Raw genomic sequence first — 221,113 nt, 5'->3', positions numbered from 1 at the left:
CTTGTGGTGCTTGTTCGCCATTCTCGATCCTCCTCTGCTTCATCATAGAGGTGGACCAAATCGTCTGGGGAGGCTCAAGCGACGCCGGCATCGTCTTGACGCACGCACCCGAAAGGAAGCAGAGAGAGCGGCCCTCGACGTTATCCGGCGCGAGACGCCCCAAGCTGGAGTCCTGACAGTCCAGGACATCTGGAACGCCTACAGGGCCGATCGGGATGGACGTCGGGTTGCCGAGGCCATGAAGCACGAGAGCACTGCCGTGCTCGGGCATTTCGGGCATCTCCGGCCTGACCAGATCACCGACCAGCTCTGTAGGGACTACACCAGGATGCGTCGCCAGGCCGGCAAGAAGGACGGCACGATCTGGACCGAGCTCGGGCATCTGCGCACCGCCCTGGTCTGGGCCTCCAGACCGCCTCGCCGGATGATCGACGAGGCACCCTACATCGAACGGCCGCAGAAGCCTGCCCCCAAGGAGCGCTGGCTCACGACCCAGGAGATCGGCCAGCTCCTTGATGCCCCCATGGCCCATCACATCCGTCTCGCCATCCTCCTCATGCTGGGGACGGCCGGAAGGGTCACCGCCATTCTCGAGCTCACCTGGGACCGGGTCGATTTCGAGCATGGGGTAATCGATCTCCGAACCAGCGAGACAGGACCAAGGAAAGGCAGGGCCCGGGTACCGATGAACGACGGCCTGCGCGCTGCCCTCGCGGGCGCGCGACAGGCCGCCCTCACCGACCATGTGATCGAGTGGGGAGGGGAACCAGTGAAGTCGATCAAGACAGGGTTCAATGCAGCCGTGAAGGCTGCCGGTCTCAAGAACGTGACACCGCATGTCCTGCGCCACACGGCGGCTGTCCATCTCGTCGCCAACGGAGCCAGGATGGAACGGGTCAGCCAGTTCCTCGGCCACTCGTCGATCGCCGTGACGGAGCGGGTCTATGCCCGGTTTGCTCCTGACCATCTTCGTGAGGAGGCGGCGATCCTGGACTTCGCGAACCTGCGGAACCGGAAGGCTTAGGTTCAATGAACCCGAGAGCACTCTGTATATTCAGCATAAGTTGTTGAAATAATGGTAGGCCCGGCAGGATTCGAACCTGCAACCAAACCGTTATGAGCGGTCCGCTCTGACCGTTGAGCTACGGGCCCCCGCACCTCAGGGGATACTGCGGCGCGATGCGCCGGGTCAACGGGCGCGGTTTGCAAGGCCGCAGGCTTGCGCTAAAGGGTGCGGGCCCAACCCCCTGCGCCCATACCTTGCGGAGTGCGCCCATGACCGACCGACCGAGCCGTCTCACCTATGCCGATGCCGGCGTCGACATCGACGCGGGCAACGCGCTGGTCGAGCGCATCAAGCCCGCCGCGAAGTCCACCGACCGGCCGGGTGTGATGGCGGGCCTGGGCGGCTTCGGCGGGCTGTTCGACCTCAAGGCCGCGGGCTACACCGACCCCGTGCTGGTCGCCGCCACCGATGGCGTGGGCACGAAGCTGCGGATCGCCATCGACACCGGGCTTGTCGACACGGTGGGTATCGACCTCGTGGCGATGTGCGTGAACGATCTCGTCTGCCAGGGGGCCGAGCCGCTCCTATTCCTCGACTATTTCGCGACCGGCAAGCTGGGCGTCGGCGAGGCGGCGCGGGTGATCGAGGGAATTGCGGCGGGCTGCCGCGAGGCGGGCGCGGCGCTGATCGGCGGCGAGACCGCCGAGATGCCGGGCATGTATGCCGCGGGCGACTTCGACCTCGCGGGCTTCGCGGTGGGCGCGGCCGAGCGCGGGCAGCTTCTGCCCGCCGCGACCGCGCCGGGGGACGTGCTGCTGGGACTTTCCTCGTCGGGCGTGCATTCGAACGGCTACTCGCTGGTGCGCAAGACCGTCGAGCGTGCGGGGCTGGCCTGGGACGCGCCCTGCCCGTTCGGGGAAGGAACGCTCGGGGCGGCGCTGCTCGCGCCCACGCGGATCTATGTCCGGCCGCTCATGGCGGCGATCCGGGCCGGCGGCGTGAAGGCGCTTGCGCATATCACCGGGGGCGGCCTTACCGAGAACCTGCCGCGCGTGCTGTCGGACGGCGTGGCGGCGCGGATCGACCTGCGCGGCTGGCGGCTGCCGCCCGTGTTCCGCTGGCTCGCCACCACCGCCGGGCTGGACCAGGCCGAGCTTCTGCGCACCTTCAACGCCGGGATCGGAATGATCGTGGTGGTCGAGCCCGCGCGGGCCGAGGCGATCGCGGCCCTGCTGACCGAGGCGGGCGAGACCGTCCATCGGATCGGCCACCTGGTCGCCGGCGAGCAGCCGGAGGTGCATTACGAGGGAGTGCTGGCGTGACCCTTCCGCGCGCCCTGCCCCGGGTCGGGATCCTGATCTCGGGCTCGGGCTCGAACATGGTCGCGCTGATCGAGGGGATGCAGGACGGGCGCATCGCGGGGGCCCCGGCGATCGTGGTCTCGAACAACCCGGACGCCGCGGGGCTCGCCAAGGCGCAGGCGCGGGGCGTGGCGACGGCGGCGGTCGATCACCGCCCGTTCAGGGGCGACCGCGCGGCTTTCGACACGCAGGTCGACCGCGCGCTGCGCGACGCCGGGGTCGAGATCGTGGCCTGCGCGGGCTTCATGCGGATCATGACCGACGCGATGATCGAGGGCTGGGCCGGGCGGATGGTCAACATCCACCCCTCGATCCTGCCGCTCTTCAAGGGGCTCCACACCCATCAGCGGGCGCTCGACGCGGGGATGGCCGTGCATGGCTGCACCGTGCACGAGGTGACGCCCGAGCTCGACACCGGGACGATCCTGGGCCAGGCCGTCGTCCCCGTGCGGCCCGGCGACACGGCCGAGACGCTGGCCGCCCGCGTGCTGCGCCAGGAGCATCTGCTCTATCCGCGCTGCCTCGACGCCTTCCTGCGCGATCCGGACGCGGCGCGGGTGAACAGGCTCTCGATCCTGGCGGACGACGCCTGAGATGTCCGAGCCGGTCAGCGCCATCCGCAACATCGGGCCGAAATCGGTGCCGGGTTTCGCGCGGGCGGGGCTGCACACGGCCGAGGAGGTGAGGGCGCTGGGCGCGGTCGAGGCCTATCGCCGCCTCGTCCTCGCGGGAACGCGGCCGCATTTCATCGGCTTCTACGCGCTGGCGATGGGGCTTCAGGGTCGGCTGTGGTCCGACATCACGCCGCAGGAGAAGGCCGAGCTGCGGCGCGTCTTCGACGCGCTGGTCGCGGGCGCGGGCGCGGATGCGAGGGGCCGCTCGGATCTGGAAGCAGCCCTCAACCTGCTAGTCGTGCGCGACACGGAGTGATCCCGCCTTGCCGCCTTCACGCATGAAGAAGTGGTCAAGATATTGTTTTTAAACAATTTATAAATCACGCATCCGCAGGGGACGCGCCGCCCGGCATGGCTGGGCGGCGCGTCTTGCAGCGTGGTGGGATCAGCCGACGATCTCGATGCCCGCGAAGAAGAACGCGATCTCGATGGCGGCGTTCTCGTCCGAGTCCGAACCATGCACCGAGTTCTCGCCGATCGACAGCGCGAACTCCTTGCGGACGGTGCCCTCGGCGGCCTCGGCGGGGTTGGTCGCACCCATCACCTCGCGGTTCTTGGCCACGGCGTCCGCGCCCTCGAGCACCTGAACCACCACGGGCGCCGAGGCCATGAAGTCGCACAGCTCGTCATAGAATGGCCGCGCCTTGTGAACCTCGTAGAACTTGCCGGCCTGAGCCTTGGTCAAGTGAATCCGCTTCTGCGCCACGATCCGCAGGCCCGCCGCCTCGAACTTCGCGTTGATCGCGCCGGTGAGGTTGCGCTTGGTCGCGTCGGGCTTGATGATCGAGAGGGTGCGGGTGACGGCCATCGGACTTCTCCTGTCATGCAAATGGCCCCGCCGGACGGGGGCCATGGAATTTCGCGGGCGCAATAGCACGGGGGGCAGGGCGATGAAAGCGCATTTCGAGATGTTCGCGGGCTACAACGCCTGGGCGGATGACAGGCTCTATACCGCGATGGCGGCACTCACCGAAGACGAGGCGCGGGCTGATCTCGGCGCCTTCTTCGGGTCGGTCCACCGGACGCTCAACCACATCATGGTGGCCGACCTCATCTGGCTTGCGCGCCTGCGCGGACAGCCGAACCCGCCCTTCGCGCTCGACCACATCCTGCACGACGACCGCGAGGAATTGCGGGCGGCGCGGCGCGTGCTCGACGCCGACATCATCCGCTGCGTGGCGGCCTTCGCAGAGGCCGAACTCGCGGACGCGATCACCTACCGCCCGATCACCCTGCCCGAACCGGTGACCGGAACGCGGGCGGCGATCCTCGCGCATGTCTTCAACCACCAGACCCATCACCGCGGGTAGGTGCATGCGCTACTGACGCGGTTGCGGGGGATGCGCCCTCGCTCGACATGATCGTCTTCCAGAGAGAGGGGGCCTGATGTTCTTCGACGATCTGCCGGTAGGCTACAGCTTCGAGACGGCCGAGCGCGCGCTGGGCGAGGACGAGATCATCGCCTTCGCGAAGCAGTGGGACCCGCAATCCTTCCACACCGACCCGGAGGCCGCGCGGGCCTCGCCCTATGGCGGGCTGATCGCGAGCGGCTATCACACGCTGCTGACCGCCTTTACGCTGGAACTGGCGGCCAATGTCTGGACCGAGGCGAGCATGGGCTCGCCTGGGATGGACGCGCTTCGCTGGCTGAAGCCCGTGCGCCCCGGCGACCGGCTGCGGCTGCGGGTCGAGGTGACGGAATCGCGCGCCTCGCGCTCGAAGCCTGACCGCGGCATCGCCCGCTTCGCCCATACCGTGCTCAACCAGAACGACGAGGCGGTGATGACCTACGACACGATGGTGATCCTGGCGCGCCGGCCCGGCGCGGCGGGGTGAGGGGGCGCGGAGAGCGGGCGCGGGCGCGAACGCGATCCTGCGAGGCCCCGGATCAAGTCCGGGGCGGCGTGGGGAGGGGCGTAACGAGCCCCGCGAGGTCCCGATCCAAGCCCGGGACAGCGCATTGCGGTGGTGGCGCCAGCCGCTGCCCCGGCCTTGAGCCGGGGCCGCGAGCCACCTGCCGCCGCTATTCCGCCGCCTGCGCCATCGGCGCGGGGCCGCCCGAGCGGAACTGCGCCATCAGCGCGGCCTGTTCCTCGGCGGCGCGGGCGGCGGCCGCCTGCTTCACATGGCCGAAGCCACGCACCTTGAGCGGCAGCCGCGCAAGCGCGATGGCGGTCTCGGCATTCTCGGGAGTGAGCCCGGCCATGACCTCGCCCATCAGCTTCGCGTAGTCGCGGATCGCGCGGCGCTCGGCCCGACGCTCGGCCGACCAGCCGAAGGGGTCGAAGGGGGTGCCGCGCAGCGCCTTGCCGCGGCGCAGGAGCCTCAATGCCTTCAGCATCCAAGGGCCGAACTCGGACTTGACCGGGCGGCCCTCCTTGTCCTTTCGCCCCAGGATCGGCGGCGCCATGTGGAAGGTGACGCGCTTCACGTCGTCGAAGGCGTCCGCAAGCTCGGCCTCCAGCGTCTCGGCGTGCAGGCGCGCGACCTCGTATTCGTCCTTGTAGACCATGAGCTTGAAATAGCCTTCGGCCAGAGCTTCGGCGAAGCCCTCGGCGCCGGCCTTCTGTTCGGCCGCCTGCGCCGCCTCGACTAGGCGCAGGTAGCGCCGCTTCAGCCGTGCGTTCTGGTAGCCGACGAGGAAATCAGCGCGCCGGGCGATCTTCTGCTCGGGCGTCTCGGGCGTGTCGGCCTTGCCGTCGATGGCCGCGCGCGCGTCGGCGGGGAAGGCCACCGCCCAGCGGCCGATGGCGAAGGCACGCAGGTTGCCCTCGACGCCCGCACCGTTGAGTTCGATCGCCTTATGGATCGCCTCGCGCGACAGCGGCACCATGCCCGCCTGCCAGGCGGCCCCCAGCAGCAGGACATTGGCGAAGATCGCGTCGCCCAGCATGACCTCGGACAGGCGCTGGGCATCGACCATCGTCAGCGCCTCGGCGCCCACCCGACGCTCGAGCTGCAGGCGCAGGCCCGAGGACGGAATGCGGAACTCGGTGTCATGGGTGAAATCGCCGGTCACGATCTCGGCACTGTTGCACAGCACGCGGGTGCGACCACGCTCCATCGCCTGCATGGTCTTGGGCGCTGCGGTCACCACCAGATCGCCGCCGATCACGGCATCGGCCTCGCCCGCCGCCACGCGCACCGAGGTGATGTCCTCGGGCCGGGGCGCGATCCGGGTGTGGATCGAGACCGCGCCGCCCTTCTGCGCGAGGCCCGCCATCTGCATTTCGGACGCGCCCTTGCCCTCGAGATGCGCGGCCATGGTCAGCAGCGCGCCCACCGTAACCACACCCGTGCCGCCCACGCCGGTGATCAGCATGTTCCACGGGCCCCTCATCACCGGCAGCGCAGGCTCGGGCAGGTCCGGCAGCGCGAAGTCGGAGGCCGCGCGCGCTTTCGGCTTCGCGCCCTCGACGGTGACGAAGCTGGGGCAGAAGCCCTTGAGGCACGAGAAATCCTTGTTGCAGGCCGACTGGTCGATCTGGCGCTTGCGGCCGAAGGGGGTTTCCTTGGGCAGGATCGCCACGCAGTTCGACTGCACGCCGCAATCGCCGCAGCCCTCGCAGACCGCCGGGTTGATGAAGACACGGCGGTCGGGATCAGGGAAGGTCCCGCGCTTGCGGCGGCGGCGCTTTTCCGCCGCGCAGGTCTGGACGTAGAGGATGGCGGTGACGCCGGGCACCTCGGCCAGTTCGCGCTGCACGGCCATCAGGTTCTCGCGCGGGTGCACCTGCACGCGGGGCGGCAAGTCGGGGGTGCCCTCCTTCTCGTCGACCACGGCGACCAGGCGCTTGACGCCCGCGGCCATCACCTCCTCGGCGATCTGGCGGGGCTTGAGGCCGCCCTCGTGCCGCTGGCCGCCGGTCATCGCGACCGCGTCGTTGTAGAGGATCTTGTAGGTCATGGTGACGCCGGCATCGACGGCCGCGCGGATCGCCATGATCCCGGAATGGTTGTAGGTGCCGTCGCCGAGGTTCTGGAAGACGTGCCCGCGCTTCGAGAACGGCGCCTCGCCGATCCAGTTCGCGCCCTCGCCGCCCATATGGGTGAAGCCCAGCGTCTCGCGGTCCATCCACTGGACCATGTAGTGGCAGCCGATGCCGGCATATGCGCGGCTGCCCTCGGGGATCACGGTCGATGAGTTGTGCGGGCAGCCCGCGCAGAACCAGGGCTTGCGCTCCGCCAGCTGGGGGGCGTTGCCTTCCTCGGCCAGCCGCGCGATGCGGGCTAGGCCCTCGTCCATCGGGGGGTGGTGGATGCCCTCGGCCCCCAGCACGCGGCCGAGGCTGCGAGCGATGCCGGCGGGGTTGAGGTCCATCTTCACCGAGAAGAGCACCTCGCCCGCCTCGTCCTTCCAGCCGACCACGCGGGGGCGGGAGGCGGCGTTGTAGAGCACCTCCTTGAGCTGTGTCTCGATGACGGCGCGCTTCTCCTCGACGACGACGATGAGGTCGAGCCCCTCGGCCCATTCCCTGAGCGCCGTCATCTCGAGCGGCCAGACCATGCCGACCTTGTAGGTGGTGAGCCCCAGCGCCCGGCAGGCCGCATCGTCGAGCCCCAGCATCTCCATCGCGTGGCGCACATCGAGCCAGGTCTTGCCGGAGGCGACGATGCCGATCCGCGCGCCGCGCTGCCCGTGCACGCGACGGTCGAGCCGGTTCGCCCGTGCGAAGGCCTGCGCGGCGAAGCGCTTGTAGTCGTGAAGCCGGGCTTCCTGCTCCTGCGGCGTGTCGCCGAGGCGGATGTTGAGCCCGCCCTCGGGCATGGCGAAATCGGTCGGCAGCGCGATCTGGAGCCGATGCGGGTCGCCGTCGATCACGGCGGTGGCCTCGACCGTGTCCTTCATCGACTTGATGCCGACCCAGAGGCCGGAATAGCGGCTCATCGCCCAGCCGATCAGCATGTAGTCGATCAGCTCCGGCACGCCCGCGGGGCTGAGGATCGGCATCATCACGTCCATCAGCGCAAGCTCGGTCTGGTGGCAGGTGGTCGAGCTCTCGCAGGTGTGGTCGTCGCCCATCGCCACCAGCACGCCGCCATGCTTCGACGAGCCCGCGAAATTGGCGTGGCGGAACACGTCGCCCGAGCGGTCGATGCCCGGCCCCTTGGCATAGAACAGGCCGAAGACGCCGTCATGCCTGCCCTCGCCCCGCAGTTCGGCCTGCTGCGAGCCCCAGAGCGCGGTGGCGGCGAGGTCCTCGTTCAGTCCCGGCTGGAACCTGACCTGCGCGGGTTCGAGATACTTCGCGGCCTGGGTGAAGGTCACGTCGACCGCGCCCAGCGGCGAGCCGCGATAGCCCGTGACATAGCCCGCCGTGTTCAGCCCCGCCGCGCGGTCGCGCTCGCGCTGCATCAGCGTGGCGCGCACCAGTGCCTGAATGCCCGAGACGAGCACCGGCGATTTCGTCAGGTCATAGCGGTCGGTCAGGCGGACATCGCGCAGATCCATGGGTGTCTCCCTGCGGCTTCACGGCGCGGACGGGTGCCTTCTGAGAATATGTGCACTCGTTTCCCGCGGAATAAAAGGTAAATGATTATGACCTATCCGGCAAGCTCCGATCGCGCAACCTGACGTTGTATTGCGCTTGGCGAACGCGTCTTTCTATCCTATTATAATTAAAGTGCTTCTGCGTAAGGGAGGCGCCTGTGTCGATGCGTTTGTGGACTCGTTTGACTGCGTATTCGCGTGAGGCCGAAAGCCGATATCCGCCACTGGGCGGATTTATCCCGGTTCGTGGCGCAGCGGTACATTACCTGACGGACGGCCCCGACCGGGGAATGACGCTGGTGCTGCTGCACGGGGCAAGCGGAAATCTGCGGGACTGGACGCTGTCGCTGATGCCGCGCCTTGCGCGCCGGCACCGGGTGATCGCGCTGGACCGCCCCGGCATGGGCCATTCCGGCGCGGTCGCCGGCGGCACGCGCCTCGACGTTCAGACGGAAGTGCTGGCCGGCGCGCTCGAGCGGATGGGCGTCGGTCGCTACTGCCTGATCGGACACAGTTATTCGGGATCGCTGGCGCTGGCCTGGGCGCTGGCCCGGCCCGAGTCGGTGGCGGGCGTCGCGCTGATCGCCGGCGCCGCGATGGACTGGGGCGGTGCGCTGGCCGCGACCTACCGCATCGCGGGCATGCCGGTGATCGGGCACGCCTTCAGCCGGATCGCGCCGCTCACCATCGACGGCGCGCGGATCGAGACGGCGCTGGCCGAGATCTTCGCGCCGCAGCCCGTGCCCGCGCGTTACCGGCGCGAGATCGGCGCGGAGCTCGCGCTCAGGCCGCGCACCTTCCGCGTCAACTACCGCGCGGTCTACACGCTGCATCGCCAGATCGTGCCGCTCAGCGCGCGCTATCAGGAACTGCGCTGCCCGGTCGAGATCGTGCATGGCGACACCGACGGCATCGTGCCTGCCGATGTCCACGCGATCCCGCTGGCCGAGCGGCTGGACCGGGCGCACCTGACGCTGCTGCCCGGCATCGGCCACATGCCCCACCACGCCGCGCCCGCCGCGGTGATGGCCGCGATCGAGCGCCTCGTTTCGCGGGCCTCGGCCCGCCCGCGCAGGCCGATGGCTCACGCCCCCCAGCGCCAGAGCCCCGGCCCCTCGGTCCTGTAGGCGCCCGAGAGCACCATCTTGTGGACCTCGTCGGCGCCGTCGACCAGCCGCGCCTGCCGGGCATAGCGGTAGATCCATTCGAGCACGGTGTCGGTCGAATAGCCGCGCGCGCCGCAGATCTGGATGCAGTCGTCGGCGGCGCGGTGAAGCGTCTCGGCCATGTGGACCTTGGCCATCGACACGGCGGTTTTGGCCCGGTCGCCCTGGTCCAGCAGCCACGCCGCCTTCATCACCAGGAGCCGTCCCACCTCGATCTGGTAGGCGAGGTTGCCCAGCTTCACCTGCACGGTCTCGCGGTTGATGAGGCGCGTGCCGAAGCCCTCGCGCTCGCGGGCGTAGGTGGTGGCGATCTCCATGCAGCGTTTCGCCAGTCCCAGCCAGCGCATGCAGTGGGTGAGCCGCGCGGGGCCAAGCCGGATCTGGGTGACCTTGAAGCCGTCGCCGGGCTGCATCAGCACGTGCTCGTCGGGGATCTCCATCCCCTCGAACACCAGTTCGCAATGGCCGCCATGCTCCTCGGGGCCCATGATGCCGATGCGCCGATCGATCCGCCATCCGGGCCGGGCCGCGTCGAACAGGAAGGCGGTCAGCCCCTTGCGCGCATCGTCCGAGGTGCGGGCCATCAGGATGAAGCGCCCTGCCCCCTCGGCCCCGGTGATGAACCACTTGCGGCCCCAGATGCGGTATCCGGTGTTCGTGCGCTCGGCCCGCGTGATCATCATCGTGGGGTCCGAGCCCGAGCCCGGATGCGGCTCGGTCATTGCGAAAGCCGAGCGCATCTCGCCTGCGATGACGGGCTTCAGCCACCATTCCTGCTGTTGGGGCGTGCCGACCTGCGCCAGAAGCCGCATGTTGCCGTCGTCGGGCGCCGCCGCGTTGAAGCAGGCCGGGCCGAAGACGGATCGGTTCATCTCCTCGTAGGCCGCCGCCAGCCCGACGAAGGGCAGACCCAGCCCGCCAAGCGCGCGCGGCACGTTGGGCGCCCAGAGGCCGGCCTCCTTGACCTTCTCACGCAGCCCGCGCAGCACCGCGACCGGCAGGTTGCCGTGATCCGCGAAACTCGCTGGGTCGTCCTCGAGCGGCAGGATGTGGTCGGCCACGAAGGCGGCGACGCGGGCGCGGTAGTCCTCGCAGTCGGGCGGCAGGCGGAAATCCATGGCAGTCCCCTTCAGAGCGGGCGGCAGAGATGCCCGCCATCGACGGGCAACGTCACCCCCGTGATGTAGCCCCCGGCATCCGACAGAAGCAACTCGAGCGGGCCGTCGAGGTCCTGGGGTGTGCCGAAGCGGCGCATCGGGATCGTCTTGCGGATCGCCTCGCCCTCGGCGCTCTCAAGGAAGTCGCGGTTGATCTCGGTCGGTACGTAGCCGGGCGCCAGCGCGTTCACCCGGATGCCCATGCGCGCCCATTCGAGCGCGAGACAGCGCGTGAGGTGCACCACCGCCGCCTTCGAGGCGGCATAGGCCGCGACCCCCGCCCCGGTGCCGAAGCCGAGGATCGAGGCGGTCGACACAATCGCGCCGCCGCCGTTTCCGGCCATCGCCTTCGCCGCCTCGCGCGCCACGGTGAAGGCGCCGGTGAGGTTCGTGTCGATCACGCGCGCCCAGTCGTCGTCCGTCATCTCGATCGCCCGCCCGCCCCAGGCGATACCGGCATTGTTCACTAGGCCATCGAGCCGCCCCTCGGCCCCGACCACACGGGCAATGCCGGCGGCGATCGAGGCTGGGTCTGTCACGTCCATCGCGACAGGGTGGATCGACCCTGTCGCGCCTCGTGCCAGCGCGTCGAGCGCCTCGATCCGGCGCGCCGCCGCCCAGACCCGCGCGCCGCGCCCGGCCAGGAAGCCCGCCATGTGCGCGCCAAGCCCGCTCGACGCCCCGGTCACCAGAATCACCTTGCCCGCGAGGCTCATCGCATCCCTCCGCTGCTTGTCCGTGGCTTGCTCCGCCGGCGGCAGGTCCATGCCGTCCGGGGCGCGTTTCTGAAACCTGCTTCACAATTGCAGGGACGATCGATCTATGTCTAGGACGGTTGACAGTTTCCATGCTACGAAAACCCTATCCGCGAGACAGAAACCCGATCACCTGGGGGATTCTTCCATGGCCGACGTCGAGCAAGCCGAAATCACCGCGATGACCGACGCGGTTCGCCAGATCGGCGACAGCTGGACGATGCTGATCATCTGGGCGTCGTTGCGCGGCATCACCCGTTTCGACACCTTCCAGCGCCGGCTCGGCGTCGCGCGCAACATCCTGTCGAACCGGCTCGCGCGGCTGGTGGACGAGGGGATCCTCGAGAAGCGCCCCGTCCATGCCGGGGCGCGGCGGCTGGAATACCGCATCACGACCAAGGGCGAGGCGCTGCGCCCCGTGCTCGAATGGATCGAGGACTGGGGCGGCCGGAATCGCCGCGCGCGGCCGCATCAGCGCTGAGCCTCAGCGATAGCGCCTGAGCACCGTGGCGGCGGTCTCGAGCGACATGGCGGCGCGGCTCACATCCTGCGCCGCGCGGTCGCAGATCTGCTTCGACATCACGTAGTTGTCGGCGCAGCGCACCGCGGTGCGCAGCTGCGCCCCCTGCTTCGCGACCTCGGCCTTGTAGGCGTCGAAGCGCCCCGTACGCTGCGCCTCGGCGATGCCATCGAGCACCTCGGCGCAGTTCACGCCCTGCCCGCGCAGCGCGACGCCCAGCGCCTCCTCGGCGCCCGGGGCGAGGCACAGCTTCCAGACGACGTCGAGCTGGACGGCGGGGAACAGCCGGATCAGCGTGCGATGACGCGGCGCCAGCGCCATGAAGCCGTTGCGCACACCCGCGGGCGCCCAGAACTCGTAGGAGACAAGGAAGCTGAGCGCCGCGATCCGTCCGCCGCTGCCATCGGGGGCGGGGACATAATCCTCAGGCAGTTGCGGCACCGCGAGCCCCTCGCGGACGAAGTTCACGATCCGCGAGGCGGGGATGTCCAGCGTGCCGTCGGCCGCGAAGGGCACCAGCGCCACCTCGGCGCCGAAGGGCAAGGGGCTCATGCGCATCAGCACCGTGCGGCCGTCCATGTCGAGCACGGCCTCGGCCGTGTCGCCGACCCGGTCGGCCGAGAACCGCTGCCGCCGGCCGGCCGCATCGTGGAAGGTGCCGCGGAACCCTTCGGCGTCCGGCGCAATCTCAATCGCGGCGCCGGCCGCGTCGGCCATGCCCTCGTAGCGCCCCCCCAGCGTGTCGGCGACCTGCGCCTCGGCCGCCGCCTGCACCCAGACGAGCGCGACCAGTGCAGCGAGCACCCGCAGCATGTGCCTCTTGCCGGTTCCCATCCCATCCCCATTTTTCTGCCCAAGTGTCGCTTTGTGGGTATACTCCGATCCGACGAAGGCGCAAACCGACGCTGCAGCATCAGAACGGCCGGACGGGTCGCGACGGGGGAACGATGGACTGGGACAAGCTGCGCGTCTTTCACGCCGTCGCGGATGCCGGCAGCCTGACACATGCGGGCGAGCAGCTTCATCTCAGCCAATCCGCCATCAGCCGGCAGATCCGCGGGCTCGAGGACCAGCTCCAGGTCACGCTGTTCCACCGCCATGCGCGGGGCCTCCTGCTCACCGAGCAGGGCGAGATCCTCTACGAGGCGACATCGGCCATCGCCAAGCGGCTGATGGTTGCGGGCGCACGGCTGCGCGATTCCAAGGACGAGGTGCATGGCGACCTGAGGGTCACCACCACGGCGGGCTTCGGCACGCTGTGGCTGGCGCCGCGCCTCAAGCGGCTGTTCGAGAAGCACCCGAACCTGAGCGTCGACCTGATCCTGACCGAGGCGGTGCTCGACCTGCCGATGCGCGAGGCCGACGTGGCGATCCGGCTGTCCTCGCCCAGCCAGGCCGACCTGATCCGCCGCCCGCTGATGGAGGTGACGATGCGCCTCTATGCCAGCCAGGACTACCTCGCGCGCATGGGCACGCCGCGCGACGCGCGCGAGCTCGAGAGCCACCGCCTCATCACCTATAGCCCCGACGCGCCCCAGCCGCACGAGGCGGCGGAGTGGCTGAAAAGCCACACGTCACCGGCGAGGAGCTCGCATCTGCGCATCAACAGCTATTTCGGCGTGCTCAAGGCGGCAGTGAACGGACTTGGTGTCGCGGCGTTGCCGGATTACATCACCCGGGATTATCCGGATCTCGTGAATGTCCTGCCGCACGAGATCAGCCCACCGATTCACGTTTATTTTGTTTATCCGGAAGAACTTAGGCGCTCTCAGCGAGTGCTGGCCTTCCGCGACTTCATCCTGCGCGAGGTCGAGGAATTCAGCCGGGCGCAAGGCGAGGACCAGAGGGTTGCGCGCAAGGCATAGCTGAGTTGCATGCCTGCGACCGAAGGGCAACTTGCAGCGCGCCAGCCGACGGACTATCTCCGCTTTGAAGCGATGCTGATCGCGTCGCTTCGGTTGTGATACCTCCCTGTTGAACTCGGCCGGGCCCAAGTGGCCCGGTTTTTTTATGTCCGGCGGACAACTTTCGGTGTTGATCGCTTCCGGGCGGCGGCGCGCTAGATATCTATTCCAACGGAGCGCAACCGTATTGCCGTCGCGAGGACCCTACATGAACATCCTTCGCAATCCGCGCTGGGCCCTGCCCGAGAGCGCCGTCACCTCCGAAGCTGTATTCTGGAACCGCCGCGCCATCCTGGCCGCCGGCGGCGGGCTGATGGCGGCGGGCGCGCTCGCCGGGCTCCCGGGTGCCGCCAGCGCGGCCGCGCCGGGCGAGCCCCTTGCATCCCCGCCCGCCACGAACCCGGCCCATGCGGATGCCGGCCGGGCCGTGACGCCCGAGCCCGTCGCCTCGGCCTACAACAACTTCTACGAGTTCGGCTCGCACAAGGAGATCGCCCGCGCCGCGCAGGCGCTGCGGACCGATGGCTGGACAGTCACGCTCGACGGGCTGGTCGAGGCGCCGCTGACCATCGGGGCGGACGAGCTGATCGGACAGATGCCCCTCGAGGAGCGTATCTACCGCCACCGCTGCGTCGAGGCCTGGTCGATGGTCGTGCCATGGACCGGCTTCCCGCTCGCGCGGCTGGTCGAGCTGGCGAAGCCGCTCTCCTCCGCAAAGTACCTGCGCTTCGAGACCTTCCTCGATCCCGAGGTCGCCCGCGGCCAGCGCCAGCACTGGTATCCCTGGCCCTATGTCGAGGGGCTGACCATGGCCGAGGCCACCAACGAGCTGGCCTTCATGGTGGCCGGAGCCTATGGCAAGGTGCTGCACAAGCAGTTCGGCGCGCCGATCCGGCTGCACCTGCCGTGGAAATACGGCTTCAAGTCGATCAAGTCGGTGGTGCGCGTGAGCTTCGTCGCCGAGCGCCCGATCAGCTTCTGGGAGGAGCTGCAGTCCGCTGAATACGGCTTCTGGGCGAACGTGAACCCCGCCGTGCCGCATCCGCGCTGGAGCCAGGCCGAGGAGCGCGTGCTGGGCACCGACGAGCGCGTGCCGACGGTCAGGTTCAACGGCTACGGACCCGAGGTCGCGGGCCTCTATGCCGGCATGGAGGCCGAACTGGGCGACCGCCTCTGGCGCTGAGGGCCCGCTCGCCGGAGAAAGCTTGCGCTGCCCCGGGCTCGAGCCGGGGCCTCTCCGGCACCTCCGCGAGGCCCCGGCCCGCGGCTGGGGTAAGCGGGGTCGTTTGCGTGGGCGCCCGTTTAAAGCCCCACGATCTCGTCCTCGGAATAGCCCTGCAAGGCGAGCAGCGCGTCGAGCCCGGCATGGCAGATCACCGCGTCAGACCTTGCCGCAAGCGCGGGCTTGGGCCGGAAGCCCACGCCCAGCCCCGCCGCCTCGATCATCGCAAGATCGTTCGCGCCATCGCCCACGGCCAGCACGGCCTCGGCCCCCACGCCCAACGCAGCCGCGGCCTCTCGCAGCGCGTCGAGCTTGGCCTCGCGCCCGAGGATCGGCTCGGCCACCTCGCCGGTCAGCAGGCCGTCGCGCGCCAGCAGGACATTGGCGCGGGCCTCCGAGAACCCCGCAGCCTCGGCCACCCGCTCGGCGAAATAGGTGAAGCCTCCCGAGACCAGCAGCGTGCGCGCCCCGGCCGCGCGCATCGTGCGCACCAGCGCAGAGGCGCCTGGATTGAGACTGACCCGCTCGGCGTGCACACGCGCAAGCGCGGCCTCGGGCAAGCCGGCGAGCAGCCGCACACGCGCCCTGAGCGACCCTTCGAAATCGATCTCGCCCGCCATCGCCCGCTCGGTGATCGCCGCGACCTGCGGCTTCACGCCCGCGACATCGGCAATCTCGTCGATGCACTCGACCGGGATCAGGGTGGAATCCATGTCCGCGATCAGGATGCGCTTGCGCCGCCCCGTCAGCGGCACGGCATTCACGTCCACGCCCGGCAGGGCCGCGGCGAGGGCGGCAAGATCGGGCGCGGTCCCGGCCGCGATCTCGGCTGCCGCGGGGCCGAGCCGGCGGGGGCCGTCACCGTCCGCAGCCCGCGCGGCAACCGCGATCTCGGCGTCCGTCAACCCCCGCGCGCGCGGCGCGGTCAGGACGACCGCAACCCCCGCCACGCTCAGGCCGAGGCCGCCGCGCGGCGCGCCGCCATGATCTCCTCGAGCTCGGCGCTCAGCAGGAACGCAAGCTCGAGCGACTGGCTGGCGTTCAGCCGCGGGTCGCAGGCGGTGTGGTAGCGACTGGCGAGATCCTCGCTGGTCAGGTCCTGCATGCCGCCCATGCACTCGGTCACGTCCTGCCCGGTCATCTCGAAATGCACGCCGCCCGCATAGGTCCCCTCGGCGCCATGCACGTCGAAGAACTCGCGCACCTCCTGCAGCACCTTGTCGAAGGGCCGGGTCTTGTAGCCCGAGGCCGACTTGACGGTATTGCCGTGCATCGGATCGCACGACCACACCACCTTGCGGCCCTCGCGCTCGACCGCGCGCACCCAGCCGGGCAGGTGGTCCGCGACCTTCCCCGCCCCGGTGCGGCAGATCAGCGTGAGCCGCCCCGCCTCGTTCTTGGGGTTCAGGATGTCGATCAGGCGCAGCAGGTCGTCAGGCGCCAGCGACGGCCCGCATTTCAGGCCGATCGGGTTGATCACGCCGCGGCAGAACTCGACATGCGCGCCATCGGGTTGGCGGGTGCGGTCGCCGATCCAGATCATGTGGCCCGAGCAGGCCACCGGCTCACCCGTCGTGGAGTCCACACGCGCCAGCGCCTCCTCGTAGGGCAGCAGCAGCGCCTCGTGCGAGGTGTAATACTCGACGGTCCGCAGCGTCTCCATCGTGTCCGAGGTCACGCCACAGGCGCCCATGAAGTCGATGGCGGCGGAAATCCGCTCGGCGATCTGCTGGTACTTCTCGACCTGCGGGCTGCCCTTGGCGAATTCGAGGTTCCAGCTCTGCACCCGGTGCAGGTCGGCGTAGCCGCCCGTCGCGAAGGCGCGCAGCAGGTTCAGGGTGGCCGCCGACTGCATGTAGGCGGTGACCATCCGCTCGGGGTCGGGGATGCGCGCCTCGGGCGTGAAGTCGAAGCCGTTGATGATGTCGCCGCGGTAGGAGGGAAGCTCGACGCCCCCCACCACCTCGGTCGGGGCCGAGCGGGGCTTGGCGAACTGGCCCGCCATGCGGCCCACCTTCACGACGGGGACGCGCGCGGCGTAGGTCAGCACCACCGCCATCTGCAACATCACCCGGAAGGTGTCGCGGATCACGTCGGCCTTGAAATCGGCGAAGCTCTCGGCGCAGTCGCCTCCCTGCAGCAGGAAGGCCCGCCCCTCGGCCACGTCCGCGAGATGCGCCTTGAGCCGGCGCGCCTCGCCGCCGAAGACCAGCGGCGGATAGCTCGCGAGCCGGCCCGTCACGCGCTTCAGCGCGGCCTCGTCCTCGTAGACGGGCATCTGCAGGGCGACGCGGTTGCGCCAACTCTCGCGGCTCCAGCTCTGGGTCATCGTCGGCTCTCCTGAACGTGCACGCGCCCGCTCTAGCAGACCCGCGCGGTCGAGGCCAGAGGCCCCGGAGCAGCCCTTGACGGGGGACTGATAGCGGCGTCAATGTCGGATTCAGGCAATGATTCGCGCGAAAACGCCGCTAACAGGCGAGAGTGAGCACCATGGGCTCGGCAGCCGCCCCCCAGACCGTCAAATCCGAGGAGACTCGGCCGCGGGAGTTCATCTTCCTCCTGTGCCCGATGTTCTCGATGATCGCCTTCGCCTCGGCCATCGAGCCGTTGCGCGTCGCCAACCGCATGGCGCGCCGCCCGCTTTATGCCTGGCGGCTGGTGTCCGAGACGGGCGATGCGGTCGAATGCTCGAACGGCACCACCGTGATGGTGGATGGCCCGGTCGAGGACGTGAACCGCGACAGCTCGATCGTGGTCTGCACGGGCTTCGGTCTCGAGCGCGCGGCCTCGAAGCCGATCCTGACCTGGCTGCGCAAGCAGGTCCGGCGCGGCGCCCGGGTGGGCGCACTCTGCACCGGCGCGCATGTGCTGGCGAAGGCGGGGCTGCTGGACGGCAAGCGCTGCACCATCCACTGGGAGAACCACGCGGCCTTCGGCGAGGACTTCCCCGAGGCCAAGCTCTCGAACCTGCTCTATGTCGTCGATGACGGGGTGTTCACCTGCGCGGGCGGCACCTCGTCGGCCGACATGATGTTGCACCTGATCGCCGAGGAGCATGGCGCCGATCTCGGTTCGCTGGTCGCCGACTGCCTGATCCACACGCCGATGCGGTCCGACAACGACGAACAGCGGCTCAGCGTGCCGGCGCGGATCGGCGTGCGCCACCCCAAGCTCGTGCAGGTCATCCAGATGATGGAGCGCGCGACCGAGGACCCGGTCAGCCCCTCGGACCTCGCCGAGGCGGTCAACATGTCGACCCGCCAGCTCGAACGGCTGTTCCGCCGATACCTCAACCGCTCCCCCAAGCGCTATTACATGGAACTGCGGCTCGAGAAGGCGCGCAGCCTTCTGCTGCAGACCGACATGAGCGTGATCAACGTGGCGCTGGCCTGCGGCTTCACCTCGCCCTCGCATTTCTCGAAATGCTACCGTGCGCATTTCGACCGCACGCCCTACCGCGAGCGGGGCACGCCCGCGAACACCGGCTCGTCCAAGCTGCGCGGGCCCGATCCCGGCACGGGCACGGTCAAGGTGCGCAGCGGCCCGCGCGCCGCGACGGCGCGCTGAGGCCGCGTGGCCGAGCCGACGCCGGGCGCGCCGCGCCCCTCGCCCCCCGGCCGCGCGGCCTTCCGCGTGTTCCGCCCGATCACCACGCGCTGGTCGGACAACGACGTCTACGGCCACGTCAACAACGTGCGCTACTACTCGTTCTTCGACACGGCAGTGAACGGACACCTGATCGAGGCGGGCGCGCTCGACATCCATGCGGGTGCGGTGATCGGCCTCGTGGTCGAGACGCGGTGCAGCTATTTCGCGCCTCTCGCCTTCCCCGAGACGGTCGAGGGCGGCATCCGGGTCGACCGGCTGGGGCGCAGTTCCGTGACCTATGCGCTGGGGATCTTCCGGGCGGGCGCGCCGCAGGCCGCGGCGGCGGGCGCCTTCACGCATGTCTATGTCGATCGAACGACGCGCCGGCCGGTGGAGTTGCCCACGCGCCTGCGAGAGGTGCTGAGTGGCCTTCTCCTTCCGAACCCGGCCGGAGGCTGATGGCGCCTCGGCCGCGACAGGGCGGCCGCGCGCTGGTCGGGGCGGCGAGATTCGAACTCGCGGCCTTCGGTACCCAAAACCGACGCGCTACCAGGCTGCGCTACGCCCCGTCAGCCATGGCGGATACAGGAGGGCGCGCATCCCGGCAAGCCGCGATCGCGAGCTATCGGGGGCAACGGTGCTCGGGCGGCGCGGCGGCGAAGGCTGGATGCACGACCTGGCTGCCCGGGCCGAAGCCGTGACGCGCCGCCTCGCCCGCATTGACCTCGAGCACCGCGAGCGCCTGGCCCTGGGACGGCAGGGTGGCTTCCGAGAAGGGCGTCGTGCGCTCGGCGATGTTGAGGATGAGCCCGGTCGCGTCGATGAACACGATGTCGAGCGGCAGGATCGTGTTCTTCATCCAGAAGGTTGCCTGGCGCGGCTCGGGGAAGATGAACAGCATGCCCGCATCCTGGTCCATCGAGGTGCGGAACATCAGCCCCTGTGCCTGCTCGTCGGGATCGTCCGCGATCTCGACGCGGTAGCGCACGGGACCGGCTGGGGCGAGCACGCTCACCCGGTCCGGCGCGCAGACCTCGGATCCCGTCGCCGGCGCGCCGAGGCCGAACACGACGAGGCCCGCCAGCAGGGCGGGCCGCAGGATGGGAAAGCCGTCGCGCCCGGCGCGACTCATTCGGTGGCAGAGGCGCGGGTGCCGTCGGGCAGCGCGCCGGCATCCCACAGCCGGACCTCGGCCACCATCAGGCCGCGCGGGCCGCGGAAGGTGCGCACCGCCATGCCCTCGCCGCTCGAGAGATCGGCGAAGCCGCTGCGCCGCACGATCTCCATGTGGACGAAGACATCTTCGGAGAGGCCGAAGACGTTGACGAAGCCGAAGCCCTTCTGCTTGTCGAACCATTTCACCCGCGCGGGCTGGAGCGGACCGGCCTCGGCCTCGGGGCCGAGGAAATCGGTCGGACGCGGGGCGTCCGAGAGCCCCTGGTCGCCGCTCTCTGCCGACGGCTCGGGGTCGGCCACGGACAGGATCTCGCGCGCATGCAGGCCGCGCGCGCCCTCGGCGGTCAACACCTCGATGCGGGCGCCTTCCGGCAGGGCGGTGCGTCCGAAGTTGCGCACGCAGGAGGCATGAACCATGATATCGCTTCCGCCCGCCTCGGGCACGACGAAGCCATATCCCTTCACGGCGTCGTACCACTTCACGCGACCGGCAACCACGGAACCCGACGCCTTCATGTCTTCGCTCACCCTCATCCCTCCATCACGGACCGGGCGCTCTGCCATATTCTCATCATCTTCGGGTCCGCGAAAAGCCTTATTTGACCGGGCATCGAATTCTGTCTCGCGCGAGCCGATTCTGCCGGATTCGCGAACTATGGGCGATAAACCCTTTGGTTTGAAGATGCGAATCACCTTCTGGCCCGTCGCGGCCCTGATCTTCGGCCTTTCGCTGACGGCGTGCGGCGTCACGGACAGGCGCGCGGCGCCCTCCAACCTGCTTGATACCCGATCGCTCATCGTTCTCGAACAACCCCCGATCATCGAAGCCCGCGGCGAGCAGGAGCTCGGCCTCGTCCGGCTTCAGTCCACCAGGCTCGATCCCGTCGCGCTGTCCGCCCGCACGGACGCGCGCGTGGTCGGGGCCGAGGCACTTCCCTATCTTTCAAACAGCGAAGCCGGTCAGAAGTTCCTTGCCCTCGGCGCGCCGCGCGCAATTTCCCGCGGCTCGCCGCCCGAAATCTGCCCCGTGGTGGGCGTCGCCGGGGGGGCGGGAATGGCCAGCGCGGGCGACGCGGCGGTCGCTTCGGTGCGCGCCTGCCTCGCCGCCCTCGATGAGGCGGACGCGCCGCTCTGCGGCTGCCGGCTTATGGCGCTCGACGGCATGCTGACGGTGCCGCAGGCCGAGATGGCCTATGCCGGCGGCACGACGGCGCGGCTGCGCGCGCCGGCACTCGGGCTCGACCTGATGATCGTGGCCGAGGATCTCGGCCAGAGCGTCACGCTCCTGCGCGACCTGAAGGGTCCCGTCGGCCTGCTGCGCCACGGGCCGGACGGCGAGGTCGAGTTGACGCTGGCGGGCGAGCCGGGCCGTGTCTTCGAGGGGCGCAGCAACGCCGTCGGCTTCCGGCGCGGCAGGCTGGCCGAGCGCATCCGGGTCGAGGATGACGAGGGGCGCGCGGTGACGCTGCTGATCGGATTCTCGCCAGCCGAACTCGCCGCCGGCGCGGCCGTAGCGAATGCCGGCCGGCCCAGCGGATGACGCGCGGCACGCGGGGCGGGGCGCGTCAGCAGCCGCCGCGGTCGCCCTCGGCGCGGGTCCAGATCTGGCTCTGGCCGAAGACCGGCAGGCCGACGAAGCCGCGCACCTCCAGCCGGTCGGCGTCGATCAGCGTGAGCCGGCCCGAATAGGTCTTGCCGTCGCGGGGATTGTAGATGCCGCCATCCGCCCAGCGGCCGACATCACGCTGCCGGAAGCCCGCGACCAGGTCGATCCCGCAGAGCGGCGCGCCCCGCACGTCGCGCTTGGGGCTGCCGGTCGCGTCGACGGGATCACTGAGCCAGACCATCCGGCCGCAGAGCTCGCTGCCGCAGGGGCCGATCTCGATGATCGCGCGCCGGTTCTCGGACAGCCAGTAGCCGAACACCGCATCGGTTGCCGCAAGCACGCGCCCCGGCGCCAACGCCGCGAGCACGACGGCAACGATCATCGCAAGCCTGCCCATGCCGGCCTCACTACACTCGGGTTTTATGCTGGGGACTCAGAACGCTCGGCGCCGATATTCAACCGGCATCACACCAAGGCATCACCATAGACCATCGCGCAGGTGCAGCGCAACATCCCGTTGATGCATAGCGGCAACAGGTCACGGCGATTTTATCACTTGCCGCGGCAGCGGGCGCTCGCCAGCATGGCGCCGCCGCGCCGTTCGCGCGGGTCGGGGTGGAACGGGGACGATGTATCAGAGCTTCGAGACGGCCGCGGACGGGCGCCACGGCGCCGCGCGGGCGGCGCTGCTGCGGGCGGCGTTGGCAGCGGCAGGCGTGGACGGCTTCCTGGTGCCGCGGGCGGACGCGCACCAGGGCGAGACGGTGGCGCCGCATGACGAGCGGCTGGCCTGGCTCACGGGCTTCACCGGCTCGGCCGGGCTCGCGGTGGTGCTGGAGGCCCGCGCCGCGCTGTTCGTCGACGGGCGCTACACGCTGCAGGCGGCGCAGCAGGTCGACACCGGGGCTTTCGAAGTCGTCGCCACGCACGAGACCGCGCCCGAGGCGTGGCTTGCCGAGGCGCTGCCGCAGGGTGCGCGGCTGGGCTTCGATCCCTGGCTGCACAGCCGCGCCGAGACCGAGCGCCTCGGGGCCGCGGTCGCCGGGCGCGGGGGCGAGATGATCGCGCTCGACGCCAACCCGCTCGACGCGGTGTGGGAGGACCAGCCGCCGCCGGCGGCGGGGGCGGTCTCGATCCACCCGGACGCGCTGTCGGGCGAGCCTTCGGCCGACAAGCGCGCCCGGATTGGCGCGGCGCTGGCCGAGGCGGGCACCGATGCCGCCTTCCTTTCGCTGCCCGACTCGATCGCGTGGCTCCTGAACATCCGGGGCAGCGACCTGCCGCGAAGCCCGGTCGCCCAGGGCTTCGCGCTGGTCTCGCGCTCGGGCGAGGTCGACCTGTTCATCGATCCCGTGAAGCTCGACGGCACCGTGATCGCCCATCTGGGCAATGGCGTCGCGGTCTGCTCGCCCGAGGCGCTGGACCAGGCGCTGGCTGGGCTTGCAGGCCGGACCGTCCGGCTCGACCGCGCGAGCGCGCCGGTGCGGATCGCCGCCCGGCTCGAGGCCGCCGGCGCACGCATCGACTGGGGGCGAGACCCGTGCGCGCTTCCCAGGGCCATCAAGAACCCGACCGAACTTGCCGGCATGCGCGCCGCCCACCGCCGCGACGGCGCCGCCTTCGCGCGCTTCCTGCACTGGCTCGACGCCGCCGTCGCGGCGGGCGAGGCGCTCACCGAGATCGACGTGGTCGAAGGGCTCGAGGAGTTCCGCGTCGAGACCGGGGCGCTGATGGACATCAGCTTCGACACGATCTGCGGCTCGGGCCCGAACGGGGCGATCGTGCATTACCGCGTGAGCCGCCAGAGCAACCGCGCGCTCGCGCCGGACGAGGTGCTGCTGATCGACTCGGGCGGGCAATACCGCGACGGCACGACCGATATCACCCGCACCGTCGCCCTCGGTACCGCGCACGAGCCCGCGCGCGCCCCGTTCACGCTGGTCCTGAAGGGCATGATCGCGATCAGCCGGGCGCGCTGGCCCAAGGGGTTGACCGGGCGCGACCTCGACCCTTTGGCGCGGGCGGCGCTTTGGCGCGCGGGGCTCGACTATGACCACGGCACCGGCCATGGCGTCGGCTGCTATCTCAATGTCCACGAAGGCCCGCACAGCCTCTCGCGGCGCGGCGGCGAGGTGGCCTTCGAACCCGGGATGGTGGTTTCGAATGAGCCCGGCTACTACAGGACCGGCGCATTCGGGATCCGCATCGAGAACCTGCTCGCGGTCACTCCGCCCGCCGTGCCCGAGGGCGGCGAGCGCCCGATGCTGGGCTTCGAGACGCTGACGCTTGCGCCGATCGACCGCCGGATGATCCTGCCCGGGATGCTGGACGCGGACGAGCGCGCCTGGCTCGACGCCTACCACGCGCGCGTATTGGCTGAGATCGGACCGCTGGTGCCTGCCGACACCGCGCACTGGCTTGCCGCCGCCTGCGCACCGCTATGCGCCCCGCCCGCCACGCTATGAGTTGCCCGGCCGCGGCATCCGTCGCATGCTGCAGCCGACGAGTTCTCCCGGAGGGTCCCCCGATGTCAGAAAGAATCTCGCTGTCGCCCGCGGGCGGCACGGTGGTGGTGCGCGCGGGCGGCGCCATAATCGCCGAGAGCGCGAAGGCAATCCGCCTCGACGAGGCTGGCTACCCGCCGGTCTACTACATCCCCCGCGCCGATGTGGGCATGGAGTTCCTCGACCGCTCGGCGCACCGCACGACATGCCCGCACAAGGGCGAAGCGAGCTACTTCCACATCATGGCCAAGTCCGGCGCCATCGAGAACGCGGCCTGGTCCTACGAAACGCCGAAGGCCGGGCTCGAGGCGATTGCCGGGGCGCTGGCCTTCTACCCGGAGAAGGCCGCGGTCGAGCTGCTCTGAGGCAAGGCGCTCAGCCGTGTTCCTCCCGCAGCTCGTCCTCCAGCGACCGGCTGTAGGCGCGCAGCGCATCGACATGGAAGACGGCGCCGATCAGCTCCGGCTCGGCCTCCGTATCGCCGGGCCCGCCGGCGGGCTCGTCGATCACCGGCAGGAACGGCCCTTTGAGCCGCTCGAGCAGCGGCAGCGCGCGCTCCAGCGTGTCTGTCCGGCGCAGAAAGGCGCCCTGGCGGTGCAGTTCCCAGCAGGCGCTGTCCGAGGCGCCGTTCTCGGCCCCCCTCAACCGCATCACATGCGTAACCTTCAGCGTGCGGGCCAGATAGTCCTGCGGGCCATAGGCCAGCTTCAGCCCCTGCCGCTCGAGTTGGGTGAGGAAGAAGCTGCGCGCCACCAACCGGTCCGCCACGACCGAGGCGGCCGAGATTGCCACCATCACCGCAATCGCCGCCTGCCAGTCGCCGGTCAGCTCGAAGACGATCAGCGTGGACGAGATCGGCGCCCCCAGCACCGCCCCCGCCACCGCACCCATGCCCGCCAACGCATAGAGGCCCTGGCTCCCCGCCACGGCGGGAAAGACATCGATCGCGATCGCCCCGAAGGCCGTGCCGGTCAGCGCCCCAAGCATCAGCGCGGGCGAGAAGATGCCGCCGCCCATGTGTCCCGAGAAGGTCGTCGCCACCGCGATCACCTTGACCACCGCGAAGATCACCGCGGTCGAGAGCGCAAGCTGCGAGGTCAGCGCGAGCGCCGTGGTCTCGTATCCCACACCGATGATGTGCGGGTACTCCAGCGCGATCAGCCCCAGCACCAGCCCCGCCACCGCGGGTCTCAGCCAGCGCGGGATCCCAAGCAGGCGCTGGACCCGGTCGCCCACCCCCTCGGCGAAGAAAATCGCGCGCATCATGGCGACTGCCGCCAGTCCCGAGACGATGCCCAGCATGATGAAGGCCGGCAGTTCCTGGTAGAAGCTGATGGTATGCACCGGCAGTACGTATTCGGTGACGTCGCCATGATGGACGCGGCTGACCACAGCGGCCGCGACGGAGGCGATCACGATCGGGCCGAAGGCGTGCAGCGCATAGTGGCGCAGCACCACCTCGAGCGCGAACAGCGCGCCCGCGAGCGGCGCGTTGAAGCTCGCGGAGACCGCCGCCGCCGCGGCGCAGCCCAGGATGTCGCGCGCGGCGATGTCGGGCGCGCGCAAGCGGTCCGACACCCATGAGGCGATCACCGCGCCGATATGCACCGCCGGCCCCTCGCGCCCGGTCGAGCCCCCGGTCGAGAGCGTGACCAGCGCCGCGAGCCCCGAGGCCACGCCGACGCGGCGGTCCACCCGCCCGCCCCTCAGCGCCGCGGCCTCGATCACGTCGGCCACGCCACGCGCCTTCCCGTCGGGCGTCAGCCGCGTCAGGATGATCCCCACCACCAGCCCGCCCAGGACCGGCACCGGCAGCACCAGATACCAGGGCAGCGAGGCCACGACCGAGTGGATGATGGCGTCCGACGCGCCGTAGAAGATGCTCTGCAGGAACGGGATCGCGGCGCGGAAGAGCGTGATCGCATAGCCCGTCAAGACGCCCACGACGACGGCGATCAGCCACAGCACCGCCTGGTTCGTCGGCTCGACCTGCCGCAAACGCGCCCGCAGGAGACGGACCCGCGCGCGTGTCCGTATGCGCGCGCCCAACTCGGCGCGCGTGACCGGCCAACCGCCCCCGATGTCACGCTTCGGCATGGTGCTGCGCCGGGTGAAACTGCCTCAGGCCTCAGCCTAAGCCCTTTTTCGATCAATGAAAACCCCGCGTGACGGCACGGCGGGGTCGGGTTCACCCCTTGCGCCGGATGCCAATCGTCCGGCCGACCTGCTGGGGCCGCGCCAGCCCGGCATGGGCGGCAAGCAGGTCGCGGATGCGCCCGGCGGGTCCCGGCGGGTAGGGCGCGCCGCGCCGGGCGTCGAGATCGACATTCATCGACAGCGACTCGTAGGTGGCCGCGCGCCGGCCATCGGTCTCGGCGATCATGGTGGCGATGAAATGCACCCGCTTCTCGTCGGCATCGAGCAGGATGATCTCGCAGTGGAAGGGCTCGCCCTCCAGCAGTTCGGCCAGGTAATGCACCTGGCTTTGCAGCGCCATCGGCCCCATTCGGTCGCGGCGTGCCGCCGTGGGCCCGATGCCCAGCGCCTCGAACAATTCGTCCAGCGCTCGATCGAAGGCCAGCGTGTAATAGGCGACGTTCATGTGGCCGTTGTAGTCGATCCATTCCGGCGCGACGGCTTGCGTCGAGCTGAGGAAGGGCGCGGGCAGGGCGTCGGCGTCGTTCATGCGGGGTCATCCTGATGCGGGCCTGTTGCGGCGCAGGATAGTTCCGATAGTCTGCCGCGCAACCGCCCCCTTGCCGAAAGCCGCGCGCCATGACCATCGAGACCGCCATCGCCGCCCTCGCCCCCCGCTTCGGCGAGCGCCTGAGCCGGACGCAGGCGATCCGCGAGGCGCATGGCCGCGACGAATCCTACCACGAGCCGCACCTGCCCGACGCGGTGATCTGGCCCGAGACGACCGCCGAGGTCGCCGAGATCGCCCGCACCTGCCACGAGCAAGGCTGCCCCATCGTGCCTTGGGGCACCGGCACCTCGCTGGAAGGCCACGCGATCCCGGTCCGTGGCGGCATCACGCTGGACCTCTCTCGCATGGACAAGGTGCTCGCCGTCCACCCCGAGGACATGGACGCCGTCGTCCAGCCCGGCGTGACCCGCAAGCGCCTGAACGAGGAACTGCGCGAGACCGGGTTGTTCTTCCCGGTCGATCCCGGCGCCGACGCCTCGCTGGGCGGCATGGCCTCGACGCGCGCCTCGGGCACCTGCGCGGTGCGCTACGGCACGATGAGGGACGCGGTGATGGCGCTCGAGGTGGTGCTGGCCGACGGGCGGGTGATCCGCACCGGCTCGCGCGCTCGCAAATCCTCGGCCGGCTACGACCTCACCCGGCTTTTCGTCGGCGCCGAGGGGACGCTGGGTATCATCACCGAGCTCACGCTGCGTTTGCATGGCATGCCCGAGGCGATCTCGGCCGCGACCTGCGGCTTTCCCGACATGCAGGCGGCCGTCGCGACCGTCATCGAGACGATCCAGATGGGCATCCCCGTCGCCCGGATCGAGCTTCTGGACGAGCTCACCATCCGCGGCTTCAACGCCTATTCGGGATACGCCATGCCCGAGCAGCCCACCCTTTTCCTCGAGTTCCACGGCTCGGCCGCCAGCGTGGCCGAGCAGGCCGAGATGCTGGGCGAGATCGCCGCCGGGCATGGCGGCACCGGCTTTGCATGGACCTCGAAGCCCGAGGAACGCACGCGGCTGTGGGACGCGCGCCACAAGGTCTATTACGCCCAGCAGTCGCTGCGCCCCGGAGCGAAGGGCTATGTCACGGACGCCTGCGTGCCGATCTCGCGGCTCGCGGAGGCGATCCTCGAGACCCGCGCCGAGATCGAGGCGAGCGGGCTGATCGCGCCGCTGGTGGGCCATGTCGGCGACGGCAATTTCCACATCGTGCTGCTGATCGACCCGGCCAACGCCGCCGAGCAGGCCGAGGCCCAGCGCCTCGCCGGCCGCATCTCGGAGCGCGCGCTGAGGCTCGGCGGCACGGTCACGGGAGAGCACGGCGTAGGGCTGGGCAAGATGCGCTACATGTCGGCCGAGCATGGCGAGGCATGGGACGTGATGGGCGAGATCAAGCGTGCCCTCGACCCGCGTGGCATCATGAACCCGGGCAAGATGGTGCCGGGCAACTGAGCCCGGCCTGCGAAAGCCGCGCCCCATCTCCCGAAGCCGCGCCGCCCCGGCCGCATTCGGCGGCCCCGGGTTCGACCCGGCGCTGCGCCGGCGCCGCCACGCCCGGCGAGGTCCCGGCGCAGGGGCCGGGACAGCGCGCCATGCCTCGCGCCGCCAGACACCGCAACCGCGCGCCCCCCGCCGTTTCCCGATGGCCGAGGCTCGACGAAGGGTCTCGCGCTCAACGCCGCCTGCGGGTCAGCCAGATGATCGCGGCGACGCCAAGCATGATCCATGGCGAGGGGCTGGCGAGGAAGGCGTCGAACCCCTCCCTCCCCTTGCCGGACAGCGCGCCGGCGAGCCCGGTGAAGCCCTCGACGCTGTGGACAAGGTATTCGCCCATCTCATCCCGCCTTCTCCATCAGGACCCGCGCGGCGTCGCGCGCTTCGGGCGTGATGACGTCGCCGGCCAGCATCCTCGCTATCTCGTCGACGCGGGCGGCGGCGGCTACGGGGGTGACGTCGGTCCGCGTCACGTGGCCGTCGGTCGACTTGGCGATACGGTAATGCCAACGGCCCTGGGCCGCAACCTGCGGGCTGTGGGTGACGACCAGCACCTGCGCCCCCTCGGCCAGCCGGGCGAGCCGTCGCCCCACCGCGTCGGCGGTGGCCCCGCCCACGCCGCGGTCGATCTCGTCGAACACCATCGACAGCCCCGGCGCGCGGGCGGCGAGGCAGACCTTGAGCGCCAGCAGGAAGCGCGACAGTTCGCCGCCCGAGGCGATGCGGTCGATCGCCCCCTCGGGTGCGCCGGGGTTGATCGTGGCGGTGAAGGACACCTCGTCGCTCCCCTCGGGCCCCGGCCGCCCCTCCGAGATCGCGGTGCGAAAGCGCGCGGCTTCCATCCGCAGGGGCGCGAGTTCCGCGGTGACCAGCGCATCGAGGCGCGCCGCCGCCGCCCGACGTGCCGCGGTCAGGGCGGCGGCTGCGGCGTCATACGCCCGGGCGGCGTTCTCCGCCTCGGCCTCCAGCGCCGCGATGCGCTCCTCGCCCGCGTCGATCTCGTCGAGCCGACGGGCGAGGTCGAGCGCAAGGTCCGGCAGTTCCGCCGGCAGGACGTTGTGCTTGCGCGCAAGGCCCCGGATCGCGAAAAGCCGCTCCTCGACCGTCTCGAGCCGCCGCGGGTCGAAGGCCAGCGCCTCCAGCGCCTCCTCGACCGCGCGCTGCGCCTCGCCCAGTTCCACCATCGCCCGGTCGAGCGCCTCGATCGGCGCCTCGAGCCGCCCTTCCGCCCGTGCCGCCGCGTGGGTCAGGCGCGACAGTGCCCCCGCCATCATCCCCTCGGCCCCTTCCGCCGACAGCGCCTGCGCGGCCTTAGCGACCTCCTCGCCAATGCGGACGGCGGCCTGCATCAGCCGCCGCTCGGCGTCGAGCGCCTCCTCCTCGCCCGGCTGGGGCGCGAGTTTTTCCAGTTCGGCCACCGCGTGGCGCAGGAAGTCGGCATCGGCGGCCGCCTTCGCCAGCCGCTCGCGCGCGGCATCGAGGGCGCGTCGGGCCGCATCGAGCCCGCGCCAGCACTCGCGCGCCACGGCAAGCTCCGGCTCGATCCCGGCGAAGGCGTCGAGGAGCCCGCGATGCGCCCGTGGGTCCAGCAGGCCGCGATCGTCATGCTGGCCATGGACCTCGACCAGTACCTCGCCGATGCGGCGCAGCATCTCGGCGCCGACGCGCTGGTCGTTGAGGAAAGCCCGTGCGGGACCGCTCTCGGCGGCGAGCCGGCGGATGACGATCTCGCCGTCACCTGCGGCAAGGCCCGCCTCGTCGAGCAGGGCATGGACCGGATGATCCGGCGCGACGACGAACTCCGCCGTCACCGAACCCTCGGACGCGCCCGCCATCAGCAGGTCGCGCCGGACCTTGCGGCCCAGCGCGAAGCCCAGCGCATCGAGCAGGATCGACTTGCCCGCTCCGGTCTCGCCGGTCAGCACGTTGAGGCCGGGGCCAAATCCCAGATCGAGGGCCTCGATCAGCACGATCTTGCGGATCGAGAGGGCCTTGAGCATCGGACGTCCCCCGGACCCGCCGGGCTCAGAGCCAGCGTCCGAGGATGATCTGGCGGTAGAGCGAGTCGACGGTGCCGCTCTCGTCGGGCTTGGGCAGGGTTTCGATCCCGGTGAGCAGGGCATAGCTGTCGGAATACCACTCCGACCCCGGGAAGTTGGTGCCCAGCACCAGCGCCACGCGCTCCGCCTCGTCGGTGAGGCCAAGGCCCACATAGGCCTCGACCATGCGGTGCAGGGCCTCCGGCGTCTGGCTGGTGGTCTCGTACTTGTCCACCACGTTCTTGAAGCGGTTGATCGCGGCCGTGTAGTGCCCGCGCTTGAGGTAATAGCGGCCGACCGACATTTCCTTGCCGGCGAGCTGGTCGCGGGTGAGATCGAGCTTGAGCTGCGCCTCGCGCGCATAGTCGCTGTCGGGATAGCGCGCGACGACCTCGGTCAGTTCCTCCATCGCGTTGATCGTCAGAGCCTGGTCGCGGCCCACGTCGACGATGTTGTCGTAATAGGTCAGCGCGATCAGGTATTGCGCGTAGGGCGCGTCCGCGTCCGAGGGATAGAGGTCGATGTAGCGCTGCGCCGAGGCCCGCGCGCTGGCGTAGTCCTTGCCCTGGTAGGACGAGAAGGCCGACATGATCAGGGCGCGCTTGGCGAGCTGCGAGAACGGGTAGAGCCGCTCGATCTCGTTGAAGGTCTGGGCGGCGGTGATCTCCTGCCCGGCCTCGAGCTGGCCCTGGCCTTGGGCGAAGATCTCGCTCGCGCTCATGTCCTCGATCTTCGGCTTGTCGTCGCCCGAGAAGGCCGAGCAGGCCGAGAGCGCGGCGGCGAGAAGCAACGCCGCGACCGGGCGCGGGAAACGCAGGGCGAGCGTCATGCGGGACAACCTCCGGCTGACAGGTCTTCTGGGCCGCGGGCGCACCGGATCGGGCACCGCGGCGCGGGTCGGCGCGACAATAGACGGGTTGCGCCGCAAGGCAAAGAGGGCTCGCGAGGGTAAGGGGCCGGACCGCCGGGCGCCTGCGGTGCGGCCCGCTCAGACCGCCATCGGCTTCGCGTGCGCCGGGCGCGGCAGGCGGGCGCGACGCAAGTCGAGCCCCTCGCCCGCGTGCAGCTCGGTCCACGACCACGCGTCGGGCGCGGCGAAGAGCGCGTGCAGCAGCAGGTTCGTCATCTCGTGCCCGGCGCGTTCGCCCTCGTAGCAGCCGACGATCGGCGAGCCCGCGAGTGCCAGATCGCCGACGGCATCAAGCATCTTGTGGCGCACGAACTCGTCCGGGCGGCGAAGCCCCTCGGGGTTCAGGACCCGGCCCTGGTCGATCACGATCGCATTCTTGAGGCTGCCGCCGCGGGTGAGCCCGGCGCGGCGCAGCCCCTCGACCTCGGCCAGCATGCCGAAGGTCCGGCAGTCGGCCAGCTCCTCGACCACGGCGCCGCCGCTCAGCGGCAGCACAGCCGATTGCCGGCCGATCGCGGGGTCGGCGAAATCGATCTCGAAGCTCATCGAGAAGGTGTCGGCAGGAACCAGCGCCGCGCGCTTTGCGCCCTGCACGACCTCGACCGGCCGGTCGATGCGGATTGCCGGCCGGCACCCGCCCAGATCCACGAGCCCGGCCTCGCCCAGTCCGCGCACGAACTCGCGCGCGCTGCCGTCCATGATCGGAACCTCGGGGCCATCGATCTCGACCAGAGCATCCGAGATCCCGGCGCCCGCAAGCGCGGCCATCAGGTGCTCGACGGTGCCCACCGAGGCGCCGTGGAGATTCGTGAGGCGGGTGCAGAGCCGGGTGTCGCCGACCGCGTCGTGGCGCGCGGGGATCAGCCCCGCCTCGCCGCCGATGTCGGTGCGCAGGAAGGCGACGCCATGGCCGCGCGGCGCTGCGCGCACCGTCATGCGCACCTTCTGGCCGCCATGCAGCCCGACGCCCTCGAAGCGCACGGGGTGTCTGACCGTGAGGTTCATGCTCGGGTCCCTTCGCGCCGGCGGCGGCGCCGAATGCGCGCATGCCGCCACGTTTTCTCTTTTTCAGATAAGCTGCTACGGCCGATTGTGCACTGCACTCAAGTCAATCTTTGTGTCTCTTTGCAACACCTTGCGGGCTGCCTTCGCGAGCGGGTCGCCAAGCCCTCGCCCCGCAAAGAAAAAGCCGCCTCACGGGCGAGGCGGCTTCAGGTCGCGGAGCGTCCCGGCCCCCGTCAGTTCGCCTGACGGCGGAGAAAGGCCGGGATGTCGCCGTCGTCGTCGTCAAGATCATGGCGCTGATGCGCGCCGGCAGACCGGTCGGGAGCGGGATCGGCATGCGCGCCGCCCGAGACGCGGTTGATCAGGCTGCTGATCGCGAACAGCCCGCCCGAGCGCTGCGGAGCGGGCCGCGCCGGGGCCTGCGCCGCCTGCGCGGGCTGGGTCGGCGCCTGCGCGGATGCCTGCGGCGTGCTGCCGGCTGCAACGCGCGGCTCCTCGCGGCGCGACGCGGTGAGCGGGTCGGCGCGGAACAGCGGACGGCCCGTGGGCGCGGGTTCCGCGGCTGCCGCCGGCGCAGGTTCGGGCTGCGCCGCGCTCGGCCGGTCGAGCGAGCGGTCGTCGAGATCGAACAGGCCCGGCACATCGTCGGCGAGCTCGACGCGCCCGTTGCCCTGTTCGGCCCGGGCCGCGGCGGCGCGGCGGCGGACTTCCTCGGCGCGGGCGCGGATGTCGTCGGGCGAGGGCGCGGTCATCGCCGCCGCCTCATAGGGCCGAGGGCTCGGTGCGGCAAACCCGCGGGCTGCGGGGGCCGCGCGCTCGGGCGCGGCCTCGGCCGGCGCGTCGGCCTCGTCCTCGGCAGGCGCGTCGGAAGTCTCGGGGCGGCGCGTGTCCGTCGCGGGAATGGCCGAAGCGCGGGGCGCCGCCGGAGCGTCGGCCCGGCCGCGGCCGGCGCGGATCGCCGCGAGCGTCGCGGGGTCGGTCACGGCGGGCCGCCGGCGGGCGGGCGCGTCGATCGGCGCACGCTCGACCGCCTCGGCGTCGATGCCGGTGGCGACCACGCTCACGCGCATCTTGCCTTCCATCTCGGGGTCGATGGCCGAGCCGAACTTGATCAGCGCGTTCGGGTCCACCTCCTCCTTGATGCGGTTCGCCGCCTCGTCCATCTCGAACAGCGTGAGGTCATAGCCGCCGGTGATGTTGATCAGCACGCCCTTGGCGCCCTTGAGGCTGACCTCGTCCAGCAGCGGGTTGGCGATCGCCTTCTCGGCGGCGTCGGTCGCGCGGGTCTCGCCGCTCGCCTCGCCGGTGCCCATCATCGCCTTGCCCATCTCCTCCATCACCGAGCGCACGTCGGCGAAGTCGAGGTTGATCATGCCGGGCCGGACCATCAGGTCGGTCACGCCCTGCACGCCCTGATAGAGCACGTCGTCGGCCATCTGGAAGGCCTCGACGAAGGTCGTGCGCTCGGACGCCACTTGGAAGAGGTTCTGGTTCGGGATCACGATCAGCGTGTCGACATGGGCCTGCATCGCCTCGACGCCCGCCTCGGCGATCAGCATGCGGCGCGCGCCCTCGAAGGCGAAGGGCTTGGTCACCACGCCCACGGTCAGGATGCCCATCTCGCGCGCGATGCGGGCGACGACGGGCGCGGCGCCCGTGCCGGTGCCCCCTCCCATGCCGCCGGTGATGAAGCACATGTGGCAGCCGTCGAGGTGGTTCGCGATCTCCTCGATCGACTCCTCGGCCGCCGACATGCCGACATCGGGCTTCGAGCCCGCGCCGAGGCCGCGCGTGACGCCGCCGCCAAGCTGGATCTTGCGCGGCGCCCGCGAATGGCTCAGCGCCTGCGCGTCGGTGTTCGCCGCGATGAACTCGACCCCCTCGAGCTTCTTCTCGATCATGTTGTTGATCGCGTTGCCGCCCGCACCGCCCACGCCGAACACGGCAATGCGCGCACGAAGGTCATACTCGTCCGGCGTCCTGAGATTAAGGACCATGCTCTCTGCCTCGTTCTGTGGTGGACGGCTCATCTTGTGCGAGCTCGTCCGTTTCTTGCCTGATATTGTTGACAGACTAACCGAATCCGGCCCCCGCGTCACGCGGGAATTCACCAGCTCTGGCGGAACCAGCGCACGATCTCGACGGCCCTGCCGCGCGCCGACCAGGGGCGCGGCGCCTCGAAGTCCCACAGCTCGTCATGCGGCTTCAGCGCATAGATCGCGAGCCCCACGGCGGCCGAGCTGTCGGGTCCCGAAAGCGACTGCGGCAGTCCCGCGATCCTCAGCGGCCGCCCGATCCGCGGCCGACGCCCCAGGATGCGGGTGGCCATCTCGTCGACGCCGGGGAGCTGACTCGCCGCGCCCGTGAGCACGTAGGACGAACCCGGCATGGCATCGACGCCAATATCGGTGAGGCGTGCGCGCAGGATCCGGAACGTCTCCTCGACCCGCGGGCGGATCACGCCGATCAGCATGCCGCGGCTGATCTGGCGCCGCTCGGGCGCCTCCTCCTCGCCGATGCGGGGCGCGTCGATCAGGTCGCGCTCGTCGGCGCCGGTCGGGATCACGCCACCATAGAGCGTCTTGATCCGCTCGGCGGTAGACTGGCGCATCATCAGGCCCGAGGCGATGTCGGCGGTGATGTGGTCGCCGCCGAAGCGGATCTGGTCGACGCAGATCAGGTGGTCGCGCAGGAACACCGCTGACGATGTCGAGCCGCCCCCCATGTCGATGCAGACCGCGCCCGTGCGCTGCTCGTCCTCGACCAGAGCCGACAGGCTGGCGGCATAGGCGCTGTTGACGACGCCCGCGAGGTCGAGGTCGCAGCGCCGCACGCATTCCATCAGGTTCGCGAGCGGACGGGCCGCCACCGTCATCACATGCAGCGCGATCGACAGCCGGTGGCCCGTCATGCCGCGCGGATCGGTGATGCCCGACTGGCTGTCCAGCGTGATCTCGACCGGCTGGGCGTGCAGGATCTGGCGGCCCTCGCCCACCGGCGGCTCGGGCGCGTCGGCCAGCGCCGCCGAGATGTCGCGCTCGCTCACCTGCCCGGTCTCGGTCTCGGTCTCGCCCACGGTCGAGAAGCTCTGGGGCCGGCCGCCCGAGAAGCTCACGATCACCTGGTCGACCCGCTCGACGCGCGGCGCCGCCATCTTCTCGGCGGTCAGCAGCGCGAGGCGGATGGCGCGCGCGGCCTCGTCCATGTCGACGATCTCGCCGCGCTTGACGCCGCGCGACTGCACGGTGCGCGCGCCCACCACCTCGATCGCCCCGAACAGCGAGGTGCCGAGCTGGTCGGTCCCCCGCGCCTCGGCCAGCCGCGCCGGGTCGAGCCTGAGCACGAGGCAGGTGATCTTGGACGAGCCGATGTCGATGACGCCGATGCGGCCGCGCCGGATCGCGGTCTGGAGACGCGAACGCATGGCGCGGAACATCTCGGTCTGGGCGAAGTTCATGTGTCCTTCCCGCCTTCCGCAGCAACAACCTGACGCAACCGATAGGCCTCGACCCCGCGGGGCGTGAGGCGAAGGGTCGGGCGCTCGGGCACCCGCATGTCGATGACCGCGAGGTCGCGGTCGAGCAGTTCCTCGCCGTAGTGCAGCGCCATGACGCGCGCCAGCGCCCGCCCCGGCGCCTCGGCCGGCAGCATGATCACGCGATCGCCCTCGAGCACGATGTCCCAGCGCCGGTCGCCGACGCGGACGAAGGCGCGTATGCGCTGCACGAGGTCGGGCGCGCCGTCCATGAGCGATAGAACGTCATGAACGGCGCGCTCTCCACCCTCGCCAAGGATCAGGGGAAGCTGCGGATAGAGGGCACGCTGACCGACCGCGCCGATGCGAACGCCCTCGGCGTCGATCAGCGTGAGCGCCCCGGTGGCGTCGCGATGCAGCGCCACCGCCTCGCGCGCGTCGATGCCCACGCGCAGGATGCCCTGCGGATCGAGGAGGACCGAGGCCGCGCGGACGGCGTCGAGCGCCTCGATCCGGGCACGGATCCGGCCGACATCGACCGCGAGCGACGACACGCCCTCGCCCAGCCCGATCGCGGCATGGACCCGCGCGCGCAGCGCCTCGGAGCCGCCCGAAATCTCGATGCCCTTGAGAGCGAACTCCGGGCGCGCGACCACGCGCTCCCAGGCGGCAGACAGCCGCGCCTCGGCCAGCCGGCGCAGGTCGTCGTCGGACACCACGCGCCAGCCGACCAGCCCGACCAGCGCCATCGGCAGATAGACGCCGACGAAGCCGCGGACCGAGGGCTTCGCCCAGATGCGGTGAAGCCGATAGGCGAGCCGCGAGGGGCCGGGCCCCGTGCGCGGCGGCGCGGCGGGCGCCGCGCCGGCGGCGCGTTCGGCCTCGTCCCTCACCGCCCGCATGATACGTCCCTCACCAGCCAGGCGCAGAGGTCCTCGAACGGGATGCCGCAATGCGCCGCCTGCTCGGGCGCGAGCGAGGTCGGCGTCATGCCCGGCTGGGTGTTGGTCTCGAGCAGCACCAGCCCCGCGAGCCCGCGCGCCTCGTCCCAGCGGAAATCGGTGCGGCTGAGCCCCCGGCAGCCCAGCGCGTGGTGGGCGGTGACGGCATGCGCGAGGCAGGCCGCCTCGATCTCGGCGGGGATCTCGGCGGGGATCACGTGGCGCGAGCCCCCGGGGGCGTATTTCGCGTGATAGTCGTACCAGCCCGCCGTGACGATGTCGGTCACCGCCAGTGCCCGGTCGCCCATCACCGCAACCGTGAGCTCGCGGCCCGGCACGAATCGCTCGACCAGCATCACCGGTGGCGCGCCGGGTTCCAGCCGCGCGGGGCCGTTCGCGCTCTCGCGCACGATGTAGACGCCGACCGACGAGCCCTCGTTGTAGGGCTTCACGACATAGGGCGGGGACATCGGGTGGCCCGCCTCGATCTCCTCGCGCGGCACCAGCCGCCCCTCGGCCACGGGCAGGCCATGCGCGGCATAGACGGCCTTGGTGCGCTCCTTGTCCATCGCCAGCGCCGAGGCCAGCACGCCGGAATGGGTGTAGGGGATCTGCATCCATTCGAGGATGCCCTGCACGCAACCATCCTCGCCCCAGCGGCCATGCAGCGCGTTGAAGACGACATCCGGGCGGCGCGCGGCGAGCACGTTCGCGAGGTCGCGCCCCGCGTCGATCTCGTCCACCTGGTAACCCGCACGCCGCAACGCCGCCGCACATTCCCGGCCCGACACGAGAGACACCTCGCGCTCGGCCGACAAGCCGCCCTTCAGCACTGCGATGCGGGGACATTCGCTGCCCGACATACCCGCCCGCCTGTATCCTGCCGCGGCCGGGCCTCTGATCGAGCCCGTGTCCGCCCGCCGCCTGTTCGCGACCGTTCTGTTATGGGGCGAGTCTAACCCCGACGCGCCGGATTTCCCAGACCAAATCGTGGCCCGACGTCGCTTTCACGCGCGCCCTCACCTCCTCGCCCAGTTCCTCGAGGTCGGCCGCGGTCGCCTCGCCCGCGTTGATCAGGAAATTCGGGTGCTTCTCGGACATCTGGGCGCCGCCGCGGCGCATCCCGCGGCATCCCGCCTCGTCGATCAGCTTCCAGGCCTTGAGCTCGTGCGTGTCGTCGGCGGCCCCGGTCGAGGAAAACCCCGCCGGGTTGCGGAAGGTCGACCCGCAGGAGCGCTGGTCGACCGGCTGGGTGGCGGCCCGACGCGCGAGGTAGTCCTCCATCAGCGCCTCGGACGCCTCGCGTCCCCCCGGCGTGCCGCGCAGCACGGCCCACAGGATCACGTGGTCGTCCGGCACGGCGGAGCGGCGATAGCCGAAGCCGAGCGCCGCGGCCCCCGCGCGGTATTCGCGTCCATGGCGGTCGAGGATCGCCACCTCCTCGACCACGTCGGCCATGTAACGCCCATAGCATCCCGCGTTCATCTTGACTGCCCCGCCGATGGCGCCGGGGATCGTGCGCAGGAACTCGAGCCCCGCGATGCCGGCTTGCGCCGCCGCGATCGCCACCCGGCTGTCGGGCGCCGCGGCGCCCGCGCGCAGGCGCGCGCCGTCGAGAACCTCGATCCCGGCGAAGTCCGCGCCCAGCCGGATCGCCACCCCCGGCAGCCCGCCGTCGCGGATGATGAGGTTCGAGCAGAGCCCCAGCGGCATCAGGGCCACGTCGGCAGGCAGGCCTCGCAGGAAATCGGCCAGGTCATCCGCATCGGCGGGCTGGAAGAAGACCTCGGCCGGCCCGCCCACGCGCAGCCACGAGAGCGGCGCGAGCGGGCGCATCGGCGTGAGCCGCCCGCGCACCGGCGGAAGCCGCGCGAGAAGTCGCTCGCCGTCGAGCGGCCGCGCCATTCCTGCCTCACCATCCATCGTCACGTCGCCACTCCCCATGCCAGCGCCAACGCCGAGAGGACCGCCCCCGCCATCGGCACCCATCCGGGCGCGGCGAACGCGCCCTCGGGCACCGGCCCGCGGCGCCTCAGCGCCACCAGCGCGAGGTTGATGGCAAGGAACACGGCCAGCAGCAAGAGTGCGCTGGTCTCGGCCAGCGCCACGAGCGGCGCGCTCAGGGCAAGCCCGATGGTCGCCGCCGTCGCCACCGCCGTGCCCAGCACCGGCGTGCCAAGGCGCGGATGCGCGTGGTGGAAGCAGCCGAAGCCCGGCACGAAACGGCCCAGCCCATAGAGCACCCGCGCCGACATCACGATCTGCGCGAGGACCCCGTTCAGCGCCGCCGCCACCGCGATCAGCGCAAGGAACGCCGCCCCCTGCCCGGTCGCGCGCTCGAACACCATGACCAGCGGCTGGCCGCTCGCAGCGAGTTCGGCCACCGGCACCGCCCGCACCGCCGCCCACGAAACGAGCGCATAGAGGAGCGTCGTGACCGCCAGCGCCGCGAGGATCGCGCGCGGCATGGTCCGCGTGGGGTCGCGTGTCTCCTCGACCATGTTCACCATGTCCTCGAAGCCGAGGAAGGCGAAGAAGGCGAGGATGCCCGCCGCCACGATCCCCGCCGGCGCGAAGGCCGACGCTTCGGCTGTCTGCGCCACGGCGGGGGCGACGAAGCCCGCCGCCGCGACGATCAGGAGCCCCGCGATCTCGGTCAGCGTGAGGGCCGCGGCCAGCATCAGCGACTCGAGCACGCCCGCCATGGCGGCGAGCCCCAACGCCACGCCGATCGCCACGATCAGCGCCGCCTCGCCCAGCGGCAGGATCGCGCGCAGATAGCCGACGCCCCCCTGCAGCACCACGGCGGCCGACACCACGCCGACCACCTCGAGCGCGAGGCCCACCACCGCCGCCGCCCAGACCCGGCCCGTCGCCGTGCGGATATAGGCGGCCTCGCCCGCCGCCTCGGGGATCCGGCCCGAGAGTTCCGCATAGCTCAGCGCCGTGGGCAGCGCGATCAGGGCTGCCATCAGGAACGAGACGGGCGCCCAGACCCCGGCTTCGGCCGCCACGGCACCGACGAGGACATAGATCCCCGCCCCCACCATGACGCCGACGCCGTAGAGCGTGACCAGCGAGACACCGAGGCGGCGCTTCAGTCCCGACGCGGGTGCTGCCATCCCCGCGCGATCAGCCGCGCGCCGCCAGCTCGCCCGGCAGCGCGTTCGCCCAGGCCGAGATCGTGCCGGCGCCGAGGCAGACCACCAGATCGCCCGGCTTCGCATGGGCCGCAACGAAATCGGCCAGCCCCTGGGGCGCCTTGATCGCGTGGGCCGAGCGGTGGCCATGCGCGCGCAGCCCACCTACCAGCGCGTCGCGACTGATGCCCTCGATCGCCGCCTCGCCCGCGGCATAGACATCGGTGATCGCAACAACGTCGGCGTCGTTGAAGCAGGCGCAGAATTCCTCGAACAGATCGTGCAGCCGCGAGTAGCGGTGCGGTTGGTGGATCGCGATCACCCGGCCCCCGGTCGCACGCCGCGCGGCGCGCAGCACGGCCGCGATCTCGACCGGGTGATGGCCGTAGTCGTCGATCACGGGGATGCCCTGCCATTCGCCCACGCGGGTGAAGCGGCGCTTGACGCCCGAGAAGGCGGCAAAGCCCTTGGCGACCGCTTCCATCGGGATCTTCAACTCGCGCGCCACGCCCACGGCTGCCAGCGCGTTCAGGACGTTGTGCTCGCCCGGCATCGGCAGGGTCAGGCCGTCGTGCCGTTCCTCGCCCTCGGCCGTGCGGATCACCACGTCGAAGCGCATCCGGCCCGCGTCATGCTCGATGTTCTCGGCGCGGATGTCGGCCTGGCGCGAGGTGCCGTAGGTCACCACGCGGCGATCGGTGACGCGGCCGATCAGGCTCTGCACCTCCGGGTGGTCGATGCAGGCGACCAGGAGGCCGTAGAAGGGGATGTTCGACACGAAGGCGTCGAAGCCGTCGCGCAGCGCCTCGACCGAGCCGTAATGGTCCATGTGCTCGGGGTCGATGTTGGTCACCACCGCGATGGTGGCGGGCAGCTTGACGAAGGTGCCGTCGGATTCGTCGGCCTCGACCACCATCCAGCGCCCCTCGCCCGGCCGGGCATTCGAGCCATAGGCCTGGATGATGCCGCCATTGATGACTGTGGGATCGAGCCCGCCGGCATCGAGCAGCGCCGCGACCAGCGAGGTTGTCGTCGTCTTGCCGTGCGTGCCCGCGACCGCGACGTTCCACTTGAGCCGCATGAGTTCCGCCAGCATCTCGGCGCGGCGCACCACCGGAAGGGCGCGGGCGCGGGCGGCGTCGAGTTCCGGGTTCCCGGACTTCACCGCCGACGAGATCACCACAACACGTGCATCGCCCAGGTTCTCGGCCGCGTGACCGACATGGACGCGCGCGCCAAGGCCCGCCAGCCGCTCGGTGATCGGGCTGCCGCGCTGGTCCGAGCCCTGCACGTCGTAGCCGAGGTTCAGCATCACCTCGGCGATGCCCGACATGCCGATGCCGCCGATTCCGATGAAGTGGATCGGCCCGATGTCGAGGGGGAGGGCGGTCGGCGGATTCACGGGCGGCACTCCTGCTGGGGGATGTGCGCGGACCTATCAGCCTGCCGCGCGGTTGCCAAGGGCAGCGACGATGCCCGCGAGCCGGCTCGCCGCGTCGGGCCGGCCCAGCGCCCGGCTCGCCACCGCCATCCGCGCCGCGGCGACCGGATCGGTCAGGAGCGCCGCGAGGGGCTGCGCGAGAATCTCGGGGGTCAGCCCCGCCTCGGGGATCACCAGCGCGCCCCCGGCCTCGGCGAGCGCCGCGGCGTTCGCGCTCTGGTGGTCATCGGTCGCGTGCGGATAGGGCACCAGGATCGCCGGGCGCCCGATCGCCGTGAGTTCCGCGATGGTCGAGGCCCCGGCGCGGGCTACCACCAGATGCGCCCCGGCGATCCGCGCGGGCATATCGGCGAAGAAGGGGGCAAGCTCGGCCTCGACCCCTGCCTCGGTGCAGGCGCGGGCGACCGCCGCCTCCTCGCCCGGACGCACCTGCTGCGTGAGGCGGATGCGCGCCCGCAGCCCGGCCGGCAGGTGCCCGAGCGCCGCCGGGACCAGCCGCGCGAAGACCGAGGCCCCCTGGCTGCCGCCGAACACCAGCAGCCGCGCCTCGCCCTCGCCCGGCGGGATGAAGTCGGCGGCCGCGCGCGCGGCCGCCTCGGCACGCACCGGGTTGCCCACATGCTCGAGCCGCGCGCCCTCGGGCGCGTTCACCACCGGCCATGTGCCACAGCAGACCCGGTCGACCCTCCGCGCGAACAGCCGGTTGACCCGGCCGAGCACGCCGTTCTGTTCGTGGATCAGCCGCGGCAGGCCCATGAGCCACGCCGCCGTCAGCGCCGGCAGCGAGGGGTAGCCGCCGAAGCCCGCCACCACGTCCGGGCGCTCGGCACGGAACTGCCCGAGCGCGCGCAGGATGCCGCGCAGGATCACCACGGGCGCGGCCAGGCGCGCCGCGATGCCGCCCTGCCCGATGGTGGCCGAGGGCAGCTCGGTGCGCTCGACGGCCGCGGGGAAGCCGCCGGCATAGCGCAGCCCGCGCGCGTCTGTGGCGAGGCGCACCCGCCATCCACGTGCCAGCATCGCCTCGGCCAGCGCCTGCGCCGGGAACATGTGCCCGCCGGTGCCTCCGGCCGCGATAACCAGCAGTGGTGCGCTCACAGCGCGTCCCTCAGCGTCGCGCCGGGGTCCTGCGGCCGCGCGCGGGTGAGCGCAAGCAGCGCGCCGATGCCAAGCGCCGCCGCAACCATCGACGAGCCGCCATACGAGATGAACGGCAGCGTCATGCCCTTGGCGGGCAGAAGCCGGATCGCCACCGACATGTTGATGAAGGCCTGCAGCGCGAAGGCCGCCGCGAGCCCCGTGCCGGCAAGCCGGATGAACATGTCGCGCTCCTCGAGCAGCCTGAGCAACGCGCGCAGCACGATGAAGAGATAGATCCCGATGATCAGGAGCGTCAGCAGAAGCCCGAATTCCTCGGCCGCGACCGCGATGATGAAGTCGGTATGCGCGTCCGGCAGCGTCCACTTGACCGAGCCCTGCGCCGCGCCGACGCCGAACAGCCCGCCCTCGCGGATCGCGCTCTGCGCATAGGCAAGCTGGGTGTTGGGATCGACCTCCTCGGCGAGATAGCCGTTGATGCGGCCCGCGAAATGCGACGAGTTGAGATAGGCGGCCGCGCCCGCGGCGCCCACCGCCCCCGCGAGCCCGATCAGGAGCGCAAGCGGCGCGCCCGAGACGAACAGCATCACCGCCCAGACGGCGAGCACCAGCATCGCCTGCCCGAAATCCGGCTGCAGCGCCAGCATCACCGCGATCGACGCCGCGGCGAAGCCCGAGATCAGCCGACCCGGCGGCCCGCCCCGCTCGGCCGCGCCCGACATCAGCCAGGCGGCGAGCACGACGAAGGCGGGCTTGAGGAACTCGGAGGGCTGCAGGCTGACGACGCCCAGCGAATACCAGCGCACCGCCCCCTTGCCGAAATCCGTGCCGAGCACCGGCAGGAGCGCAGTCGCCGACACGAAGGCGACGAACAGCAGGATCCCCGCGCGCCGCAGCAGGTGCAGCGGCAGCGCCGAGACCCCGATGACGGTTGCCAGCGCGACCGCCCCGAAGAGCACGTGGCGCACGACGTAGTGATAGGTCCAGAGGCCGTTCTTCTCGGCCAGCGGGGGCGAGGCAGCGAGGCCGAGGACAAGGCCGAGCACGAACAGGAGCCCCACGGCCCCCAGTGTCCAGCGATCGACCGTGTGCCACCAGTCGGCGAGCCAGGCGCCGTCGGCGCGCAGCCCCGAGGCGGGACGGAAGGTGAGTTCGGTCATGGGCCTCCCTCGCGGTCGAGATGGTGGGCGACAAGCGCGCGGAACGCGTCGCCGCGGTGCTCGAAGCTCGTGAACTGGTCCCAACTTGCGCAGGCGGGGCTGAGCAGCACCGCCTCGCCCGGTTGCGCCTCGGCAAGCGCGGCCTTGGTCGCGCGCTCGAGCGTACGGCAGGCCTCGTGCGGCACCGCGTCGCCCAGCGTGACCGCGAAGGCGTCGGCCGCCTCGCCGATCAGGTAGCACTTGGCGATGCGGTCGAACAGCGGGCGCAGGGGCTCGATGCCCCCGGCCTTGGGCTGGCCGCCGGCGATCAGGCGCACGCGCTCGAAGGCCATCAGCGCCTTCTCGGTCGCGTCGGCGTTGGTCGCCTTCGAGTCGTTGATCACCGGGATGCCGCGCACCGTGCCCAGACGCTCCATGCGGTGAGCGAGGCCGGGGAACGAGGCTATCCCAGCCTCGATCTGGCGCGGCCCCAGCCCCAGCGCGCGGCACGCGGCCCAGGCGGCGCAGGCGTTCTGGTGGTTGTGGGCGCCCATCAGCGCGGGAGCGCCCCCCATGTCGAAGGCCGCGACCTGCCGGCCGTTGCGCCATTCGCTGAGGAAGCGGCGGTTCATGAAGACGGACCAGCCCTCGGCCCTGAGCTTGCGCGCGGCCGAGATCTCGATCACGCGGGCGCCCTCGTCCTCGTCCTCGCCCGCTTCGGAATTGGCGAGGAAGCGGCCATAGTCGTCGTCCACCCCGATCACCATGCGTCGCGGCGCGCCCATCTCGAACAGCCGCCGCTTGGCGGCAAAATAGCCGCCCATGCCGCCATGCCGGTCGAGATGGTCGGGCGAGAGGTTGAGGAAGACCGCGACTTCGGGCGCCAGCACGCGCGCCAGTTCGATCTGGTAGGAGGACAGCTCCAGCACCACCGCCTCGCCGTCCGCCGGCGGGTCGAGATCGAGCACGCCGCGCCCGATATTGCCACCCATCTGAACGGGGCGCCCGGCCGCGCGCAGGATGTGGTGGATCAGCGCCGTGGTCGTCGACTTGCCGTTCGAGCCGGTGACCGCCACCACCTTCGCGTCGGCGCCGACCACCGCCAGCGCCTGGAAGAACAGGCCCACATCGTTGTCCACCGGCACGCCGGCGATCCACGCTGCGGTCACCGCCGGGTGGGGCGCCGGGTGCAGATGCGGGATGCCGGGCGAAACGATCAGCGCCGCCAACTCCGCCGCCTCGCGCGGGCGGGTCAGGTCGGCCACCGCGAAGCCCTCGGCCTCGGCGGCCGTGCGCGCGGCCTCGCTGTCGTCCCATCCCACGGGCACCGCGCCCCCGGCGGCCAGCGCGCGCATGGTCGGCATCCCGGACCGGCCAAGGCCCAGCACGCCGACGCGGCGGTTCTCGAAGACGCGGACGGGGATCATCGCGCCGTCCCCGCGTCCCACCTGGAGCCGGGGCGGCCGCAGCCACCCCCAACCGCCAGGGACGACGGCAGGCCCGCTTCGCGTGTGGCGCGCACTCCGCTCATGCTACCTCAGCTTCAGCGTGGAAAGGCCGATCAGTCCGAGGATCACCGCGATGATCCAGAAGCGGATCACGATGGTCGGCTCGGCCCAGCCCTTCTGCTCGAAATGGTGGTGGATCGGCGCCATGCGGAAGACGCGCTTGCCCGTCAGCTTGAAGCTTGCGACCTGCACGATGACGCTCAGCGCCTCGACCACGAACAGCCCGCCGATGATCGCCAGCACGATCTCGTGCTTGGTCGAGACGGCGATGGCCCCGAGCCCGCCACCCAGCGCCAGCGAGCCGGTGTCGCCCATGAACACCATCGCGGGCGGCGCGTTGTACCAAAGGAACCCCAGCCCCGCGCCAATCAGCGCCGCGCAGAAAACGAAGGTCTCGCCCGTGCCCGGCACGTAGTGCAGCTGCAGGTAGGTCGTGAAGTCGGCCCGCCCCACGACATAGGCGATGATCCCCAGCGCCCCCGCCGCGATCATCGCCGGCATGATGGCAAGTCCGTCCAGCCCGTCGGTCAGGTTCACCGCGTTCGCGGCGCCCGAGATCACCAGCACCGCGAAGGGCAGGTAGAACAGCCCCGCGTGGATCAGCACGTCCTTGAGGAACGGCACCGCGACGGCGTTCTGCAACTCGGCCGGCTGCAGCGCGGTCGCCCAGTAGGCGGCGATGCCCGCGATGGCGAAGCCCGCCGCCAGCCGCGCCTTGCCCGACACGCCCTTGACCGAGAACTTCTTGACCTTCGAGAAGTCGTCCACGAAGCCGATGGCGCCGAAACCCAGCGTCACCATCAGCACGATCCAGACGAAGCCGTTGTCGAGCCGCGCCCACAAAAGCGTCGAGACCACCAGCGCGCCCAGGATCATCACGCCGCCCATGGTCGGCGTGCCCGCCTTCTCGACGATGTGGCGCTGGGGCCCGTCGTCGCGGATCGGCTGGCCCTTCTTCTGCATCCGCCTCAGCCAGTTGATGATGGGCCGGCCGAACAGGAAGGCGAAGATGAGCGAGGTGAGGAACGCGCCGCCCGCGCGAAAGCTGATGTAGCGAAAGAGGTTGAAGACATCGCCTCCCTCGCTCAGCGGTGTCAGCAGGTGGTAGAGCATCCCCTCATTCCTCCTCGCGCGCCTGCGCGTCGACGGCGCGGCCGAGGCCCTTCAGCGCCTCGACCACCCGGCTCATCCGGGCGCCGAGCGAGCCCTTGACCATGCAGACGTCCCCCGCGTCAACCGTCCTGCGCGCCTTCTCGGCAAGGCCGGCGCTGTCCTCGAACCACTCGCCGCGCCGCTCGCGCGTCAGCGCCTCCCACAGCGCGCGCATCCGCGGACCACAGCAGTGAACGAGATCGACGCCCGCCATCTCGGGCGCGCGCGCCAGGTCGGCGTGGTGGCGCGCCTCCTCGGGGCCCAGTTCCAGCATGTCGCCGAGAAAGGCGATCCGGCGCCCGCGCGACACGCGGCCCACCCCGTCCTCGGGCTCGGCCGCGGCAAGCACGGCGAGCGCCGCGCGCATCGAGGCGGGGTTCGCGTTGTAGCTCTCGTCGATCAGCGTCACCGCGCCATCGAGGCCGCCCGGCCCCAGCCGGATGCTCCAGCGATGCCCCCGCCCCTCGGGCGCGCCCCACTGACCCAGCGCCATGGCCGCGCGCACGATGTCGCCGCCCACGGCCTCGACCGCGGCCAGCGCGGCCAGCGCGTTGCCGGCGAAATGCACCCCCGGCGCGCCGATCTTGAAGGTCAGCGCCTGCTCGCGTGCATGCGCGCGGACCACCGTGGCACCGCCGGCGATGCGCGCCTCGTCCAGCCGGAAATCGGCCGCCGCCGCACGCCCGAAGGTGACCGGCCGCGCCGCCCTGATCTGCGCCGCGAGCCGCCCGTAATGCGCGTTGTCGAGCGGCAGGACGGCCACGCCGCCGGGCTCGATCCCGGCGAAGATCTCGGCCTTGGCGTCCGCGATCGCCTCGATCGAGCCCAGATGCTCGAGATGCACCGGCTCGACGGTCGTCACGATCGCGACATGCGGCCGGGCGAGGCGCGTGAGCGGCGTGATCTCGCCCGCATGGTTCATGCCGATCTCGATCACCGCGAAATCGGTGTCCGGCGCCATGCGCGCCAGCGTTAGCGGCACGCCCCAGTGGTTGTTGAAGCTCTTTTCGGCGGCATGCACGCGACCCTGCGCGGCCAGCATGGCGCGCAGCATCTCCTTGGTCGAGGTCTTGCCGACCGAGCCGGTGACCGCGATCACGCGCGCCCGGCTGCGCGCCCGCGCCGCCGCGCCCAGCGCCCGCAGCCCCTCTAGCGTGTCGCCCACCACCAGCAGCGGCGCATCGGGCGCGACGCCGTCGGGCACCCGGCTAACCAGCGCCGCGCCCGCGCCGCGCGTCAGCGCGTCGGCCACGAAGTCGTGCCCGTCGCGGTTCTCGCCCGTCAGCGCCACGAACAGCTCGCCCGGCACGATCGAGCGGGTGTCGATCGAGACGCCGCCGACCCCCTGCCAGCGCCCGCGTGCCTCGCCGCCTGTTGCCGCGGCGGCATCGGCGGCGGTCCAAAGATACGCGCTCACCGGCCACCCCCCAGCGCGGCCTCGGCCCCGTCGAGCGCGGCAACCGAGGCCGCCGCCTGCGCCACGTCGTCGAAGGGCAGGATGCGGCCCGCCACCTCCTGCCCCTGCTCATGCCCCTTGCCGGCGACCAGCAGGCAATCGCCCGGGCCGCGCAGCGCATCGACGCCGGCGAGGATCGCCGCCGCCCGCTCGCCGATTTCGTTGGCCTGCGGGCAGCCCGCGAGGACCGCACGCCGGATCGCCGCGGGGGGCTCGGAGCGCGGGTTGTCGTCGGTCACGATCACCTGGTCGGCATGGCGCGCGGCCGCCTCGCCCATCAGCGGGCGCTTGCCGCGGTCGCGATCGCCTCCCGCACCGAACACGACGACAAGGTTGCCCGCGCAATGCGGCCTCAGCGCCTTCAGCGCCGAGGCGAGCGCATCCGGCGTGTGCGCGTAATCGACATAGACCGAGGCGCCGTTCGCCCGCCGCGCCGAAAGCTGCATCCGCCCGCGCACGCCGCTGAGACCGGGCAGTGCCGCGAACACCGTCTGGGCATCGACGCCGGTCCCCATCGCCAGCGCCGCCGCCGTGGCCACGTTCTCGGCCTGGAAATCGCCCACCAGCCGCAGGTCCACACGGTGCTCGGCGCCCGCCCAGTGGAACACCACCGTCTGGCCACCCGCATGGAAGCGCGCGGCGCCGATCCTCAGATCCGCCCCCGCCGCGCGGCCGGTCGCGATCACCCGCTGCCCGCGCGCCTCGGCGATCCGCCGCGCCTGCGCGAAAGCCGGGTCGTCGATGTTGAGCACCGCCGCCGCCCCCTCGGGCAGTACCGCGCCGAAGAGGCGCAGCTTGGCCGCCACGTAGTCCTCGAAGCTCGCGTGGTAGTCCAGATGGTCACGGGTGATGTGCGTCAGCGCCGCCGCCGTCAGCCGCACGCCATCCAGCCGGTGCTGCGCCAGCCCGTGCGAGGACGCCTCCATCACGGCATGCGTGCAGCCCTTGTCCGCCAACCGCGCCAGCAGCGCATGCAGCGCCACGGGCTCGGGCGTGGTGTGGCTGCCCGGCTCGGCAAAGCCCTCGCCCTCGACGCCCGTGGTGCCGATGGCGGCGGCCGCCAGCCCCGCATGCGCCCAGATCTCGCGCAGGAAATGCGCGGTCGATGTCTTGCCGTTCGTCCCCGTCACCGCCGCCATCACCGCGGGCTGGCGGCCGTGGAAGGCAGCGGCGAGGCGCGACAGCCATGCGCGCGGCTCGTCGGTCAGGAACACCGGCACGGGCAGGCCGCCCAGATCGTCGCGGATCACCTCGGCGCCCGCGGGCGTCGCCACCACCGCGGCGGCGCCCTGCCGCACCGCGAACTGCCCGAAGGTGGCGCCGTCCCGCTTCACGCCCGGCACCGCGACGAAGACGAAGCCCTCGCGCACCTCGCGGCTGTCCACGGCGATGCCCGCAACCGGCGCCGCGGGGTCGGGGGCCGGCCCCGTCACGGCCAGCGCGAGAAGCCCGAGCCCCTCGAGCGTGCGCTGCGCGGTCTGATCGGCGGCGGACATCCTCTCTCCTCAGTTGCCGGCCATGGCGGCGGGGATGGCCGTGAGCTCGGCCGTCACCCGCCCGCCCCGCGGCCGCAGGCCCAGAAGCGGCGCGATCCGGCGAATGGCCTCGGCGGTCGCGGGCACGGCGGTGCGGCTCGCCTCGCGGATCGGCCGGGGTCCCGAGCGGTCCTCCGGCTCGTCGAGCGAGATGACCATCACATAGGCAGGCGCCGATGTCGGGAAAACCGCCGCGAAGGTGGCGATCACCTTGTCCTTCTCGTAGCCGCGCCCGTCCTGGCGCGGCTTGTCGGCGGTGCCGGTCTTGCCGCCGACCTCGTACCCTTCGATGTTGGTGCGCCGCCCGGTGCCGCGCAGCACCACCTCGCGCAGGATCGCCATCATCTCGCGCGACGTGCGCTCCGAGAACACGCGCTCGCCCGGCGCATTGCCGCCGCGGATCAGCGTGGGCGTGACCTTCTGCCCGCCATTCGCGAGGGTTGCCAGCGCCGCCGCGAAATGCATCGGCGACACCGACAGCCCATGCCCGAACGAGATCGTCGCCGTCGAGATGTCGGCCCAGCGCGGCGGGCGCAGCGGCTTTGCCCGGGCGGCTTCGGAAATCTCGACCGGCAGCGGGTCGAACATCCCCAGCCGGCCGAGGAAGCCGCGCATCCGCTCGCCGCCGATCTTCAGCGCCAGCCGCGTCGTGCCGGTGTTGGACGAGCGGACCACGATGTCGGTGAGGCTGAGGGTGTCGGGCATGCGGTGCATGTCGCGGATGGTGTTGCGCCCGATCGCGACCGGCGTGCCCGTCTCGATCATCGTGTCCGGCGTCGCGATGCCAAGTTCGAGCGCCATCGCCGCCGTCAGCACCTTGAATACCGAGCCAAGCTCGTAGACCCCCTGCACCGCGCGGTTGAAGCGCGGGTTCGCCGCGCCCCGCCCGTCGGATGCGAGCGGCCGCAGGTTCGGGTCGAAATCGGGGAGCGAGACCAGCGTGATCAGCTCGCCCGTCCGCACGTTCATGACGATCCCGGTCGCTCCCCTGGCGTTCAGCCGCGCGATCTCGGCCGACAGCACCTCGCGCATCGCCTGCTGCGCGCCCAGGTCGATCGACAGGGCCAGCGGCTGGCCCGCGCGCGCGGGGTCGCGCAGCCGGTCGTCGAAGAACCGCTCGATGCCGCCCGAGCCGACCAGTTCGGCGTGGCGCACGCCCTCGCTCTGGGCGCGCACGCCGCCGACGATGTGGGCCGCCGCGCGCCCTGCGGGATAGATGCGCATGTCGCGCGCGCCGAAGAACAGGCCCGGGCGGCCGAGATCCTGCACCTCAGCCTTCTGGCGCGGCGTGATCGGCCGGCGGACCCAGACGAAATCGTTCTTCGAGGTCAGGAGCCGGGCAATTTCGGCCGCGGTCATGTCCGGGAAGATCCCGGCCAGTTCCTGCGAGGTGGCGAGCGGGTCCTTCAACTCGGCGGGGTGGGCATAGAGAGACCAGGCCGGAAGGTTTGCCGCGATCAGCGCGCCGTTGCGGTCGACGATCTCGCCGCGCACGGGCTCGGCTCCGCCAAAGCTCGCAAGGCGCGGCTCCTCGGGATCGAGCAGCGCCATCGTGCCCATCCGCGCGGCGACCGCGCCGTAGCAGAGCACGAAGACCGCGACGACCAGCATCAGCCGCCAGTCGTCGCGTGGCCGGGCCGTCGCCCGGCCGGTGCGCGCGGGCGCGCCCGTCTGGCGCCGATGCGCGGGTGCGGCGAAGTCCGTCACGGCAGCGCCCCCGGCCTGCGCGGCGGGACGGGGGCCACGGGGCCGTCCGGTGCCGGCGTCTCGGCGAGCGCCGCGACAGCGGGTTCAGCGGCCATGCCGACCGCGGGCGCAGGCGCGCCTGCCTCCGCGTCGCGCGCACCCGCGCCGCCGTCGCGGCGCTCCGCCGGTGCGGCGGTTGCGTCCATGGAAGCCTGCTTCATTGCCGGCGCGGCGAGCGGCTCGCTCTCCGCCGCCGCGCCGGCCGCAAGCATCACGGGAAAGAAGGCCATGCCGCCATCGAGACGCTCGGCCGCCGCTGCGGCCGCACTCACGCCCGTGGTGACCGGCGGGGGAATGAAGGCGCCTGCGGCGGTCGCCGCGGCGAGGGCCGCGGCAACGGGGTCCATCTCGGGCGGCGGCGGGAAGGGCACGCTTGCCACGTCGCCGAAGCGATCCGGGCCGATCGGGACCAGGTGCAGGCGATCGTCGTGCATCTGGACCAGGCGCTTGAGGCGCTCGGGACGGTTGAGATAGGCCCATTCGACGCGCAGCACCTGCCGGGTCTCGTGCTGCATCGCGATCTCGGCCCGCAGGCGGTCGACCTCGCGCAGCGCGTTCTTGGTGCGATAATTGATGTCATAGGTCCAGGCCGCGATCGCGACCACCGCAAGGACCGAGAGCGCGGCGAGCAGGCGCTTCATGACCCGCGCCCCCCGAACAGGGCGGCGGCCGTAGGCGCCTCGGGCAGGCCGAGATCGCCGGGCGCGAGCGGCACCGTGGCCGCGGCCGTGCGCCGGGCCGCCCGAAGCCGCGCCGAGCGCGCGCGCGGATTGGCCGCGAGTTCCGCGGCATCCGGCTCGACCGCCTTGGCGGGGCGCTCGAAGCGCGGCGGGGCCAGCTCGCGGGCGGGCGCGTGGCGCGAGCCCTGTCCCGTGCGCCCCGAAGCGGCAGCGAGGTAGCGCTTGACGATGCGGTCCTCGAGCGAATGGAACGTCACGACCGCAAGCCGCCCGCCGGGCACCAGCGCGCGCTCGGCCGCCGCGAGCGCGCGCACAAGCTCGCCGAGTTCGTCGTTCACCGCGATCCGCAACGCCTGGAAGCTGCGGGTCGCGGCATGCGGCTGACCGGGCTTCGGGCGGGGCAGGCAGCCCGCGACGATGCCCGCGAGGCGCGCAGTCCGCTCGATCGGCGCCTCGGCACGCGCGGCGACGATGGCGCGCGCGATCCGGCGCGAGGCGCGCTCCTCTCCGAAGCCATAGAGAATGTCGGCGATTTGGCCCTCTGGCGCGCGGTTGACGATGTCCGCGGCCGTCGGGCCCTCGTCGCCCATGCGCATGTCGAGCGGGCCATCGCGCAGGTACGAGAAGCCCCGCGCCGCCTGGTCGAGCTGCATCGACGACACGCCGATGTCGAGCACCACGCCATCAAGGCCAGAAACCCCTTCCGCCGCCGCGATCGCGTCGAGCGCGCCGAAGGTCCCCTCAACCAGCGTGAGCCGCCCGCCGGTCTCGGCCATCAGGCGCTGACCGGCACGGATCGCGGTGGGGTCGCGGTCGATCGCGATCACGCGCCGGGCGCCGGCATCCAGCAGCGCCCGCGTGTAGCCGCCCGCGCCGAAGGTTCCGTCCAGGAACACGCCGCCCGCGACCGGCGCCAGCGCCTCGAGGACCGGACCGAGCAGCACCGGGACATGTGGCGGGGACATGGCGGCCGCGGCCGCGCTCATATCGGCAGCTCCGTGATGCGGTTGGCGCGAATGATGCCGCGCGCCAGCTCGCGCTGGGCCCGGCGGTGTTCGGCATGGGCAGAGGGCTCCCACATCTCGAAATACGAGCCGCCGCCGACGAAGACGCAATCGGTCGTGACACCGATCTGAAGGCGGCATTCCTCTGGGATCACGATGCGGCCGAGATCGTCGATCACGAGCGCGCGCGCCTCGCCGGTGATCATCCCGTCGATGGCGGCCTGCTTCTCGGCGTCGATGTCCATCGCGTCGAAGGTGCGGATATACGACCGAAGGCCACGCTCGGTGAAGAACATGTGCGCGCCATCGTAGCGCAGCTGCGGCACGAGGTAGATCTCGCTTGCCTCGGCCTCGCGCAGCACGCGGCGAAACTCCGCCGGGATCGAGACCCTGCCCCGGGGCTCGACCTTGTGGGGATGAGTGCCTGAAAAGACCGTCGGCATCGCCCACGCCATCCCGTTCCGACCGCGCGCCCCGGGGCGGCGATCGCCGCCCCGCCGTCATCCGGGCCGCCCCCGCGGCCCTTTCGTCATCCGGCCCGCGGACCGGATACGGCCGCGGGGCCCTGCCCTAACGCAACGGGGCGGACAGGGCCCTTGGCCACCACGTCCGCCCCGCGTCCCTCGCTCGTCAGTCGCTCTTGCCTGTCTGTCCTGCTCGTCTGACGCGCCTGCCATCCGTGGTCTTGTCGTTGCCGAAGTTCGCGGCGCCTGTTTTCCGGTCTCCCCCGCCTTCGTAAGATTTTTATAACCGCGCGCGACATCCTATACAAGGATAATTCTCCCAATTTATCCCTAAACACCCCCACTTGACCCAGAAACACGGTATAAATGCGAACATATAAAGAACAAATTGCCATATCCTCGCCTGCGGAATGGTGAAGAACGGCAAAGCGAGGATGAATCAGCCGATTCGGGAATGCAAGACACCGTTCACTGGGGGCGAATCCCGCCTTGCCGACAAGATGGGGAGGAATTGGAATCGACCGCCCGCGCAGCCAGCGCGTCCGCGATGCGGGGGAGCAGAAGAAGGATCGGTGCGGGCGATCCGTAAGCCGGGTTCTGTGCCGCACGCCCTTGGGCGCGTGGCGATGGCCATTCATCTGGGACCGCGGTCGCCCGCGGCCTCGTGCGGTCTACCCGGACGACGGGCCGGAGGCGGCCCCGGGGCGCCGAGGCCCCTGTCGTCCCTATCTGACCTTGCTCCCGGTGGGGCTTGCCGTGCCATCCCCGTTGCCGGGGATGCGGTGAGCTCTTACCTCGCCGTTTCACCCTTGCCGCGGCCGCAGCCGAGGCGGTCTGATCTCTGTGGCGCTTTCCCTGGAGTTCGGGACCGGAGCCCCTCCTCCGCCGGGCGTTACCCGGCACCGTTCCTCCGTGGAGCCCGGACTTTCCTCACCCCCGCTCGCGCGGCGGCGCGGCCATCCGATCGCCCGCATCCCTCAGGTAAGCGGGCGCGGGGCGCACGTCAATCCGCCTCGGCCTGCCCGGCGGCGGCGGCCGGCCAGCGTGCGGCCAGCCGCTCGAGATGGCGCAGCCCGGCGCGGGTCGGCGCGGCATGCGCGGCCGCCGCCGCCGGCAGGAAGCGCATGGCGAAGGCCTGCCACACCGCCAGCAATGCGGCATCCCATCCCTGCCCCGCCGCGACCGGGTAACCGAAGCGCCGCGCTTCCCGCCGGAACGCCTCGGCATCGGCGGGCAGGTTGCCGTCGGGGCCGGGCGCGGGGTCGAGCCAGATGGAAAGTCCCAGCAGCGCGAGCCGGCGCCAGTCGAACTTCTCGCCCGGATCGCGCTTGCGGCCGGGCGCGACGCAGGCGTGGCCCAGCACGCGCTCGGGCCGGATGGCGTGCCGCGCGACGATGTCGCCCAGCAGCCGCTCGAGCGCGGCCATCTGCGGCTCGGCGAAGGGCGGATAGCCGAGCTCGTGGCCGGGGTTGACGATCTCGATGCCGATCGAGTGCGAATTGACATCCGAGACGCCGCCCCAGCCGGCGACGCCAGCATGCCAGGCCCGCGCTTCCTCGGGGACCAGGGCAAGGACGCGACCGCCGAGGTCGATCGCGTAATGCGCGCTGACCTCGGCCGACGGGTCGCACAGCCGCTCGATCGCGGCGGCGCAGTCGGTCATGCCGGTGTAGTGGAGCACAACCATGTCCGGCCGCGCGCCGCCCCGCCGCGTCCCGTGATTGGGGCTGGGCCGCCACTCCGGGACGGCCGCTCCGGCGCCTGCCATCATCGTTCTCGCTCTCATCCCGCCGTGACATCGAGGTCACGCCGCCCGCGCAAAGATCGCCCCCGAATCAGGCGCGCGATTTCGCGCTTAACCCGAACCAAGCCCGATGCTAGGACGTTAGCGAGGGAAGTTCATCCTTGCGAGGTGGGGGAGACGCCGATGGCGATGCGGGGATTGGTGCCGGTCATGCTCGCCCTGGGCATGGCGGGATGCGGCGTGGTCTATACCGCGCCCCAGGTGCGCGACGGCTCGCCGCTGGGCCAGGCATCGGGGACGGACTACGATGTCGAGGTCGTCCGCCTGACCGAGGAAAGCGCCCGCGCCGCCAATCTCGTGCCCTACGTGCCCGAGCGGCTGCCGATGGCCTTCCAGCCCGGCGTAGCCGAGCGCACGCGCAACGCGGTCCGCACCTCGCTGCCCGAGAACCTGGTCCCGCCGCCCGAGCCGCAGTTCCTGCCGGAACGCCGGCCCGCCTTCATCGCCGACCGCTTCCCGCCGATCGAGGCGCCGCAACCCTACCGGATCGGCCCCGCCGACGTGGTGCTGCTGTCGGTGAACGCCTCGGCGTCGCTCAATGACCTGCCGGCGCTGATCAACGCGCAGGCCAAGCGCCAGGGCTATGTCGTGCAGGACGACGGCAGCATCGCGATTCCCGATGTCGGCCGCGTGCAGATCGGCGGCCTCACCACGCCGGACGCCGAGGCGGCGATCTTCCGCGCGCTGGTGGGCGCGGGGATCGACCCGTCCTTCTCGCTCGAGGTGGCCGAGTTCAACTCGCAACGCATCGCGGTGGGCGGCGAGGTGGCCTCGCCCCAGCTCGTGCCGATCACCCTGACGCCGCTGCACCTGCACGAGGCGATCCAGGCGGCGGGTGGGCTCAAGGTGAGCGATCCCTCGGTCGCAAAGGTCCAGCTGTTCCGCGGCAACGAGGTCTATCAGATCGCCGGCGAGCGCTTCCTGTCCGACCCCGCCGTCCGCCAGGTCGTGCTCAGGGACGGCGACAGCGTGCAGGTGATATCGGAGTTCAGCGAAACCGCCGCCCAGCTCTTCTTCGACCAGCAGCTCGCCCTGCGCCAGACGCAGATCCAGCAGACCCAGAGCGCGCTGACCATGACCAACGTCATCTCGCAGGTCCAGAGCAACGAGCTCGAGCGCCTGGCCGCCGAGCGCGCGATCTTCGAGAAGCGGCTCGAGCTGGGCGCGGCCGAGCAGCCCTATGCCTATGTCACCGGCGAGGTGCGGCGGGCACAGCGTGTGGCCCTGCCGTTCGAGCGCAAGGCGAGCCTCGCCGAGGTGATGTTCCACAAGGATGTGCAGGGCCTCGAGATCGAGACCGCCGACTTCTCCGAGATCTACGTGATCCGGGTGGCCAGCGACCCGCGCCTCGCGGGCAAGCTGGTGGCCTACCATCTCGACGCCGAGAACGCGGTCAACCTCGCCGCGGCGACCCGCCTCGAGATGCACCCCAACGATGTCGTCTTTGTCGCCGAGCAGCCGATCACCTCGTGGAACCGGGTGATCAGCCAGATCCTGCCGCAGATCTTCCTGCAGGCCGCGAACGTGGCGAACAACTGACGCGGGCCGCGGCCCCGGCGCGCGCGTCAGCCGTCGAGGGCCTCGGTCAGGAAATCGAGCCGCCCGCCGTCCAGCCGGACGGCGGTGAGGCGCTGCGAGAAATAGGCGCCAGTGTCGATGGCGATGCGGCTGTCCGCCGCCTGCGGCGCATCGACCACGTAGTGGCCGTGGACCACCCAGCGGCCATCGGCCCGGGGGCGATCGAGGAAGTCAGGCGCACCCCATATCAGCGCGCGCTCGGGCTGAAGCTCGAAGGGCAGGTCGGGATGCGCCCCGGCATGGGCGAACAGCACGTTCCCCGACTGGTGGCTGGACGCAAGGCCGCGCAGCAGGCCGAGATGGGGGCCCATCGCCTCGGTCAGCGCCGCGCGCAGGTCCCGCTCGGCCGCGTCGCCCCGGCCAGCGCCGATCGCTCCGAGGCCCCCGACCCCATAGCTGAGCAACGTCTGCAGGCCGCCGAACTGCAACCATCGGGTGGCGCTGGCGCGGCCCTCGATGAAGTCGAGCAGCATCGCCTCGTGATTGCCGCGCAGCAGGATCGGGTCGAGTTCCGCGGCCTCGTCGAGGCTCGCCACGAGGTCGAGCGCGGCGCGGCTGGAATCGCCGCGATCGATGTAGTCGCCCATCATCACCAGGGTCGCGCGCTGCCCGTCGGCGCGGCACTCGGCCAGGATCCGGGCGACCATCCGCTCGAGCAGCTCGGCCGCGCCATGAACGTCGCCGATGGCGTAGATCCGGCCGGCGACGTTGGGCACCGAGACGATCGGCGCAGGCGCCCGGCGCCCCTTCAACCTGTCGATCAGTCCGAAAACCATGCGCTCATCCGCTCAGGCCGCAGCGACAGCCACCCATCCCCTGCCCTGCGGGCGGGCGGGCGGGAAGTCAAGCCCCCCCAAGGTTCCGCGCGGCCGCAAGCTGGCCGCCACGGCGGCAATATGGGTGCAGGCGCGCGGCCCGTGCAAGCGCCCGGCTCCGAGCACGCGCCGGGCGGTCGTCCGAAGCGGCCTGGCCGCCTTCTGGTCCGGCAGGCTCACGTTTTGGACGGCAAGGTTCCGGGCGGTGATTTTTCTGTTCCTCAACGCGAACACCGCGGCGCATACTTCGCGCCGGCGGCCAGGGGGGCCGCGCAACAACGACAAGACGCTCCGGGGAGAGCACGACATGACACGTTTGACGGCAAGCTGCGCGGCGGTGATCGCGCTCGCGCTCACCATCCCGGCCGGCGCGGCCGAGATGCTCCAGGCCCTGGGCCCCGGCGAGGGGCAGGTCGATATCGTCGCCTGGCCCGGCTACATCGAGCGCGGCGAGACCGACAAGTCCTTCGACTGGGTGACGAAGTTCGAGGCGGCGACCGGCTGCAAGGTGAACGTCAAGACCGCCAACACCTCGGACGAGATGGTGGCGCTGATGAACGAAGGGGGCTTCGACCTCGTCACCGCCTCGGGCGATGCCTCGCTCAGGCTGATCGCCGGCAAGCGGGTGCAGCCCGTCAACCCCACGCTGATCCCGAGCTGGGCCACGCTCGACCCGCGGCTCGAGAGCGCGCCATGGCACACGGTGGGCGGCGTGCATTACGGCACGCCCTACATGTGGGGCCCGAACGTGCTGATGTACAACGCCAACGTGTTCCCCGAGGCGCCGACCAGCTGGAACGTCGTGTTCGAGCCGATGGACCTGCCCGACGGCAAGCCGAATGCCGGGCGCGTGCAGGCCTATGACGGCCCGATCCACATCGCAGACGCCGCGCTCTACCTGATGGCGCACAAGCCCGACCTCGGCATCACGAGCCCCTACGAGCTGAACGAGGCGCAGTATGCCGCCGCGCTCGACCTCTTGCGCCAGCAGCGCAAGCTGGTCAGCCGCTACTGGCACGACGCCTTCATCCAGATCGACGACTTCAAGAACGAGGGCGTGGTCGCCTCGGGCTCGTGGCCGTTCCAGGTCAACCTGCTGGCCTCGGAAGGCCAGCCCATCGCCTCGACCATTCCGGCCGAGGGCGCGACCGGCTGGGCCGACACCACCATGATGCATGCCGACGCGGCCCACCCCAACTGCGCCTACATGTGGATGGAGCACACGCTCAGCTCGAATCTGCAAAGCGATCTCTCGGTCTGGTTCGGCGCCAACCCCAGCGTGCCGGCCGCCTGCACCGACGGGCGCGGCATGCAGACCGCCGAGGGCTGCAAGACGAACGGGATGGAGGATTTCGAGAAGATCCGCTTCTGGACCACGCCAGTGTCGAACTGCGCGAGCCAGGGCACCTGCGTCCCCTATTACCGCTGGGTGTCGGACTATATCGGCGTGATCGGCGGGCGCTGAGACACCACGCAACCCGGGGCTTGCCGGATCCGGCGCCGGCGTCGATCTGCACAGCCCCGGGCGTGACCCGGGGCCTCCCGCAGGTGGCTCCGGCCCCTGCTCCCCGCTGCCCCGGGCCCGAACCGGGGCCTCGCGATCCCCATCGTGGCCCCGGATCACACCCGGGGCGCGCATCCCTGCCGCCCGGAGCGCCATGACCACAGCCGTCCTCTTCCGACAGGTCTCGCGCCATTTCGGCCCTGTCCGCGCCGTCGACGCGGTCGACCTCGACATTGCCGAGGGCGAGTTCTTCGGCATGCTCGGCCCCTCGGGCTCGGGCAAGACCACCTGCCTGCGCCTCATCGCCGGCTTCGAGCAGCCGAGCGCGGGCCATATCGAGATCTTCGGCGAGACTGCCGAGGGCGTGCCGCCCTACCGGCGCAACGTCAACACGGTGTTCCAGGACTACGCGCTGTTCCCGCACCTGAACGTGCTGGACAACGTCGCCTATGGGCTGATGGTGCGGAAGGTCCCGCGCGCCGAACGCCATGCCCGGGCCGAGGAGGCACTCGCGATGGTCAAGCTCGCGGGCTATGGCGCGCGCCGCCCGGCGGCGCTCTCGGGCGGGCAGCGCCAGCGCGTGGCGCTCGCGCGCGCGCTGGTGAACCGCCCCCGGGTGCTGCTGCTCGACGAGCCCTTGGGCGCGCTCGACCTCAAGCTCCGCGAGCAGATGCAGGAGGAGCTGAAGGCTCTCCAGCAAAGCCTCGGCATCACCTTCGTCTTCGTCACCCACGACCAGGGCGAGGCGCTGTCGATGGCCGACCGGGTCGCCGTGTTCAACGAGGGCCGGATCGTGCAGGTCGGCACGCCGCAGCAGATCTACGACCGGCCCCGCACCCGCTTCGTCGCCGATTTCGTGGGATCGTCGAACGTGCTGCCGCCCGCACTCACGCGCGCGCTGGGCGGCCCCGAGGCCTGGGCGAGCCTGCGGCCCGAGGCGCTGCGCCTCACCGCGCCCGGTGCGGGACGGGTCTCCGGCACGGTCGCCGGGCTGCGTTATCTGGGAGCCGCCACCCGCATCGGCGTGGCGGTCGAGGGGGCGACGCTCGCGGCGCTGCTGCCCGCGGGGCGCCCCGCCCCCACGCCGGGCGAGGCGGTGGGGCTCGACTGGGACCCGGCCGCCCTCCACCCGATGGAGGCTGGCTGATGGCCGCGCCCGCAGCCCTCGCCGCCCCCCGCCCGGGCCTCGCCGCCCGCACCGCCGACGCGCTGTGGCGCCGTCCGGGCCTCACCCTGTTCCTGATGCTGACGCCGCCGATGCTGTGGCTCGGCATCGTCTATCTCGGCTCGCTGTTCGCGCTCCTCCTGCAAAGCTTCTTCTCGATCGACGAGTTCTCGGGCCTGATCGTGCGAGAGCTCACGCTCAAGACCTATGGCGAGCTGCTGCGCCCGGCGAATTTCGACATCATCATCCGCACCGTGACGATGGCCGCCGCCGTGACGGTCGCGGCCGCGATCCTCGCCTTTCCGATCGCCTATTTCGCGGCGCGCTATGCGCGGGGACGGTGGAAGGCGCTGTTCTATCTGGGCGTGATGCTGCCGCTCTGGTCGAGCTATCTGGTCAAGGTCTATGCTTGGAAACTGATCCTCGCGAAGGAGGGGATCCTCACCTACATCCTCGACGGGCTGGGGCTGATGCCGGTGCTGGAGCTGCTGCTTTCCGTCCCGGTGATCGGGGGCACTTCGCTGTCGGTGAGCTACATCGGCACCTTCCTAGTGTTCCTCTATGTCTGGCTGCCCTTCATGATCCTGCCGATGCAGGCGGCGCTCGAGCGTGTCCCCGCCTCGCTCATCGAGGCCTCGGGCGACCTCGGCGCCACGCCCGGCCAAGCGCTTGCCACCGTGATCCTGCCGCTGGCGCTGCCCGGCGTGGTGGCGGGCTCGATCTTCACCTTCTCGCTCACGCTGGGCGACTACATCATCCCGCAGATCGTGGGCTCGTCGCGGCTGTTCATCGGGCAGGCGGTCTATGCCCATCAGGGCACGGCGGGGAACATCCCGCTGGCCGCGGCCTTTACCGTGGTGCCGATCGTCATCATGGGCGTCTACCTGTGGATGGCAAAGCGTCAGGGGGCCTTCGATGCGCTCTGACGGACGCCGCGCGCCTCTTGGCCTCACGCTCGCGGCGGCGGGGGGGCTTGCGTTCCTGCACCTGCCGATCCTGCTGATCTTCCTCTATGCCTTCACCACCGAGGACAAGAGCTACCAGTTCCCGCCGCCGGGCCTGACGCTGAAATGGTTTGCCGTCGCCTGGGGTCGGCCGGACGTCTGGGCGGCGCTGGGGCTCTCGCTCAAGGTCGCGGCGGTCTCGACCGCGATCGCGCTGGTGCTCGGCACGCTCTGCGCGGCGGCCGTGTCGCGCTCGCGCTTCTTCGGGCGCGAGACGGTGTCCCTGCTGGTCATCCTGCCGATCGCGCTGCCGGGCATCATCACCGGCATCGCGCTGAGGTCCGCCTTCTCGATCGCCGAGATCCCGTTCTCGACCTGGACCATCATCCTGGGCCACGCGACCTTTTGCGTCGTCGTGGTCTACAACAACGCGGTCGCGCGCTTCCGGCGGCTCTCGGGCTCGCTGATCGAGGCGTCGATGGACCTTGGCGCCGACGGGTTCCAGACCTTCCGTCACGTTGTCCTGCCCAATATCGGCAGCGCGCTGCTTGCCGGGGGAATGCTCGCCTTCGCGCTCAGTTTCGACGAGGTGATCGTGACGACCTTCACCGCCGGGCAGCAGCAGACCCTGCCGATCTGGATGCTGGAGGAGCTGGTGCGCCCGCGCCAGCGCCCGGTCACCAACGTGGTGGCGGTGGCGGTGGTGCTGGTGACCTTCCTGCCAATCCTCGCGGCCTACTACCTCACCCGCGACGGCGAGCATGTAGCGGGTCAGGGCAAGTAGGCCCCGCCCGGTTTGCATCGGCGGCGCAAAACCCTAAACTCAGTCCGAGCAGCGCGCCCGAGCCCCGGCCCGTCAAGTCCGGTAGGGTCCATGGCTCGCGCGCCCCGAACGCCCCGCAGGGAGCCCGTCATCGCCCGCACCCGCCCCGATCCCGCCGCCCTGATCCCCTCCGCCGAAGCCGCCGCGATTGTCGCGGGCACGCATCGCGCGCCCTTCGCACTGCTCGGGCTGCATGCCGTCGATGACAGCTTCGTGCTGCGCGCCTACCTGCCCGGCGCCGAGACCGTCGAGGCGATCACCCCCGACGGCACTCCCATTGCGACCCTCGCACCCGGCCCTTCGGCAGGCGTCTTTGCCGCCCATCTCGCGGCCCCGCCCGCCGACTGGCGCCTGCGTGCGCGGCGCGGGCCCGACACATGGATCGAGGATCCGCCCCACCGCTTCCCGCCGACTTTGGGCGAGCAGGACCTGCATTTCATCGGGGAAGGCACGCATCTGCGGCTCTGGACCTCGCTCGGCGCCCGCACGATTTCCCATCTGGGGGTGCAGGGAACCGCCTTCGCCGTCTGGGCGCCCAATGCGGGGCGCGTCTCGGTGGTGGGCGATTTCAACGGCTGGGACGGGCGGCGCCATGTCATGCGGCACCTCGGCGCGAGCGGAGTGTGGGAGATCTTCCTGCCCGGCGTCGAGGCGGGCATGCGCTACATGTTCGAGATCCTCGACACCGACGGACGGCTCCTTCCGCTCAAATCCGACCCCGTGGGCTTCGGGGCCGAACTGCGTCCCGCCACGGCATCGGTGGTGCGCGACCTGCGCGGGTATGACTGGCGCGACGGCGAATGGATGGCCGCCCGCGCGGCGCGCGCCGACGTGGCCGCGCCCGTGTCGATCTACGAGGTCCACGCCGCCTCGTGGCGCCGCGCGCCGGGAACGGGCTTCGCCGACTGGGAGAGCCTCGCCACCGAGCTCGTGCCCTATGCGATCGGCATGGGCTTCAGCCATCTCGAACTGATGCCGATCTCGGAGCACCCCTTCGACGGCTCGTGGGGCTACCAGCCGGTCGGTCTCTACGCCCCGACCGCGCGGCATGGCGACGTGGCGGGGTTCCGCCGCTTTGTCGAAGCCTGCCACGACGCGGGGCTCGGCCTCATCCTCGACTGGGTGCCGGGGCACTTCCCGGCCGACCCGCACGGCCTCGCGCGCTTCGACGGCACCCACCTCTACGAGCATGCCGACCCGCGCGAGGGCTTCCACCCCGATTGGAACACGCTGATCTACAATTATGGCCGGCGCGAGGTCGCGAATTTCCTCATCGCCAACGCGCTCTACTGGCTCGAGGCGCACCATGTCGACGGCCTGCGCGTCGACGCCGTGGCCTCGATGCTCTACCGCGACTATTCGCGCGCTGCGGGCCAATGGGTCCCCAACATCCATGGCGGGCGCGAGAACCTCGAGGCCATCGACTTCCTGCGCTGTGTGAACGCGACCGTCGCCGCGCGTGTGCCCGGCGCGCTCACCATCGCCGAGGAATCGACCGCCTGGCCCGGCGTCACCGCCCCCGAGGCCGAGGGCGGCCTCGGCTTCGGCTACAAGTGGAACATGGGCTGGATGAACGACACGCTGGCCTACATGGCCGAGGACCCGGTGCATCGCCGATGGCACCACGACCGGATGACCTTCGGCCTGCACTACGCCTTCTCCGAGCGCTTCATCCTGCCGCTCAGCCATGACGAGGTGGTGCATGGCAAGGGCTCGATCCTCGGCCGCATGCCGGGCGACCGCTGGCAGAAATTCGCGAACCTGCGGGCCTATTACGGCTTCATGTGGGGACACCCGGGCAAGAAGCTCCTGTTCATGGGCTCGGAGTTCGGGCAGGCGGCCGAGTGGGACCACGACGCGGGCCTCGACTGGGGCGCGCTCTCGGACCCGCTGCATGCCGGCGCGCGGCGGCTGGTGGCCGACCTCAACCGGCTCTACCGCGCCGCGCCCGCGCTGCACCAGCGCGACGCGCGGGCCGACGGCTTCCAGTGGATCGACGGGGCGGCGTCCGAGCAATCCGTCCTCGCCTGGCTCAGATACGGCGAGCCCGGAACGCCGCCGGTCGCGGTCGTCGCGAACCTCACCCCCGTGCCGCGCGAGAACTGGCGGATCGGCCTGCCGCGGCCCGGCCACTGGGCCGAGCGTCTCAACACCGACGCCCGCGACTATGGCGGGGCGGGGCTCGGCAACATGGGCGCGGTCGAGGCGCTGGCCGAGCCCTCGCATGGCCTGCCCTGCTCGGCCAGCCTCACCCTGCCGCCGCTTGCCACGCTGATCCTCGAGCATGTGCCGGGCTAGGGCGTCCGCGCCATGCTCGCCCGTTCGATCAGTTCGAAGCCGGGATCGACCCGGAGCCGCGCCGGCCTGCGGCCATCGAGTCGATCCAGCAGCATCCCGATCGCCTCGAAGCCCATGCGGTAGCGCGCGATCCGCATGCTGGTGATGGCCGGCACCGCCGCCGCCATCATCTCGAGATCGTTGAAGGCGACGATTTCCATCCGCCCCGGCACCGCGATGCCGCGCGCCATGCACTCGAACAGCACGCCCAGCGCAAGGTCGTCATTGGCGCAGAAGATCGCGTCCGTCGCGGGGTCCGCCGCCAGCACCGCTGCCGCAAGCTCGCGCCCAAGCGTCACGCTCGACGGTGCCTCGGTGGCGATGTCGCGCGCGCCCGCACAGAGCCCTGCGGCCTCCAGCGCCGCACGGCACCCCTCGCGCATGCGCAGCATCCGCGGGTCCATCCGCGCGCCGACGAAGCCGATGCGGCGATAGCCCCGGGCGATCAGGTGCCGGGCCACCGCCTGCCACGCCGCGCGATGCGAGGTGCCGATCAGCATGTCGATCGCCCGCGCCCCATGCCATGATCCGCATCACCCGGAAGCCCGCGCACTTGAGGAACGCCTGCGGCGCCGCCGACTGCTCGAACCCCGTCAGCAGCATCGCCGCCGGGCGCTGGCCGGCAAAGAGCTGCACCAGCCGGTCCTCCTCCTCGACCGCATAGCGCGTGTTGCCGATCTGGACCTTGTAGCCCGAGCCCTCGTTGCGATCGTAGACGCCCTGGATCACCTCGGCATGGACGCTGCTCGTGAGGCTGGGAAGGATCACGCCCACGACGTTCGACCGGCCCGAGGCCAGCCCCTGCACCTGCGGGTAGGGCAGATCGTTGAGCGCCCGGATCGCGGACTCGATGCGCGCGCGGAGGGCGTCCGGGACCTGCTCGGGCCGGCGGATCGCGCGCGATCTGTTCGACGCGATGCGGCTGATGGGCGGGCGCCTGAGGGGCGCAGTGGCGGTGCGGGCGATCATCCTCGCCGCGCTAAGCGGCATCATCGGGGGCGAGGTCGTGCTGCTTGGGCAAATCGCTCTGCCACAGATGCTGCGGCAGGGCCATGACCGGCGGCCCGCAATCAGTATCATCTGCGCGGGCGGCCCGCCCGGCACCATGGTTCCACCCTCGGTCGTGCCGATCATCTATGGGCTGACGGCGAGTGTCCCGATGGGCGACCTGTTCACCGGGGCCTTCCTCCCCGGCCTCATGCTGGCAGGCTTCCATGTCGCCGATGCGCTGATCCACCGCCGGCTCGACCCCTCGGCCGCGACCGAGCCCGACAGCCCCCCTGCGAACGCCGAGGTGATCCGCCCCTTCTCGGCACGGCTCAGGCAGGGTAGAGGCTGCCGGGTGCTCACCGGCAACCTGTTCGACGCTGAGATCATGAAGATCGCGACCATCACGCCCGAATTCCGCGCGCGCCATCTCTGGGACCCCGCCAGCCGCGAGGCCTTCGAGGGCCGCGCCGGCGTTTTCGATGGGCCCGGGGAGTTCCATGAACGGATCGATGACCCCGCGCTCGCCGTCGATGCGGGCGTGATCCTTGTCATGCGCGGCACCGGCCGCATCGGCCATCCCGGCGCGGCCGAGGTGGCGGACATGCGTGCGCCCGACCACCTGCTGCGGCAGGGCGGGAGTGAGCGTCCCAGCAGCGGCAACCGGCGCCCGGCGGGCAGCACCGGCTTGTCCTGGATCCTAAACGCCTCGCCCGAGGCGGCGGCGGACGGGGGGCTTGCGCTGCTCTGCACCGGCGACCGGCTGCGGGTCGGTCTGGACCGCGGCCGGGTCGATGCGCTGGTCCTCGAGACCGAGTGGGCGGCCCGGCGCACCGCGCTGGAGGACGCCGGCGGCTTCTACTTCCCGCCCTCGCAGACCCCGTGGCAGGAGATGCAGCGCGGGTGCGTCGACCAGCTCGCGCAGGGCATGGTGCTCAAGCCCGCCGTCGCCTGCCAGCGCATCGCGGCCAAGGTGCCGCCGCGCAACAATCACTGATCGATGGGCGCCCTCATCGGCATCGACTGGGGCACCACCCGCCTGCGCGGCTACCTGATCGACCGCGCGGGCGGGGTGGTCGAGGCGCGCGAGGCGCCGCACGGCCTGCGCGCCCTGCCGCCGGGCGGCTTTCCCGCCGCGCTCGCGGCGCTCAGCGCCGGCTGGCCCGAGCGGCTGCCGGTGTTGATGGCGGGGATGGTTGGCGCCCGCACCGGCTGGCGCGAGGCGTCCTATCTGGACGGCACGGCCGGGGGCGTGACGGCGGACGACCTTGCCCGCGCGCTCGCGCCGGTGGACGCGCCCGGCCGCCTCCTTATCGTGCCGGGCGTGCGGATTGACCGCGACGGCACGCCCGACGTGATGCGCGGCGAGGAGACACAGGCCGTGGGCGCGGGGCTCGACCGGGTGCGCGTGCTGCTGATGCCCGGCAGCCATTCGAAATGGCTGCGCGTGGGCGCGGGTCGCATCGGCGGGCTTCGCACGGCAATGACGGGCGAGGTCTTCGCCGCGCTCGCCGCGCATACGATCCTTGCCGACACCATTGCGGGCGAGGACGGCGACATGGCGGGCTTCGACGATGGGCTCGCCGCCGCCCTGCGCCTCGCCCGGCCCGGCGCGCTTCTCGACGCGCTTTTCTCGATCCGGGCGCGCGTGCTCTGCGGAACGCTCGACGCCGGCGCGGCGCGCGGCTTCCTGTCCGGCCTGCTGATCGGCGCCGAGGTGGCATCCGCGCCGGAGCACGGCCCCGTCGAGATCGTGGCCACGCCCGCACTCGCCCGCCATTATGCCCTCGCCCTCGCAACCCCGGGCCGCGACGCGACCATCGCGCCCGGGGATTGCGCCGCGCGGGGCCTATGGACCATCGCCCGCGCCGCGGGCCTCGTGACAGGAGACGACCGATGCTGACCCTCGACGCCGCAATCGACCAGATGCCGCTCCTCGCCATCCTGCGCGGCATCACGCCGCCCGAGGCCGAACCCGTGGGCCGCGCCCTGGTCGAGGCCGGGATCGTGATCCTCGAAGTCCCGCTCAACTCGCCCGAGCCCTATGGCAGCATCCGCCGCCTCGCCCGCGCCTTCGGCGACCGGGCGCTGGTCGGCGCCGGCACCGTGCTGCGGCCCGAGGAGGCCGCGCGCGTGGCCGACGCGGGCGGGCGCCTCGTCGTCTCGCCCAACTTCAACGCCGAGGTGGTGGCGGCGACGCGGCGCGCGGGGCTGATCTCGGTGCCGGGGGTGTTCACGCCCAGCGAGGCCTTCGCCGCCCTCGATGCGGGCGCGGACGCGCTCAAGCTGTTCCCCGGCGACGCGATCTCGCCCAAGGTGGTGGGAGCGTTGCGCGCGGTGCTGCCCGCGGCCTGCCGGCTGGTCGTCACGGGCGGCGTGGGCGCGGCGAACCTCGCGGCCTTCCTCGCGGCGGGGGTGGACGGCGTGGGCATCGGCTCGGCGCTCTACAAGCCCGGCCGCCCGGCGGGCGAGGTGGCCGAGGAAGCCCGCAGCCTCGTCGAGGCCGCGCGAGGGCCGCAGGCCCGCGGATGAGCGCGCCCGCGATCCCCTGCCTCGGCGAGCCGCCGGCCGGGCTCGACCCTCCGGGTGGCGGCCAATAGCTCGAGGGGTTGGGGGCCGACGCCTCGAACGTCGCCATCGCTGCGGCCCGGCCTGGCACGACCAGCGGCATCGCCAGCCGCGTCGGTTCCGGAGGTTTCGCCGAGGGGCTGATGGCGCTCTGGGCGCGCGAAGGCGTCAACGCTGCGGCCGTCGCGCGTGATCCCGAGCGCCGACCAGGCTATTTACCGCAGCTCGGGCCCGCGCAGGGCACGCGTCCGCGTACTGCCGCGCGCACTTGGAGCGGCGGGCAAACACGGCTCACGCGGTCCGGATGAGCCGAGATGGGTCGCGCCCCAACCTGCCCCGCATCAGAAACGGTCCTTGCGGCGACGGATCTCGGCGAAGGCCTCGGCGTCCGACGCGCTCGCCATCCCGAGCGCGGCCTTCACCTCGGGCAGGCCCGCGCGCAGGAAGGGGTTCGTCTCCAGCTCCTCGGCCAGCGTGACCGGCACGATCGGCTCGTCTGCCGCGTCGGCCTCGCGGATGCGCTCGATGCGTGCCTTGAGCGCCGCGTTCCCGGGCTCGATGGTCAGGGCGAAGCGCCCGTTCGCGGCCCCGTAATTGTGCCCCGAATAGATCCGCGTCTCGCCCGGCAGCGCCATGAGCTTGCCGAGCGACGCCCACATCATCGGCATCGTGCCCTCGAACACCCGCCCGCAGCCCAGCGCCATCAGGCTGTCGGCGGTGAAGGCCGCGGGCACCTCGTCGATCACATAGGCGACATGCCCGATGGTGTGCCCCGACACGTCGATCACCCGCGCGACCGTCTTCCCGAGCGTCACGGTCTCGCCCTCGGAAAGCTCGCGATCGAGCCGCGGCAGCCGCGCCCGGTCGGCCGCGTTGCCCACCACCGTCGCGCCATGGCGCTCGCGCAGCCGTTCGACCGCTTCGGTATGATCGCCGTGATGATGGGTGATCCAGATCTGGTCGAGCCCCCAGCCCCGATCGGCCAGCGCCTTCTCGATCGGGTCGGCGTCCGGCGCGTCGACCAGCGCGACCTGCCCGCTCGCCGTGTCGCGGATCAGGTAGGCATAATTGTCGGCGCGGCAGGGGACGGTGACGATCTCGACAGGCATTGCACAGCTCCTCGGCTTGCTTCAGGCTCGGGGCCGCAACACTAGCCCGTTGGCCGGCCAGCGCAACGCCGGCCGCACATGCAGCGCCACCACCGCCGGAGCCATGCATCTCGACGTCGTCGACCTGCGCAAGTTCTACCACAGTACGCCGCTCGGGCGGATGGTGCAGCGCGGCCTGCGCGACCGGCTCGCGACGCTGTGGCCCGACACGCGCGGCATGACGGTGGTGGGCTTCGGCTTCGCGGCGCCATTCCTGCGGCCGTTCGTCGAGCGCTCGGGGCGGGTGCTGTGCCTGATGCCCGCGCAACAGGGCGTCTGCCCCTGGCCGGACGAGGGGCCGAACCACGCAGCCCTGATCGAGGAGACGCTCTGGCCGCTGCCGAACGGCTTCGTCGACCGCCTCGTCGTGGTGCACGGGCTCGAGACTTGCGAGCGGCCGCAGGCGCTGCTCGAGGAGATCTGGCGGGTGCTCGCCCCGGGGGGGCGCGCGGTGTTCATCGTGCCGAACCGCGCCGGGCTGTGGGCGCGGCGGGACGTGACGCCCTTCGGCTATGGCCGCCCCTATTCGGTCAGCCAGCTCGAGCGCACGCTGGCCCAGCACCGCTTCGCCGCCGAGAGCCATGGCGGGGCGCTGTTCCACCCGCCCTCGCACCGGCGCTTTTGGCTGCGGCTGGCACCGGCGATGGAGCGGATCGGCTCGCGCCTCGATGCCGAGCGCCTCGCGGGCGTCGTGATGGTCGAGGCGACGAAGCTCGTCTACATCCCCCCGACCAGCGGCGCGAAGGAAACCGCGCGCCGGCCGCTGCGCGTGCTCGAGGGGCTGGCGCCGCCACGTCCCAAGCCCGCCGCGGGGCGGAGCGTGGCCTCCCGGCCGGCCCCGTGACCTTCGGCCGAAACGTTACGCGCGCCCGGAAGGTCCGGGCGCGCGCGGCGATGTCGTTGCAGGCCTTGACTCGCTTCAGGCTCGAGCGGACCCGCCGCGGCGGCGCAGACCCCCCTGCGCCGCCCGGGCGGCGCGGCTCACTCCTCCACGAACAGGTTGCGCCATGCACGCTGGAGGATGTCCTGCGTGAATTGGGGCGGAATCCCACGGTAGGTGCACATCGCGATCGTCTGGTCGCACAGGAAGCGGGGATGGAAGGCGTGATACCCCGCGCCATCGTGCTTGCCGTAGAGCTCGCTCATGATGAAGCCCAGCGTCTGCTCGTCGAGCTCGAGCCCCGAGCGCCGTGCCGTGCGGGCGAAGATCCGAACGAAGGTGGCCTCGTCCGGCTGGCCCACGAAGATCTTGTAGCGGATGCGGCGCAGCGCGGCGTCGTCGACCAGCGTCTTGGGCGTGAGGTTCGTCGAGAACACCACGAGGCTGTCGAAGGGCACCTCGAACTTGCGCCCGGTCTGCAGCGCGAGATAGTCGACGCGGGCCTCGAGCGGGACGATCAGACGGTTCATGATCGCCTGCGGCGTCTCGCGCTGGCGGCCGAAATCGTCCACGACGAACACGCCGCCCGCGGCCTTGAGCTGCATCGGCGCCTCGTAGACGCGGCTCACGGGGTTGTAGCTGAGATCGAGCATGTCGACCGTGAGCTCGCCACCCGCGGTGATCGAGGGCCGCTTGCAGGGGATGTAGCGGGGGTCGAACCCGATATGCCGGCGCAGCCCGGCCCCGCCGTCGGCCTCGGCCTCGGCGCCGGTCGGCGTATGCACCGTCGGGTCGTAGATGGTGATGACCTGCTTTTCCACCAGGATCGCGTGCGGCACGTAAATGTGGTCGCGGTAGGCCTCGCAGACCGCGAGGGCGATCGACGACTTGCCGTTCCCCGGCGGGCCGTAGAGCAGTACGGCCGAGAACGAGTTCACCGCCGGGCCGACCTCCTCCATCATCGCGTCGGTCAGCGTCAGATGCGCGAAGACCTGGCGCAGCATGGCCTCGGACAGGCGCTCGTTGCGGATCGACTGGGCGCGGATCTGCGCGTTGTACTGCTCGACCGGCACCGGCGCGGGGCCGACCCACTCACTCTGGGTCAGGGCATCGAGCGCCCATTCACGGCCCTTCGACGTCATCGCGTAGCGCATCTCGGCCGTCACGGCGGCGCCGAGCTGGCCCAGCGTGTCGATGAGCTTGGTTTCCTTGGCGGTCTCAATCAGGCCCTCGACGACGTTCACGGGCAGGCACATGGCCCGTGCGATCTCGCTCGCGCGCTCGAGGCCGCGGCGGTAGATCGTCTTCATCATCAACTCGACGAGAAACCCCTCGGGCAGACCCGTATCGGCCAGAGTCTGCGGTGCACGCGGCGCGGGAATGACCTTGACGGCGGCGCCATGCTCGAAATTCAACGCAAGATTCATCGGCGGACCCTACCCCTTCTGGTTCGGACGCGCCGCCGGGTGACCGGGTCAGGGACCCGCGCCTCGTGAAAGGCGGCGAGAGCCTCGCTTCTCCCGCCGCCATCCTGCCGCCTCCGGCCCTTCCGGGAACTGGAGCGTTTCCCGTTAGACCACACGGCGAGTCGCCACCCCGCGACTGTTCGCAACTTCAAGCTGAACGCAGACCATGTTCATTTTTGGATCAGCTCAGGCGCATTTTCGCCAAAGTTTGAAGAACGTGTCAAGATCATCCAATATCATGCTGGAAAAATTATCATTTCTCATATTGCCCGAATGCGCTTCGCACCGCCTGCCGGCGTCGCATTCGGGCGGACTCGCCCCCGTTCGGGTCGGTGCCCGGGCAGTCGCGGGCCGCAACTCGCGCAGTTTCAGCGCGACTCGCCCGCGCCCGCGCGCCCGCCGCCTCTTCTCAAGCGCCGCGCCAGACTGTATGCGGGCTCTGAGGCATCAGTGGGTCGACCGACGGGCAGGGTTTCATGAGCGCACATCCCACCATCCGCCCCCGGCAGGGCGTCATGGACATCGCCCCCTATGTCGGCGGCAAGAGCCATGCCGTGGGTGCCAACCGCACGATCAAGCTCAGCTCGAACGAGAACCCCCTTGGGCCCAGCCCGGCGGCACGCGCGGCCTTCGTTGCCGCGGCCGAGGGGCTCGCGCTCTATCCAGACGGCGGTGCGTCGGCGCTGCGCCGCGCGATCGGCGAAGCGCACGGCCTCGACCCCGACCGCATCATCTGCGGCGCGGGGTCGGACGAGCTTATCGCGCTCCTGTGCAAGGCCTATGCCGGGCATGGCGACGAGGTGCTCTACTCGCAGCATGGCTTCCTGATGTATCGCCTGTCCGCGCTGGCGGCGGGCGCGACGCCCGTCGTCGCCCCCGAGACGGAGCTGACGACCGACATCGACGCCCTGATCCGCCAGCTCACGCCGCGCACGCGACTCGTGTTCGTCGCGAACCCCAACAACCCGACCGGGACGATGGTGGAGGGCGCGGCGCTCGGTCGCCTCGCGGACGCGCTGCCGCCGGCGGCGTTGCTCGTCCTCGATTCCGCCTACGCCGAATACGTGCGCGACGAGGGGTATGACGGCGGCATCGCGCTGGTCGCGGCGCGCGAGAACGTGGTGATGACGCGCACCTTCTCGAAGATCCACGGCCTCGCGGCGCTGCGGCTGGGCTGGGCCTTCGCGCCCGCGCATGTGATCGACGTGCTCAACCGGGTGCGCGGGCCGTTCAACGTCTCGGCCCCGGCGCTCGCGGCGGGCGAGGCGGCGATCCGCGACCGCGACTATGTCGCCCATTGCGCCGTGCAGAACGAGGTCTGGCGCGACTGGCTGGCCAAGGAGCTGAACCGCGCCGGCTTCGCCGTGGTGCCATCCTTCGCGAACTTCCTGCTGGTCGAGATCGGCGAGAACGCCCCCGCCGCCGACGAGTACCTGCACCGGCGCGGCATCGTGGTGCGCCGGATGGAGGGCTACGGCCTGCCCCGGCACCTGCGCATCTCGGTCGGGGACGAGGCCGCGTGCCGCGCCGTCGCCGAGGCGATGCGCGCCTTCAGGGCCGGGAACTGAGCGATGGCGGAGCCGCATTTCCGCAGGGTCGCGCTGATCGGCCTCGGGCTGATCGGCTCGTCGATCGCCTGGGCCGCGCACCGCTCGGGCGCGGCGGGCGAGATCGCGGGTTACGCGCGCTCGGCCGCCACGCGCGAGACCGCGCGGCGGCTGGGCTTCTGCGACAGCGTGGCCGAGACCGCCGCCGAGGCGGTGCGCGGCGCCGACCTCGTGATCGTCTGCGTCCCCGTGGGATCCTGCGGTGCCGTCGCGGCCGAGATCGGGCCTGCGCTGGCGCCGGGCGCGATCGTCTCGGATGTCGGCTCGGTCAAGGCGTCCGTGATCGCCCAGATGGCCCCGCACCTGCCGGGGCACGTCCATTTCGTGCCGGCCCATCCGCTGGCGGGCACCGAGCATTCGGGCCCGGAATCGGGCTTCGCCGAGCTCTTCGACAATCGCTGGTGCATCCTGACACCGCTGCCCGATGGCGAGCCCTCGGCCACCGCGCGCCTTCGCGCGTTCTGGGAGGCGCTGGGCGCGCGCACCGACGAGATGACGCCCGAGCACCACGACCTCGTGCTCGCCGTCACGAGCCATGTGCCCCATGCCATCGCCTACACGATGGTCGGTGTCGCGGACGACCTGCGTCGGGTCACCGACTCCGAGGTGATCCGCTATTCGGCGGCGGGTTTCCGGGACTTCACGCGCATCGCGGCCTCGGACCCGACGATGTGGCGCGACGTGTTCCTGAACAACCGCGAGGCGGTGCTCGACATTCTCGGCCGCTTCGCCGAGGAGCTGTTCGTCGTGCAGCGGGCGATCCGCATGGGCGACGGCGAATACCTGTTCGATTACTTCACGCGCACGCGCGCCATCCGGCGCGGCATCATCGAGGCCGGGCAGGACACTGCGGCACCCGATTTCGGCCGCATCGCCCGCACCGAGAAGGAGCGCGCCGGATGACGGTCGCGCCCGGGGCCGCAGCACTCGCTCTCGCGCTCTGGGCGCTCGTCGCAGCACCGCTTCCGCCAAACCGCCCGGTCATGCAGGATGACACGGCCGCGCCCGCGGTGCCTTCGAGCGCGGTCGCCGGCATCGCGCCGGCTGCGGCCGAGGCACCGACCGTCGCGGCATCCGACACCGGGAACGGCCTTGCCCCAACCGATGCGCCCGTGCCGCCCGAGGCGGACGTCGCGCGCACCATCCAGGGCGTAACGCAGGACATCGCCCGGGGCCTTGCGCAGGACGCGGCGTCGCGCCCGTCGGGCGACGCGGCAACGACGCCGCAGCCCACGAACCCGACCGGCGCCGTCGCGGCCGGCGGCCCTGCCGTGCCGTTTCCACCGCGGCGCCCCGTCGGACCCGACGCGGCCCGTCGCCCGCCGTCCGAGTCAGCCAAGCTCGCCGCGCTCGACCCGTCGGCCATTCTCGCCCCCAGGACGCCCGCGCCCGGCGCGATCGCGCCGCAGCCCGATCAGTTCGTATGCCGTGACCCGCGCCTCGCGGGGGCCGTGATTCCACCGATCGGCGATCTCGGTGCGCCCTGCGGGATCACCCATCCGGTCCGCCTGACGGCTGTCTCGGGCGTCGCCTTCGACACGCCCGCGACGCTCGACTGCCCGACCGCGCGGCGCGTCGCGCATTGGCTGACCGGGGTGGCCGAGCCGCTGGCACGCCAGCATTTCGGCAGCCGCATCGTCGAGGTCGACGTGATGGGCAGCTATTCCTGCCGCACCCGGAACAACCGGCCGGGCGGGCGCATTTCTGAGCACGCGATGGGGAGGGCGATCGACGTGGGCGGCTTCCGGCTGGCCGACGGACGCCGCATCTCGGTCCGCGAGGACTGGGGCCGCGGCGCGGAGGGCAAGTTCCTCGGCGCGCTGCACCGGCATTCGTGCGGCCTGTTCATGACTGTGCTCGGGCCGGCGGCCGACCGCTTCCATCACGATCACTTCCACCTCGACACGGCGCGCCGCAACGGCGACACCTACTGCCGCTGAGACCGGTTCGGGAGAGGGAACTGCCGGGCGCCCGCCGCCTTCCGGGGTGAGAGTGCGAGCGCAAGAAAACGGCGCCCGGCAGGCAATGAACACCGCCGGCCGCAAGTGGTTCCCGGCTATCCACGAATCCCGGCGGGCCGGGCTCACGGCGCCAGCAAGCGCGGCGCGGGACCCACGGGTACCGGCCCGATCCGCGCCCTGCCCCCCGCGAAGCTCACAGTGACATCGAGCGCGCCCGAGCCGTTGAAAATCGCGATGAGCCCGAGCGCCGCCTCGACGGCATCGGCGACCTCGACGCTGAGCGCGCCGGTCGTGCGCGCAACCGCAATCATCCGGCGCCAATCGTTCAGCGTAAGCGCAACCTCCCCTTCCGCGAGTCCAGCGGCGTCCGCGTCGAGACGCCCCCGCGCGGTGAGGCCCATGCCGTCCCAGTCGAGCGCGACCCGGCGCAGCACCAGCGTGCGCAGGCCGATGCGGCCCTCCTCGATCACGGCGCGATCGAGCGGGCGGTCGGGGACGAACAACGCATCGGCCCGCAGCGCCGAGACTTCGGGCGAAAGGACGCCGGACGGGTCGATCCGGCGCATCAGCGCCTCGGGCAGCAAAACCCGCTCGGCGGTGGCTTCGAGCTCGTGCGTCTCGGGTGGCTCGCCGGCGATGGTCCGGCGCCGCACCGACGCATCGACCAGCTCCGCGCCCGCGCGCCAGCCCGACTGGCCGGCAACCGCAAGGCCGCGCGCAAGCACGCTGCCCTCGCGAAGCTGCAATGCAATCCCCGGAAACAGCGCAAGCACGGCCGTCATCTCGCGGCTCTCGACGCTCGCGCGCTCGCCGGGGACGGCCAGGGTCTGGCTCGACGGGAACTCGGCGGTGACGTGGGTCGGGTCGAGCGCAGGCCGCTCGAGCCGCAACTCGGGCGCGCTCCAGGCCCAGCCGGCGTCGGGATCCGACAGCGCGGGCTGCCGGATCAGCGTGTCGAAGCGGCTGGGGAACCCGGTGGTCGCGATCGCCGCCATCTCGGCCTGCCAGCCCTCGGCGGCGCGGCTCTCGAACCAGCGTGCGAGCGCGGCCTCCTGCCCGCGCGCGGCGATCATCCACCAGGCGACCCAGCCCGCCGCGGCGAGGACCACCGACAGCGTGGCGAAATTCAGGGCACGGACCATCGGCCTCTCCTTGCACCGGATCGGCGAGGGTTATACCTCACATGCGATGGAGGGTGGCAACACCATGTCGGACGGCGGATTCTGGGTCTTCGGCTACGGCTCGCTGATGTGGCGGCCGGGGTTCGAGTATCTCGAGCGGCGCATGGCGCGGCTGCAGGGCTACCGCCGTGCCTTCGCGCTGCGCTCGGTGCGCTATCGCGGCACGCCCGAGGCGCCGGGGTTGGTGCTCGGTCTCGACTGGGACCCGAACGCCGCGTGCACGGGCATGGCCTTCCGCATCTGCCCGACGCGCGCCGAGGCGGTGCGGACCTATCTCGCCGAGCGCGAGCTGGTCACGCGGAGCTATTTCGAGGTCCTCCACCCCGTCGCGCTCGAAGGCGGCGAGACCGTGGACGCGATCTGCTACATCCTCGACCGGACGCACCCGCAGTATTGCGGCGGGCTCGGGCTTGACGAGCAGGCGCGAATCATCGCCTGCGCCGCTGGACCCGCCGGGACGAACCGCGATTACCTGCACAACACGGTCGCGCATCTGCGCGAGCTTGGCGTCGAGGACGGGGCGCTGGCCGAACTCGACCTGCGCGTGCGCACGCTCGCCGGGGACGCGCCATCTCCCTCCGCGGCCCGCTGAGCGCCGGCTGCCGCCGAGCGCCCGATCGCGGCACTCAGATCGTGCCGGGCTCGACAGCGAGATGGTTGCCGACCACCTCCGACCATTCGCCCGACCGGCGGATGGCATCGAGGCCGTTGTCGAGCGCGCCGAGGAACACCTGTCCGCGCGCCGCATCGCGCGGGGCGATCACGTGGATGGTCTGGCGCCGGCGCAGGCCGCTCGCCTCGACGGCGGCGTCCGCGAGCCGCAAGCGGCCCTCGACCCGATCGAGGCCCGGGCCGCTCGCCGCGACCACGTCGACCGCACCCGCCGCGAGTTGGTCGAGGCAATCCCGCGTCCGTGGCGCGCGCGTAAGCTGCGCCTCCGGCAGGTGCGGCAGGCCGCCCCCGAAGCGCTCCGCCGCGCGGCAGAGCCGCTGCCCGCTCAGCGACGCGGCATCGGACGCGGCAGCGAGGCCATCACCGGCGCGAACGTAGAACCGGGTCTCGACCTCGGCGACCGGCGCAGAGAAGGCAAAGCTCTCGCACAGCCGGCGCTCCACGCCGCTCAGCGCCGCCGCATTCTCGCAATCGGGCCGGGCAGCGGGGAAGGCCAGATCGAACCTGCCTTCGGCCAGCGCATCGAGCGCGCTGCTCATGTCGCCGTCCGCGACCTCGTCGAACACCACCTCGTAATCCACCGGCGTCGGCGCCCGCAGCATGGCGCGCGAGACGAGTTCGGTCGCCATGCCGCCCTCCGGCAATCGCTTGCCGGCAAAGGGCGCCGCGTCGGGAAGCACGAATAGGCGCGCGAGCGCACCGCCCAGCGCCCCGCCCGCCGCGGGCCCCGCCGGAGCCGGCGCGACCGTCCCCTCGGCGGCCGGGGCGGATGTCGCCGCCTCCGCGCCGGGCGTGAGCGCCGCAAGCGCGGCCTCCCGCGTCTGGAATCCGCTACCGTCGAGGCAGGGGATGAGCAGCTGGTCGCCCACCTCGATCTCGGCCGGCGAACGCATGAAGCCGCTGTTCGCGCGGAAGATCGCGAGGTAGTCGGGCGTCGGATAGGCGCGCGAGGCGATATAGTGGAGCGTGTCGCCCCGCACCACGGTATAGAAGGTCCCGCAGGCGATCGGGCCGGCTCCCTGCGCCGCGGCGTCGGTCTCGGCCCCGAGAAGAACGGCTGCCGCCACCACGGCGGCGCGGACGCCAACGACCCCGATACGTTCCACCATGTAAGCACCCTCTCGGAAGATCAGCGGAGAAAGCGGCCGTTTTCCATATTTTGCCGAATTTTAGCCGGCATTCTTAACAAATTATTACAGCAGGGCAAGCCCCCTCCGCATCGACCCGCGGAGGCCGGGCGCACAGGCGAGGCGGGTTCTCCCCATCAGGCCGAGGCATCGACCAGCAGCGTTGCGCCTTCGGCCGCGAGGACGCGCATCAGGCTGCCGGGTGCGGGTTCGGATGCGTGCCCCGCGTCGGGCGCGAGGCGCGCGCGCCAGCTCACGCCGTCGATCTCGACCATGCCGACACCGGCGCGAAACGGTCCCGAGACCACCGCCGTGCGGCCGACAAGCTGGGCCGCGCGCCGGTTCAGGCCGGTCCCGGGCGCGCTGTCGGCCCGCTGCCGGAGCCGCAGCCAACCCCAGCCAGCCATCGCGATCACCAGGGTCGCGACCGCGAAGACCAGGACCTGCGTCGTCCCGGTCGCGTCCGGCACGACGAACAGCAGCCCCGCCACGGTCAGCGCGCCAAGCGAGAGCCAGAGCAGGAAATAGGTAAACGTCACGACCTCGACCGCGCCGAGCGCAAGCGCGAGCGCAACCCACCACCAGGCCGACGCCCCGTCGAGGAAGGCGAAGAGATCGACCTGCGGCATCACGCAGCCCCCCAGGGGCCGCCAGCGCCCGAACCGCCGGATGCCGGCGCGCCGCCCGACGCCCCGCCGTCGCGGCCGGGCTGGCCGATGGTCCGCGTGAGTTCGGCAATGCCGGCGACCGCGCCGGCGATGCCGCCGGCCTCGATCGGCAGGATCACCACGCGCGAGCTTGGGCTCGCCGCGATGTCGCGCAGCGCCTCGGTGTACTTCGTCGCGACGAAATAGTTGACCGCCTGGATGTCGCCCTCGGCGATGGCGCGGCTGACCATCTCGGTCGCTTTCGCCTCGGCCTGCGCCAGCCGCTCGCGCGCCTCGGCGTCGAGGAAGGCCGCCTCGCGCCGGCCCTCGGCCTCGCGCACCTGGCTCTCGCGCACGCCCTCGGCCTTCAGGATCGCCGCCTGCTTGAGACCCTCGGCCTGAAGCACGTCGGCACGCTTGTCGCGCTCGGCCTTCATCTGGCGGCCCATGGCGGCGACGATGTCGGCGGGGGGCGAGAGGTCCTTGATCTCGACGCGCGTGACCTTGACGCCCCAGGGATGCGCCGCCTCGTCGATGATCGCCAGGAGCTTGGAGTTGATCACGTCCCGGTTCGACAGCACGTCGTCGAGATCCATCGCGCCGATCACCGAGCGGATGTTCGTCATCGACAGGTTCTGCAGCGCATTCTCGAGGTCGCGCACCTCGTAGGCGGCCTGACTCGCGTCGATCACCTGGTAGAAGGCGACAGCATCAGCATGGACCATCGCGTTGTCCCGTGTGATGACCTCCTGCCCCTGGATGTCGAGCACGGTCTCCATCATGTTCATCTTGTGCCCGACGCGGTCGATCACCGGCCAGAGAAACCGCAAGCCGGGGCCCAGCGTCCGGACGTAGCGGCCAAAGCGCTCGACGGTCCATTCCTCGCCCTGCGGGACGGTCCGCACCGCGCGGCTGATGACGATGACCGTGAATATGACAAGGACGATGACGGCAATCTGAAAGACGCCGATATCTTCGCCGATCCCGTTCATGCAGGCTGCTCCCTCCCCCGACGGCCGCGCCCGACGCGATCGGCCCCGTGAAAATCTGGCGGCTGCGGCGGCGAATCACAATCCCGCCCGACGCATGCGCGACCTGACCGTGTGCGCAAGGTTGACACGGCCGCCGCCTCGGTCCCTTCTGCGCCCTGAACAGCCGGGCGGACCACACCCGCGCGGCCGACCCGCCCCCGAAGAAGAGGCGAGACAAATCATGACAGGCTTTGCGCGCAGGGGCGCCGCCGGGCGCCTTCTTTTTTCCATCATCCTCGCGCTTTCGCTCGCGCCCCATGCATCCGCGCAGACCACTGCCCCGGCCGAGGGCACGCAGGCCGGCGCGCCCCAGCCATCGGCCGAGCCCGAGCGCGCGCGCGGCCCGGCGATTCCCGCTGATGCGCGCGTCACGACGGAGGCGCCGGATGAAGCGCAGCCCGGCGCCAACGCGCCGGAGACGCCCGCGCCCGAGGCTTCGGACGCCACAGCGGCGCCTGCACCGGCATCGCCCGCCGCTGCGGCTGCCCCCGCGTCCCCGGAAGCTGCGGCGGCACCCGCGGCGCCGGCGGGCGAGGCCGGCGCGCTGATCTCGGTCCTGCGCGACCCGGTGGCGCGTGAGCGCCTGATCACGGAACTCGAGAAGCTTGCTGCGGGCGGCGCCGCCGCGCCGCTTGAGGCCGGGCAGGATGCTGCCGCGGCCGAGGCGCCGCTTGGAACGCGGATCGCCGATTTCACGCGCGAGACCGCGGCGCACTCGGCCGCGCGCTTCCAGGCATTCGTGAGCGGGCTCCGGGCCACGGGGCGTCGCCTCGCCGGCCTCGCGGACGCGGATCTCACGGTCTTCGCCGCCGCCCTCCGGGCGCTCGCGGTGGTGGTCGCGGTGACGGTGGCTGCCCGCCTTGCGCTCGGCCTCGTGCTGACGCCGGCGCGGCGGCGCATCGGGCGCGCGGCCGAAAGCTACGGCCCATTGCGGAAGGCTGGCGCGGTTTCGGGCGCCGCGCTCCTCGACATGCTTGGTGTTCTGCTCGCGGCCGCGGGCGGGCATGCGCTCGCGCTCGTCCTCCTCGAGCCGGCCGGCGAGATCGAGTTCCACCAGGCGCTCTTTCTCAACGCCTTCGTGCTGGTGGGCCTTGGCTGCGCCGCCGTCCGGACCGTGCTGGCCCCCAAGGTTCCGACACTGCGGCTGACACCGATGTCGGACGCCACCGCCGCCCACTGGTTGCGCTGGGGCGCCGTGCTGATCGGCATCCTCGGCTACGGCCTCATGCTCGCGGTCCCGGTGGTGCGCGAGGCGGTCAATCTCTTCACCGCGCGCGCGGTTTCCGTCGTGGTGACGGGCGTCGTGCTGTTCGCCGCGATGGCGCTCGCGATCCGTCACCGCAAGGCGCCGAGGGCGCATTTCGAGGCACGCGCGGCGGCGGCCGGGGGCGATGTGACGATCGAGCTGATCGCCTATCTCTCGCGCTTCTGGCACATCGGCGTGGTGGTGTTCCTGCTGGCGATCTTCTCCGCGACGGTGCGTCAGTCGGGGAACATCGCCCCGATCCTCAGCGCCACCGGAAAGATCATCGGCGCGGCGCTGCTTGGCGCCTTCGTCATGGCCGTTCTCGGCCGGGCGAGCACGCATGGCGTGATCCTGCCCGGCGCGGTCACCGAGCGGCTGCCGCTGCTCGAGCGGCGGATCAACACTTTCGTCCCCGGCTTCCTCAAGCTGGTGCGCTTCGTCGTCATGCTGGCCGTGGTCGCCTATGCGCTCCACGTGATGGGTCTCGCGGACATCGAGGGCTGGCTTGCGGGCGCGCTGGGCGTCGATCTCGCCGGGACGCTGGTCGCGGTCGGCCTGATCGTCATGGGCGGCTTCGCCGTGTGGCTTGGGCTTGCAAGCTGGATCGACTATCGCCTGACGCCGTCGCGCGGCCGGCGGATCACCTCGCGCGAGCAGACATTGCTGTCGCTGCTCCGGAACGCCGCGACCATCGCGATCGCGGTGATCACGGGGATGTTCGCGCTGTCGCGGATCGGGGTGGACATCGCGCCGCTCATCGCCTCGGCCGGTGTCGTCGGCCTCGCCATCGGCTTCGGCGCGCAGAGGATGGTGCAGGACATCATCACCGGCATCTTCATCCAGTTCGAGAACGCCATCAACGTGGGCGACGTGGTGACGCTTGGCAGCACCACGGGAACGGTCGAGAAGCTCACCATCCGGTCGGTCAGCCTGCGCGACGTGCAGGGCGTGTTCCACATCATCCCGTTCAGCTCGGTCGATGCCGTGTCGAACTACATGCGCGGCTTCGCCTACCATGTCGCCGACATCGGCATCGCCTATCGCGAGGACATCGACGAGGCGAAGGCGCTGATGTTCGAGGCCTTCGAAACGCTGCGCGCGGACAGCGAGCTCGGCAGCAAGATCCTCGGCGAGCTCGAATGGTTCGGCGTGCAGGCGCTGGGCGACTCGGCGGTGATGCTGCGGGCGCGCATCAAGACGCGGCCGGGCGACCAGTGGGGTGTCGGGCGCGCCTACAACGAGGCGGTAAAGAAGCGCTTCGACGCGGCCGGCGTCGAGATCCCCTTCCCGCACATGACGATCTGGTTCGGAGAGGGGAAGGACGGCTCCGCCCCGCCCGCGCCAGTCGCCCTGGCCGAGAGCCGGATCGCGCGCGCCCTGGTCGAGGGCCGCGCCGCGCCCGCCGAAGGGGCGAAGCCCCGGCCGCGCGGCAAGGCGAAGGCGCCGACGCAGGACACCCCGCTGCCCGACGACGAGCCACAGGGCGAGGAGGACGGGCGCTGAGCGCCCGCGTCGGAAATGCGGCGCCCGGTCGTCAGGCCGGTTGGGCGAGCCCCTCGCTCAGCCGCATTTCGAGTGGCCGCAATCGAGGCAGACCTCGCACCCCTCGCGCAGCGCGGTGTTGAAACTGCCGCAGTTCGGGCAGGCCGACGGGATCGGGCGGTCCTGCCCGACAGCAAGCCGATCGCTGCCGGTGCCGGCGGCCGGGTCGGCGGCAAGGCCCATGCCCTCGGCCTCGATGAAGCCGATATCCACGAGGTGGCGCTCGATCACCCCGCCGATGGCGGCAAGGATCGAGGGCACGTAGCGCCCGCGCAGCCAGGCGCCGCCGCGCGGGTCGAACACGGCCTTGAGCTCCTCGACCACGAAGCTCACATCGCCGCCCCGCCGGAACACGGCCGAGATCATGCGGGTGAGCGCCACGGTCCAGGCGTAGTGCTCCATGTTCTTCGAGTTGATGAAGATCTCGAAGGGCCGCCGGCGCCCGCCGACGATGACATCGTTCATGGTGATGTAGATGGCGTGCGGGCTGTCGGGCCATTTCAGCTTGTAGGTGATGCCCTCCAGCGTCTCGGGCCGGCTGAGCGGCTCGGCGATCCAGACGACATCGCCCGCCCGTGGCGGTGGCGCCTCGCCGACGCCGCGCGCCGCCACGGTGGCGGCGGGGCTCTCTCCGGGCTCTGGCGCCGGTTGCGCCCGGGGCTGGGGGGCCACCGACAGCACCGACCCGGTGACCTCGTTTGGACGGTAGGTCGTGCAGCCCTTGCAGCCCGATCGCCATGCGGCGAGATAGACCCCCTCGAAATCGTCGAAGGGAATCTCGGCGGGCAGGTTGATGGTCTTCGAGATCGAGCTGTCGATGTATTTCTGCGCCTCGGCCTGCATCGCGACATGTGCCTCGGGCGGCAGGTCCTGGGCGGTCACGAAAGCCGCAGGCAAGGGCGCCTCCGGCCCCCTCAGACCGCGCCAGCGGGCCAGCGCGTGGTCGACCACCTCCTCCTCGGTGCGCGTGCCGTCGGGCAGCAGCACCTTGCGCGTGTAGGACAGCGCGAACACCGGTTCGATCCCCGACGAGACATTGCCCGCGAACAGCGAGATCGTGCCCGTGGGCGCGATCGAGGTCAGGAGCGCGTTGCGGATGCCGTGCCGGGCGATGCCCTCGCGGATGTCCTGCGGCAGCGCGGCGGCGGTCTCGCCCGCCAGAAACTTCTCGCGCTCGAACAGCGGGAACGCGCTCTTCTCGCGCGCAAGATCGACCGAGGCGCGGTAGGCCGCATCGCGGATCGCGCGCAGCCAAGCGCCGGTCTGCGCGACGGCCTCGGGCGTGCCATAGCGCAGCCCGCACATGACCAACGCATCGGCGAGCCCGGTGACACCGAGCCCGATGCGGCGCTTGGCCTGCGCCTCGGCAGCCTGCTGCGGCAGCGGGAAGCGCGAGACATCGACCACGTTGTCCATCATCCGCACCGCGACCGCGACCAGCTCGGCCAGCTCGTCCGGATCGATGCCCGCACCCGCGCCGAACGGGTCGCGGGTGATCGCCGCGAGGTTGATCGAGCCCAGCAGGCACGCGCCATAGGGCGGCAGGGGCTGCTCGCCACAGGGGTTCGTGGCGGCGATCTCTTCGGCATACCAGAGGTTGTTGAGCCGGTTGATCCGGTCGATGAAGATCACGCCGGGCTCGGCATAGTCGTAGGTCGCGCGCATGATGCGGTGCCACAGGTCGCGCGCGGGCAGGGTCTTGTAGACAGTGCCCTCGAACACGAGGTCCCAGGACCCGTCGGCTTCGACCGCCGCCATGAAGGCGTCGGTTGCCAGCACCGACAGGTTAAACATCCTCAGGCGCGCGGGATCGCGCTTGGCCTCGACGAAGGCCTCGATGTCGGGGTGATCGCAGCGCATCGTCGCCATCATCGCGCCGCGCCGCGAGCCCGCGGACATGATCGTGCGACACATCGCGTCCCAGACATCCATGAAGCTGAGCGGCCCCGAGGCGTCGGCCCCGACCCCCTTCACCGGCGCCCCGCGCGGACGGATGGTCGAGAAGTCGTAGCCGATGCCGCCGCCCTGCTGCATTGTCAGCGCGGCTTCCTTGAGCGACTCGAAGATGCCTTCCATCGAGTCGGGGATGGTTCCCATCACGAAGCAGTTGAACAGCGTGACCGACCGCCCCGTGCCCGCGCCCGCAAGAATCCGCCCGGCGGGCAGGAAGCGGAACCCCTCCAGCGCCGCGCGGAAGCGGGGCTCCCATGCGGCGGGCTCGGCCTCGACCGCGGCGAGCGCATGCGCGACGCGGCGGAAGCTGTCGTCGAGGCCGGCATCGACCGGCTCGCCCGCGGGCGTCTTGAGACGATACTTCATGTCCCAGATCTGCCGGGCGATCGGGGCGGTGAAAGCGGTCATAGGCGCATCCTGTGATCCTGCGGAGCGGGCGGAACATCCTAGGAACGCGCGCGGCCGGGGTCAACGGCGCGATGCGCGCGCGCATGGCGCGCGGGCACCGACTGTTGCGCCCGACACGCGGCTTCGCGAAAGGGGATTCTCGATCAGAGAAAACGCATTGTTGGGGGAAGTTCAAACCCGTAGGCTGCCTTTGCGCGGTTCGGAGAAGACCGCGTGAGGCAATGCGAGCGGGGGCTCCGAAGGGGTGTTGCGCGACCTTACGTCAGCCGCGGGGTGGCTGTGCGCCTGTGCGGCGCTGGCGCTGCCAGTGGCGGTGCGTGGCGAGGCGCCCCTGCAACCCGAGCGGCCGCACCACAACCTCTATGGCGTCACCGGCCTCATCGACATGCCCTCGGCCGAGATGCAGCCGGACGGCCAGATCAGCATCACCTCGTCCTACTTCGGCGAATACATGCGCAACACGCTTTCGGCGCAGATCTTCCCCGGCATCGAGGCGGCATTCCGCTACAGCATCCTGAACGACTTCCTGCAGGGCGGCACGGGCGATCTCTACGACCGCAGCTTCGACATCAAGTTCAGGGTGCTGCGCGAGTCCGAGACCTGGCCGAACGTCGTCGTGGGCCTTCAGGACTTCCTCGGCACGGGCATCTACTCGGCCGAGTATCTCGCCGCCAGCAAGCGCTTCTTCGACGGCAGCGTCGTGCTGACCGGCGGCGTCGGCTGGGGGCGGCTAGGCACCGCCAACACGACCGAGAACGTGTTCTGCTCGGCCATTGACAGCTTCTGCGACCGGGGTGACTTCGACGGGGTGGGCGGCGAGGTCAATTTCGGTCGCTTCTTCCAGGGCGAGGACATGGGCTTCTTCGGCGGCATCCAGTGGGACACGCCGATCGAGGGGCTCGCGCTCAAGGTCGAGCTCTCCAGCGACGACTATGCGCGCGAGGAGGCCTCGGGCCAGTTCGAGCGCGAGATCCCGGTCAATTTCGGCGTCGAGTACCGGCCCGTCGAGAGCGTCGAGATCGGCGCCTATTACGTCTATGGCTCCGAGTTTGGCGTGCGGCTGACGCTCTCGGGAAACCCCTTCTCGCCGCCCGCACCCTTCGACACGGAACCAGCGGCCCTGCCGCTGCGCCACCGCAGCCTGCCGCCCGCGGATGCCCCCGCGGTCGGGCTCGGCCAGACGGTCGATCTGGTTACGGGCACCGCGCCGATCATCGACTACCGCGAGGCGGGACTGCGCGAGGTCACGCTGGAGACCGGCGCCGATGGCGTCCGCCGCGCCCGCGCGGTCCTGCCCCCCTCGGCCGACGACGCCTGCCCGGCCGCCACCGCCACGGGCATCGACGCGGATCTCGAGGCGGTCGATCTCGTGACCTTTGCGCGCGCCGACGGGCGGGTCGTCTGCACCGTCGCCCTTCGCCCAGCCGGTGAGCGGGCGATCCGGGCGGCGCGCCGGGCGGCCGCCGACCATCCCACCGGCTGGCACGACGACGACGCCGAGCGCGCGCGGGTGGCCGAGGCGCTGGGTGCCGCGCTTTCCGCGGACGGGCTCGACCTCTTCGGGATCGAGCTCTTCCCGACCCGCGTGCGGGTCTATGTCGAGAACCGCCGCTTCTTCGCGATGCCGCGCGCCATCGGCCGCACCGCTCGCGCCCTGAGCCGCACGATGCCCGCCTCGATCGAGACCTTCGAGATCGTCCCCGTCGAGAACAGCCTGCCCGTCGCGACGATCGCGATGCTTCGCTCGGACCTCGAGGATTTCGCCGACCAGCCCGACGGAGCGCGGGACGTCTGGGCCTCAGCGACCCTGTCCGAAGCTCCCCGGCCCGACTGGAGCGCGATCGAGGGGACCGACGATCTCTTCCCCCGCGCATCGTACTCGTTCGGGCCCTATGTGCCGATCAACGCCTTCGACCCCGACAGCCCGCTGCGGGCCGATCTGCAGGTGCTCGCGCTCGGCACCGTCGAGGTTCTGCCCGGGCTCTCGGCCTCGACCGAGGTGACCCAGCGGATCGTTGGCAACCTGGACGACATCGAGCGCGAGTCGGATTCCACCCTGCCCCGCGTGCGATCCGACATCGCCGAGTATTTCCGCACCGACACGCCCGTCATCTCGCGCATGACCGGCGACTACGTGACCAAGGTCGCGGACGACACCTATGCACGCCTGTCGGGCGGACTGTTCGAGCGCATGTTCGGCGGCGTCGGGGCCGAGCTCCTGTGGAAGCCGGTCGACCAGTCCTGGGGCCTCGGGGCCGAGATCAACTGGGTGCAGCAGCGCGATTTCGAGGGGTATTTCGGCTTCCAGGACTATGACGTCTTCACCGGTCACGCCTCGCTCTACTGGGACACGGGGATCTACGGCGTGGCCGCGCAGGTCGATGCCGGGCGCTACCTGGCGGGGGACTGGGGCGGCACCTTCTCGCTGACCCGCCGCTTCGCCAATGGCTGGGAGATCGGCGCCTTCTTCACCCTTACCGACGTGCCGTTCGACGAGTTCGGCGAGGGCAGCTTCGACAAGGGCATCACGCTCACCATCCCGTTCAACTGGCTCCTGCCCTTCGAGGGGCGCAGCGCCTATTCGACCACGATCCGTCCCGTCACCCGCGACGGCGGCCAGCGGCTGATCGTGGCCAACCGCCTCTACCCGATGGTGCGTGATGCCGACCGGGGCGGCCTGAGGACGCGCTGGGGAGGGTTCTGGGAATGACGCGCGCCACCCTCAGCCGCAGCGGGCTCGCCATGCTGGCCCTGTTCGCGGCCGCCTGCAGCAGCGGGGACGAGACCGCGGCGCCCTACCGCGACTATGCCGGGCTGGTGGCGAACAGCCTCGGGATCGGGCGGGCGGCGGCCCCCGCCCCGCTCGAGATGCCCACGGGCGCGATGCCGGTGGAGGTGCTCGCACAATCCCCGGGGCCGATGATCGCCCTCACGGTGGCGGGGGCGCAGCGCATCGTGCTGAGCGCTGCCCCCGATGCGGGCGACGAGTTCCTGAACTTCCAGGACCAGAACCGGCGCGGCCTCAGGCTGCGGGGAGGCGCGGTCGCCGGGACATACGGCTTCGGGCAGGACCTGCTCGCGGTGCGCTACCAGCGCGAGGACCCGGTCGCGCACCCGCTGCCGCTCGAGGAATGGCCGGGGCAGGTCGACCGCGAATACCAGTACCGCCTGCGCGACCTTGCCAACTTCTCGATCACCGTCACCTGCGTCTTCGACCGCGTGGTGCGCGAGAACATCGACGTCATCGAGCGCCACGAGACCGTGCGCATCGTCGAGACCTGCACCAACAGCCGCCGCAGCTTCGAGAACACCTACTGGGTCGAGCCCCTGACAGGCGTGATACGCCGCTCGCAGCAGTGGACAGGCCCCGAGATTCGGCCCGTCATCATCGAACTTCTGCGGCCGCGACCCGCGGCCTGAGCCGCGGCGCATGCCCGCCGCTCGCACGAAGCGTGCACGTCCGCCCTGCGCGGCGGCGGCCGGGTCAAGTCTCCGCGAATGGCGGGTTGGTCGTCGGCCCCGACCCGCGCCGCCCGCCATGTCGCGCGGCTCAGGCCAGATCACGGGCACACGCCGCACGCAGGGCCGTCAAGCCCTGGCCATCCGGCAGCGCTCTCGCGGGTCTTACTCCGCGGGAGGGGTGGTGGTTCCGGTCGTCGAGGTCGTCGAGCCGCCGCCGCCGCCGCCCGACAGGGCGATCGCCACGCCGCCCCCGATCAGCGCCGCGGCGCCCAGCGCCACCGCCTCCGGGGGAATTCCCGCGGCCTTCTTCTCGGCCGGCACTCCGGCAACCTGGGCATGGCCCGCGACGGGCGACAAGGCCAGCACGACGATCGTGCCAAGGGCGAACGCAACTCGGGTCATCGATTCGATCCTGTTCGTGGTCAATGCCAGGACACTCATTTCGGGCGATCCTGGCTCAGCTTCTCGAGGTTCAGCTCGGCCAGCTTGCCGATCGTGGTGCTCTCGGACTTCGAGGTGCCGTCCTCGATCGTCTCCTTGACGCTGGTATCCTTACCTGTCCGCAGCGCCTTCTGGTACTGCGCCTCGGCGGCGTCCCATTCGCCAAGCTCGTGATGCGAGACCCCGAGCGCGAGCGCGACGGTGCCATCCTCGGGGTATTTGCCCGCCATGTCCATGAACACCGCCCGAGCGTCTGCGTAACGCTGCTGGCGCAGCATCTCGAAGCCGCTCGCGAGATTCTGATCGTATTCGGAGCCCTGAGTGGACGCCCCCCCTCCGCCTGTGGAGCCCGAGCACCCTGCGAGCCCGAGGAACACCGTGGCGGTTACCACTGCTGCAAAACTCTTCACGTCAACCCTCCGTCCAACGAACCATGGACGCCCCGCTACACCCGCCGATCGCGGCGACCACACAAACAGGCATCGTGGATAACATACCCGTGCGTGACTTGGAAAGCTCCGGCATCGCCCGGGCGTGGCGGTGCAGCGGCGGGCTCAGCGCCGCGACGCGGCCGTGCCGAGCTGGTCCGCAAGCACCCTGGCGCGCACCTCCTCGACCGCGCCGGGCGCGAGATCGCCAAGCTGGAAGGGGCCGTAGCTGAGGCGGATCAGCCGGTTGACGGTAAGGCCCACGGCCTCCATCGCGCGGCGGATCTCGCGGTTGCGGCCCTCTCGCAGACCGATGGTGAGCCAGGCATTTGCACCCTGCTGGCGGTCGAGCGTGACCGTCATCGGCTGGAAGCGCTCGCCATCGACGACGATGCCCCGCCGGAGCGGATCGAGCGCCGCGTCTTCGGGGTTGCCATGGACCCGCACGCGATACTTGCGCAGCCAGCCGGTCGAGGGCAGCTCGAGCCGCCGCTTCAACTCGCCGTCATTGGTCAGCAGAAGAAGCCCCTCGGAATTGAGATCGAGCCGCCCGATCGGCATCACCCGCGGCAGGTCGCCCGGCAGGTGGTCGAAGACCGTCTCGCGCCCCTTCTCGTCGCTGGCCGAGGTGACGAGGCCGACCGGCTTGTAGTAGCGCCAGAGCCGCGTCGGCTCGGCCTCGGCAATGGGCCTGCCGTCCACCTCGATGCGGTCGGCGCCGGTCACCGTCACGGCCGGGGTGTCGAGCACCCGGCCGTTCAGGCGGATGCGGCCCTCGACGATCATGCGCTCGGCCTCGCGCCGCGAGGCGACCCCGGCGCGCGCAAGCCGCTTTGCGATCCGCTCGGGCGCATCGGGCGACGCGGGTTCTGGCGCCGCGGGACGGCCGGCCTTGCCCCCGCGCGGGGCGGTGGCGGGCTTCGGGCCGCGTCGGGCGGCGGGGCGGTCGGCGGGAGGCTTCGGCATCCGCCTCCTCTACGCCAAGCCCCGGCGCTTGGCGAGAGGAGAAAGGGGCGTTGCGCCAGTCCCGCCTTTCGGTCCATCGTCGCGCGCCATGGAATTCACATCGCACATGGATCACGCGCTCTGGCAGGCGCGCGCCGCCGCCGGGCGCGGCGAGACGCCGGTCGGCGCGGTCGTCGTCGGCCCCGACGGGCGTGTGCTGGCGGCCGACGGCAACCGTGTGCGCGAGCTTGCCGACCCCACGGCGCATGCCGAGATGCTGGCGATCCGCGCTGCCGCGGCCACGCTGGGGTCGGAACGGCTCACCGGCTGCGACCTCTACGTCACGCTCGAGCCCTGCCCGATGTGCGCGGGCGCGATCTCGCTCGCCCGCATCCGGCGGCTCTATTACGGCGCCGAGGACCCCAAGACCGGCGGCGTCGCCCATGGCGCACGGGTGTTCGGGCACCGCCAGTGCCATCATGTGCCGGAGGTCTATGACGGGATCGGCGCCGGCGAGGCCGGGGCGCTGCTGCGCGACTTCTTCGCCACCCGCCGCAACGGGACTTGAGGGGCGGGCCGGGTCGGTCTAGCTCTGACGGCATGGAGATCATCGAGACGGACATCCTCGTCGCGGGTGGCGGGCTTGCGGGGCTCGCGGCCACCGCACGCTTCGCCGCGGATGGCCTTGGCGCGGTCTGCGTCGATCCCCTGCCGGCCGACGCCGAAGGGCCCGACCTGCGGACCACGGCGTTCCTGATGCCCGCGGTCGAGACCCTCGAGCGCGCGGGCGCGTGGCAGGCGATGGCGGCGGACGCGACGCCGCTCTGGACCATGCGGCTGGTCGATGCCGGGGGCGAGGGGCGCCATGTCCGCGAGGACTGTCCGTTCGAGGCGCGCGAGATGGGCGACTGGCCCTTCGGCTACAACGTCACCAACCGCGCCGCGCGCCGCGCGCTGGCCGAGCGGGTCGCGGCCCTGCCGGGCGCCCGGCTGATCGACCGCGCGACCGTCGCCCGCGTCGTGCGACGCAGCACCGAGGCGGTGGCGGTGCTGGCCGACGGTCGGCAGGTCCGGGCGCGGCTGGTGGTGGCGGCGGACGGGCGCGACTCGGCCCTGCGCGAGGCCGCGGGCATCGCGGCGCGGCGCTGGCATTACGGGCAGAAGACGCTGGTCTTCTGCGTGACCCATCCCGCGCCGCACGAGGGCGTGTCGTCCGAGATCCACCGCACCGGCGGGCCGCTGACGCTGGTGCCGATGCCCGACCTCGATGGCCGGCCCTGCTCGTCGGTCGTCTGGATGGTGCCGGGCCCGCGCGCGGACGAGCTGGCGGCGATGGACGACGCGCGGCTGGGCGTCGAGATCACGGCCGAGACGATGGGGCTGTTCGGTCCTCTCACGGTCGCGAGCCCCCGCGCCGTGTGGCCGATCATCGGCCAGATCGCGGCCCGGCTCGACGCCGAGCGCCTCGCCCTGATCGCCGAGGCCGCCCATGTCATCCCGCCCATCGGCGCGCAGGGGCTGAACATGAGCCTCGCCGACATCGAGACGCTGGCGGGGCTGGTGGCCGAGGCCCACCGCGCCGGGCGCGACATCGGGGCAGCGGACCTGCTCTCGCGCTACCACCGTGCCCGCTGGCTTGAGATGGCCGCGCGCGTGGCGGGGGTGGACCTGCTCAACCGCTTCGCGCAGGCCGAGGCCCAGCCCTTGCGCGACCTGCGCCGGCTGGGGCTGAGGGCAATCCACGGCATCGCGCCGGTGCGGCACCTCGCGATGCGGCTGGGGATGGGGACGCGCTGAGCATCGGCGCACGCGGCTTTCACGCCTGAGGGCATTACCGAGAAAATAATTCAACAAGTGTGATGCGATCTTCGCGCAGAACGTAGCGCGGGCGTGAACCCGCGCCTTCGCGTTTGCCGCGGGAGCCGGCCATGGCCGCCGTCTTGCCCGGATGGCGCGGTTCAAGCGCCCGAATGCCGGTCGCGTGGCCGGGTGCAGCGGAGGAAGACCACGTTCGGCAAGATTCTGAGGACGGCGTTGTCCTGCGAGGCAGGCTCTCTTACCGTCTTCAAGGTCGCGGACGGCTCCCGTCCGGAAGGAGGCTTGGGGCGCCATGCACGACACCGACGAATTCTTCGGCAATCCCGACCAGCGAGCGCTCCTTGCCAGGGCGCGCGCGATGCGGAGCCTGACATCCGGGGATGCACGTTTCTCCTTCTACGGCCGGCAGGTGTCGCTGACGACTCACGCAGCCGATGCACCAAAGATCGTCGCTGCACTCGCCCGGCTGCAGGGGGCGGCGAGCTGCATCTACGTACCGGGCGAGGCGGCCGAGGGTTTCCGTGCCGCCATCGCCGCGCGCGGCATGAAGACCGACGAATTCCGCGTGTTGCACGGTGCCGCGGACGCGGTGGCGGCGAGCCGGGCGGTGATGGCGTCGCAGGCGCTGCCGGACGATCTTGCCGTCACCGAGATCGGGCCGGACACGCCGGGCGACTTCCTGGAAGCGGTGAGCCGGCTGACGGACGCCTGCGGTGTCCTCCTGCCCATGGGTTCGGTCATGCGCGGGACCGAGAAGCCCAGCGTTTGCCTGGTTGCCTGCGAGCCGGGCGGCGCGCCTGTCGCGACCGCGGCCTCGGTCGCGCTCAACCACCCCGACGGCGCCTTCCCCGATGACGCCTGGTGGGGAATGCTCGCGACGCGCGCGGACCGCCGAGGCCAGGGGATCGCGCGCATCCTGGGAGCGATGGCGCTCGTCGCCATGCACGAGCGCCACGGCTTTCCGGGGTTCATGACGGGGGTGCGGGAGGGGAACACGGCGTCTGAGCGGCTCTGCGCGCAACTCGGCGTCGTCCCCTCGGACTACCGCGTCATCGTCGCCATCGACCCGGAGAGCTTTTCGGGCGGGCGCGTCACCAAGTGAGGCCGGCGGGGGCGGCGCGCGCGAGGCTCGCCCCGCGAGCTGAGGGCGCGCCCCGGCCTTGCGGCCGGGGCGCGCGATGTCTGGTCACTTCAGCGCGGCGTCCGTGATCTCGTGCGTCCATGCGCCCTCTGGCGCCTTGGTGATCACCGGGTCCGAGCCGCCGCCGAGCAGCGTCGCCACCGTGCGCTCGTAATCGGCCACATCGAGGGTGCCGTCCGAGCCCGCGGTGAGCTTGGCGATCTCGCCCATCATGCGCTTCTGGTGCTTCTCGGTCTGGGCGCCGGTCGCGTCGTTCTCGAGCACGATCTCGGCGGCGTCGTCAGGGTTCTCCTCGGCCCATTTCCAGCCCTTCATCGAGGCACGCACGAAGCGGACCATGCGGTCGCGGAACGCCTCGTCCTTCAGCTTGTCCTCGAGCACGTAGATGCCGTCCTCGAGCGTCGCGACCCCCTGGTCCTCGTACTTGAAGACGATCAGGTCCTCGGGCGCGATGCCCGCGTCGATCACCTGCCAGTACTCGTTGTAGGTCATGGTCGAGATGCAGTCGGCCTGCTTCTGCAGCAGCGGATCGACGTTGAAGCCCTGCTTCAGCACCGTCACGCCGCCCGCCGAGCCGTCGGTCGGGATGCCCAGCTTCGCCATCCAGCTGAGGAACGGATACTCGTTGCCGAAGAACCAGACGCCCAGCGTGCGACCGGGGAAGTCGCCGCGGCCGGTCACGCCCGACTCCTTGAGGCAGGTCAGCATCATGCCCGAGGACTTGAAGGGCTGGGCGATGTTGACCACCGGCAGCCCCTTCTCGCGGGTCGCCAGCGCCGAGGGCATCCAGTCGATGATCACGTCGGCGCCGCCGCCGGCCAGCACCTGCGCGGGCGCGATGTCGGGCCCGCCGGGCTTGATCTCGACGTCGAGGCCTTCCGCCTCGTAGAAGCCCTTGTCCTTGGCGACGTAGTAGCCGGCGAACTGGGCCTGGGTCACCCATTTGAGCTGGAGCGTGACCTTGTCGGCCGCGCTCGCCGCCCCCGAAGCCATCGCCAGTGCGCCCGCCAGCGCCAGTCCGATCACCTTTCTCATCGTGGTTCTCCCTGTCGTGAACCTTTTCGTTACCGGCCCGAGCCCCGGACCGAGGGGTGCCAGAAGGTCACCGCGCGCTCGATCAGCACCACGGCGCCGTAGGAGGCCGAGCCCGCCAGCGCCGCCACCGCGATCGAGGCCCAGACCATGTCGATGTTCATCCGACCCACCTCGGTCGAGATGCGGAAGCCCATGCCCACCACGGGCGTGCCGAAGAACTCCGCCACGATTGCCCCGATCAGCGCAAGGGTCGAGCAGATCTTGAGCCCGTTGAAGATGAAGGGCGCGGCGGCAGGAAGGCGCAGGCGGAACATCGTCTGCCAGTAGGACGCCGCCCAGGTGCGCATCAGGTCCGCCTGCATCCGGTCGGCGGCCTTCAGCCCCTCGACCGTGTTTACCAGCATCGGGAAGAAGCACATCACCACCACGACCGCGGCCTTCGAGGGCCAGTCGAAGCCGAACCACATCACCATGATCGGCGCGATGCCGATGATCGGCAGCGCGGCCACGAGATTGCCGACGGGCAGCAGCCCCCGTTGCAGGAAGGGCGAGCGGTCGATGGCGATGGCGGTCAGGAACGCCGCACCGCAGCCGAGCCCGTAGCCGATCAGCGCGCCCTTCAGATACGTCTGGCGAAAATCGGCCCAGAGGATCGCGGTCGAGCCCGTCAGCCGCTCCCAGATCATCGAGGGGGGCGGCAGCAGCACGGCGGGCACCGCGAAGGCCCGCGTCATCACCTCCCACACCAGGATGAGCGTGAGACCGAAGACGAGCGGCACGGCGATGCGCACGGCCCGCGGCGCGGGGTCGGTGCGTGCGAGCCGCTCGTTCATCATCCATGCCGCGAGGGCCGCCGCGAGCCCGAGCCCCGCGGCAAGCCCCGAACGCTCGCCCGCCTCGGGAAGCGCGCGCAGCGCCGTGACGGCAAGGATCAGCGCGAGCGGCGCGGCCATCAGCGCCTGCACGATCCCGCTCATGCCCGCGCCCCCATCCGCCGGTCCACGACCCCCTTGGCGAGCCCGACCGCCGCCACAAGTCCCGCCGCGAGGAAAGCCGCGGCAAACAGCGCCGCCCAGATCTGGATCGTCTGGCCGTAATAGCTGCCCGCCAGAAGCCGCGCCCCCAGCCCCGCGACGGCGCCGGTTGGCAGCTCGCCCACGATGGCGCCGACGAGGGAGGCCGCCACCGCCACCTTCATCGAGGTGAAGAGGTAGGGCAGCGAGGCCGGGAAGCGCAGCTTCCAGAACACCTGCGCACCGCTCGCGGAGTAGGTGGTCATCAGATCGAGCTGCAGCGCGTCGGGCGAGCGCAGCCCCTTGGTCATGCCGACGACCACGGGAAAGAAGCTCAGATACGTCGAGATCATCGCCTTGGGGATGAGGCCGCTGAGCCCGACCGCGTTCAGCACCACGATGATCATCGGCGCGATCGCGAGGATCGGGATGGTCTGGGACGCAATCACCCAGGGCATCACGCTCATGTCCATCGCGCGGTTGTGGATGATGCCGATGGCCAGCGCCATGCCCAGCACGGTGCCCATGACGAAGCCGAGCAGCGTCGCGGAGAGCGTGATCCAGCCGTGGTAGACGAGGCTGCGCTTCGAGGTCACGGATTTCTCGACCGTGGTCTGCCAGATCTCGATGGCCACCTGATGGGGGGCGGGCAGCACCGGGCGTTCCTGCGCCATGGTGGCGGGGATCAGCTCGGCGAGCGTGACCTCCTGCCCGGCGCGGGCCGCCTGATCCCGCACCCAGGGGGCGTTGAGCACGACCGCGCCGAGATACCAGAGCGCGAGGATGATCGCGACGACCGTGGCGACGGGGGCCGCGTGATGCAGGATGCGGCTCACCGGGCGCGCCCCTCAGACGTCATAGCTGTGCCCGGCCCGCAGCCCCTCGCGCACGCGGTGGGCGATCGCGAGGAACTCGGGCGTCTCGCGGATCTCGAGCGGGCGCTCGCGGGGCAGCGTCGAGTCGATCACGTCGGTGACGCGCCCCGGGCGGGGGCTCATCACGACGATGCGGGTCGAGAGATAGACCGCCTCGGGGATCGAGTGGGTGACGAAGCAGACGGTCTTCTGCGTCTTGGCCCAGAGGCGCAACACCTCCTCGTTCAGCCGGTCGCGCACGATCTCGTCGAGCGCGCCGAAGGGCTCGTCCATCAAGAGGATGTCGGCATCGAAGGCCAGCGCACGGGCGATCGAGGCGCGCTGCTGCATGCCGCCCGAGAGTTGCCACGGGAATTTCTTCTCGAAACCCGAAAGCTCGACCAGATCCAGCACGCGTGCGACCCGCTCGGCCTGCTCGGCCTTGGAATAGCCCATGATTTCGAGCGGCAGGCGCACATTGGCGCCGATGGTGCGCCACGGATAGAGCCCTGCGGCCTGAAAGACGTAGCCATAGGCGCGGGCGAGCCGGGCCTCGCGGGGGCTCACGCCGTTCACGGTGATTGCGCCTTCGGTCGGCTGTTCCAGATCGGCCACCACGCGCAGGAAGGTGGTCTTGCCGCAGCCCGAGGGGCCGATGAACGAGACGAAATCGCCGCGCCCGATGGTCAGGTCCACGCCCGTGAGCGCCTGCACCGGGCCGTCGGCGGTCTGGAAGGTCAGGCCCAACGCCTTCGCCTCGATCACCGGGGCCGCGCTTGCCGTGGCCGGAACATCGCCCATATCCAAGTTCGAAGCCGCTGCGGTCATGCGGGAGAACATCCATGTCTGACGTGACGAAGCCCGACTGCCGCGTCATCCGCCCCGATGCCAATTATGCCGGCAGGCAGGGCCTGACCTACCTCGCCGGGATCTCGGCGGAAAGCGCGGGATCGGCGGGGCTGTGCATGCATCTCCTGACCATGCCGCCCGGCGCGCGGGCGAAGGCGCATCTGCACGAGGCGCACGAGACCGCGATCTACATGCTGTCGGGCGAGACCGAGATGTATTACGGCGACGGCCTCGCCCGGCACATCGTGCTGCGCGAGGGCGAGATGCTCTACATTCCCGCGGGCGTGCCGCATCTGCCAATGAACCGCACCGACCGGCCCGCGACCGCGGTGATCGCGCGCACCGACCCCAACGAGCAGGAGAGCGTGGTGCTGCTGCCCCATCTGGACGGCAAGATCCCTTGAGGCGCGCACTCACACCCCCGACGGAATGTTGAGGGGATCGCGCTCGATCCTGCGCGGGGAATTCAGCTCCTTCCACTTCGACAGCGCCCGGTTCGCCGAGTGGAACGGCGGGCGGGGCACGAAGCGGCCGCGGCCGGGCTGGGGCTGGCTGTTCTGGCCCCAGGCGAAGATCACCTCGCCGCGGCTGAGGGTATAGCGCGGCTGGGCGGTGACCTTGCGGCCCTCGAACACGTTGTAGTCGAGGACGGATTTCTGCGTGCTGGCCGAGATGGTCTTGTGGATCGAGGGGTCCCAGACCACGACATCGGCATCCGCCCCCGGCACCAGCGCGCCCTTCTTCGGGTAGATGTTCAGGATCTTTGCGATGTTTGTCGAGGTGGCGGCGACGAATTCCTCGGGCGTCAGCCGCCCGGTGTCCACCCCTTCGGTCCAGAGCACGCCGAGCCGTTCCTCGAGGCCCCCGGTGCCGTTCGGGATGCGGGTGAAGTCGCCGTCGCCCATGTGCTTCTGCGCCGTGGTGAAGGCCGCGTGGTCGGTCGCCACCACCTGCAGCGAGCCCGCGGCGAGGCCGGCCCAGAGGCTCGCCTGATGCTCCTTGTTGCGGAACGGGGGCGACATGACGCGCCGGGCCGCGTGCTCCCAGTCCTTGTTGAAATACTCGCTCTCGTCGAGCGTCAGGAACTGGATCAGCGGCTCGCCATAGACCCGCATCCCCTTCTGGCGCGCGCGGCGGATCGCCTCGTGCGCCTGCTCGCAACTGACATGGACGATGTAGAGCGGCGTGCCCGCGGCATCGGCGATCATGATGGCGCGGTTGGCGGCCTCGCCCTCGACCTCGGGCGGGCGGGAGTAGGCGTGACCCTCGGGCCCGGTGATGCCTTGCGCGAGGTATTTCTTCTGCAGCTCGGCCACGATGTCGCCGTTCTCGGCATGGACCATCGGCAGTGCGCCCAGTTCCTTGCACCGCTGGAAGGACGCGAACATCTCGTCGTCCTCGACCATCAGCGCGCCCTTGTAGGCCATGAAGTGCTTGAAGGAGTTGACGCCCATGTCGACGACCTGGGCCATCTCCTCCCATATGCGCTGGTTCCAGCCGGTGATCGCCATGTGGAAGCCAATGTCCGAGCAGATCTGCGGGCGCGACTTGCGGTGCCATTCGTTGACGGCGTTGACGAGCGAGCCGTCCTCGCCCGGCAGGACAAAATCGACCAGCATGGTGGTGCCGCCCGCCGCCGCCGCCCAGGTGCCGGACTCGAAGGTCTCGGCCGCCGTGGTGCCCATGAAGGGCATTTCCAGGTGGGTGTGCGGGTCGATGCCGCCAGGAATGACGTAGGCCTCGGAGGCGTCGATGGTCTCGTCGCCCTTGAGGTTCTCGCCGATCTCGCGGATCGTCTCGCCGTCGATCAGGACATCGGCCTTGTACTGCCGGTCGGCGGTGACGACGGTGCCGCCCTTGATGACTTTGGTCATGGGGTATCTCCCGTGTTGCTCGCAGCCCCGGGCTTGACCCGGGGCCCCGCGCCGCCCTTCAGAGCGGTATCTGATCGGAGATATCGCGCCATTCGACGTTTCGCGACGCGATCATCTCGTCTTTCCATCCCCGGCGCCAACGCTTGATGCGGTGCTCGCGCATCAACGCCACCTCGAGCGTGTCGTGCATCTCGAACCAGACGAGGGTGTAAATGTTGTATCGTGCCGTGTGCCCGGGCACTGCCTTCGACCAGTGCTGCTCGACGCGCTTGCGAAGATCGCTGGTCGAGCCGACATAGATGGCGCCGCGCGGCCGGGAAGCGAGGATATATACAAAGTAGGGCAAACCGATCTTCCCTTCGGCGATCCGGCTTCCTCTCGCGCCTTTGCGGGCCATCGCTAGGGGCACGCCATTCCCCGGGGGCCCGGGTCAAGCCCGGGACAGCGAAGGGGAAGCGGCCGGCTTTCACTCCACGATCTCCGCCGTCTCGACCACCGCGTGGAACAGGACATTCGCCCCCTTCTCGGCCCATTCGGGCGTGATCTCCTCGGCCTCGTTGTGGCTGAGGCCATCGACGCAAGGGCACATCACCATCGCAGTCGGGGCCACGCGGTTGATCCAGCAGGCGTCGTGGCCCGCGCCCGAGACGATGTCCATGTGGGAATAGCCCAGCCGCTCGGCCGCCTCGCGGATCGCCTTCACGCAGGCCCCGTCGAAGGCGGGCGGGTCGAACTGGCCGACGATCTCGCTCTCGAAGCCGAGGCCAAGCCCCTCGCAGATCTTCGGCGCCCGCTCCATCAGCTCGGCCGCCATGGCCTCGAGCGTCGGCAGGATGTGGCTGCGGAAGTCGATGGTGAAGACCACGCGGCCGGGGATGATGTTGCGCGAGTTGGGGTAGACGTCGATATGGCCGATGGCGCCCACGGCGTTCGGCTGGTGCTTCATCGCGATCTCGTGCACCAGTTCCGTGATCTGCGCGAGGCCGCGGCCCGCATTGCGGCGCATCCGCATGGGCGTCGAGCCGGTGTGGCTCTCCTTCCCCGTCACCGTGCACTGGATCCAGCGCAGGCCCTGGCCGTGGGTGACGACGCCGATATCCTTGCCCTCCTCCTCGAGGATCGGGCCCTGCTCGATGTGGAGCTCGAAGAACGCCTTCATCGGGCGATTGCCCACGGGCTCGTCGCCCTTGAAGCCGATGCGCGCGAGCTCGTCGCCGAAGCGCAGGCCCTTGGCGTCCTCGCGCGCATAGGCCCAGTCCTGGTCGATCACGCCCGCGAAGACCCCCGAGGCCAGCATCGCGGGGGCAAAGCGCGTGCCTTCCTCGTTCGTCCAGTTGGTCACGACGATGGGGTGGCGCGTCTTGATGCCGAGCCGGTTGAGGGTGCGGATCACCTCCAGCCCGCCCAGCACGCCCAGCACGCCGTCATACTTGCCGCCCGTGGGCTGGGTGTCGAGATGCGAGCCCACATAGACCGGGAGCGCGTCGGGATCGGTGCCCTCGCGGCGGGCGAACATGGTTCCCATCTGGTCGACGGCGACCGTCAGCCCCTCGGCCTCGCACCATTTCTGGAACAGGCGGCGGCCCTCGGCATCCTCGTCGGTCAGGGTCTGGCGGTTGTTGCCGCCGGCGATGCCGGGGCCGATCTTCGCCATCTCCATGAGGCTGTCCCAGAGGCGATGGCCGTCGATCCTGAGGTTTTCGCCCGGTGCCGCCATGAGCCCTCTCTCCCCTGTCCGCCCGTTCTTGACCGCTTGGTAAAATCGACGCTATCAAGCCATGTGAGGGGGTCAAGCGCGATTTTGGGCGCCTGGCCGCCGCCGGGCCGCGCCGCGCGGCCGAATGCCCGTGAGGGAGGCAGCGCGTGGCGCAACATCGAGCACCCGAGGCCAGCCTGATCGACGCGCCGGGACGCGCGCCGCGCGCCGCGCGCACCTCGAAGCGCACCCGCATCCAGCGCGAGAACGCCGGGCGCATCATGGAGGCCGCGCTCGACGTCTTCTCGCGCGAGGGCTTCCGCGGCGCCACGATCGACCAGATCGCCGACGCCGCCGACATGTCGAAGCCCAACCTGCTCTACTATTTCCCCGGGAAGGAGGAAGTCTACCGCGCACTCTTGGAGCGGCTGCTCGAGACCTGGCTCGACCCGCTCAGGGCAATGGACCCGAAGGGCGAGCCGGCGCACGAGATCCGCGGCTACATCCGGCGCAAGCTGGAGATGGCCCGCGACTACCCGCGCGAGAGCCGGCTGTTCGCGGGCGAGATCATGCGCGGCGCGCCGCTCCTCGGCGAGGTGCTGCGCGGGCCGCTCAAGAGCCTGGTGGACGAGAAGGCCGCGGTGATCGAGGGCTGGATCGCGGAAGGCAAGCTGGTCGCGCACGACCCCCGGCATCTGATCTTCGCGATCTGGGCCACGACCCAGCATTATGCCGATTTCGACGTGCAGGTGCGCGCGGTTCTGGACGACGAGGGCGAAGGGCGCTTCCACGACGCGGCGCGGTTCCTGGAACGGCTGTTCCTCGACGGCCTCGTGCCGCGCTGAGGCGGCTCAGTCGCGCAGCAGCAGCATGAGCGCGCCCACCGTCGCGGCGACCCCCAGCCAGACGGGCGCGGCCACCCACTGCCCTGCGAACACGCCCTCCAGCAGGATCACGAAGGACGGCACCAGATAGCCATAGGCCATCACCGTGCCGGACTTGAGCCGCATCGTGGCGAACTGCAGCAGGTAGAAGGTTCCGGCCGTGGTGAAGATGCCGAGATAGAGGATCGCCGCCCACACCACCGGCGGCAGCGCCGCCCAGTCGGTCGCCAGCGTCTGCGGAGCCCCCCACAGCCCGATGGCGACGAGCCCGCCCATCAGCGTGCCAAAGGTGAAGACGATCACCGGCTCGCCCCGGTTCAGCCGGCGCACGAGGGGCGTGTAGAAGGCGTGCATCGCGCAACCCACTAAGAAGATCGCCTCGCCCCCCCCGATGTCGAAGCCGAGGATCGCGCCGATGTCGGCACGGAAGATCACCCAGACGGCGCCCATGCCGGCCAGCGAAAGGCTCAGCGCCATGCGCGGCGTGGTGACCTCCCGCAGCAGGATCCAGCCGAACAGCGCGCTCATCGCCGGGATCAGCGTGAAGACCGCCGAGGTCGAGACCGAGTCGGTCAGCCGCAGCGCCACGAACATCAGCACGAAATACCCGCCCAGCAGGCCGCCGAGGACCCCGTAGCGCCAGGGGCTCGCGAAGTGCGCGGGCGTGAGGCGGCGCGCGGCAAGGGCACCGATCACCAGTGCGGCGAGCAGGAAGCGTGCGAAGGTCAGCGCCTCGGGCGCGATGTGCGGCGCGGCGCGCTGGCCGAGCGAGAACGAGACCGAGATCAGCGCCGCGAACAGCAGCATCGCGCCATGCGCGGCCCATGCGCCGCGGGGAATGGCGACCGCAGGCGGCCGTGCGGCGGCGGCGATGTCATCCCTCATGCGCGAACCCTCCCGTCTCGGGACCGCTGTAGCGCAAGCCGGGCACGCTGCACAGCCCGCGCGCGCACCACCCGACACCGCGCGAGCCCGGGTTTTTGCGTCCACTTCGCCGCCGTGATAGCCTTCTCTCTCCAATTCGATCGAATATCGCGCATTGCCGAGGTGGATACGTGTATACGCACATAATGATACCGGTGGACCTGACCCATGCGGAGCAGCTGAAGAAGGCCCTCAGGACGGCAGCAGATCTTGCAAATCATTATGGCATATCAGCGACCTATGTCGGAGTTACTGCCGCGACGCCAAGCGAGATCGCGCACAATCCCGAGGAATACGCGAGGAAGCTCGATGACTTCGCGAGGGCGGAAGCCGCACGTCACGGTCATCAGGTCCGCAGCCGGGCGGTCGTGAGCCACGACCCCACCACGGATCTGGACGCCACACTGCTGCGGGCGGTCGAGGAGACGAGGGCGGACCTCGTCGTCATGGCCTCGCATATCCCGAACATCGCGGACCACCTGTGGCCGTCGAATGGCGGCACCATCGCGACGCATGCGCGCGCTTCGGTCCTGATCGTGCGCTGAGCGCCCCGATGCCGCCGGCACCGGCCCGCCGGCGGCCCGCAACAGTCACGCATCCCAGGGGAGACGAGCATGACGGACGACATCGGCGCGCAGGGCATCCCCGCCCCGGAAGGCGCCGCCAACATCATCGAGACCGACTACGAGATCGGTCAGGACAACATCCAGACGCAGATCGGGCCCTTCGGGCTCGACATCCACAACCCGGTCTTCCTTATCTCGGGTCTGACCATCATCGCATTCGTGTTCCTGACGCTCGCGTTCCAGCAGAGCGTCGAGCCGGTGTTCAACGATCTGCGCGCATGGCTCACGGGCAGCTTCGACTGGTTCTTCCTGCTCGCGGGCAATGTCTTCGTGCTGCTCTGCCTCGTGCTGATCGTGAGCCCCTGGGGCGCGGTCAGGATCGGCGGGAAGGAGGCTGTGCCCGACTATTCCTACCCCGGCTGGTTCGCGATGCTGTTCGCCGCCGGCATGGGCATCGGGTTGATGTTCTACGGCGTGGCCGAGCCGATCTCGCATTTCGGCACGGCCATGGGCGGGGTAAGCGTCGAGGACGGCGCGCGCACCGACTGGGCGCCGCTTGGCGCCGCCGCGGGCAATGCCGAGGAAGCGCGGCGGCTTGGCATGGCGGCCACGATCTTCCACTGGGGGCTGCACCCCTGGGCGATCTATGCTGTCGTGGCGTTGGCGCTCGCGCTCTTTTCCTACAACAAGGGGCTGCCGCTCACGATCCGCTCGGTCTTCTACCCGATCTTCGGCGAGCGGGTCTGGGGCTGGACCGGCCATGTCATCGACATCCTGGCGGTGTTCGCGACGCTGTTCGGGCTTGCCACCTCGCTGGGCTTCGGGGCGGAGCAGGCGAATGCGGGGCTGGAATTCCTGTTCGGGCTGCCGGTCTCGGACGGCTCGAAGGTGTTCCTGATCCTCGCCATCACAGCCGTCGCGCTGACCTCGGTCGTGGCGGGGCTCGACGCGGGGGTCAAGCGGCTCTCCGAAATCAACATGGTGCTGGCGGCGCTGCTGCTGGTGTTCGTGATCCTCGCGGGGCCCACGCTCGCGATCCTCACGGGATTTGGCGCCAACCTCGTAGCCTATGCGGAATATCTGCCGGCGCTCTCGAACCCGTTCGGGCGCGAGGATACCAACTTCGCGCAGGGCTGGACCTCGTTCTACTGGGCGTGGTGGATCTCGTGGTCGCCCTTCGTCGGCATGTTCATCGCGCGCGTGAGCCGCGGGCGCACGGTGCGCGAGTTCATCGTCTGCGTGCTGCTGATCCCCTCGCTGGTCTCGGTCCTTTGGATGACGGCCTTCGGCGGCACGGCGATCAGCCAGATCTTGAGCGACGGCGTCACCGCCGTGCAGGACGCGCCCCTGGAGCTCAAGCTGTTCGAGATGCTGGGCGGCCTGCCGCTCACGGCGATCTCGTCCTTCATCGGGATCGTGCTGGTGATCGTGTTCTTCGTCACCTCGTCGGATTCCGGCAGCCTCGTTATCGACACCATCACCGCCGGCGGCAAGGTCGACGCGCCCTTGCCGCAGCGGGTGTTCTGGTGCGTGTTCGAGGGGCTGGTGGCGATCGCGCTGCTGCTGGGCGGCGGGCTCGGCGCATTGCAGGCGATGGCGGTCTCGACGGGCTTTCCCTTCGCCATCGTGCTGCTGCTCGCGTGCTGGGCGATCATCAAGGGGTTGGCGAGCGAGCCGAGGTGAGGCTCGGGGGAATGGGCCGGCGCGACCGGGGACGGGCGGGGCGGTCCCGGCGGGACCGGCGCGGGGTTCCGCCCCTGACTTCCCGCTGCTTCCGATCGCCTCGCGTCCTCCGATTGCGGTGGCCCGGCGCCGGCTGCGTCCGTAGGATCCCGGGCGGTCAAATCCCGGCCTCGCAGCCGCAGGGAAGCAAATGGACCCACGCCTCCTGATCGTCCTCTATGCCGGCGTGGCGGTGTTGCCGCTTGCGCTCGCCTGGGCGGGTGCCCGGCCGCCCCGATCGTTCTGGGATGAGCTGGCCACGGGCGCAGGCATGCTCGCATTCTCGGTCATCCTGGTCGAGTTCGTCATGTCGGGCCGCTTCCGCGCCGTGTCGGGGCGGATCGGGATGGACGTGACGATGCGGCTGCACCAACTCTTCGCACGTTCGGCGCTGGTGCTGGCGCTGGTGCATCCCTTCCTCTACCGCGCGCCGTTCAACCCACGCTATCCGTGGGACACGACACGCCAGATGACGCTGACGCATGATTTCGGCGCGCTGTGGAGCGGGATCCTCGGCTGGCTCCTGCTGTTCGTGCTGGTGCTTCACGCGATCAACCGGGACCGGATCGACTACCGCTACGAGACATGGCGCCTGATGCACGGGCTCGGCGCCCTGATCGTCTCCGGGCTGATCCTGCACCACACGCTCGAGGCCGGGCGATACAGCGCCGATCCGGCGCTCGCGTGGCTGTGGACGGGTTTGTTCGCGCTTGCCGCGCTGACGCTGGCGCATGTCTACCTGCTGCGGCCGGTCCTGCAGATGCGCGCGCCGTGGCGCGTCGCAACGGTCCGCCCCGCAGCGCTGCAAAGCTGGGAGGTCGTGATCGAGCCGCAGGGCCATGCGGGGCTGGACTACCGGGCCGGGCAGTTCGTCTGGCTCAACCTCGGGCACAGCCCGTTCTCGCTGTCCGAGCACCCGTTCTCGATCGGCTCGGCGCCGGCATCGGGCCCGGCGCTGTCGTTCCTGATCAAGGAGCTTGGCGACTTCACCGCGACTGTCGGCACGATCGCGCCCGGCACGCCAGCCCATATCGACGGGCCGCACGGGACGCTGACGATCGAGGGCAGGGCCGAGCCCGGTATCGCGCTGATCGCGGGCGGGATCGGCGTCGCGCCCCTGCTCGGCATCATGCGCCAGATGCGGCTTGGCGGTGATCATCGGCCGGCGGTGCTGATCTATGGCAACCGGATCGAGGCGCAGATCATCGCGCGTGACGAGCTCGACGCCTTCGCGGCGCAGCCCGGGCGCGAGGTCGTCCATGTGCTCTCGGAGCCTCCGCCGGGCTGGAAGGGCCGCCGCGGCATGGCCGATGCCGCGCTGATGCGCGAGGTCTTCGCCGATCCGGCGCGGCACGGCTGGCTCTACGTGCTCTGCGGGCCGCCACCAATGATGGACGCGGTCGAGGACGCGCTGATCGGGCTGGGCGTCGCGCCAGGACGCATCCTCGTGGAGAGGTTCCAGTATGACTGAGCGGCTGCGCAGGCTCTCGGGGCACCGCAGGATGTCTGCGGTCTATTGGGTCCTGAACGCGGCCGGGCTGGCCGCGCTCCTGGCCTTCGCGCTGCGCGGCTAAGGCGCCCGCGTCGCGATCCGGCGCCCGCGCGCGCCTTGGCGGATCACTCCGCCGCCACGCGCCCCGGGTTGTTGGGATGCGTGCGCCAGTCCTCGTGCCGGTCGCTGACCACCCGTCCGGTGCGCGGATCGACCGTGCCGGCGGGCAGGCGCTCCATGGTGATGCAGTTCTCGACCGGGCAGACATTGACGCACAGGTTGCAGGCCACGCATTCGGCGTCGATCACCTCGAAGACGCGGCCCCCGCCCTCGACGCGCATGGCGATCGCCTGGTGCGAGGTGTCCTCGCAGGCGGCGAAGCAGCGGCCGCACTGGATGCAGGCCGACTGGTCGATCCGCGCCTTGGTGACGTAGTTGAGGTTGAGATACTGCCAGTCGGTGACGTTCGGCACCGCGCGCCCGGTGAAGGCGGCAAGGTCGGCGTGGCCCTTGTCGTCCATCCACAGTTTCAGCCCCGAGATCATCTCCTGCACCACCTTGAAGCCGTAGGTCATGGCCGCGGTGCAGACCTGCACGTTGCCCGCGCCCAGCGCCATGAACTCGGCGGCATCGCGCCAGGTGGTTACGCCGCCGATGCCCGAGATCGGCAGGCCCGCCGTCTCGGGATCGCGGGCGATGTCGGCCACCATGTTGAGCGCGATGGGCTTGACCGCCGGGCCGCAATAGCCGCCATGCGACCCCTTGCCGTCGATCGAGGGCTCGGGGCTGAACGTGTCGAGGTTGACCGACGTGATCGAGGAGACGGTGTTGATCAGGCTCACCGCATCCGCACCGCCCTTCTTCGCTGCGCGGGCGGGATAGCGGATATCTGTGATGTTGGGGGTAAGCTTCACGATCACCGGCATTCGAGTCGCGGCCTTGCACCAGCGGGTGACCATCTCGATGTAGTCCGGCACCTGTCCCACGGCCGAGCCCATGCCGCGTTCCGACATGCCGTGCGGGCAGCCGAAATTGAGCTCGATCCCGTCCGCGCCGGTGTCCTCGACCTTGGCAAGGATCTCGGTCCAGCAATGTTCTTCGCAAGGCACCATCAGCGAGACGACCAGCGCGCGGTCGGGCCAGTCGCGCTTGACGGCCTTGATCTCGTCGAGGTTCACCTGCAGCGGCCGGTCGGTGATGAGCTCGATGTTGTTGAGCCCCAGCACCCGGCGGTCGGCGCCATAGACCACGCCGTAGCGCGGGCCGTTGACGTTGACGATATGCGGGTCGAGCCCCAGCGTCTTCCACACCACCCCGCCCCAGCCGGCCTGATAGGCGCGGCGGACGTTGTATTCCTTGTCGGTGGGCGGCGCCGAGGCCAGCCAGAACGGGTTCGGGGACTTGATCCCCACGAAGTCGCTGCGGATTTCGGCCATGGTCTGAACCTCGCTGTCAGGGGGCGTGCAGGATCATCTCGACGGGCGCGATCAGGCCGGCCTCGATGTTCGCGATCATGTTGGCCACCTTCGCCGCCCGGTTGCCCGCCATCACGAGGTGGACGCCAAGTGCAGGCGGCCCTCCGGCGACCATGCGCCGCTGCACCTCGGCGAAGAAGTCGAGCGCGAAGGCCCGCCGCTCCCGCACTTGGCCTACCCTGAAGCCGGCGGCCTCGGCGGCGTCGCGGTAGTGGTCGGGCGAGCCAAGGAAGGACGTCTCCGGGCCTTCGGCCCAGGGCACGGGAAAGGCGAGCTCGCCCGGTCCGGTTCGCATCACCTCGTAGACGGCGAACGGGCTGCCGGGCCGCAGGACCCGCGCGGCCTCGGCCATCAGCCTCCCCTTGTCGGGAATGTTCATGCCGACATGGAGCAGGGTCGCGGCGTCGAAACTGTCGTCGGCAAAGGGCATCTCGACGGCGCTTCCGACCTCGAAGCCGGTCGCGCCGGTCATGCCGACCAACGCGCTCAGCGCGCGCGCCGTCTCGACGAATTCGGGCGTGAGATCGAGGCCCGTCACGCGGCAGCCGGCCGATCCCGCGATGAACCGCGCCGTGCCGCCGAGGCCCGAGCCGATGTCGAGGACATGATCCTTCGGGCCGAGCGCGATCTGGCCGACCAGTTCGCGCGTCGCCTGGATGCCGCCGATGTGGAACTCGCCGACGGGATCGAGGTGCTCGGGCTTCAGCCGGCCGGGGTCGATCCCCTGCCCGCGCAGGGCATCCAGGATCCGGGCGGTGAGCCCGCCGGTCGTGTAGTGGCCCGCAACGGCGCTCTCTATGGTCATGACGGTGTTCTCCTCCGCCAGCCCCGCTCCCGTGCAGAGTAGCATCCTAACCCATCAGCGCGCGATGGATGCTCTCGGCCGCGTCGCGGCCCTGGGCGACGGCAGTCACCGTGAGGTCCGCGCCGCCCGAGGCGCAGTCGCCCCCGGCCCAGACGCCCCGGCGCGAGGTGCGCCCTGCGGCATCGACCGTGATCTTGCGGCCGTCGAGGTCGAGGCCCGCGAGCGGGCCGGTGACCAGCGTCTGGCCGATGGCGCGGAACACTTGGTCGGCCGCGAGCGTGAAGGTCTCGCCGGTGCCGTGCAGACCCGAGGGGCCGTCGGCGGTGTATTCGAACTCTACCGCCTCGGCCCGGCCATTGCCCAGCACGTGCAGGGGCCGGGCGTTGTAGATCAGGCGCACACCCTTCGAGGCCGCGAGGTCCTGCTCGTAGAGGCTCGCGCTCATGGCGGGCTTGCCGCGGCGGTAGACGATGGTGACCTCCTCGGCGCCCAAGAGCTTCGACTGCACGGCGGCATCGACCGCTGTCATGCCGCCGCCGATCACCACGACGCGACGGCCCACGGGCAGCGCGGTCAGATCCCCCGACTGGCGCAGCCGGGCGATGAAATCGACCGCATCCTCGACGCCCGGCAGGTCGTTGCCCTCGCAGGCCAGCGCGTTCACGGCGCCGAGGCCCATCCCGAGGAACACCGCGTCGTATTCGCCCGCCAACCCGTCGAGCGTCACGTCACGGCCCAAGGCCACGCCCGCGCGCAGCTCGATCCCGCCGATGGCCATCAGCCAATCGAGCTCGGCCTGCGCGAAGCCGTCCACGGTCTTGTAGGCGGCGATCCCGTACTCGTTGAGCCCGCCGCCCTTCGGCCGCGCATCCATCACCACGACATCGTGGCCATGCATGGCCAGCCGGTGCGCGCAGGCAAGCCCCGCAGGCCCGGCCCCCACGACCGCCACGCGCCGGCCCGTGGGCGCTGCGCGGGTGAAGGGGTGGCGGCCTGTGGCCATCTGGGCGTCGGTGGCATAGCGCTGGAGGCGGCCGATCTCGACCGGCCTCTCCTCGGCCGTCATCCGCACGCAGGCTTCCTCGCACAGCGTCTCGGTAGGGCAAACCCGGGCGCACATGCCGCCCAGAATGTTCGCCTCGAAGATCGTCTGGGCCGCCGCGCGCGGCTGGCCGGTCGCGATCTGGCGGATGAACAGCGGGATGTCGATCCCGGTGGGGCACGCCGCGATGCAGGGCGCGTCGTGGCAGAAATAGCAGCGGTCCGCTGCCACCGCCGCCTCGTGCGGGTCGAGGGGGGGATGCAGGTCGCCGAAGTTCTCCGCGATCTCGGCCGCCCCGAGCCGCCCCGCCGCGATCCCTGGCCGATGCGCTGCGCCGTCCATTCGATCCCTCCGCGATGCCGGGTCCACGGGATCACTCTGCCACGGCCAAAAATTTTATCAATTGGAAAAAATGAGCGGGTGCGGGCGACTCGCCGGAGGCTGGATTTTCCCGCCGCGCCCCGCTAGTCGGGAACGGTCGAGAGCGCGGAGAGCCCCATGAGCACGATCCCCCCCAGCTTCCACATCGTCGATCACCCGCTGGTGCTGCACAAGCTGACCCTGATGCGGAACAAGGAGACCTCGACGGCAAGCTTCCGCATCCTCCTGCGTGAGATCAGCCTGCTGCTGGCCTACGAGACGCTGCGCGACCTGCCGCTCGAGCAGGTCGAGATCGAGACGCCGCTCACGCCGATGATGGCGCCGCGCCTGCGGGGCAAGAAGCTCTGCTTCGTGTCGATCCTGCGGGCGGGCGACGGGCTCCTGCAGGGGCTGCTCGACCTCGTGCCGGCGGCCCGGGTGGGGCATATCGGGCTCTACCGCGACCCTCAGACCAAGCAACCGGTCGAATACCTGATGAAGACCCCCGACGATCTCGGCGACCGCGTGACGGTGCTGGTGGACCCGATGCTGGCGACCGCGGGCTCGGCCATCGAGGCGGTGCGCAAGGTCAAGGAGGCGGGCGCGCGCGACATCCGCTTCCTCGCGCTGGTCTGCGCGCCCGAGGGGGCTGCGGCCTTCGCGGCGGCGCACCCGGACGTGCCGGTCTACGCCGCGGCGATGGACGAGCGGCTCGACGACCACAAGTACATCGTCCCCGGCCTCGGCGACGCGGGCGACCGGCTGTTCGGCACCAAGGACCACCGCGGCGAGCCCTGAGGCACGCGGCCCGGGCCGGGCGCCGCGACGGCACAGCCGGCGTCCGGACACGGCGGGGCTCGATGCCCCGCCGCGGCCGTTCCCGGGCGGGGCGGTCAGGCGGGCGCGAGAGGCTCGATGACGCCTTCCGCCTCCAGCGCGTCGATCGCGGTCTGGATCGAGGGGGCGACGATCACCGCGGGCGCCTTGATGCCATGCGCCGCAAGGTCGCGCCGCACCGCGTAGGGCGGGCCGCTGATGGCAATGCGCACGCCCTGCCGCGCGGCCTTGGCCACCAGCCCGCCGATGGTGTTCGCGCCGGTCGAATCGAGGAACGGCACTCGGCTCATGTCGAGGATCATCGCCCTGTGCTGGCTGCCGATGCGGTCCAGCACCCCCTCGATGGCCGAGGCCGCGCCGAAGAACAGCACGCCCCGCACCTTGTAGAGCACGACGCCCTTCACCTCGGGCAGGCCCCGGCGGGCATAGCTGTCGTCGGTGAGATCCTCGGGCACCATGGGCTGGTCGGCCTCGACCACGGTCGAGCCCGACATGCGGTGGATGAAGATCACCGAGCCGAGCGCGAAGCCCACCACGATGGCCTCGGTGAGGTCCCGGAACACCGTCAGCAGGAAGGTCACCGACAGCACCAGCGCATCGCCGCGCGAGGCGCGCATCAGCACCGCGATGGCGTGGCGCTCGACCATCTGCCACGACACGACCGCCAGCACCGCGGCCAGCGCCGCGAGCGGGATATAGGCCGCGAGCGGCGCCGCGATCAGCATGAAGCCCAGCAGGAACAGAGCGTGCATCATCCCCGCGACCGGGCCATGCGCGCCCGCGCGCACATTCGTGGCCGTGCGCGCGATGGTGCCGGTCACGCAGAACCCGCCGAACAGCGCCGAGCCGATATTGGCCACGCCCTGCGCCACCAGTTCGCAGTTCGAGCGGTGGCGCCGGCCCGACATGCCGTCCGCCACCACCGCCGACAGAAGCGACTCGATGGCGCCCAGCAGCGCGAAGGCGATGGCGTCGGGCAGCACCGCCTCGATCTTCGCGAGCGAGACATCCGGCAGCGCCGGCACCGGCAGGCCCGAGGGGATGCCGCCAAAGCGCGACCCGATGGTCTCGACCGGCAGGCCCAGCAGCGCCGTCGCGGCGCCCGCCGCCGTCACCGCGATCAGCATCCCCGGCAGCCGCGAATTCACCCGCCTCAGCCCTAGGATCAGCCCCGCCGTGCCCGCCGCCAGCGCCACCGCCCAGGGCGTCACGCTGGGCAGCGCTTTCCACAGCGCAGGGATCTTCTCGACCAGCGGCCCGGGCTCGGGCCCCTCCAGCGTGAGGCCCAACAGCCCCGAGATCTGACTTGCGAAGATGATCGCCGCGATCCCGGCGGTGAAGCCCACGGTCACCGGGTACGGGATGAACTTGATGTAGGTACCGAAGCGCAGAAGCCCCGTGGCGATCAGGATTAGGCCCGAGAGGAACGTCGCGAGGATCAGCCCGTCGATGCCGTGCCGCGCGACCGTCGCCGCCACCAGCACGATGAAGGCGCCCGCGGGACCTCCGATCTGGTAGCGGCTGCCGCCGAGCGCCGAGACGAGAAAGCCGCCGATGATGGCGGTGTAGAGCCCCATCGCGGGCGTGGCGCCCGAGGCGATGGCGATCGCCATCGACAGCGGCAGCGCCACGATCGCGACCGTCAGGCCCGCCACGGCATCGGCGCGGAACGCGCTCAGCCCGTAGCCCTCGGACATCACCGTCACCAGCTTGGGCGTGAACAGCCCGAAGAATTGCCCCCCTGCGCCCGGCGCCGGGCGCGTCGCATCTGTCGCCATGGTCATATTTCCTTCGGACAGCCGCGTGGAGGCCCCGAGGGAGGGGCGCGCGCCGCGGCCGCATTCAAGCGCCTCGGGCGGGATCGATGCAAGGGGGTCGTGCGCGCCGGATAGCCTCAGGCGCCGACGCCGACATAGCGGTGCAGGAGCGCGTGGTCGGCGCCGAGGTCCGACGCGCGCACGCAGTCGCGGCTGCGCCCGTTCTCGACGAACAGCACGCGGTCGGCCACCGGCAGCACCGCCTCGACCCGCTGCTCGACCAGCAGGACCGCGACCCCCTCGGCGCGCAGCAGCAGCACCACCTCGCGGATGCGCTGGATCATCGCAGGCATCAGCCCCTCGGTCGGCTCGTCGAGCATCAGCACCGCGGGCTCGAGGCAGAGCGCGCGGCCGATCGCCAGCATCTGCTGCTCGCCGCCCGAAAGGGTGCCGGATCGTTGGTGCAGCCGTTCCGCCAGCACCGGGAAGAGGTCGAGCACACGGTCGCGCGCATGGCGGGGGGAATTGCGAGCCATCAATCCGATCTCGAGGTTCTCGGCCACGGTCAGCTCCGCAAACAGGCGCCGGCCCTGGGGGACATAGCCGATCCCCTCCTTCGCGATGTCCTCGGCCCGCAGGAGCGAGATGTCGACGCCGTCGAGCATGACCGCCCCCACGCGCGGCGGCACGAGGCCCATGATCGCCTTGAGCGCCGTGGTCTTGCCCGCGCCGTTGCGACCCAGCAGGCAGAGGATCTCGCCCTTCGCGACCTCGAGCGAGAGGCCGTGCAGCACCTGCACGCGCCCGTAGAAGGCGTCGAGGCCATCGACCTTGAGCATCGCGGTCATCTCAGCCCCCCAGATAGGCACGCTGGACTTCCGCATCCGCGCGGATCGCTGCGGGCGGGCCCTCGGCGAGGATCTGGCCGCGTTCCATCACCGTGATCCGGTCGGCGAGGTCCATGACGACGCCCATGTTGTGCTCGATCAGCAGCACGGTCGCTTCTCGAGCGATCTCGCGCACCAGCGCCGTGAAGCTCGCGATCTCGGCGTCCGAAAGCCCCTGCGTCGGCTCGTCGAGGATCAGAAGCCGCGGGCTGAGGCCAAGCCCCATGGCGACCTCGAGCAGGCGCTGGTGGCCGTAGCTGAGGTTCCCCGCGGTCTCGGTCGCGCGCGCGGCGAGGCCCACGCGGTCGAGCACCGCCATCGCCGCCGCGTCGAGCGCCGCCGCGTCCGGCCCGCGCCATCCCTGCATCATCCGCCGCTGTACGGCGAGGCGGACATTGTCGAGAAGCGTCATGCGCGCGAAGACCGAGGTGATCTGGAAGGTGTAGGCGATGCCCCGCATGACCCGGGCGTGGGCTGGCAGGCGCGTCACGTCCTCGCCCGCGAAGATCACGCGGCCCGCGGTGGGGCGGAGGCGGCCGGAGATGAGGCTCACGAACGTGGTCTTGCCCGCGCCGTTCGGGCCGATCAGCGCGCGGATCTCGCCCTCCTGAAGCCGGAACTCGACGCCATCGACCGCCGTCAGACCGCCGAAGCGGCGGGTGAGGCCATGGGTTTCCAGCAGCGTCACGGCAGCCATGGCGCCGCCCTCTCGCGCAGGGTGCCGAGGATGCCCTTCGGAAAGAACAGGATCAGCCCGATCAGCGCGAAGCCCACGATCATCATGTGCGCCGTGGTGAACGAGGAGGAGATGTCGATCAGGTAGAACATCAGGAGCGTGCCGAGGAACGGCCCCAGCACCGTCGCCGCCCCCCCCATCAGCACCCACAGGAGCGGCAGGATCGAATACTGGATCGAGGCGAAGGTGGCGCCGACATAGCCGAACAGCAGCGCATAGGCCGCCCCCGCCGCCCCCGCCATTGCGCCCGAGACGGCGAGCGCCATCAGCTTGGCGCGGAACACGTCGTAGCCCAGCATCCGCGTGCGCTCCTCGTTCTCGCGGATGGCGGCCAGAACCCGCCCGAAGGCCGACCGCGCGAGGGCGAGTGAGCCCAGCATCACCGCGCCGAAGACGCATAGCGCCGCCCAGTAGCGCGTGGCGGGATCGGCGAGGCTGAGGCCAAGTACGGTGCGCGCGGCGGGGGCGAGCACGAAGCCCTCGTCACCGCGGGTGAACTCGCCGAAGTAGAGGACCGTCAGGAACCCTGCCTGCGCGAACATGAGCGTCACGATCATGAAGCTCACGCCCGTCGTGCGAAGCGCGAGCAGCCCCACCACCGTGGCCACGATGGCGCCCGCAAGAACGCCAAGCACCAGCCCCAGCGGCGCCGCCGTGCCGCCGAACTCAGCCGCAAGCCCCGCGGCATAGAGCCCCGCGCCGAAGAACATCGCGTGCCCGAGGCTGAGCATCCCAGCATAGCCGAAGGTGATGTTGTAGGCGCTGGCGAAAGCCGCGAGCACCATGATGCGGGCGAGGTTGCCATGGTGATAGTCCGGCAGCAGGAACTGCGCCGCCGCGAGCGCCGCAAGAAGCCCCAGATGCAGCCCCACCGCCCGGCTCATGCCGCGCGCGCCCCGAAGAGGCCGGTGGGCCGCCAGACCAGCACGAAGGCGACCAAGAGCGTCGCCAGGATCTTGGCGAGCGTGGGCGAGAAGAAGACCGAGATGATGCCGTCGCTCATGCCGATGATCACGGCGGCCAGCACCGTGCCGCGCAGGCTCCCCAGCCCCCCGATGATCACGACGATGAAGCTGAGCAGCAGCGGGTCATGCCCCATCAGGTAATGCGCCTGCTGGATCGGCACGATCAGCACCGCCCCCAGCGCCGCCAGCATCGCGCCCGCGGCGAAAACGCCCGCATAGACGCGGCCGACAGGGATTGCGAAGGCGCGCGCGGTCTCGGGGTCGTACTGGGTCGCGCGCATCATCAGGCCCGCGCGGGTGCGCGTGAGCACCAGCCACACGCCCAGCATCAGCGCCGCCGAAGCGACGATCACGCAGAGCTTGTAGCCCGAATAGCCGAACCACGGGAACTGGATGCGGAAGTCGATGGGCGCGGGCACTGGCCGGGCATCGGCGCCATAGGTCGAGAGCGCAAGCTGCTGGATGACATAGAGGAGCCCGATGGTCGCGACGATGGTGGCCTCGGGGTCGTAGTTCAGGCGCCTCAGCACAAGCCGCTCGGCCGCGGCGGCAATCAGGCCCACGACCAGCGGCGCTACCACCATCGCCGCCACGAACCCCAGCGCCGGGTGCCCGCCGATCATCGAGGTCACCCACCAGGCCAGCACCGCGCCCAGCATGTAGAACTCGCCATGGGCCACGTTGACGATGCGCATGACGCCGAAGACGAGACTCAGGCCCAGCGCGGTCAGCGCCAGCACCGCCGCGCCGACCGCGCCCTCGAGCGAGGCGAGCATCAGGTAGGGTCCTAAATCCACGCAGGCCTCGCCTCTGGCGGGAAGGGGGCGGCGGGCGCCCCCCTTCTTCGGTCATGCGGGGGCGACGAACGCCCCCCGGCATCAGAACGGCTGGGTCGTGTAGTCCACCTCGTCCGGGTACATGCCGTCCTCGATCGAGGTCTTGTGAACCACGCTCAGGCGCGCGCCCTCGACCCGGCTGATGAACTGGTGGCCGAACACCTGGTGCGTGCGGCCGTTGAAGACCTTGTCGCCTTGCGGGTGCTCGCGGCTCTCGGGCATTCCGGTCATCGCCTCGACCGCCTCGATCAGCTTCGCGCGGTCGGCCGGGCCCTGGTAGCCCGCGGCCTCCATGCCCGCCTTGATGACGTGCAGCGTCTCCCAGCAGCCGAACATGTGGGCATAGGTCGCGATGTCCTTGGGGTCGCTCATGCTCGCGCCATTGGCATCGACGCCCACGCGCTGGCGATAGAAGCCCTCGTGTTCCGATGCGTCGGGTGGCGCGTAGCGGGGCATCCCCTCCCAGAAATAGGTGCCCTCGAGGAAGTCGAGGCCGGGGGTCGCGATGTCCACCGCCTCGAGGCTGTCGATGAAGCCGAAGATCGCGGGGCGCGCGCCGGTGCCGTAGAACTCGCCCAGCTCCTTCACGAAGGTCAGGACGCCCGGGCCCACCATGACGTGGTAGAGCACGTCCGTGCCGCGCGGAATGCGGGGGAAATACTTGGTGAAGCTCGATTCCGTCGGCGGGATGGCGATCTTCTCGATCACCTCGCCGCCCTGCGCCGCCACCGCCTCCGAGAAGAAGTCGCGGTGGTCGTGGCCAAAGGCGTAGTCGGGGAAGATCATCGTGACCTTCTTGCCGAGGTTCTGCGTGACCCACGGCGCCATCGCGCGGACCTGGGATTTCACGTCCGTGATGCCGGGCTGCAGCGTGTAGCGGTTGAGCCGGCCCGAGGCGACGTGATGGCCTTCCGAGACCACGAAATAGGGCAGCTTCAGCTCGCCCGCCCGCGGCGCCGAGCCCATCACGACGTGGCTGAACAGGGTGCCGAAGGCGAGGTCGCAGCCGTGTTGCGTCGCGAGCTTCTCGACCACCTCGGCGCCGCGCTTGGGGTCGGTGCCGTCGTCCTCGGTCACGATCTCGACGGGGCGCCCCCCGATGCCGCCGCCCTCGTTGATCAGCGCCGCCGCCGCCGTGGTGACGCGGTCGTACCAGCGGCCATAGGCGGCGCCGATGCCGGTGCGGTGGACCTGGAAGCCGAGCTTCAGCGGCGCCGAGGACTGCGCCTCGATATAGGGCACCCAGCCCGGCGCCGCGGCCAGCGCCGCGCCCCCCGCGAGGCCCTTGAGCGCCGTGCGCCGCGTCAGCGTCGCGCGCGTCGTGCGTGGTTCAGGCGCCGTCGTCTTGGACATGACCGATCCCTCCTGTCGGGCTGGCCGCGCCGTGTGCCGGGCGCGGTCTCGCGTTCTCGCCGGGATACCTTGTCTGCAAACAAGGCGCAGGAAAAGCCCCGTCTCTCGTGCTCACGCACCGACGGGCGTTGCCAGCAGCCAGAGGCCGAAGAGCGTGTAGAGCACCATCAGCCCCGCCAGCGGCACCTGGCTCAGCGCGGCCGCCCGCCCCTCGCCCCACAGCCGCGTGGCGATGGCGTGGGCTAGGATCACCGCCCAGATGTGCCCGCCCACGATCACGGCCGCCTGCGCGTTCCAGATGAGGCCAACCGTCTCGATCCGGTTGAGGAACGAGGTGGTGACGAAATGCGGCCCAAGGCCCAGCAGGTCCGCACCCCGGTGCAGCGGGTCAGAAAGTGCCACCAGCACGTATTGCCCGTTGATCAGCAGCACGATGAGGTAATGCGCGAGGTGATAGGCCAGCGCAATGGGCGCGAGCGACAGCGCCAGCTGCCCCGCCCCGGCAAGCGAGGCCCGTCCCGTGGCAAGCCGCGCGCCGAGGGCCACGCAGCCGCCATAGAGCGCGGTCAGCGTGAGCCACGCGCCGATCAGGCCGGCCGTGTGCTCGGCCACCACCGCCGAGCGGCCGGGGAAGTCGAGCGGGTTTATACCGATCCGGGCAAGCCACCAGAAGGTCTCGTTCAGCCCGTCGAACGAGCCCCCGGCAAGCGCGAGCAGCAGAAACGGCGCGGTGCCCGGCGGGGCCACACCTTCGGCCGCGCGGGCGCCTGGCAGGGTGAGCACGCGCAGTCCCGCAGCATCGCGGCCCACCGGCGCGAGGCGGGCGAGGAAGCCGGTGAGCACCGACAGCGCCTCGCCCCGGCCGCGCCAGGCGTCCTCGCCGAACACAAGCATCGCGCCGAGATGCACCGCCCACCACAACGCCACCGCGATGGCGAGGCGCGAGGGGTCATCGGGCGCGAGATCGACCAGCGCAAACCAGTAGATCGCGAACAGTCCCGCCGTCGCGGGCCAGAGGCCCATCCAGCCGGGCAGCGCCACCACCGGGCGCGTGCCGATCCCGGCCCGGCGCAGAGTCGCAAGCGGCCCGCTCCATGGGTTCAGCCAGTGCCACAGATCGCCCACGACGGCATGGAGGATCACGAAGGCGACCCAGAACACCGTCCAGACCACCAGCGGCAGCGGGTTCTCGAGCGGGTCGCGCGTGCCCCACAGCCCCGCCGCGACCAGCCCCGCCATGGCGAGGAAGCCGAGCCAGCTCGTGACGGGCCGCAGCCCCTCGCCCCCCTGCGGCAGCACGATGCGAGCCGAGGCGGCCCTTGCGAGCCAGCGGCCGGGGATGAGCGCCAGAAGCCCGAAGGTCGCGGCCACCGCGAGCGTGCCGCCCCAGATCGAATGGCCGGTCGGCAGCAGAAGCACCAGCGCGCGCTGCGCGACATGGGCCGATGCGGCAGCGGGCCAGAGCGCCGCCACCGCCGCCCAGCCTGCTGCCTTGCCGTCTCCCGCCACGCGCCTCATGGCGGGCATTCAGGCGCGGATCACGGGTGGCTGGCAAGGGGCAGGATGGCGCAGTGGCGTGCCAGAGTGGTGCTGGGGAGAGGTCCCGGGTCGAGCCCGGGACAGCGGACGCGCCGGCGCGAGGGAGGTGCCGGGTCAAGCCCGCGACAGCGGCGGGGAGCGGCACCGGTCCGCGCTACCCCTCTCTGCCCCGATCGAACAGCCGGGGCCTCGCGGAACTGGGCCAGATGCCGTGGACGGCGAGGCCCCGGGTCAAGCCCGGGGCAGCGGACGCACCAACGCGAGGGGGTCCCGGGCCGAGCCCGCAGCAACGGGCAGCGGCCTGCGTCAGTCGACGAAGGCGCGCTCGACCACGAACTCGCCGGGGCGGTTATTCGCGCCTTCGGTCAGCCCCGCGGCCTCGAGCCGGGCCTTCACGTCCTTGAGCATGGCCATCGAGCCGCAGATCATGCCGCGGTCCTCGGCCGGCGAGATGGGGGGCACGCCGAGATCCTCCCACAGCTTGCCCGAGTCCATCAGGTCCGTCAGCCGCCCCATCCGCGGGGTCTGGTCGCGCGTCGTGGTGGCGTAGTGGACGAGCTGCGCGCTCGCCTCCTCGCCCACCAGCGGGTCGTCCTTGGCGATGGCCACCAGCTCGCGCCCATATTCCAGTTCGGCATCGAGGCGGCAGGTGTGCAGGAGATAGACCTTCTCGAACTTCGCATAGGTCTCGGGGTCGCGCACGATCGAGGCGAAGGGCGCGATGCCCGTCCCGGTCGAGAACAGGTATAGCCGCTTGCCGGGAACCAGCGCGTCGTTGACCAGCGTGCCGGTGGGCTTCTTCTTCATCAGGATGGTATCGCCCACGACGATCTTCTGCAGATGCTCGGTCAGCGGGCCGCCGGGCACCTTGATCGAGAAGAATTCGAGTTCCTCGTCCCACGACGGCGAGGCGATCGAATAGGCCCGGTAGACCGGGCGCTCGGCGTTCGGCAGGCCGATCATCACGAACTCGCCCGAGCGGAAGCGGAAGCTCGCGGGGCGGGTGATGCGGAACTTGAACAGCCGGTCGGTGTAGTGCTTCACCTCGGTCACGGCCTCGGCGAACACGTTGTCGGGGATGGGGAAGGCCGCAGGGGCCAGCGCGGCAGTGCTTGCGGTCATCGTCGGTGGCCTCCTCGGGGGCCGTCCCGGCCATGCGCCGGGCCATCGGGTTTGCGTCCTCGGCGTCGATCCCCTCGGGGGCGCCGCGAATTCCACTTTTCGCGCCTGTTTTGTTTGCGTACAAACAAATAGGCAATGGCCAATATGGTCGCAAGGGGGTCTGCCGCATGTCCGCCGCCGATGCAAGCGAGTCTGTGGAAACCATCGCAGGCATCGACGTGGGCGGGACCTTCACCGACCTGATCCTGATCGGGGGCCCCGGCGGCGGGGTGCGGATCGCCAAGACGCCGACGACACCGGGGAATCAGGCGGATGGCGTGCTGGCGGCGCTGAAGGCGGCGGGGGTTTCGCCGTCCGCGCTCGACCTGATCGTGCATGGCACCACCACCACGACGAACGCGGTGCTCGAGCGGCGGCTGGCGCGCACCGGGCTCATCACCACCGCGGGCTTTCGCGACGTGCTGGAACTGGGCCGCCGCACCCGGCCACAGCCCTACGGCATGACCGGGCAGTTCCGCCCGGTGATCCCGCGCGACCTGCGGCTCGAAGTGGCCGAGCGGATGGACGCCACGGGCGAGGCGCTGGTGCCGCTCGACGAGGCGGGGGTCGAGGCGGCGGCGCGACGGCTGATGGAGATGGGCTGCGAGTCGCTGGTGATCCACTTCCTGCACGCCTATGCGAACCCCGAGCACGAGATCCGCGCGGCCGAGATCGCCGCGCGCATCTGGCCGAACGGGCACATCACCATGGGCCACGCGCTTCTGTCGGAAAGCCGCGAGTTCGAGCGGGGAGCGACAGCCGCGGTGAATGCGAGCGTGCAGCCGATCCTCGAGCGGTATCTGGCGCGGCTTCAGGCCGAACTGGCGGCGCAAGGCTATGCGCGCGACGTGCTGGTGATGAACGGCAATGGCGGCATGGTCTCGGCCCGCCTAGCGGGGCGCGAGGCGGCCAAGACCGTCATGTCGGGCCCGGCGTCGGGCGTGATGGCGGCGGCCTATACCGGGCGGCGGGCTGGCTGCCCCAATCTCATCACCTACGACATGGGAGGCACCTCCTCCGATGTGTCGCTGATCCGCGGCGCCGAGCCGGCGGTGAGCCACGAGATCGAGATCGAATACGCCATGCCGATCCATGTGCCGATGGTAGACGTGCGCACCATCGGCGCGGGCGGGGGCTCGATCGTCTCGGTGGACGAGGGGGGCCTCATCCGCGTGGGGCCCGAAAGCGCGGGGGCGATGCCGGGCCCGATCTGCTTCGGGAAGGGTGGCACCGAGCCCACGATCTCGGACGCGAACCTTCTGCTGGGGCGGCTCAACCCCGGGCGCCTTCTGTCGGTCGAGGACGCGGCCCCGGTCGAGGCCGTGCGCGCGGCGTTTGCTCGGGTGGGCGCGGGCCTGGGCCTCGACGCCGAGGGAGCGGCCGAGGCGGCAATCCGGGTGGCGAACGCGAAGATGGCGGGCGCGATCCGGATGGTGTCGATCTCGATGGGCCACGACCCGCGGGATTTCGCCCTTTTCGCATTCGGCGGCGCGGGGCCGCTCCACGCCGCGGCGCTGGCGCGCGAGCTTGCAATTCCCCGCGTGCTGATCCCCGCCCGGCCCGGCATCACCAACGCGCTGGGCTGCGCGGTCGCCGACCTGCGGCACGACTTCGTGCGCACGGTGAACCGCCCGCTCGACGCGGTGGAGATGGGGGCGGTGCACGCGATCCTTGCCGAGCAGACCGCGGCGGGCCGCGCCATGGTGGTGCAGAACGGCGCGGCGCTGCGCCGGGTGCGCGAGGTCCATACCGCCGACATGCAGTTCGTGGGGCAGACGCACCTGATCCGCGTGGCCCTGCCCGATGCCGCGCCCACGCGCGAGACGCTGCAGGCGCTGTTCGAGGCCGCCTATTTCGCGCGCTTCAAGGTCGAACTGCCGACCATCCGGGCGAACCTCGTGAACCTCAACACCAGCGTCATCGGCGAGCGGGCCGAGGTCGATCTCGCGGCCCTCACCGCCGTCACGCCGGGCGCGACGCTTGGCGATGCGCTCGACCACCGCCGCCCGGTGCGCTTCGGCGCGGATTGGCACGACACGCCGGTCTATGCCCGCGCCCGACTGCCGGTGGACGCACTCATCCCCGGCCCCGCCATCGTCGAGCAGATGGACACAACCATCGTGATCCCCCCCGGAGACCGGGCCGAGGGTGCTGCGGACGGCAACCTGTTCATCCATGTGGGGGCGGCATGATCGACCCGGTGACGCTGACGGTGATCGAGGCCGCGCTTCAGCAGGTCTGCGACGAGATGGACCTCGCCTTCTCGCGCGCCGCCTTCTCGCCCATCATCGCCGAGGCGAACGACCGCTCGGACGGGATCTACTCGCCCGTGGACGGGTCGCTGATCGCCCAAGGCGCGGGCGGGCTGCCGGTCTTCGTCGGCACCATGCAGTTCTCGACCCGCTGCCTGATCGAGCGCATCCGCGAGGGGCTGACGGCGGCGCCCGAGCCGGGCGACATCTACATCGTCAACGACCCATACCTGGGCGGCACGCACCTGATGGACGTACGCTTCGCCATGCCGTTCTGGCGGGGCGGGCAGATCTTCTGCTGGCTCTCGAACACCGGGCACTGGCCCGACATCGGCGGCGCCGTGCCGGGGGGCTTCTCGGCCTCAGCCACCGCCGTCGAGCAGGAGGGGCTGCGCCTGCCCCCCGTCAAGCTGTTCAAGCGCGGCGCGATGGATACGGAGATCTACCAGATCATCTGCTCGAACATCCGCGTGGCCGAGCAGCGCATCGGCGACGTCAAGGCGCAGGCGGCGGCGCTGATGGTGGGGGAGGACGGGCTTACGCGGCTCATGGACCGCTATGGCGACGACACCGTGCGCGAGGCCATAAGCGAGCTGCGCGCGCGGGCGGCGGCGCGGATGCGGGCCGAGATCGCGGCGATCCCGGAAGGGACCTACCGCTCGGTCGCTCATGTCGATTCCGACGGCGTGGTGGACGCGCCGCTGGAGATCCGCCTAACCGTGACCAAGGCGGGCGAGCGGCTCACCTTCGACTTCGCGGGCTCCTCGCCCCCATGCCAGGGGCCAATGAACTCGGTGCTGGCGACCACGCTCTCGTCTGTCTATCTCGCCATGCGTCACATCTTCCCCGATGTGCCGATCAGCGCCGGCGCCTTCGAGCCGCTCGAGGTCATCACCCCCGCGGGCACCTTCCTCGACGCGCATTACCCCCGCCCGGTCTCGGGCTGCGCGGCCGAGGTGAGCCAGCGCATCGCCGAAGCCGTGTTCGCGGCGCTCGTGCAGGCCATCCCCGACCGGGTGACGGCGGCGCCCGCCGGGACCTCGGGCAATTTCGCGCTGGGCGGGCACGATCCCGCGCGGGGGCGGGGCTTCGTGATGTATCAGCTTTCCGGCGGGGGCTATGGGGGCGCGAGGGGGCTCGACGGGCTCACCAACGGCTGTTCCACGATCGGCATCTCCAAGGCGCCGCCGGTCGAGATCATGGAGCAGCAGTTCCCCGTCCTTTATCACCGCTACGGCTTGCGGGAGGGCTCGGGCGGCGCTGGGCGCTGGCGCGGCGGCTTTGGGCTCGACTACGAGATCGAGCTGAGGCGCGGCGAGGCGCGGGCCTCCTTCGTCATGGACCACGGCCGCTTCGGCCCGCAAGGCGCGCTGGGCGGGCAGGACGGCGCGCCCAACATGGTGCGGGTGATTCGGGATGGCGAGGTCCATATCCCCCCGCACCTCTCGAAGGAGCAGGACATCCCCCTCCGTCCCGGCGACCGGGTGCGGGTGGGCACGCCGGGCGGCGGGGGCTATGGCGATCCGATGGCGCGCGACCCCCGCGCGGTGGCCGAGGACGTGCGGCTCGGCTACTACACGCCCGATGAGGCGCGCGCCCTGTTCGGCGTCGTGACCGGCACCGGCGGGCTCGATGCCAAGGCGACTTCGGACCTGCGGGCGACACTGCGGGACGCGGCAGAAACACAACAGTCCGGCGCAACCATGACGCGCATCAAAGACAAGGCTCCCACGCATCGCTCATGATGGAGCGCGGCAGCGATTCTCGAGGGGTGTGCCGAATTGACGAATGATAAGTCCGGTCCGCCGACGGATCTGCGCGAGATCGACCGCGCCGTTCTGACCGCCGCAGGGCTCATGCGGGACTTCACGGGCTCCGATCATGGTCGGCGGCTGACGCCGCTCCAGACGCTCTCGGTCATCACGATCGTCGCCTTCGACAACATTGTCGAGCGGGGGGTCGGCACCAGCGAGGCGGCGGCCAAGCTGCGCGAGCTTGCGAACGCGCTGGAGCGCAGCTGAGTGGGGCCTGCCCTTGGCAGGTCACGTCCGAACCACGGAAGGAAGGAGGTCCAACCGGCCGCGATCCGTGGCAGTATGTCCGCCTCGCCTCGAGGCTCGCAGCGGAGGTCGGCGATGGACTACCTGCATCTCACCGAGGACGCGGACGGCGTATCCCGCTTCACGGACGGCACGATCGCGCTCGAACTCCGGGACTTCGCGCCACCGGCGCAGGCGCTGTTCCTGTCGGCGCCCTGGCCGGCCGAGCGGCTGCTGTTCCTGACCCTTCCCGCCGGATGGGTGGGCGAGCAACACCCCTCGCCCCGACGGCAGGTGGCCTTCTGCCTCGCGGGCAGCATGCAGGTCGAGGCGGGCGACGGAGAGCGGCGCGAGATCGGGCCGGGCGACATCTGGCTGATGGAGGACACTGCGGGCGCGGGCCATGTCTCGCGGGTCACCAGCGCCGCCGAGTGCCGGCTCGCCATCGTGCAATTCGGCTGACGGCGCGGCGAGACGGTTCTCCCCGCCTTGCATGGATGGTATCCTCGAAACGGTGAGGGTGCCGGAACCGACACAAGGGGAGGCCCGCCAATGTTCGACCTCGACCATCTCGTTGCCGATTGCCGCAGCGCTGCCGGGGCCGAGGACGGGGACCGCGTGCTGCGTGAACTCGTCACGCGCGCTGTCGAGGATCCATCGGAGTTGATCGCGGCGCTGGGCGAGCCCCGCCAAAGCGGCCTCGTCGCGATCTACCGCTCGCCCGATCTCACCATCCTGAACCTGGTCTGGAAGCCCTGCTTCACCGTGATGCCGCACAACCACGAGATGCCGGCGGTCATCGGCATCTATGGTGGCCGCGAGGACAACATTTTCTGGCGCCGGATCAAGGACGCGCCCGAGGGCCATATCGAGGCCGTCGGCGCGAAGGCACTGGCAACCGGCGATGTCGCGCATCTGGGACGCGACATCATTCACTCGGTGACGAACCCGATCGACAAGCTCACGGGGGCAATCCACGTCTACCGCGGCGACTTCTTCGCGGCCGAGCGCAGCGAATGGGATCCCGAAAGCCTGACCGAGCGGCCCTACGACCTCGAGCGCGTCAAGGCGATGTTCGCCGACTAGCGCAGCCCGTCCTCGCCCGTCACCTCCCAGGCCTCGAGCCCGCCCATGCGCGAATGGATGCGCGGACCGCAGGCCATGGCGAGGGCAAAAACGATCTCGCCCGCCCGCGGCGCGTCGGGGATGACGAGCGTCATCGCGTCGAAATGGCTGCGGACATAGGCCGCGTTCACATGGCCCAGCGGCACGTCGAGGCTCGCGCCCATCCGCCCCACCTTCATCGCGGAAGGCACGATCGCCTTCGACGGGTTCAGCCGACCGCGCATGGCATAGCCGCCGGGGACGTGCCACAGCGCACCGTGCTCGATCTCGCCGGCCTCGCCCACGATGGCGCCCTTGCCATAGCCGTCGATCGCGCCCTCGCCCAGCGCCCCGATCAGCATGGCGGTCAGGCGCTCGCCCAACGGCTTGAGGTCCTCCATCGCGGGCTGAAGAACGGGCTCGTGCCGCCCGGCGAAGGGGTTGGCGACGACCGCCGCCGCCAGCGCGCGGTGGCGCGGACGGGGAGCGGGGGCGCCCCCGTCGTGCAGGATCGTCTCGGTGATCAGCACCGTCTTGCGGATGGCAAAGTCAGGCATGCGTCCCCTCCAGCGCGGGGATTGCCCGCGTCCCCAGTTCTCCGACTACGCGCGACGCTCCCGCAAGGAACAGCGCCGCCGCCTCGATCAGGCCGCACGCGCGCATGGCCTCGGCCGCCCGCGCGCCGCCGGCGAGCGCCTCGGCGGCCTCGGCGGGCGAAAGCCGGCCCACCCCGACCGTAACGAGCCGCGCGCCGAGATCCGAGTCCGGGTCGAGATCCCGGGCAGGCGCGCGCGCGATGGCGGGATGCCCCGGAAGGTCCACCGCGTTCGCGATCAGCGTGGCAGCGGCGTCGGCATGCACCGCGCTGCGGGCGAGCACGGTCACCGCGTCGGCGATGCCGAGCGAGCGTGATCGCCCCCGCCAGCCCGACGTCGCGACGCCCCGCACCGGCGCGTCGGCCCCGATCCGCACCCGGTCGGGCATCCCCGGCCGGGCGGCGATGGCGATCTCCAGCGCCTCGCCCGGCCCCAGCCACAGCGCGGCATCGCCGCCGTTGTTGACGTAGGCGCGGTCGAGCCTGCGGCCCGTCACCGCCGCGCGCAGCACCTCGTCGGCCACCGCGCCCGCCACCGCGATCATGGGCGTGGCGAAGGCGGGCAGATGGGCCCGGGCGGCTGCCTCCATCGTGAGAGCAACCGGCCCGACGAGGCCCAAGGGTGCCGCGACCACCGGGCGGCGCAGGGCGGGAAGCTCGTCCACCAGTTCCTGAAGGATGGTCGCAAAGCGCGCCACAGCCTGCGCGCGGGCGGCCCGCGCCTCGGCCGGCGCGCCCCAGACCTCGAGCACGATGTCGATGGGGCCGTGATGCAAGTGCAGCCGCCGCCCGTCCGGCAGCATCCGGGCCGAGGCGCTCATGGTGTATCCTCGAGCGGCCAGGGATTGGCCGCATCCGGGGCCGCACGGGCGAAATCGGCGCCATACTCGCCGCCCTCGGCAAGGATGTCTGCAAGCGCCCGGATGCGGTCGCCATGCCCGCCCAGCGCGAGGTATTCCGCCCGCGACAGGGTGAATTCCAGCGGCGCCACCAGCGCAGGCGTGGGCACATAGCCGAAAGCGCCATCCGGCAGGCGCGTCACATCGGCCATCAGCGTGATGCCCCCGCCCGGCCAGACATAGACCGGCGCGCCGCCGCAGGTCACCCGCGTGCGCCCCGCCTGCACGGATCGCGTGAGCCGCACCGGGTTCTTGGTCACGCCCGAGCGCAGCGACCCTCCCGCGCCGCCCATGAACAGGACGGTGCAGAGCGCTGGCTCGCAGTTCTCGTCGATCAGGCGAACGCTGGGCAGCAGCCGCTCGGGCATCTCGCGCCGCACCGGAGCGAGCGTGTCGTCCAACTCGTAATAGGCCGCGTGCTCGCCGGTGGTGGACACCATCAGCATCCGCAGTCCGGGCCGCGCACCCTTCTTCGGGTTCCACGGCCCGAGGATCGCCAGCGGGTCGTCGATGTCGGTGCCGCCCCAGCCCTGCCCGGGCCCGGCCACCCGGAAGTACCGCCCGGGCGTCGAGCGGCGGCCCTTGATTCTGATCCCCGTATCCTCCCAGCCGATCACCTTGCCGGCCTGATGCTCGGACACCACGCCGGTGATGTGGTCGTCCACCACCACCACCTCGTCCACCAGCCCCTGCCACTGGGTCGCGAACATGCCGATGGTGGCCGAGCCGCAGCCCACGCGCATCCGCGCCTCGGGCTGGCCATCGACCACGGGGGCCGCGCCTGCCTGCACCACGACGGTCGAGCCGTCGTCGATGGCAAGTTCCACCGCCTCGCGGTTGCAGAGCGCAAGCAGCGTCTCGCAGGTCACCCGGCCCTCGGACTTCGAGCCGCCGGTGAGATGCCGCACGCCGCCCAATGACAGCATCTGGCTGCCATATTCGGCGGTGGTCACATGGCCCACGGGTTCCGTCCCCGCGCGGACGATGGCGCCCTCCTCGCCCAGGTGGCGGTCGGTGTCGATCTTCACCTTGACGCCGCAATAGCTGAAGATCGCCTCGGTCACGACGGTGACGAGGTCGGCGCCCTCGACCTGCGAGGCCACGATGAAGGGCGCGGGCTTGTAGTCGGGGTAGGTCGTGCCCGCGCCGATGCCGGTGACGAACAGCGCGTGGCCCCCGAGCCCGCCGTCCCAGTCGCCCGCGGCGAAGGGCACGACCGGCCCGCCGACTTCCATCGTGCGGTCGAGGATCGTCACCGGGTCGCAGCGGATGATGCGGCCGCGGTGGTTCGCGTAGCGGTCGCAGGCGCCGCTGCGACCGTCGGCGATGTAGCACATCACCGGGCAGGCATCGCAGCGGATCTTGCCCTCGCCCGGCGCGTCGGGCTCGACCGGCGCCTCGGGGTTCGGCGTGTCGGTCATCGGGTCGCGGCGGGGGGTGTCGTCCATCGGCTCAGGCCCCCTTTGCCCGGATCGCCGCCAGTACCCGGTCGGGCGTGGCGGGCAGGCGCGTGACCAGCGCCCCGGTGGCGTGGCGGATCGCGTTGAGGATGGCGGGCGCGGTCGGGATCAGCACGTGCTCGCCCAGCCCCTTGGCGCCGAAGGGGCCCTCGGGGTCGGGCTTCTCGATCAGGATGTGGCGGATATCCGGCACGTCGCCGAAGGTGGGGATCAGGTAGTCGTGCAGGTTCTCGGTCCGCCCGGGCACGTAGTCCTCCATCAGCGCGAGGCCGATGCCCTGTGCGATGCCGCCCTCGATCTGCCCCTCGGCCAGGGTGGGATTGATCACGCGGCCAAGGTCATGCGCGGCGGTGATACGGTGGAGCGACACGGTGCCGAGGCGAGTGTCCACCGCAAGCTCGACGATCTGCGCACCATAGCCGTAGACGGCGTAGGGCGTGCCTTGCCCGTCGGCGTCGAGCGCGGTGGTCGGCGGGTCGTAGCTTTCCTCGGCCGAAAAGACATGGCCGCCCTCGCCAACCGGCAGCGCCGCGAGGTCGATCACCCGCCGCTCGGCCCCGTCATGGATCGCGAGCGTCGCGCCCTCGAGGCGGAGTTCCGAGCTTTCGGCGACATTGGCATGGCGCAGGATCGCGGCCCGCAGCGCCCGGCCCGCGGCATGGGCGGCCCGCCCGCTGACATAGGTCTGCCGCGAGGCCGAGGTCTTGCCCGCGTCCGGCGTGAGCCCCGTGTCGGGCCCGACCAGCCTGATCGCCCCCACCGGCACGCCCAGCGCGTCGGCCGCGATCTGCGCGATCACGGTGTTCGAGCCCTGCCCGATGTCGGTCGCGCCCTGGTGCAGCACCACCTGGCCCGACGCCGTGATGCCGATGCGGATGGTCGACGGGTTCGGCAGCGCGGTGTTGCCGCAGCCATACCAGCAGGACGCGACGCCCACGCCGCGCCGCACCGGCCCATCGGGCCCCGCCGCGGCCCATGCCAACGCCGCCTCCCAAGGTCCCGCCAGCGCGTCGAGACAGTCGGCGATCCCGACAGCAGCCAGCACCTGCCCGCAAACCGTGGCGTCGCCATCCCTGAGCGCGTTCAGCCGGCGGAAGGCGAGGCGGTCCATGCCCGCCATCGCGGCCAGTTCATCATACAGCACCTCTTGCATGATCGTCGCCTGCGGCACGCCGAAGCCGCGGAAGGCGCCTGAGACGGGGCCGTGGGTGTGGATCGCCCGCGCCTCGGCCCGGTAGGCCGGCACGCGGTAGGGTCCCGAGGCATGGACCGGCACGCGGTTCGCCACCGTCGGCCCCCAGCTTGCATAGGCGCCGGTGTTGAAGTCGCCCTCGAACACCTGCCCCATGATCCGCCCGTCCGCATCCACCCCGATCCGCGCCCGCATCCGCGCCGGGTGGCGCTTGGTGGTCGAGCGCATCGAGTCGCCCCGCGTGTAGACGATCCGCGCCGGGCGCCCGGTCCTCAGCGCCACCAGGCCCACCAGCGGTTGCAGCGAGATGTCGAGCTTCGAGCCGAAGCCGCCCCCGGTCGAGGTGGGAACGATCCGCACCCGCTCGCGCGGCAGGCCAAGGATGGCGGCGGTGTCGTCGCGGTCCATGTGCGGGGCCTGCGTGCAGGCCTGAATCACCAGCGTGTCGCGATCCATCGCGGCGAACCCGGCCTCGGGCTCGATATAGGCATGCTCGACATAGGCCGTCTCGATCGCGCCCTCGGCAACCTGGGCGGCGGCGGCCAGCGCCGCCTCGGCGTCGCCCCGGCGCACATGGCCGCGGACCAGCAGGTTCCCGGGGCGCGCGGGGTGGAGCGGGGGGGCCGCTTTCGCGTCCTCGGGGTCGAGGATGGCGGGCAGCGGCTCCCACCTCACGGGGAAGCCGGACCCGTCGAACTCCCCGACTGCCCCGGGTTCGAGCGCCACCAGCGCCACCGCCTCGCCGCGAAAGCGGGCCACGCCTTCGGCCAGCGCGGGCTGGTCGGCGAAAGGCGGAATCACGCCGAAGGCGTTCTTCCCGGGAATGTCGGCCGCGGTGAACACCGCAGCAATTCCCGGCGTCGCCGCCTGCCAGCCCGCGAGGTCGCCGAACGAGAAGCGCGCATGATGATGGGGCGAGCGGACCACGTGCACCCACAGCGCGCCCTCGGGCCAGCGGTCGGCGCCGAAGATGTCGTCGCCCGTCACCTTCGGCACGCCATCAAGCCGCTCGATGCGCGCGCCCACAGCCCGGCCCGACGGCGCAGGCACAGTCGCGGGCACCTCGCGCCAGGCGTCGCAGACCGCCGCCACGATCTTGCGATAGCCCGTACATCGGCACAGCACGCCGCTCAGCACCGCCTCGGTCTCGGCGGGGGTCGGGCGCGGGCGTTCGGCCAGCAGGGCAACCGCTGCCATCAGCATCCCCGGCGTGCAGATCCCGCACTGCGCGGCGCCATGGCGGAGGAAGGCGGCCTGAAGCGCCGAAAGCCGCCCGTCCACAGCCAGCCCCTCGACCGTGGTGACCTGCCGCCCGGCCACGCGAGCCGCAGGGGTAAGGCAGGCGCAGACCGGCGCGCCGTCCACCAGCACCGTGCAGGCGCCGCAATCGCCAGCGTCGCAGCCCACCTTGGTGCCGGTGAGCCCCAGCCGCTCACGCAGGACATGGCTCAGGCGCTCGGTCGGGCCGGCCTCGACCTCGACGGCGCGGCCGTTGACGGTGAAGGCGGCGGGGCGGGTGTCGAAGCTCATGGCGTGCCCCCGCAGGCGCGGATGACGGCGCGGCGCAGGATCTCGGCCGCCGCCTCGCGCCGGTAGGCGGCGGTGGCGCGCACGTCGTCGATGGGGTCGAGCGCGGCTGCCACCGCGGCAGGGTCGATCCGCGGCGCGTCGGCGGGCTGGCCCACCAGCGCGGCCTCGACCGCGGTCAGGCGGCGCGCGACCTCGGAACAGGCGCCGACCGCAAGTGCCGCCGCGGCGACGCGCCCGTCCGCCACGACCACCCGCGCCGCCGCCATGGCGATCGAGATCACCAGATACCGCCGCGCCCCCAGCTTCTCGAAGGCCGATCCGCCCGCCACGGCTGCGGCAGGCACATGGATTGCCACCGCGATCTCGCCCGCCTCCCGCGCCGTGCGACGGTTGCCGAGAATGAAGTCGGACAGCCCCAGCCGACGCCGTCCGGCCTCGGAGGCCAGTTCGACCTCGGCGTCCAGCACCAGCAGCGCCGGCACCCCGTCGGCGGCGGGCGAGGCGTTGCAGAGGTTCCCCATCACGGTCGCGGCGTTCTGGATCTGGACCGAGCCCACCTCGCGCCCGGCCTCGGCCAGCGCGGCGAAGGCGGGGGGAAGGTCCGCGCCGATCGCCTCGGACCATGTCACACCCGCCCCGATACGCCAGCCCTCGGGCGTGCGGGCAATGCCGCGAAGCTCGGGCAGCGCGCCGATGTCGAGGATCGGGCCCGGCAGCCCCGGCCGCGCCGTCGCGGGATAGAGGTCGGTGCCGCCCGCGAGGATGCGCCATTGCCCGACCGCCATCAGCGCCAGGGCCTCGTCCAGCGTTCCGGGCCGCTCGTAGAGCATTACGCCGCGCTCCGCCGGGGCGTCACCCCGGTTCGTTTGCACACAAACGAATGATATGGACCGCCCCGGCGCTGTCAAACGCGATCTTGACCGGCAGACCCGCGCAGCGGGGCGAGCGGGGTTTGCACCGGCGGGGAACCCATGCAACATGGCCGCATGACCGGACCAGACGCTGACACGGGCGAACGAATGGCGCGCGCATGCCTCGCCGGGCCAAGCGCGCCGGGGCGCGTGCCGTGAACGGCCCCGCAGGCGACCCGGCCGCGATGCTCGACCCCGAGGACGCCGGCTACCGGCTCGACGCGCAGATCGGCTTCCTGCTGCGCCGCGCCTCACAGCGCCACATCGCGATCTTCAACGCAGGCATCCCGGAGCTTACGCCCACCCAGTTCGCGGCCCTGGCCAAGACCGCCGAGATCGGGCCGGTAAGCCAGAACGAGCTGGGCCGCGCGACCGCGATGGACGCCGCCACCATCAAGGGGGTGATCGACCGGCTGGGCGCGCGCGGGCTGACCGAGACCTCGGCAAGCCCGCACGACCGGCGGCGCGTCATGGTCGGCCTCACGCAGCAGGGGCGCGCGGCGCTCGCCCGGCTGATCCCGGCCGCTCGGGCAATCACCGAGGAGACGCTCGCCCCCCTGACCCCGCCCGAACGCGCGGCGCTGCTGGCGCTGCTCGAACGCCTCGGCTGACCCGGCGCCCGCGATGCTGCACTTCCCTGACGACACCGCGCTCATCGTCATCGACGTCCAGCTCGACTTCTGCCCCGGTGGCGCGCTCGCGGTTGCCGGTGGCGACGAGGTGGTGCCGGTGATCAACCGGCTGATGGACCGCTTCGCGACGGTGGTGCTGACCCAGGACTGGCACCCCGAGGGGCATCTCTCCTTCGCCGCCTCGCATCCCGGCAAGGCGCCCTTCGAGATGACCGAGATGCCCTACGGCCCGCAGGTGCTGTGGCCGGAGCATTGCGTGCAGGGCACGCCGGGGGCCGAGTTTCATCCCGACCTGCGCACCGAGCCGGCGCATCTGGTGATCCGCAAGGGCTTCCGCCCCGCCATCGACAGTTATTCCGCCTTCTTCGAGAACGACCGCCGGACGGCGACCGCCCTGCGCGGCTACCTGGCCGATCGAGGCGTGCGCAGCCTCGTGCTCGCCGGGCTCGCGACCGACTACTGCGTGCGCTACTCGGCGGTCGATGCGGCGCGGCTGGGCTTCCAGGTGACGGTGGCCGAGGACGGCTGCCGCGCCATCGACCTCGCCGGCTCGCTGGCCGAGGCGCGGGCCGAGATGCAGGCGAGCGGCGTGCGCCTCGCACCATCCGCCGCGCTCGGAGGGCATTGAGCCGAAGCGGGCGGCGCACCGGCCAGGTTCACCATCCTCGTTAAGGGGCGGGAAGGGAACGCCGCGGCATGCTCCGTGTCGGGGCCGCCGGCGACGGGCGCGGCCCGCCAGGCCGGAGAGACCGCGCATGACCGTCACCGCAGCCTATGACCGCGCGCCCCTCACGCAGGACGACGCGGACGCCGAAGCCCTCCGACGCAACGCGCGCGCGGCGGCGGCGGCGGCGCCCCGAGCGCCCGCGGCGCCGCAGAGCGTCGCGGAAACCGGGCTCGACGTGAACTTCCTGGTCGACCACCTCTGCAAGGTGATCTACCGACACGCGCTGGAGCGGCCCTCGGAACTCGCGCGCGCGATTTGTCTTCCGGTCAAGGTGGTGGACGACCTGATCTGGATCGGGCGCGAGCGCAAGCTGATCGAGCCGCTGGGCCAGCTCGGCGCGAAGATGACCGCCGAGATGCGCTACGCGCTGACCGGCAAGGGCCGCGAATGGGCGCTCGAGGCGCTGGCGCAGAGCGAGTATGCCGGCCCCGCGCCGGTGCCGATGCCGGCCTTCACGGCGCAAGTCGCGGCCCAGTCGATCCGCGGGGAGACGCTGCAGCGCCCGGCGCTCGAGCGCGTGTTCTCGCGGCTCACGCTGGCGCCGGAGCTGGTCGGCAAGCTCGGGCCCGCGGCGAATTCGGGCGCCTCGATGCTGCTCTACGGCCCGCCCGGCAATGGCAAGTCCTCGATCGCCGAGGCGATCACGCGCGCCTTCGGCAACCATGTCTGGCTGCCCCATGCGGTCGAGGTCGACCGCCAGGTGATCACCGTCTACGACCCCGCCGTGCATGCCGCCATCGACGACGGGCCGCAGGGCGCCGAGGCCCTGCGCCGCAGGGACGAGGCCGACCCGCGCTATGTGCGCTGCCTGCGGCCCCGCATCGTCGCGGGGGGCGAGCTCACGCTCGACATGCTCGATCTCAGCTACAGCCCGGTAAGCCGGGTCTACGAGGCGCCGATGCAGATGAAGGCGGCGGGCGGGGTCATGCTGATCGACGATTTCGGCCGCCAGCGCCAGCACCCGCAGGAGCTGATCAACCGCCTGATCATCCCGCTCGAGAACGGCATGGACTATCTCGCGCTCCAGTCGGGCCGCAAGTTCGAGGCGCCCTTCGACAGCCTGGTGGTCTTCTCGACCAACATCGCGCCCTCGAGCCTCGTGGACGACGCCGCGCTGAGGCGGCTGCGCTACAAGATTCTCGTCGACAGTCCCGACGAGGAGACCTTCGTGCGCATCTTCCTGCAGACCGCGCGCCGCATGGGTGTGGACCTGACCGAGGAGGTGGTGGCCTTCGTGATGGTCGAACTCTACGCCCGGCAGGGGAAGAAGTATCAGGCCTTCCACCCCCGCTTCCTGATCGACCAGACGCTGTCGATCTGCGCCTTCGAGGGGGTTTCGCCGCAATTGCGGCCCGAGTTCCTCGTCCGCGCGTGGGAGAACCTGTTTCCGCGCGACTGAGGCGCGCGCGCCGCCTGCCCGCATCTTTGCCACATTCCCCCGCGATACCGGCCCCGAGGGCGCAGCCGGGATTGCAGGGGCGGCAGGTCGGTGCGACTCTGCCGGCCCGATGTCGCGATGGATGGCGCGAAACGACGATGGACGCGGTAGAGGACGATTGCGGCGCGATCGGGAGCGGCGGGCTGCCCGTTGCGGGCGCCCGGCTCGATCCCTTCCGGCTCAGCATCATCGTGCCGATGTTCAACGAGGAGGAGGCGGTCGACCCCTTCCTCGACCGCCTGCTGCCCGTCGTCGCGGGGCTCGCGGGCGATTTCGAGGTGCTCTGCATCGACGACGGCAGCCGCGACGCGACGGTGGCCCGCGTCCTCGCCCGCCGGGGAGCCGAGCCGCGCGTCAAGCTGATCGCGCTCGCGCGCAACTTCGGCAAGGAGGCCGCGCTGTCGGCCGGAATCGACCATGCGGAGGGCGACGCCGTCGTGGCGATCGACGCGGACTTGCAGCAGCCGCCCGAGCTGATTGGCCGAATGATCGAGCGCTGGCGTGAAGGCTTCGATGTCGTGGCATGCACCCGCACCGACCGCTCGGCCGACAGCCGCGCGCGCGGCTTTGTGAGCCGGACCTTCTATCGCGTCTTCAACCGCATCGCCGAGCAGCCAATCCCCCCCGAAACCGGCGATTTCCGCCTGATGGACCGCGCCGTGATCGACGCCCTGCGGCAGTTGCCCGAACGTAACCGCTTCATGAAGGGGCTGTTCGCCTGGGTAGGGTTCCGGGTGACGACACTCCCCTACGACCATATCCAGCGGACTGCGGGAGCCAGCAAGTTCCGCTTCTGGAAGCTCTGGAACTTCGCGCTCGACGGGATCACCGCCTTCTCGACCTTCCCGCTCAGGGTCTGGAGCTATCTGGGCTTCGCGGTTGCGATCCTCGCGATCCTCTATGCCAGCTTCATCGTCCTGCGCACGCTGATCTTCGGCGCCGACGTGCCGGGCTTCGCCTCGATCCTGACGGCGGTGCTGTTCCTCGGCGGCGTGCAGCTGATCTCGCTCGGCATCCTCGGGGAATATGTCGGGCGCATCCTGGTCGAGACCAAGCGCCGGCCGGTCTATCTGGTGCGCGCCGCCTGGGGGATCGGCTCCGATGCGGGCTGAGGTGCGGCGCGCCCGGGGCGCGGCGGCGGCGGGGTTTGCCGGGCGCTTCCTGCGCTTCGGCATCGTCGGCGTCGCGGCGACGCTCACCCATGTGCTCGCGCTCACCGCGCTGGTCGAACTCGGCGGCGTCGACCCGCGGCTCGCGAACCTCGCAGGCTTCGCGCTGGCCCTGCCGGTCTCGTATCTGGGTCACTATCACTGGAGCTTCGGCTCGACCCATCCGCATGGCGAGACGGCGATGCGCTTCGTCGTGGTTTCGCTCTCGGCGCTCGCGGGAAGCCAGGCGCTCATGCATCTCGCGCTCGACGTGCTGGGGGCGGGTTATGGCGTCGGCATCGTGCTGATGGTCGTGGTGATGCCTGCGGTCAACTTCGCCGTCCAGCAGGCGCTGGTCTTTCGCCGCAGGCGGCGAATGAACCCGGATCGCGAGGATCGCGCATGATCCGCCCGGCGCCGGCACGAGTCCTCCTGGACCTCCTGCGCTGGACGAACCGGCTCGGCGACCGGCTTGCCTATGCCGCGATCCTTTTCGGCGCGACCCTGACGGTCGTCCTGCTGCTGCTCGTGCTCGTGGTGATCGCGAAAACGCCGGGGATGCTGCAGACTTTCGTCCCCGATTTCTCGGCCTTCTGGGCGGCGGCGGCGCTGACGCTGGATGGCACGCCGGCGCTGGCCTATGACTGGGAGGCGCATCGCGACATCCAGACGGCGCATCTCGAGGCCGAGTACCGTAACTGGATGCCTTGGCATTACCCGCCGCATTTCCAGCTTCTGGTCACCCCGTTCGGCCTGCTTGCGCCGGCGCCCGCGCGCGCGGTCTGGATCTTCGTGACGCTCGCGGGGTTCCTGATGGTGGTGCGGCGCATCCTGCCCGGACGCGCGCCGATGCTCGCGGTGCTGCTCGCGGGGCCCACCATCGTGATCCTGGTGAACGGCCAGACCGGCTTCCTCACGGCCGCGCTGACGGGGCTTGCGCTGCTGTGGTGGCACGAGCGGCCCGTTGCGGCGGGCGCGGCGCTGGGCCTGCTCGCCGTCAAGCCGCAGCTTGCGCTCGCCCTGCCGGTCGCGGCGCTTGCCGAGGGGCGGTGGCGCCTTCTCGCCGCGGCGACGGCAACGGCCCTCGGCCTTGGGGCGCTCTCGGTCGCGGCGCTGGGCGCCGAGACCTGGCGCGCCTTCTTCGCGGCCATGGGGCGCACGGCCGAGATGTTCGCCGATGGCAAGGTGCAGTGGCAGCTCTACGGCTCGGTCTATGGCCGGCTGCGCCTCGACGGCTTCGACTTCGCGACGGCGATGGCGGTGCAGGGGCTCGTGTCCGCCGCGGTGCTGTGGGTGATGCTTCGGGCGTTGCGCAGGCCTGGCCTGGCCGATGACGCGCGGGCCGCGCTGATCGCCTATGCCTGCATGGCGATCTCGCCGCGCGTGCTCGATTACGACATGCTCACGCTGTTCGTCGGCGGGCTGTTCCAGATCCGCCACGCCCGTGCGAGAGGCTTCTTTCCCGGCGAGTGCCTCGTCCTTGCGCTCGCGCTCGGGGGCTCGATGGTCGATCTCGTGCTGCTCATGCATTTCGCGAGCGACATCAACTTCGTGCTCGCGCCGTTCCTCCTCGGCGCGCTGGTGCTGGGCGAGCGGTGGCGCGAGCGGCAGACGGCGCGGCCGCCCCTCGCCGCGCCGCCCAACCAGCCCGAAGATCGCGAGCCGGCCATGATCATGGGCGCCCCGTCGGTCGACTGATGACCGGCACGACCGGGCCACCGGGATCCACGGCGCTGGACCTTGGCGGTCGAATCGCGATAAGAACACAACATGAACAAAGCCGTTTCCGACATGCTGCGCACTGCGCCCCCGGCCCCGGCCGGGCTGGCGTCCGCGGCCTTACGGCGCGGGGCGGGCGCCGCCCCTCCGGCCGGGCCCGCGACGGCCCTTCCGCCCGGCGCGCTGCTGGCCGAGGCATCGCTCGCGGCGGGGCGGCTGCACGAGGCGACGGGGCCGGGGCGGCGGGCCTTCGCCGCGGCCATCGCAGGCGGACTCGACGGGCCGGTGCTGTGGCTGATCGATGCGCGGCTGCGCGAGATGCTCTGCCCGCAGGGGCTCGCCGGGCATTTCGACCCCGCCCGCCTGATCCTGGTCCGGCCGGTGGGCCGGCTCGCCCTTCTGCAGACGATGGAGGAGGCGCTGCGCTCGGGCGCGGCGCCACTGGTGGTGGCCGAACTCGACCGCGCCGCCGACCTCACGCAAAGCCGGCGCCTCCAGCTCGCCGCCGGGTCGGGAGGCGGGATCGGGCTCTGCCTGGTGCCGGAGGGCGGGCTCGCCACCAACGCGGCCGAGAGCCGCTGGCACGCAGCCCCCCTTCCATCGCCGGGCGGCAGCGCGCGCCACGGCTGGACCCGGATCAAATCCCGGCATGGCCAGCCCGGCAGGTGGGAGGTGGTTCTCGGGCGGCACGCCGCGCCCGCCTGAGCGCCGATGACGCGGCGGCGCTTCATCTCGGTCGCGCTCCCCCATCTCGGCGCCGAGCACGGCCTGAGGCGCGAGGGGCTGAGGGGCGCCGGGCGTCCCTTTGCCATCGCGGGGGCCGAGGGGGGCGCGCTGCGGCTCGTCTCGGTCAGCCGTGCCGCGGCGGCGGCGGGGCTCGGCCCCGGCATGGGGCTTGCGGATGCGCGCGCGATCTGCCCCGTCCTCGCCACCCGGCCGGCCGAGCCCGAGCGCCTCGCCGACTTCCGCCGCGCGCTGGCGCAGTGGGCGGGGCGGTTCTCGCCCCTCGTGGGGCTCGACACGGCCGCGCCGGGGGCGGGCGCTCTCGTGCTCGACGCGACCGGGGCCGCGCATCTGTTCGGCGGCGAGGGAGGGATGCTCGTGGCGCTGGCCGAGGGGCTGGAAGGGCTGGGCCTGACCGCCCGGGTGGCGATGGCCGACACCCGCGGCGCGGCCTGGGCGCTGGCCCATTTCGGGCGCGAGAGCCCGGCCATCGCGCCCCCCGGCCGGACCCGCGCGGCGCTCGCGCCCCTGCCCGTCACGGCGCTGCGGCTCGATCCCGCGACGGCGGGCGCGCTCGCTGCCTCGGGGCTGGCCACGGTGGGCGATCTCGCGGGGGTGGCGCGCGGCCCGCTGGCGCGGCGCTTCGGCATCGAGGCGATGCGCCGGCTCGACCAGGCGCTGGGTGCCGAGCCCGAGCCGGTCTCGGCGCTCGCCGCCGCGCCCATCTTCGCCGCCCGCCTGTCGCTGCCCGAGCCGATCGGCCTCGTGCCCGATGTGATGGCCGGGCTCGGGCGGCTGCTCGACCGGGTGTGCGCGCAGCTCGAACGGGCCCGGATGGGGGCGAGGGCGATGCGCCTCAGCGCCCGGCGGGTCGATGGCGCCGATCAGGCCGCGCTGATCCGCCTCGCCCGCCCGCTGCGCGACCCCGCGCGGCTGGGCGCGCTATTCCGCCCACAGGTCGAGGCGCTGGATGCGGGCTTCGGCATCGACGCGCTGCGGCTGGAGGCGGTCGAGACCGAGCCGCTGGCTCCCGCCCAGACAACCGCCGCGCTGGGCGCGGCCCACGCCACCACCGACCTGGGCATGGGATCCGCGCGGCAGGGTCGGCGGGATGCCGCAGCGGACGATCGCCTCTCCGACCTGATCGCCCGCATCGGCAACCGCATCGGCTTCGAGGCGGTGATCCGCCTGCTGCCGGCCGAGAGCCACATCCCCGAGCGCGCCTTCACTCTGGCCGCCGCCGCCTGGTCCGAGCCCGCGCGCTGGCCGGGGCCGGGCGCGGACGCGCCGCCGCGCCCGATCACGCTGTTCCCGCCCGAACCGGTGACCGAGCTCGCCCCCGCGGGCGGCTGCCCGCAATCCATACCCGCGGGCGGCTGCCCGCAATCCTTGCCCGCGGGCGACCGCCCGGCCTCCCTCCCGGCACGCCCGCCCGCCCGCTTCCGATGGCGCGGCCGCACGCTTGCGACGCTCGAGGCCACCGGCCCCGAACGGATCGCGCCGGAATGGTGGTGGGACGATCCTGCCTGGCGCACCGGCACGCGCGACTACTGGCGCGTCGACACCGCCGAGGGGCCGCGCCTGTGGCTGTTCCACACGCCGCAGGCAGACTGGCCCACATGGCAGGTGCAGGGCGAATTCGCCTGAGGCCGGGGAGCAGGCGCGGCCACAATGCCCCGCGCCACGGCAACGGCGGCTATGGTGCCGGTTGAGGGACTCGAACCCCCGACCTTCGGTTTACAAAACCGCTGCTCTACCAGCTGAGCTAAACCGGCGCCGCCCCCGCGTGCAGGCGCCCGCTTCCGGGCCGGCCCTGCCGGGTCGCGCGGCGAACCTAGTCGAAACCCGCCCGGCCTGACAAGCAGGCCCGTTGGCGGCGTGCCGGCCGCCCGCGCCACGGCACTCGGCCGACGCCTGGCGCGCACCGGCGGCAGCGCGATGCCAGGCCCGACAGTCCTAGACCGGCACGGCCATGGGTGGCGCGGACAGGCGGCCCGAGCGCGGCGCAGGGCGCCACCCATGGCCCGCGGTGATTCGCGGCCCGTCACCGATGGCGCGATTCTCCGAGGAATCTTTCGCCCAAAGATTGAGCAGGCCCGGCCCGACGCGGCGGCGAGGCACATGAATCCGAGCCGTATCCCGCGTTTTCGTTGATTAACGATCAATTAAGGATGACACTTCAAGTTGCGTGCCGGGGCGCAAGGAATGGGTAGATACCCTTGCAAGATTCCGGTCGATCGAGCCGCGACCGCCAGATTCCAGGTGTAGCGGCAGAGTGTATTTGCTTGCTGGTCGCCCTGTTTGCCACGTTGACCAGCCCGCGCACCCCGGCGGTGGCCGGTGTCGCCTGCTGCGTCGACCATCCTTTGCGGGGCCCGCGCAAGGTCGAGCCGTGCGTTCCGAGAGAGAGCCGCAAGCGCGGCTCGAGTTTTCGTATCTCGCTTCCCCGCGTGGGGTTCGGAGCTTCGAGATGGACACGACCTATTCCTTTGGCGCCGCCATCGTCATCGCCGCTGCTGCCCTGACACTCACGGGTTATGACCGCATCACGCTCGACGCCGCCGCGCCCGAACCTGCCCCGCTGGTGGCGCCGCAGCCGGCCAGCGTCACCGCGGCCGCCGTGCGCCTCGACCCGCCGCCCAACGCCCTGCTCTGCCAGGAGCGCACGGCCGAGCTCCGCGTCGCCTCGGGCGCACCGCTCGAGGATTTCCTCGACGAGTTCTTCCTCGTCTCAGACCCGCGCGAGACCTGCCGGATGGACGGCCTCGCCGCCAAGGGCCGCTACGACCCCGAGTCGGGACGCTGCTACACCCTGCGCACGCCCGGCACGGGCGAACCCGACTTGCCGCTCGTCTGCTCCGAGGAGTTCAGCCAAGGGCCCGACGGCGTAACGGTCGGGAAGGTGCGCTGCTCCGGCTGGGACCGCAGGATCGAGACGGGGGCCGATGGCGGCTTCAGCCTGACGCTCGCCACCGGCGACACCGGCGCGCCCGCCGCGCGGGTCAGCAGCGGTAGCTGCCGCTCCCTCTGAGCACATCGCGCGCCGCGCCGGGCCAACGCGCGTGAGCTTCGCGCGGGGCTTGGCGTTCGCTGCAGGCCGATCTCCCGGCGCTCCCCCTTCCTGCGCCGGGCACCGATCCGCCGGGCCATCGCGGCGGGTGCGGTTCAGTCCACTGCCGCCTCGCCCGGCGCGCGAAGGTAGTCCTCGTCGCTCACCGGCCCCAGCCAGTCCGCCGCGCGCCCGCCTTCGCGCTCCTGGATCGCCAGATGCACCATCCCCGTCTGCGGCGCCGCGCCATGCCAGTGCCTGACGCCGGGCGGGATCCAGACCGTGTCGCCCGGCGCGATCTCGCGCACCGGGCCGCCCTCCTCCTGCACCCGCCCGACGCCCGACAGCACATGCAGGGTCTGACCCAGCGGGTGCGTGTGCCAATGCGTCCGCGCGCCGGGCTCGAATGACACGCGCAAGGCCATCACGCGGGCGGGGTCGGGCGCCTCGACGACAGGATCCTGCCACACCGTGCCGGTGAAATACTCCGTCGCCGCCCGCCGCGTCGGCCGCGTGCCCGCGCGCATGATCTGCATTGCGTCCTCCCGTTCCATCTCCCCGCCACTCTACGCGGCCGGGCCCGCTTGGCCAGCCCGGTCCGATTGACTTGCCCCCGGCCCTGCGCGATAAAACCGCATCGCGCGCCCCACGGGCACCTGCCCCCGGGGCGCGCGCTTTCTTTTGTCCGATCCGCGTGTTGCGCGCGGACCCATGAGGGGAGACTGCCCGGTGATTTCGCCCGTGATGCCCACCTATGCACGGGCACCGCTCGAGTTCGAGCGGGGCGAGGGCGCGTGGCTGATGACGACCGGGGGCGAGACCTATCTCGACTTCGGCGCCGGCATTGCCGTGAACGCGCTCGGCCATGCCCATCCGAAGCTGATCGCGGCTCTGGAGACGCAGGCCCGACGCGTCTGGCACCTCTCGAACCTCTACGAGATCCCGCAGCAGAAGGCGCTGGCCGCGCGCCTCGTCGAGACCACCTTTGCCGACACCGTGTTCTTCACGAACTCGGGCGCCGAGGCGATGGAGTGCGCCATCAAGACCGCGCGCAAGCATTTCTCGGCGAAGGGCGAGGACCGCTTCGAGATCATCACCTTCGAGGGCTCGTTTCACGGCAGGACCATCGCGACCATCTCGGCCGCGGGGGCCGAGAAGCTGACCAAGGGCTTCGGCCCGCTGCTGCCCGGCTTCCGCCACCTGCCCTTCGGCGACCACGACGCGCTCCATGCCGCCATCGGGCCGCAGACCGCCGCCATCCTGATCGAGCCGATCCAGGGCGAGGGAGGCATCCGGTCGGTGCCCACGCAGTGCCTGCGCGGCCTGCGCGAGCTGTGCGACAAGCACGGGATCCTGCTCATCCTCGACGAGATCCAGTGCGGCATGGGCCGCACCGGCACGCTCTTCAAGCACGAGCAGGCGGGCATCGCGCCCGACATCATGGCGGTGGCCAAGGGCATCGGCGGCGGCTTTCCGCTGGGCGCTTGCCTCGCGACCGAGCATGCGGCCTCGGGGATGGTTGCCGGCACGCATGGCAGCACCTATGGCGGCAACCCGTTGGCCTGCGCGGTCGGCCTCGCGGTGATGGAGGAGGTGGCGAACGAGCCCTTCCTCGCCGAGGTGCGGCGCAAGTCGGGCCTCATCGCCCAGCGCCTTGGCGAGCTTGCCGACGAGCACGCCGACATCGTCGAGGAGATCCGCGGCGAGGGGCTGATGCTGGGCCTGAAGATCCGCGAGGGTACGGCCTGCGGCGACGTGGTGCAGGCCGGGCGCGACGCGCATGTGCTCACCGTCCCGGCGGGCGACAACGTGGTGCGCATCCTGCCACCGCTCAACATTCCCGACGCGGACATCGCCGAGGGCGTGCGCCGCCTCGGTGCGGCGCTTGCGGCGGTCAAGGCGAAGGCCGGGGCATGAGACATTTCCTCGACCTCGACCTCGTCGCGGCGGGCGAGCTGCGGGCGATCCTGGGCAAGTCGCAGGCGCTCAAGGACGCCCGCGCGGGCCAGCCCCGGCTCGCGCCCGACGCCGAGCAGCCGCTGGCCGGCCGCATGGTCGCGCTGATCTTCGAGAAGCCCTCGACCCGGACCCGCATCTCGTTCGACTGCGGCATCCGCCAGATGGGCGGGCAGACCATGGTGCTCTCGGGCAACGAGCTGCAGCTCGGGCATGGCGAGACCGTGGCTGACACGGCGCGGGTGCTGTCGCGCTATGTCGATGCCATCATGATCCGCACCTTCGCGCCGGAAACGCTCGAGGAGATGGCCTCGGCCGCCTCGGTCCCGGTGATCAACGGGCTCACGAACCGCTCGCATCCCTGCCAGATCATGGCGGACGTGATGACCTACGAGGAGCGGAAGGGCCCGATCCGCGGGGCGCGGATCGTCTGGACCGGTGACGGCAACAATGTCTGCGCAAGCTGGATCCACGGCGCCGAGCGCTTCGGTTACGAGCTTGTCATCACCGGCCCCGAGACGCTGGACCCCGACCCCGAGATCGTGGCGGCCGCCCGCGCCGGGGGCGCCGTGATCACCTTCGAGCGCGACCCGATGAAGGCGGTCGTGGGGGCCGATTGCGTGATCGCGGACACGTGGCTGTCGATGCACGACGACGTGACCGCCCGCGACCGCCGCCACAACCAGCTCAAGCCCTACCAGGTGAACGCGGCCCTGATGGCCCACGCCAAGCCCGACGCCATCTTCATGCACTGCCTGCCCGCGCATCGCGAGGAGGAGGTCACGTCGGAGGTGTTCGACGGCCCCCAGTCGGTGGTGTTCGACGAGGCGGAGAACCGGCTGCACGTGCAGAAGGGGGTGGTGCGGTGGTGTCTGGGGGTGTTGTGAGGGGGCGGCCAATTATTGGGCTACGCTATGTTTCCCAAAATCCTCTGAAGCGCCACTCGCTCCGAACCTGTACATCCACAACCTATCGACTGCGTGATCACCGCATCACTCGCAGCGTTGTTGTCGCGCTGTATCAAATCCGGGGCTCATACCGCAGGGCGGGGTTCACCCCAACAATCGAGGCACGGCCAGTGGCGGGGTGAACCCCGCCCTGCGGCGACGCGCGCTGTCCCATATCCGTGTTGCCCCCGGCGTGCCGGGTGCGCCGCTTTCTCGGGCAGCGGGAGGCACAAGTCGGTCGCTCGTTCACATGCTCGCTGACGCATCCGGCTAGACGGCCGTCCTTTCCCATCGGAGCCGTGACCCGAATTTCACGCGCGACGCCCCCCAAAAAGCGAAAACCCCCGCGGCCCGCGCCCCGGGGGTCCCGTCTCCAAGGCCGCCCTCTCGCGGCCGAACCAGCCCTCAGGCCAGCTTCAGCTCGCCGGCCGAGCTGCGGCCCTGGCGGTCGGTGATCAGCTCGTAGGTGATCGCCTGGCCGTCATTGAGGCCGTTCAGCCCGGCGCGCTCGACGGCCGAGATGTGGACGAACACGTCCTTGCCGCCGTCGGCGGGCTGGATGAAGCCGTAACCCTTGGTCGCGTTGAACCACTTCACAGTGCCCTTGGCCATGTGAGGTCTCCTGTCTAGTCTCGCCGCCCGCGGGATGCGGCGGCTGTGGCAGCAGTCGGCAGCGGTTCGAATGACTGCGGTCGGTAGACAGACAGGTCAGTTCAACAGTGCAGAAAGTGCCGGCGAAATATGCCCGCGATCGCGGGGCATTGCAAGACGCCGCTCAGATCAGCCCCTGCCGGCGGGCAAGGCGCACCATCTCCCGGTCGCCCTCGACATGCAGGGCCCGCGCGGCCTCGTCGGGCGAAAGCCAGACCGGAACGTGGCCGGGCTCGGAGGGCGGGCCGAGGCGGCGCACCGCGCGCGCCATGTAGACCGACTGCACCTTGCGCGCCCAGTAGCCGTAATCCCAGAGCCACGCATAGCGCTGGAAGGCCGTCAGCCGCCGCGGGTCGGCGATCAGCCAGCCGGTCTCCTCGCGCACCTCGCGGTGGAGCGCGCGGATCGGGCTCTCGCCGGGGTCGATGCCGCCGCCGGGAAGCTGCAGCTCGTCCTCCTGCCAGACCGCCAGAAGCCGCCCCTCGCGCAGCGCCAGCACATAGGCGCCGCGCCGGTCGCGATAGGGGCGTCCGGGCGCCCAAGGCTCGCCGATGCGTCTCATGGCGCCCCTTCTGCCAGATCGCGCGGGCCGCGGGAACGGGCTTTTCACCGCAGGGCCGAGGGACTATGTGGAGCGCCATGTTCCAGACACAGCCCACCCCCCGTCCCGGCGACGACACCATCCTGCCCTTCGGGCTCGACCGATCCGCCATGCGCGGCCGGGTCGCGCGGCTCGACGGCACGCTCGACCGCATCCTCACGGGCCACAACTACCCGGCGCCCGTCGCGGCGCTGGTGGCCGAGGCCGTGGTGCTGACCGCCCTGATCGGCCAGGCGGTGAAGCTGAGGTGGAAGTTCAGCCTGCAGATCCGGGCCGAGGGCGCGATCCGGCTGGTCGCGACCGACTACTTCGCGCCCGAGCGGCCCGGCGAGCCCGCGCGGATGCGTGCCTATGCGGGCTTCGACCCCGAGGGCGTGACGGCGGACGGCGCGCCCTTCGGCCTGCTGGGCGCGGGGGTCTTTGGCGTGACCATCGACCAGGGCGCGGACATGCGGCCGTACCAGGGCATCACGCCGCTGACCGGCGGCAGCCTCTCGGCCTGCGCCGAGACCTATTTCGCCCAGTCCGAGCAGCTCGCCACGCGCTTCCATGTCGAGGCGGCCGAGGAGGTGGGCCCCGGCGGCGCGCGGGCATGGCGCGCGGGCGGGCTGATGCTGCAGCAGCTTCCCTCGGCAGGCGGGCACGCGCCCGATGCGCCCTCGGGCGAGGAAGGGCTGATGACCGCCGACGACGTCGCCGCGATGGGCGCCCGCGAGGAGGACTGGAGCCGCGCCGCGATCCTGATGGCGACCGTCGAGACGCACGAGCTGATCGGCCCGCATGTAACGATGGAGCGCCTGCTCTACCGCCTGTTCCACGAGGAGACGCCGCGGGTCCACGCGCCCCAGCCGGTCGCCTTCGGCTGCACCTGCTCGGCCGAGCGGGTCGAGCGGGCGCTGGCGCAGTATTCCGCCAAGGACATCGGCCACATGACGACGCCGGACGGCCGCGTGACCGCCGACTGCCAGTTCTGCGGCGCGCATTACGAGTTCGCGCCCGAGACGCTGGGCTTCGAGGCCACCGCCCGGCGCGACGCCTGAGACCGGCGGGGGCGGGGACGATGCGCGCGGGGGCCGGGGAGGACGCGCTGCCGGGCAAGACCCGCGCCATCGTGCTGATCGCGCTCGGTCAGGTGATGGCTATGAGCCTGTGGTTCGTCTCGGCCGCCATCCTGCCGGAAATCGTCGCGGAATCTGGCCTCGGCCCCGGCGCGGGGGCGGCACTGTCGAGCGCGGTGCAGGCGGGCTTCGTCGCGGGCGCGCTGGGCTCGGCGGTGCTGGGGCTCGCGGATCGGTTCGACCCGCGCCGCCTTTTCCTGGTGTGCGCGCTCGTCGCGGCCACGGCCAATGCGGCGCTGATCGTGCTGCCGCCGGGCGGCGCGGGGCAGGTCGCGATGCGGTTCCTGACCGGCGTCTGCCTCGTCGGCGTCTATCCGGTCGGCATGAAGATCGCGGTGGGCTGGGGCACGCGCGACCGCGGGTTCCTCGTGAGCCTGCTGGTCGGCGCGCTGACGGTGGGCTCGGCCGCGCCGCACCTGATCGCCTTCGCGGGCGGAGCGGACTGGCGCGCGACGGTCGCCGTCACCTCGGCGCTGGCCGCGCTCGCGGGCGTGCTGATGCTGGGCGTGGGGCTCGGCCCGCACCATGCACGGGCCGGCGCGTTCGACCCCCGCGTCATCGGCCTCGCCTGGTCCGATCGGCGGCTGAGGCTCGCCTATGCCGGGTATCTCGGGCACATGTGGGAGCTCTACGCCTTCTGGGCATGGATCGGGGCGGCGGCGACCGTCTCGTTCACGATCGCGGGCGACGCGGCTGCGGGCGAGACGGCGCGGCTGGTGGCCTTCGCCGCGATCGCCGTGGGCGGGCTCGCCTGCGCGCCCGCGGGGCGGTTGGCCGACCGCATCGGCAAGGCGCGCGTCGCGCAATGGGCGATGATCGGCAGCGGTGCGGCCGCGCTCGCCACCGCCGCGAGCTTCGGCGGGCCGGTGTGGCTGACGGCGGCCGCCCTGATCCTGTGGGGGCTTGCCGTGATCCCCGACTCGGCACAGTTCTCGGCGCTGGTGGCCGACGCAGCGCCCCGCGAGGCGGCGGGGAGCCTGATGACCTTCCAGACGGCGCTGGGCTTCGGCCTCACGATCCTCACCGTGCAGGTGACGCCGCTGGTGGCCGCCTCGATCGGCTGGCCCGCAACGCTCGCGGCGCTGGCCATCGGTCCCGCGCTGGGGGTCGAGGCGATGCGGCGGCTGATCGTGCTCCAGCGCAGCTGATGCGGCTCAACCCGTCCGCGCCCACAGCGCGCCCCACGCCCCCGGCCGCGGCGCGACACCGGCAAGGGCCGCAATCCGCCAGGCCAACGCCTGGTTCGAGGTGACCAGCGGAACACCCGCCCGCGCCTCGATCGCCGCGACATGGTGGACCGTGCGCAACGTGGTGCAGGAGAGGAACACGGCATCCACGCCCGGCGAGAGCGCCGTAACCGCGTCCGACAGCGCCGCCGCCGAGATTCGCGCGGCTCTCGTGTCGGACTGCACGAAGAAACTGGCGGCGCGCGCGACCTCGAAACCGGCGGCCTCGAAGGTCAGGGCAAGCCGCTCGGTCACCTCGGCCACATAGGGCGTCGCCAGTGCGATGCGGCGCGCCTCCAGGGCCCGGCAGGCGGCGAGGCCCGCCTCCATGGGGTTCGTGACCGCAGCACCCGGGCAGGCCGCGCGGATGCGCGCCGCCACGCCGTCCGAACCGATCAGCATCGCCGCCGAGGTGCAGAGATAGGCCACCGCGTCATAGGGCACGGCGCCGGGCAGGCGCGAGGCGGCCTCGGTCAACCCCTCGGCCATCGCGGAGAGGCTCTCGGCGGTGATCGTGTCGCTGTTGGGGATACGGGTCTCGTGGATCGCGACGCCCGGCCCGGCCAGCACGGCGCGCATCTCGTCGGACGAGGTTTCGTCGGAAGCGAGCGAGACGAGCCCGATGCGGCGCGCGGGTCCCGCCTCGAAGGCGGTTGAGAGCGTTTCGATCTCGCGCGCCACCCCTCAGCCCCGCAGCGCGTCGAGGAAGCGGTCGACGTCCTCGGGCGTCGTCGCAAACGAGGTGACCAGCCGGATCTCGACCGGCGCGTCGCCACCCCCCTCGGGCACCTGCGCCTTGGGCCAGAGATAGTAGCGCGCGCCCGCCGCCTGCAGGCGCCTGTGCTGGGCGAGCGTGATCCGCGCGAAGATCATGTTGGCGTCGATGGGGTTCAGCACCCCCGCCCCCGCCGCAGCCAGCCCCGCCGCGAGCCGGTCCGCCATCGCGTTCGCGTGCCCCGCGAGGCGCAGCCACAGCCCGTCCTCGAGCCAGGCCAGCATCTGCGCCGCGACGAAGCGCATCTTCGAGAAGAGATGCCCGCCGCGCTTGCGCCTCAGCTCGAACTCCCAGGCGCGGGCGGGGTCGAACAGGATCACCGCCTCGGCCGCCATGGCGCCGCACTTGGTGGCGCCGAGGCAGAGCACGTCCACCCCCGCGCGCCAGGTCAGGTCGGCGGGGCGCGCATTCATCCGCGCCACCGCGTTCGAGAAGCGCGTGCCGTCCATGTGGACCGGGATGCCCGCGCCCTTTGCCAGATCGCACAGCGCCGCGATCTCGGCGGCTGTGTAGGTGGCGCCAAGCTCGGTGGCCTGCGTGATCGACAGCGCCCCCGGCTGAGCCGAATGCACGACGCCCGGCTGCGCCGCGTCGAGTGCCGCGGCCAGCGCGTCCGCACCGATCTTCGCCTCCGCGCCCCGGATCAGGCTCAGCTTCGCGCCGCCCATGTAGAATTCGGGCGCGTTGCATTCGTCCTGCTCGATATGCGCGGCCTCGTGGCACCAGACACGGCCCCAGGGCGGGCAGAGACAGCCCAGCGCGAGCGCGTTCGCCGCCGTCCCCGTCGCGACCAGGTAGACGCGCGCCTCGGGCGCCTCGAACACCTCGCGCACCCGCGCCTCGACCGCGCGCGTCAGGTCGTCATTGCCATAAGGCATGGCATATCCTCCCGCCGCGGCGCCCATCGCGGCGAGAAGGTCGGGCGCGATGCCCGAGGCGTTGTCTGAGGCAAAGAACATCGGGGCTGATCCTTCGGCGGCAGGCAGGGTTTTCCGGGCGGGGCGGCAGGATGCACCGCCCCGGCGCGGCTGTGAAGGGTCAGGCGGCAAAACCCGCGCGGGCCAGCGCCTCGATGGCGGGGAGCATCAGATTGCGCCGCCCGCCCCGCTCCTCGGGCCGCAGCATCGGGGGCACGGCGGTGCCGACGAACTGAGCCTCGCCCGCGAGGTCCGACAGCGCCGCCTCGCCAAGCCCCTTGACCACGATCTCGCCGGGCAGAAGCGGCATCCGCGTGTTCAGGTCGGTCCGCAGCATCGGCAGTATCAGGATGGCGCCATCCCGCGCCTGACCGAGGATGCGCTGCTCGAGCGCGGCCTGCATCTCGGGGTCGTTGAACGGAAGATAGCTGTAGATGACGTCGTATTCGCCATACCCCTCGAAGGCGAGCGCGTCGCCGGGCAGCACGCGGCGTGCCGGGCGGAACGTGTTGCCGATCAGCTCGGCGCGGGCGAGGTAGTTGGGGTCGAGCTCGATGCCATCGACCTGCGGAAAGAACTGCGCGGCGAGGAAGAGCTTCGAGCCCGCCCCCGCCCCAACCTCGAGGAAGCGCGCGCAGGCCGGGTCGCCGATCACCGCCAGGATGCGCCACGCCGCCTGCATGCGCTCGACATAGCTCTCGGCGCCGAGCGGGATGAAGGGATAGGCGTGGGCGCGCATCTCCTCGGCCTGCGCGTCGCCGCTCGCCGCGACCTCGAGCAGGTTGAAGCCTCGCGATAGCACCTCGGCCCGCCGGGTCGCGGCGGTGACCGGCCCGCGCGACGGCATCAGCGGCTCCGCCCGACGCTCGAGCACATGGCCAAGGGCCGAGACGACGCGCGGCACCTCGCGCGCCGTGACGCGGGCGATGTCGAGCAGCTCGCGCATCTCGTCGGAGGGCGCGTTGCGCCGCACCCGAGCCGCGCCGCGTTGCAGCCGGTTGGTCAGTTCGGGCAGGAGCGCGACGGCCTCGGCCAGCGCGGCCTCGTCGCGCGCCGCCGGGCGCGGCGGCAGGGCCTGCACAATGCGCCGGGCCGCGGCGCGCAGCCCGTCGGTCGCATCCAGCACCATCTCGAGCTGAAGCGAGCACCGCCGCGTGGTGGTCATGAGGGCACGCGGCCCGTGCCGCGCTGCAGCCGTGGCGGGCGGGGTTCAGGGAAAGTCGACGACATGGTCCTCCAGCTCCTCCTCCGCGACTTCCCACTCGGGCACGGTCTGCCCGCGCAGCGAGATGCCGGCGCGGTGCACGCTCGCCGGGTCGCCCGACACCAACGGGTGCCAGGCCGCGAGGCCGCGCCCCTCGTGCAGCCGCCGGTAAGCGCAACTGTGCGGCAGCCAGTGCGCGACCTCGGGCAGCGTCGCGGGCGTGAGCACGACGCAGCCCGTCACCAGCTTGGCGCGCAGCGCGTAGTTCCCGCACCGGCAGGTGTCATCGTCGAACAGCCGGCAGGCCACGTCGGTGTAGTTGATCTCGCCGGTGTCCTCGTCCTCGAGCTTGACGACGCAGCACCGCCCGCAGCCGTCGCAGAGCGACTCCCACTCGGCGAGCGTCATGCGGCCAAGCGGCTTCTCCCAGAACGGGCGGCTCATTGCGGCCCCCTCGGCCAGAGCGCGAGCGCCACGCGGCCCAGCCGCGTGCCCGGCGCGTAGCGCGCGACCAGGATCGACATCGGCAGGCCGCTCACGGTCACCAGCACCAGCACCTCGGTCGTGCCCAGCCCCATCCCGACCAGCACCGCGACCACGCCAGCCGAGACGACCATGAAGGTCGCGTCCATCACGTTCGACGCCGCGATGAACTGCGCCCGGCGCGACGGCGTGGCCTCGGACTGGAGGACCGCGTTCAGGGGCGTGACATACATGCCCGCGAAGGCCGCGATCAGCACGAAGTCGACCAGGATGCGCCAGCCCTGCGGGTCGGCGAAAAAGGCCGCGCGGTCGATCAGGCCGGGCCCCGTCCGAACCGGTGTCGCGAACCACAGCTCCACCGCCATCACCGCGAGCCCCAGCGCCCCCACCGGCGGCAGGTCGACGCCCACGCGCCCGCGCCCCAGCCGCTCGGACGCCACCGCCCCCAGCGCCACGCCGATCGAGAAGGCGGCCAGCAGCACGGTCAGCACGCTCTCGTCGGCGCCAAGCTCTTCCTTGGCATAGGCCGGCAGCAGCGAAAGGAAGGTGGCGCCGAGGAACCAGAACCACGAGATCGCGAGGATCGCGCGAAAGGCCGGGCGGTTCTGCCACGCCATGTCCATCAGCCGCGCGATGGCGCGCGGAAACACCCAGTCCACCGGCTCGTGCGGCGCGGAGGCGGGCGCCGAAGGCGTGTAGAGCGAGGCGACGAAGCCCGCCACCGCGATCGCCACCACGACGCCCGAGACGATGCTGACACCGTACTCGGTCAGGATCAGCTCGTTGCCGAGGATCGTGCCGAAGATGATCGCGAGGAAGGTCGAGCCCTGCACCAGCCCGTTGCCGCCCAGAAGCTCGTGCGGGCGCAGATATTGCGGCAGCACGGCATACTTGATCGGCGCGAACACCGCCGATTGCGCGCCCATCAGGAACAGCACGAAATAGAGGAAATAGATGTTCTGGGTGTGGTAGCCGATCACGGCGAGGCCCATCACCACGATCTCCCAGGCCTTGACGAAGCGCATCATCACCGCTTTGTCGACCCGGTCGGCATATTGCCCCGCGGTCGGCGTCACCACCGCGAAGGGCAGGATGAACAACGCCGAGGCGATCACGCCGAGCATCGCCAGCGGCACCCCGACCTGATCGGCCAGCCGGTAGGTGACGAGCGCCACGAACGCCTTCTGGTAGACCTGATCGTTGAAGGCGCCCAGGAACTGCACCAGAAACAGCGGCAGGAAGCGCCGGCTCCTGAGTAGGGCAAACTGGTTCGGTCGGTGCTCGGTCATGCTGGCCATGTCCATCGGGCTGCCGACAGACGGTAGCGCGCACCGGGCAGCGCGCCAGTCATAGCGCCCGCCCCGCCGGCCCGCCAGTGCCGAACGACGCCGCGGCGCGGACCGGGCCGGGCATGGGGCTCAGCCGTGATTGTTCGCACCGCGTGCAAAGCGATCCTCGGCCCGGGCCAGGACCTCGGGGGGTGCGCTCTCGCGGATCAGCTCGATCGTGCGGATCTCGATGCGGCGCTCGATCTCGGCCATGAACGTCTCGGGGTCGAGGCCGGGCGGAACCGGCTCGAGGAACTCGATTACCCCCTGGACGCCGGTGCGCTTGCGCCAGTCGCGCCGCGGCCAGATCACGCCGAGCGAGAGCGCGACGGGCACCGCGTGGCAGTCGAGCGCGCGGTAGATGTGGGCGGCGCCGCGGCGGTAGCGCTCCTTCGCGCCCAGCTCCATCAGCGTGCCCTCGGGGTAGATGACCATCGGGCGGCCCTGCGTGATGATGCGCCGTGCGCCCTCGACCGTCTGCTCGGTCCGGCCCTGCGGACCCTGGTCGACGGCGACGAGCACGAGGTCCAGCGCGTGCAGGATGCGGCCGAAGAACGGATAGCGCTCGAGCTCCTGCATCGCCACCGCTCCGGCATTGGGGAACAGCGCCGCCAGCAGCACGATGTCGAGTTCGGACTGGTGCTTCGAGACCATGAAGACCGGCCCCTCGCCCGGCAAGCGGTCGAGGCCGCGCACCTCGACGCGCGAGCGCAGGATGACATCGACCGCGCGCAGGACCGTCTCGCCCCAGTGCCGGATCAGGGGCCAGAGCCGCTCCTTCGGCCGGCCGAGGCCCGCCAGCGTCCAGATCCTCAGCGCGATCCAGAACGTGTAGCCGTAGAAGAACAGGTTGAAGACGACCGGCCGCATGCGTCCGCCTTCAGCCCGACCGCTTGCGCGCGCCGGGCGCGCGGTGCGGGATCCGGGCACGCGAAAGCGCGTCGCGCGCATCGAGGCTGTCCCGGTCCATCTGCGCGATCAGCGCCTCGACGCTGTCGAACCGCGCCTCGGCCCGCAGGAAGGCGACGAGGCCCGCCGCCATCGGCGCGCCGTAGAGGTTGCCGTCGAAATCGAACAGATGCACCTCGAAGTTGGGCGCGTTCACCCCGAACGTCGGCCGCACGCCGATCGAGGCCACGCCGTCATGCAGGCCCCGGTGCGGCCCGTCGCGCACCTCGACGCGGGCGGCATAGATGCCGAAGCGCGGCAGGATCTGCGCACCGAACTCGAGATTGGCAGTGGGATAGCCAAGCTCGCGGCCGCGCCGGTCGCCCTGCCGCACCCGTCCCGTGACCGCGTGCCAGCGCCCCAGGATCGCCGCGGCATCGGCCATGTTGCCCTGCTCGACCGCGACCCTCGCGGCGGTCGAGGAAAAGTCGCCAGCTTCGTCACCCACCACGTGCAGGATCGTCACGCCGAACCCCATGTGCTGGCCCAGCCGGCGCAGCAGCGCGGCGTCGCCGGCGCGCCTGTGACCGAAGCGAAAGTCCTCGCCCACCACGACATGCCCGAGCCCGAGCCCGCCCGCGATCACCTCGCGCGCGAAGGTCTCGGGCGACATCGAGGAGAGGGCCGCATCGAAGGTCAGCACATGCAGCCGCTCGACCCCGGCCGCGGCGATCAGGTGCGCCTTCTCCTCGGGCGTGGTCAGGCGGAATGGCGGCGCGTCGGGCTGGAAGTGGCGGCGCGGATGGGGCTCGAAGGTCACGACCGAGACGGGCGTTCCCGGCCCCGCCGCGGCGGCGGCCGCGCGTGCGGCGTCGATCAGGGCGCGGTGGCCCAGATGCACGCCATCGAAGTTGCCGATGGCAGCCGCACCGCCCCGCAAACCTGGCCCGAGATCCTCGAAGCCGTGGCTGATCCGCATCTCGCCCCCGGACTTGCGGGGGCGCGCGCCCCCGTCAGTCGAACTTCTTCGAGGGCGCCAGCACCAGCGCCTCGCCCTTGAGAACCGCCTTTTCGCCCACCCGGCAGACGCAATCAAGGGTGACGCGGCGGCGGCCATGGTCGATCTCGCGGACCGAGACCTCGGCGGTCACCTCGTCGCCGGGAAAGACCGGCGCGAGGAACTTTAGCGTCTGGCCCAGATACACGCTGCCATGCCCCGGCAACTGCTCGCCAATCACCGCCGAGATCAGCGAGGCCGTCAGCATCCCGTGCGCGATGCGCCCGCCGAAGATCGTGTCGCGCGCATAGTCGTCGTCCAGATGCACCGGATTGCGGTCGGTCGAGACATCGGCGAACAGGCGGATGTCGTAATCCTCGATCCGCTTGGAGAGGCTGCGCGTGAGGCCCACGGACAGGTCCTCGATGCAGATCGTGCCGCGCGGGATGTTGTCCAGCATCGAGTCGTCCTCCGTCATTGTGCAGTGCATCAATAGCGGATTCGGGAGCACCACGCAACAATCTTGCGAAAGATAGTTCTCAATCAAATTCCATGATCGAAATAAAATTTCAAAACTCTCTCAGCCCGACCCCTACTGAGCGGATGGCCCAGCGGCGAGACGCGACCCCGCCAGCGGCGCGCCCGCGCCCCCGGAGCGGCTAGCGCAACCGGCCGATCGCGAACTGCGGCGACTGGCCCCTCTCGGCCAACCAGTTGCCGAGCCGGGCGGCGTCAGGATGGTCGGGGTCCGCGCCGACCTCGGCTGCCGCCAGCCCGCCCGAGACGAAGAGGGCGTCGATGCCGAAGTCGAGCGCGCCCTTGACGTCGGTGAGGATGCCGTCGCCGATGCCGAGCACCCGCTCCGGCGCGATCTCGCGGCCCGCGAGTTCGGCGACCAGCGCCATGCTCTGCTCGTAGGTCGGACGGTGCGGCTTGCCGAACCAGATCACCTCGCCGCCTGCCTCCGCATAGCGCTGCGCGATCGCCCCGGCGCACCACAGACGCTCGTGCCCGCGGTCGACCACGATGTCGGGATTGGCGCAGACGAGCCGCAGGCCGCGGGCGCGCCAGCTCGCGATATGGGGGTCGTAATCGGCCGGCGTCTGGCGCGTGTCGTCCTCGAAACCCGTGCAGAGAATGGCGTCGGCCTGGGCCGCCGGCGTGTCGTCGAAGCCGATTTCCGCCAGCATGTGCCGGTCGCGCTCGGGACCCACATAGTGGAAGCGGCGTCCCAAAGTGCCCGAGGCGATCGCCCGCTGGCAGGCACCGCCCGACGACATGATGGCGTCGTAGCTGTCCTTCGGCGCGCCCATCGCGTCGAGGAAGCGCGCGACCGACGCCGGCGGGCGCGGCGCATTCGTCAGCAGCACCACGATGCCGCCGCGCGCGCGGTAGCTGGTCAGCGCCGCGACCGCGGCGGGAAAGGGGCGGATGCCGTCGTGATAGCAGCCCCACAGGTCGCACAGCACGGCGTCATAGCCGTCCGCAATCTCGTCGAGGCGACCGATCAGGCGCGTCGTGCGGGCGCTCGCGCGCGGGGCGTGGTTGAGGGACATGGCTCGGTTCCGGTCGGAAATCGGGGCAAGGGATGCTCGCCGCCGCGCCGATATGCGCGGTAACGGGCGCGCGGTCAACCTCGCGGCGGGTGGTCGCGGGCGACGGACATTGGCATCGAGCGGCTCACTCGGGCACGCGCGTCACGGTGAAGCCCTCGCCCCGCAGCAGGGTAACCAGCCCCACGTCGCCCGGCAGGTGCAGCCCGCCCACCGCGACGAAGGCGCCGCCGGCCGCGAGGACGGGCACCAGCCGTTCCATCCAGCGGCGGTTGCGGGCGTCGATCAGCTCGGCCTCGAGCGCATCTCCAACGCGCACCGCCTCGGCCGGAAGCCGATCGGCCTCCTCGGCCGCCAGCCAGTCGCTGAAGCTGTCGATCGCGGCGATGCGGCCCTCGCGGTAGAGGCCCAGCATGGTGGCACGGATGTCCTCCTCGTGCTCGGCGAGGCGCAGGGCGTCACCCGCGAGCTCGGCCGCGAGGTCGGGGTCGATCCCGCCGAAGGCGCCGAGCGCCTCCTCGTAGGTCTCGAGCCCGACCACCGGCATGCCCGCCGCCGCGGCGCGGGTCATCAGCGCCTTGTCCATCACCTCGGCGCCCGCCGCCATTGCCTCGAGCTCGCAGGCCGGGATGCCCATCACCGAGAAGAACATCCAGGGCTGCATCCGCTCGGCCATCTCGACCGTGAGGCCGCGCCGCGCCAGCACGGCCTCGGCGCGGGCGAGCTCGGCGGGGGCGAGCCGCGCCGCGACGCCGGCGCCCTCCGCGGCGAAGACGAAGGAGGGATCGGTGGCGACGCGGGCCTGAAGCCGCGCCATCTCGTCCTCGGTCAGCTCGACGACCAGCGTTCCGGCCTCCTCGAACGCGGCCTCGACCTGCGCCGTCATCGTCCCAATCGCGGTGGTGTCATGGTAGGTCCCGAACAGATGCGATGCCGGGACGCCCGCGCGCTCGACCCGCCAGAGCCGGCCCTCGCCGTTCTCGATGCCGGCCGCGCCGGCGAGGATCGCCTCGTGGGCGGGCGGGCGCTCGGCGGCGAGACGCGCCATCAGGTCCTCGCCGCCGCACGCGGCCCAGGCCGTGCCGCCACCGCCCATCAGGGCGATCAGAGTCCAGAAGATCCGCCGCATCCGCTTCCTTTCCCGCGCCCCACTGCTAGCGCGCCGCCATCAATTCGGCCGCGCACGCGCATCTGCGCCTTGACAGTCCAAGAGCCGTTCAATACATCCCGCCTGCCCGGATGTTAGCACTCAGGGGAGGCGAGTGCTAATACCCACAAGGGAAGGGCATCGCCCCCAACAGATATGAACCGCAACCAGCTATGTAAGGAGCGCCACCATGAGCTTCAAACCGCTGCATGATCGCGTTCTCGTCCGCCGCATCGAGTCCGAAGCCAAGACCAAGGGCGGCCTGATCATTCCCGACAGCGCGAAGGAAAAGCCCCAGGAAGGCGAGGTCATCGCCGTCGGCGAGGGCGCCCGCAAGGATTCGGGCGAGCTGATCCCGATGTCGGTGAAGGCCGGCGACCGGATCCTTTTCGGCAAGTGGTCGGGCACCGAGATCAAGCTCGACGGCGAGGAACTGCTCATCATGAAGGAGAGCGACATCCTCGGCGTGCTGACCGACTCGAAGGCGGCCAAGGCCGCCTGAGACGGCGCCATCCGCCCCTGACAAGAACATCAGTCTAACGGAGAATTTCCACATGGCTGCGAAGGACGTGAAATTCCACGCCGACGCCCGCGAGCGGATGCTCAAGGGTGTCGATATCCTCGCCAACGCGGTGAAGGTGACCCTGGGCCCCAAGGGCCGCAACGTCGTGCTCGACAAGTCGTTCGGCGCGCCCCGCATCACCAAGGACGGCGTCTCTGTCGCCAAGGAGATCGAGCTTTCCGACAAGTTCGAGAACATGGGCGCCCAGATGGTCCGCGAAGTTGCCTCGCGCACCAATGACGAGGCGGGCGACGGCACCACGACCGCGACCGTTCTGGCCCAGGCGATCGTCCGCGAGGGCATGAAGTCGGTCGCCGCCGGCATGAACCCGATGGACGTGAAGCGCGGCATCGACAAGGCCGTCGCCGCGGTGGTGGCCGAGGTCAAGAAGATGGCCCGCCCGGTCAACGACTCGAACGAGGTCGCGCAGGTCGGCACCATCTCGGCGAACGGCGAGGCCGAGATCGGCCGCCAGATCGCCGACGCGATGCAGAAGGTCGGCAACGAGGGCGTGATCACCGTCGAGGAGAACAAGGGCCTCGAGACCGAGACCGAGGTGGTCGAGGGCATGCAGTTCGACCGCGGCTACCTCTCGCCCTACTTCATCACCAACGCCGACAAGATGGTGGCCGAGCTCGAGGACGCCTACATCCTCCTGCACGAGAAGAAGCTGTCGTCGCTCGCGCCGATGGTGCCGCTGCTCGAGTCGGTGATCCAGACCGGCAAGCCGCTGCTGATCATCGCCGAGGACGTCGAGGGCGAGGCGCTGGCCACGCTGGTCGTCAACAAGCTGCGCGGCGGCCTCAAGATCGCCGCCGTCAAGGCGCCCGGCTTCGGCGACCGCCGCAAGGCCATGCTGCAGGACATCGCGATCCTGTCGGGCGGCCAGGTGATCTCGGAAGACCTCGGCATGAAGCTCGAGAATGTCACCATCGACATGCTCGGCCGCGCCCGCAAGGTCCGCATCACCAAGGACGACACCACGATCGTCGACGGTGCCGGCGACAAGGGCGAGATCGACGCCCGCGTCGCGCAGATCCGCCAGCAGGTCGAGGAGACCACCTCGGACTACGACCGCGAGAAGCTGCAGGAGCGTCTTGCCAAGCTCGCGGGCGGCGTCGCGGTGATCCGCGTCGGCGGCGCGACCGAGGTCGAGGTCAAGGAGCGCAAGGACCGCGTCGATGACGCGCTCAACGCGACCCGCGCGGCGGTGCAGGAAGGCATCGTTCCGGGCGGCGGCGTGGCGCTCGTCCATGCCGGCAAGGTGCTCGACAGCCTGACCGGCGAGAACGCCGACCAGGACGCCGGCATCAAGATCGTGCGCCGCGCGATCGAGAGCCCGCTGCGCCAGATCGCCGACAACGCGGGCGTCGACGGTTCGGTCGTCGCCGGCAAGGTCCGCGAGTCGTCGGATGCCCGGTTCGGCTTCGACGCGCAGAACGAGGAGTATGGCGACCTGGTGGCCAAGGGGATCATCGACCCCGCCAAGGTCGTGCGCTGCGCCCTCGAGGACGCGGCGTCGGTCGCGGGCCTGCTGATCACCACCGAGGCGATGGTCGCCGACAAGCCCGAGCCGAAGGGCGCCGCCGGCGCCCCCGGCATGGGCGGCATGGGCGGCATGGACGGCATGATGTAATCGCGCCGTCCGCCGCGAGGCAGACCGAGGGGCCGTCCCGCGAGGGGCGGCCCTTTTCGATTTCGCGCCCGTCGCCAGACCTGCTAGCCTCGCCGACACGCTCTGGCGCGTCGCCACTGCGCGGGATCGTGCGAAGGGGGAGTCGCGGAGATGCATGTGATCGGCGCCGGGCTGGGACGCACCGGCACCTATTCGCTCAAGCTTGCGATCAACCGGCTCGGGCTCGGGCCCTGCCACCACATGGAGGAGGTGCTGCTCGACCAGGCCACACAGGTCCCGCTCTGGGCCGCGGCGGCGCAGGGGCGGCCGGACTGGGCGGCGATCTATGCAGGCTATGGCAGCGCCGTGGACTGGCCCACCGCCGGCTTCTTCCGGGAACTCGACGCGGCCTATCCCAATGCGAAGTTCATCCTGACCGTGCGCAGCCCCGAAAGCTGGCTCGCGAGCTTCTCCGAGACCATCTACCGCCTGCTCGCCGCGCCCGGCATGCTGCCGGACGAGGCGCGGCCCTGGCACGAGATGTGCGTGGGCGTGATCGGCCGCACCGGCTTTCCGCCCGGCCTCGACGCTGAGACGCTTCGCCGGGGGTTCGAGGCGCATGTCGCGGCGGTTCGGGCGACGATCCCGGCCGAGCGCCTGCTGGTCTATCAGGTCAAGGAGGGCTGGGCCCCGCTCTGCGCCTTTCTCGGCGTGCCCGTGCCGGACGAGCCATTCCCGCGCACGAACGATCGGGCCGAGTTCTGGGACAGGGTCTCGGGCAAGGCCTGAGGGCGCGGCGTCCCGCCTTGCCGTTCCCCCCTCGCCATGCCGCATCGAAGCCACAGCCGCGGGCTTGCGCGCCGACGCCGCGTCGTCCCCCGTTGACCTTCGCGCAACCCTGCGACATCGCAGGGGGACGCTGCTCCTTGGGGAAATGCTCGCGCGCCACCGCGCGAAGGGGCGGCATCGGGAAGATCCATCATGCGCATCGCCGCCGCCAGTCTCGTTGCCTGCCTTCTTCCTCTCGCCCCGTTCGCGCAGCAAGCCGCGCCCGACCCTGGCGAGCCGAGCGAGGCCGACATCGCCGCCTTCGAGGCCTGCATGGCCGGGGTGGACACGGCCGCGATCGAGTCTTTCTCGGACGAGATGCTCGAGCGGCACAGCGAGATCACGGCCGCGATCGACGCCGCCTGCGCGCGCGGCCAGCGGAGCGCGGCTGCCGCGCTCTACGCGCCCCTGATGGCCGAGTACACCGCCCACCCCGAGGTGCGGAAGCTGCGCGCCTGCGTCGCCGCGATGGACGCGGCACGCGGCATCGTCGAGGACGAGCCGCACGTCTGCGACGACGAGTGAGCTGTCCGGCCGCCCACGGCGGCGCTCAGCAGCCCAGCGTGGCCAGCCGGTCCAGAAGCGGGCGAAAGCTCGCGGCGGGCTCCTGCGCCGCGCCGGAAGCGCTGCGGCCCGGGCGCTCGGCGAGCCAGAGCCCTGCGAGCCGGTAGCCCAGCGCATAGCCGGTCCAGCGCCCCATCTCGCCCCGCCCATAGAACCAGCGCGCATGGCCGTAGTCGGTCGCGTCCCACTGCGCCCGCGCGCGGCTAGCAGCTTCGCGCAGCGCGTCGGTCCGCGTTCCCCGCTCCCAAGGCTCGGGCGGGTTCTGGAACACCTGGCGCACGAACTGCCCGGCCAGCCCCTCGCTCACCAGCACCTCGCCCAGCGTCTGGCCGTAGCCAGGGCCGTCCCAGCGCAGCGCATGGTGGACCTCGTGCGCCACCATCCGCTCGAAGGCTGCGCCCATGTGGGTCACGAGCGCGGGGTTGGTGGGGTCGAGCGTCAGGAAGATCAGCCCCGGCCCCGGCGACTGGCCGACATGCCCGATCTCGGGGATCGTGCCGCCCGGCTCGGCCCGCACGACGATGTCGAGGACGGGCAGAGTCCCAAGCACCCGCGCGCAGCGCCGGCGCAGTTTCTCCACGCCTTCCTCGACGGCGGGACGCCACCGGTCGAGCTGCCCGCGCGCGTTCAGGAAGTGGAGCTGCCATGCCATGCGCCGGAGTGTTCCCGCCCCGCGCGGGCGCCGTCAAGCGGACAGCAAACCGGCCCGCCGAGGCACCACCATTCGCCGCGCTGATGGCGGCCATCACGGCCAGTGACTGGCGGCGGCCACGGCGATTGGATACTGTCGCGCCATCGGGCGCTCGCGCGGGTCCGCGCGGAGCCTCCCATCCCGTTGACCCGGAGTGACCCGCCATGGCGAACGACATGCTCACCAACGCCCAGATGCGCGACATCGAGGCGCTTCTGCACCCCTACACCAATGCCGTCACGCACCGCCAGGTCGGCGCCCACCTGATCGAGCGCGGCCGGGGGTGCCATGTCTGGGACGACGCGGGCAAGCGCTACATCGAGGGGATGGCGGGCCTGTGGTGCGCGGGCCTCGGCTTCGGCGACGACGAGCTGATCGACTCGGCCCGCGAGCAGCTGGGCAAGCTGCCGTATTACCACCTGTTCGGCGGGCGCACGCACGAGCCCGCGATCGAGCTCGCCGAGAAGATCAAGGAGCTCTACCCGGTGCCGATGGCGCGGGTGTTCTACTGTTCGTCGGGCTCCGAAGCGAACGACACCCAGGTCAAGCTGATCTGGTACATGATGAACGCGCGCGGCAAGCCGCAGAAGAAGAAGATCATCTCGCGCCGCAAGGCCTATCACGGCGTCACGCTGGTCGCGGCCTCGATGACCGGCCTGCCGATCAACCACGGCCAGTTCGACCTGCCCTTCGACTTCGTCAAGCACACCTCGACCCCGCATTTCTGGCGCGAGGCCCGCGACGGCGAGACCGAGGAGCAGTTCTCGGCCCGCCTGGCCGCCGAGCTCGACGCGCTGATCGAGGCCGAAGGGCCGGACACCGTCGCGGCCTTCATCTCGGAACCCGTGATGGGCGCGGGCGGCGTGATCGTGCCGCCACGGGGCTATTTCGAGGCGGTGGGTGCGGTCCTGCGCAAGCACGACGTGCTGTGGATCGACGACGAGGTGATCTGCGGCTTCGGGCGCACCGGCAACTGGTTCGGCGCCGAGACCTTCGGGATGCAGCCGACTTCAGTGTCGATGGCCAAGCAACTGACCGCCAGCTACGTGCCGCTTTCGGCCGTGGCAATCAACCAGGAGATGGCGGACGTGATCGAGGCCGAGTCGGGCCGGCACCCCTCGCTGGGCCACGGCTACACCTATGGCGGGCATCCACTGGGCTGCGCCGTGGGCGTCAAGGCTATCGAGATCTACCAGAAGCGCAACATCGTCGATCACGTCCGCCGGATGGCGCCAGCCTTCCAGGCCCGGCTGCGCTCCTTCGCCGGGCACCCGCTGGTAGGCGAGGCCCGCGGCGTGGGCCTCATGGGCGCGCTGGAGCTGTCGCCTGACCCGAAGTCGGCCGCGATGTTCAAGACCCCCGGCAAGGTCGGCCCGAAGCTCATGTCGGAACTCCTCAAGCACGGCGTCATCCTGCGCGCGATCGGCGACAGCCTCGCCTTCTGCCCGCCGATGATCATCGACGAGGACGGCATCGAGGAGATCTTCGCCCCGATGGAGGCCGCCCTCGACGCGACCCACGCCTGGGCGAAGGCGGAAGGGCACCTGGGATGAGCCTCCGCCGGCGGCGACGGCCCGGCCGGGCCTCGTCGCCGGCCACCCCTCCGGACGGGATCGAGCGGCGAAGGCGCCGCGCGCGCATTGGACAAGCCGATTGAAGACGGCGCCGGCTTTCGTCAGAGTTGTGCAGTTAAAACCTCGCGAGAACCTTCCCGACCCGCGCTTCAGAACCGGAGCCCCATTCATGCGCCAGATCCATCTCATCGCGGCATTTGCCGCGGCATTCCTTCTCAGCGCCCCGATCATCCCGGCGCAGGCCGGCGCCGTGCTCGACCGAATCGTCGAGCGCAAGACCATCCGCTTCGGCTATCGCACGGACGCGCCGCCCTTCTCCTTCACCGCGGACGGGCGCCCGCAGGGCTTCACCACCGAGCTGTGCGGGGTGATGGCAGGCGCCGTCATGGCGACCTCGGATCTGCGGGAGATCACGGGAACCTTCAAGGCGGTCGACACCGCCACGCGCTTCGACGCGCTGACGTCGGGCCAGATCGACGTGCTGTGCGGGGCCACGACGGCGACGCTCAAGCGGCGCGAGGCGATGTCCTTCACCATTCCGATCTTCGCGACCGGGGTGGGCGCGGTCGTCTCGTCGGACGCGCCCGAGCTGATGCAGGAGGTGCTGATCGACGGCGGCCCGGCCGCGCTCTCGGGCGCCGCGATCCGCGAAGCGCTGGGCGGCAAGCGGCTGGGCGTGCGCGCCAGCACGACCGCCGAGGAGTGGCTGCGCCAGAGCGCCATCGCGAAGATCGAGGGCGTCGAGATCGTGCCGATCGGCGACCATGCCGAGGGGCTCGCGGGCGTGGCGGAAGGCAATCTCGAGGCCTATTTCGCCGACCGCGCGATCCTCGCCGGCGTGCTGGCCAGGGTAGCGGATGCAGACCGCTTCGCGCTGTCGCGCAACACCTTCACCTTCGAGCCCTACGCCCTCGCCATCCCCCGCGGCGACGAGGACCTGCGCCTCGTGCTCGACCGCGCGCTGAGCCATGTCTACCGCTCGGGCGCGATCTTCCAGATCTTCGAGCGGCATTTCGGCAAGCCCGGCGCGAACGAGATCCTGTTCTACGGCATCACCGCGCTTCCCGAGTGAAACGGACCGGCATCGCCCAGCATGAACCCACTGCGCGGCATCGCCCTCAAGGTCGGCTCGGTCGCCGTCTTCATGGCGATGTCGACGCTCATCAAGATCACCGCCGAGCACGTGCCCTCGGGGCAGGCGGTGTTCTTCCGCTCGTTCTTCGCGATCCCGGTGATCCTGGTCTGGCTGTGGTGGCGCCACGACCTGCGGACCGGGCTGAGAACGCGCAACCACATGGGCCATCTGTGGCGCGGGCTGGTGGGCGGCATCGCGATGGGCCTCAGCTTCACGGCGCTGGGCCTCCTGCCGCTGCCCGAGGTCACCGCCATCGGCTACGCGACGCCGCTGATCGTCACGATCCTCGCGGCCATGTTCCTGGGCGAGGTGATCCGGGCGCATCGGCTGGTCGCCGTCTGCGTGGGGCTGGCAGGGGTGCTGATCGTGCTCTCGCCGCGTCTGAGCGTGCTCACCACCGACGGGGTGACGGACGCCGAGACGCTGGGCGCAGTCATCATGCTCACGGCCTGCGTGTTCATGGCGCTCGCCGCCTGCTTCGTGCGCAAGCTGGTGCAGACCGAGGAGACGTCCGCCATCGTCTTCTACTTCTCGCTCACCTGCACGGCGCTGTCGCTGCTGACGCTGCCCTTCGGCTGGGTCGTGCCCACGGGCCGCGAGGCGGCGATGCTGGTGGGCGCGGGGCTGTTGGGCGGCTTCGCGCAGATCCTCCTGACCGCGAGCTACCGCCACGCCGATGTCGCGGTGATCGCGCCCTTCGACTACACCTCGATGCTGCTCGCGCTCGCCATCGGCTGGTTCGTGTTTGCCGAGGCGCCGACGCTGCCGATGCTGGGCGGCGCGAGCCTGGTGATCGCGGCCGGGCTCTTCATCATCTGGCGCGAGCGCCGGCTGGGGCTCGAACGGGCGAAGTCGCGCAAGGTCATGACCCCGCAGGGCTGAGGCTTGACCCGCGCCCGCGCCCGCGCGATGGAGCGCCATGCTGATCTACAAGATCCTCACCGCCCCGCAATGGGACGAGCTGCAACGCCTCGGCGCGACCCCCGGCGCGCCGGTCGACTTGGCGGACGGCTTCGTGCATTTCTCGACGGCCGCGCAGGCGCGTGAGACGGCGGCCAGACATTTCGCAGGGCAGGACGGGCTGTGGCTTGTCGCCCTCGACGCGGCGGCGCTGGGCTCCGCGCTGCGGTGGGAGCCATCGCGTGGCGGGCAGCTCTTCCCGCATCTCTACGCGCCCCTCCGCCTCGCGGACGTGGCCTCGGCCGCGCCGCTGCCGCTGGGGCCCGACGGCCGCCACCTGTTTCCGGAGGGCATCGCATGAGGCTGGTCGAGCGTGCGGGCCTCGCAGCACTTCGCCTTGCCGACCCCGAGCGCGCGCACGGGATCGCGCTCGCCGCGCTCAATGCGGGGCTTGGGCCACGGGGCGGGCCCGTCACGTCGCCCCGCCTCGCCACGCGGCTCGCGGGGCTCGCGCTGCCCAACCCCGTCGGCATCGCCGCGGGCTTCGACAAGAACGCCACCGCCGTGCGGCCGATCCTCGCGGCCGGGCCGGGGTTCCTTGAGGTCGGCGCCGTCACGCCTCGCCCGCAGCCCGGCAACCCGCGCCCGCGCCTGTTCCGGCTGGCGCAGGACCGCGCGGCGATCAACCGCTTCGGCTTCAACAACGACGGCATGGAGGCGATCGGCCGCCGGCTCGCCGCCGCGCGGGGGGCGGGGGTGGTGGGCGTCAACCTCGGCGCGAACAAGGACACCGCCGACAAGGCCGAGGATTACGCTGCGGTGCTGGGCCAACTCTACCCCCATGCTGATTTCTTCACCGTCAACGTCTCCTCGCCCAACACCGAACGCTTGCGCGACCTGCAGGGCCGCGCCGCGCTCGATCGCCTGCTCGGGCGCGTGACGGCGGAATGGACGGCCCTCGGCCGGACGAAGCCGCTGTTCCTCAAGATCGCCCCCGACCTGAGCGAGACCGAGCTTGCCGACATCGCCGAGCTTGCCGAGGCGCACGCCCTCTCGGGCATCGTCGCCACCAACACGACGCTCGTGCGCGAAGGGCTCGCTAGCCCGCACCGTGCCGAGGCCGGCGGCCTCTCCGGCGCGCCGCTCAGGAACCGCGCGCAGGCGGTGATGCTGAGCCTGCGGCGGCTGACAGGTGGGCGGCTGCCGCTGATCGGGGTGGGCGGGATCGCCTCGGCCGAGGACGCCTATGCCCGCATCCGCGCGGGGGCCTCCGCGGTGCAGCTCTACACCGCCATGGTCTATGACGGAATCAGCCTGCCGGGACGCATAGCGCTGGGGCTCGACGCCCTGCTCGCCCGCGACGGCTTCGCCTCGGTGGCCGAGGCGGTCGGCGCAGACCAGTAGCAGGCTTGCGCGGACACACAGGGCCTGCACCCGGCGCATCAACCGGGCAGACTGTCCCCGGCCGTTTTGCGGATCGGCTCGCCATCGCGCACGCTGGACGGAACGACCGCTTCAACGATCTTCCACGATGCGCGACAGCGGACTGCGCTGACCTCGACACTCGGCCAACCGCCAGCGGCCGGGTGCACCGCAAGGTCAGAGAACCGGCTTGATCGACAGGTCGGCCGACCGCAGGATTGTCGCGATGAGCGCAAGGGGGCAGCCAAGCCTCGACCAGACAGGGCATACGATCATGACAAATTCATCTGACATCGCAGAAATAACCGAGGTTGTTCGCACTTACGCAACCGCAATGACTTCTGGCGATCGCGCCGAACTGGAGCGGATATTTTTCGAGAGATCTTGCGAAGTTGGTCATTATGAAGGCGGCCTGCTTTGGAACACGCGCGATGAATTCATTCGAATGTGCGAAGCCGAAGCCAGCAGTTCGGCAGAGGCATGGTGGATGATTCGCAACATCTCGATTCACGGCGACATCGCGGTCGCGCATGTCGAGGACGAGTGGGCGGGAATGCACTTCGACACGATCTTGACGATGCTGAAGCACGAGGGCGCGTGGCGCGTGATGGCAAAGGCCTACCGGATACAGTCCTGACCGGGAAAATTCCGGCCCGGGGACTTCAAGAGACGTTCGGGGGAGCCAGATGTCGGGCGCCCAAGCTGAAAGTCTCCCCGGCACGAATGCGGACATCCGGGGAAGATGATGCGCTGACCGGGCCGTCCCCGGCGAGCAGGCGTTCGCGTTCCGCGCAGAGGATGACAGCTGCCCGCGCTCCATCCGTCCATGTTGTCGCATGGCGTGGAGGCGCTGGGCGCTGAACGGCTCTCAGACCATCAGGACACGATCGGCAGAGAGCCCCCCGCCGTCCGACCCTCAACCTTACGCCCGGCAGCGCGCCTCGATCCGGCCATAGCCCAGCGCCAGCGTGCCCGCGCGGACCAGCATGAAAAGCCACAGCCCCGCCCACAGCCCGTGATTGCCGAAGGCGTGGGTCAGCGCCCAGCTCGCCGGCACATAGACGCCCGCCGAGATCAGCATGGCGTTGCGCATCGTCCGCCCCTCGGCCGCGCCGATGAAGATGCCGTCGGCCTGGTAGGCCAGCACGCCGATCAGCGGCAGGAGCGTCGCCCACAGCGCGAAGCCCCGCGCCGCCTCGCGCACCGCCTCGACATTGGTGAAGAGGTGGATGATGGGGATCGCGAGCACCGTCGCCAGCGCCGCGAACCCCGCCGCCAGCGCCAACGCCGCGACCGAGCTCACCACCACCGCGCGCCGCAGCCGTGGCCCCGAGCGCGCGCCCATCGCCTGCCCCACCAGCGTCTCGGCCGCCATGGCAAAGCCGTCGAGCGCGTAGGAGGCGACATGCAGGAACTGCATCAGCACGCCGTTCGCCGCCAGGATCACGTCGCCCTGCAGCGACCCCAGCCGCGCCATCCAGGCGAACGAGCCCGTGAGGCAGGCGGTGCGGATGAAGATGTCGCGGTTGAGCGCCATCACCTGGCCCAGCTCGGAAGGGTCGAGGATGCGGCGCAGTTCGGGCCGCCAGCCCGCGGGCGCGATTGCCCGCCCCCGCGCCCGCGCGCGCCACAGGCCATAGCCGAGCCCCAGCCAGGCCGCGATCACCGTGCCCAGCGCCACGCCATCCACGTCCATCCCCAGCCCCAGCACGAACACGAGGTTGAGCACGATGTTCGCGACCGATGTGACGATCTGCATCTCGAACAGGCGCCGCGTCATCTCCTGTCCGGTGAACCAGCCGATCAGGGCGTAGTTGGCCAGCTCGGCCGGCGCGCCCCAGACCCGGATGCGGAAATAGAGGCCGGCCAAGGCCTCGGCCTCGTCCGACCCCTCGAACAGCCGCAGCGCGAGGTCCGAGAGCGGCCAGCGCAGCAGGATCAGCGCGGCCGAAATCGCCCCGGCGATCACCAGCGCCCGCAGGAGCGTGTTCAGCACCCGTCCCCGCTCGCCCGCGCCAAGCGCCTGCGCGGTCAGCCCCGACACCCCCATCTGAAGGAAGTTGAACGAGGTGAAGATCAGCGAGATCACCACGGCGCCCAGGGTGACCGCGGCGAGGAACACCTCGTCGCCCAGGTTGCCGATGATCGCGGTGTCAATCGCGCCTTGCAGCGGCACGGTGGCGTTCGACAGCACCACCGGCAGCGCGATGGCGGCAACCCGGGAATAGGTGATCTCGCGCGGGGCTGAGGGCTCGGCCGCCGCCGTCGTGGTCGCCGTCGTCGTGTCTGCGGTCATGCGCGGGATCCGGGGATGGCGGGCGCGGCCCGAATCCGGGCGCGCTCAGGATAGGCGGCCTCCCCACACGGTGAAAGCCCCACGCGCCGTCGCCCGACGCCCGCGCCGTCGCCCGGCCTCAGAGCCCGGCGAAGGGCGCCGCGATCACCACGAAAATAGCAAAGATGGCAAGGCAGGGCCGGGTGGCCTTCAGCGCCAGTCCCAGCATCGGATCGTCCTTCAGCGCCCGGGCGAACCCGATCATCGCGGCCTCGCGCGGGCCCTTCGGGCTCCAGTCCGGGCGCCCCGGCTCGAGGCGCCGGGCCGTGGCGGTATCGATGGTGGCGTGCTGCATCCCGGCCTCCGTTCATGGGTCATCGTCCGAGAGCTAGGCGCGCAGCCCCGTCCGCCCGTGCGGCGCGATGCCGCAGGCAACGAAGTCGCCGCGCCCCGCAGTATGCCGGTTCATGAAAACGATTGTTTTTCAGCGCCCTCGCATGGTTCGCAGGCACAAGATCCTGCCCGCCCGCCTCACCCCCGCGGCATCAGGAAGTTGCCGCGCATCATCGCGATGGGGCGCGCACGCTCGTCCTGCCAGGCCTCGACATGCACGTGGGCGACGCGGCGCCCGGCCTTCTGGATGCGGGCCCGCGCGAAGCTCTCGCGCGGGCGGCCGGGGCGGAGATAGTCGATGGTGATGTCGATGGTCTTCGGCATCGGCGCGAACTCGCCTCGGGCAACCGCCTCAGCCGCGGCACCGCCGCGCTCGAGATCGCCGAGCACGACGCTCCATGCAAGCTGCATGAGCCCCGCGATCTCGAGAAACGAGCCCGTGACCCCGCCATGGATCGCCGGCAGGAACGGGTTGCCGACCAGATGTGGCGCGAAGGGCATCCGGGCGGTCAGTTCGTCACCCATGCGATCGAACCGCACCCCGAGCAGGCGGACATAGGCCACCGTCTCGGCCAGGCGGGCAAGCGCCTCGTCGCGCTCGGCCTCGGCGCGGGCGTGGCTGGGCAGCTCACTCATCGCCCGTCTCCCGCGCGACCCGATCGAGGATGAAGGTGCCCGCGGCCGAGGCAATCGGATCCTCGGGCGTGTCGTGATAGGCGACGGCGCGGGCGAAGCCGATCGTGCGGGTCATGCGGTAGCACTCGGCCCTCGCCATCACCCGCTTGCCGGGCTGCGCGGGCCGCATGTAGTCGATGCGCAGGTCGAGCGTCGCGGTCGATCGCAGCTTGGCCGGGGCCGCCATCACCGCCGAGCCGCAGGCGGTGTCGAGCAGCGCCGTGATGACGCCGCCATGCATGACGCCGGTCTGCGGGTCGCCCACGAGGCGCGCGTCATAGGGGACCGACAGGAGTGCTACGCCATCGCCCGCGCTGTGCAGCCGCATCCCGATGTCGCGGCTGAAGGGCAGGCCCTCCATCAGCGTGCCCTCGCCGGGATCGGGCGTGCCTGCCCCCCGCATGACGGCGCCGAGCCGCCCGTCCTCGTCCTCGCCCGTCATCGAACCCTCTCCCGGCGTCGTCGCTTCTCCGCCCATAGCGGATCGAACCGCGGCATGTCGATGGCCGCCCGCCTCACGCAATCTTGACGCGCGCGTCACGTTAGGGGATTGACGCGCACGTCAACTTCCGGAATCGTCGCGCACGACACCCGGCGGAACCAATGAGGCGCCCATGACCGAAGACACCATGACGATTGGCCAGATGTGCCGCTGCTTCGGCGTCACCCCGCGCGCCTTGCGCTTCTACGAGCAGAAGGAGCTGCTGAGCCCGATCCGCGAGGGGCAGAACCGCTACTACACGCCGCGCGACCGGGCGCGTCTCAAGCTGATCCTCCGCGGCAAGCGCTTCGGCTTCTCGCTGGCCGAGATCCGCGAACTGCTGGAGCTCTACCGGCTCGGCGACGGGCAGGTCACCCAGCTTTCGGCGACCCTCCAGTCGGCCGAGCGCCACCGCGCCGACCTGATCGCAAAGCGCGACGAGCTTGCGACCGCGATCGGCGAGCTCGAGGCGCAGATGGACGTTATCCGCCAGATGCTGGCCGAACGCAGCCAGTCGCGCCGCGCCGCCGAGTAGGACACAACCGCCCCGTCCCTGCGCCCCGCGCCCACGCGATTGCCGGCGCGGTTCGGCCCCTGCAGACCCATCCGGCAACGAGGACGCGAAATGCCCGCCTACACCCCCCCGCTCGACGACTATCGCTTCGTGCTGCACGAGGTCCTGAAGGTGCAGGACGAGGCCGGGATCGACGGCTATCCCGAGATGACCGAGGACATGACCGGCGCGATCCTCGAGGAAGCCGGCAAGATCGCGCGCGACGTGCTGGCCCCGCTCAACGCGGTCGGCGACCGCGAGGGCTGCCGGCTCGAGAACGGCGTCGTTCGCACGCCCGAGGGCTTCCGCGAGGCGTGGAACCTGCTGGTCGAGGGCGGCTGGCCGTCGATGGAATGCGACCCCGATTACGGCGGGCAGGGCATGCCCTCGGTGCTCAACATGGCGGTGGGCACGATGCAGTCGGCCGCGAACATGGCCTTCATGATGTATTCGGGCCTGACGCACGGCGCCTATTCGGCGATCCACACGCATGGGTCCGATGCGCAGAAGCGCACCTATCTGCCGAAACTGGTCTCGGGCGAGTGGACCGGCACCATGAACCTGACCGAGCCGCAATGCGGCACCGATCTCGGCCTAGTGCGCACCAAGGCCGAGCCGGCGGGCGACGGCGCGTGGAATCTCAGCGGGCAGAAGATCTTCATCTCGTCGGGCGAGCATGACCTCGCGTCGAACATCATCCATCTCGTGCTCGCCCGAACGCCCGGCGCGGCCGAGGGGACGCGGGGCCTCTCGCTGTTCATCGTGCCGAAGTTCCTGGTGAACGACGACGGCAGCCTCGACGCGCGCAACAGCCTCTCCTGCGGCAAGGTCGAGGAGAAGATGGGCATCCACGGCAACTCGACCTGCGTGATGAACTACGACGGCGCGACCGGCTGGATGGTCGGCGAGGAAGGCAAGGGCCTGCGCGCCATGTTCACCATGATGAACGAGGCCCGGCTGCTGGTCGGCATGCAGGGGCTCAGCCAGGCCCATGTGGCCTACCAGGCGGCGGCGTCCTATGCGAAGGAGCGGCTGCAGGGCCGCGCGGTGACCGGCGCGGCGGCGCCGGACAAGCCTGCCGACCCCCTGATCGTCCACCCAGACGTGCGGCGCCTGCTTCTCGACCAGAAGTCCTTCGTCGAGGGCGGCATCGGCTTCCTCAGCTGGGTCACCATGCTGCTCGACGCCGAGAAGCGTCACACAGACCCGAAGATGCGCGAGAAGGCCGCCGACATGGTGGCGCTGCTCACGCCGGTGGTGAAGGGCTTCCTGACCGAGGAAGGCTTCCGCCTGACCGCGAACGCCCAGCAGGTGTTCGGCGGGCATGGCTATATCGAGGAGACCGGCATCTCACAGTTCGTGCGCGATGCCCGGATCGCCATGATCTACGAGGGCACGACGGGCGTGCAGGCGCTCGACCTCGTGGGGCGCAAGCTCGCCCTCAAGGGCGGACAGCCGATCATGACCTTCTTCGAGTATGTGAAGGGCTATATCCGCGACAACGAGGACGACCTCGCGCTGGCCAAGGATTTCCTCAACCCGCTCAAGAAGGCGTCGAAGGACCTGCAGCAGGCGGCGATGTTCTTCATGCAGGCGGGCATGAAGAACCCCAACGCGGCGCTGGCGGGATCGGTCGATTTCCTGCACCTGTTCGGCCATGTCTGCATGGCGCTGGCCTGGGCGCGGATGGCCAAGGCGGCGCACCGCGCGATCCAGGAGGGGCGCGGCGACCGGGCCTGGTACGAGGCCAAGATCGTGACGGGCCGCTACTACATGCGCCGCGTCCTGCCCGAGACGGGGCTCCGGCTTGCGCGCATCGAGACCGGCGCCGACCCGGTGATGGACCTTCCGGCCGAGGCGTTCTGACTCGCGGGGAGCGGGCGAATCGTCCACCCTCGGACCGCCCCACCCCGCAGTCGGCGGGTCAGGCACCAAGCATCGAGGAGAGCCAGATGGCCGAATACCGCCTCCACTGCTTCGCCCAGTCGGGCAACGCCTGCAAGGTCGCCCTGATGCTGGAGCTGTCGGACGCCGACTGGGAGCCGGTGCTGGTGGACTTCTTCGCCGGCGGCACCCGCGAGCCAGCCTTCCGGGCGATGAACCCGATGGGCGAGGTGCCGGTGCTGGAGCATCGCGGCGAGGTGCTGACCCAGTCCGGCGCGATCCTCGACTATCTGGCCGAGGCGCTGGGCACCTTCCGCCCGGCGCCCGGGCAGGCGCGCGAGGTGCTGCGCTGGATCCTGTGGGACAACCACAAGCTCACCGCGAACCTCGCCACCTGGCGCTGGATGGCGAATTATCTCGACCCCGAAAAGCGCAACCCGGATATCATCGCCTTCCTCGAGGGGCGGGCGCGCACGGCGCTCAAGGTCCTAGATCAGCATCTGCAGGGCCGTGACTGGATCGTGGGTACGACGCCCACCATCGCCGACCTCTCCTGCGCCGGCTACATGTTCTACGCCGAGGAATACCCGATCGACTGGCAGGGCGATTTCCCCGCCGTCAGCGCCTGGACCGCGCGCATCGCGGCCCTGCCGCGCTGGAAGCATCCCTATGACCTGATGCCGGGGCACCCCGTGCCGGGCCGCTGAGGCAGCCATGGGCGGGACGACGACATATGCCACGGGCGGATGCCAGTGCGGCGCCGTGCGCTTCCGCGTGACCGAGCCGCTGGGGCGCGCCAATCTCTGCCACTGCCGGATGTGCCAGCGCGCCACGGGCAACGCATTCGCGCCGCTCGTCACCGCCCGGGGCGTGGAGTTCGAGGGAGAGCCGGGGCGCTTCGCAAGCTCGGACGTCGCCGAGCGCGGCTTCTGCGGCAGATGCGGGACGCCGCTGTTCTACGCGCCCGTGGGCTCGGACGCGGTCGAGTTGATGATCGGCGCGCTCGACGACCCCGGCGCGGTGCAGCCCGCACTGCATTACGGCATCGAGAGTCGCGTCGCCTGGCTGCACCTGGCCGACGGGCTGCCGGAATTCGAGACGCGCCCCGGCGGGCTTTCCGGCCGGGGGCCGACGACGATCACGAGCAGGCAGCACGTCCCCTCGGGCGCGGCTGCGAAGGAGGACCGATGACCGACGCCTACATCTTCGATGCCGTGCGCTCGCCCCGCGGGCGCGGCAAGAAGGACGGCAGCCTGCACGAGGTGACGGCGCTCAGCCTCTCGGCGCAGATGCTGAACGCGATCCGCGACCGCAACGACCTCGACACCGCTCAGGTCGAGGACGTGATCTGGGGTTGCGTCACGCCGGTGGGCGAGCAGGGCGGCGAGATCGCGCGCTCGGCCGTGCTCTACGCCGGCTGGGACGAGCGCGTGCCTGGCCTCCACATCAACCGCTTCTGCGCCTCGGGGCTCGAGGCCGTGAACCTCGCCGCCAACCAGGTGCGGGCAGGCGCGGGCGCGCTCTACGTCGCGGGGGGCGTCGAGATGATGGGCCGCGTGCCGATGGGCTCGGACGGCTTCGCGATCGGCGTCGATCCCTATCTGGCGATGAAGACCTATTTCGTGCCGCAGGGCATTTCCGCCGACATCATCGCCACCGAATACGGCTTCTCGCGCGACGACGTGGACACCTACGCGGTCGAGAGCCAGCGCCGCGCCGCCGCGGCCTGGGAGGAGGGCCGCTTCGCCCGCTCGATTGTCCCCGTGCGCGACGTGAACGGGATAGAGATCCTCGCCCGCGACGAATACATGCGCCCCGGCACCGACATGCAGTCGCTGGGCGGGCTCAAGCCATCCTTCAAGGACATGGGCGAGAACATGCCCGGCTTCGACGCCGTGGCGATCCTGAAATACCCGCATCTGGAACACATCGAGCATGTCCATCATGCCGGCAACTCGTCGGGCATCGTCGACGGCGCGGCGGCCGTGCTGGTGGGCTCGCGCGAGGCCGGCGAGCGGGTGGGCCTGAAGCCGCGCGCGCGCATCCGGGCAACCGCCAAGATCGGCACCGACCCCACCATCATGCTCACGGGGCCCGTGCCCGCGACCGAGAAGATCCTGCGCGAGAGCGGCATGGAGATCGGCGACATCGACCTCTTCGAGGTGAACGAGGCGTTCTCGGCAGTGGTGCTGCGCTTCATGCAGGCCTTCGATGTCGACCACGGCAGGCTGAACGTCAACGGCGGCGCGATCGCCATGGGCCACCCGCTGGGCGCGACAGGCGCGATGATCCTGGGCACGCTGCTCGACGAGATGGAGCGGGCGGACAAGGCCACGGGACTGGCGACTCTGTGCGTGGCCTCGGGCATGGGCTCGGCCACCATCATCGAGCGCGTCTGAGGGAGAGAACTGATGAGCGAGATCTTCCGCCTGTCCGTCGACGACGGCATCGCCACCATCACCTGGGACCTGCCGGGCGCCTCGATGAACGTCCTGAACGAGCAAGGCATCCGCGAGCTCGACGCCCATGTCGACAGCGCCATCACCGACCCCTCGGTCAAGGGGGTCATCATCACCTCGGCCAAGCCCGATTTCGCGGGCGGCATGGACCTCAACGTGCTGGCGAAGATGAAGGCCGAGGCAGCGGCCACCGGCGGCGATCCGGCGGCGCGGATCTTCGGCTTCGTGATGCAGCTCCACGGCGTGCTGCGCAAGATCGAGCGCGCCGGCGCAGACCCCAAGACCAACAAGGGCGGCAAGCCCTTCGTCTGGGCCTGCCCCGGCACCTCGATGGGCATCGGCACCGAGATCGGTCTCGCCTGCCACCGGCGGATCGCGGCCGACGCGCCGCGCGCGAAGATCGGCCTGCCCGAGATCCTCGTGGGCCTGTTCCCGGGCGCGGGGGGCACCACGCGGCTCGTGCGCATGCTGGGGCTGATGGGCGCGTCCGAGTTCCTGCTGCAGGGCAAGACGCCCGCGCCGAAGCGTGCAAAGGCGGGCGGCCTGATCGACGACGTGGTCGAGCCGCAGGACCTGATGAAGGCCGCGCGCGCCTGGCTGCGGGACGCGACCGAATCCGAGGCGGTCAAGCCCTGGGACCGCAAGGGCTTCAAGATCCCCGGCGGCGCGCCTTACACGGTCGAGGGCTTCCAGATGTTCCTTGGCGCAGCCGCGATGACGCATGGCAAGACGCAAGGGGTCTACCTGGCCGCGCGCGCCATGCTGTCGGCGGTCTACGAGGGGGCGCTGGTGCCCTTCGACACCGCCATCCGCATCGAGGCGCGCTGGTTCACCCATGTGCTGATGAACCCCTCGTCCGAGGCGATGATCCGCTCGCTGTTCCTGTCGAAGCAGGCGCTGGAAAAGGGCGCGGCCCGGCCCGCCGACCTGCCCGACATGAAGGTCCAGCGGCTTGGCGTGCTGGGTGCCGGCATGATGGGCGCGGGCATCGCCCATGTCGCGGCGGAGGCCGGGATCGACGTGGTGCTGATCGACCGCGACCAGGCATCGGCCGACAAGGGGCGCGACGGCGTGGCCGCGATCCTCGACGCCGCCGTCAAGCAGAAGCGCATCGACGAGGCGCGGCGCGACGAGATCCTCGACCGCATCCTGCCCACCCCCGATTACTCCAAGCTCGCGAAATGCGACCTCGTGGTCGAGGCGGTGTTCGAGGACCCGGGCCTGAAGGCAAAGGTCACGAAGATGGCCGAGAATGTGCTGGGGCCGGATGCGATCTTCGCCACCAACACATCGACCCTGCCGATCTCGGACCTCGCCCGCGCATCGGCGCGGCCCGAGCATTACATTGGCCTGCATTTCTTCTCGCCGGTCCACAAGATGAACCTGGTCGAGATCATCAAGGGCCGCGAGACCGGGCCCGAGGCGATCGCCAAGGCGCTCGACTTCGTGCGCCAGATCCGCAAGACGCCGATCGTGGTGAACGACGCGCGCTTCTTCTACGCCAACCGCTGCATCCTGCCCTATGTGAACGAGGGCGTGCGCATGGTGGCCGAGGGCGTCGAGCCCGCGCTGATCGAGAACGCGGCCCGGCAGATGGGCATGCCGGTGGGGCCGCTGCAACTGTCGGACGAGGTCTCGCTGGAACTGGGCCTGAAGATCGCGCAGGCGACGAAGGCGGCACTGGGCGAGGCCTACCCCAAGAGCCCGGCCGACGAGGTGCTGCGCGCCATGGTCGAGGACAAGGGCCGGCTGGGTCGCAAGAACGGCAAGGGCTTCTATGCCTATGACGAGCGCGGCAAGCGGATCGGGCTGTGGCCGGGGCTGGCCGAACTCTGGCCGCACGCCGCCGCGCGGCCCGCGCTCGAGGAGGTGCAGAACCGCCTGATGATGGCGCAGGCGCTGGAAGCCGTGCGCGCGCTCGAGGACGGGGTGCTGACCGATATCCGCGAGGGCGATGTCGGCGCCATCCTCGGCTGGGGCTTCGCGCCCTGGTCGGGCGGGCCGTTCGGCTGGCTCGACATGCTGGGCGCGGCGCACGCGGTCGGGATCTGCGAGAGGCTCGCCGCCCGGCACGGCCCGCGCTTCGCCCCGCCCAAGACCCTGCGGAAGATGGCCGAGGCGGGCGGGCGCTTCTACCCCTCGCCCTCAGGGCGGCGCGCGGCATGAGCGCCGGCAGGGACCGGCCGGGGAGGTGAGATGCCGGGCCCGGTCCTGATCGTCGCCGCCGAGGCCCGCGAGGTGGCTGCGCATCTCGGCCCGCGCCTGCCGGGCGAGCGGCTCATCGCGCTCGCCTCGGCCGAGGGTCTCGACGAGGCGCTGGCGGCCGCGCCCGACGCGGCCTTCATGATCCGAAGCGACGGGATCGCGCCGGACGCCTGCCGCCGGGTGCTCGACCATCCCTCGATCCGCTGGGTGCAGGTGGGCGGCTCGGGCTACGAATGGCTGGGCGGCTGGGATCGCGCGCGGCTTGCCGTGACGAATGCCGCCGGCGTGCTCGCCCCCCATCTGGCCGAGACCACGATCGGGGCGATGACCGCGCTCAATTTCGGCCTGCCGCGCTACCGCGACGACCAGCAGGCGCGGCGCTGGCGACCCGGAACCTTCCGCCCGCTCGCCGGGCAGCGGCTGCTGGTGGTCGGGGCGGGCGCAATCGGGCGCGAGGTGGCGGTACGCGCGGCGGCGTTGGGGATGGAGGTGGCGGGGGTCAACCGCTCGGGCCGGCCGGCGGGGCCGATCGCGGCCATGCACGGCCTTGCCGATCTCGACGCGGCCCTTTCATGGGCGGACGTCGTGTCCTGCCACCTGCGCCTTACGCCCGAGACCGAGGGGCTGTTCGACGCCCGACGGCTAGGGCTGATGCGTCGCGGCGCGTTGTTCCTGAATTCGGCGCGCGGCGGCTGCGTCGTCGAGAGCGCGCTACTTTCGGCGCTCGCCTCGGGGCATCTTGGCGGCGCATGGTGCGATGTGTTCGCCGAGGAGCCCCTGCCCCCGGCGAGCCCGCTCTGGCATCTCCCCAATCTCCTGATCACGCCGCATTGCGCCGACCAGATCGACGGCTGGGCGCTGAGGTTCGCGGACTTCTTCGCGGCGAACCTCGCGCGCTTCCGGGCGGGCGAGCCGCTGGTGAACGTGGTGGCGCGGTAACACCTGCCGCTCTCGCGCGCCCGGCACGCGGATTGCGACCTCGCTGTCGGAATCCGGCGCGAATCGAGCGAAATTGTCAGGTATCGCATTGCCATCCGCGCGATGACACGGCCGACACGGCTTCCGGTCCCGAGGGACAGGGGTGCGATCCAAGCGATCCAGGCGGACAACCGACAGCTTTGGAGACTGACATGCTGCGCACCCTCGTGCTCGCCGCAGCCGCGCTCGCGGTCGTGGCCCCCGCCTTCGCCGACACCGTGACCGGCCGGATCGTCAAGATCGACCCGGAGAAGCGTGTCATCACGCTGAACGACAATACGATGATGGCGGTCCACCCGGCCGTCGATCTCGCGACCGTGCCGCTGAACCAGCCGGTGACGGTCACCACCAGTATCGACGAGAACGGGATCGCGCCGATCACCTCGATCAAGCCGAAGGTCTGACGCCCCGTCGCGACTGGCGCTCCGGCCAATCCGGGCCGCCAGTCGCCGCCTCAGTCGCGCGCGACGATCACCGTCTGCTTCGCGTGGCGCACCACGCGCGCGGCGTTGGGGCCAAGCAGGTATTGCCGCGCATCGGGCCGGCTCGCGCCCACCACGATCGCGTCGCAGCCCAGCCGGTCGGCCGAGCGCAGGATCTCGTCGTAGATCGTGCCATGCGCGACATGCGGCACCGCCCTGAGATCGGGCGGCATGTTGTCGGCCATCCAGCGGCGCAGGCCCCCGGTCATGTCCTTGAGCGCCGCGCCCTCGAAGTCCTTGTCGAAATAGCTGCCCAGCATCGAGAAGCGCAGCTGCGGCAGCACGGCGAGCACATGGACCTCGGCCCCCGCGGCGGCAAGTTCGGCGGCGATCGCGACGGGCTTCTTCCAGCTTGCCGCCGCGTCGAGATCGATTGGCAGAAGGATCTTCCTGAACATCGCCTTACCCCCCAGTTGTCGCGCCAGCCGGTCACGGCCGGCGCGGCGCCGCGCCATCATCCCATGTCTTGTCGCCCGACAGCGCGTGGCTTGTCACCCCGTGATGCGACGATGCGGGGGCATGGTGCGACGATTCCCGCGCGCGGCGGCCACGCGGTGACATCGTGCTCAGGGCAGCTCGACCGGGCCGAGATCGGGCAGCCCGCCGGCCGGCGACCGCCCACCCAGCGGCGCGGGGCGACGGGTCGTCAGCCCCTCGATGGCGCGCCGGTGCAGCCGGTCGCTTGCCTCGAAGTCGAAGGATCCAGGCCGGTCGGCGCTCACCGGCCGGCTGTCGGTCGCGGCCCGGCGCTGGGACTCGAACTCGATCGAGCGCCTGAGCTGCCGCTCGCGCATCAGCGCGGCCCGGCGGTCGCTCTCGATCTGGGCGGCGCTTCGCCCCGGCGCCGGCGTCTCGTGCGACAGGCGCCGCAGGTCGCGACGGACGGCCTCGAGCGCCTGGGCGTCCCGATCGGCCCTTCGCGCCTCGGCCCGCTCGTGGCTGGCGGCCTCGCGCGAGGCGGCGGCGCCCTGCCGGGCCGCGCGCGCCTCACTCGCCGCGCTGCGCCGCGCGGCATCGACCTCGTTGGCCAGCGCGTCGCGCCCCGGTCCCGACGTGGCGCCAAGGCCGCCGCCCTGGCCGCCGGTGCCGGATCCGGCCGCCCCGTCGCGCCCTATCCCGCCCGATGCGCCCATCGCGAACGGATAGCTGAAGGGGTCACGGTGCGCGCGGTCGTAGTCGAAGCCGCCGCCCCCGGTCCCGCAGGCCGCGAGCAGACCGGCGAGCAGGCCAAGCGCCGCGACGCCCCGTCCCGACCCGTCGCGCCCCGTCGCCATCCTTCCGCCCCGCATGCTGCCCACGGCTCGTCGATCCGAGCCCTCCCTTCCAGATCGACCGACGGACGACGCGATTCAAGGCCGCGCCATCCGCCGGCCCGATCTTGTCGCAAACGCTGTCGCAAAACCGGCCGCAAGCGACGGGATCGCGCCGGGGAAGCCCCCCGATTCCTGCTTTCATGCCGCCCGGCTTTCGGATCAGGGAGAGGCCCCATGAAAACCCATGCGCGCGTGGTCGTGATCGGCGGCGGTGTCGTAGGCTGCTCGGTGCTCTATCACCTCGCGCGCGGCGGCTGGACCGACGTGCTGCTGCTGGAACGCTCGGAGCTGACTTCCGGCTCGACCTGGCACGCGGCGGGCGGCTGCCACACGATCAACGGCGACCCCAACGTCGCCAAGCTCCAGAAATACACGATCGAGCTCTACCACGAGATCGAGGAACTGTCGGGACAGGCCACCGGCTTCCACATGACCGGCGGCGTGATGCTCGCTTCGACCGAGGCGCGCTTCGACTGGCTCAAGTCGATGTCCGCCAAAGGCCGCTACCAGGACATCGAGACCGAGGTCATCACGCCCGAGGAAGCGCACGCGCTGATGCCGCTGATCGACCCCGCGCAGTTCGTGGGCGCGCTGAGGACGGTGGTGGACGGGCATCTCGACCCCTCGGGCGTGACCTATGCGTATGCGAAGTCGGCGAAGAAGCTCGGTGCCAGTATCCAGACCCACACCATGGTCACCGGCATCTCGCGCCGGATGGGCGGCGGATGGGTCGTCCACACCGACAAGGGCGACGTGGTGGCCGAGCATGTGGTCAACGCCGCCGGCCTCTGGGCGCGCGAGGTCGGGCGGATGGTGGGCCTGACGATCCCGATCCTCGCCATGGAGCACATGTATCTGATCACCGAGGACATGCCCGAGGTGGCCGAAATCAATCGCACCACCGGCAAGGAAGTCCTGCATGCGGTCGATTTCGACGGCGAGCTTTACTTGCGCCAGGAGCGCGGCGGCATGCTGATGGGCACCTACGAGAAGGCCTGTGTGCCGTGGTCCGAGCGCACCACGCCGTGGGACTTCGGGCACGAGTTGTTGCAGCCCGACATCGACCGCATCGCCCCCTCGCTCGAGGTCGGCTTCGCGCATTTCCCGGCCTTCCAGAACGCCGGCATCAAGCAGATCATCAACGGCCCCTTCACTTTCGCACCCGACGGCAATCCGCTGGTGGGCCCGATCCGCGGGCTTCCGGGCTTCTGGTCGGCTTGCGGCGTGATGGCAGGGTTCTCACAGGGCGGCGGCGTCGGTCTCGCACTCGCCAACTGGATGATCCATGGCGATCCGGGCTTCGACGTCTGGGCGATGGATGTCGCCCGCTATGGCGACTGGGCGACGATGGCCTACACCAACCCCAAGGTGCAGGAGAATTATTCGCGCCGGTTCTCGATCAAGTTCCCGAACGAGGAGCTGCAAGCCGCTCGCCCGCACAAGACCACGCCGATCTACGACCGGCTGGTGGGCCTCGGCGCCCAGATGGGCGACTCGTGGGGCCTCGAGACGCCGCTGTGGTTCTCGCCCGATGGAACGAAGGACGTCTTCCAGTGGCGCCGCTCGACCGATTTCCCGCACGTCAAGGCCGAGGTCGCGGCGGTGCGCAATGGCGTGGGCATGATGGAGATCTCGGGCTTTTCCAAGTTCTTCGTCCGCGGCCCCGGCGCGCGCGCCTTCCTCGACCGGGTGCTGGCCTGCCGCATCCCGGAGCCGGGGCGCATGACGCTCGCGCCGATGCTGAAGGAGAACGGCAAGCTGCAGGGCGACCTCTCGCTCGCCGCGCTCGCCGACGACGAGTTCTTGCTCGCGGGCTCGGGCATGGCCGAGGTGTTCTATGCGCGCTGGTTCGAGCGGTTTCTGCCGAAGGATGGCTCGGTGACGCTCGACGTCGTGGGCCTCGGGCTGTGCGGCCTCTCCATCGCGGGACCGAAGGCGCGCGAGGTGCTGGCCGCGGTCTGCCACGAGGACGTCTCGAACGCCGCCCTCCCCTTCATGCGCGTGCGCCGGATGGATGTGGGCAACGCCCCGTGCATCGTCGGGCGCGTGAGCTTCACCGGCGATCTCGGCTACGAGATCTGGATGAAGCCCGAATTCCAGCGCCAGGTCTTCGAGCGGCTGATGGCGGCGGGCAAGGCGCACGGGATGCGGCTGTTCGGCCTGCGCGCGCTGAACGCCATGCGGCTGGAAAAGAACTTCGGCGGCTGGGGGCGGGAGTATCGCCCGATCTATGGCCCTCTCGAAGCAGGGCTCGACCGCTTCGTAGCCTACGACAAGCCTGCCGATTTCGTCGGCAAGGAAGGCGCCCGGGCCGAGCGGGCCTCCGGTGGCCGGCTGCGCCTTCGGAGCTTCGTCGTCGAGGCGAAGGACGCCGACGTGATCGGCGACGAGCCGATCTGGCTGAACGGCGAGGTCGTGGGCTGGGTCACCTCGGGCGGCTTCGCGCACAATTCGGGCGTCTCGATGGCGATGGGCTACGTGCCCGCGGCGCACGCCGACGCGGAAGGCCCTTGGCAGATCGAACTGCTTGGTGAAAAGCTGCCCGCGCGCGTGCAGCACGCGCCGATCTGGGACGCGAACGCCGAGAGGATGCGCGGGTGAGTCGCGACGTTTGCCGACGCCCCGGCCCCGAGCCGGGTCCAGCTTCGGCGCTGGCGGCATGCGGCGTGGCCCCGGATCAGGTCCGGGGCCCGGCCCGAGGGAGGCACGCCTGATGCAACGCTACAATGCGCTCTCTGTGCTCTGGGGCGGGCTGACCGGCCAGAAGAACTGGCAGCCGGTCTGGGGCCGTCCGCAGCCGAAATCGGCCTATGACGTCATCATCGTGGGCGGCGGCGGGCATGGGCTCGCGACCGCCTATTACCTCGCCAAGGTCCACAAGGTGCGCCGCGTCGCGGTGATCGAGAAGGGCTGGCTCGGCGGCGGCAATGCCGGGCGCAACACCACCATCGTGCGCTCGAACTACGGCATCGAAGGCAACACCGAGTTCTACGAGCACTCGCTCAAGCTGTGGGAGAACCTCAGCCACGAGCTGAACTACAATGTCATGTTCAGCCAGCGCGCGCATGTGAACCTGGTGTTCTCGCCCGGGCATCGCGACATGACGGCGCGCAAGTACAACATCATGCGCCTCAATGGCATCGACGGCGAATACTGGGATCGCGACACGCTGCGCAGGCGCATCCCGCATCTCGACTTCGAGGGCCGCTTCCCCCCGCTCGGCGCCTACGTCCAGCCGCGCGCGGGCACGGCGCGGCACGACGCCGTCAACTGGGGTTTCGCGCGGGCGGCCACCGCGCTCGGCGTCGACATCATCCAAGGATGCGAGGTCACGGGCTTCGTGCGCGAGGACGGGGCGATCGTGGGTGTCGAGGCGGTCCAGGGCGGGCGCGAATACACCATCCGGGCCGAGAAGGTGGGCCTCGCGGTGGCCGGCCACACCTCGGTGCTGGCGCACAAGGCGGGTCTGGGGAAGCTCCCCATCGAGACGCACAAGCTGCAGGCCTATGTGTCCGAACCGATCAAGCCCTTCCTCGACTGCGTGCTGGTCTATGGCGGCGTCGGCCATTTCTACATCAGCCAATCCGACAAGGGCGGCATGGTCTATGGCGGGCATCTCGACATGTATCCGTCCTACGCCCAGCGCGGGAACCTTCCGATCTACGAGGACGTGGCGGCCTGCTGCATGGCGGTGCTGCCGGCGCTGGGGCGCGTCAAGCTGCTGCGCCAGTGGGCGGGGGTGATGGACATGTCGATGGACGGCTCGCCCTTCATCACGATAACCGACATTCCCGGCCTCTACCTCAACGCCGGCTGGTGCTATGGCGGCTTCAAGGCGACGCCGGGCTCGGGTTACTGCTTCGCGCACACGATCGCACATGACGCACCACACTGGGCGAACGCCAGGCTCACGCTCAGCCGCTACCGCGAGGGGCGGCTGATCGACGAAGAGACCACCGGCCCGACGCCGAAGCTGCACTGAGGAAGGCCCATGCTCCGCATCCCCTGCCCCTTCTGCGGCCCACGCGACCATGCCGAGTTCTCCTACGAGGGCGACGCCTCGGTGACTTACCCGCCGCTCGACGCGCCCGAGGAGGCGTGGTTCGAGGCGGTGTTCCTGCGCGAGAATCCGCGCGGCCCGGCCGAGGAGCTGTGGCACCATCTCTATGGCTGCCGCGCCCACCTGATCGTCGAGCGCGACACGCTCACGCACGAGATCACCGGGGCGCGGTTTGCAAACCCCGCCATCCGCGCGGCCCTGTCGGGGGGCGAGGCATGAGCGGCTATCGACTGCGCGAGGGCGGCACGGTCGACCGCGCCCGGCCGTTGAGGTTCGACTGGGACGGGCTGACGCTGACCGGGCTCGCGGGCGACACGCTCGCCTCGGCGCTTCTGGCCAACGGCGTGCGCGTGGTCGGACGCAGCTTCAAGTATCACCGCCCGCGCGGCGTGATGTCGGCGGGGCCCGAGGAGGGCGGCGCCATCGTCACCACCGGGCGACACGCCCGGCGCGTGCCGAACGAGAAGGCAACCGGGATCGAGTTGTTCGACGGGCTCAAGGCCGAGGGCCAGAACGCCTGGCCCGGCGTGCGCTTCGACATCGGCGAGGTCAACGACCTCCTTAGCCGCTTCTTCGCGGCGGGCTTCTACTACAAGACCTTCATGGGGCCGGGCCGGGGCACCTGGGCCTGGATGCAGTTCGAGAAGCTGATCCGCCGCGCCGCCGGCATGGGCACCGCGTCGCGCGACCCCGACCCCGACCACTACGACATCGCCCATGACTTCTGCGACCTGCTGGTGGTGGGCGCGGGGCCGGCGGGGCTTGCGGCGGCAAGGCTCGCGGCCGAGGAAGGGCTCGACGTGATGCTGGTCGAGCAGGATTTCGGCCTGGGCGGGCGGTTGATCGGGTCGGCCGAGACGGTCGAGGGACGGGCCGCGCCGGAATGGCTGGGGGCGGCGTGCAAATCGCTCGAGCGCGTGCGGGTCCTGAAGCGCGCCACCGCCTTCGGGCTCTATGACGGCAATGTCGTCGGCGTCTACCAGCGGCTGACCGACCATCTCGCCAATCCCGACCCGCAGGCGCCGCGCGGCGTCCTGCGGATCGTCCGCCCGCGCCGCGTGCTGCTGGCCACCGGCGCGATCGAGCGGCCTGTCGCCTTCGGCAACAACGACCGCCCCGGCGTCATGCTCGCGGGGGCGATGGAGACATATGTCAACCGCTTCGGCGTGGCGCCGGGCAGCCGGGCGGTGGTGGCGACCTGCCATGACGGCGCCTATCCCGCGGCGCTCGCGCTCGCGCGGGCGGGTGTCTCGACCACCTTGCTCGATGCGCGCGAGGTGCCCCCCCAGCAGCTCGCCGCCGAGGCCGAGGCCGAGGGCGTGCGCTTGATGGCGGGATTCGTGCCGATCGAGGCGCGCGGGCGCAGGGGCGTGCGCGCGCTCCAGATCGGGCGCCTGACCGGACGCGGCGGCGAGGCGCGATCCGAGCGCGAGCTGGGTTGCGACTGCGTCGGCGTCTCGGGCGGCTGGTCGCCCGCCGTGCACCTGGTCAGCCACCGTGGCCCGAAGCCCGCCTGGTCGGACGAACTTGCCTGCTTCCTGCCGGGCGCGACGCCGGCGGGGGTTGCGCTGGCGGGTGCCGCGCGCGGCATCTGGCAGACCGACGCGGTGATCGCCAACGCCCGTGCCGCCGCGGCCGAGGCGGTCGAGGCACTGACCAGCCGGCGCCCGAAGGCGGCCGCCCCCGCCGCGTCCGGCGGCTGGGAAGCGCCGATCCGCCCGCTGTGGGAAGTCACCGTCGAGGGCCTCAAGCTCAAGAGCTTCGTCGATCCGCAGCACGACGTGACCACGGCGGACGTGCGCCAGGCGGCGCGCGAGGGCTATGCCAGCGTCGAGCACATGAAACGCTACACCACGCTGGGCATGGCGACCGATCAGGGCAAGGTCGGCAACGTCATCGGGCTCGCGCTGCTCGCCGATGCGCTGGGCCAGAGCGTGCCCGAAACCGGCCTCACCACCTTCCGCCCGCCCTTCACTCCGGTGCCGATCGGCGCCTTCGCCGGGCGCGCACGCGGCCATCACTGGCAGCCCGAGCGCCGCACGCCGATGCACGACGCGCAGGCGGACGCCGGCGCGGCGTTCATCGACGCAGGCCTCTGGAAGCGCGCCTGGTGGCACCCGGCCCACCCGGGCGAGGATCTGAACACGGCCTATGTGCGCGAGGCCCGCATGGTGCGCGAGACCTGCGGCATGGTCGATGTCACCACGCTGGGCAAGATCGCGGTGCAGGGGCCGGATGCGGCCGAGTTCCTCGACCGAATTTACGTTAACGGCTTCGCGAGATTGCCGGTGATGAAGTGCCGCTACGGCGTCAACCTGCGCGACGATGGCGTGGTGATGGACGACGGCGTGACCTGGCGGCTGGCCGAGGACGAGTTCCTCGTCACCTGCACCACCGCGAATGCCGCCAAGATGATGGCCTGGTTCGAGAACCTTCTGGCCTTCCGCTGGCCGGCGCTCAGGGTCCACGTCGCCTCGGCCACCGACCAGTGGGCGGGCGTGGCCGTGGCGGGCCCGCGGGCGCGGGCTGCGCTGGGACGCGCGCTGGCGGCGGGCGATGTCTCGAACGAGGGGCTGCCCTTCATGGGCATCATCCATGCGCGGCTCCGCGTCGCGGATGGCGAGATCCCGGTGATGGTGGCGCGCATCAGCTTCTCGGGCGAACTGGCCTTCGAGGTCTATGCGCCGGCAGGCTTCGGGCCCGCGATGTGGGCCGCGCTCATCGAGGCCGTGCGCGCCGAGGGCGGCGGCCCCTACGGCATGGAGGCGCTGGGCGCGCTTCGCATCGAGAAGGGCCATGTCACGGGCGCCGAACTCGACGGGCGCACCACGCTCGGGGATTGCGGCCTGGGACGGATGGCCTCGAAGACCAAGCCGTATATCGGCAAGGCGCTGAGCGGGCGTCCCGAGATGGCCCGCCCCGACCGCCCGCAGGTTGCCCATTTCATGCCGGTGACCGAGGGCGAGACCTTCTCGATCGGCGCCATCGTCTGCCGCGAGGGCGAGGTGCGCGGCCACGGCATCGGCTGGATCACCGGCGTGACGGCCGCGCCCGCGCTGGGCGGCGGCTGGCTCGGGATCGGCTTCGTCGCGGGCGGCCCCGCGGCGTGGGAGGGCAAGACCGTGGTCATCGCCGACCCGATCCGCGGGCGTGAGACCCGCGTGCGGGTGGCCTCGCCCCACCAGTTCGACCCGAAGGGAGAGCGGATGCATGCCTGAGCGCGTCTCGAGCCTCGCGCGCGCGCTCGCGCCGCGCATCATCGGCCCGGTGGGCGAAGGCGGCCCCGCCATTCGCCTGTCCGAGCGCGGAATCGCCAGCCTCTGGCAGGTCTCGGCCTGGCCCGACCGGTTGGAACAGGCGGGCCGCGCAGCGGCCGGCGCGGCAGGCACCGCCGCGGCGCCGGGACCGGGCACGGCTGCCTTCGGCTCGGCCGCGACGCTGTTGCGCGTCGAGCCGCTGAAATGGTGGCTGGTCGCGGGGACGGAGATCGCGCGCCCGGCGCTCGACGCGGCGGACGGCACGCTCCTCGACTTCTCCCACGCCCGCACCGCGATCCGGATCGAGGGGGCGCGAGCGGTCGACGTGATGGCGCGGCTCCTGCCGATCGACCTTCGCCCGCAGGCCTTCCCCGAGGGCGCCGTCGCATCGAGCGGCCTGCATCACGTCGGCGTCACGGTGCTGGCACGGGGTGGCGGCTTCGACATGTTCGTCCCTCAGACCTTCGCGCTGTCGCTGTTCGAGCACGTCACCCATATCGCGGCACAGTTCGGCGTCGAGATCGTCTGACCGGGCGGCCGCGGTTCTCCCGGGCCGCCCGATGCGGTAAGCTTTCCGCGACCGCAGGCTGCGTCGGGGGGCGCCATGTTCCGTTTCCTGCTCGTGCTCGCATTCGCGTTCGGGACGATGACGGCCGCGAGCGCCGAGCCGCGCCACGCTCTGGTCATCGGCAATGGCAGCTATGGCAACCTCGGCGCGCTGCCGAACCCGACCAATGACGCGCGCCTGATCGCCGCCGGGATCGAGAAGCTGGGCTTCGAGACGACGCTGCTGATCGATGCGGACGAGGACCGCATGAAGCGCGCCATCCGCGACTTCGGCAGGCGCCTGCGCGACGCCGGGCGCGAGGCGGTGGGGCTGTTCTACTATGCCGGACACGGCGTGCAGGCAGCGGGGCAGAACTACCTGATCCCCACCGGCGTCGATGTGCGCGACGAATCCGACCTCGCGATCGAGGCGGTCGAGGCCGACTGGGTGCTCGGCCAGATGGAGAGCGCGGGCAACTCGATCAACATCGTCGTGCTCGACGCCTGCCGCAACAACCCCTTCTCGCGCGGCTTCCGCTCGGCCGAGCGCGGGCTTGCACGGATGAGCGCGCCGCCCGGCAGCTTCATCGCCTATGCCACCGCGCCGGGGGACGTGGCCGCCGACGGCACGGGCCGCAACAGCCCCTATACGGCGGCACTCGCGCGCGCCATCACGCGGCCCGGGGTGCAGATCGAGCAGGTGTTCAAGCAGGTCCGCATCGACGTGATCGAGGCCACGGGCGGGGCGCAGACGCCGTGGGACAGCTCGTCGATGACGCGCAACTTCGTGTTCAATCCCGGCGGCGCGACCGCGGCAGCCAACCGCCCAGCGCCTGCGCCAGCCGCCCCGGCAGACCCCGCCCCGCCGGCGCGCGACGAGCCCGCGGTCGCGGCGCTTCCTCCCACCACGGGCAGCCGCGCGGCCGAGACCGTCAGGCTGCGCGTCACCTTCCACTGGAAACGGGGCTTTCACCCGTCCTGCCGGCTTCTCGGCACGATCGATCCGGTCCGCGTGGCGCTCGGGCCCGGCGCCGCGCGCGCCACCGCCCGGATGAACGACGGGCGCAGCACGCTGGGTGTCGCTGTCGAGCGGCGCGGGGATGAGGCGGTCGTGCTGATCGACCCCTTCATCGACTCGGGCCTCGACCTGCGCCGCATCGAGGTGCCGATCCGCAGCCTCGCGCCCGGCACGACGGGCGAGACATTCAGCAATGTCCGGATGATGAGCGACTACAGCCGCTGTGGCTCGATCGTCGCCTATGTCACCGTCGTCGAGTAGCCGCCTCAGCGCCACCAGACGAGGCCGAGCGCCGCCATCGCGTCCTGCGCGCGTGCGCTGAGCCACGCGCCCGGCGTCAGCGGCGGCACCGTGCCGCCGGCAAGCCGCTCGATCACCAGTTCCGGCTCGCAAGGCAGGCCCGAGCGAGGGTCGACATAGGACGGGTAGGCGATCAGCGCGGCCCAGGCCAGCGCATCGAGCGAGGGCCGCGCCTGCCGCCGCGCGGGCGGCTGCCCCAGATCGCGCGTGAGGCCCCAGCCCGCATAGAACGGCGCCCCCAGCGTGGTGACGGCCTTGCCCCGCATCAGCGCCTCGAAACCCATGAGCGAGGTCATCGTCCAGACCTCGTCGGCCGCGCCCATCAGCGCATCCGCCGAGGCGCGGTGCGCCACATGGTCCGCGAGCCGTCTCGCGTCGTCTTCGGGCACCCGGCCGCGGCGCAGGCCGGCCTCGATATCGGGATGCGGCTTGTAGATCACGATGGCATCGGGGTGCGTCGCGCGCGCGCGGGCAAGAAGGTCGCGGTTCGTCCGCACCTCGGACGTGCCCCGGCGGATCGAGGCGTCGTCCTCGACCTGCCCCGGCACGAGAACCACGCGGCGCCCCGGTTCGAACTCGGGCAGGCCAGGTGCTGCGAGGTTGTACTTGGTGACGCGCGAGGCCACGACGGCCGCCCGCAGCCGCGCGGCGCGCGCCAGCCGCGGGTCGTCCGGCGCGAAGCCCGCCGCTTCGCCAATCAGGGCCTCGAGACGCGAGGGCGTGGCCGGGTCGTAGTAGATCCCGTCGGGGTCGAACACCAGCGACGCGGCGTCGATGTGCCGCGCGCCGAGGCCCACCGAGCGCAGGAAGCCGTCCTCGACACAGCCGATGACGGTACCGCGACGGCGCAGGGCGGCGAGCGTCTCGGGCTCGAAGCGGCTGGCCCAGACCCAGATGCGCGCCCCCTCGCCCGCCGCCAGCCGGGCCGCGCGCGAAAGGCTCGCCTCGAACACCGGCGGGCGGGCATGCGCCGGGCGGAACCGCAGCACGCCCCGGCGCTTCCAGCGATGGAAGCCCACGAAGACCTCGCGTCCCGGCCGCGTCTGCTGGCGCGGCGCGAGCGCGGCAAGCGTCTCGACCGTCTCCTCGAAGCCCGTGAGCCGGTCGGCGAAGGGGTCGTAATGGACCGGGTAGAGCAGGTGGCTGATGGCGAACACTTCCTCGGCGCTGCGCCGCGCAGTCCGGCGCAGGCAGCCGAGCCTGTCCCGGGTGAAGCCCCAGCCGGCATAGAAGGGCAGGCCGAACAGATCCACCTCGCGCCCGACGAGGGCGGCGTGCAAGCCCGCGAGCGCGGTGACGGCATAGACCCGACCCGCGCCCTCGATCAGGTCCCACGGGTTGGTGTCTTCGACGACGACCTCGTCACCGCCGAGTGCGACACCGGAAAGTTGCCCTGTTCCGCTTGGTGGCGCCGCGATGACGATGCGCCCGCCGGGGTTCTCGGCGCGCGCCGCGGCCAGCATCGCGCGAAATGCCGCGCGCGTGGCTCCGCCGGCGCGGGCGACCGGGTCGTCGAGCGCCTCGTCGATCACCAGGACATGTCCGGGCCGGGGCAGGTTCCACGCCCGGCGCGGCAGCGGCGAAACCGCGGACAGGCCCAGCTCGCGCAGGCGCGCGGCACCCGCCCGGGCACGTGCGCGCAGCGCGTCGTCCAGCCCGCTCCCGGCCTCGATCATCCGCTCGAGCGCCGACGCGCGCGTCGGGTCATGCGGCGAGCCCAGCGGGTCGAGCAGGAGCGACAGGGCGTCCGCGCCAAGCGCCGCGGGCTGAATCGAGCGCAGGAAGCCGTCGCAGATCCACAACGCCCCGGCGCCGGTCAGCGGGGCGGCAAGCCCCGCGATGCCGCGCGCCGCACCCTGCCCGCACCATCGCGCATCCGTCTCCCCCTGCCCCGTCGCCATGCCAGGGCGCACCTGCCAGCCGGCAAGCTCGAGGATGCGCGCAAGCCGCCGCTGGCGCAGCAGGCGGGGCGAGGCGACCCTGAGCGTGCGTGGCGCGTCGGCCGCCCTCATCCCGCCTCCGCCACGATGCCCAGCGCCCGCAGGCGTCCGAGGCAGCGTGCCGCCTGCGCGGCCAACGAATAGTCCTGCCGCATCAGGTCGCCCCCCGCCGCCGCGCGCAGCCCGGCCGTGGCCGGGTCGCCGGCGACCTCGCGCATGGTCGCGGCCAGCGCATCCTCGTCGATCGCCGCCCAGACCGCGCCGTCGACTAGCAGGATGGTCTCGTCCCGCCGCACCGGGATCAGCCTGGCGGGCACCGGAAAACTCGTCGCCTCGGTGCAGAAGTCGCGGGTGCCCGACCAGTCGGTGACGATCGACGGCCGACCCAGCAGCATGGCCTGCGCCGGGCTGTAGCCGAAGCCCTCGGCCCGATGCGGCGAGACCAGGCAGTCGGCCGCGCGCATCAGGGCGAAATAGCGTGAGCGCGGCATGAAGCCCGCGAGGATCACGATCCGCGCGTCATGGCGCGCGATGTCGAGGATGGCCTGCCATTGCCGGTTCGGATCGCCCCAGTGGCCCCGCGCCGGATCGGTGGTCTTGATCACCAGGCAGACGTCGCGGCGCGCCGGCGGGAAGGCGCGGCGGAAGGCCCGGACCGCCGCGAGCGGGTTCTTGCGCTCGACCGAGGAGTGGAAGTCGAACGTCACGAGGAACAGGAAGGGTCCCTCCGGGAGCCCCAGTGCCGCGCGCCCGACCGGCTCGACCGCCCCCAGCGTCACGGCCTTGCCGATGCGGTGGACCGGTAGCCTGCCCGCCGCGCGATAGGCATCGGCGACGAACTCGGTCGGGCACCACGCCTCGTCGAGCATGTCGAGCGCGAGGCGGTGCGCCTCGGGCAGCGCGCCGAACTCCCAGAGCAGGAAGCCGATGTTGAGCGCGTCGCGCCCGGCCGCGATCCTGGGCTCGAGCAGGACCTGCGGCACCAGGTCGGCATTGACATGGACCAGCCGCGCCTGGCGTAACAGCGCCGGGGGCGCGGCTTCGCCACCATGGGTTCGCGGCCCCTCGGCACGGGCGAGCCCCTGCTCGAGACTCCGCACCACCGGACGGAGTCCGGCAAAGCCCAGTGCCGCGCAGGTCATCCGCATGTTCTCGGCAAGCCCCGAGCCCCCCTCGGTGAAGCCGATCAGCGTGATCTCGGGCGCAGGGCGAGCGGGCGCGGCCGTGGCGAAGCGGGCGAGGCCCGGCCGGCGCGCGGCAAGCCCGGCGACGAGCTCGCGCGCCGCCGCCGCATGTCGGCCCGCGCCGCAGTCCGGCGCGGCGTCGATCGCCCCCGACATCAGCCCAAGCGCGAATTCGAGGCCCGAGAGCGCGCCGGCGCCTGCCGCCACGGGCGAGGCGAGGATGCCGTCGGACTGCGCCTCCATGGCCGGCAGCCCATCGCCCGAGGCGATGGCGTCCGCGATTGGGCCGAGGGCGGCCGCAAGCGCCTCGACCTCGGCGGGGTCCGGCGCCGGGGCGGCGGCCAGGGGCGCGGCGAGATCGCCGTGCCGGGACAGCCTGCTCCACCAGGCCTCGACCCGGCCCGACAGGCGCGCACCCGCCGCGGCGGGTGCGCCTGCGCCGCCCAGGAGATGCGGCAGCCCGCGCCCGGCAAGGCGGCGCATGGGTCCCTCGGACCAGGCCACGAGACGCCGCGCCGCGCGCGGTCGGCCGGGTCTGAGCCCGGGCAGCGCCCGCAGCGCGGCCCGCATGTGCACCATCAGTCGTGTGACGCGGATGCCGCCCGCCGACCATGTCGGGTCCGGCGCCTCGGCGATGGCGGCAAGGTCTCGCGGGAGCGGCGCCGCGGCGGACGCCGGATCATGCCCGCCGCCGCCGGGGGGCGCCGCCCGGGCCGCCTCGCGCCCGATCGCCGCGCAGGCGGCGGGATGCTCGCGCCGCGCGATGGCCGCGGCTTCCGCGATCAGCCGGGCGGTTGCGGGCGGCGCCGTCTCGGGCCCCAGCCCGGCGAGAGAGGCGGCAATGCCGCCGTCGTCGCACGGCATGGCGGCGGCACTACCCCCCAGCGCCCGCGCGAGCGCCACATGGCGGGCCGCGAAGCTCGCCTCGGGGTCGAGGACAACCGCGCGCCGCTGCCCCAGCACGAGGCGCGCGAGCGAGCGCGTGGGCCAGAAGCCGCGTGGCTCGCGGCGGACCAGCACGACACGCCGCGCGCCGCGCAGCAGGCGCCACAGGAAACCAAGCTGGATCGCCGCGACGATGACATGCACGGCGCGCCGCGGGACGCGGAACATCAGCACGGCGGGGTCGATGACCAGCACCTCGGCATGTCGGCCCGCCAGGTCGCGCTCGAAGCCGCGCAGGCCGCGAGCGGTCGCGAAATCGAGCCGAAGATGCGCCTCGCCGCCTGCTTCGGCGATGCAGACGCCGCGGACCCGATGGCCAATGAGGGCGAGCGATGCGGCAACCTCGGCCCCGAGGACGCCCGCGGCGCCAGCGCCCGGCGGAAAGGCCGCGATGACCATCGCGTCGGGCAGGGACTTGCGCGCAGCGGGCGCCACCACCCGCGCGGCGGGGTCCGCCGCCGCCGCTTCCCTTGCAGGCGGATGTCCCTCGCGCATCGCCGCGACGGCGGTGGGGCCGCGTATCGCCCGCGTCATTGCAGGATCCGACGCCGGTCGTGCCAGATCAACGCCATGCCGAGCGCTACCGACCCCACCGCGAACCCGATGAGATAGCCGCGCGAGAGTACGAGTTCGGGATAGCTTGCGTAGATCCCCGTCCGGAACCAGTCGATCGCGTGCAGGACCGGGTTCCAGGCGAGGTACTCGCGGAACGCGGGCGGCAGGAACGAGGGCACGTAGAACACGCCCGAGATGAACAGGAGCGCCCGCGAGACGATGCCATAGACCCGGTCGAAGATCGGGACGAACATGCGCGAGTAGCCGCGCACCATGCCCATCCCGAGCCCCATGACCGCGGTGAGGAAGAACGCCTCGACGCATGCGACGATATCGATCGACAGCGACTCGAGATGCTGCACCTGCCGTACCGCGTGGAACAGCACGATCGTAGAGACCACCGCGATCGTGAGCCGGAACCCGGCCACGGCAAGCGCGGGCGCGAACATGCCCACCGTCGCGAGGCGCCGCGGGTTGCCAAGCTTCGTGACGGCCCCCATCACCGCCGACGACGTCGTGGTGTAGAGGTTGAGCACCGAGATCCCGCTCAGAAGGAACATCGCGAAGCTGGTGCCATAGCCCGCATTGCGGCCGATGATCGTGAACAGGACCATCAGGATCGCGAGCTGCGCCGCCGGCTCGATGAAGACCCAGAAGAGGATCATTCCCTCGCGGCTCGAGCGCGGCACGAAATTGTGCCACATCAGCGTCCAGATCAGGTTCAGGCGAACCGCGATTGATCCGGCTGGCGAGGTTCCATACAAGTCGAGGTGCCCCCGAGGCGTTCCGCATTGCCTGAGCTGATCCATATCGGCACGAAATGCCCGGTTCAAGCGTTGCGGTCGAAGGACTAGAATGTGGGCGAGCGGCGAGATGGCGGGGGGTGTCTCGCGCCAGCCGGGAAATGCCCCAACCGGCGGGACGGAGGACGGAAGACGCCATGAAAGCCGAGCGCGCCGGCGCGATCCTCCCCGAACGCAGCCTGCAGCCATGCAAGGCGGGCCCCCGCGCGCGCGAGATTTTCTGGCCGATCGCGGGCTTCGCCGCCTTCGTCCTGCTGCCGACGTTGCTTGCCGCCGCTTATTACTACCTGATCGCGGCCGACCGCTACGTGACCGAGTTCCGCTACGCCGTGCGCGGGGGGCCGGCGAGCTTCTCGGCCGACAGCGACGCCGTCTCGCGCTCGATGGGCGCGGGCTCGGCCCTGCAGGCGGCCGCGGACAGCTTCATCCTCGAGGACTACCTGCGCTCGTTCGCGGCCTTCTCGGATGTCGAGGCGACGCTGCCGCTGCGCGAGATGCTGGGGCGCGACGGCAACGACCCGATCCGCCGCTACAGCCCCGACCTGCCGCCCGAGGAGCTGATCGAGTTCTGGGACGGCGCGGTCGACGTGCGCTTCGACGTCGTCACCGGCATCACCACCGTCAGCATCGCCCTCTTCACGCCCGAGGATTCCGACGCCGTCGCGAGGGCGCTGGTGACCGAGCTCGGCATCCTGGTCGATCATCTCTCCGAGCAGGCCCGCAACGAGATGCTGGCCTATGTCGAGGGCGAGTTCGCCGTCGCCGAGGAGCGGTTGCGCCAGTCGCTCGATGCCATCGAGGCATTCCGGCGCGAGAACGAGGTGGTCTCGCCCACCGAAACGGCCGAGCTCGGCTCGACGGTGATCGCGACGCTGACCTCCGAGATCACCGAGCTGAGGGTCCGGCTGCGCTCGCTCCTGCAGAATGTCCCGAACTCGCCGCAGATCCCGGTGCTGACCGACCGCATCGCCAGCCTCGAGGCGCAGGTCGCAGTCGAGCGGGCTGCCCTTGGCGGGCGCAGCCCCGGCTCGGCCCTGCCGGGCCAGCTCAGCGTCTTCGAGCGGCTCCAGGGCGAGTACGAGATCGCCCGCGACAGCTACATCACGACGCTCGAGATGCGGCAGCAGGCACGCGCCAACGCGACGCTCAGCATGGCGCAACTGGTCGTCTTCGTGCCGCCGCGCCCGGCGGTGTGGTCGATCGAACCGCTGCGCTGGCTCGAGGTGCTGATCATGTTCGGCGCGGCGCTGCTGATCTGGATCATCGGGCGGATCCTGCTCGCGTCGATTCGCACGCCCTAGCCGGGCCGCCGTCGGAAACGGCGCGCGGGATCAGTCTTCATCGTCATCAGCAGCGAACTCCTCGGGTTCCGCCTTGTCTGCGACCCGCTTGTTGCGCGCCATGAAGCGGGCCTCGGCCTCGTCGATCCCGGCGAGCTGGTGCAGCCGGCCATCCTCGAGCGCGAAGCAGCGGTCCGGCGCCAGCGCCCTGAGCCCGCCCGCCGCCGACACCAGCCACAGCACCGCCGCCCGCTGCCGCGCTGCCCGGAACAGCGCGCCGATCCGGGCCTGCGCGGCGGGCACCTGCGGCACGGGTACTGCGTCGGCGATGTAGATGTCGGATGGCGTGAGGTAGCTCGCCCCGTAGGTCAGCAGGACCCGCGAGACGCCGTCGAGCCGGTTGAACGGCAGGCGCAGGACGTCGGGATCGTCCAGCAGCGCCGCCACGTCGGCCATGTGATCGCGCGTCGAGATGCCGTAGGCCGCGGCCCTCAGCCCGAGGTCGCGCTCGACGCTCGCCGTCGATCCGAAGCCCATGGGCGAGCCGACCAGCGGCGCCACGGGGGCCGCGCTGCGGAGATGGCCCGCATCCGGCGGCGTCACGCCGGCGAGCACGCGGGCGAGCACGCTCTTGCCGGCATTCCGGCGCCCCAGGATCACCACCGCCTCGCCCGCGCGCAGCGTGAGGTCCAGGTCGGACAGCACGATCTTGCGGCCATAGCCCCGCGTCAGGCGGCGCGCCTCCATCACGACTTCCCCGACGCGTGATTCAGCCCCCTCCGGTCCGTCCCGAGGACCCCGCCCGGATGGACCCGTCGCGGGTGCCGCGGCGGGGTCATCTGTGTCGTCCGACATGGGATCTCCGCGCGCTCCCGGCCCCGCCCGGGCCGGCGCCACGAAGTAAACCCGCGGGGCGGCTCTGCGGTCAACCGTCGCGTCACGGATTGCACCGCCAGGCAATAATGTGCTTGAAGCGACGCGGCCGACGGTTAGGCTGAAGGTGCAAACTGACGCAGCGTGGCGTTCGGCACGATGAAGGACCGGGGCGCGTCGGCAGCCGCGGCCCCAGTGCAGATCCAACCGCTCGAGGGTGTTGCGGAGCGTCCATTCACAAACGGTTAAGCATTTGGTGTGGAGTTGGTGCCAATGCCACACTGCGGGCAGCGACGTCCGCGCGGATCGGGGGAGCCTTCCGGTGAGGGGCATGCCAGGATGACGAAGCGGCCTGATGCCGGAACGGTCGAGATCGCGGTTTCGGGATTCGCCTGCCGCCTGCCCGGTGCACCCAGCGATGCGGCGTTCTGGCGCCTCCTGACCGAGGAGGGCTGCGCCGTCGGCCCGATCCCGTCCGATCGCTGGAGCACCGGGCGCTTCCTGCATCCGGACCGCCGCACGACGGGGCGCAGCTACACCATGGCGGCGGGTCTCGTCGACGGGATCTGGAGCTTCGACCCGGGCTTCTTCGGCATCTCGGCCCGCGAGGCGGCGCAGATGGACCCGCAGCAGCGGATGCTGCTCGAGACCGCCTACGAGGCGCTCGACGCGGCCTGCCTGACCCCGGACGTGCTCGCCGAGAGCCGCACCGGCGTCTATGTCGGCGCCTCCTCGATCGACCACTCCCAGCGCTTCGCGAGCGACCCGGCCGCGATCGGCGCGCAGTTCATGACCGGCAACACGCTGTCGATCCTCTCGAACCGGATCTCGCACGCCTTCGACCTCAAGGGGCCCAGCTACACTGTCGACACGGCCTGCTCCTCGTCCTTCTACGCGCTGCACAATGCGGCGCAGGCGCTCGCGGCGGGCGAGATCGACACCGCGATCGTGGGGGGCGTGAACGCGATCCTCCAGCCGTTCAACTTCGTCGGCTTCTCGCGCGCCGCGATGCTGTCGCCGAGCGGACTGTGCCGGGCGTTCGACGCCGGCGCGGACGGCTATGTGCGGGCGGAAGGCGCCGTCGCCGTGGTTCTGCGCCGCCTCGACGCCGCGCGCGCCGCGGGCGAGCCGGTGCGCGCCGTGCTCATGGGCACCGCGATCAATTCCGACGGCAGGACCATGGGGCTCGCCCTGCCCTCGGGCGCGCGGCAGGCGGCGCTGCTGCGCGAGATCTACGGCCGCCTCTGCATCGACCGCGACCGCATCGCCTTCATCGAGGCGCATGGCACCGGCACGCCGGTCGGCGACCCGATCGAGGCGCGCGCTATCGGCGAGGTGCTGGGCCGGGGCCGGACGCGGCCGCTTCCGATCGGCTCGGCCAAATCGAATGTCGGGCATCTCGAACCCGCCTCGGGGCTCGTGGGCCTCGTCAAGACTGCGCTCGCGCTCGAGCACGGCACGATCCCGCGCAGCCTGCATGTCGACGAGGTCAACCCGAACATCCCGCTCGACGAGCTTTGCCTCGAGGTCGCCACCGAGGCGCGTCCCCTCGCGCCGCGGGCGGACGGCGAGGCCTGGATCGCCGGCGTCAACAATTTCGGCTTCGGCGGCGCCAACGCCCATGCCGTCCTGCGCGCGGCGACGGCCTACGAGCGCCCGGCTCCGCCGGCCGAGCGGATCGACGCGGGCGCGGCCCTTCCCCCCCTGATCCTCAGCGCGGCGAGCGAGGCGAGCCTTGCGCGGCTCGTGGCGGCCTGGGCCGAACGCCTTGCCACGGCGACGCCGGCCGAGACCGAGGCGCTGGCCGCCACGGCTGCGCACCGCATGCCGCGGCATCGCCACCGGACCGTTCTGCTGGGACGCGACGGGCCGGCGCTCGCCGCCGATCTTGCGGCGCTCGCCGCGGGCGCGCAGCCCGCGCAAGCCGTGCGCGGCACCGCCGCGGACCGGGCGGGGCGGACCGTGTTCCTGTTCTGCGGGAACGGCGCGCAATGGCCCGGCATGGGCTGCGATCTCTACGCGGACGATCCGGCGTTCCGCCGCGCCTTCGACCGGGTGGCGCGCTGTTTCGCCGAGCAAGCGGGCGACGACGAGCCGGCGGCGGACCTCGCGGGGCTTTTGGAGGACCCCGGCCTCGGCGCGCGCATCGAGGAGAGCGAGATCGCCCAGCCCCTGATCTTCGCGATCCAGGTCGCGCTGGTCGAGGCGCTGGCCGCGCGCGGCCTGCGCCCCACCGCGGTCGCGGGCCATTCCGTCGGCGAGGTCGCGGCCGCCTGGGCGGCAGGCGCGATCGCACTCGACGACGCCGTGCGTCTGATCCGGGTGCGCGCCCGCGCCGTGCGACCGCTTGCCGGTCGCGGCGGCATGGCGGCGGTCCTCGCCCCGGCGGCGGATGTCGTCGCCGCGATCGCCGACTGCGGTCTTGCGGACAAGCTCTCGCTGGCCGGCGACAACAGCCCGCGCAGCGTCACCATCTCGGGCGAGGCGGCGGCGATCGACGAGTTCGCCCGCGCCGCCCGCAAGCGCCGGATGGCGCTCAGGCGCCTCGCGGTCGCCTACCCCTATCACGGCCCCGAGATGGAGGCGATCCGCGAGGAACTGATCGAGGGCCTGGCCGGGCTCGCGCCCCGCGCGGCGGGCGTCGACCTCATCTCCGGCACCACCGGCACGCAGGTCGACGGCGCGACCCTCGACGCGGCACACTGGTGGAGCAACGCCCGCTCGGCGGTGCGCTTCCGCGAGGCGCTTGGCACGCTCGACGCCCTCGGCTGCACCCTCTTCGTCGAGATCGGGCCGCGCCCGGTGCTCCAGGCCTATGTCACCGACACGCTGCGCGCGCTGGGGCGGGCCGGTGCGGTGCTCGCGACCATGGAAGGCCCCGGCAAGCCGCTGTCCGTGGCGGCGATGGCCGCCCGCGCGGTCGCGCATGGCGCGCCGGTGGATGACGTGCGCTTCTTCGGCCCCGTCCTGCCGGCCCGGCACGATCGCCCGACCTACCCCTGGGAGCACGCCGTCCACCGTGCCGCGATGACCTCGGAGGAGGTCGACGTGCTTGGCCACGCGCCGGATCACCCGCTGCTCGGCTGGCGCCCGCGGCGGGGCGAGGGCGCATGGCGCGCGCAGATCGACGCGATCTTGCTGCCATGGCTCGCCGATCATGCCGTCGACGGCAACGCGGTGATGCCCGCGGCCGGCTTCGCCGAGATCGCCCTCGCCGCCGGGCGCGAGAGCCTCGGCACCGGCGCGCTCGAGCTTCGCGACTTCGACATCCTCGCACCCCTCGTGCTCGACGCGGGCGGCCTCATCTCGGTGCGCACCGAGATCGAGCGCGAAACGGGCCTCCTGCGGATCGAGAGCCGGTCGGCCGGGAGCGAGGACGACTGGCGCCTGCACGCCCGCGGCACGATCCGCCGCGCCGCCGCGCCCGCCGCCGCGACATCGGCCGAGGGGCCGGGCGATGCCGTCACCGACGAGCGGCTGTCCTGGACCGGCGAGCGGCTCTACCGGATGATGGCGCAGGCCGGGCTCGCCTACGGCCCCGCCTTCCGTCTGGTGCGCAGCCTCAGGGCCGAGGGCCGTGGCGCCCTGTCCGAGCTCGCGGCCCCCGATGCGCGCGCGGCGGGCGACTTCGTGCTGCATCCGGCCAGCCTTGATGCCGCCTTCCACGCGCTCTTTCCGCTGATCGGGGGCGCGATGCGCGAGCGCGGCCTCGCGGAGGACGGAACCTTCCTGCCCGTGCGGCTCGGCCGCGTGGTCACCTCCGGCGACGGATGCGACGGCGGGGGCCCCGCCATCGCGGCGCGGGCGCAGGTCGAGCTCACGCGGCTCAGCGACTTCGGCGCCGAGGCCGATCTCGCGCTCAGCGACGCGGCGGGCCGCACGCTCTGCCGGATCGAGGGGCTGAGGCTGCGCCGCGTCCGCGCCAGCCGCGCGCGCCGCGATGGCCCCGTCGCCTGGCACGAGACCCTGATCCCGCTGGCCGCCGAGGCTGTGCCCGAGGGGCCGGTGAAGCTGCCGCCCGCCTGGGAGGAGCCGGCCGCGCGGATCGCCGCGCTGGGCCTCGCCGCGGCGGACGAGCCGGCCGAGCCCGACAGCGGCGCCCTGCTCGCGGATGCCGCGGCCCGTCGTATCGCATGGGATGCGCTCGAGCGCCTCGCCGGACCCGCGCGGCGCCTCGGGCGCGCCGCGATGCCGGGCGTCCATCCGGCCTCCCGCGCGCTCTACGCCCAACTCGTCGCGACCCTCGAGGCGGATGGCGCCGCGATCCCGGCCGACGCGCCGGGGCCCGAGGCGGACGCCGCCGCCCCGCCCGCCCGATCCGGCGCGGCGGACGCGCCGCTCGGGCTCGTGCCCGAATGCCCCTGTCCCCCGCTCGCCACCCTGGTCGAGGCGCTGATCGCCGAGGCACCGGCGCGCGCGGCCGATGTCGCGGGGCTGATGCGCCTTGCGAGCACGCTCGACCGGGCGCTGCGCGAGGGGCTCGACGCGCTGCCCGAGGCGGGAGGTCCCGCCCCTGTCGCGCGGCACGCGCCGGCGCGCCGGGCGCTCTGGGCCGCCGCCGGACAGATCGGCCTCGACATTGGCGGCTCGTGGCCCGAGGGACGACGGCTCGCGCTGTTAGTCCTCGGCGACATTCCGCCCGATCTCGCCTGCCGTCTGGCCGCGCTGCCGGCGCTGACCGCGCTGGCGGTCAGCGATCCGGCGCGGCGGGTGAGCGATCAGCTCGCGCTCGAGCTCCCACCGCTGCCGGCGATGCGGGTGACGCCATGGGAGGCGTTGCAGGGACCGTTCGACGTCATCCTCGCGGGCGACGCCCTGTGGCGCGGCGATGCAGCGGGGCGGGCGCGCCTTGCCGGGCTGCTCGCACCGGGCGGCGTGATCGTCGCCGTCGAAGGCGCGGGCGAGCTTGCCGCCGACCTGTCCGCGGGGCTCGCGGCCGACTGGTGGCGCGACGGCAGGGCGGGCGGCCCCCGCCTCGACGGGACCCGGCTGGGCGCCGCGATGATCCGCGCGGGGCTGAGGCTCGCGGGAAGCTGGCCGCTCGATAGGGCCGAGACGCATGCCACGATCGCGGTTGCCCGGAGGCCCGCGGCGACCGAGGCCGCGCCGCCGGCGGAAGGAACGCAGGCCGACGACGGCACGCCCCCGCCGGCGGCCGCGATCTTCCACGACGCCGCCGAGCCCGGCCTTGCCGAAGCCCTCGGCGCCGCGCTGACGGCACGCGGCTGGCAGGTTCGCATGGCGCCGCAACAGGCGAGCGGACCCGGCCCGGCGGACCCGCGGCTTGGTGACGGCGAGGTGGGGATCATTGCCTGGCCCGCCAATCCGCGGGCAAGCGGCACCGACCGGCGGATCGAGCTCGGCCGCCGGCTCGTCGCCTCCACCCGCGCGGAAGGCGCGCTCTGGCTGATCACCCGTGGCGGCCGCCCGGCCGACCGTCCGGCGGGGCCGGGCATGCGCGCGCCTTCGCGCCAGCCGGCCGATGCCGCGCTGTGGGGTTTCGGGCGCGTCATGGCGAACGAACATCCCGGCTGGACCATCCGGCAGATCGATCTCGACCCTGGGCTCGACCTCGCGCCGGCCGCGGCGCAGCTCGCCGGGCTGATCACGGCGCCGGGTCCCGAGCGTGAGCTGGTTCTCGATGCGCAGGGCCTCGCTGCACCAAGGCTCTGCGCCCTGCCCGACCCCGGCCTCGCCGCCGCGGACGCGCGCGCCGGCGCCGAGGCCGGCCGCCGCCTCGGCATGACGCGCGAGGGCTCGCTCGACACGCTGCGCTGGATGCCCGCGCCGCGCCGCGCTCCCGGCCCGGGCGAGGTCGAGATCGAGGTCGCGGCCACCGGGCTCAACTTCCGGGACGTGATGTGGGCACAGCGCCTGCTGCCGCCCGAGGTGCTCGAGGACGGCTTCGCGGGCGCCAAGCTGGGCATGGAATGCGCGGGGATCGTGCGACGGGCCGGCGAAGGCGCGGGGCTTGCCGAGGGCACCCGCGTCGTCGCCTTTGCGCCCGCCGCCTTCGCCAGCCACGTGACGCTCGACGCGGGGCTTGCGGCACCGCTGCCCGACGCGGTCGCGCTCGAGGCAGCGGCCGGCCTGCCCGCGATCTTCCTCACCGCGCAATACGGGCTGGTGGAATTGGCAAAGCTCGAGGCGGGCGAAAGCGTCCTGATCCACGGCGCAGCGGGCGGGGTCGGGCTCGCGGCGATCCAGATCGCTCGCGCCCGCGGCGCCCGGATCTTCGCCACCGCCGGGCGCGAGGCGAAACGCGCGCTGGTGCGCCTGCTGGGCGCCGAGGCGGTGTTTGACAGCCGCAGCCTCGCCTTCGCCGACGAGGTGCGCGCCGCGACCGGCGGGCGCGGGGTGGATGTGGTCCTGAACTCGCTCGCGGGCGAGGCGATGGCGCGCTCGGTCGAATGCCTCGCCCCCTTCGGGCGCTTCGTCGAACTGGGCAAGCAGGACTTCGTGGCCAACAGCCGGCTGGGCCTTCGGCCGTTCCGGCAGAACCTCGCCTATTTCGGGGTGGATGCCGACCAGCTCGTCCGGGCGCGGCCGGGCCTCACGCGACGGCTCTTCGCGGGGCTGATGCAGGGCTTTGCCGACGGCACGCTCGTGCCGCCGCCCGTGCAGGTGTTCGAGCCGGCCGAGACGGTCGAGGCGTTCCGCCTGATGCAGCGCTCGGAGCACATCGGCAAGATCGTGATCCGGCCCGAGCGCCCACCCGCCGCCCCGGCCGCGGCGCCCGCCCGGCGCCCCGCGGTCTCCGGCAAGGGAAGCTGGCTCATCGTCGGCGGCCTTGGCGGCTTCGGGCTCGCGACCGCGCTGTGGCTGGCTCGCCGCGGCGCGCGGCGCCTGTGGCTCACCGGGCGGCGGGGCGTGCCGCAGGCGGGCGGCGAGGACGTGATGGCCGAGCTGGCCGCCCTTGGCGCGCAGGTCGAGGCGCTGGCCGTCGATGCCTCGGACCGCGAGGCGATGAAGACGCTGATCGCCCGGATCGAGGCCGAGGGCAGCCCGCTCGAGGGCGTCATCCATGCCGCGATGGTGCTCGACGACGCGCCTCTCGCCGAGCTTGGCCCCGAGCGGGTCGCGCGGGTGATGCGCCCGAAGGCCGAGGGCGCGGCGCTGCTCGACCGGCTGACGCGGCCGCTTTCGCCCCGGCATTTCGTGCTCTACAGCTCGATCTCGACCGCGTTCGGCAATCCCGGACAGGCCGCCTATGTCGCGGCCAACGCGGCGCTCGAGGCGATCGCGGCCAACCGCCGGGCCGAGGGGCTGCCGGGCCTCGCGATCGGCTGGGGCCCGATCTCGGACCGCGGCTATCTCGCCCGAGCCGAGGCGCAGCGCGCCTTCATCGAGCGTCGCCTCGACGGCGCCCTGCTGACGGCTGCCGAGGCGCTCGATGGGCTGGGCGCGCTGCTCGACGACCCCGCGGCCGGGCCGGTGGTTCGCTATGCCCCGATTCGCTGGTCGAGCCTTGCCGGCGATCTCGCGCTGCTCGACACGCCGCTCTTCGAGCGGGTCGAGCGTGCCCGTCGCGGCGGCGGCGCCGCGCGGCAGGACCTCGCGGCCGAGATCGCGGGGCTCGACGATGGCGCGGCGCGTGCGCGCATCGTCGAGGCGCTGACGGCCGAATGCGCGCGGATCCTGCGCCAGCCCGAGGGGTCGATCGACCCGCACCGGCCGCTCGCGAGCCTCGGCTTCGACAGCCTGATGGCCGTCGATCTCAAGATGTCGGCCGAGGAGGAGCTGGGCATCAGCCTGCCGCTGACGACGCTGGGCGACCAGATGAGCCTTGCCGACCTTGCGGGCCGCGTGCTCGACCAGCTCCGCGCGGGCGGGCCGGCGGACGCCGCGGACGCCACCGTCGAGCGCCTGCGGGCGCAGCATGGCGACGCCGAGGTGGGCGAGCACACGGTCGAGGAGCTCCGCGCCCGGGCGAAGCGGATCGGGAGGGTGCAGTGAGCGAGGCCCGCGCAGCCCTCATCAGCCATCTGCGGGAAGCCCATCGCGGGCGGGCGGGCCAGCGGGGCGCGGCAAGCGCGGACGTGCCGAAGGACGCGCCGGCCCCGGCGGCAGCCTTCGACTTCTCGACGCTCCCGCGCTACCAGGCCATGACGTTGCACCGCGCCGCTGCCGACATGCTGGGCATGACGTCGCCCTTCTTCCGGCTGCATGACGGGCCACCCGAGCCGGAGCTCGCGATCGATGGCGCGCCACGGCTCAATTTCGCGTCCTACAACTATCTCGGCCTCAACGGCCACCCCGAGGTCGTGGCCGCTGCCGCCGAGGCGATGCGGACCCAGGGCATCTCGGCCTGCGCGAGCCGGCTGGTGGGTGGCGAGCGGCCCGGCCACCGGGCGCTCGAAGCGGCCCTTGCCGCGGTCCATGGCGCCGAGAGCGCGCTTGCCTTCGTCTCGGGCCACGCCACCAACGTGACGACCCTCGCGACCCTGGTCGACCGCGAGGACCTGGTGCTGATGGACCAGCTTTCGCACAACTCGATCGGCGAGGGGGCGAAGCTGTCGGGGTCGCACCGCCTCGTCTTCCCGCACAACGACTACGACTGGCTCGACGAGCGGCTGGGACAGGTCCGGGGCCAGCATCGCAACGTGCTGATTGCGGTCGAGGGGCTCTACTCGATGGACGGCGACAGCCCCGACCTCGCGCGCCTCGTAGAGATCAAGGACCGCCACGGCGCCTGGCTCATGGTCGACGAGGCGCATGGCCTCGGCGTGCTGGGGCCGACCGGGCGAGGCATCGCCGAGGCGCAGGGCATCGACCCGCGGCGCGTCGAGATCTGGATGGGCACGCTGTCCAAGACCCTGGGCGCCTGTGGGGGATACATCGCTGGCAGCCAGGCGCTGATCGACATCCTGCGCTTCAACGCGCCGGGCTTCGTCTATTCGGTCGGCCTCGCGGCGCCGCTCGCCGCCGCGGCGGCGAAGGCGCTCGAGATCATGCTGCGCGAGCCAGAGCGCGTCGCGCGGCTGCGGGCGAACGGCCAGCACTTCCTTGCTGCCGCGCGCGCCGCGGGGCTCGACACGGGCCACGCGCAGGGCACGGCGGTGACGCCCGTGATCCTCGGCCATTCGATGCGGGCGGCGCTGGCGTCGCACCTGCTGCACGAGGCGGGGATCAGCGCACTGCCGATCATCTATCCCGCGGTCCCCGAGAAGCTTGCCCGGCTGCGCTTCTTCGTGACCTCCGAGCACGTCCCTTCGCAGATCGACCATGCCGTGGCGACGCTGGCGCGGCTGATCCCCGAGGTGGATGCCCGCCTCGCGGCGCTGAGGGGCTGAGGGCATGGTCCGCCGTCAGCGCCCCTCGCCCGTCCCGGCGCCGCCCTCGGCCTCGATCTCGGCGCGGAACGCCCGGATCGCGAGGTCCGAGAGCGCGGGCGGCAGGCGGTTGCCCAGCCAGATCAGCGCGGCCAGCGGCAGCGGGAAGGTGATGAGCGGGCGCCCGCGCGCAAGGCCGCGGCCAATGATGCGCGCGGCCCGGGCGGCGTCCATCTCGAACGGCTTGAGGCCGCGGTGGCGCTGTGCCATCGGCGTCGTCACGAAGCCCGGCGAGATCACGGTGACGCCCACCCCGTGCGGCGCGAGCGCCCCGCGCAGGCTTGTCCCCCATGCCCGCAGCGCGGCCTTGGTGGCCGAGTATGCCGGCATGTCCGGCAGCGGCCTCAGCCCGGCCAGCGAGCCCATCAGCGCGATCCGCCCGCACCGGCGCGCGACCATGGCCGGGATCAGCGGCTCGACGGTGTGGACCGCGCCCATCAGGTTGATCTCGACCAGCCGGCGCATCGCTCCCGGCGGCTCGGCCGCCATCCCCGGCGGGCGGCCCGACGAGATCCCGGCATTGGCGATCACCAGATCGACCGGGTGCGCCGCGTCGAAGGCCGCCAGCGCAGCGGCAAGGGCCGCGGCGTCGGTCACGTCGAGCGCCGCCGCCTCGACCTCGGCGCCACGCGCGCGCGCGGCCTCGGCGGCGGATGCGAGCCGGTCGGCATCGCGCCCGGTCAGCAGCATCGCCACCCCCGGCGCGGCAAGCTCGACCGCCAGCGCCCGGCCGATGCCGCCCGACGCGCCGGTCAGCACGACGCTGCGGCCGGCCGCGCTCACCGCCCGACCCCGCCGCGCGACGCGGGCCGGCGATGCCGCCCGCCCGATGACCACGATCCTTTGGGTGCCGTCATCCCTGCCACCTCTTCCGACCCCTGTCCGGGCAGGAGCATAGACCGCCGATGAACCTGCCGCAGCCCCTCAGATCGCGCGACGCGATCATGCCCGAACCACCGGCGCCGCCCAAGGCCCGGCCGCGCCGGAACCGGGGCCAGACCGTCCTGATGCTGCAGGGCCCGGCCTCGGGCTTCTGGTCTGTGCTCGGCCAGGGCTTCACGGCCGCGGGCGTGCGGCTCCTGCACGTCAATGTCTCGCTCGGCGATTGGCTGTTCTGGCACGGCGGCGGCACGACGCTGAACTATCGCGGAAGCCTCGCGCGATGGGAGGGCTGGCTCGACGAGCTGGTGACGCGCGAGGCCGTGACCGACATCCTCTATTTCGCCGACCGCCAGCCCTATCACCTCGCCGCGCAGCGGCTTGCCCGGCGGCGCCGGGACCTGCGCGTCTGGGTGGTCGAGAACGGCTACCTGCGGCCCGACTGGCTCACGCTCGAGCCCTTCGCGATGGGCCGCAACTCGGGCTTCAGCCGCGACCCCGAAACGCTGCGCCGCCTCGCCGCCGAGGCGAGCTCGGCAAACCCCGCGCCGCCCGAGCTTGCCCCCGCCTTCGGACACCCCTTCGCGCTCGAGGCGGCCTGCGAGGTGAGCTTCAACCTCGCCCATGTGTTCGGCCGCTTCGCCTTCCCGCGCTACGTCAGCGACAAGGCGGTGTGGCCGGTCGTCGAGTACATGGGATGGCTGCCGAGGCTCTGGCGAGCGCGGACGACACGGCACCACGCCCGCCGGGTCGAGCGCGACTGCCTCGCCCGCCGCCATCAGGTGACCTTGGTCGCGCTCCAGCTCGAAACCGACTACCAGATCCGCGCCTCGAGCGATTATTCGAGCCAGTCCGAGATGCTCGGCGAGGTGATCGCCTCCTTCGCGCGCCATGCGCCGAGCGACATGCGGCTGGTCCTCAAAGTCCATCCTTTCGACCCGGGACTGACCGACTGGGGCAAGGTGGGTGCAAGGATCGCGCGCGCCCATGGCGTGGCCCGACGCGTCGAGACGATCCGGGGCGGCAACTTCGCCGCGATGATGCGGGTGGCCCATGGCGTCGTGACCACGAATTCCACGAGCGGCGTGACCGCGCTCTCGCTGGGCTGCCCGGTGCGGGTGATGGGCGACGCGGTCTACGACATCCCGGGCCTCACGCATCGACGCCCGCTCGACAGCTTCTGGACCCAGCCGCAACGGCCCGACCCGGAGCTGTTCGACGCCTGGGCGCGCGCCGCCGCCGACTGGATCCAGATTCGCGGCTCGCTGTTCCACCCCGAGGGACAACGCGCCGCCGCCGCCGAGATCGTGCGCCGCGTGTGCCGTCCCGGGCGCTACTGGCGGCTGTGGCGCGATCCGGCTATCCCCGGCGGCCACGAGGCCCGACCCCCCGCCGCCTCGCCACACCGTGCGGAGCCCGCGCCGGCGCGGCCCGGCGCAACTGCGCCGACTTGACCGCCTTGACCGCGCGCGCCCGCGCCTGCGACCCTCTCGCACGAATCCGAGGGCGTCGCGATCGCGCCGGGCAGCCCTGCCCTGCACCCGGCGCAGAATGCGAGCGACCGGAGCGCCGCGGCCGATGACGCCCAGCGACCTCGACGCAGCCTTCTCGCCGTCGTCCGTGGCGGTGATCGGCCCGAGCGCGCGCACGGGCTCGCCGGGACGGGCGGTGTTCGAGAACCTCCTCTCGGGCGGCTTCGCCGGCGACATCCACCCGGTCAATCCCCGCCATCGCAGCGTGCTGGGCCGGCGTGCGATCGCCTCGGTCGGCGCGCTCGACCCGATGCCCCCGCTCGCGGTAGTCGTCAGCCCCGCGCGCACGGTGCCGGCGGCAATCGACGAGTTCGGCGCGGCGGGGGGGCGCACCGCGATCGTCGTCTCGGGCGGCATCACCGATGCGAACGGGCTGCGCCCGCGCCTGCTCGCGGCCGCGCGGCGCCACGGTGTGCGCCTGCTCGGGCCGGGCAGCGTCGGGCTGCTGCGCCCGCCGATCGGCCTAAACGCCTCGCTCGCGCACCGCGCGGCGCTGCCGGGGCGGCTTGCGCTGGTGTCGCAGTCGGGAGCGATCGTCGGCGCGATGATCGGCTGGGCGGCCGGGCGCGGCGTCGGCTTCAGCCATATCGTGTCGCTGGGCGAGGCGGCGGATCTCTGCCTCGCCGACCTCATCGACCATCTCGCGGCCGACGCCGAGGCGCGCGCCATCCTGCTTTATCTCGAGGGCATCACTGATGCGCGCCGCTTCATGTCAGCGGCGCGCGCCGCGGCGCGGATCAAGCCGGTGATCGCGCTCAAGGCGGGACGCCACCGCGACGCGACGGCCGACGCGGTGGTCGGCGCCGCGCTCGATCGCGCGGGGATCCTGCGCATCCGCGATCTCGAGGAGATGTTCGACGCCGCCGAGATCCTCGACCACCCCGTCGCGGCCGATGGCGACCGGCTCGCGGTCATCGCGAATGGCACCGGCGCGGGCGTGCTGGCGGCGGATGCCGTTGCCGACATGGGCGAGCGCCTCGCCCGGCTCTCGCCCGGGACTCTCGCGGCCCTCGGGCGCGACCTGCCGGCGGCCAACCCCATCGACCTTGGGGCCGACGCCGCCTGCTCGACCGGCTGATGCGCGTACCCCCCGCGCTTGCGCCCGATGCGCGCCCCGACTGGGAGGCCGCGCGCCGGACGATCCGCGCGGCGGCGGCGCGCGGCACGGCCCGTCTGAACGAGGCCGAGGCCAAGGCGGTGCTGGCCGCCGCGGGCATCCCCTGCGTGCGCACCTTGACCGCCGACGGACCCGACGGCGCGCAGCGGGCCGCGACGCGGCTCGCCGCCGACGGCGTCGCCCGCTTCGCGCTCAAGGTGCTTTCCGACGACATCGCTCACAAGTCGGACGCGGGCGGCGTGATCCTCGACCTCGACAGCCCCGCGTCTGTCGGGGCGGCGGCGGCGCGCATGTTGGCCGAGGTCGCGGCGCGCGCACCGGGCGCCCGCGTCACCGGCGTCACGGTGCAGGAGATGCTGCGCCGGCGCCACGCGCACGAGCTGATCGCGGGACTGGCCGAGGACGCGGCGTTCGGCCCCGCGATCCTGTTCGGCGCGGGCGGCCTCGCGGTCGAGCTGGTTGACGACAAGGCGCTGGCCCTGCCGCCACTCGACGCCCTGCTGGCGCAGGACCTGATCGGCCGGACGCGCATCGCGCGCTTGCTCGACGGATATCCCGGCCGCCCCGCCGCCGACCGCGCGGCCATCGCGCAGGTGTTGATCCGGCTTGGCGAGGTCGCCTGCGCCCTCCCGATGATCACCACTCTCGAGATCAACCCGCTGATCGCCGACGCCTCGGGCGTGGTGGCGCTCGACGCGCGCATCCTCATCGACCCCGGCCGGCTCGACGAGGCGGCGCCGAACCCGCGCCTCGCGATCCGCCCCTACCCGGCCGAGTGGGAGGGCGAGCTTGCGCTTGCCGACGGCAGCACGGCGCTGTGCCGGCCGGTCCGGCCCGAGGATGCGCCGCTCTATCTCGAGGCGTTCGAGCGGATGGACCCGGACGATCTGCGCCTTCGCTTCTTCGCCCCGATCGGCCGGCCGTCCATGGCGATGCTGGCGCAGCTCACGCAGATCGACTACGCCCGCGCCATGGCCTTCGTGGCGCTCGATCCCGGCACCGGCGGGCTGCTCGGCGTGTCGCGCCTCGCCGCCGACCCCGACCTCGCGCGGGCCGAGTATTCGGTGCTCGTGCGCTCGGACCTCAAGGGCAAGGGCCTCGGCTGGGCGCTGATGACGCGGCTCATCGACTATGCCCGGGCGAGCGGGATCGGCGAGCTTTACGGCGAGGTCCTGCCCGAGAACCGCACCATGCTGCGGATGTGCGCCGAGCTCGGCTTCCGCGCCGAGCCCCGCCCGGCCGAGGGCACGGTACATGTCGCGCTGGATCTGGGCGGCGCGGGCATCGTGCGGGATTGACACGGATCAACGCGGGCTGCCCCCTTGACGGCGCATTCTGCCCGGGCCCGTCCGGCCTGCATTCGAGGAGAACCCCATGGCCTTCCGATCCGCCGCCGTCTTCGTCGACGGCATGCCCGGCTCCGACAACCGCCTTGCACGTGCCATCGCGCTCGCGTCACGGCATGGCGCGCATCTCGACGCCGTGGCCCTTCTCGAGGAGCCGCCGTTCAACTACGTCGCGGGCGCCGAGCTAGCCATCGAGGTCTGGTCCGAGCAGGTGCAGGAAATGCGCCGTATTGCCAGCGGCGTCGCCGGGAAGGCGGCCGGGCAGATCACCGCGGCCGGCCTCAGCGCCGACAGCCGCGGCGACACCAGCGTGATCGGCGGCATCTCCGAGCTTGCGGCGCTCAACGCGCGTTACTGCGACATCGCCATCGTCGGCCAGCCCCTGCCCGACAGCGAGAGCGAGCGGCTGCATTCCGAGGTGCTCGACGGCGCGCTCTTCGCCTCGGGCCGGCCGGTGCTGGTGATGCCGGGCGGCAACGACGCGGCCCCCGATTTCCAGCGCATCGTGATCGCCTGGGACGCCGGCCGCACGGCGGCGCGCGCGGTGCATGACGCCCTGCCCTTCCTCAAGGCGGCCGACGCGGTCTCGCTCACGCTGATCGACCCCAAGGCCGGCAGCGGCCGCTACGGCGAGGAGCCGGGCGCCGACATCGCCCGCCAGATCGCGCGCCACGGCATCGAGGTGAGCGTCGACCGCCTGCCGGCGATGGGCAAGCCGGTCGCCGAATGCATCATGACGCATGCGAGCGATTTCGGCGCCGGCATGATCGTGATGGGCGGCTATGGTCATTCCAAGCTCAGCGAGCAGATCTTCGGGGGCGTGACGCGCGACATGCTCCGCGGCTCGGCCCTGCCCATCCTGATGTCGCACTGAGCGCCCGGGGAACCCCGCCGCCGCCGGCACCGCGAGGTGCCGCGGCGGCGGCAATGCTCCCCGGATACCCCTTCCGCCGCCCGCCTCGGGGGGGCTAGGCTGCCACGATGGACATCGTGGTCTTTGCCGTCGGGCTGTTCGCCCTCCTGATGACGCTGGTCGCCCTGGGCGTGCCGCTCGCGCGCGCGCTTGGCCTGCCGTTCCCGGTCATCGTCGCGGCCTCGGGCATCGTCTACGGCTCGGTCGCGCTTGCCACCGGGTTCACGCTCTCGGGCAGCGGCGTCGACAATTTCGACCTCTGGTTCCTGACGTCGCTCGCCTTCGACAGCCAGACGCTGCTCTACGTCTTCCTGCCGCCGCTGCTGTTCGAGATGGCGCTGGCGATCAACGTGCGCCGGCTGCTCGACGACGTCGCGGCCGTGGTGCTGCTCGCGGTCCTGGCCGTGGTGGTGGCGACGGCCGCGGTCGGCCTCGCAGTCTGGGGCGTGTCCGAGCTTGGCATCGTCGCGTGCCTCATGTTGGGCGCCGCGGTCGCCACGACCGATCCCGCCGCGGTGGTCACGACCTTTCGCGAGATCGGCGCGCCGCGTCGGCTGATGGTGCTCCTGGAAGGCGAGAGCCTGCTCAACGACGCTGCCGCCATCGCGATCTTCACCGTGCTGTTCGGCGTCGCGGCCCAGCTTGGGGCACCCAGCGCCAGCGGCGCGGTGACCGAGTTCCTGAAGGGCTTTGCCGGTGGGGCGGGCGTGGGTCTTGGGGTCGGCTATCTCGCCTCGCGGCTCTATCCCCTGCTCGGCCGCTCGGCGGTGGCCGAGACCTCGATGACCGTGGCGCTGGCCTATGGGGCCTACCTGATCGCCGATGCGGGGCTTGGCGTCTCGGGCGTCGTGGCGGTGGTGTTCGCGGGCGGCCTCACCGGATCGGTCGGCTTCGTGCGCATGGGGCCCGGCAACTGGACCACCGTGCGTGCGGTCTGGACGCAGGTGGGCTTCTGGGCCAACGGCTTCGTGCTGCTGTTGGTCGCCACCCTGACGCCCGGGCTGCTCGCGGGCCTGACATGGGACAAGCTCCTGCTGGTCCCGGCGGTCTATGCCGGCGCCTTCGTCGCGCGCGCCTTCATCCTGTTCGCACTGCTGCCACTGATCGAGAGCTTCACGCGGACCGAGAACATGACGACGCCGCAGAAGGTCCTGGTGCTCTGGGGCGGGGTGCGGGGGGCGGTGACGCTCGTGCTCGCGCTCGCGCTGACCGAGATCGACGCGCTGGGCACCGACGCCCCCGTCGTGGGCGCGCTGGCGGCGGCCTTCACGCTGGTTACGCTGGTGCTGAACGCCTCGACGCTCGCCTTCGTGACGCACCGGCTGGGGCTAGACCGGCTGTCGTCCACCGACCTCGCGATCCGCGAGCGGATCATCGCGGGGTCGATCGAGCGGGTCCGCCAGGTGGTGACCGACCTCGCCCGGCGGCGCGCGCTCGAGGAGGAGACGATCGCCGTCGTCGAGGCCGTGCTCGCCGAGCAGCGCCGCGAGGCCGAGGCGGCGGCCGGCAGCCAGCGCATCCCCTTCGGCGAGCGTCTGAAGGTCGGCCTCGCCATCCTCGGCGCGCAGGAAGGCCGCCTCGTGCGCCGCGCCTTCGAGGAAGGCGCGATCGGGCCGCGCGTCACCAACCACATGCGCCTCTTCGCCGAGCGCCTGGTCGATGCCGCCCGCGCCGAGGGCCGCGACGGCTACGAAGCGGCCTTCGAGCGCGACCTGCGGGCCGCCCGCGCCTTCCGCGTCGCCGTGGCGGTGCAGCGCCTCACCGGCTGGGACGGCCCGCTGCGCCAGAGCATCGAAGTCCGGCTGACCGCGCTGCTGGAAGGCGAGCGCATCCTGCGCGACCTCCTGCGCTTCGCCGAGGGCACGCTCGCGCCGATGGTCGGCGAGGACGCCGCCGCGAATCTGCGCGAGCTGATCGCCTATCGCCTCGAACGCGTCGAGGAGGAGATCGAGGCGGTGAACCTGCAATACCCCTCCTACGTCGCCGAGATGGAGCGCGTGCTGTTGTTGCGCGCCGCGGTGAGGCGCGAGCGCCAGCAGTTCGCCCGCCTGCTGCACGACGGCATCATCGGGCAGGAGCTGCACGACAACCTCGCCGCCGAGCTCGACCGCCGCGAGCGCCCGTTGGCGCGCCCGCCGCGGCTCGACCTCGCGCTCAAGCCGCGCGACCTCGTCGAGCGGGTGCCGCTGTTCCAGGGGCTCGACGCGCGCCAGCGCCGGGCCATCGCCCGCCGCCTGCGGACGCGCCTCGTCGCGCCCGAGGAAGTCGTCCTCGAGGCCGGCGTGCGCGGCGACACGATGTTCTTCATCGCCTCGGGCGCGCTCGAGGTCCGCGGCGAGGGCGAGCCCGTGCAGCTCTCGAACGGCGATTTCTTCGGCGAGATCGCGCTGCTGAGCCCGATGCGGCGGCGGCGGACCTCGGTGGTCTCGCTGGGCTTCGGGCGGCTGCTCAGCCTCTCGCGGGACGATTTCACCCGACTCGTGCGCCGCGAGCCGGCCATCGAGGCGACGATCCGTGCGGCGGCCGCGCGCCAGCTCGACCTGGGCTTCCGTGGCGAGAACGCGGGCGCCGGACGCGCGGCGCGCCCCGCAGTCGCCGACCGCGGCGATGCCGCGCCCGCGCGCGACCCGGACGAGCGGGACAGGGGCGGCGGCGATGCGCCGCCCGTGGCCACCCCGCCTGGTGCGGCCGGGCGCGGCACGGCCCAGGGCCCGGGGGGGGAAGACGCCCCCCCGGCAAGCCGGGCCGATGCCTCCGCGGGAGCCGACGACCAGGGAGCCGGCAACGCAGAGCGCGGGCGTGCCGGCATGGCCGGCGACTGAGCCGCGGCGGCGTCCTGCCGCCGCCGCGCGCAGGGCGCTCAGTTGCGGCCGGCCATCACGCCGCCATCGACCGGCAGCACCGTCCCCGTGATCCAGGATGCCGCGGGCGAGGCGAGGAACAGGATCGCCGCGGCGACATCCCCGGGCTGCCCATTGCGCCCAAGCGGGTGGAAGGTGTTGAAGCCGGGCAGCACGGCCGCGACCTCCTCGGGGCTCATGAAGGTCTCGTAGACCGGCGTCTCGACGACGGCCGGCGCGACCGCGTTGATGCGGATCCCCAGCGGAGCGAGTTCGAGCGCCAGGTTGCGCACCAGTGCATGAACGCCCGCATTCGCCGCCGAATAGGCCGAGGACGGCGTCGCCCCCACCGCCTGCAGCGCCCACATCGAGCCCGTGTGCACGATCGCGCCGCCGCCGCGACGCTGCATGGCCCTGGCGGCGGCCTGCGCCATGAAGAACTTGCCCTTCAGGATGATGTCGAGGAAGCGATCGTAATCGGCCTCGGTCAGCTCGAGAAAGGGCTTGGGCTCGAACACGCCGGCATTGTTCACCAGGATGTCCACGCCGCCGAAGCGGGCTTCGGCCTCGGCGACCAGCCGCTCGGCCGTCCGGGGATCCGCGATATCGCCGGCGACGGCGTGAACGCTGTCCCCGGTGGGGTCGATCGCGCGCGCGGCGGCGTCGAGCTTGCCGGCATCGCGGCCATTGATCACCACGCGCGCCCCCGCCGCCGCCAGCTGCCGCGCCACCTCGGCGCCGATCCCCGAGCCGCCGCCGGTGACGATCGCCACCTTGTCGCTGAAGTCCATTCTTGTCTCCCTTCTGATAGGTAGGTTTTCGGTCCAAAAAAAGGGCAGGTCAGCCGAGCCGCCCCTGCAGCCGCGCCACCGCCGCGTCGAACAGCTCGACCCTCGTGGCCGCGCGGGCCATGAGTTGCGCGCCTTCGACCAGTGCAAGGCATGCCGCGGCCTCGGCCTCCGGCGCGGCAAGGTCCGCGATGCTTCCGTCGTCGCGCGCCCGGGCGAAGGCGTCGGCAAGCCAGGCGAGCGCGTCGGTGTGGAAGCGGTTGAGTTCGGCCAGAACCGGGTCGCTCAGCGCCTCGCGCCCGGCGCTGAACATGACGCACAGGCACGCGCTCTGCCCGCCCCCCAGTGCCGCGCGATAGACCGCGAGAAAGCCGCGGATCCGCCCGGAGCCGCGCGGCTCATCAGCCGCAAGCCGCTGCAATGTCTCGAAGACGCTCGCGCGGTAGCGGCGCATCAGCTCGAGCGCAAGGTCCGCCTTGGTCGGGAAGTGATGGTGGATGCTGGCCTTCCTGATACCGATCTCGTCCGCGAGGTCAGCATAGCTGAAGCCATCATAGCCGCGCGCCCGGGCGGCGCGTTCGGCACAGTCGAGAAGGGCGTCCCTCGTGTTCATGCCTACCATCTAGTAGGTTGTGTCGCGCGAGTCAAGCCGCCTCGGCCTGCGCTTGCGCCCAGGTTGCGGACGCGACACAGTGGCCCACTGGGCAACCACCGAGGAAGGCCGCCCATGCGCAAGTTCATGGTCGTCGTCGACGAGACCCCCGAATGCCAGAACGCCATGCGCTTTGCCGCACGGCGCGCGCAGCGCACCGAGGGGGGCGTCCTGATGCTCTACGTGATCGAGCCGGACGAGTTCCAGCACTGGATGGGCGTGGCCGAGGTGATGCGCGCCGAGGCCCGGGCGCAGGCCGAGGAGCGGCTGAACGAGCTGGCCGATGAGCTGCGCAAGCTCGCGGGCATCACCCCGGAATTCGCCATCCGCGAGGGCAAGCGAGCCGAGGAGGTGCTGCGCATGATCGAGGAGGACCCCGAGATCGGCGTCCTCGTGCTCGGCGCGGGCGAGGGCGAGAGCCCCGGCCCCCTCGTCAGCCACCTCGTCGCCAAGCTGGGCGGGCGCATGCGCGTGCCCGTCACGGTGGTGCCCGGCGGACTCAGCCTCCAGCGCATCGACGAGATCAGCTGAACGATCCCGTGAAGCGGCCTTGAAACCGGGGCGTCATCCGGGCGACATGGAATCGTCGCAAATCCGGGAGACGAGCCATGCAGCGCGCGACCGCGCGTCTCAATCTGTCGAGCCCGACCGAGGACCGCCACGAGGTGGCGGCCGTGTGGCGGCTGTGGCTGCCGCTGGCCTTCGCGGTGGCTGTGCTGGTGCTCCATCACGCCGCGCCCGACTGGACCTGGCGGCGGCTCTTCGCCGAAGGCTGGGGCGCGATCGAGCTTGCGCATTTCGTCATCCCCCTTGCCGCCTCGCTGATCGCGCTGCGCACGCTGCTGCGTCTGCCGGCTGGAACCGCGCCGGCCCTGAAGGTCTGGCTCGGGCTGCTTGCGCTCGGCTGCTTCTACATCGCCGGAGAGGAACACAGCTGGGGCCAGCACTTCTTCGGCTGGGAGACGCCCGAGGGCTGGGCCGAGGTGAACCGCCAGGACGAAACGAACCTGCACAACACGACCTCGTGGCTCAACCACAAGCCCCGGGTGCTGCTGAACCTCGCGGTCCTGGTGGGCAGCGTGCTCGTACCCATCGCGCTCGCGCGCGGCTGGGCGTCCGGCGCGATCGGGCGACTGCGCTTCGTCCTGCCGGGCGCAAGCTGCCATGTGCTGGGCTGGCTGGTGCTGTTCTACATGGCGTGGGATGCGGGCCGGAAGGCGGGCCACCTGCCCTACATCTCGCCGCGCGACGCCGAGATGCACGAACTCTACCTCTACAGCTACCTGCTGGTCTATGCGATCACGCTGCGCAACCGCGTCGGGCGCTGGCGCCGCATGAACTGAGCAATCCGCTCGGGTTATTTAGAATCATTCTTGATTTCGCTCGGGCCGGGGTGCATCTGTAGGGCAACCCGACGAAAGGCCTCAGACATGTTCATCCAGACCGAAGCGACGCCCAACCCGCAGACGCTGAAGTTCCTGCCCGGCCAGCCGGTGATGCAGCAGGGCTCGGCCGATTTCCCGACCCGCGAGGGGGCCGAGGTCTCGCCGCTGGCGAGCCGGATCTTCGCGGTCGAGGGTGTCACGGGCGTCTTTCTCGGCCCCGACTTCGTGACCGTCACCAAGGGCGACGCCGAATGGGCGCATCTCAAGCCCGCCATCCTCGGCGCGATCATGGAGCACTACGCCTCTGGCGCCCCGGTCATGCAGGGCGAGGGGCCGACCGTCGGCCATGCCGCGCATGACGGGCCGGACGCCGAGATCGTGGGCCAGATCAAGGAATTGCTCGACACCCGGGTGCGCCCGGCGGTGGCGCAGGATGGCGGCGACATCACCTTCCACGGCTTCGACAAGGGCGTGGTCTACCTGCACATGCAGGGCGCCTGCGCCGGGTGCCCGTCCTCGACCCTGACCCTCAAGCACGGCATCGAGAACCTGCTGCGCCACTACATCCCCGAGGTGGTCGAGGTGCGCCCCGTCGGGCTCTGAGCCTGACGCTGCGCATTCGGCGAGCCCGCGCGCCCCATGATCCTCGCCATCGACACATCGGCCGGCCAGTGTGCCGTGGCGCTCGACACCGGCGCGAACATCGTCGCACGGCGCGAGGCGATGGAGCGCGGCCATGCCGAGGCGCTGTTCCCGATGATCGACGCGGTGCTGGCCGAGGCCGGCGCGCGGCTTGGGGATGTGACGAAGGTCGCGGTCTGCACCGGCCCCGGCTCGTTCACCGGGCTGCGCCTCGGCATCGCTGCCGCACGGGGCCTCGCGCTGGGAATCGGCTGCGAGGCGGTGGGCGTCAGCCGCTTCGAGGCGCTGGCAGCCGAGGCGCGCGACCACCACCCCGGCCACCCGGTCGCGGTGATCCTCACGGGCCGTCCCGGCACCGTGTTCCTGCATTGGTTCGCTACCGACGGCGCCGCCCATGGCCGCCCTGAGGTGCTGACCGAAGGCGCTGTCGAGGGCGCGATCCCGCCGCTTGCCATCCGCGTGGGCGATGCGGGCATGGCGCGCTCGATCCTTGCCCACGGCCTGCCCGACCCCGCGGTGATCGCCCGCCTCGGCGCCAGTCGAACCGCCACCGAGCCGCCCGCGCCGCTCTACCTGCGCGGCGCGGACGCGGCCCTGCCGCGCGAGGCCCCGCCCGAGATCTTCGACGCATGAGTCCGGCCCTGCGCCGCCTTGCCCACCCCCTCGACATGGCGGCGGCGGGCGAGGCCGCATCGATCCTCGCCACCAGCTTCGACACGCGCGAGCAGGCATGGGATGCGGCGGCGGTCGCGGCGCTGGCGCGGGACGGCGCGGTCCTGCTGCTGGCCCCGGGGGGCTGCGCGCTGATCCGCGTGGCCGCAGACGAGGCCGAACTCCTCACCATTGCCGTGCGCCCAGAGGGCCGCGGCCGTGGTCTCGGGGCCCGGCTTTTGGCCGAGGCGCTCGCCGCCGCCCGCGTGGCGGGTGCCGCGCGCATGATCCTCGAAGTGGCCGACGGCAACGCGCCGGCTCGCGCCCTCTACGCCCGCGGGGGCTTCGCCGTGATCGCCCGCCGCCGCGACTACTACCGCCATCCCGACGGCAGCCGAGAGGATGCGGTGGTGCTCGCGCGCGATCTCGGCTGATCCCTCAGGTCCCCGCCATGGCGCCGCGCGTGAAGTCGTCGAGCGGGAAGAACGACTCGATCGTGAGCTCCGCCAGCCCCAGATCGAGGGCCGTGCCGAACACCGTGGTGGTGCTGAGGAAGCGCAACACGCCCGTGCTGGTCGCCAGCTCCAGCGGAACGGCGATGCCGCCGCCCGCGAGGCCCGAGGGCCGGTTAAGCGGACGCGCCCCCGGCGGCACGGGATAGGCGGCAAGCTCCTCGATCAGTCGCGCGATCACCGGGTCGGCCGAGTTCTCGGCCTCGCGGCCCAGCCGGTGAAGGACATGGGCGCGCCATTCGCGGAAATTGACGATCGCAGGCGCGAGCCCCTGCGGGTGCAGGCTGAGGCGAAGCACGTTGACGGGCGGCGTTCGCAGCGCGGGATCGACCATGCCCATCAGTCGCGCCGCCGCCCCGTTCGCACGGATCAGCGTCCAGTGCCGGTCGACCGCCAGCGCCGGGTTGGGCTCGTGCCCCACAAGAATGCGCTCGACCGCCGCCATCGCCGCCGCAAGCTCGGGGTCGTCCGCCCGCCGCTCTCGGTGAACGGGCGCGAGCCCCGCGGCGATGTAGAGCGCATTGGCCTCGCGCGGCAGAACAGCCAGCACCTGCGCGAGGCGCCCCACCATCTCGCGGCTCGGCTGCGCCCGGCCGGTCTCGATGAAGCTCAGGTGCCGCTGCGACACCCCGGCCTCCAGCGCGAGGTCGAGCTGGCTGCGCCGCCGCATTCGGCGCCAGTGGCGGATCAGATCGCCGACGCTGTCTCCCCTGTCCGTCATGGGCCGACCATAGCCTGCCGGGCGCGGCGAAAGAATGACCTGTGAGGTAATCGACCCGGCCCGGTCCGCGCGGCATCCATCGGGGCGGGAGGCTCGCCGGACCGTCCGGCGGCCGGAACTGGAAGGACCCCCGACATGACCATCGCCCGCATCCCGCTCACCACGCTCCTGCGCCTCGACGCACTCGCCTGCGCCGTCATGGGCGCGGGGCTCGCCCTCGGCGCCGGGCCGCTTGCCCGCCTGACCGCCCTGCCCGAGGGGCTCCTGATCGGCGCGGGTGTGGCGCTCCTGCCGGTTGCTGCGTTCATCGTGCTCGTTGCGCGCGGCACCATTCCGCTGAGGACCGGCGCGCGCATGGTGGTGCTCGGCAATCTCGGCTGGGTGTTGGCAAGCCTCGGGCTCCTCGCCTCGGGCTGGGGTGCGCCGAACGCGCTTGGGCAGGGCTTCGTCGCCGTGCAGGCGCTGGCGGTTGCAGCCCTCGCCGCGCTCGAGCACCGCGCGCTCGGCCGCGAGGCGTGCGCCGCCGCCACCTGATCGAACTCCCCGGGACGGACCGGCCTCGGTCCCCGGATCGCTCGCCCGCGCCACAGCCCTCGCATCGCGCGGCGGCACCGGGCGAGCGCGAAGCATCCCATCCGCCCCCGCTTGCCGGAACGCCCGCGCTTGAGTAGAACCCGGGCCATGACCACATCCGCCTCGATGGATTTCGCGCCGAGCGACCGGGCCCGCCTGCCCTGGCGGTTCTTCGCCTGCGCGGCGACCGGCCTTTCGGGCGGCTGAGCGCGGTTCTCACCCGCTCGCCCCACCCGACCGCCAGTTTCAGGACAAGAGACCCATGGCCAAGACGCTCTACGACAAGATCTGGGATGCCCACGTGGTCCACGAGGCCGAGGACGGCACCTGCCTCCTCTACATCGACCGCCATCTGGTGCACGAGGTCACCAGCCCGCAGGCCTTCGAGGGGCTGCGCATGGCCGGCCGCCGCGTGCGCCACCCAGAGGCGACCACCGCCGTGCCCGACCACAACGTGCCCACCGACCTCGACCGCGCGAAGGGCATCAAGGACGAGGAGAGCCGCATCCAGGTCGAGGCGCTGCGCCAGAACGCCAAGGACTTCGGCATCGAGATCTTCGACGTCGCCGACATCCGGCAGGGCATCGTCCACATCATCGGGCCCGAGCAAGGGCTGACCCAGCCCGGCATGACCATCGTCTGCGGCGACAGCCACACCGCAACGCATGGCGCCTTCGGCGCGCTTGCCCACGGGATCGGCACCTCCGAGGTCGAGCATGTGCTGGCGACCCAGACGCTGATCCAGAAGAAGTCGAAGAACATGAAGGTCGAGGTCACCGGCACGCTGCCCACGGGCGTGACCGCGAAGGACATCACGCTCAGCGTCATCGGCGAGACCGGCACCGCCGGCGGCACCGGCCATGTCATCGAATATTGCGGCGAGGCGATCCGGGCGCTGTCGATGGAAGGCCGCATGACGGTCTGCA

At 71.3% G+C, this 221,113-nt stretch carries 197 protein-coding genes, 3 tRNA genes, 1 other RNA gene and 1 pseudogene (1 of these 202 only partly in view); 100 read left to right on the top strand and 102 right to left on the bottom strand.

The features are described from left to right. Window positions 1–238: 238 nt before the first annotated feature. Window positions 239–1,024, top strand: a complete 786-nt coding sequence (locus M1105_RS12930) for a tyrosine-type recombinase/integrase (RefSeq protein ID WP_249580781.1) — start codon at window positions 239–241, stop codon at window positions 1,022–1,024. Between the two features lie 52 nt (window positions 1,025–1,076). On the opposite strand, the gene M1105_RS12925 is transcribed toward M1105_RS12930, so the two are convergent. Next, window positions 1,077–1,152 (bottom strand) — tRNA-Ile (locus M1105_RS12925). Between the two features lie 123 nt (window positions 1,153–1,275). On the opposite strand from M1105_RS12925, the gene purM reads away from it, so the two are divergent. Genes purM through M1105_RS12910 form a run of 3 tightly spaced genes read left to right on the top strand, consistent with a single transcriptional unit; the run spans window position 1,276 to window position 3,297 of the window. Beyond that, window positions 1,276–2,328, top strand: a complete 1,053-nt coding sequence (gene purM / locus M1105_RS12920) for a phosphoribosylformylglycinamidine cyclo-ligase (protein ID WP_249580780.1) — start codon at window positions 1,276–1,278, stop codon at window positions 2,326–2,328. Beyond that, window positions 2,325–2,960: a phosphoribosylglycinamide formyltransferase gene (purN, locus tag M1105_RS12915; protein ID WP_319936793.1), complete on the top strand. Its 636-nt coding sequence runs from the start codon at window positions 2,325–2,327 to the stop codon at window positions 2,958–2,960. The genes purM and purN overlap by 4 nt, the downstream gene beginning before the upstream one ends. Window position 2,961: 1 nt before the next feature. Continuing rightward, a complete protein-coding gene (locus tag M1105_RS12910; RefSeq protein ID WP_249580779.1) occupies window positions 2,962–3,297 on the top strand; it encodes a TfoX/Sxy family DNA transformation protein in 336 nt (111 codons plus the stop codon). A gap of 129 nt (window positions 3,298–3,426) precedes the next feature. Here the strand turns inward: M1105_RS12910 and ndk are convergent, their stop codons facing one another. Next, on the bottom strand, window positions 3,427–3,849 hold the full coding sequence (ndk, locus tag M1105_RS12905) for a nucleoside-diphosphate kinase (RefSeq protein WP_249580778.1): 423 nt from the start codon (window positions 3,847–3,849) through the stop codon (window positions 3,427–3,429). A gap of 82 nt (window positions 3,850–3,931) precedes the next feature. Here ndk and M1105_RS12900 point away from each other — a divergent pair, with 82 nt between their 5' ends. Together M1105_RS12900 and M1105_RS12895 are read left to right on the top strand one after the other, a co-directional pair. Next, window positions 3,932–4,351 (top strand): DinB family protein, encoded by a 420-nt coding sequence (locus tag M1105_RS12900; RefSeq protein WP_249580777.1) that lies wholly within the window; start codon window positions 3,932–3,934, stop codon window positions 4,349–4,351. A 76-nt stretch (window positions 4,352–4,427) separates the two neighbouring features. Then, complete coding sequence (locus tag M1105_RS12895; protein WP_249580776.1) at window positions 4,428–4,877, top strand: MaoC family dehydratase; 450 nt, start codon at window positions 4,428–4,430, stop codon at window positions 4,875–4,877. A gap of 187 nt (window positions 4,878–5,064) precedes the next feature. On the opposite strand, the gene M1105_RS12890 is transcribed toward M1105_RS12895, so the two are convergent. Next, complete coding sequence (locus tag M1105_RS12890) at window positions 5,065–8,493, bottom strand: indolepyruvate ferredoxin oxidoreductase family protein (RefSeq protein WP_249580775.1); 3,429 nt, start codon at window positions 8,491–8,493, stop codon at window positions 5,065–5,067. 329 nt (window positions 8,494–8,822) lie between these two features. Here M1105_RS12890 and M1105_RS12885 point away from each other — a divergent pair, with 329 nt between their 5' ends. Beyond that, the gene (locus M1105_RS12885) at window positions 8,823–9,659 is read left to right on the top strand and encodes an alpha/beta fold hydrolase (protein WP_249580774.1); all 837 of its coding nucleotides are present in this window, start codon (window positions 8,823–8,825) and stop codon (window positions 9,657–9,659) included. On the opposite strand, the gene M1105_RS12880 is transcribed toward M1105_RS12885, so the two are convergent. Beyond that, a complete protein-coding gene (locus M1105_RS12880; RefSeq protein WP_249580773.1) occupies window positions 9,617–10,816 on the bottom strand; it encodes an acyl-CoA dehydrogenase family protein in 1,200 nt (399 codons plus the stop codon). The two genes, M1105_RS12885 and M1105_RS12880, sit on opposite strands and share 43 nt — an antisense overlap. Window positions 10,817–10,827: 11 nt before the next feature. Next, window positions 10,828–11,571: an SDR family NAD(P)-dependent oxidoreductase gene (locus M1105_RS12875; protein WP_249580772.1), complete on the bottom strand. Its 744-nt coding sequence runs from the start codon at window positions 11,569–11,571 to the stop codon at window positions 10,828–10,830. Between the two features lie 187 nt (window positions 11,572–11,758). On the opposite strand from M1105_RS12875, the gene M1105_RS12870 reads away from it, so the two are divergent. Continuing rightward, entirely contained in the window at window positions 11,759–12,091 is a 333-nt protein-coding gene (locus M1105_RS12870; RefSeq protein ID WP_249580771.1) for a winged helix-turn-helix transcriptional regulator, read from the top strand. A 3-nt stretch (window positions 12,092–12,094) separates the two neighbouring features. Here the strand turns inward: M1105_RS12870 and M1105_RS12865 are convergent, their stop codons facing one another. Beyond that, the gene (locus M1105_RS12865; RefSeq protein ID WP_249580770.1) at window positions 12,095–12,964 is read right to left on the bottom strand and encodes a hypothetical protein; all 870 of its coding nucleotides are present in this window, start codon (window positions 12,962–12,964) and stop codon (window positions 12,095–12,097) included. A gap of 113 nt (window positions 12,965–13,077) precedes the next feature. Here M1105_RS12865 and M1105_RS12860 point away from each other — a divergent pair, with 113 nt between their 5' ends. Both M1105_RS12860 and msrP read left to right on the top strand, forming a co-directional pair. Then, entirely contained in the window at window positions 13,078–13,995 is a 918-nt protein-coding gene (locus tag M1105_RS12860; RefSeq protein WP_249580769.1) for a LysR family transcriptional regulator, read from the top strand. Window positions 13,996–14,242: 247 nt separating this feature from the next. Continuing rightward, complete coding sequence (gene msrP / locus M1105_RS12855) at window positions 14,243–15,217, top strand: protein-methionine-sulfoxide reductase catalytic subunit MsrP (protein WP_249580768.1); 975 nt, start codon at window positions 14,243–14,245, stop codon at window positions 15,215–15,217. Window positions 15,218–15,336: 119 nt separating this feature from the next. Here the strand turns inward: msrP and serB are convergent, their stop codons facing one another. Both serB and M1105_RS12845 read right to left on the bottom strand, forming a co-directional pair. Continuing rightward, window positions 15,337–16,206: a phosphoserine phosphatase SerB gene (serB, locus tag M1105_RS12850; RefSeq protein WP_249580767.1), complete on the bottom strand. Its 870-nt coding sequence runs from the start codon at window positions 16,204–16,206 to the stop codon at window positions 15,337–15,339. 2 nt (window positions 16,207–16,208) lie between these two features. Then, window positions 16,209–17,585 (bottom strand): class II 3-deoxy-7-phosphoheptulonate synthase, encoded by a 1,377-nt coding sequence (locus tag M1105_RS12845; protein WP_249580766.1) that lies wholly within the window; start codon window positions 17,583–17,585, stop codon window positions 16,209–16,211. 161 nt (window positions 17,586–17,746) lie between these two features. On the opposite strand from M1105_RS12845, the gene M1105_RS12840 reads away from it, so the two are divergent. Further along, the gene (locus tag M1105_RS12840) at window positions 17,747–18,823 is read left to right on the top strand and encodes a GlxA family transcriptional regulator (protein WP_249580765.1); all 1,077 of its coding nucleotides are present in this window, start codon (window positions 17,747–17,749) and stop codon (window positions 18,821–18,823) included. 6 nt (window positions 18,824–18,829) lie between these two features. Continuing rightward, entirely contained in the window at window positions 18,830–19,303 is a 474-nt protein-coding gene (locus tag M1105_RS12835) for an acyl-CoA thioesterase (protein ID WP_249580764.1), read from the top strand. 33 nt (window positions 19,304–19,336) lie between these two features. On the opposite strand, the gene M1105_RS12830 is transcribed toward M1105_RS12835, so the two are convergent. From M1105_RS12830 to M1105_RS12820, 3 genes are all read right to left on the bottom strand, one after another. Beyond that, window positions 19,337–19,413 (bottom strand) — tRNA-Pro (locus tag M1105_RS12830). A gap of 53 nt (window positions 19,414–19,466) precedes the next feature. Then, a complete protein-coding gene (locus M1105_RS12825; RefSeq protein WP_249580763.1) occupies window positions 19,467–19,976 on the bottom strand; it encodes a DUF192 domain-containing protein in 510 nt (169 codons plus the stop codon). Then, window positions 19,973–20,548 (bottom strand): cold-shock protein, encoded by a 576-nt coding sequence (locus M1105_RS12820; RefSeq protein ID WP_249580762.1) that lies wholly within the window; start codon window positions 20,546–20,548, stop codon window positions 19,973–19,975. Before M1105_RS12820 ends, M1105_RS12825 begins: the two co-directional genes overlap by 4 nt. Between M1105_RS12820 and M1105_RS12815 the strand changes: the two genes are divergently transcribed. Continuing rightward, window positions 20,535–21,560 (top strand): hypothetical protein, encoded by a 1,026-nt coding sequence (locus M1105_RS12815; RefSeq protein WP_249580761.1) that lies wholly within the window; start codon window positions 20,535–20,537, stop codon window positions 21,558–21,560. The two genes, M1105_RS12820 and M1105_RS12815, sit on opposite strands and share 14 nt — an antisense overlap. 25 nt (window positions 21,561–21,585) lie before the next feature. On the opposite strand, the gene M1105_RS12810 is transcribed toward M1105_RS12815, so the two are convergent. Beyond that, on the bottom strand, window positions 21,586–22,023 hold the full coding sequence (locus M1105_RS12810) for a DUF2147 domain-containing protein (RefSeq protein WP_249580760.1): 438 nt from the start codon (window positions 22,021–22,023) through the stop codon (window positions 21,586–21,588). A gap of 232 nt (window positions 22,024–22,255) precedes the next feature. Here M1105_RS12810 and M1105_RS12805 point away from each other — a divergent pair, with 232 nt between their 5' ends. Beyond that, window positions 22,256–24,091 (top strand): aminopeptidase P family protein, encoded by a 1,836-nt coding sequence (locus M1105_RS12805; RefSeq protein WP_249580759.1) that lies wholly within the window; start codon window positions 22,256–22,258, stop codon window positions 24,089–24,091. Between the two features lie 62 nt (window positions 24,092–24,153). Beyond that, complete coding sequence (locus tag M1105_RS12800; protein WP_249580758.1) at window positions 24,154–24,495, top strand: DUF427 domain-containing protein; 342 nt, start codon at window positions 24,154–24,156, stop codon at window positions 24,493–24,495. Between the two features lie 10 nt (window positions 24,496–24,505). On the opposite strand, the gene M1105_RS12795 is transcribed toward M1105_RS12800, so the two are convergent. Next, a complete protein-coding gene (locus tag M1105_RS12795; RefSeq protein WP_249580757.1) occupies window positions 24,506–26,227 on the bottom strand; it encodes a chloride channel protein in 1,722 nt (573 codons plus the stop codon). Window positions 26,228–26,318: 91 nt separating this feature from the next. Then, window positions 26,319–26,816 carry a thioesterase family protein gene (locus M1105_RS12790; RefSeq protein WP_249580756.1) on the bottom strand — a complete coding sequence of 166 codons (498 nt, stop codon included), beginning with the start codon at window positions 26,814–26,816 and terminating at the stop codon, window positions 26,319–26,321. Window positions 26,817–26,905: 89 nt separating this feature from the next. Between M1105_RS12790 and M1105_RS12785 the strand changes: the two genes are divergently transcribed. Further along, on the top strand, window positions 26,906–28,279 hold the full coding sequence (locus tag M1105_RS12785) for an FAD-binding oxidoreductase (protein WP_249580755.1): 1,374 nt from the start codon (window positions 26,906–26,908) through the stop codon (window positions 28,277–28,279). 220 nt (window positions 28,280–28,499) lie between these two features. On the opposite strand, the gene M1105_RS12780 is transcribed toward M1105_RS12785, so the two are convergent. From M1105_RS12780 to M1105_RS12670, 23 genes are all read right to left on the bottom strand, one after another. Next, window positions 28,500–28,661, bottom strand: coding sequence for a hypothetical protein (locus tag M1105_RS12780; protein ID WP_249580754.1), 162 nt, complete (start codon window positions 28,659–28,661; stop codon window positions 28,500–28,502). Window position 28,662: 1 nt separating this feature from the next. Further along, window positions 28,663–30,321, bottom strand: a complete 1,659-nt coding sequence (gene recN, locus M1105_RS12775; protein WP_249580753.1) for a DNA repair protein RecN — start codon at window positions 30,319–30,321, stop codon at window positions 28,663–28,665. A gap of 25 nt (window positions 30,322–30,346) precedes the next feature. Next, window positions 30,347–31,189, bottom strand: a complete 843-nt coding sequence (locus M1105_RS12770) for an outer membrane protein assembly factor BamD (RefSeq protein ID WP_249580752.1) — start codon at window positions 31,187–31,189, stop codon at window positions 30,347–30,349. 159 nt (window positions 31,190–31,348) lie between these two features. Beyond that, window positions 31,349–32,275, bottom strand: coding sequence for a UDP-3-O-acyl-N-acetylglucosamine deacetylase (lpxC, locus tag M1105_RS12765; protein ID WP_249580751.1), 927 nt, complete (start codon window positions 32,273–32,275; stop codon window positions 31,349–31,351). A gap of 233 nt (window positions 32,276–32,508) precedes the next feature. Beyond that, the gene (ftsZ, locus tag M1105_RS12760; RefSeq protein ID WP_406600622.1) at window positions 32,509–34,272 is read right to left on the bottom strand and encodes a cell division protein FtsZ; all 1,764 of its coding nucleotides are present in this window, start codon (window positions 34,270–34,272) and stop codon (window positions 32,509–32,511) included. 110 nt (window positions 34,273–34,382) lie between these two features. Further along, window positions 34,383–35,732 (bottom strand): cell division protein FtsA, encoded by a 1,350-nt coding sequence (gene ftsA, locus M1105_RS12755; protein ID WP_249580749.1) that lies wholly within the window; start codon window positions 35,730–35,732, stop codon window positions 34,383–34,385. After that, entirely contained in the window at window positions 35,729–36,652 is a 924-nt protein-coding gene (locus M1105_RS12750; protein ID WP_249580748.1) for a cell division protein FtsQ/DivIB, read from the bottom strand. The genes ftsA and M1105_RS12750 overlap by 4 nt, the downstream gene beginning before the upstream one ends. Then, window positions 36,640–37,554, bottom strand: coding sequence for a D-alanine--D-alanine ligase (locus tag M1105_RS12745; RefSeq protein ID WP_249580747.1), 915 nt, complete (start codon window positions 37,552–37,554; stop codon window positions 36,640–36,642). The genes M1105_RS12750 and M1105_RS12745 overlap by 13 nt, the downstream gene beginning before the upstream one ends. 79 nt (window positions 37,555–37,633) lie before the next feature. Further along, on the bottom strand, window positions 37,634–38,596 hold the full coding sequence (murB, locus tag M1105_RS12740) for a UDP-N-acetylmuramate dehydrogenase (RefSeq protein ID WP_249580746.1): 963 nt from the start codon (window positions 38,594–38,596) through the stop codon (window positions 37,634–37,636). Between the two features lie 20 nt (window positions 38,597–38,616). Next, on the bottom strand, window positions 38,617–39,813 hold the full coding sequence (locus tag M1105_RS12735; RefSeq protein ID WP_249580745.1) for an APC family permease: 1,197 nt from the start codon (window positions 39,811–39,813) through the stop codon (window positions 38,617–38,619). Between the two features lie 10 nt (window positions 39,814–39,823). After that, complete coding sequence (gene murC / locus M1105_RS12730; RefSeq protein WP_249580744.1) at window positions 39,824–41,233, bottom strand: UDP-N-acetylmuramate--L-alanine ligase; 1,410 nt, start codon at window positions 41,231–41,233, stop codon at window positions 39,824–39,826. A 36-nt stretch (window positions 41,234–41,269) separates the two neighbouring features. Further along, window positions 41,270–42,370 carry an undecaprenyldiphospho-muramoylpentapeptide beta-N-acetylglucosaminyltransferase gene (gene murG, locus M1105_RS12725; RefSeq protein WP_249580743.1) on the bottom strand — a complete coding sequence of 367 codons (1,101 nt, stop codon included), beginning with the start codon at window positions 42,368–42,370 and terminating at the stop codon, window positions 41,270–41,272. Next, window positions 42,367–43,530, bottom strand: a complete 1,164-nt coding sequence (locus tag M1105_RS12720) for an FtsW/RodA/SpoVE family cell cycle protein (protein ID WP_249580742.1) — start codon at window positions 43,528–43,530, stop codon at window positions 42,367–42,369. The genes murG and M1105_RS12720 overlap by 4 nt, the downstream gene beginning before the upstream one ends. Further along, entirely contained in the window at window positions 43,527–44,936 is a 1,410-nt protein-coding gene (murD, locus tag M1105_RS12715) for a UDP-N-acetylmuramoyl-L-alanine--D-glutamate ligase (protein WP_249580741.1), read from the bottom strand. Before murD ends, M1105_RS12720 begins: the two co-directional genes overlap by 4 nt. Window positions 44,937–45,041: 105 nt before the next feature. Next, window positions 45,042–46,130, bottom strand: coding sequence for a phospho-N-acetylmuramoyl-pentapeptide-transferase (gene mraY, locus M1105_RS12710; RefSeq protein ID WP_249580740.1), 1,089 nt, complete (start codon window positions 46,128–46,130; stop codon window positions 45,042–45,044). A 4-nt stretch (window positions 46,131–46,134) separates the two neighbouring features. Continuing rightward, window positions 46,135–47,586, bottom strand: coding sequence for a UDP-N-acetylmuramoylalanyl-D-glutamyl-2,6-diaminopimelate--D-alanyl-D-alanine ligase (locus tag M1105_RS12705; RefSeq protein WP_249580739.1), 1,452 nt, complete (start codon window positions 47,584–47,586; stop codon window positions 46,135–46,137). After that, complete coding sequence (locus M1105_RS12700) at window positions 47,583–49,121, bottom strand: UDP-N-acetylmuramoyl-L-alanyl-D-glutamate--2,6-diaminopimelate ligase (RefSeq protein WP_249580738.1); 1,539 nt, start codon at window positions 49,119–49,121, stop codon at window positions 47,583–47,585. The genes M1105_RS12705 and M1105_RS12700 overlap by 4 nt, the downstream gene beginning before the upstream one ends. A 9-nt stretch (window positions 49,122–49,130) precedes the next feature. Further along, on the bottom strand, window positions 49,131–50,867 hold the full coding sequence (locus M1105_RS12695) for a peptidoglycan D,D-transpeptidase FtsI family protein (protein ID WP_249580737.1): 1,737 nt from the start codon (window positions 50,865–50,867) through the stop codon (window positions 49,131–49,133). Next, on the bottom strand, window positions 50,864–51,547 hold the full coding sequence (ftsL, locus tag M1105_RS12690; protein ID WP_249580736.1) for a cell division protein FtsL: 684 nt from the start codon (window positions 51,545–51,547) through the stop codon (window positions 50,864–50,866). The genes M1105_RS12695 and ftsL overlap by 4 nt, the downstream gene beginning before the upstream one ends. Then, a complete protein-coding gene (gene rsmH, locus M1105_RS12685; RefSeq protein ID WP_249580735.1) occupies window positions 51,544–52,572 on the bottom strand; it encodes a 16S rRNA (cytosine(1402)-N(4))-methyltransferase RsmH in 1,029 nt (342 codons plus the stop codon). The genes ftsL and rsmH overlap by 4 nt, the downstream gene beginning before the upstream one ends. Further along, window positions 52,569–53,033: a division/cell wall cluster transcriptional repressor MraZ gene (locus M1105_RS12680; RefSeq protein ID WP_249580734.1), complete on the bottom strand. Its 465-nt coding sequence runs from the start codon at window positions 53,031–53,033 to the stop codon at window positions 52,569–52,571. The genes rsmH and M1105_RS12680 overlap by 4 nt, the downstream gene beginning before the upstream one ends. Before the next feature lie 591 nt (window positions 53,034–53,624). Then, an RNA gene (rnpB, locus tag M1105_RS12675) (RNase P RNA component class A) lies at window positions 53,625–54,026 on the bottom strand. Between the two features lie 31 nt (window positions 54,027–54,057). Continuing rightward, window positions 54,058–54,822, bottom strand: a complete 765-nt coding sequence (locus M1105_RS12670) for an N-acetylmuramoyl-L-alanine amidase (RefSeq protein ID WP_249580733.1) — start codon at window positions 54,820–54,822, stop codon at window positions 54,058–54,060. Window positions 54,823–54,981: 159 nt separating this feature from the next. On the opposite strand from M1105_RS12670, the gene M1105_RS12665 reads away from it, so the two are divergent. Continuing rightward, a complete protein-coding gene (locus tag M1105_RS12665; protein WP_249580732.1) occupies window positions 54,982–56,397 on the top strand; it encodes a polysaccharide biosynthesis/export family protein in 1,416 nt (471 codons plus the stop codon). 26 nt (window positions 56,398–56,423) lie between these two features. On the opposite strand, the gene M1105_RS12660 is transcribed toward M1105_RS12665, so the two are convergent. Continuing rightward, window positions 56,424–57,212 (bottom strand): metallophosphoesterase, encoded by a 789-nt coding sequence (locus M1105_RS12660; RefSeq protein WP_249580731.1) that lies wholly within the window; start codon window positions 57,210–57,212, stop codon window positions 56,424–56,426. 346 nt (window positions 57,213–57,558) lie between these two features. On the opposite strand from M1105_RS12660, the gene M1105_RS12655 reads away from it, so the two are divergent. The 5 genes from M1105_RS12655 (at window position 57,559) to glgB (ending at window position 63,985) form a co-directional block, all read left to right on the top strand. Further along, window positions 57,559–58,716, top strand: a complete 1,158-nt coding sequence (locus M1105_RS12655; RefSeq protein ID WP_249580730.1) for an ABC transporter substrate-binding protein — start codon at window positions 57,559–57,561, stop codon at window positions 58,714–58,716. Window positions 58,717–58,909: 193 nt separating this feature from the next. Next, window positions 58,910–59,902, top strand: coding sequence for an ABC transporter ATP-binding protein (locus M1105_RS12650; RefSeq protein WP_249580729.1), 993 nt, complete (start codon window positions 58,910–58,912; stop codon window positions 59,900–59,902). Then, a complete protein-coding gene (locus M1105_RS12645; RefSeq protein ID WP_249580728.1) occupies window positions 59,902–60,846 on the top strand; it encodes an ABC transporter permease in 945 nt (314 codons plus the stop codon). Before M1105_RS12650 ends, M1105_RS12645 begins: the two co-directional genes overlap by 1 nt. After that, on the top strand, window positions 60,836–61,648 hold the full coding sequence (locus tag M1105_RS12640) for an ABC transporter permease (protein ID WP_249580727.1): 813 nt from the start codon (window positions 60,836–60,838) through the stop codon (window positions 61,646–61,648). The genes M1105_RS12645 and M1105_RS12640 overlap by 11 nt, the downstream gene beginning before the upstream one ends. Window positions 61,649–61,738: 90 nt before the next feature. Continuing rightward, a complete protein-coding gene (gene glgB, locus M1105_RS12635; protein ID WP_249580726.1) occupies window positions 61,739–63,985 on the top strand; it encodes a 1,4-alpha-glucan branching protein GlgB in 2,247 nt (748 codons plus the stop codon). Here glgB and M1105_RS12630 read toward each other — a convergent pair. Further along, the gene (locus M1105_RS12630; RefSeq protein ID WP_249580725.1) at window positions 63,982–64,524 is read right to left on the bottom strand and encodes a substrate-binding domain-containing protein; all 543 of its coding nucleotides are present in this window, start codon (window positions 64,522–64,524) and stop codon (window positions 63,982–63,984) included. The two genes, glgB and M1105_RS12630, sit on opposite strands and share 4 nt — an antisense overlap. Before the next feature lie 350 nt (window positions 64,525–64,874). On the opposite strand from M1105_RS12630, the gene M1105_RS12625 reads away from it, so the two are divergent. The 4 genes from M1105_RS12625 to M1105_RS20965 all read left to right on the top strand — a co-directional run bounded on the left by M1105_RS12625 (window position 64,875) and on the right by M1105_RS20965 (window position 67,887). Continuing rightward, entirely contained in the window at window positions 64,875–66,008 is a 1,134-nt protein-coding gene (locus M1105_RS12625) for a TRAP transporter large permease subunit (RefSeq protein WP_249580724.1), read from the top strand. Between the two features lie 3 nt (window positions 66,009–66,011). Further along, complete coding sequence (locus M1105_RS12620; protein WP_249580723.1) at window positions 66,012–66,914, top strand: 2-dehydro-3-deoxygalactonokinase; 903 nt, start codon at window positions 66,012–66,014, stop codon at window positions 66,912–66,914. Further along, complete coding sequence (locus M1105_RS12615) at window positions 66,908–67,543, top strand: 2-dehydro-3-deoxy-6-phosphogalactonate aldolase (protein WP_249580722.1); 636 nt, start codon at window positions 66,908–66,910, stop codon at window positions 67,541–67,543. The genes M1105_RS12620 and M1105_RS12615 overlap by 7 nt, the downstream gene beginning before the upstream one ends. A 77-nt stretch (window positions 67,544–67,620) precedes the next feature. Next, window positions 67,621–67,887, top strand: coding sequence for a PfkB family carbohydrate kinase (locus tag M1105_RS20965; protein ID WP_406600620.1), 267 nt, complete (start codon window positions 67,621–67,623; stop codon window positions 67,885–67,887). A gap of 33 nt (window positions 67,888–67,920) precedes the next feature. Here the strand turns inward: M1105_RS20965 and gloB are convergent, their stop codons facing one another. Then, window positions 67,921–68,688, bottom strand: coding sequence for a hydroxyacylglutathione hydrolase (gene gloB, locus M1105_RS12610; protein WP_249580721.1), 768 nt, complete (start codon window positions 68,686–68,688; stop codon window positions 67,921–67,923). 103 nt (window positions 68,689–68,791) lie between these two features. Between gloB and M1105_RS12605 the strand changes: the two genes are divergently transcribed. Continuing rightward, complete coding sequence (locus M1105_RS12605) at window positions 68,792–69,571, top strand: class I SAM-dependent methyltransferase (RefSeq protein ID WP_249580720.1); 780 nt, start codon at window positions 68,792–68,794, stop codon at window positions 69,569–69,571. A gap of 137 nt (window positions 69,572–69,708) precedes the next feature. Here the strand turns inward: M1105_RS12605 and M1105_RS12600 are convergent, their stop codons facing one another. Then, the gene (locus tag M1105_RS12600) at window positions 69,709–71,034 is read right to left on the bottom strand and encodes an ATPase (protein WP_249580719.1); all 1,326 of its coding nucleotides are present in this window, start codon (window positions 71,032–71,034) and stop codon (window positions 69,709–69,711) included. A 515-nt stretch (window positions 71,035–71,549) separates the two neighbouring features. On the opposite strand from M1105_RS12600, the gene hisC reads away from it, so the two are divergent. Genes hisC through M1105_RS12585 form a run of 3 tightly spaced genes read left to right on the top strand, consistent with a single transcriptional unit; the run spans window position 71,550 to window position 74,620 of the window. Further along, window positions 71,550–72,641 (top strand): histidinol-phosphate transaminase, encoded by a 1,092-nt coding sequence (gene hisC / locus M1105_RS12595; protein WP_249580718.1) that lies wholly within the window; start codon window positions 71,550–71,552, stop codon window positions 72,639–72,641. Between the two features lie 3 nt (window positions 72,642–72,644). Further along, entirely contained in the window at window positions 72,645–73,583 is a 939-nt protein-coding gene (locus M1105_RS12590) for a prephenate/arogenate dehydrogenase family protein (protein ID WP_249580717.1), read from the top strand. Then, a complete protein-coding gene (locus M1105_RS12585) occupies window positions 73,580–74,620 on the top strand; it encodes an extensin-like domain-containing protein (RefSeq protein ID WP_249580716.1) in 1,041 nt (346 codons plus the stop codon). Before M1105_RS12590 ends, M1105_RS12585 begins: the two co-directional genes overlap by 4 nt. Before the next feature lie 143 nt (window positions 74,621–74,763). Here M1105_RS12585 and M1105_RS12580 read toward each other — a convergent pair whose 3' ends face one another. Next, complete coding sequence (locus M1105_RS12580) at window positions 74,764–75,783, bottom strand: DUF2125 domain-containing protein (protein ID WP_249580715.1); 1,020 nt, start codon at window positions 75,781–75,783, stop codon at window positions 74,764–74,766. 64 nt (window positions 75,784–75,847) lie between these two features. Between M1105_RS12580 and M1105_RS12575 the strand changes: the two genes are divergently transcribed. Beyond that, window positions 75,848–76,414 (top strand): gamma-glutamylcyclotransferase, encoded by a 567-nt coding sequence (locus M1105_RS12575; RefSeq protein WP_249580714.1) that lies wholly within the window; start codon window positions 75,848–75,850, stop codon window positions 76,412–76,414. A 34-nt stretch (window positions 76,415–76,448) separates the two neighbouring features. Here M1105_RS12575 and M1105_RS12570 read toward each other — a convergent pair whose 3' ends face one another. The 3 genes from M1105_RS12570 to M1105_RS12560 form a co-directional block, all read right to left on the bottom strand. Continuing rightward, on the bottom strand, window positions 76,449–77,603 hold the full coding sequence (locus tag M1105_RS12570; protein WP_249580713.1) for a LysM peptidoglycan-binding domain-containing protein: 1,155 nt from the start codon (window positions 77,601–77,603) through the stop codon (window positions 76,449–76,451). A 155-nt stretch (window positions 77,604–77,758) separates the two neighbouring features. Continuing rightward, entirely contained in the window at window positions 77,759–78,250 is a 492-nt protein-coding gene (locus M1105_RS12565; RefSeq protein WP_249580712.1) for an NfeD family protein, read from the bottom strand. Next, the gene (locus M1105_RS12560; protein WP_249580711.1) at window positions 78,250–79,260 is read right to left on the bottom strand and encodes an SPFH domain-containing protein; all 1,011 of its coding nucleotides are present in this window, start codon (window positions 79,258–79,260) and stop codon (window positions 78,250–78,252) included. The genes M1105_RS12565 and M1105_RS12560 overlap by 1 nt, the downstream gene beginning before the upstream one ends. A 220-nt stretch (window positions 79,261–79,480) precedes the next feature. Between M1105_RS12560 and M1105_RS12555 the strand changes: the two genes are divergently transcribed. After that, window positions 79,481–82,048: a mechanosensitive ion channel domain-containing protein gene (locus M1105_RS12555; protein WP_249580710.1), complete on the top strand. Its 2,568-nt coding sequence runs from the start codon at window positions 79,481–79,483 to the stop codon at window positions 82,046–82,048. A gap of 57 nt (window positions 82,049–82,105) precedes the next feature. On the opposite strand, the gene M1105_RS12550 is transcribed toward M1105_RS12555, so the two are convergent. After that, window positions 82,106–84,448 carry an adenosylcobalamin-dependent ribonucleoside-diphosphate reductase gene (locus tag M1105_RS12550; protein WP_249580709.1) on the bottom strand — a complete coding sequence of 781 codons (2,343 nt, stop codon included), beginning with the start codon at window positions 84,446–84,448 and terminating at the stop codon, window positions 82,106–82,108. Between the two features lie 247 nt (window positions 84,449–84,695). On the opposite strand from M1105_RS12550, the gene M1105_RS12545 reads away from it, so the two are divergent. Both M1105_RS12545 and M1105_RS12540 read left to right on the top strand, forming a co-directional pair. Next, a complete protein-coding gene (locus M1105_RS12545; protein WP_249580708.1) occupies window positions 84,696–87,158 on the top strand; it encodes a YjbH domain-containing protein in 2,463 nt (820 codons plus the stop codon). Beyond that, entirely contained in the window at window positions 87,155–87,868 is a 714-nt protein-coding gene (locus tag M1105_RS12540) for a YjbF family lipoprotein (protein WP_249580707.1), read from the top strand. Before M1105_RS12545 ends, M1105_RS12540 begins: the two co-directional genes overlap by 4 nt. 204 nt (window positions 87,869–88,072) lie before the next feature. Here the strand turns inward: M1105_RS12540 and M1105_RS12535 are convergent, their stop codons facing one another. The 3 genes and pseudogenes from M1105_RS12535 to M1105_RS12525 form a co-directional block, all read right to left on the bottom strand. Continuing rightward, window positions 88,073–88,312: a hypothetical protein gene (locus M1105_RS12535; RefSeq protein ID WP_249580706.1), complete on the bottom strand. Its 240-nt coding sequence runs from the start codon at window positions 88,310–88,312 to the stop codon at window positions 88,073–88,075. Window positions 88,313–88,347: 35 nt separating this feature from the next. Continuing rightward, on the bottom strand, window positions 88,348–88,761 hold the full coding sequence (locus tag M1105_RS12530; RefSeq protein WP_249580705.1) for a tetratricopeptide repeat protein: 414 nt from the start codon (window positions 88,759–88,761) through the stop codon (window positions 88,348–88,350). 165 nt (window positions 88,762–88,926) lie between these two features. After that, window positions 88,927–89,745, bottom strand: a pseudogene (locus M1105_RS12525) (pseudouridine synthase); the annotation flags it as partial. Window positions 89,746–89,833: 88 nt separating this feature from the next. On the opposite strand from M1105_RS12525, the gene M1105_RS12520 reads away from it, so the two are divergent. The 3 genes from M1105_RS12520 to M1105_RS12510 all read left to right on the top strand — a co-directional run bounded on the left by M1105_RS12520 (window position 89,834) and on the right by M1105_RS12510 (window position 92,644). Then, entirely contained in the window at window positions 89,834–90,292 is a 459-nt protein-coding gene (locus tag M1105_RS12520) for a nucleoside deaminase (protein ID WP_249580704.1), read from the top strand. 32 nt (window positions 90,293–90,324) lie between these two features. Then, window positions 90,325–91,521 carry an FAD-dependent monooxygenase gene (locus tag M1105_RS12515; protein WP_249580703.1) on the top strand — a complete coding sequence of 399 codons (1,197 nt, stop codon included), beginning with the start codon at window positions 90,325–90,327 and terminating at the stop codon, window positions 91,519–91,521. 313 nt (window positions 91,522–91,834) lie between these two features. Beyond that, entirely contained in the window at window positions 91,835–92,644 is an 810-nt protein-coding gene (locus tag M1105_RS12510; RefSeq protein ID WP_249580702.1) for a GNAT family N-acetyltransferase, read from the top strand. Between the two features lie 84 nt (window positions 92,645–92,728). Here the strand turns inward: M1105_RS12510 and M1105_RS12505 are convergent, their stop codons facing one another. From M1105_RS12505 to M1105_RS12490, 4 genes are all read right to left on the bottom strand, one after another. Further along, on the bottom strand, window positions 92,729–93,718 hold the full coding sequence (locus M1105_RS12505) for an ABC transporter substrate-binding protein (protein ID WP_249580701.1): 990 nt from the start codon (window positions 93,716–93,718) through the stop codon (window positions 92,729–92,731). A 29-nt stretch (window positions 93,719–93,747) separates the two neighbouring features. After that, window positions 93,748–94,554 carry an ABC transporter permease gene (locus tag M1105_RS12500; protein ID WP_249580791.1) on the bottom strand — a complete coding sequence of 269 codons (807 nt, stop codon included), beginning with the start codon at window positions 94,552–94,554 and terminating at the stop codon, window positions 93,748–93,750. A gap of 137 nt (window positions 94,555–94,691) precedes the next feature. Continuing rightward, window positions 94,692–95,558 (bottom strand): ABC transporter permease, encoded by an 867-nt coding sequence (locus M1105_RS12495; RefSeq protein WP_249580790.1) that lies wholly within the window; start codon window positions 95,556–95,558, stop codon window positions 94,692–94,694. Between the two features lie 21 nt (window positions 95,559–95,579). Next, on the bottom strand, window positions 95,580–96,386 hold the full coding sequence (locus M1105_RS12490) for an ABC transporter ATP-binding protein (protein WP_249580789.1): 807 nt from the start codon (window positions 96,384–96,386) through the stop codon (window positions 95,580–95,582). Window positions 96,387–96,427: 41 nt separating this feature from the next. Between M1105_RS12490 and M1105_RS12485 the strand changes: the two genes are divergently transcribed. Beyond that, complete coding sequence (locus M1105_RS12485) at window positions 96,428–96,838, top strand: cupin domain-containing protein (RefSeq protein ID WP_249580700.1); 411 nt, start codon at window positions 96,428–96,430, stop codon at window positions 96,836–96,838. A gap of 9 nt (window positions 96,839–96,847) precedes the next feature. Here M1105_RS12485 and hydA read toward each other — a convergent pair whose 3' ends face one another. The 3 genes from hydA to M1105_RS12470 all read right to left on the bottom strand — a co-directional run bounded on the left by hydA (window position 96,848) and on the right by M1105_RS12470 (window position 100,025). Further along, on the bottom strand, window positions 96,848–98,308 hold the full coding sequence (hydA, locus tag M1105_RS12480; RefSeq protein ID WP_249580699.1) for a dihydropyrimidinase: 1,461 nt from the start codon (window positions 98,306–98,308) through the stop codon (window positions 96,848–96,850). 58 nt (window positions 98,309–98,366) lie between these two features. Beyond that, window positions 98,367–98,705 carry a GIY-YIG nuclease family protein gene (locus M1105_RS12475; RefSeq protein ID WP_249580698.1) on the bottom strand — a complete coding sequence of 113 codons (339 nt, stop codon included), beginning with the start codon at window positions 98,703–98,705 and terminating at the stop codon, window positions 98,367–98,369. Window positions 98,706–98,774: 69 nt separating this feature from the next. Continuing rightward, a complete protein-coding gene (locus tag M1105_RS12470) occupies window positions 98,775–100,025 on the bottom strand; it encodes a Zn-dependent hydrolase (RefSeq protein WP_249580697.1) in 1,251 nt (416 codons plus the stop codon). Window positions 100,026–100,285: 260 nt separating this feature from the next. On the opposite strand from M1105_RS12470, the gene M1105_RS12465 reads away from it, so the two are divergent. Continuing rightward, window positions 100,286–100,849, top strand: coding sequence for a TetR family transcriptional regulator C-terminal domain-containing protein (locus M1105_RS12465; RefSeq protein ID WP_249580788.1), 564 nt, complete (start codon window positions 100,286–100,288; stop codon window positions 100,847–100,849). A 6-nt stretch (window positions 100,850–100,855) separates the two neighbouring features. On the opposite strand, the gene M1105_RS12460 is transcribed toward M1105_RS12465, so the two are convergent. Continuing rightward, entirely contained in the window at window positions 100,856–101,773 is a 918-nt protein-coding gene (locus M1105_RS12460; RefSeq protein WP_249580696.1) for a DMT family transporter, read from the bottom strand. Window positions 101,774–101,943: 170 nt separating this feature from the next. Between M1105_RS12460 and M1105_RS12455 the strand changes: the two genes are divergently transcribed. From M1105_RS12455 to M1105_RS12445, 3 genes are all read left to right on the top strand, one after another. Continuing rightward, window positions 101,944–102,357 carry a universal stress protein gene (locus M1105_RS12455; RefSeq protein WP_249580695.1) on the top strand — a complete coding sequence of 138 codons (414 nt, stop codon included), beginning with the start codon at window positions 101,944–101,946 and terminating at the stop codon, window positions 102,355–102,357. Window positions 102,358–102,426: 69 nt separating this feature from the next. Further along, window positions 102,427–104,061 (top strand): BCCT family transporter, encoded by a 1,635-nt coding sequence (locus tag M1105_RS12450; RefSeq protein WP_249580694.1) that lies wholly within the window; start codon window positions 102,427–102,429, stop codon window positions 104,059–104,061. A 190-nt stretch (window positions 104,062–104,251) separates the two neighbouring features. Further along, window positions 104,252–105,571, top strand: coding sequence for a ferredoxin reductase family protein (locus M1105_RS12445; RefSeq protein WP_249580693.1), 1,320 nt, complete (start codon window positions 104,252–104,254; stop codon window positions 105,569–105,571). Window positions 105,572–105,717: 146 nt separating this feature from the next. Here M1105_RS12445 and preA read toward each other — a convergent pair whose 3' ends face one another. Genes preA through M1105_RS12430 form a run of 3 tightly spaced genes read right to left on the bottom strand, consistent with a single transcriptional unit; the run spans window position 105,718 to window position 109,256 of the window. Further along, window positions 105,718–107,028: an NAD-dependent dihydropyrimidine dehydrogenase subunit PreA gene (gene preA / locus M1105_RS12440; protein ID WP_249580692.1), complete on the bottom strand. Its 1,311-nt coding sequence runs from the start codon at window positions 107,026–107,028 to the stop codon at window positions 105,718–105,720. Window positions 107,029–107,044: 16 nt separating this feature from the next. Beyond that, window positions 107,045–107,872 (bottom strand): class I SAM-dependent methyltransferase, encoded by an 828-nt coding sequence (locus M1105_RS12435; RefSeq protein WP_249580691.1) that lies wholly within the window; start codon window positions 107,870–107,872, stop codon window positions 107,045–107,047. A gap of 46 nt (window positions 107,873–107,918) precedes the next feature. Next, window positions 107,919–109,256 (bottom strand): NAD(P)-dependent oxidoreductase, encoded by a 1,338-nt coding sequence (locus M1105_RS12430; RefSeq protein WP_249580690.1) that lies wholly within the window; start codon window positions 109,254–109,256, stop codon window positions 107,919–107,921. Window positions 109,257–109,412: 156 nt separating this feature from the next. On the opposite strand from M1105_RS12430, the gene upp reads away from it, so the two are divergent. Beyond that, window positions 109,413–110,072: a uracil phosphoribosyltransferase gene (gene upp / locus M1105_RS12425; RefSeq protein WP_249580689.1), complete on the top strand. Its 660-nt coding sequence runs from the start codon at window positions 109,413–109,415 to the stop codon at window positions 110,070–110,072. Between the two features lie 95 nt (window positions 110,073–110,167). On the opposite strand, the gene M1105_RS12420 is transcribed toward upp, so the two are convergent. From M1105_RS12420 to M1105_RS12385, 8 genes are all read right to left on the bottom strand, one after another. Further along, complete coding sequence (locus M1105_RS12420; RefSeq protein WP_249580688.1) at window positions 110,168–111,889, bottom strand: SulP family inorganic anion transporter; 1,722 nt, start codon at window positions 111,887–111,889, stop codon at window positions 110,168–110,170. 116 nt (window positions 111,890–112,005) lie between these two features. Continuing rightward, a complete protein-coding gene (locus tag M1105_RS12415; protein ID WP_319936794.1) occupies window positions 112,006–112,707 on the bottom strand; it encodes an ABC transporter ATP-binding protein in 702 nt (233 codons plus the stop codon). A 10-nt stretch (window positions 112,708–112,717) separates the two neighbouring features. Further along, window positions 112,718–113,443 carry an ABC transporter ATP-binding protein gene (locus tag M1105_RS12410; RefSeq protein WP_249580787.1) on the bottom strand — a complete coding sequence of 242 codons (726 nt, stop codon included), beginning with the start codon at window positions 113,441–113,443 and terminating at the stop codon, window positions 112,718–112,720. Next, window positions 113,440–114,375, bottom strand: coding sequence for a branched-chain amino acid ABC transporter permease (locus M1105_RS12405; RefSeq protein WP_249580686.1), 936 nt, complete (start codon window positions 114,373–114,375; stop codon window positions 113,440–113,442). The genes M1105_RS12410 and M1105_RS12405 overlap by 4 nt, the downstream gene beginning before the upstream one ends. After that, window positions 114,372–115,253 carry a branched-chain amino acid ABC transporter permease gene (locus M1105_RS12400; protein WP_249580685.1) on the bottom strand — a complete coding sequence of 294 codons (882 nt, stop codon included), beginning with the start codon at window positions 115,251–115,253 and terminating at the stop codon, window positions 114,372–114,374. The genes M1105_RS12405 and M1105_RS12400 overlap by 4 nt, the downstream gene beginning before the upstream one ends. A gap of 81 nt (window positions 115,254–115,334) precedes the next feature. Next, complete coding sequence (locus tag M1105_RS12395; protein ID WP_249580684.1) at window positions 115,335–116,645, bottom strand: ABC transporter substrate-binding protein; 1,311 nt, start codon at window positions 116,643–116,645, stop codon at window positions 115,335–115,337. Window positions 116,646–116,756: 111 nt separating this feature from the next. Then, window positions 116,757–118,172, bottom strand: a complete 1,416-nt coding sequence (locus M1105_RS12390; protein WP_249580683.1) for a cytochrome b family protein — start codon at window positions 118,170–118,172, stop codon at window positions 116,757–116,759. 318 nt (window positions 118,173–118,490) lie between these two features. Beyond that, complete coding sequence (locus tag M1105_RS12385; RefSeq protein ID WP_249580682.1) at window positions 118,491–119,306, bottom strand: ferredoxin--NADP reductase; 816 nt, start codon at window positions 119,304–119,306, stop codon at window positions 118,491–118,493. 167 nt (window positions 119,307–119,473) lie between these two features. On the opposite strand from M1105_RS12385, the gene M1105_RS12380 reads away from it, so the two are divergent. The 5 genes from M1105_RS12380 to M1105_RS12360 all read left to right on the top strand — a co-directional run bounded on the left by M1105_RS12380 (window position 119,474) and on the right by M1105_RS12360 (window position 124,722). Further along, window positions 119,474–121,537, top strand: a complete 2,064-nt coding sequence (locus M1105_RS12380) for a hydantoinase/oxoprolinase family protein (RefSeq protein WP_249580681.1) — start codon at window positions 119,474–119,476, stop codon at window positions 121,535–121,537. Beyond that, window positions 121,534–123,342, top strand: coding sequence for a hydantoinase B/oxoprolinase family protein (locus tag M1105_RS12375; protein ID WP_249580680.1), 1,809 nt, complete (start codon window positions 121,534–121,536; stop codon window positions 123,340–123,342). Before M1105_RS12380 ends, M1105_RS12375 begins: the two co-directional genes overlap by 4 nt. Window positions 123,343–123,378: 36 nt before the next feature. Next, window positions 123,379–123,618, top strand: a complete 240-nt coding sequence (locus M1105_RS12370; RefSeq protein ID WP_249580679.1) for a hypothetical protein — start codon at window positions 123,379–123,381, stop codon at window positions 123,616–123,618. A 114-nt stretch (window positions 123,619–123,732) separates the two neighbouring features. Continuing rightward, entirely contained in the window at window positions 123,733–124,098 is a 366-nt protein-coding gene (locus M1105_RS12365) for a cupin domain-containing protein (RefSeq protein ID WP_249580678.1), read from the top strand. 90 nt (window positions 124,099–124,188) lie between these two features. Then, window positions 124,189–124,722, top strand: coding sequence for a hypothetical protein (locus M1105_RS12360; RefSeq protein ID WP_249580677.1), 534 nt, complete (start codon window positions 124,189–124,191; stop codon window positions 124,720–124,722). On the opposite strand, the gene M1105_RS12355 is transcribed toward M1105_RS12360, so the two are convergent. Genes M1105_RS12355 through M1105_RS12335 form a run of 5 tightly spaced genes read right to left on the bottom strand, consistent with a single transcriptional unit; the run spans window position 124,719 to window position 131,246 of the window. Beyond that, window positions 124,719–125,297, bottom strand: coding sequence for an amino acid synthesis family protein (locus M1105_RS12355; RefSeq protein WP_249580676.1), 579 nt, complete (start codon window positions 125,295–125,297; stop codon window positions 124,719–124,721). The two genes, M1105_RS12360 and M1105_RS12355, sit on opposite strands and share 4 nt — an antisense overlap. Further along, complete coding sequence (locus M1105_RS12350) at window positions 125,290–126,156, bottom strand: UPF0280 family protein (RefSeq protein ID WP_249580675.1); 867 nt, start codon at window positions 126,154–126,156, stop codon at window positions 125,290–125,292. Before M1105_RS12350 ends, M1105_RS12355 begins: the two co-directional genes overlap by 8 nt. Next, the gene (locus M1105_RS12345; RefSeq protein ID WP_249580786.1) at window positions 126,153–127,655 is read right to left on the bottom strand and encodes a 6-hydroxynicotinate reductase; all 1,503 of its coding nucleotides are present in this window, start codon (window positions 127,653–127,655) and stop codon (window positions 126,153–126,155) included. The genes M1105_RS12350 and M1105_RS12345 overlap by 4 nt, the downstream gene beginning before the upstream one ends. A gap of 31 nt (window positions 127,656–127,686) precedes the next feature. After that, complete coding sequence (locus M1105_RS12340) at window positions 127,687–130,416, bottom strand: molybdopterin-dependent oxidoreductase (RefSeq protein WP_249580674.1); 2,730 nt, start codon at window positions 130,414–130,416, stop codon at window positions 127,687–127,689. Then, complete coding sequence (locus tag M1105_RS12335) at window positions 130,413–131,246, bottom strand: FAD binding domain-containing protein (RefSeq protein ID WP_249580673.1); 834 nt, start codon at window positions 131,244–131,246, stop codon at window positions 130,413–130,415. Before M1105_RS12335 ends, M1105_RS12340 begins: the two co-directional genes overlap by 4 nt. 236 nt (window positions 131,247–131,482) lie before the next feature. On the opposite strand from M1105_RS12335, the gene M1105_RS12330 reads away from it, so the two are divergent. From M1105_RS12330 to M1105_RS12295, 8 genes are all read left to right on the top strand, one after another. Further along, on the top strand, window positions 131,483–131,938 hold the full coding sequence (locus tag M1105_RS12330) for a MarR family winged helix-turn-helix transcriptional regulator (protein WP_319936792.1): 456 nt from the start codon (window positions 131,483–131,485) through the stop codon (window positions 131,936–131,938). Window positions 131,939–131,951: 13 nt separating this feature from the next. Next, on the top strand, window positions 131,952–132,587 hold the full coding sequence (gene pncA, locus M1105_RS12325; RefSeq protein WP_249580672.1) for a bifunctional nicotinamidase/pyrazinamidase: 636 nt from the start codon (window positions 131,952–131,954) through the stop codon (window positions 132,585–132,587). A 127-nt stretch (window positions 132,588–132,714) separates the two neighbouring features. Beyond that, window positions 132,715–134,085, top strand: a complete 1,371-nt coding sequence (locus tag M1105_RS12320) for an AAA family ATPase (RefSeq protein ID WP_249580671.1) — start codon at window positions 132,715–132,717, stop codon at window positions 134,083–134,085. Between the two features lie 137 nt (window positions 134,086–134,222). After that, window positions 134,223–135,236 carry a glycosyltransferase family 2 protein gene (locus M1105_RS12315; protein WP_249580670.1) on the top strand — a complete coding sequence of 338 codons (1,014 nt, stop codon included), beginning with the start codon at window positions 134,223–134,225 and terminating at the stop codon, window positions 135,234–135,236. Continuing rightward, on the top strand, window positions 135,226–135,678 hold the full coding sequence (locus M1105_RS12310) for a GtrA family protein (protein ID WP_249580669.1): 453 nt from the start codon (window positions 135,226–135,228) through the stop codon (window positions 135,676–135,678). Before M1105_RS12315 ends, M1105_RS12310 begins: the two co-directional genes overlap by 11 nt. Continuing rightward, window positions 135,675–136,970, top strand: a complete 1,296-nt coding sequence (locus M1105_RS12305) for a glycosyltransferase family 87 protein (protein WP_249580668.1) — start codon at window positions 135,675–135,677, stop codon at window positions 136,968–136,970. Before M1105_RS12310 ends, M1105_RS12305 begins: the two co-directional genes overlap by 4 nt. Before the next feature lie 72 nt (window positions 136,971–137,042). Beyond that, on the top strand, window positions 137,043–137,696 hold the full coding sequence (locus tag M1105_RS12300; RefSeq protein WP_249580667.1) for an ImuA family protein: 654 nt from the start codon (window positions 137,043–137,045) through the stop codon (window positions 137,694–137,696). Between the two features lie 6 nt (window positions 137,697–137,702). After that, window positions 137,703–139,361 (top strand): Y-family DNA polymerase, encoded by a 1,659-nt coding sequence (locus M1105_RS12295; protein WP_249580666.1) that lies wholly within the window; start codon window positions 137,703–137,705, stop codon window positions 139,359–139,361. Window positions 139,362–139,413: 52 nt separating this feature from the next. Here M1105_RS12295 and M1105_RS12290 read toward each other — a convergent pair. Continuing rightward, window positions 139,414–139,489 (bottom strand) — tRNA-Thr (locus M1105_RS12290). 695 nt (window positions 139,490–140,184) lie between these two features. Here M1105_RS12290 and M1105_RS12285 point away from each other — a divergent pair. Further along, window positions 140,185–140,745 carry a hypothetical protein gene (locus M1105_RS12285; RefSeq protein ID WP_249580665.1) on the top strand — a complete coding sequence of 187 codons (561 nt, stop codon included), beginning with the start codon at window positions 140,185–140,187 and terminating at the stop codon, window positions 140,743–140,745. Window positions 140,746–140,879: 134 nt separating this feature from the next. Here M1105_RS12285 and M1105_RS12280 read toward each other — a convergent pair whose 3' ends face one another. Further along, window positions 140,880–141,299 carry a (R)-mandelonitrile lyase gene (locus tag M1105_RS12280; protein WP_249580664.1) on the bottom strand — a complete coding sequence of 140 codons (420 nt, stop codon included), beginning with the start codon at window positions 141,297–141,299 and terminating at the stop codon, window positions 140,880–140,882. Between the two features lie 193 nt (window positions 141,300–141,492). Here M1105_RS12280 and M1105_RS12275 point away from each other — a divergent pair, with 193 nt between their 5' ends. Both M1105_RS12275 and argF read left to right on the top strand, forming a co-directional pair. After that, the gene (locus tag M1105_RS12275; RefSeq protein WP_249580663.1) at window positions 141,493–142,680 is read left to right on the top strand and encodes an aspartate aminotransferase family protein; all 1,188 of its coding nucleotides are present in this window, start codon (window positions 141,493–141,495) and stop codon (window positions 142,678–142,680) included. Next, the gene (argF, locus tag M1105_RS12270; protein ID WP_249580662.1) at window positions 142,677–143,606 is read left to right on the top strand and encodes an ornithine carbamoyltransferase; all 930 of its coding nucleotides are present in this window, start codon (window positions 142,677–142,679) and stop codon (window positions 143,604–143,606) included. Before M1105_RS12275 ends, argF begins: the two co-directional genes overlap by 4 nt. Window positions 143,607–144,071: 465 nt before the next feature. On the opposite strand, the gene M1105_RS12265 is transcribed toward argF, so the two are convergent. Together M1105_RS12265 and M1105_RS12260 are read right to left on the bottom strand one after the other, a co-directional pair. Further along, a complete protein-coding gene (locus tag M1105_RS12265) occupies window positions 144,072–144,278 on the bottom strand; it encodes a cold-shock protein (protein ID WP_249580661.1) in 207 nt (68 codons plus the stop codon). 163 nt (window positions 144,279–144,441) lie between these two features. Beyond that, on the bottom strand, window positions 144,442–144,879 hold the full coding sequence (locus tag M1105_RS12260; protein ID WP_249580660.1) for an NUDIX domain-containing protein: 438 nt from the start codon (window positions 144,877–144,879) through the stop codon (window positions 144,442–144,444). Between the two features lie 77 nt (window positions 144,880–144,956). Between M1105_RS12260 and hslO the strand changes: the two genes are divergently transcribed. Continuing rightward, window positions 144,957–145,958, top strand: coding sequence for an Hsp33 family molecular chaperone HslO (gene hslO / locus M1105_RS12255; protein ID WP_249580659.1), 1,002 nt, complete (start codon window positions 144,957–144,959; stop codon window positions 145,956–145,958). 20 nt (window positions 145,959–145,978) lie between these two features. After that, window positions 145,979–147,184 (top strand): MFS transporter, encoded by a 1,206-nt coding sequence (locus tag M1105_RS12250; protein ID WP_249580658.1) that lies wholly within the window; start codon window positions 145,979–145,981, stop codon window positions 147,182–147,184. 6 nt (window positions 147,185–147,190) lie between these two features. Here M1105_RS12250 and M1105_RS12245 read toward each other — a convergent pair whose 3' ends face one another. The 10 genes from M1105_RS12245 to M1105_RS12200 all read right to left on the bottom strand — a co-directional run bounded on the left by M1105_RS12245 (window position 147,191) and on the right by M1105_RS12200 (window position 156,536). Beyond that, entirely contained in the window at window positions 147,191–147,943 is a 753-nt protein-coding gene (locus M1105_RS12245) for a maleate cis-trans isomerase family protein (RefSeq protein ID WP_249580657.1), read from the bottom strand. Between the two features lie 3 nt (window positions 147,944–147,946). Continuing rightward, complete coding sequence (locus tag M1105_RS12240) at window positions 147,947–148,996, bottom strand: threonine aldolase family protein (protein ID WP_249580656.1); 1,050 nt, start codon at window positions 148,994–148,996, stop codon at window positions 147,947–147,949. Between the two features lie 79 nt (window positions 148,997–149,075). After that, window positions 149,076–150,119: a class I SAM-dependent methyltransferase gene (locus M1105_RS12235; RefSeq protein ID WP_249580655.1), complete on the bottom strand. Its 1,044-nt coding sequence runs from the start codon at window positions 150,117–150,119 to the stop codon at window positions 149,076–149,078. Between the two features lie 45 nt (window positions 150,120–150,164). Then, window positions 150,165–150,602, bottom strand: a complete 438-nt coding sequence (locus tag M1105_RS12230; protein ID WP_249580654.1) for a YcgN family cysteine cluster protein — start codon at window positions 150,600–150,602, stop codon at window positions 150,165–150,167. Further along, window positions 150,599–151,930, bottom strand: a complete 1,332-nt coding sequence (locus tag M1105_RS12225; protein WP_249580653.1) for an MFS transporter — start codon at window positions 151,928–151,930, stop codon at window positions 150,599–150,601. The genes M1105_RS12230 and M1105_RS12225 overlap by 4 nt, the downstream gene beginning before the upstream one ends. Window positions 151,931–152,059: 129 nt before the next feature. Further along, on the bottom strand, window positions 152,060–152,839 hold the full coding sequence (locus M1105_RS12220) for a lysophospholipid acyltransferase family protein (protein WP_249580652.1): 780 nt from the start codon (window positions 152,837–152,839) through the stop codon (window positions 152,060–152,062). Between the two features lie 10 nt (window positions 152,840–152,849). Continuing rightward, on the bottom strand, window positions 152,850–153,836 hold the full coding sequence (locus tag M1105_RS12215; RefSeq protein WP_249580651.1) for a bifunctional riboflavin kinase/FAD synthetase: 987 nt from the start codon (window positions 153,834–153,836) through the stop codon (window positions 152,850–152,852). A 34-nt stretch (window positions 153,837–153,870) separates the two neighbouring features. Then, complete coding sequence (locus M1105_RS12210; RefSeq protein ID WP_249580784.1) at window positions 153,871–154,314, bottom strand: MaoC family dehydratase; 444 nt, start codon at window positions 154,312–154,314, stop codon at window positions 153,871–153,873. A 199-nt stretch (window positions 154,315–154,513) separates the two neighbouring features. Then, window positions 154,514–155,410 carry a TIGR01459 family HAD-type hydrolase gene (locus M1105_RS12205; protein ID WP_249580650.1) on the bottom strand — a complete coding sequence of 299 codons (897 nt, stop codon included), beginning with the start codon at window positions 155,408–155,410 and terminating at the stop codon, window positions 154,514–154,516. A gap of 124 nt (window positions 155,411–155,534) precedes the next feature. After that, window positions 155,535–156,536: a TraB/GumN family protein gene (locus M1105_RS12200; protein ID WP_249580649.1), complete on the bottom strand. Its 1,002-nt coding sequence runs from the start codon at window positions 156,534–156,536 to the stop codon at window positions 155,535–155,537. A 208-nt stretch (window positions 156,537–156,744) separates the two neighbouring features. Here M1105_RS12200 and groES point away from each other — a divergent pair, with 208 nt between their 5' ends. The 4 genes from groES to M1105_RS12180 all read left to right on the top strand — a co-directional run bounded on the left by groES (window position 156,745) and on the right by M1105_RS12180 (window position 160,084). Beyond that, window positions 156,745–157,056, top strand: a complete 312-nt coding sequence (gene groES / locus M1105_RS12195; RefSeq protein ID WP_249580648.1) for a co-chaperone GroES — start codon at window positions 156,745–156,747, stop codon at window positions 157,054–157,056. Window positions 157,057–157,108: 52 nt separating this feature from the next. Further along, window positions 157,109–158,752, top strand: coding sequence for a chaperonin GroEL (groL, locus tag M1105_RS12190; RefSeq protein WP_249580647.1), 1,644 nt, complete (start codon window positions 157,109–157,111; stop codon window positions 158,750–158,752). A gap of 150 nt (window positions 158,753–158,902) precedes the next feature. Continuing rightward, window positions 158,903–159,520, top strand: a complete 618-nt coding sequence (locus tag M1105_RS12185; RefSeq protein WP_249580646.1) for a sulfotransferase family protein — start codon at window positions 158,903–158,905, stop codon at window positions 159,518–159,520. A gap of 192 nt (window positions 159,521–159,712) precedes the next feature. After that, a complete protein-coding gene (locus M1105_RS12180; RefSeq protein ID WP_249580645.1) occupies window positions 159,713–160,084 on the top strand; it encodes a hypothetical protein in 372 nt (123 codons plus the stop codon). Between the two features lie 25 nt (window positions 160,085–160,109). On the opposite strand, the gene M1105_RS12175 is transcribed toward M1105_RS12180, so the two are convergent. Then, a complete protein-coding gene (locus M1105_RS12175; protein ID WP_249580644.1) occupies window positions 160,110–160,775 on the bottom strand; it encodes a DUF2268 domain-containing putative Zn-dependent protease in 666 nt (221 codons plus the stop codon). 203 nt (window positions 160,776–160,978) lie between these two features. Between M1105_RS12175 and M1105_RS12170 the strand changes: the two genes are divergently transcribed. The 6 genes from M1105_RS12170 (at window position 160,979) to M1105_RS12145 (ending at window position 166,482) form a co-directional block, all read left to right on the top strand. Next, entirely contained in the window at window positions 160,979–162,367 is a 1,389-nt protein-coding gene (locus M1105_RS12170; RefSeq protein WP_249580643.1) for an aminotransferase, read from the top strand. A 190-nt stretch (window positions 162,368–162,557) separates the two neighbouring features. Further along, complete coding sequence (locus tag M1105_RS12165; RefSeq protein ID WP_249580642.1) at window positions 162,558–163,460, top strand: amino acid ABC transporter substrate-binding protein; 903 nt, start codon at window positions 162,558–162,560, stop codon at window positions 163,458–163,460. A 21-nt stretch (window positions 163,461–163,481) separates the two neighbouring features. Beyond that, the gene (locus M1105_RS12160; RefSeq protein WP_249580641.1) at window positions 163,482–164,405 is read left to right on the top strand and encodes a DMT family transporter; all 924 of its coding nucleotides are present in this window, start codon (window positions 163,482–163,484) and stop codon (window positions 164,403–164,405) included. Window positions 164,406–164,442: 37 nt separating this feature from the next. Further along, entirely contained in the window at window positions 164,443–164,784 is a 342-nt protein-coding gene (locus M1105_RS12155; RefSeq protein ID WP_249580640.1) for a DUF952 domain-containing protein, read from the top strand. Then, a complete protein-coding gene (locus M1105_RS12150; protein ID WP_249580639.1) occupies window positions 164,781–165,827 on the top strand; it encodes a quinone-dependent dihydroorotate dehydrogenase in 1,047 nt (348 codons plus the stop codon). Before M1105_RS12155 ends, M1105_RS12150 begins: the two co-directional genes overlap by 4 nt. A 208-nt stretch (window positions 165,828–166,035) precedes the next feature. Further along, window positions 166,036–166,482: a nuclear transport factor 2 family protein gene (locus M1105_RS12145; protein ID WP_249580638.1), complete on the top strand. Its 447-nt coding sequence runs from the start codon at window positions 166,036–166,038 to the stop codon at window positions 166,480–166,482. 285 nt (window positions 166,483–166,767) lie between these two features. Here M1105_RS12145 and M1105_RS12140 read toward each other — a convergent pair whose 3' ends face one another. The 4 genes from M1105_RS12140 to M1105_RS12125 all read right to left on the bottom strand — a co-directional run bounded on the left by M1105_RS12140 (window position 166,768) and on the right by M1105_RS12125 (window position 169,630). Next, window positions 166,768–168,141 carry an MATE family efflux transporter gene (locus M1105_RS12140; protein ID WP_249580637.1) on the bottom strand — a complete coding sequence of 458 codons (1,374 nt, stop codon included), beginning with the start codon at window positions 168,139–168,141 and terminating at the stop codon, window positions 166,768–166,770. Between the two features lie 118 nt (window positions 168,142–168,259). Continuing rightward, on the bottom strand, window positions 168,260–168,475 hold the full coding sequence (locus M1105_RS12135) for a hypothetical protein (RefSeq protein WP_249580636.1): 216 nt from the start codon (window positions 168,473–168,475) through the stop codon (window positions 168,260–168,262). A gap of 176 nt (window positions 168,476–168,651) precedes the next feature. Next, entirely contained in the window at window positions 168,652–169,149 is a 498-nt protein-coding gene (locus M1105_RS12130; RefSeq protein ID WP_249580635.1) for a PaaI family thioesterase, read from the bottom strand. Next, window positions 169,142–169,630, bottom strand: a complete 489-nt coding sequence (locus M1105_RS12125) for a PaaI family thioesterase (protein ID WP_249580634.1) — start codon at window positions 169,628–169,630, stop codon at window positions 169,142–169,144. The genes M1105_RS12130 and M1105_RS12125 overlap by 8 nt, the downstream gene beginning before the upstream one ends. Before the next feature lie 172 nt (window positions 169,631–169,802). Here M1105_RS12125 and M1105_RS12120 point away from each other — a divergent pair, with 172 nt between their 5' ends. The 8 genes from M1105_RS12120 to M1105_RS12085 all read left to right on the top strand — a co-directional run bounded on the left by M1105_RS12120 (window position 169,803) and on the right by M1105_RS12085 (window position 178,152). Continuing rightward, a complete protein-coding gene (locus M1105_RS12120) occupies window positions 169,803–170,204 on the top strand; it encodes a MerR family transcriptional regulator (RefSeq protein WP_249580633.1) in 402 nt (133 codons plus the stop codon). A 90-nt stretch (window positions 170,205–170,294) separates the two neighbouring features. Then, window positions 170,295–172,088: an acyl-CoA dehydrogenase C-terminal domain-containing protein gene (locus M1105_RS12115; protein WP_249580632.1), complete on the top strand. Its 1,794-nt coding sequence runs from the start codon at window positions 170,295–170,297 to the stop codon at window positions 172,086–172,088. An 86-nt stretch (window positions 172,089–172,174) separates the two neighbouring features. Then, entirely contained in the window at window positions 172,175–172,813 is a 639-nt protein-coding gene (locus M1105_RS12110; RefSeq protein ID WP_249580631.1) for a glutathione S-transferase family protein, read from the top strand. Between the two features lie 7 nt (window positions 172,814–172,820). Further along, window positions 172,821–173,297 carry a GFA family protein gene (locus tag M1105_RS12105; RefSeq protein WP_249580630.1) on the top strand — a complete coding sequence of 159 codons (477 nt, stop codon included), beginning with the start codon at window positions 172,821–172,823 and terminating at the stop codon, window positions 173,295–173,297. After that, on the top strand, window positions 173,294–174,505 hold the full coding sequence (locus M1105_RS12100; protein ID WP_249580629.1) for an acetyl-CoA C-acetyltransferase: 1,212 nt from the start codon (window positions 173,294–173,296) through the stop codon (window positions 174,503–174,505). The genes M1105_RS12105 and M1105_RS12100 overlap by 4 nt, the downstream gene beginning before the upstream one ends. A gap of 12 nt (window positions 174,506–174,517) precedes the next feature. Continuing rightward, window positions 174,518–176,731, top strand: a complete 2,214-nt coding sequence (locus M1105_RS12095; protein ID WP_249580628.1) for a 3-hydroxyacyl-CoA dehydrogenase NAD-binding domain-containing protein — start codon at window positions 174,518–174,520, stop codon at window positions 176,729–176,731. Between the two features lie 30 nt (window positions 176,732–176,761). Continuing rightward, entirely contained in the window at window positions 176,762–177,709 is a 948-nt protein-coding gene (locus M1105_RS12090) for a D-2-hydroxyacid dehydrogenase (protein ID WP_249580627.1), read from the top strand. 191 nt (window positions 177,710–177,900) lie between these two features. Continuing rightward, window positions 177,901–178,152 (top strand): hypothetical protein, encoded by a 252-nt coding sequence (locus M1105_RS12085; RefSeq protein WP_249580626.1) that lies wholly within the window; start codon window positions 177,901–177,903, stop codon window positions 178,150–178,152. A gap of 50 nt (window positions 178,153–178,202) precedes the next feature. Here M1105_RS12085 and M1105_RS12080 read toward each other — a convergent pair whose 3' ends face one another. Together M1105_RS12080 and M1105_RS12075 are read right to left on the bottom strand one after the other, a co-directional pair. Next, entirely contained in the window at window positions 178,203–178,628 is a 426-nt protein-coding gene (locus M1105_RS12080; RefSeq protein ID WP_249580625.1) for a universal stress protein, read from the bottom strand. Between the two features lie 168 nt (window positions 178,629–178,796). Continuing rightward, window positions 178,797–179,504 carry a hypothetical protein gene (locus M1105_RS12075; protein WP_249580624.1) on the bottom strand — a complete coding sequence of 236 codons (708 nt, stop codon included), beginning with the start codon at window positions 179,502–179,504 and terminating at the stop codon, window positions 178,797–178,799. A 213-nt stretch (window positions 179,505–179,717) separates the two neighbouring features. Between M1105_RS12075 and M1105_RS12070 the strand changes: the two genes are divergently transcribed. The 6 genes from M1105_RS12070 to M1105_RS12045 all read left to right on the top strand — a co-directional run bounded on the left by M1105_RS12070 (window position 179,718) and on the right by M1105_RS12045 (window position 188,685). Beyond that, window positions 179,718–182,144, top strand: coding sequence for a GcvT family protein (locus M1105_RS12070; RefSeq protein ID WP_249580623.1), 2,427 nt, complete (start codon window positions 179,718–179,720; stop codon window positions 182,142–182,144). Between the two features lie 112 nt (window positions 182,145–182,256). After that, window positions 182,257–183,525: a sarcosine oxidase subunit beta family protein gene (locus tag M1105_RS12065; RefSeq protein WP_249580622.1), complete on the top strand. Its 1,269-nt coding sequence runs from the start codon at window positions 182,257–182,259 to the stop codon at window positions 183,523–183,525. Between the two features lie 9 nt (window positions 183,526–183,534). Further along, window positions 183,535–183,822: a sarcosine oxidase subunit delta gene (locus tag M1105_RS12060; RefSeq protein WP_249580621.1), complete on the top strand. Its 288-nt coding sequence runs from the start codon at window positions 183,535–183,537 to the stop codon at window positions 183,820–183,822. After that, window positions 183,819–186,821, top strand: a complete 3,003-nt coding sequence (locus M1105_RS12055) for a sarcosine oxidase subunit alpha family protein (protein ID WP_249580620.1) — start codon at window positions 183,819–183,821, stop codon at window positions 186,819–186,821. The genes M1105_RS12060 and M1105_RS12055 overlap by 4 nt, the downstream gene beginning before the upstream one ends. Next, the gene (locus tag M1105_RS12050; protein ID WP_249580619.1) at window positions 186,814–187,389 is read left to right on the top strand and encodes an aminomethyltransferase family protein; all 576 of its coding nucleotides are present in this window, start codon (window positions 186,814–186,816) and stop codon (window positions 187,387–187,389) included. The genes M1105_RS12055 and M1105_RS12050 overlap by 8 nt, the downstream gene beginning before the upstream one ends. A gap of 75 nt (window positions 187,390–187,464) precedes the next feature. Continuing rightward, window positions 187,465–188,685, top strand: a complete 1,221-nt coding sequence (locus M1105_RS12045; protein WP_249580618.1) for a caspase family protein — start codon at window positions 187,465–187,467, stop codon at window positions 188,683–188,685. 5 nt (window positions 188,686–188,690) lie between these two features. Here the strand turns inward: M1105_RS12045 and M1105_RS12040 are convergent, their stop codons facing one another. The 3 genes from M1105_RS12040 to M1105_RS12030 are packed head-to-tail and all read right to left on the bottom strand — an operon-like array spanning window position 188,691 to window position 194,112. Next, window positions 188,691–190,736, bottom strand: a complete 2,046-nt coding sequence (locus M1105_RS12040; protein WP_249580617.1) for a capsular polysaccharide biosynthesis protein — start codon at window positions 190,734–190,736, stop codon at window positions 188,691–188,693. Continuing rightward, window positions 190,733–193,327: a glycosyltransferase family 4 protein gene (locus M1105_RS12035; protein ID WP_249580616.1), complete on the bottom strand. Its 2,595-nt coding sequence runs from the start codon at window positions 193,325–193,327 to the stop codon at window positions 190,733–190,735. The genes M1105_RS12040 and M1105_RS12035 overlap by 4 nt, the downstream gene beginning before the upstream one ends. After that, window positions 193,324–194,112 carry an ABC transporter permease gene (locus tag M1105_RS12030; protein ID WP_249580615.1) on the bottom strand — a complete coding sequence of 263 codons (789 nt, stop codon included), beginning with the start codon at window positions 194,110–194,112 and terminating at the stop codon, window positions 193,324–193,326. The genes M1105_RS12035 and M1105_RS12030 overlap by 4 nt, the downstream gene beginning before the upstream one ends. A 176-nt stretch (window positions 194,113–194,288) precedes the next feature. Between M1105_RS12030 and M1105_RS12025 the strand changes: the two genes are divergently transcribed. Beyond that, the gene (locus tag M1105_RS12025) at window positions 194,289–195,452 is read left to right on the top strand and encodes a hypothetical protein (RefSeq protein ID WP_249580614.1); all 1,164 of its coding nucleotides are present in this window, start codon (window positions 194,289–194,291) and stop codon (window positions 195,450–195,452) included. A gap of 30 nt (window positions 195,453–195,482) precedes the next feature. Here the strand turns inward: M1105_RS12025 and M1105_RS12020 are convergent, their stop codons facing one another. Further along, window positions 195,483–196,178 carry an ATP-binding cassette domain-containing protein gene (locus M1105_RS12020; protein WP_249580613.1) on the bottom strand — a complete coding sequence of 232 codons (696 nt, stop codon included), beginning with the start codon at window positions 196,176–196,178 and terminating at the stop codon, window positions 195,483–195,485. Between the two features lie 465 nt (window positions 196,179–196,643). On the opposite strand from M1105_RS12020, the gene M1105_RS12015 reads away from it, so the two are divergent. Together M1105_RS12015 and M1105_RS12010 are read left to right on the top strand one after the other, a co-directional pair. Next, complete coding sequence (locus M1105_RS12015; protein WP_249580612.1) at window positions 196,644–204,260, top strand: type I polyketide synthase; 7,617 nt, start codon at window positions 196,644–196,646, stop codon at window positions 204,258–204,260. Then, window positions 204,257–205,597 carry an aminotransferase class I/II-fold pyridoxal phosphate-dependent enzyme gene (locus M1105_RS12010; RefSeq protein WP_249580611.1) on the top strand — a complete coding sequence of 447 codons (1,341 nt, stop codon included), beginning with the start codon at window positions 204,257–204,259 and terminating at the stop codon, window positions 205,595–205,597. Before M1105_RS12015 ends, M1105_RS12010 begins: the two co-directional genes overlap by 4 nt. A gap of 15 nt (window positions 205,598–205,612) precedes the next feature. Here the strand turns inward: M1105_RS12010 and M1105_RS12005 are convergent, their stop codons facing one another. Next, the gene (locus tag M1105_RS12005) at window positions 205,613–206,419 is read right to left on the bottom strand and encodes an SDR family NAD(P)-dependent oxidoreductase (RefSeq protein WP_249580610.1); all 807 of its coding nucleotides are present in this window, start codon (window positions 206,417–206,419) and stop codon (window positions 205,613–205,615) included. 161 nt (window positions 206,420–206,580) lie between these two features. Here M1105_RS12005 and M1105_RS12000 point away from each other — a divergent pair, with 161 nt between their 5' ends. The 5 genes from M1105_RS12000 (at window position 206,581) to M1105_RS11980 (ending at window position 214,245) form a co-directional block, all read left to right on the top strand. Continuing rightward, on the top strand, window positions 206,581–207,969 hold the full coding sequence (locus tag M1105_RS12000; RefSeq protein ID WP_249580609.1) for a capsular biosynthesis protein: 1,389 nt from the start codon (window positions 206,581–206,583) through the stop codon (window positions 207,967–207,969). Window positions 207,970–208,093: 124 nt separating this feature from the next. Further along, the gene (locus M1105_RS11995) at window positions 208,094–209,125 is read left to right on the top strand and encodes a CoA-binding protein (protein ID WP_249580608.1); all 1,032 of its coding nucleotides are present in this window, start codon (window positions 208,094–208,096) and stop codon (window positions 209,123–209,125) included. Then, entirely contained in the window at window positions 209,125–210,462 is a 1,338-nt protein-coding gene (locus tag M1105_RS11990) for a GNAT family N-acetyltransferase (RefSeq protein WP_249580607.1), read from the top strand. Before M1105_RS11995 ends, M1105_RS11990 begins: the two co-directional genes overlap by 1 nt. Window positions 210,463–210,538: 76 nt before the next feature. Next, window positions 210,539–211,384: a universal stress protein gene (locus M1105_RS11985; protein ID WP_249580606.1), complete on the top strand. Its 846-nt coding sequence runs from the start codon at window positions 210,539–210,541 to the stop codon at window positions 211,382–211,384. 107 nt (window positions 211,385–211,491) lie between these two features. After that, window positions 211,492–214,245: a cation:proton antiporter gene (locus tag M1105_RS11980; RefSeq protein ID WP_249580605.1), complete on the top strand. Its 2,754-nt coding sequence runs from the start codon at window positions 211,492–211,494 to the stop codon at window positions 214,243–214,245. A gap of 38 nt (window positions 214,246–214,283) precedes the next feature. Here M1105_RS11980 and M1105_RS11975 read toward each other — a convergent pair whose 3' ends face one another. Next, the gene (locus M1105_RS11975; RefSeq protein ID WP_249580604.1) at window positions 214,284–215,054 is read right to left on the bottom strand and encodes an SDR family NAD(P)-dependent oxidoreductase; all 771 of its coding nucleotides are present in this window, start codon (window positions 215,052–215,054) and stop codon (window positions 214,284–214,286) included. Between the two features lie 49 nt (window positions 215,055–215,103). Further along, the gene (locus tag M1105_RS11970) at window positions 215,104–215,664 is read right to left on the bottom strand and encodes a TetR/AcrR family transcriptional regulator (RefSeq protein WP_249580603.1); all 561 of its coding nucleotides are present in this window, start codon (window positions 215,662–215,664) and stop codon (window positions 215,104–215,106) included. A 114-nt stretch (window positions 215,665–215,778) separates the two neighbouring features. Here M1105_RS11970 and M1105_RS11965 point away from each other — a divergent pair, with 114 nt between their 5' ends. The 5 genes from M1105_RS11965 (at window position 215,779) to M1105_RS11945 (ending at window position 218,815) form a co-directional block, all read left to right on the top strand. Further along, window positions 215,779–216,234, top strand: coding sequence for a universal stress protein (locus M1105_RS11965; RefSeq protein ID WP_249580602.1), 456 nt, complete (start codon window positions 215,779–215,781; stop codon window positions 216,232–216,234). Between the two features lie 77 nt (window positions 216,235–216,311). After that, window positions 216,312–217,046 carry a hypothetical protein gene (locus tag M1105_RS11960; protein WP_249580601.1) on the top strand — a complete coding sequence of 245 codons (735 nt, stop codon included), beginning with the start codon at window positions 216,312–216,314 and terminating at the stop codon, window positions 217,044–217,046. A gap of 87 nt (window positions 217,047–217,133) precedes the next feature. Further along, the gene (locus tag M1105_RS11955; RefSeq protein ID WP_249580600.1) at window positions 217,134–217,691 is read left to right on the top strand and encodes a NifU family protein; all 558 of its coding nucleotides are present in this window, start codon (window positions 217,134–217,136) and stop codon (window positions 217,689–217,691) included. A 36-nt stretch (window positions 217,692–217,727) separates the two neighbouring features. Continuing rightward, window positions 217,728–218,363, top strand: a complete 636-nt coding sequence (gene tsaB / locus M1105_RS11950) for a tRNA (adenosine(37)-N6)-threonylcarbamoyltransferase complex dimerization subunit type 1 TsaB (protein ID WP_249580599.1) — start codon at window positions 217,728–217,730, stop codon at window positions 218,361–218,363. Continuing rightward, on the top strand, window positions 218,360–218,815 hold the full coding sequence (locus M1105_RS11945) for a GNAT family N-acetyltransferase (protein WP_249580598.1): 456 nt from the start codon (window positions 218,360–218,362) through the stop codon (window positions 218,813–218,815). The genes tsaB and M1105_RS11945 overlap by 4 nt, the downstream gene beginning before the upstream one ends. A 4-nt stretch (window positions 218,816–218,819) precedes the next feature. On the opposite strand, the gene M1105_RS11940 is transcribed toward M1105_RS11945, so the two are convergent. Beyond that, window positions 218,820–219,614 carry a helix-turn-helix transcriptional regulator gene (locus M1105_RS11940; protein ID WP_249580597.1) on the bottom strand — a complete coding sequence of 265 codons (795 nt, stop codon included), beginning with the start codon at window positions 219,612–219,614 and terminating at the stop codon, window positions 218,820–218,822. A gap of 135 nt (window positions 219,615–219,749) precedes the next feature. Here M1105_RS11940 and M1105_RS11935 point away from each other — a divergent pair, with 135 nt between their 5' ends. Together M1105_RS11935 and leuC are read left to right on the top strand one after the other, a co-directional pair. Next, window positions 219,750–220,148 (top strand): hypothetical protein, encoded by a 399-nt coding sequence (locus M1105_RS11935; protein ID WP_249580596.1) that lies wholly within the window; start codon window positions 219,750–219,752, stop codon window positions 220,146–220,148. A 301-nt stretch (window positions 220,149–220,449) separates the two neighbouring features. Further along, on the top strand, window positions 220,450–221,113 hold the start of the coding sequence (gene leuC / locus M1105_RS11930) for a 3-isopropylmalate dehydratase large subunit (protein ID WP_249580595.1). Its footprint extends 740 nt past the window's final position; only the first 664 of its 1,404 coding nucleotides appear in the window; it begins with the start codon at window positions 220,450–220,452; its stop codon lies off the right edge, out of view.

It is taken from the genome of Thermohalobaculum sediminis (assembly GCF_023487995.1).
GTDB classification, from domain to species: domain Bacteria; phylum Pseudomonadota; class Alphaproteobacteria; order Rhodobacterales; family Rhodobacteraceae; genus Thermohalobaculum; species Thermohalobaculum sediminis.
This window is presented reverse-complemented; position numbering and strand designations above follow the sequence as displayed.

Excerpts from the sequence above, each read along its gene's own strand:
- M1105_RS12930 (WP_249580781.1), top strand. The coding sequence starts at position 239 with ATGAAGCACGAGAGCACTGCCGTGCTCGGGCATTTCGGGCATCTCCGG.
- purM (WP_249580780.1), top strand. The coding sequence starts at position 1,276 with ATGACCGACCGACCGAGCCGTCTCACCTATGCCGATGCCGGCGTCGAC.
- M1105_RS12910 (WP_249580779.1), top strand. The coding sequence starts at position 2,962 with ATGTCCGAGCCGGTCAGCGCCATCCGCAACATCGGGCCGAAATCGGTG.
- ndk (WP_249580778.1), bottom strand. The coding sequence starts at position 3,849 with ATGGCCGTCACCCGCACCCTCTCGATCATCAAGCCCGACGCGACCAAG.
- M1105_RS12900 (WP_249580777.1), top strand. The coding sequence starts at position 3,932 with ATGAAAGCGCATTTCGAGATGTTCGCGGGCTACAACGCCTGGGCGGAT.
- M1105_RS12895 (WP_249580776.1), top strand. The coding sequence starts at position 4,428 with ATGTTCTTCGACGATCTGCCGGTAGGCTACAGCTTCGAGACGGCCGAG.
- M1105_RS12890 (WP_249580775.1), bottom strand. The coding sequence starts at position 8,493 with ATGGATCTGCGCGATGTCCGCCTGACCGACCGCTATGACCTGACGAAA.
- M1105_RS12885 (WP_249580774.1), top strand. The coding sequence starts at position 8,823 with ATGACGCTGGTGCTGCTGCACGGGGCAAGCGGAAATCTGCGGGACTGG.
- M1105_RS12880 (WP_249580773.1), bottom strand. The coding sequence starts at position 10,816 with ATGGATTTCCGCCTGCCGCCCGACTGCGAGGACTACCGCGCCCGCGTC.
- M1105_RS12875 (WP_249580772.1), bottom strand. The coding sequence starts at position 11,571 with ATGAGCCTCGCGGGCAAGGTGATTCTGGTGACCGGGGCGTCGAGCGGG.
- M1105_RS12870 (WP_249580771.1), top strand. The coding sequence starts at position 11,759 with ATGGCCGACGTCGAGCAAGCCGAAATCACCGCGATGACCGACGCGGTT.
- M1105_RS12865 (WP_249580770.1), bottom strand. The coding sequence starts at position 12,964 with ATGGGAACCGGCAAGAGGCACATGCTGCGGGTGCTCGCTGCACTGGTC.
- M1105_RS12860 (WP_249580769.1), top strand. The coding sequence starts at position 13,078 with ATGGACTGGGACAAGCTGCGCGTCTTTCACGCCGTCGCGGATGCCGGC.
- msrP (WP_249580768.1), top strand. The coding sequence starts at position 14,243 with ATGAACATCCTTCGCAATCCGCGCTGGGCCCTGCCCGAGAGCGCCGTC.
- M1105_RS12845 (WP_249580766.1), bottom strand. The coding sequence starts at position 17,585 with ATGACCCAGAGCTGGAGCCGCGAGAGTTGGCGCAACCGCGTCGCCCTG.
- M1105_RS12840 (WP_249580765.1), top strand. The coding sequence starts at position 17,747 with ATGGGCTCGGCAGCCGCCCCCCAGACCGTCAAATCCGAGGAGACTCGG.
- M1105_RS12825 (WP_249580763.1), bottom strand. The coding sequence starts at position 19,976 with ATGAGTCGCGCCGGGCGCGACGGCTTTCCCATCCTGCGGCCCGCCCTG.
- M1105_RS12815 (WP_249580761.1), top strand. The coding sequence starts at position 20,535 with ATGTCTTCGCTCACCCTCATCCCTCCATCACGGACCGGGCGCTCTGCC.
- M1105_RS12810 (WP_249580760.1), bottom strand. The coding sequence starts at position 22,023 with ATGGGCAGGCTTGCGATGATCGTTGCCGTCGTGCTCGCGGCGTTGGCG.
- M1105_RS12805 (WP_249580759.1), top strand. The coding sequence starts at position 22,256 with ATGTATCAGAGCTTCGAGACGGCCGCGGACGGGCGCCACGGCGCCGCG.
- M1105_RS12800 (WP_249580758.1), top strand. The coding sequence starts at position 24,154 with ATGTCAGAAAGAATCTCGCTGTCGCCCGCGGGCGGCACGGTGGTGGTG.
- M1105_RS12795 (WP_249580757.1), bottom strand. The coding sequence starts at position 26,227 with ATGCCGAAGCGTGACATCGGGGGCGGTTGGCCGGTCACGCGCGCCGAG.
- M1105_RS12790 (WP_249580756.1), bottom strand. The coding sequence starts at position 26,816 with ATGAACGACGCCGACGCCCTGCCCGCGCCCTTCCTCAGCTCGACGCAA.
- M1105_RS12785 (WP_249580755.1), top strand. The coding sequence starts at position 26,906 with ATGACCATCGAGACCGCCATCGCCGCCCTCGCCCCCCGCTTCGGCGAG.
- M1105_RS12780 (WP_249580754.1), bottom strand. The coding sequence starts at position 28,661 with ATGGGCGAATACCTTGTCCACAGCGTCGAGGGCTTCACCGGGCTCGCC.
- recN (WP_249580753.1), bottom strand. The coding sequence starts at position 30,321 with ATGCTCAAGGCCCTCTCGATCCGCAAGATCGTGCTGATCGAGGCCCTC.
- M1105_RS12770 (WP_249580752.1), bottom strand. The coding sequence starts at position 31,189 with ATGACGCTCGCCCTGCGTTTCCCGCGCCCGGTCGCGGCGTTGCTTCTC.
- lpxC (WP_249580751.1), bottom strand. The coding sequence starts at position 32,275 with ATGAACCTCACGGTCAGACACCCCGTGCGCTTCGAGGGCGTCGGGCTG.
- ftsZ (WP_406600622.1), bottom strand. The coding sequence starts at position 34,272 with ATGGTCCTTAATCTCAGGACGCCGGACGAGTATGACCTTCGTGCGCGC.
- ftsA (WP_249580749.1), bottom strand. The coding sequence starts at position 35,732 with ATGAACTTCGCCCAGACCGAGATGTTCCGCGCCATGCGTTCGCGTCTC.
- M1105_RS12750 (WP_249580748.1), bottom strand. The coding sequence starts at position 36,652 with ATGCGGGCGGTGAGGGACGAGGCCGAACGCGCCGCCGGCGCGGCGCCC.
- M1105_RS12745 (WP_249580747.1), bottom strand. The coding sequence starts at position 37,554 with ATGTCGGGCAGCGAATGTCCCCGCATCGCAGTGCTGAAGGGCGGCTTG.
- murB (WP_249580746.1), bottom strand. The coding sequence starts at position 38,596 with ATGGCGCGGCCGCTCGACGGCGAGCGACTTCTCGCGCGGCTTCCGCCG.
- M1105_RS12735 (WP_249580745.1), bottom strand. The coding sequence starts at position 39,813 with ATGGCAGCACCCGCGTCGGGACTGAAGCGCCGCCTCGGTGTCTCGCTG.
- M1105_RS12720 (WP_249580742.1), bottom strand. The coding sequence starts at position 43,530 with ATGACCGAACTCACCTTCCGTCCCGCCTCGGGGCTGCGCGCCGACGGC.
- murD (WP_249580741.1), bottom strand. The coding sequence starts at position 44,936 with ATGATCCCCGTCCGCGTCTTCGAGAACCGCCGCGTCGGCGTGCTGGGC.
- mraY (WP_249580740.1), bottom strand. The coding sequence starts at position 46,130 with ATGCTCTACCACCTGCTGACACCGCTGAGCGAGGGAGGCGATGTCTTC.
- M1105_RS12700 (WP_249580738.1), bottom strand. The coding sequence starts at position 49,121 with ATGTCCGCCGCCGATCAGACCGCGCAGCGCACGCTCGAGGGGCTCGGG.
- ftsL (WP_249580736.1), bottom strand. The coding sequence starts at position 51,547 with ATGAAGCGCCTGCTCGCCGCGCTCTCGGTCCTTGCGGTGGTCGCGATC.
- rsmH (WP_249580735.1), bottom strand. The coding sequence starts at position 52,572 with ATGAGCGCGGCCGCGGCCGCCATGTCCCCGCCACATGTCCCGGTGCTG.
- M1105_RS12680 (WP_249580734.1), bottom strand. The coding sequence starts at position 53,033 with ATGCCGACGGTCTTTTCAGGCACTCATCCCCACAAGGTCGAGCCCCGG.
- M1105_RS12670 (WP_249580733.1), bottom strand. The coding sequence starts at position 54,822 with ATGGCAGGCGCCGGAGCGGCCGTCCCGGAGTGGCGGCCCAGCCCCAAT.
- M1105_RS12665 (WP_249580732.1), top strand. The coding sequence starts at position 54,982 with ATGGCGATGCGGGGATTGGTGCCGGTCATGCTCGCCCTGGGCATGGCG.
- M1105_RS12660 (WP_249580731.1), bottom strand. The coding sequence starts at position 57,212 with ATGGTTTTCGGACTGATCGACAGGTTGAAGGGGCGCCGGGCGCCTGCG.
- M1105_RS12655 (WP_249580730.1), top strand. The coding sequence starts at position 57,559 with ATGACACGTTTGACGGCAAGCTGCGCGGCGGTGATCGCGCTCGCGCTC.
- M1105_RS12650 (WP_249580729.1), top strand. The coding sequence starts at position 58,910 with ATGACCACAGCCGTCCTCTTCCGACAGGTCTCGCGCCATTTCGGCCCT.
- M1105_RS12645 (WP_249580728.1), top strand. The coding sequence starts at position 59,902 with ATGGCCGCGCCCGCAGCCCTCGCCGCCCCCCGCCCGGGCCTCGCCGCC.
- M1105_RS12640 (WP_249580727.1), top strand. The coding sequence starts at position 60,836 with ATGCGCTCTGACGGACGCCGCGCGCCTCTTGGCCTCACGCTCGCGGCG.
- glgB (WP_249580726.1), top strand. The coding sequence starts at position 61,739 with ATGGCTCGCGCGCCCCGAACGCCCCGCAGGGAGCCCGTCATCGCCCGC.
- M1105_RS12630 (WP_249580725.1), bottom strand. The coding sequence starts at position 64,524 with ATGCTGATCGGCACCTCGCATCGCGCGGCGTGGCAGGCGGTGGCCCGG.
- M1105_RS12625 (WP_249580724.1), top strand. The coding sequence starts at position 64,875 with ATGCGCGCGCGGAGGGCGTCCGGGACCTGCTCGGGCCGGCGGATCGCG.
- M1105_RS12620 (WP_249580723.1), top strand. The coding sequence starts at position 66,012 with ATGGGCGCCCTCATCGGCATCGACTGGGGCACCACCCGCCTGCGCGGC.
- M1105_RS12615 (WP_249580722.1), top strand. The coding sequence starts at position 66,908 with ATGCTGACCCTCGACGCCGCAATCGACCAGATGCCGCTCCTCGCCATC.
- gloB (WP_249580721.1), bottom strand. The coding sequence starts at position 68,688 with ATGCCTGTCGAGATCGTCACCGTCCCCTGCCGCGCCGACAATTATGCC.
- M1105_RS12605 (WP_249580720.1), top strand. The coding sequence starts at position 68,792 with ATGCATCTCGACGTCGTCGACCTGCGCAAGTTCTACCACAGTACGCCG.
- M1105_RS12600 (WP_249580719.1), bottom strand. The coding sequence starts at position 71,034 with ATGAATCTTGCGTTGAATTTCGAGCATGGCGCCGCCGTCAAGGTCATT.
- hisC (WP_249580718.1), top strand. The coding sequence starts at position 71,550 with ATGAGCGCACATCCCACCATCCGCCCCCGGCAGGGCGTCATGGACATC.
- M1105_RS12590 (WP_249580717.1), top strand. The coding sequence starts at position 72,645 with ATGGCGGAGCCGCATTTCCGCAGGGTCGCGCTGATCGGCCTCGGGCTG.
- M1105_RS12585 (WP_249580716.1), top strand. The coding sequence starts at position 73,580 with ATGACGGTCGCGCCCGGGGCCGCAGCACTCGCTCTCGCGCTCTGGGCG.
- M1105_RS12580 (WP_249580715.1), bottom strand. The coding sequence starts at position 75,783 with ATGGTCCGTGCCCTGAATTTCGCCACGCTGTCGGTGGTCCTCGCCGCG.
- M1105_RS12575 (WP_249580714.1), top strand. The coding sequence starts at position 75,848 with ATGTCGGACGGCGGATTCTGGGTCTTCGGCTACGGCTCGCTGATGTGG.
- M1105_RS12570 (WP_249580713.1), bottom strand. The coding sequence starts at position 77,603 with ATGGTGGAACGTATCGGGGTCGTTGGCGTCCGCGCCGCCGTGGTGGCG.
- M1105_RS12565 (WP_249580712.1), bottom strand. The coding sequence starts at position 78,250 with ATGCCGCAGGTCGATCTCTTCGCCTTCCTCGACGGGGCGTCGGCCTGG.
- M1105_RS12560 (WP_249580711.1), bottom strand. The coding sequence starts at position 79,260 with ATGAACGGGATCGGCGAAGATATCGGCGTCTTTCAGATTGCCGTCATC.
- M1105_RS12555 (WP_249580710.1), top strand. The coding sequence starts at position 79,481 with ATGACAGGCTTTGCGCGCAGGGGCGCCGCCGGGCGCCTTCTTTTTTCC.
- M1105_RS12550 (WP_249580709.1), bottom strand. The coding sequence starts at position 84,448 with ATGACCGCTTTCACCGCCCCGATCGCCCGGCAGATCTGGGACATGAAG.
- M1105_RS12540 (WP_249580707.1), top strand. The coding sequence starts at position 87,155 with ATGACGCGCGCCACCCTCAGCCGCAGCGGGCTCGCCATGCTGGCCCTG.
- M1105_RS12535 (WP_249580706.1), bottom strand. The coding sequence starts at position 88,312 with ATGACCCGAGTTGCGTTCGCCCTTGGCACGATCGTCGTGCTGGCCTTG.
- M1105_RS12520 (WP_249580704.1), top strand. The coding sequence starts at position 89,834 with ATGGAATTCACATCGCACATGGATCACGCGCTCTGGCAGGCGCGCGCC.
- M1105_RS12515 (WP_249580703.1), top strand. The coding sequence starts at position 90,325 with ATGGAGATCATCGAGACGGACATCCTCGTCGCGGGTGGCGGGCTTGCG.
- M1105_RS12510 (WP_249580702.1), top strand. The coding sequence starts at position 91,835 with ATGCACGACACCGACGAATTCTTCGGCAATCCCGACCAGCGAGCGCTC.
- M1105_RS12505 (WP_249580701.1), bottom strand. The coding sequence starts at position 93,718 with ATGAGAAAGGTGATCGGACTGGCGCTGGCGGGCGCACTGGCGATGGCT.
- M1105_RS12500 (WP_249580791.1), bottom strand. The coding sequence starts at position 94,554 with ATGATGAACGAGCGGCTCGCACGCACCGACCCCGCGCCGCGGGCCGTG.
- M1105_RS12490 (WP_249580789.1), bottom strand. The coding sequence starts at position 96,386 with ATGGGCGATGTTCCGGCCACGGCAAGCGCGGCCCCGGTGATCGAGGCG.
- M1105_RS12485 (WP_249580700.1), top strand. The coding sequence starts at position 96,428 with ATGTCTGACGTGACGAAGCCCGACTGCCGCGTCATCCGCCCCGATGCC.
- hydA (WP_249580699.1), bottom strand. The coding sequence starts at position 98,308 with ATGACCAAAGTCATCAAGGGCGGCACCGTCGTCACCGCCGACCGGCAG.
- M1105_RS12475 (WP_249580698.1), bottom strand. The coding sequence starts at position 98,705 with ATGGCCCGCAAAGGCGCGAGAGGAAGCCGGATCGCCGAAGGGAAGATC.
- M1105_RS12470 (WP_249580697.1), bottom strand. The coding sequence starts at position 100,025 with ATGGCGGCACCGGGCGAAAACCTCAGGATCGACGGCCATCGCCTCTGG.
- M1105_RS12465 (WP_249580788.1), top strand. The coding sequence starts at position 100,286 with ATGGAGGCCGCGCTCGACGTCTTCTCGCGCGAGGGCTTCCGCGGCGCC.
- M1105_RS12460 (WP_249580696.1), bottom strand. The coding sequence starts at position 101,773 with ATGAGGGATGACATCGCCGCCGCCGCACGGCCGCCTGCGGTCGCCATT.
- M1105_RS12450 (WP_249580694.1), top strand. The coding sequence starts at position 102,427 with ATGACGGACGACATCGGCGCGCAGGGCATCCCCGCCCCGGAAGGCGCC.
- M1105_RS12445 (WP_249580693.1), top strand. The coding sequence starts at position 104,252 with ATGGACCCACGCCTCCTGATCGTCCTCTATGCCGGCGTGGCGGTGTTG.
- preA (WP_249580692.1), bottom strand. The coding sequence starts at position 107,028 with ATGGCCGAAATCCGCAGCGACTTCGTGGGGATCAAGTCCCCGAACCCG.
- M1105_RS12435 (WP_249580691.1), bottom strand. The coding sequence starts at position 107,872 with ATGACCATAGAGAGCGCCGTTGCGGGCCACTACACGACCGGCGGGCTC.
- M1105_RS12430 (WP_249580690.1), bottom strand. The coding sequence starts at position 109,256 with ATGGACGGCGCAGCGCATCGGCCAGGGATCGCGGCGGGGCGGCTCGGG.
- upp (WP_249580689.1), top strand. The coding sequence starts at position 109,413 with ATGAGCACGATCCCCCCCAGCTTCCACATCGTCGATCACCCGCTGGTG.
- M1105_RS12420 (WP_249580688.1), bottom strand. The coding sequence starts at position 111,889 with ATGGCGACAGATGCGACGCGCCCGGCGCCGGGCGCAGGGGGGCAATTC.
- M1105_RS12415 (WP_319936794.1), bottom strand. The coding sequence starts at position 112,707 with ATGCTCAAGGTCGATGGCCTCGACGCCTTCTACGGGCGCGTGCAGGTG.
- M1105_RS12405 (WP_249580686.1), bottom strand. The coding sequence starts at position 114,375 with ATGAGCCGGGCGGTGGGGCTGCATCTGGGGCTTCTTGCGGCGCTCGCG.
- M1105_RS12395 (WP_249580684.1), bottom strand. The coding sequence starts at position 116,645 with ATGTCCAAGACGACGGCGCCTGAACCACGCACGACGCGCGCGACGCTG.
- M1105_RS12390 (WP_249580683.1), bottom strand. The coding sequence starts at position 118,172 with ATGCCCGCCATGAGGCGCGTGGCGGGAGACGGCAAGGCAGCAGGCTGG.
- M1105_RS12385 (WP_249580682.1), bottom strand. The coding sequence starts at position 119,306 with ATGACCGCAAGCACTGCCGCGCTGGCCCCTGCGGCCTTCCCCATCCCC.
- M1105_RS12380 (WP_249580681.1), top strand. The coding sequence starts at position 119,474 with ATGTCCGCCGCCGATGCAAGCGAGTCTGTGGAAACCATCGCAGGCATC.
- M1105_RS12375 (WP_249580680.1), top strand. The coding sequence starts at position 121,534 with ATGATCGACCCGGTGACGCTGACGGTGATCGAGGCCGCGCTTCAGCAG.
- M1105_RS12365 (WP_249580678.1), top strand. The coding sequence starts at position 123,733 with ATGGACTACCTGCATCTCACCGAGGACGCGGACGGCGTATCCCGCTTC.
- M1105_RS12360 (WP_249580677.1), top strand. The coding sequence starts at position 124,189 with ATGTTCGACCTCGACCATCTCGTTGCCGATTGCCGCAGCGCTGCCGGG.
- M1105_RS12355 (WP_249580676.1), bottom strand. The coding sequence starts at position 125,297 with ATGCCTGACTTTGCCATCCGCAAGACGGTGCTGATCACCGAGACGATC.
- M1105_RS12350 (WP_249580675.1), bottom strand. The coding sequence starts at position 126,156 with ATGAGCGCCTCGGCCCGGATGCTGCCGGACGGGCGGCGGCTGCACTTG.
- M1105_RS12345 (WP_249580786.1), bottom strand. The coding sequence starts at position 127,655 with ATGACCGACACGCCGAACCCCGAGGCGCCGGTCGAGCCCGACGCGCCG.
- M1105_RS12340 (WP_249580674.1), bottom strand. The coding sequence starts at position 130,416 with ATGAGCTTCGACACCCGCCCCGCCGCCTTCACCGTCAACGGCCGCGCC.
- M1105_RS12335 (WP_249580673.1), bottom strand. The coding sequence starts at position 131,246 with ATGCTCTACGAGCGGCCCGGAACGCTGGACGAGGCCCTGGCGCTGATG.
- pncA (WP_249580672.1), top strand. The coding sequence starts at position 131,952 with ATGCTGCACTTCCCTGACGACACCGCGCTCATCGTCATCGACGTCCAG.
- M1105_RS12320 (WP_249580671.1), top strand. The coding sequence starts at position 132,715 with ATGACCGTCACCGCAGCCTATGACCGCGCGCCCCTCACGCAGGACGAC.
- M1105_RS12315 (WP_249580670.1), top strand. The coding sequence starts at position 134,223 with ATGGACGCGGTAGAGGACGATTGCGGCGCGATCGGGAGCGGCGGGCTG.
- M1105_RS12310 (WP_249580669.1), top strand. The coding sequence starts at position 135,226 with ATGCGGGCTGAGGTGCGGCGCGCCCGGGGCGCGGCGGCGGCGGGGTTT.
- M1105_RS12305 (WP_249580668.1), top strand. The coding sequence starts at position 135,675 with ATGATCCGCCCGGCGCCGGCACGAGTCCTCCTGGACCTCCTGCGCTGG.
- M1105_RS12300 (WP_249580667.1), top strand. The coding sequence starts at position 137,043 with ATGAACAAAGCCGTTTCCGACATGCTGCGCACTGCGCCCCCGGCCCCG.
- M1105_RS12295 (WP_249580666.1), top strand. The coding sequence starts at position 137,703 with ATGACGCGGCGGCGCTTCATCTCGGTCGCGCTCCCCCATCTCGGCGCC.
- M1105_RS12285 (WP_249580665.1), top strand. The coding sequence starts at position 140,185 with ATGGACACGACCTATTCCTTTGGCGCCGCCATCGTCATCGCCGCTGCT.
- M1105_RS12280 (WP_249580664.1), bottom strand. The coding sequence starts at position 141,299 with ATGCAGATCATGCGCGCGGGCACGCGGCCGACGCGGCGGGCGGCGACG.
- argF (WP_249580662.1), top strand. The coding sequence starts at position 142,677 with ATGAGACATTTCCTCGACCTCGACCTCGTCGCGGCGGGCGAGCTGCGG.
- M1105_RS12265 (WP_249580661.1), bottom strand. The coding sequence starts at position 144,278 with ATGGCCAAGGGCACTGTGAAGTGGTTCAACGCGACCAAGGGTTACGGC.
- M1105_RS12260 (WP_249580660.1), bottom strand. The coding sequence starts at position 144,879 with ATGAGACGCATCGGCGAGCCTTGGGCGCCCGGACGCCCCTATCGCGAC.
- hslO (WP_249580659.1), top strand. The coding sequence starts at position 144,957 with ATGTTCCAGACACAGCCCACCCCCCGTCCCGGCGACGACACCATCCTG.
- M1105_RS12250 (WP_249580658.1), top strand. The coding sequence starts at position 145,979 with ATGCGCGCGGGGGCCGGGGAGGACGCGCTGCCGGGCAAGACCCGCGCC.
- M1105_RS12240 (WP_249580656.1), bottom strand. The coding sequence starts at position 148,996 with ATGTTCTTTGCCTCAGACAACGCCTCGGGCATCGCGCCCGACCTTCTC.
- M1105_RS12235 (WP_249580655.1), bottom strand. The coding sequence starts at position 150,119 with ATGACCACCACGCGGCGGTGCTCGCTTCAGCTCGAGATGGTGCTGGAT.
- M1105_RS12230 (WP_249580654.1), bottom strand. The coding sequence starts at position 150,602 with ATGAGCCGCCCGTTCTGGGAGAAGCCGCTTGGCCGCATGACGCTCGCC.
- M1105_RS12225 (WP_249580653.1), bottom strand. The coding sequence starts at position 151,930 with ATGACCGAGCACCGACCGAACCAGTTTGCCCTACTCAGGAGCCGGCGC.
- M1105_RS12220 (WP_249580652.1), bottom strand. The coding sequence starts at position 152,839 with ATGCGGCCGGTCGTCTTCAACCTGTTCTTCTACGGCTACACGTTCTGG.
- M1105_RS12215 (WP_249580651.1), bottom strand. The coding sequence starts at position 153,836 with ATGCGGATCAGCCACGGCTTCGAGGATCTCGGGCCAGGTTTGCGGGGC.
- M1105_RS12210 (WP_249580784.1), bottom strand. The coding sequence starts at position 154,314 with ATGCTGGACAACATCCCGCGCGGCACGATCTGCATCGAGGACCTGTCC.
- M1105_RS12205 (WP_249580650.1), bottom strand. The coding sequence starts at position 155,410 with ATGTCCCTCAACCACGCCCCGCGCGCGAGCGCCCGCACGACGCGCCTG.
- M1105_RS12200 (WP_249580649.1), bottom strand. The coding sequence starts at position 156,536 with ATGCGGCGGATCTTCTGGACTCTGATCGCCCTGATGGGCGGTGGCGGC.
- groES (WP_249580648.1), top strand. The coding sequence starts at position 156,745 with ATGAGCTTCAAACCGCTGCATGATCGCGTTCTCGTCCGCCGCATCGAG.
- groL (WP_249580647.1), top strand. The coding sequence starts at position 157,109 with ATGGCTGCGAAGGACGTGAAATTCCACGCCGACGCCCGCGAGCGGATG.
- M1105_RS12185 (WP_249580646.1), top strand. The coding sequence starts at position 158,903 with ATGCATGTGATCGGCGCCGGGCTGGGACGCACCGGCACCTATTCGCTC.
- M1105_RS12180 (WP_249580645.1), top strand. The coding sequence starts at position 159,713 with ATGCGCATCGCCGCCGCCAGTCTCGTTGCCTGCCTTCTTCCTCTCGCC.
- M1105_RS12175 (WP_249580644.1), bottom strand. The coding sequence starts at position 160,775 with ATGGCATGGCAGCTCCACTTCCTGAACGCGCGCGGGCAGCTCGACCGG.
- M1105_RS12170 (WP_249580643.1), top strand. The coding sequence starts at position 160,979 with ATGGCGAACGACATGCTCACCAACGCCCAGATGCGCGACATCGAGGCG.
- M1105_RS12165 (WP_249580642.1), top strand. The coding sequence starts at position 162,558 with ATGCGCCAGATCCATCTCATCGCGGCATTTGCCGCGGCATTCCTTCTC.
- M1105_RS12160 (WP_249580641.1), top strand. The coding sequence starts at position 163,482 with ATGAACCCACTGCGCGGCATCGCCCTCAAGGTCGGCTCGGTCGCCGTC.
- M1105_RS12155 (WP_249580640.1), top strand. The coding sequence starts at position 164,443 with ATGCTGATCTACAAGATCCTCACCGCCCCGCAATGGGACGAGCTGCAA.
- M1105_RS12150 (WP_249580639.1), top strand. The coding sequence starts at position 164,781 with ATGAGGCTGGTCGAGCGTGCGGGCCTCGCAGCACTTCGCCTTGCCGAC.
- M1105_RS12140 (WP_249580637.1), bottom strand. The coding sequence starts at position 168,141 with ATGACCGCAGACACGACGACGGCGACCACGACGGCGGCGGCCGAGCCC.
- M1105_RS12135 (WP_249580636.1), bottom strand. The coding sequence starts at position 168,475 with ATGCAGCACGCCACCATCGATACCGCCACGGCCCGGCGCCTCGAGCCG.
- M1105_RS12130 (WP_249580635.1), bottom strand. The coding sequence starts at position 169,149 with ATGAGTGAGCTGCCCAGCCACGCCCGCGCCGAGGCCGAGCGCGACGAG.
- M1105_RS12125 (WP_249580634.1), bottom strand. The coding sequence starts at position 169,630 with ATGACGGGCGAGGACGAGGACGGGCGGCTCGGCGCCGTCATGCGGGGG.
- M1105_RS12120 (WP_249580633.1), top strand. The coding sequence starts at position 169,803 with ATGACCGAAGACACCATGACGATTGGCCAGATGTGCCGCTGCTTCGGC.
- M1105_RS12115 (WP_249580632.1), top strand. The coding sequence starts at position 170,295 with ATGCCCGCCTACACCCCCCCGCTCGACGACTATCGCTTCGTGCTGCAC.
- M1105_RS12110 (WP_249580631.1), top strand. The coding sequence starts at position 172,175 with ATGGCCGAATACCGCCTCCACTGCTTCGCCCAGTCGGGCAACGCCTGC.
- M1105_RS12105 (WP_249580630.1), top strand. The coding sequence starts at position 172,821 with ATGGGCGGGACGACGACATATGCCACGGGCGGATGCCAGTGCGGCGCC.
- M1105_RS12100 (WP_249580629.1), top strand. The coding sequence starts at position 173,294 with ATGACCGACGCCTACATCTTCGATGCCGTGCGCTCGCCCCGCGGGCGC.
- M1105_RS12095 (WP_249580628.1), top strand. The coding sequence starts at position 174,518 with ATGAGCGAGATCTTCCGCCTGTCCGTCGACGACGGCATCGCCACCATC.
- M1105_RS12090 (WP_249580627.1), top strand. The coding sequence starts at position 176,762 with ATGCCGGGCCCGGTCCTGATCGTCGCCGCCGAGGCCCGCGAGGTGGCT.
- M1105_RS12085 (WP_249580626.1), top strand. The coding sequence starts at position 177,901 with ATGCTGCGCACCCTCGTGCTCGCCGCAGCCGCGCTCGCGGTCGTGGCC.
- M1105_RS12080 (WP_249580625.1), bottom strand. The coding sequence starts at position 178,628 with ATGTTCAGGAAGATCCTTCTGCCAATCGATCTCGACGCGGCGGCAAGC.
- M1105_RS12075 (WP_249580624.1), bottom strand. The coding sequence starts at position 179,504 with ATGGCGACGGGGCGCGACGGGTCGGGACGGGGCGTCGCGGCGCTTGGC.
- M1105_RS12070 (WP_249580623.1), top strand. The coding sequence starts at position 179,718 with ATGAAAACCCATGCGCGCGTGGTCGTGATCGGCGGCGGTGTCGTAGGC.
- M1105_RS12065 (WP_249580622.1), top strand. The coding sequence starts at position 182,257 with ATGCAACGCTACAATGCGCTCTCTGTGCTCTGGGGCGGGCTGACCGGC.
- M1105_RS12060 (WP_249580621.1), top strand. The coding sequence starts at position 183,535 with ATGCTCCGCATCCCCTGCCCCTTCTGCGGCCCACGCGACCATGCCGAG.
- M1105_RS12055 (WP_249580620.1), top strand. The coding sequence starts at position 183,819 with ATGAGCGGCTATCGACTGCGCGAGGGCGGCACGGTCGACCGCGCCCGG.
- M1105_RS12050 (WP_249580619.1), top strand. The coding sequence starts at position 186,814 with ATGCCTGAGCGCGTCTCGAGCCTCGCGCGCGCGCTCGCGCCGCGCATC.
- M1105_RS12045 (WP_249580618.1), top strand. The coding sequence starts at position 187,465 with ATGTTCCGTTTCCTGCTCGTGCTCGCATTCGCGTTCGGGACGATGACG.
- M1105_RS12040 (WP_249580617.1), bottom strand. The coding sequence starts at position 190,736 with ATGAGGGCGGCCGACGCGCCACGCACGCTCAGGGTCGCCTCGCCCCGC.
- M1105_RS12035 (WP_249580616.1), bottom strand. The coding sequence starts at position 193,327 with ATGACGCGGGCGATACGCGGCCCCACCGCCGTCGCGGCGATGCGCGAG.
- M1105_RS12025 (WP_249580614.1), top strand. The coding sequence starts at position 194,289 with ATGAAAGCCGAGCGCGCCGGCGCGATCCTCCCCGAACGCAGCCTGCAG.
- M1105_RS12020 (WP_249580613.1), bottom strand. The coding sequence starts at position 196,178 with ATGGAGGCGCGCCGCCTGACGCGGGGCTATGGCCGCAAGATCGTGCTG.
- M1105_RS12015 (WP_249580612.1), top strand. The coding sequence starts at position 196,644 with ATGACGAAGCGGCCTGATGCCGGAACGGTCGAGATCGCGGTTTCGGGA.
- M1105_RS12000 (WP_249580609.1), top strand. The coding sequence starts at position 206,581 with ATGCCCGAACCACCGGCGCCGCCCAAGGCCCGGCCGCGCCGGAACCGG.
- M1105_RS11995 (WP_249580608.1), top strand. The coding sequence starts at position 208,094 with ATGACGCCCAGCGACCTCGACGCAGCCTTCTCGCCGTCGTCCGTGGCG.
- M1105_RS11990 (WP_249580607.1), top strand. The coding sequence starts at position 209,125 with ATGCGCGTACCCCCCGCGCTTGCGCCCGATGCGCGCCCCGACTGGGAG.
- M1105_RS11985 (WP_249580606.1), top strand. The coding sequence starts at position 210,539 with ATGGCCTTCCGATCCGCCGCCGTCTTCGTCGACGGCATGCCCGGCTCC.
- M1105_RS11980 (WP_249580605.1), top strand. The coding sequence starts at position 211,492 with ATGGACATCGTGGTCTTTGCCGTCGGGCTGTTCGCCCTCCTGATGACG.
- M1105_RS11975 (WP_249580604.1), bottom strand. The coding sequence starts at position 215,054 with ATGGACTTCAGCGACAAGGTGGCGATCGTCACCGGCGGCGGCTCGGGG.
- M1105_RS11970 (WP_249580603.1), bottom strand. The coding sequence starts at position 215,664 with ATGAACACGAGGGACGCCCTTCTCGACTGTGCCGAACGCGCCGCCCGG.
- M1105_RS11965 (WP_249580602.1), top strand. The coding sequence starts at position 215,779 with ATGCGCAAGTTCATGGTCGTCGTCGACGAGACCCCCGAATGCCAGAAC.
- M1105_RS11960 (WP_249580601.1), top strand. The coding sequence starts at position 216,312 with ATGCAGCGCGCGACCGCGCGTCTCAATCTGTCGAGCCCGACCGAGGAC.
- M1105_RS11955 (WP_249580600.1), top strand. The coding sequence starts at position 217,134 with ATGTTCATCCAGACCGAAGCGACGCCCAACCCGCAGACGCTGAAGTTC.
- tsaB (WP_249580599.1), top strand. The coding sequence starts at position 217,728 with ATGATCCTCGCCATCGACACATCGGCCGGCCAGTGTGCCGTGGCGCTC.
- M1105_RS11945 (WP_249580598.1), top strand. The coding sequence starts at position 218,360 with ATGAGTCCGGCCCTGCGCCGCCTTGCCCACCCCCTCGACATGGCGGCG.
- M1105_RS11940 (WP_249580597.1), bottom strand. The coding sequence starts at position 219,614 with ATGACGGACAGGGGAGACAGCGTCGGCGATCTGATCCGCCACTGGCGC.
- M1105_RS11935 (WP_249580596.1), top strand. The coding sequence starts at position 219,750 with ATGACCATCGCCCGCATCCCGCTCACCACGCTCCTGCGCCTCGACGCA.